General features: G+C 70.6%; 222 protein-coding genes and 2 tRNA genes (1 of these 224 only partly in view). 108 read left to right on the top strand and 116 right to left on the bottom strand.

What is annotated here, in order from left to right; genetic code table 11:
- Together KUG38_RS04045 and KUG38_RS04040 are read left to right on the top strand one after the other, a co-directional pair.
- Positions 1–53 carry the 3' portion of an ABC transporter substrate-binding protein gene (locus KUG38_RS04045; protein WP_216919213.1) on the top strand. It extends 1,573 nt beyond the left edge of the window, so 53 of the gene's 1,626 nt are visible here — the last part of the coding sequence; the start codon falls outside the window, past its left edge; the stop codon is at positions 51–53.
- On the top strand, positions 50–1,069 hold the full coding sequence (locus KUG38_RS04040; protein ID WP_094584843.1) for an ABC transporter permease: 1,020 nt from the start codon (positions 50–52) through the stop codon (positions 1,067–1,069). Before KUG38_RS04045 ends, KUG38_RS04040 begins: the two co-directional genes overlap by 4 nt.
- Position 1,070: 1 nt before the next feature.
- Here KUG38_RS04040 and KUG38_RS04035 read toward each other — a convergent pair whose 3' ends face one another.
- On the bottom strand, positions 1,071–2,675 hold the full coding sequence (locus KUG38_RS04035) for an alpha/beta hydrolase (RefSeq protein WP_216919211.1): 1,605 nt from the start codon (positions 2,673–2,675) through the stop codon (positions 1,071–1,073).
- 80 nt (positions 2,676–2,755) lie between these two features.
- Between KUG38_RS04035 and KUG38_RS04030 the strand changes: the two genes are divergently transcribed.
- Positions 2,756–3,904 carry an MFS transporter gene (locus KUG38_RS04030; protein WP_216919296.1) on the top strand — a complete coding sequence of 383 codons (1,149 nt, stop codon included), beginning with the start codon at positions 2,756–2,758 and terminating at the stop codon, positions 3,902–3,904.
- Here KUG38_RS04030 and KUG38_RS04025 read toward each other — a convergent pair.
- The 6 genes from KUG38_RS04025 to ychF all read right to left on the bottom strand — a co-directional run bounded on the left by KUG38_RS04025 (position 3,878) and on the right by ychF (position 10,733).
- Positions 3,878–4,111, bottom strand: coding sequence for a hypothetical protein (locus KUG38_RS04025; protein ID WP_216919209.1), 234 nt, complete (start codon positions 4,109–4,111; stop codon positions 3,878–3,880). The genes KUG38_RS04030 and KUG38_RS04025 overlap by 27 nt on opposite strands.
- A gap of 34 nt (positions 4,112–4,145) precedes the next feature.
- Positions 4,146–5,321, bottom strand: a complete 1,176-nt coding sequence (locus KUG38_RS04020; protein WP_216919207.1) for a lipocalin-like domain-containing protein — start codon at positions 5,319–5,321, stop codon at positions 4,146–4,148.
- A complete protein-coding gene (locus KUG38_RS04015) occupies positions 5,318–7,954 on the bottom strand; it encodes an ABC transporter permease (RefSeq protein ID WP_216919205.1) in 2,637 nt (878 codons plus the stop codon). Before KUG38_RS04015 ends, KUG38_RS04020 begins: the two co-directional genes overlap by 4 nt.
- On the bottom strand, positions 7,951–8,682 hold the full coding sequence (locus KUG38_RS04010; protein ID WP_216919203.1) for an ABC transporter ATP-binding protein: 732 nt from the start codon (positions 8,680–8,682) through the stop codon (positions 7,951–7,953). Before KUG38_RS04010 ends, KUG38_RS04015 begins: the two co-directional genes overlap by 4 nt.
- Positions 8,683–8,744: 62 nt before the next feature.
- Entirely contained in the window at positions 8,745–9,632 is an 888-nt protein-coding gene (locus KUG38_RS04005; RefSeq protein ID WP_216919201.1) for an NAD(P)-dependent oxidoreductase, read from the bottom strand.
- A gap of 9 nt (positions 9,633–9,641) precedes the next feature.
- Entirely contained in the window at positions 9,642–10,733 is a 1,092-nt protein-coding gene (gene ychF / locus KUG38_RS04000) for a redox-regulated ATPase YchF (RefSeq protein WP_216919199.1), read from the bottom strand.
- Positions 10,734–10,905: 172 nt separating this feature from the next.
- Here ychF and KUG38_RS03995 point away from each other — a divergent pair, with 172 nt between their 5' ends.
- Entirely contained in the window at positions 10,906–12,015 is a 1,110-nt protein-coding gene (locus KUG38_RS03995; RefSeq protein WP_353617704.1) for an efflux RND transporter periplasmic adaptor subunit, read from the top strand.
- Here KUG38_RS03995 and wecB read toward each other — a convergent pair.
- Complete coding sequence (gene wecB / locus KUG38_RS03990; RefSeq protein ID WP_216919197.1) at positions 12,012–13,130, bottom strand: non-hydrolyzing UDP-N-acetylglucosamine 2-epimerase; 1,119 nt, start codon at positions 13,128–13,130, stop codon at positions 12,012–12,014. The genes KUG38_RS03995 and wecB overlap by 4 nt on opposite strands.
- A gap of 276 nt (positions 13,131–13,406) precedes the next feature.
- On the opposite strand from wecB, the gene KUG38_RS03985 reads away from it, so the two are divergent.
- Positions 13,407–14,492 carry a type IV pilus twitching motility protein PilT gene (locus tag KUG38_RS03985; RefSeq protein ID WP_286195598.1) on the top strand — a complete coding sequence of 362 codons (1,086 nt, stop codon included), beginning with the start codon at positions 13,407–13,409 and terminating at the stop codon, positions 14,490–14,492.
- Between the two features lie 56 nt (positions 14,493–14,548).
- Here the strand turns inward: KUG38_RS03985 and KUG38_RS03980 are convergent, their stop codons facing one another.
- Positions 14,549–14,746 (bottom strand): high light inducible protein, encoded by a 198-nt coding sequence (locus tag KUG38_RS03980; RefSeq protein ID WP_094584853.1) that lies wholly within the window; start codon positions 14,744–14,746, stop codon positions 14,549–14,551.
- Positions 14,747–14,785: 39 nt separating this feature from the next.
- Positions 14,786–15,841 (bottom strand): tRNA (adenosine(37)-N6)-threonylcarbamoyltransferase complex transferase subunit TsaD, encoded by a 1,056-nt coding sequence (gene tsaD / locus KUG38_RS03975; RefSeq protein WP_216919193.1) that lies wholly within the window; start codon positions 15,839–15,841, stop codon positions 14,786–14,788.
- Positions 15,842–15,914: 73 nt separating this feature from the next.
- Between tsaD and KUG38_RS03970 the strand changes: the two genes are divergently transcribed.
- Both KUG38_RS03970 and KUG38_RS03965 read left to right on the top strand, forming a co-directional pair.
- Positions 15,915–16,424, top strand: a complete 510-nt coding sequence (locus tag KUG38_RS03970) for a Photosystem I reaction center subunit III (protein ID WP_094584855.1) — start codon at positions 15,915–15,917, stop codon at positions 16,422–16,424.
- Positions 16,425–16,435: 11 nt separating this feature from the next.
- A complete protein-coding gene (locus KUG38_RS03965) occupies positions 16,436–16,546 on the top strand; it encodes a Photosystem I reaction center subunit IX (RefSeq protein WP_094584856.1) in 111 nt (36 codons plus the stop codon).
- 90 nt (positions 16,547–16,636) lie between these two features.
- Here the strand turns inward: KUG38_RS03965 and gmk are convergent, their stop codons facing one another.
- Positions 16,637–17,212 carry a guanylate kinase gene (gene gmk / locus KUG38_RS03960; RefSeq protein ID WP_216919190.1) on the bottom strand — a complete coding sequence of 192 codons (576 nt, stop codon included), beginning with the start codon at positions 17,210–17,212 and terminating at the stop codon, positions 16,637–16,639.
- Positions 17,213–17,272: 60 nt separating this feature from the next.
- Here gmk and KUG38_RS03955 point away from each other — a divergent pair, with 60 nt between their 5' ends.
- Together KUG38_RS03955 and tatC are read left to right on the top strand one after the other, a co-directional pair.
- Positions 17,273–18,982 carry an Rqc2 family fibronectin-binding protein gene (locus tag KUG38_RS03955; protein WP_216919188.1) on the top strand — a complete coding sequence of 570 codons (1,710 nt, stop codon included), beginning with the start codon at positions 17,273–17,275 and terminating at the stop codon, positions 18,980–18,982.
- The gene (gene tatC, locus KUG38_RS03950) at positions 18,979–19,743 is read left to right on the top strand and encodes a twin-arginine translocase subunit TatC (protein ID WP_216919186.1); all 765 of its coding nucleotides are present in this window, start codon (positions 18,979–18,981) and stop codon (positions 19,741–19,743) included. Before KUG38_RS03955 ends, tatC begins: the two co-directional genes overlap by 4 nt.
- Before the next feature lie 22 nt (positions 19,744–19,765).
- Here the strand turns inward: tatC and KUG38_RS03945 are convergent, their stop codons facing one another.
- A complete protein-coding gene (locus KUG38_RS03945) occupies positions 19,766–20,095 on the bottom strand; it encodes a DUF3067 family protein (protein WP_286195596.1) in 330 nt (109 codons plus the stop codon).
- 126 nt (positions 20,096–20,221) lie between these two features.
- Here KUG38_RS03945 and petC point away from each other — a divergent pair, with 126 nt between their 5' ends.
- The 8 genes from petC to KUG38_RS03905 all read left to right on the top strand — a co-directional run bounded on the left by petC (position 20,222) and on the right by KUG38_RS03905 (position 25,815).
- Positions 20,222–20,782, top strand: a complete 561-nt coding sequence (gene petC, locus KUG38_RS03940) for a cytochrome b6-f complex iron-sulfur subunit (protein WP_094584860.1) — start codon at positions 20,222–20,224, stop codon at positions 20,780–20,782.
- Positions 20,783–20,838: 56 nt separating this feature from the next.
- The gene (petA, locus tag KUG38_RS03935) at positions 20,839–21,780 is read left to right on the top strand and encodes a cytochrome f (RefSeq protein WP_216919183.1); all 942 of its coding nucleotides are present in this window, start codon (positions 20,839–20,841) and stop codon (positions 21,778–21,780) included.
- Positions 21,777–22,637: a prolipoprotein diacylglyceryl transferase gene (gene lgt / locus KUG38_RS03930; RefSeq protein WP_216919292.1), complete on the top strand. Its 861-nt coding sequence runs from the start codon at positions 21,777–21,779 to the stop codon at positions 22,635–22,637. Before petA ends, lgt begins: the two co-directional genes overlap by 4 nt.
- Positions 22,634–23,398, top strand: a complete 765-nt coding sequence (cobM, locus tag KUG38_RS03925) for a precorrin-4 C(11)-methyltransferase (protein WP_216919181.1) — start codon at positions 22,634–22,636, stop codon at positions 23,396–23,398. The genes lgt and cobM overlap by 4 nt, the downstream gene beginning before the upstream one ends.
- The gene (locus KUG38_RS03920; RefSeq protein WP_216919179.1) at positions 23,395–23,976 is read left to right on the top strand and encodes an alpha-ketoglutarate-dependent dioxygenase AlkB family protein; all 582 of its coding nucleotides are present in this window, start codon (positions 23,395–23,397) and stop codon (positions 23,974–23,976) included. The genes cobM and KUG38_RS03920 overlap by 4 nt, the downstream gene beginning before the upstream one ends.
- Before the next feature lie 82 nt (positions 23,977–24,058).
- Positions 24,059–24,712 (top strand): hypothetical protein, encoded by a 654-nt coding sequence (locus KUG38_RS03915; protein ID WP_216919177.1) that lies wholly within the window; start codon positions 24,059–24,061, stop codon positions 24,710–24,712.
- 120 nt (positions 24,713–24,832) lie between these two features.
- Positions 24,833–24,904, top strand: a tRNA-Val gene (locus KUG38_RS03910).
- A gap of 110 nt (positions 24,905–25,014) precedes the next feature.
- Complete coding sequence (locus KUG38_RS03905) at positions 25,015–25,815, top strand: helix-turn-helix domain-containing protein (RefSeq protein WP_216919175.1); 801 nt, start codon at positions 25,015–25,017, stop codon at positions 25,813–25,815.
- Here KUG38_RS03905 and KUG38_RS03900 read toward each other — a convergent pair.
- Positions 25,790–27,457, bottom strand: coding sequence for a Ppx/GppA phosphatase family protein (locus KUG38_RS03900; RefSeq protein ID WP_216919173.1), 1,668 nt, complete (start codon positions 27,455–27,457; stop codon positions 25,790–25,792). The genes KUG38_RS03905 and KUG38_RS03900 overlap by 26 nt on opposite strands.
- Before the next feature lie 129 nt (positions 27,458–27,586).
- Here KUG38_RS03900 and KUG38_RS03895 point away from each other — a divergent pair, with 129 nt between their 5' ends.
- Positions 27,587–28,480 carry a 4-hydroxybenzoate polyprenyltransferase gene (locus KUG38_RS03895; protein WP_216919290.1) on the top strand — a complete coding sequence of 298 codons (894 nt, stop codon included), beginning with the start codon at positions 27,587–27,589 and terminating at the stop codon, positions 28,478–28,480.
- Between the two features lie 6 nt (positions 28,481–28,486).
- Positions 28,487–29,443: a S66 peptidase family protein gene (locus KUG38_RS03890; protein ID WP_216919171.1), complete on the top strand. Its 957-nt coding sequence runs from the start codon at positions 28,487–28,489 to the stop codon at positions 29,441–29,443.
- Here KUG38_RS03890 and KUG38_RS03885 read toward each other — a convergent pair.
- Both KUG38_RS03885 and ispD read right to left on the bottom strand, forming a co-directional pair.
- Positions 29,430–30,527: a CpcT/CpeT family chromophore lyase gene (locus KUG38_RS03885; RefSeq protein ID WP_216919168.1), complete on the bottom strand. Its 1,098-nt coding sequence runs from the start codon at positions 30,525–30,527 to the stop codon at positions 29,430–29,432. The two genes, KUG38_RS03890 and KUG38_RS03885, sit on opposite strands and share 14 nt — an antisense overlap.
- Positions 30,528–30,535: 8 nt before the next feature.
- Positions 30,536–31,243 (bottom strand): 2-C-methyl-D-erythritol 4-phosphate cytidylyltransferase, encoded by a 708-nt coding sequence (gene ispD, locus KUG38_RS03880; RefSeq protein WP_094584871.1) that lies wholly within the window; start codon positions 31,241–31,243, stop codon positions 30,536–30,538.
- A 79-nt stretch (positions 31,244–31,322) separates the two neighbouring features.
- On the opposite strand from ispD, the gene KUG38_RS03875 reads away from it, so the two are divergent.
- The 3 genes from KUG38_RS03875 to fabG are packed head-to-tail and all read left to right on the top strand — an operon-like array spanning position 31,323 to position 34,092.
- Positions 31,323–32,165 carry a glycosyltransferase family 9 protein gene (locus KUG38_RS03875; RefSeq protein WP_216919166.1) on the top strand — a complete coding sequence of 281 codons (843 nt, stop codon included), beginning with the start codon at positions 31,323–31,325 and terminating at the stop codon, positions 32,163–32,165.
- A gap of 9 nt (positions 32,166–32,174) precedes the next feature.
- Entirely contained in the window at positions 32,175–33,299 is a 1,125-nt protein-coding gene (locus KUG38_RS03870) for a potassium channel family protein (protein ID WP_216919164.1), read from the top strand.
- A 40-nt stretch (positions 33,300–33,339) separates the two neighbouring features.
- On the top strand, positions 33,340–34,092 hold the full coding sequence (gene fabG, locus KUG38_RS03865; RefSeq protein WP_216919162.1) for a 3-oxoacyl-[acyl-carrier-protein] reductase: 753 nt from the start codon (positions 33,340–33,342) through the stop codon (positions 34,090–34,092).
- A gap of 7 nt (positions 34,093–34,099) precedes the next feature.
- Here the strand turns inward: fabG and KUG38_RS03860 are convergent, their stop codons facing one another.
- Positions 34,100–34,342, bottom strand: a complete 243-nt coding sequence (locus tag KUG38_RS03860) for a hypothetical protein (protein WP_094584875.1) — start codon at positions 34,340–34,342, stop codon at positions 34,100–34,102.
- A 138-nt stretch (positions 34,343–34,480) separates the two neighbouring features.
- Between KUG38_RS03860 and groL (KUG38_RS03855) the strand changes: the two genes are divergently transcribed.
- Positions 34,481–36,148, top strand: coding sequence for a chaperonin GroEL (gene groL, locus KUG38_RS03855; protein WP_216919160.1), 1,668 nt, complete (start codon positions 34,481–34,483; stop codon positions 36,146–36,148).
- Between the two features lie 37 nt (positions 36,149–36,185).
- Here groL (KUG38_RS03855) and KUG38_RS03850 read toward each other — a convergent pair whose 3' ends face one another.
- The 7 genes from KUG38_RS03850 to KUG38_RS03820 all read right to left on the bottom strand — a co-directional run bounded on the left by KUG38_RS03850 (position 36,186) and on the right by KUG38_RS03820 (position 42,368).
- Entirely contained in the window at positions 36,186–36,890 is a 705-nt protein-coding gene (locus KUG38_RS03850; RefSeq protein WP_216919158.1) for an N-acetylmannosamine-6-phosphate 2-epimerase, read from the bottom strand.
- Between the two features lie 22 nt (positions 36,891–36,912).
- Positions 36,913–37,479, bottom strand: coding sequence for a hypothetical protein (locus KUG38_RS03845; protein ID WP_216919155.1), 567 nt, complete (start codon positions 37,477–37,479; stop codon positions 36,913–36,915).
- Positions 37,480–37,490: 11 nt separating this feature from the next.
- Positions 37,491–38,354, bottom strand: coding sequence for an ABC transporter permease (locus KUG38_RS03840; protein WP_094584879.1), 864 nt, complete (start codon positions 38,352–38,354; stop codon positions 37,491–37,493).
- A gap of 19 nt (positions 38,355–38,373) precedes the next feature.
- The gene (locus KUG38_RS03835) at positions 38,374–39,396 is read right to left on the bottom strand and encodes an ABC transporter ATP-binding protein (RefSeq protein ID WP_216919153.1); all 1,023 of its coding nucleotides are present in this window, start codon (positions 39,394–39,396) and stop codon (positions 38,374–38,376) included.
- Between the two features lie 38 nt (positions 39,397–39,434).
- On the bottom strand, positions 39,435–40,430 hold the full coding sequence (locus KUG38_RS03830) for a heme o synthase (protein WP_216919151.1): 996 nt from the start codon (positions 40,428–40,430) through the stop codon (positions 39,435–39,437).
- Complete coding sequence (locus KUG38_RS03825; protein ID WP_216919149.1) at positions 40,423–41,364, bottom strand: COX15/CtaA family protein; 942 nt, start codon at positions 41,362–41,364, stop codon at positions 40,423–40,425. The genes KUG38_RS03830 and KUG38_RS03825 overlap by 8 nt, the downstream gene beginning before the upstream one ends.
- Positions 41,365–41,594: 230 nt before the next feature.
- The gene (locus tag KUG38_RS03820; RefSeq protein WP_216919147.1) at positions 41,595–42,368 is read right to left on the bottom strand and encodes a hypothetical protein; all 774 of its coding nucleotides are present in this window, start codon (positions 42,366–42,368) and stop codon (positions 41,595–41,597) included.
- A gap of 364 nt (positions 42,369–42,732) precedes the next feature.
- Here KUG38_RS03820 and KUG38_RS03815 point away from each other — a divergent pair, with 364 nt between their 5' ends.
- The 4 genes from KUG38_RS03815 to KUG38_RS03800 all read left to right on the top strand — a co-directional run bounded on the left by KUG38_RS03815 (position 42,733) and on the right by KUG38_RS03800 (position 46,491).
- Positions 42,733–43,626: a cytochrome c oxidase subunit II gene (locus KUG38_RS03815; RefSeq protein WP_216919145.1), complete on the top strand. Its 894-nt coding sequence runs from the start codon at positions 42,733–42,735 to the stop codon at positions 43,624–43,626.
- Between the two features lie 43 nt (positions 43,627–43,669).
- On the top strand, positions 43,670–45,337 hold the full coding sequence (gene ctaD, locus KUG38_RS03810; RefSeq protein ID WP_216919143.1) for a cytochrome c oxidase subunit I: 1,668 nt from the start codon (positions 43,670–43,672) through the stop codon (positions 45,335–45,337).
- 46 nt (positions 45,338–45,383) lie between these two features.
- A complete protein-coding gene (locus tag KUG38_RS03805) occupies positions 45,384–45,992 on the top strand; it encodes a cytochrome c oxidase subunit 3 (protein WP_216919141.1) in 609 nt (202 codons plus the stop codon).
- A gap of 121 nt (positions 45,993–46,113) precedes the next feature.
- Positions 46,114–46,491: an AbrB family transcriptional regulator gene (locus KUG38_RS03800; protein WP_216919287.1), complete on the top strand. Its 378-nt coding sequence runs from the start codon at positions 46,114–46,116 to the stop codon at positions 46,489–46,491.
- A 43-nt stretch (positions 46,492–46,534) separates the two neighbouring features.
- Here KUG38_RS03800 and KUG38_RS03795 read toward each other — a convergent pair whose 3' ends face one another.
- Together KUG38_RS03795 and KUG38_RS03790 are read right to left on the bottom strand one after the other, a co-directional pair.
- Positions 46,535–47,125 (bottom strand): HdeD family acid-resistance protein, encoded by a 591-nt coding sequence (locus tag KUG38_RS03795; protein ID WP_286195594.1) that lies wholly within the window; start codon positions 47,123–47,125, stop codon positions 46,535–46,537.
- A 100-nt stretch (positions 47,126–47,225) separates the two neighbouring features.
- Positions 47,226–47,864 carry a riboflavin synthase gene (locus KUG38_RS03790; RefSeq protein ID WP_216919139.1) on the bottom strand — a complete coding sequence of 213 codons (639 nt, stop codon included), beginning with the start codon at positions 47,862–47,864 and terminating at the stop codon, positions 47,226–47,228.
- 69 nt (positions 47,865–47,933) lie between these two features.
- On the opposite strand from KUG38_RS03790, the gene KUG38_RS03785 reads away from it, so the two are divergent.
- Together KUG38_RS03785 and KUG38_RS03780 are read left to right on the top strand one after the other, a co-directional pair.
- On the top strand, positions 47,934–48,485 hold the full coding sequence (locus tag KUG38_RS03785) for a bifunctional nuclease family protein (RefSeq protein WP_216915913.1): 552 nt from the start codon (positions 47,934–47,936) through the stop codon (positions 48,483–48,485).
- Between the two features lie 16 nt (positions 48,486–48,501).
- Entirely contained in the window at positions 48,502–49,641 is a 1,140-nt protein-coding gene (locus tag KUG38_RS03780) for an aldo/keto reductase (protein WP_216919284.1), read from the top strand.
- 28 nt (positions 49,642–49,669) lie between these two features.
- Here the strand turns inward: KUG38_RS03780 and KUG38_RS03775 are convergent, their stop codons facing one another.
- The 5 genes from KUG38_RS03775 to topA are packed head-to-tail and all read right to left on the bottom strand — an operon-like array spanning position 49,670 to position 55,812.
- Positions 49,670–50,692, bottom strand: a complete 1,023-nt coding sequence (locus KUG38_RS03775) for a type 2 periplasmic-binding domain-containing protein (protein ID WP_216919137.1) — start codon at positions 50,690–50,692, stop codon at positions 49,670–49,672.
- Positions 50,693–51,826, bottom strand: coding sequence for a nicotinate-nucleotide--dimethylbenzimidazole phosphoribosyltransferase family protein (locus KUG38_RS03770; protein ID WP_286195593.1), 1,134 nt, complete (start codon positions 51,824–51,826; stop codon positions 50,693–50,695).
- Positions 51,827–51,837: 11 nt separating this feature from the next.
- Positions 51,838–52,494, bottom strand: coding sequence for a DUF2232 domain-containing protein (locus tag KUG38_RS03765; protein ID WP_159818450.1), 657 nt, complete (start codon positions 52,492–52,494; stop codon positions 51,838–51,840).
- Positions 52,495–52,498: 4 nt separating this feature from the next.
- Positions 52,499–53,023 (bottom strand): hypothetical protein, encoded by a 525-nt coding sequence (locus KUG38_RS03760; protein WP_216919133.1) that lies wholly within the window; start codon positions 53,021–53,023, stop codon positions 52,499–52,501.
- Positions 53,023–55,812: a type I DNA topoisomerase gene (gene topA, locus KUG38_RS03755; RefSeq protein WP_216919131.1), complete on the bottom strand. Its 2,790-nt coding sequence runs from the start codon at positions 55,810–55,812 to the stop codon at positions 53,023–53,025. The genes KUG38_RS03760 and topA overlap by 1 nt, the downstream gene beginning before the upstream one ends.
- 196 nt (positions 55,813–56,008) lie before the next feature.
- Between topA and KUG38_RS03750 the strand changes: the two genes are divergently transcribed.
- Positions 56,009–57,550 carry an NAD(P)H-quinone oxidoreductase subunit N gene (locus tag KUG38_RS03750; protein WP_216919282.1) on the top strand — a complete coding sequence of 514 codons (1,542 nt, stop codon included), beginning with the start codon at positions 56,009–56,011 and terminating at the stop codon, positions 57,548–57,550.
- A gap of 31 nt (positions 57,551–57,581) precedes the next feature.
- Positions 57,582–58,265: an ABC transporter ATP-binding protein gene (locus KUG38_RS03745; RefSeq protein WP_094587460.1), complete on the top strand. Its 684-nt coding sequence runs from the start codon at positions 57,582–57,584 to the stop codon at positions 58,263–58,265.
- A gap of 7 nt (positions 58,266–58,272) precedes the next feature.
- Here the strand turns inward: KUG38_RS03745 and KUG38_RS03740 are convergent, their stop codons facing one another.
- The 6 genes from KUG38_RS03740 to KUG38_RS03715 all read right to left on the bottom strand — a co-directional run bounded on the left by KUG38_RS03740 (position 58,273) and on the right by KUG38_RS03715 (position 63,934).
- Positions 58,273–59,538, bottom strand: a complete 1,266-nt coding sequence (locus KUG38_RS03740; protein WP_216919129.1) for a M23 family metallopeptidase — start codon at positions 59,536–59,538, stop codon at positions 58,273–58,275.
- Positions 59,539–59,616: 78 nt separating this feature from the next.
- Complete coding sequence (locus KUG38_RS03735; protein ID WP_216919127.1) at positions 59,617–60,417, bottom strand: biotin--[acetyl-CoA-carboxylase] ligase; 801 nt, start codon at positions 60,415–60,417, stop codon at positions 59,617–59,619.
- Entirely contained in the window at positions 60,414–61,625 is a 1,212-nt protein-coding gene (locus KUG38_RS03730; RefSeq protein WP_216919126.1) for an aminotransferase class I/II-fold pyridoxal phosphate-dependent enzyme, read from the bottom strand. Before KUG38_RS03730 ends, KUG38_RS03735 begins: the two co-directional genes overlap by 4 nt.
- Entirely contained in the window at positions 61,612–61,962 is a 351-nt protein-coding gene (locus KUG38_RS03725) for a thioredoxin family protein (protein WP_094587306.1), read from the bottom strand. The genes KUG38_RS03730 and KUG38_RS03725 overlap by 14 nt, the downstream gene beginning before the upstream one ends.
- Before the next feature lie 35 nt (positions 61,963–61,997).
- Entirely contained in the window at positions 61,998–62,771 is a 774-nt protein-coding gene (locus tag KUG38_RS03720) for a PspA/IM30 family protein (RefSeq protein ID WP_094587305.1), read from the bottom strand.
- 101 nt (positions 62,772–62,872) lie between these two features.
- Complete coding sequence (locus KUG38_RS03715; protein ID WP_216919124.1) at positions 62,873–63,934, bottom strand: lipase family protein; 1,062 nt, start codon at positions 63,932–63,934, stop codon at positions 62,873–62,875.
- 114 nt (positions 63,935–64,048) lie between these two features.
- Between KUG38_RS03715 and KUG38_RS03710 the strand changes: the two genes are divergently transcribed.
- A complete protein-coding gene (locus KUG38_RS03710; RefSeq protein ID WP_286195592.1) occupies positions 64,049–64,624 on the top strand; it encodes a DciA family protein in 576 nt (191 codons plus the stop codon).
- Between the two features lie 48 nt (positions 64,625–64,672).
- Here the strand turns inward: KUG38_RS03710 and KUG38_RS03705 are convergent, their stop codons facing one another.
- A complete protein-coding gene (locus KUG38_RS03705; RefSeq protein WP_216919122.1) occupies positions 64,673–65,209 on the bottom strand; it encodes a WbuC family cupin fold metalloprotein in 537 nt (178 codons plus the stop codon).
- A 51-nt stretch (positions 65,210–65,260) separates the two neighbouring features.
- On the opposite strand from KUG38_RS03705, the gene KUG38_RS03700 reads away from it, so the two are divergent.
- Positions 65,261–66,436 carry a hypothetical protein gene (locus tag KUG38_RS03700; protein WP_216919120.1) on the top strand — a complete coding sequence of 392 codons (1,176 nt, stop codon included), beginning with the start codon at positions 65,261–65,263 and terminating at the stop codon, positions 66,434–66,436.
- A gap of 5 nt (positions 66,437–66,441) precedes the next feature.
- Here the strand turns inward: KUG38_RS03700 and KUG38_RS03695 are convergent, their stop codons facing one another.
- Positions 66,442–66,822: a hypothetical protein gene (locus KUG38_RS03695; RefSeq protein ID WP_216919118.1), complete on the bottom strand. Its 381-nt coding sequence runs from the start codon at positions 66,820–66,822 to the stop codon at positions 66,442–66,444.
- A 112-nt stretch (positions 66,823–66,934) separates the two neighbouring features.
- Here KUG38_RS03695 and KUG38_RS03690 point away from each other — a divergent pair, with 112 nt between their 5' ends.
- Genes KUG38_RS03690 through KUG38_RS03680 form a run of 3 tightly spaced genes read left to right on the top strand, consistent with a single transcriptional unit; the run spans position 66,935 to position 68,936 of the window.
- On the top strand, positions 66,935–67,930 hold the full coding sequence (locus KUG38_RS03690) for an SDR family NAD(P)-dependent oxidoreductase (protein ID WP_216919116.1): 996 nt from the start codon (positions 66,935–66,937) through the stop codon (positions 67,928–67,930).
- 5 nt (positions 67,931–67,935) lie between these two features.
- A complete protein-coding gene (locus KUG38_RS03685; protein ID WP_353617711.1) occupies positions 67,936–68,559 on the top strand; it encodes an alpha/beta fold hydrolase in 624 nt (207 codons plus the stop codon).
- Positions 68,556–68,936 (top strand): cupin domain-containing protein, encoded by a 381-nt coding sequence (locus KUG38_RS03680; RefSeq protein ID WP_216919112.1) that lies wholly within the window; start codon positions 68,556–68,558, stop codon positions 68,934–68,936. The genes KUG38_RS03685 and KUG38_RS03680 overlap by 4 nt, the downstream gene beginning before the upstream one ends.
- 8 nt (positions 68,937–68,944) lie before the next feature.
- On the opposite strand, the gene KUG38_RS03675 is transcribed toward KUG38_RS03680, so the two are convergent.
- Both KUG38_RS03675 and KUG38_RS03670 read right to left on the bottom strand, forming a co-directional pair.
- Positions 68,945–69,550: a pyridoxamine 5'-phosphate oxidase family protein gene (locus KUG38_RS03675; RefSeq protein WP_216919110.1), complete on the bottom strand. Its 606-nt coding sequence runs from the start codon at positions 69,548–69,550 to the stop codon at positions 68,945–68,947.
- 14 nt (positions 69,551–69,564) lie between these two features.
- The gene (locus tag KUG38_RS03670) at positions 69,565–70,170 is read right to left on the bottom strand and encodes a glutathione S-transferase family protein (protein ID WP_216919108.1); all 606 of its coding nucleotides are present in this window, start codon (positions 70,168–70,170) and stop codon (positions 69,565–69,567) included.
- A gap of 123 nt (positions 70,171–70,293) precedes the next feature.
- On the opposite strand from KUG38_RS03670, the gene KUG38_RS03665 reads away from it, so the two are divergent.
- The 11 genes from KUG38_RS03665 to KUG38_RS03615 all read left to right on the top strand — a co-directional run bounded on the left by KUG38_RS03665 (position 70,294) and on the right by KUG38_RS03615 (position 80,703).
- The gene (locus KUG38_RS03665) at positions 70,294–70,908 is read left to right on the top strand and encodes a TetR/AcrR family transcriptional regulator (RefSeq protein WP_216919106.1); all 615 of its coding nucleotides are present in this window, start codon (positions 70,294–70,296) and stop codon (positions 70,906–70,908) included.
- Complete coding sequence (locus KUG38_RS03660; RefSeq protein WP_216919105.1) at positions 70,892–71,377, top strand: hypothetical protein; 486 nt, start codon at positions 70,892–70,894, stop codon at positions 71,375–71,377. The genes KUG38_RS03665 and KUG38_RS03660 overlap by 17 nt, the downstream gene beginning before the upstream one ends.
- A gap of 105 nt (positions 71,378–71,482) precedes the next feature.
- Entirely contained in the window at positions 71,483–73,153 is a 1,671-nt protein-coding gene (kdpA, locus tag KUG38_RS03655; protein ID WP_216919102.1) for a potassium-transporting ATPase subunit KdpA, read from the top strand.
- Positions 73,154–73,211: 58 nt separating this feature from the next.
- Complete coding sequence (kdpB, locus tag KUG38_RS03650) at positions 73,212–75,311, top strand: potassium-transporting ATPase subunit KdpB (RefSeq protein ID WP_216919099.1); 2,100 nt, start codon at positions 73,212–73,214, stop codon at positions 75,309–75,311.
- A gap of 69 nt (positions 75,312–75,380) precedes the next feature.
- Entirely contained in the window at positions 75,381–75,569 is a 189-nt protein-coding gene (locus KUG38_RS03645) for a potassium-transporting ATPase subunit F (RefSeq protein ID WP_216919097.1), read from the top strand.
- Entirely contained in the window at positions 75,569–76,141 is a 573-nt protein-coding gene (gene kdpC, locus KUG38_RS03640) for a K(+)-transporting ATPase subunit C (protein ID WP_216919095.1), read from the top strand. The genes KUG38_RS03645 and kdpC overlap by 1 nt, the downstream gene beginning before the upstream one ends.
- Positions 76,138–77,232, top strand: coding sequence for a sensor histidine kinase KdpD (locus KUG38_RS03635; protein WP_216919093.1), 1,095 nt, complete (start codon positions 76,138–76,140; stop codon positions 77,230–77,232). The genes kdpC and KUG38_RS03635 overlap by 4 nt, the downstream gene beginning before the upstream one ends.
- Positions 77,229–78,302, top strand: a complete 1,074-nt coding sequence (locus tag KUG38_RS03630; protein ID WP_216919091.1) for a sensor histidine kinase — start codon at positions 77,229–77,231, stop codon at positions 78,300–78,302. The genes KUG38_RS03635 and KUG38_RS03630 overlap by 4 nt, the downstream gene beginning before the upstream one ends.
- Positions 78,302–78,928: a response regulator transcription factor gene (locus KUG38_RS03625; protein ID WP_216919089.1), complete on the top strand. Its 627-nt coding sequence runs from the start codon at positions 78,302–78,304 to the stop codon at positions 78,926–78,928. The genes KUG38_RS03630 and KUG38_RS03625 overlap by 1 nt, the downstream gene beginning before the upstream one ends.
- A gap of 99 nt (positions 78,929–79,027) precedes the next feature.
- Positions 79,028–79,801: a DUF7544 domain-containing protein gene (locus KUG38_RS03620; protein WP_216919087.1), complete on the top strand. Its 774-nt coding sequence runs from the start codon at positions 79,028–79,030 to the stop codon at positions 79,799–79,801.
- A 173-nt stretch (positions 79,802–79,974) separates the two neighbouring features.
- Positions 79,975–80,703, top strand: a complete 729-nt coding sequence (locus KUG38_RS03615; protein WP_216919085.1) for a class I SAM-dependent methyltransferase — start codon at positions 79,975–79,977, stop codon at positions 80,701–80,703.
- 40 nt (positions 80,704–80,743) lie between these two features.
- On the opposite strand, the gene ald is transcribed toward KUG38_RS03615, so the two are convergent.
- The 5 genes from ald to KUG38_RS03590 are packed head-to-tail and all read right to left on the bottom strand — an operon-like array spanning position 80,744 to position 86,588.
- Entirely contained in the window at positions 80,744–81,892 is a 1,149-nt protein-coding gene (ald, locus tag KUG38_RS03610) for an alanine dehydrogenase (protein WP_286191041.1), read from the bottom strand.
- Between the two features lie 43 nt (positions 81,893–81,935).
- Positions 81,936–83,645 carry an NAD+ synthase gene (locus KUG38_RS03605; protein WP_216919084.1) on the bottom strand — a complete coding sequence of 570 codons (1,710 nt, stop codon included), beginning with the start codon at positions 83,643–83,645 and terminating at the stop codon, positions 81,936–81,938.
- The gene (locus tag KUG38_RS03600; RefSeq protein ID WP_216919082.1) at positions 83,645–84,241 is read right to left on the bottom strand and encodes a nicotinate-nucleotide adenylyltransferase; all 597 of its coding nucleotides are present in this window, start codon (positions 84,239–84,241) and stop codon (positions 83,645–83,647) included. The genes KUG38_RS03605 and KUG38_RS03600 overlap by 1 nt, the downstream gene beginning before the upstream one ends.
- On the bottom strand, positions 84,238–85,578 hold the full coding sequence (locus KUG38_RS03595; RefSeq protein WP_216919081.1) for a DUF697 domain-containing protein: 1,341 nt from the start codon (positions 85,576–85,578) through the stop codon (positions 84,238–84,240). Before KUG38_RS03595 ends, KUG38_RS03600 begins: the two co-directional genes overlap by 4 nt.
- Positions 85,575–86,588 carry a CNNM domain-containing protein gene (locus tag KUG38_RS03590; RefSeq protein ID WP_216919079.1) on the bottom strand — a complete coding sequence of 338 codons (1,014 nt, stop codon included), beginning with the start codon at positions 86,586–86,588 and terminating at the stop codon, positions 85,575–85,577. Before KUG38_RS03590 ends, KUG38_RS03595 begins: the two co-directional genes overlap by 4 nt.
- A 103-nt stretch (positions 86,589–86,691) precedes the next feature.
- Between KUG38_RS03590 and KUG38_RS03585 the strand changes: the two genes are divergently transcribed.
- Positions 86,692–88,023 carry an aminopeptidase P N-terminal domain-containing protein gene (locus tag KUG38_RS03585; RefSeq protein WP_216919077.1) on the top strand — a complete coding sequence of 444 codons (1,332 nt, stop codon included), beginning with the start codon at positions 86,692–86,694 and terminating at the stop codon, positions 88,021–88,023.
- Here the strand turns inward: KUG38_RS03585 and KUG38_RS03580 are convergent.
- A complete protein-coding gene (locus tag KUG38_RS03580; RefSeq protein WP_216919280.1) occupies positions 87,995–88,792 on the bottom strand; it encodes a TIGR01548 family HAD-type hydrolase in 798 nt (265 codons plus the stop codon). The two genes, KUG38_RS03585 and KUG38_RS03580, sit on opposite strands and share 29 nt — an antisense overlap.
- Before the next feature lie 48 nt (positions 88,793–88,840).
- On the opposite strand from KUG38_RS03580, the gene KUG38_RS03575 reads away from it, so the two are divergent.
- On the top strand, positions 88,841–89,323 hold the full coding sequence (locus tag KUG38_RS03575; protein WP_094585638.1) for a 30S ribosomal protein PSRP-3: 483 nt from the start codon (positions 88,841–88,843) through the stop codon (positions 89,321–89,323).
- A 10-nt stretch (positions 89,324–89,333) separates the two neighbouring features.
- Here KUG38_RS03575 and KUG38_RS03570 read toward each other — a convergent pair whose 3' ends face one another.
- From KUG38_RS03570 to KUG38_RS03545, 6 genes are read right to left on the bottom strand one after another with little or no spacing between them, the layout of a single operon-like run.
- Entirely contained in the window at positions 89,334–89,996 is a 663-nt protein-coding gene (locus KUG38_RS03570) for a transaldolase family protein (RefSeq protein ID WP_216919075.1), read from the bottom strand.
- 5 nt (positions 89,997–90,001) lie between these two features.
- The gene (locus tag KUG38_RS03565) at positions 90,002–91,381 is read right to left on the bottom strand and encodes a protein phosphatase 2C domain-containing protein (protein WP_216919073.1); all 1,380 of its coding nucleotides are present in this window, start codon (positions 91,379–91,381) and stop codon (positions 90,002–90,004) included.
- 8 nt (positions 91,382–91,389) lie between these two features.
- Entirely contained in the window at positions 91,390–92,127 is a 738-nt protein-coding gene (locus tag KUG38_RS03560) for a vWA domain-containing protein (protein ID WP_216919071.1), read from the bottom strand.
- Positions 92,128–92,130: 3 nt separating this feature from the next.
- Complete coding sequence (locus tag KUG38_RS03555; protein WP_216919069.1) at positions 92,131–93,486, bottom strand: protein kinase domain-containing protein; 1,356 nt, start codon at positions 93,484–93,486, stop codon at positions 92,131–92,133.
- Entirely contained in the window at positions 93,483–94,211 is a 729-nt protein-coding gene (locus KUG38_RS03550; protein WP_216919068.1) for an FHA domain-containing protein, read from the bottom strand. The genes KUG38_RS03555 and KUG38_RS03550 overlap by 4 nt, the downstream gene beginning before the upstream one ends.
- A complete protein-coding gene (locus KUG38_RS03545) occupies positions 94,211–94,492 on the bottom strand; it encodes a hypothetical protein (protein WP_216919066.1) in 282 nt (93 codons plus the stop codon). The genes KUG38_RS03550 and KUG38_RS03545 overlap by 1 nt, the downstream gene beginning before the upstream one ends.
- Before the next feature lie 59 nt (positions 94,493–94,551).
- Here KUG38_RS03545 and KUG38_RS03540 point away from each other — a divergent pair, with 59 nt between their 5' ends.
- Positions 94,552–96,882, top strand: coding sequence for a transglycosylase domain-containing protein (locus tag KUG38_RS03540; protein WP_216919064.1), 2,331 nt, complete (start codon positions 94,552–94,554; stop codon positions 96,880–96,882).
- An 18-nt stretch (positions 96,883–96,900) separates the two neighbouring features.
- Here KUG38_RS03540 and KUG38_RS03535 read toward each other — a convergent pair whose 3' ends face one another.
- From KUG38_RS03535 to atpD, 3 genes are read right to left on the bottom strand one after another with little or no spacing between them, the layout of a single operon-like run.
- Positions 96,901–98,004 carry a rhomboid family intramembrane serine protease gene (locus KUG38_RS03535; protein ID WP_216919062.1) on the bottom strand — a complete coding sequence of 368 codons (1,104 nt, stop codon included), beginning with the start codon at positions 98,002–98,004 and terminating at the stop codon, positions 96,901–96,903.
- A gap of 31 nt (positions 98,005–98,035) precedes the next feature.
- A complete protein-coding gene (atpC, locus tag KUG38_RS03530) occupies positions 98,036–98,443 on the bottom strand; it encodes an ATP synthase F1 subunit epsilon (protein ID WP_216919061.1) in 408 nt (135 codons plus the stop codon).
- Between the two features lie 13 nt (positions 98,444–98,456).
- Positions 98,457–99,923, bottom strand: a complete 1,467-nt coding sequence (atpD, locus tag KUG38_RS03525) for a F0F1 ATP synthase subunit beta (RefSeq protein ID WP_094585629.1) — start codon at positions 99,921–99,923, stop codon at positions 98,457–98,459.
- A 248-nt stretch (positions 99,924–100,171) separates the two neighbouring features.
- Between atpD and groES the strand changes: the two genes are divergently transcribed.
- The 3 genes from groES to KUG38_RS03510 all read left to right on the top strand — a co-directional run bounded on the left by groES (position 100,172) and on the right by KUG38_RS03510 (position 104,116).
- Positions 100,172–100,483, top strand: coding sequence for a co-chaperone GroES (groES, locus tag KUG38_RS03520; RefSeq protein ID WP_015110667.1), 312 nt, complete (start codon positions 100,172–100,174; stop codon positions 100,481–100,483).
- Between the two features lie 53 nt (positions 100,484–100,536).
- On the top strand, positions 100,537–102,174 hold the full coding sequence (groL, locus tag KUG38_RS03515; RefSeq protein WP_094585628.1) for a chaperonin GroEL: 1,638 nt from the start codon (positions 100,537–100,539) through the stop codon (positions 102,172–102,174).
- A 328-nt stretch (positions 102,175–102,502) separates the two neighbouring features.
- Positions 102,503–104,116, top strand: a complete 1,614-nt coding sequence (locus KUG38_RS03510) for a B12-binding domain-containing radical SAM protein (RefSeq protein ID WP_216919060.1) — start codon at positions 102,503–102,505, stop codon at positions 104,114–104,116.
- Here KUG38_RS03510 and msrB read toward each other — a convergent pair.
- From msrB to gpmI, 3 genes are read right to left on the bottom strand one after another with little or no spacing between them, the layout of a single operon-like run.
- A complete protein-coding gene (gene msrB, locus KUG38_RS03505) occupies positions 104,071–104,574 on the bottom strand; it encodes a peptide-methionine (R)-S-oxide reductase MsrB (RefSeq protein ID WP_216919059.1) in 504 nt (167 codons plus the stop codon). The two genes, KUG38_RS03510 and msrB, sit on opposite strands and share 46 nt — an antisense overlap.
- Positions 104,575–104,579: 5 nt before the next feature.
- Positions 104,580–104,810: a preprotein translocase subunit SecG gene (gene secG, locus KUG38_RS03500; RefSeq protein ID WP_015110663.1), complete on the bottom strand. Its 231-nt coding sequence runs from the start codon at positions 104,808–104,810 to the stop codon at positions 104,580–104,582.
- A gap of 32 nt (positions 104,811–104,842) precedes the next feature.
- Complete coding sequence (gene gpmI, locus KUG38_RS03495; protein WP_216919278.1) at positions 104,843–106,411, bottom strand: 2,3-bisphosphoglycerate-independent phosphoglycerate mutase; 1,569 nt, start codon at positions 106,409–106,411, stop codon at positions 104,843–104,845.
- Between the two features lie 193 nt (positions 106,412–106,604).
- Here gpmI and pyrR point away from each other — a divergent pair, with 193 nt between their 5' ends.
- Complete coding sequence (gene pyrR, locus KUG38_RS03490; RefSeq protein WP_216919058.1) at positions 106,605–107,165, top strand: bifunctional pyr operon transcriptional regulator/uracil phosphoribosyltransferase PyrR; 561 nt, start codon at positions 106,605–106,607, stop codon at positions 107,163–107,165.
- A gap of 36 nt (positions 107,166–107,201) precedes the next feature.
- Here pyrR and KUG38_RS03485 read toward each other — a convergent pair whose 3' ends face one another.
- From KUG38_RS03485 to KUG38_RS03475, 3 genes are all read right to left on the bottom strand, one after another.
- On the bottom strand, positions 107,202–107,420 hold the full coding sequence (locus KUG38_RS03485) for a ferredoxin-thioredoxin reductase variable chain (RefSeq protein WP_106220503.1): 219 nt from the start codon (positions 107,418–107,420) through the stop codon (positions 107,202–107,204).
- A gap of 40 nt (positions 107,421–107,460) precedes the next feature.
- Positions 107,461–108,288, bottom strand: coding sequence for a hypothetical protein (locus KUG38_RS03480; RefSeq protein ID WP_216919057.1), 828 nt, complete (start codon positions 108,286–108,288; stop codon positions 107,461–107,463).
- 146 nt (positions 108,289–108,434) lie between these two features.
- Positions 108,435–109,988, bottom strand: a complete 1,554-nt coding sequence (locus tag KUG38_RS03475) for an Hsp70 family protein (protein ID WP_216919056.1) — start codon at positions 109,986–109,988, stop codon at positions 108,435–108,437.
- A gap of 1,526 nt (positions 109,989–111,514) precedes the next feature.
- Between KUG38_RS03475 and KUG38_RS03470 the strand changes: the two genes are divergently transcribed.
- The 4 genes from KUG38_RS03470 to KUG38_RS03455 all read left to right on the top strand — a co-directional run bounded on the left by KUG38_RS03470 (position 111,515) and on the right by KUG38_RS03455 (position 115,301).
- Positions 111,515–112,735, top strand: a complete 1,221-nt coding sequence (locus tag KUG38_RS03470) for a hypothetical protein (protein ID WP_216919055.1) — start codon at positions 111,515–111,517, stop codon at positions 112,733–112,735.
- 1,341 nt (positions 112,736–114,076) lie between these two features.
- Positions 114,077–114,304 (top strand): DNA-directed RNA polymerase subunit omega, encoded by a 228-nt coding sequence (locus KUG38_RS03465; protein ID WP_015110657.1) that lies wholly within the window; start codon positions 114,077–114,079, stop codon positions 114,302–114,304.
- A 22-nt stretch (positions 114,305–114,326) separates the two neighbouring features.
- Complete coding sequence (locus tag KUG38_RS03460) at positions 114,327–114,752, top strand: DUF1818 family protein (protein WP_216919054.1); 426 nt, start codon at positions 114,327–114,329, stop codon at positions 114,750–114,752.
- Between the two features lie 294 nt (positions 114,753–115,046).
- Positions 115,047–115,301 (top strand): DUF2811 domain-containing protein, encoded by a 255-nt coding sequence (locus KUG38_RS03455; RefSeq protein ID WP_216919053.1) that lies wholly within the window; start codon positions 115,047–115,049, stop codon positions 115,299–115,301.
- Positions 115,302–115,303: 2 nt separating this feature from the next.
- Here the strand turns inward: KUG38_RS03455 and KUG38_RS03450 are convergent, their stop codons facing one another.
- The 5 genes from KUG38_RS03450 to KUG38_RS03430 all read right to left on the bottom strand — a co-directional run bounded on the left by KUG38_RS03450 (position 115,304) and on the right by KUG38_RS03430 (position 118,890).
- Entirely contained in the window at positions 115,304–115,771 is a 468-nt protein-coding gene (locus tag KUG38_RS03450) for an EVE domain-containing protein (protein WP_216919052.1), read from the bottom strand.
- 12 nt (positions 115,772–115,783) lie between these two features.
- Positions 115,784–117,202, bottom strand: coding sequence for a UDP-N-acetylmuramoyl-L-alanine--D-glutamate ligase (murD, locus tag KUG38_RS03445; RefSeq protein ID WP_216919051.1), 1,419 nt, complete (start codon positions 117,200–117,202; stop codon positions 115,784–115,786).
- 94 nt (positions 117,203–117,296) lie between these two features.
- Positions 117,297–117,368: transfer RNA gene (locus tag KUG38_RS03440), tRNA-Val, on the bottom strand.
- Between the two features lie 232 nt (positions 117,369–117,600).
- Positions 117,601–118,374: a photosystem II electron transport protein, Sll1252 family gene (locus KUG38_RS03435; RefSeq protein ID WP_216919050.1), complete on the bottom strand. Its 774-nt coding sequence runs from the start codon at positions 118,372–118,374 to the stop codon at positions 117,601–117,603.
- A gap of 12 nt (positions 118,375–118,386) precedes the next feature.
- The gene (locus KUG38_RS03430) at positions 118,387–118,890 is read right to left on the bottom strand and encodes a hypothetical protein (RefSeq protein ID WP_216919049.1); all 504 of its coding nucleotides are present in this window, start codon (positions 118,888–118,890) and stop codon (positions 118,387–118,389) included.
- An 87-nt stretch (positions 118,891–118,977) separates the two neighbouring features.
- Between KUG38_RS03430 and serA the strand changes: the two genes are divergently transcribed.
- The 4 genes from serA (at position 118,978) to KUG38_RS03410 (ending at position 122,428) form a co-directional block, all read left to right on the top strand.
- Entirely contained in the window at positions 118,978–120,564 is a 1,587-nt protein-coding gene (gene serA / locus KUG38_RS03425; RefSeq protein ID WP_216919048.1) for a phosphoglycerate dehydrogenase, read from the top strand.
- Positions 120,564–121,517, top strand: a complete 954-nt coding sequence (gene prmA, locus KUG38_RS03420; RefSeq protein ID WP_216919047.1) for a 50S ribosomal protein L11 methyltransferase — start codon at positions 120,564–120,566, stop codon at positions 121,515–121,517. Before serA ends, prmA begins: the two co-directional genes overlap by 1 nt.
- Positions 121,518–121,659: 142 nt before the next feature.
- Positions 121,660–121,959, top strand: a complete 300-nt coding sequence (locus tag KUG38_RS03415; protein WP_094585612.1) for a ferredoxin — start codon at positions 121,660–121,662, stop codon at positions 121,957–121,959.
- A 79-nt stretch (positions 121,960–122,038) separates the two neighbouring features.
- Positions 122,039–122,428 carry a DUF8632 family protein gene (locus KUG38_RS03410; protein WP_216919276.1) on the top strand — a complete coding sequence of 130 codons (390 nt, stop codon included), beginning with the start codon at positions 122,039–122,041 and terminating at the stop codon, positions 122,426–122,428.
- Between the two features lie 67 nt (positions 122,429–122,495).
- On the opposite strand, the gene psbV is transcribed toward KUG38_RS03410, so the two are convergent.
- Both psbV and rnz read right to left on the bottom strand, forming a co-directional pair.
- Positions 122,496–123,068: a photosystem II cytochrome c-550 gene (psbV, locus tag KUG38_RS03405; RefSeq protein ID WP_286195590.1), complete on the bottom strand. Its 573-nt coding sequence runs from the start codon at positions 123,066–123,068 to the stop codon at positions 122,496–122,498.
- 96 nt (positions 123,069–123,164) lie between these two features.
- Entirely contained in the window at positions 123,165–124,112 is a 948-nt protein-coding gene (gene rnz, locus KUG38_RS03400) for a ribonuclease Z (RefSeq protein WP_216919046.1), read from the bottom strand.
- Positions 124,113–124,199: 87 nt separating this feature from the next.
- Between rnz and KUG38_RS03395 the strand changes: the two genes are divergently transcribed.
- Complete coding sequence (locus tag KUG38_RS03395) at positions 124,200–125,525, top strand: SpoIID/LytB domain-containing protein (protein WP_216919045.1); 1,326 nt, start codon at positions 124,200–124,202, stop codon at positions 125,523–125,525.
- A gap of 8 nt (positions 125,526–125,533) precedes the next feature.
- Positions 125,534–126,319 carry a glucosamine-6-phosphate deaminase gene (locus KUG38_RS03390; RefSeq protein ID WP_286195589.1) on the top strand — a complete coding sequence of 262 codons (786 nt, stop codon included), beginning with the start codon at positions 125,534–125,536 and terminating at the stop codon, positions 126,317–126,319.
- A 45-nt stretch (positions 126,320–126,364) separates the two neighbouring features.
- On the opposite strand, the gene KUG38_RS03385 is transcribed toward KUG38_RS03390, so the two are convergent.
- Together KUG38_RS03385 and truB are read right to left on the bottom strand one after the other, a co-directional pair.
- Complete coding sequence (locus KUG38_RS03385) at positions 126,365–127,141, bottom strand: YebC/PmpR family DNA-binding transcriptional regulator (RefSeq protein WP_216919044.1); 777 nt, start codon at positions 127,139–127,141, stop codon at positions 126,365–126,367.
- 18 nt (positions 127,142–127,159) lie between these two features.
- Complete coding sequence (gene truB / locus KUG38_RS03380) at positions 127,160–128,083, bottom strand: tRNA pseudouridine(55) synthase TruB (protein ID WP_216919043.1); 924 nt, start codon at positions 128,081–128,083, stop codon at positions 127,160–127,162.
- A gap of 12 nt (positions 128,084–128,095) precedes the next feature.
- Between truB and KUG38_RS03375 the strand changes: the two genes are divergently transcribed.
- Positions 128,096–128,857, top strand: a complete 762-nt coding sequence (locus tag KUG38_RS03375) for a queuosine precursor transporter (protein ID WP_094585605.1) — start codon at positions 128,096–128,098, stop codon at positions 128,855–128,857.
- On the opposite strand, the gene rpmA is transcribed toward KUG38_RS03375, so the two are convergent.
- Together rpmA and rplU are read right to left on the bottom strand one after the other, a co-directional pair.
- Entirely contained in the window at positions 128,854–129,120 is a 267-nt protein-coding gene (gene rpmA / locus KUG38_RS03370) for a 50S ribosomal protein L27 (protein WP_094585604.1), read from the bottom strand. The genes KUG38_RS03375 and rpmA overlap by 4 nt on opposite strands.
- A 54-nt stretch (positions 129,121–129,174) precedes the next feature.
- Complete coding sequence (gene rplU / locus KUG38_RS03365; protein WP_216919042.1) at positions 129,175–129,573, bottom strand: 50S ribosomal protein L21; 399 nt, start codon at positions 129,571–129,573, stop codon at positions 129,175–129,177.
- A 149-nt stretch (positions 129,574–129,722) separates the two neighbouring features.
- On the opposite strand from rplU, the gene KUG38_RS03360 reads away from it, so the two are divergent.
- The 3 genes from KUG38_RS03360 (at position 129,723) to kaiC (ending at position 132,577) form a co-directional block, all read left to right on the top strand.
- Positions 129,723–130,571 (top strand): circadian clock protein KaiA, encoded by an 849-nt coding sequence (locus tag KUG38_RS03360; protein WP_216919041.1) that lies wholly within the window; start codon positions 129,723–129,725, stop codon positions 130,569–130,571.
- 9 nt (positions 130,572–130,580) lie between these two features.
- Entirely contained in the window at positions 130,581–130,940 is a 360-nt protein-coding gene (gene kaiB / locus KUG38_RS03355) for a circadian clock protein KaiB (RefSeq protein WP_216919040.1), read from the top strand.
- Positions 130,941–131,032: 92 nt separating this feature from the next.
- Positions 131,033–132,577: a circadian clock protein KaiC gene (gene kaiC, locus KUG38_RS03350; protein WP_094585600.1), complete on the top strand. Its 1,545-nt coding sequence runs from the start codon at positions 131,033–131,035 to the stop codon at positions 132,575–132,577.
- Positions 132,578–132,593: 16 nt separating this feature from the next.
- On the opposite strand, the gene KUG38_RS03345 is transcribed toward kaiC, so the two are convergent.
- Positions 132,594–134,645: a HAMP domain-containing sensor histidine kinase gene (locus KUG38_RS03345; RefSeq protein ID WP_286195588.1), complete on the bottom strand. Its 2,052-nt coding sequence runs from the start codon at positions 134,643–134,645 to the stop codon at positions 132,594–132,596.
- Positions 134,642–136,000 (bottom strand): phosphoribosylamine--glycine ligase, encoded by a 1,359-nt coding sequence (gene purD / locus KUG38_RS03340; protein ID WP_216919039.1) that lies wholly within the window; start codon positions 135,998–136,000, stop codon positions 134,642–134,644. The genes KUG38_RS03345 and purD overlap by 4 nt, the downstream gene beginning before the upstream one ends.
- A 112-nt stretch (positions 136,001–136,112) precedes the next feature.
- Here purD and KUG38_RS03335 point away from each other — a divergent pair, with 112 nt between their 5' ends.
- The 9 genes from KUG38_RS03335 to KUG38_RS03295 all read left to right on the top strand — a co-directional run bounded on the left by KUG38_RS03335 (position 136,113) and on the right by KUG38_RS03295 (position 145,000).
- Positions 136,113–137,330 (top strand): hypothetical protein, encoded by a 1,218-nt coding sequence (locus KUG38_RS03335; RefSeq protein ID WP_216919038.1) that lies wholly within the window; start codon positions 136,113–136,115, stop codon positions 137,328–137,330.
- On the top strand, positions 137,327–138,085 hold the full coding sequence (purC, locus tag KUG38_RS03330; protein WP_216919037.1) for a phosphoribosylaminoimidazolesuccinocarboxamide synthase: 759 nt from the start codon (positions 137,327–137,329) through the stop codon (positions 138,083–138,085). The genes KUG38_RS03335 and purC overlap by 4 nt, the downstream gene beginning before the upstream one ends.
- A gap of 43 nt (positions 138,086–138,128) precedes the next feature.
- Positions 138,129–140,594: a BamA/TamA family outer membrane protein gene (locus KUG38_RS03325; protein WP_216919036.1), complete on the top strand. Its 2,466-nt coding sequence runs from the start codon at positions 138,129–138,131 to the stop codon at positions 140,592–140,594.
- Positions 140,594–141,466, top strand: coding sequence for a UDP-3-O-acyl-N-acetylglucosamine deacetylase (gene lpxC / locus KUG38_RS03320; RefSeq protein WP_216919035.1), 873 nt, complete (start codon positions 140,594–140,596; stop codon positions 141,464–141,466). The genes KUG38_RS03325 and lpxC overlap by 1 nt, the downstream gene beginning before the upstream one ends.
- Positions 141,467–141,563: 97 nt before the next feature.
- Positions 141,564–141,992: a 3-hydroxyacyl-ACP dehydratase FabZ gene (gene fabZ, locus KUG38_RS03315; RefSeq protein WP_094585651.1), complete on the top strand. Its 429-nt coding sequence runs from the start codon at positions 141,564–141,566 to the stop codon at positions 141,990–141,992.
- A 19-nt stretch (positions 141,993–142,011) separates the two neighbouring features.
- The gene (lpxA, locus tag KUG38_RS03310; protein WP_216919034.1) at positions 142,012–142,818 is read left to right on the top strand and encodes an acyl-ACP--UDP-N-acetylglucosamine O-acyltransferase; all 807 of its coding nucleotides are present in this window, start codon (positions 142,012–142,014) and stop codon (positions 142,816–142,818) included.
- Complete coding sequence (gene lpxB / locus KUG38_RS03305; protein ID WP_216919033.1) at positions 142,818–144,017, top strand: lipid-A-disaccharide synthase; 1,200 nt, start codon at positions 142,818–142,820, stop codon at positions 144,015–144,017. Before lpxA ends, lpxB begins: the two co-directional genes overlap by 1 nt.
- Positions 144,008–144,646 carry a peptide-methionine (S)-S-oxide reductase MsrA gene (gene msrA / locus KUG38_RS03300; RefSeq protein WP_216919032.1) on the top strand — a complete coding sequence of 213 codons (639 nt, stop codon included), beginning with the start codon at positions 144,008–144,010 and terminating at the stop codon, positions 144,644–144,646. Before lpxB ends, msrA begins: the two co-directional genes overlap by 10 nt.
- A 150-nt stretch (positions 144,647–144,796) precedes the next feature.
- Positions 144,797–145,000: a hypothetical protein gene (locus tag KUG38_RS03295; protein WP_094585590.1), complete on the top strand. Its 204-nt coding sequence runs from the start codon at positions 144,797–144,799 to the stop codon at positions 144,998–145,000.
- Between the two features lie 8 nt (positions 145,001–145,008).
- Here the strand turns inward: KUG38_RS03295 and KUG38_RS03290 are convergent, their stop codons facing one another.
- From KUG38_RS03290 to KUG38_RS03270, 5 genes are all read right to left on the bottom strand, one after another.
- Positions 145,009–145,284, bottom strand: coding sequence for a hypothetical protein (locus tag KUG38_RS03290; protein WP_094585589.1), 276 nt, complete (start codon positions 145,282–145,284; stop codon positions 145,009–145,011).
- A gap of 84 nt (positions 145,285–145,368) precedes the next feature.
- Entirely contained in the window at positions 145,369–146,874 is a 1,506-nt protein-coding gene (locus KUG38_RS03285) for a leucyl aminopeptidase (protein WP_216919031.1), read from the bottom strand.
- Between the two features lie 48 nt (positions 146,875–146,922).
- Positions 146,923–147,528 (bottom strand): GIY-YIG nuclease family protein, encoded by a 606-nt coding sequence (locus KUG38_RS03280; protein ID WP_216919030.1) that lies wholly within the window; start codon positions 147,526–147,528, stop codon positions 146,923–146,925.
- Entirely contained in the window at positions 147,525–148,223 is a 699-nt protein-coding gene (locus KUG38_RS03275; protein ID WP_216919029.1) for a ComEA family DNA-binding protein, read from the bottom strand. The genes KUG38_RS03280 and KUG38_RS03275 overlap by 4 nt, the downstream gene beginning before the upstream one ends.
- Positions 148,224–148,256: 33 nt before the next feature.
- Positions 148,257–149,003: a response regulator transcription factor gene (locus KUG38_RS03270; RefSeq protein WP_216919028.1), complete on the bottom strand. Its 747-nt coding sequence runs from the start codon at positions 149,001–149,003 to the stop codon at positions 148,257–148,259.
- 134 nt (positions 149,004–149,137) lie between these two features.
- On the opposite strand from KUG38_RS03270, the gene KUG38_RS03265 reads away from it, so the two are divergent.
- The 4 genes from KUG38_RS03265 to pyrF are packed head-to-tail and all read left to right on the top strand — an operon-like array spanning position 149,138 to position 153,001.
- A complete protein-coding gene (locus KUG38_RS03265; RefSeq protein ID WP_094585584.1) occupies positions 149,138–149,461 on the top strand; it encodes a DUF1825 family protein in 324 nt (107 codons plus the stop codon).
- Between the two features lie 6 nt (positions 149,462–149,467).
- The gene (locus KUG38_RS03260) at positions 149,468–150,877 is read left to right on the top strand and encodes a flavin monoamine oxidase family protein (RefSeq protein WP_216919027.1); all 1,410 of its coding nucleotides are present in this window, start codon (positions 149,468–149,470) and stop codon (positions 150,875–150,877) included.
- Between the two features lie 55 nt (positions 150,878–150,932).
- Positions 150,933–152,261 (top strand): tyrosine--tRNA ligase, encoded by a 1,329-nt coding sequence (gene tyrS, locus KUG38_RS03255; RefSeq protein WP_286195587.1) that lies wholly within the window; start codon positions 150,933–150,935, stop codon positions 152,259–152,261.
- Positions 152,261–153,001 (top strand): orotidine-5'-phosphate decarboxylase, encoded by a 741-nt coding sequence (pyrF, locus tag KUG38_RS03250; protein ID WP_216919026.1) that lies wholly within the window; start codon positions 152,261–152,263, stop codon positions 152,999–153,001. The genes tyrS and pyrF overlap by 1 nt, the downstream gene beginning before the upstream one ends.
- 9 nt (positions 153,002–153,010) lie before the next feature.
- On the opposite strand, the gene KUG38_RS03245 is transcribed toward pyrF, so the two are convergent.
- The 3 genes from KUG38_RS03245 to KUG38_RS03235 form a co-directional block, all read right to left on the bottom strand.
- Positions 153,011–155,014 (bottom strand): putative bifunctional diguanylate cyclase/phosphodiesterase, encoded by a 2,004-nt coding sequence (locus KUG38_RS03245; protein WP_216919025.1) that lies wholly within the window; start codon positions 155,012–155,014, stop codon positions 153,011–153,013.
- Between the two features lie 398 nt (positions 155,015–155,412).
- A complete protein-coding gene (locus tag KUG38_RS03240; RefSeq protein WP_216919024.1) occupies positions 155,413–156,672 on the bottom strand; it encodes a hypothetical protein in 1,260 nt (419 codons plus the stop codon).
- A gap of 127 nt (positions 156,673–156,799) precedes the next feature.
- Positions 156,800–157,372, bottom strand: a complete 573-nt coding sequence (locus tag KUG38_RS03235; protein ID WP_216919023.1) for a peroxiredoxin — start codon at positions 157,370–157,372, stop codon at positions 156,800–156,802.
- A gap of 183 nt (positions 157,373–157,555) precedes the next feature.
- Here KUG38_RS03235 and KUG38_RS03230 point away from each other — a divergent pair, with 183 nt between their 5' ends.
- On the top strand, positions 157,556–158,062 hold the full coding sequence (locus KUG38_RS03230) for a DUF1993 domain-containing protein (protein ID WP_216919022.1): 507 nt from the start codon (positions 157,556–157,558) through the stop codon (positions 158,060–158,062).
- Positions 158,063–158,068: 6 nt separating this feature from the next.
- On the opposite strand, the gene KUG38_RS03225 is transcribed toward KUG38_RS03230, so the two are convergent.
- From KUG38_RS03225 to KUG38_RS03210, 4 genes are all read right to left on the bottom strand, one after another.
- On the bottom strand, positions 158,069–159,127 hold the full coding sequence (locus KUG38_RS03225) for a DUF3326 domain-containing protein (RefSeq protein WP_216919021.1): 1,059 nt from the start codon (positions 159,125–159,127) through the stop codon (positions 158,069–158,071).
- On the bottom strand, positions 159,124–159,333 hold the full coding sequence (locus tag KUG38_RS03220; RefSeq protein ID WP_216919020.1) for a DUF8621 family protein: 210 nt from the start codon (positions 159,331–159,333) through the stop codon (positions 159,124–159,126). Before KUG38_RS03220 ends, KUG38_RS03225 begins: the two co-directional genes overlap by 4 nt.
- Positions 159,330–159,635, bottom strand: a complete 306-nt coding sequence (locus tag KUG38_RS03215) for a 2Fe-2S iron-sulfur cluster-binding protein (RefSeq protein ID WP_502988678.1) — start codon at positions 159,633–159,635, stop codon at positions 159,330–159,332. The genes KUG38_RS03220 and KUG38_RS03215 overlap by 4 nt, the downstream gene beginning before the upstream one ends.
- A gap of 100 nt (positions 159,636–159,735) precedes the next feature.
- Positions 159,736–160,485 carry a TIGR02466 family protein gene (locus KUG38_RS03210; protein ID WP_216919018.1) on the bottom strand — a complete coding sequence of 250 codons (750 nt, stop codon included), beginning with the start codon at positions 160,483–160,485 and terminating at the stop codon, positions 159,736–159,738.
- A gap of 74 nt (positions 160,486–160,559) precedes the next feature.
- Between KUG38_RS03210 and KUG38_RS03205 the strand changes: the two genes are divergently transcribed.
- From KUG38_RS03205 to KUG38_RS03180, 6 genes are all read left to right on the top strand, one after another.
- Complete coding sequence (locus KUG38_RS03205) at positions 160,560–161,246, top strand: SAM-dependent methyltransferase (RefSeq protein ID WP_216919017.1); 687 nt, start codon at positions 160,560–160,562, stop codon at positions 161,244–161,246.
- Between the two features lie 56 nt (positions 161,247–161,302).
- The gene (locus tag KUG38_RS03200; RefSeq protein ID WP_216919016.1) at positions 161,303–162,019 is read left to right on the top strand and encodes a DUF4336 domain-containing protein; all 717 of its coding nucleotides are present in this window, start codon (positions 161,303–161,305) and stop codon (positions 162,017–162,019) included.
- Entirely contained in the window at positions 162,016–162,996 is a 981-nt protein-coding gene (locus KUG38_RS03195; protein ID WP_216919015.1) for an NAD(P)-dependent alcohol dehydrogenase, read from the top strand. The genes KUG38_RS03200 and KUG38_RS03195 overlap by 4 nt, the downstream gene beginning before the upstream one ends.
- Positions 162,997–163,002: 6 nt before the next feature.
- Complete coding sequence (locus KUG38_RS03190; protein WP_216919014.1) at positions 163,003–163,431, top strand: MGMT family protein; 429 nt, start codon at positions 163,003–163,005, stop codon at positions 163,429–163,431.
- A gap of 112 nt (positions 163,432–163,543) precedes the next feature.
- On the top strand, positions 163,544–164,629 hold the full coding sequence (locus tag KUG38_RS03185; protein WP_216919013.1) for an HD-GYP domain-containing protein: 1,086 nt from the start codon (positions 163,544–163,546) through the stop codon (positions 164,627–164,629).
- 19 nt (positions 164,630–164,648) lie between these two features.
- Positions 164,649–165,089 (top strand): PPC domain-containing DNA-binding protein, encoded by a 441-nt coding sequence (locus tag KUG38_RS03180; protein ID WP_216919012.1) that lies wholly within the window; start codon positions 164,649–164,651, stop codon positions 165,087–165,089.
- Here the strand turns inward: KUG38_RS03180 and KUG38_RS03175 are convergent.
- The 9 genes from KUG38_RS03175 to KUG38_RS03135 all read right to left on the bottom strand — a co-directional run bounded on the left by KUG38_RS03175 (position 165,040) and on the right by KUG38_RS03135 (position 172,191).
- Positions 165,040–165,990 (bottom strand): F0F1 ATP synthase subunit gamma, encoded by a 951-nt coding sequence (locus KUG38_RS03175; RefSeq protein ID WP_216919011.1) that lies wholly within the window; start codon positions 165,988–165,990, stop codon positions 165,040–165,042. The genes KUG38_RS03180 and KUG38_RS03175 overlap by 50 nt on opposite strands.
- Before the next feature lie 13 nt (positions 165,991–166,003).
- Positions 166,004–167,521 (bottom strand): F0F1 ATP synthase subunit alpha, encoded by a 1,518-nt coding sequence (gene atpA, locus KUG38_RS03170; RefSeq protein ID WP_216919010.1) that lies wholly within the window; start codon positions 167,519–167,521, stop codon positions 166,004–166,006.
- Positions 167,522–167,584: 63 nt separating this feature from the next.
- On the bottom strand, positions 167,585–168,133 hold the full coding sequence (gene atpH / locus KUG38_RS03165) for an ATP synthase F1 subunit delta (protein ID WP_216919009.1): 549 nt from the start codon (positions 168,131–168,133) through the stop codon (positions 167,585–167,587).
- Complete coding sequence (locus tag KUG38_RS03160) at positions 168,133–168,660, bottom strand: F0F1 ATP synthase subunit B (RefSeq protein WP_190610737.1); 528 nt, start codon at positions 168,658–168,660, stop codon at positions 168,133–168,135. The genes atpH and KUG38_RS03160 overlap by 1 nt, the downstream gene beginning before the upstream one ends.
- Positions 168,657–169,139 carry a F0F1 ATP synthase subunit B' gene (locus KUG38_RS03155; RefSeq protein ID WP_216919008.1) on the bottom strand — a complete coding sequence of 161 codons (483 nt, stop codon included), beginning with the start codon at positions 169,137–169,139 and terminating at the stop codon, positions 168,657–168,659. Before KUG38_RS03155 ends, KUG38_RS03160 begins: the two co-directional genes overlap by 4 nt.
- Positions 169,140–169,239: 100 nt before the next feature.
- Positions 169,240–169,485, bottom strand: coding sequence for an ATP synthase F0 subunit C (atpE, locus tag KUG38_RS03150; protein WP_015110594.1), 246 nt, complete (start codon positions 169,483–169,485; stop codon positions 169,240–169,242).
- Between the two features lie 154 nt (positions 169,486–169,639).
- Entirely contained in the window at positions 169,640–170,368 is a 729-nt protein-coding gene (gene atpB, locus KUG38_RS03145; RefSeq protein ID WP_094585565.1) for a F0F1 ATP synthase subunit A, read from the bottom strand.
- A 79-nt stretch (positions 170,369–170,447) separates the two neighbouring features.
- The gene (locus tag KUG38_RS03140; RefSeq protein ID WP_216919007.1) at positions 170,448–170,921 is read right to left on the bottom strand and encodes an ATP synthase subunit I; all 474 of its coding nucleotides are present in this window, start codon (positions 170,919–170,921) and stop codon (positions 170,448–170,450) included.
- A gap of 46 nt (positions 170,922–170,967) precedes the next feature.
- Positions 170,968–172,191 carry a class I SAM-dependent methyltransferase gene (locus tag KUG38_RS03135; RefSeq protein ID WP_216919006.1) on the bottom strand — a complete coding sequence of 408 codons (1,224 nt, stop codon included), beginning with the start codon at positions 172,189–172,191 and terminating at the stop codon, positions 170,968–170,970.
- Positions 172,192–172,340: 149 nt separating this feature from the next.
- Between KUG38_RS03135 and KUG38_RS03130 the strand changes: the two genes are divergently transcribed.
- The 7 genes from KUG38_RS03130 to KUG38_RS03100 all read left to right on the top strand — a co-directional run bounded on the left by KUG38_RS03130 (position 172,341) and on the right by KUG38_RS03100 (position 180,453).
- On the top strand, positions 172,341–175,367 hold the full coding sequence (locus KUG38_RS03130) for a phycobilisome rod-core linker polypeptide (protein WP_216919005.1): 3,027 nt from the start codon (positions 172,341–172,343) through the stop codon (positions 175,365–175,367).
- 384 nt (positions 175,368–175,751) lie between these two features.
- Positions 175,752–176,237: an allophycocyanin subunit alpha gene (apcA, locus tag KUG38_RS03125; protein WP_015110589.1), complete on the top strand. Its 486-nt coding sequence runs from the start codon at positions 175,752–175,754 to the stop codon at positions 176,235–176,237.
- Between the two features lie 43 nt (positions 176,238–176,280).
- Positions 176,281–176,769 (top strand): allophycocyanin subunit beta, encoded by a 489-nt coding sequence (apcB, locus tag KUG38_RS03120; protein WP_094585562.1) that lies wholly within the window; start codon positions 176,281–176,283, stop codon positions 176,767–176,769.
- Between the two features lie 46 nt (positions 176,770–176,815).
- Positions 176,816–177,016, top strand: a complete 201-nt coding sequence (locus KUG38_RS03115) for a rod-capping linker protein CpcD domain-containing protein (protein WP_015110587.1) — start codon at positions 176,816–176,818, stop codon at positions 177,014–177,016.
- Positions 177,017–177,156: 140 nt separating this feature from the next.
- Complete coding sequence (locus tag KUG38_RS03110) at positions 177,157–178,383, top strand: FtsW/RodA/SpoVE family cell cycle protein (protein ID WP_216919004.1); 1,227 nt, start codon at positions 177,157–177,159, stop codon at positions 178,381–178,383.
- Between the two features lie 25 nt (positions 178,384–178,408).
- On the top strand, positions 178,409–179,137 hold the full coding sequence (locus KUG38_RS03105) for a cytochrome c biogenesis CcdA family protein (protein ID WP_216919003.1): 729 nt from the start codon (positions 178,409–178,411) through the stop codon (positions 179,135–179,137).
- The gene (locus tag KUG38_RS03100) at positions 179,134–180,453 is read left to right on the top strand and encodes a cytochrome c biogenesis ResB family protein (RefSeq protein ID WP_216919002.1); all 1,320 of its coding nucleotides are present in this window, start codon (positions 179,134–179,136) and stop codon (positions 180,451–180,453) included. The genes KUG38_RS03105 and KUG38_RS03100 overlap by 4 nt, the downstream gene beginning before the upstream one ends.
- A gap of 1 nt (position 180,454) precedes the next feature.
- On the opposite strand, the gene queF is transcribed toward KUG38_RS03100, so the two are convergent.
- Entirely contained in the window at positions 180,455–180,871 is a 417-nt protein-coding gene (gene queF / locus KUG38_RS03095) for a preQ(1) synthase (protein WP_216919001.1), read from the bottom strand.
- Between the two features lie 215 nt (positions 180,872–181,086).
- Between queF and KUG38_RS03090 the strand changes: the two genes are divergently transcribed.
- Positions 181,087–181,425 (top strand): P-II family nitrogen regulator, encoded by a 339-nt coding sequence (locus KUG38_RS03090; protein WP_015110582.1) that lies wholly within the window; start codon positions 181,087–181,089, stop codon positions 181,423–181,425.
- Positions 181,426–181,465: 40 nt separating this feature from the next.
- Here KUG38_RS03090 and KUG38_RS03085 read toward each other — a convergent pair whose 3' ends face one another.
- A complete protein-coding gene (locus tag KUG38_RS03085) occupies positions 181,466–182,296 on the bottom strand; it encodes a TlyA family RNA methyltransferase (protein WP_216919000.1) in 831 nt (276 codons plus the stop codon).
- Between the two features lie 201 nt (positions 182,297–182,497).
- On the opposite strand from KUG38_RS03085, the gene KUG38_RS03080 reads away from it, so the two are divergent.
- Complete coding sequence (locus KUG38_RS03080) at positions 182,498–182,668, top strand: hypothetical protein (protein ID WP_353617702.1); 171 nt, start codon at positions 182,498–182,500, stop codon at positions 182,666–182,668.
- A 52-nt stretch (positions 182,669–182,720) separates the two neighbouring features.
- Positions 182,721–184,016, top strand: a complete 1,296-nt coding sequence (gene purB, locus KUG38_RS03075) for an adenylosuccinate lyase (RefSeq protein ID WP_216918998.1) — start codon at positions 182,721–182,723, stop codon at positions 184,014–184,016.
- Positions 184,017–184,025: 9 nt separating this feature from the next.
- Here purB and KUG38_RS03070 read toward each other — a convergent pair whose 3' ends face one another.
- On the bottom strand, positions 184,026–186,854 hold the full coding sequence (locus tag KUG38_RS03070; protein WP_286195584.1) for a DEAD/DEAH box helicase: 2,829 nt from the start codon (positions 186,852–186,854) through the stop codon (positions 184,026–184,028).
- Between the two features lie 806 nt (positions 186,855–187,660).
- On the opposite strand from KUG38_RS03070, the gene KUG38_RS03065 reads away from it, so the two are divergent.
- Both KUG38_RS03065 and KUG38_RS03060 read left to right on the top strand, forming a co-directional pair.
- A complete protein-coding gene (locus tag KUG38_RS03065) occupies positions 187,661–191,173 on the top strand; it encodes a hypothetical protein (protein ID WP_216918997.1) in 3,513 nt (1,170 codons plus the stop codon).
- Positions 191,173–195,495: a hypothetical protein gene (locus tag KUG38_RS03060; protein WP_216918996.1), complete on the top strand. Its 4,323-nt coding sequence runs from the start codon at positions 191,173–191,175 to the stop codon at positions 195,493–195,495. Before KUG38_RS03065 ends, KUG38_RS03060 begins: the two co-directional genes overlap by 1 nt.
- Positions 195,496–195,635: 140 nt before the next feature.
- On the opposite strand, the gene KUG38_RS03055 is transcribed toward KUG38_RS03060, so the two are convergent.
- The 5 genes from KUG38_RS03055 to KUG38_RS03035 all read right to left on the bottom strand — a co-directional run bounded on the left by KUG38_RS03055 (position 195,636) and on the right by KUG38_RS03035 (position 200,770).
- A complete protein-coding gene (locus KUG38_RS03055) occupies positions 195,636–196,121 on the bottom strand; it encodes a hypothetical protein (RefSeq protein WP_216918995.1) in 486 nt (161 codons plus the stop codon).
- Between the two features lie 128 nt (positions 196,122–196,249).
- Positions 196,250–196,786 (bottom strand): hypothetical protein, encoded by a 537-nt coding sequence (locus tag KUG38_RS03050; protein ID WP_216918994.1) that lies wholly within the window; start codon positions 196,784–196,786, stop codon positions 196,250–196,252.
- Between the two features lie 201 nt (positions 196,787–196,987).
- Positions 196,988–198,580, bottom strand: a complete 1,593-nt coding sequence (locus KUG38_RS03045) for an LA2681 family HEPN domain-containing protein (protein ID WP_216918993.1) — start codon at positions 198,578–198,580, stop codon at positions 196,988–196,990.
- A 135-nt stretch (positions 198,581–198,715) separates the two neighbouring features.
- On the bottom strand, positions 198,716–199,483 hold the full coding sequence (locus KUG38_RS03040) for a class I SAM-dependent methyltransferase (RefSeq protein WP_216918992.1): 768 nt from the start codon (positions 199,481–199,483) through the stop codon (positions 198,716–198,718).
- A 144-nt stretch (positions 199,484–199,627) separates the two neighbouring features.
- Positions 199,628–200,770, bottom strand: a complete 1,143-nt coding sequence (locus KUG38_RS03035; protein ID WP_216918991.1) for a DUF8606 domain-containing protein — start codon at positions 200,768–200,770, stop codon at positions 199,628–199,630.
- Positions 200,771–201,213: 443 nt separating this feature from the next.
- On the opposite strand from KUG38_RS03035, the gene KUG38_RS03030 reads away from it, so the two are divergent.
- The 6 genes from KUG38_RS03030 to bioA are packed head-to-tail and all read left to right on the top strand — an operon-like array spanning position 201,214 to position 205,944.
- A complete protein-coding gene (locus KUG38_RS03030) occupies positions 201,214–202,389 on the top strand; it encodes an aminotransferase class I/II-fold pyridoxal phosphate-dependent enzyme (RefSeq protein WP_216919263.1) in 1,176 nt (391 codons plus the stop codon).
- A complete protein-coding gene (locus KUG38_RS03025; RefSeq protein ID WP_216918990.1) occupies positions 202,373–203,119 on the top strand; it encodes an alpha/beta fold hydrolase in 747 nt (248 codons plus the stop codon). Before KUG38_RS03030 ends, KUG38_RS03025 begins: the two co-directional genes overlap by 17 nt.
- On the top strand, positions 203,116–203,889 hold the full coding sequence (locus KUG38_RS03020) for a methyltransferase domain-containing protein (protein ID WP_216918989.1): 774 nt from the start codon (positions 203,116–203,118) through the stop codon (positions 203,887–203,889). Before KUG38_RS03025 ends, KUG38_RS03020 begins: the two co-directional genes overlap by 4 nt.
- Entirely contained in the window at positions 203,886–204,509 is a 624-nt protein-coding gene (gene bioD / locus KUG38_RS03015) for a dethiobiotin synthase (RefSeq protein ID WP_216918988.1), read from the top strand. The genes KUG38_RS03020 and bioD overlap by 4 nt, the downstream gene beginning before the upstream one ends.
- A complete protein-coding gene (locus tag KUG38_RS03010) occupies positions 204,506–204,661 on the top strand; it encodes a hypothetical protein (RefSeq protein WP_216918987.1) in 156 nt (51 codons plus the stop codon). The genes bioD and KUG38_RS03010 overlap by 4 nt, the downstream gene beginning before the upstream one ends.
- Positions 204,662–204,669: 8 nt before the next feature.
- The gene (bioA, locus tag KUG38_RS03005) at positions 204,670–205,944 is read left to right on the top strand and encodes an adenosylmethionine--8-amino-7-oxononanoate transaminase (RefSeq protein WP_216918986.1); all 1,275 of its coding nucleotides are present in this window, start codon (positions 204,670–204,672) and stop codon (positions 205,942–205,944) included.
- Between the two features lie 31 nt (positions 205,945–205,975).
- On the opposite strand, the gene KUG38_RS03000 is transcribed toward bioA, so the two are convergent.
- Together KUG38_RS03000 and KUG38_RS02995 are read right to left on the bottom strand one after the other, a co-directional pair.
- Positions 205,976–206,245, bottom strand: a complete 270-nt coding sequence (locus KUG38_RS03000) for a DUF3143 domain-containing protein (RefSeq protein WP_190610764.1) — start codon at positions 206,243–206,245, stop codon at positions 205,976–205,978.
- A gap of 23 nt (positions 206,246–206,268) precedes the next feature.
- On the bottom strand, positions 206,269–206,808 hold the full coding sequence (locus KUG38_RS02995) for a J domain-containing protein (protein ID WP_216918985.1): 540 nt from the start codon (positions 206,806–206,808) through the stop codon (positions 206,269–206,271).
- A 71-nt stretch (positions 206,809–206,879) separates the two neighbouring features.
- On the opposite strand from KUG38_RS02995, the gene KUG38_RS02990 reads away from it, so the two are divergent.
- A complete protein-coding gene (locus KUG38_RS02990; protein WP_216918984.1) occupies positions 206,880–207,656 on the top strand; it encodes a 16S rRNA (guanine(527)-N(7))-methyltransferase RsmG in 777 nt (258 codons plus the stop codon).
- On the opposite strand, the gene KUG38_RS02985 is transcribed toward KUG38_RS02990, so the two are convergent.
- The 6 genes from KUG38_RS02985 to KUG38_RS16865 form a co-directional block, all read right to left on the bottom strand.
- Positions 207,653–208,840: an aldo/keto reductase gene (locus tag KUG38_RS02985; protein WP_216919261.1), complete on the bottom strand. Its 1,188-nt coding sequence runs from the start codon at positions 208,838–208,840 to the stop codon at positions 207,653–207,655. The genes KUG38_RS02990 and KUG38_RS02985 overlap by 4 nt on opposite strands.
- Before the next feature lie 38 nt (positions 208,841–208,878).
- Entirely contained in the window at positions 208,879–209,301 is a 423-nt protein-coding gene (locus KUG38_RS02980; RefSeq protein WP_216918983.1) for a ferredoxin, read from the bottom strand.
- Between the two features lie 4 nt (positions 209,302–209,305).
- The gene (locus tag KUG38_RS02975; protein WP_094585537.1) at positions 209,306–209,698 is read right to left on the bottom strand and encodes a DUF1257 domain-containing protein; all 393 of its coding nucleotides are present in this window, start codon (positions 209,696–209,698) and stop codon (positions 209,306–209,308) included.
- Positions 209,699–209,726: 28 nt separating this feature from the next.
- A complete protein-coding gene (locus KUG38_RS02970) occupies positions 209,727–209,942 on the bottom strand; it encodes a DUF2997 domain-containing protein (RefSeq protein ID WP_015110555.1) in 216 nt (71 codons plus the stop codon).
- Positions 209,943–210,027: 85 nt separating this feature from the next.
- Complete coding sequence (locus tag KUG38_RS02965) at positions 210,028–210,828, bottom strand: HEAT repeat domain-containing protein (protein WP_094585536.1); 801 nt, start codon at positions 210,826–210,828, stop codon at positions 210,028–210,030.
- Positions 210,829–210,894: 66 nt separating this feature from the next.
- A complete protein-coding gene (locus KUG38_RS16865; RefSeq protein WP_015110553.1) occupies positions 210,895–211,020 on the bottom strand; it encodes a DUF8624 family small hydrophobic protein in 126 nt (41 codons plus the stop codon).
- Between the two features lie 77 nt (positions 211,021–211,097).
- Between KUG38_RS16865 and KUG38_RS02960 the strand changes: the two genes are divergently transcribed.
- Positions 211,098–212,378 carry an AmpG family muropeptide MFS transporter gene (locus KUG38_RS02960; protein WP_216918982.1) on the top strand — a complete coding sequence of 427 codons (1,281 nt, stop codon included), beginning with the start codon at positions 211,098–211,100 and terminating at the stop codon, positions 212,376–212,378.
- On the opposite strand, the gene KUG38_RS02955 is transcribed toward KUG38_RS02960, so the two are convergent.
- The 5 genes from KUG38_RS02955 to KUG38_RS02935 all read right to left on the bottom strand — a co-directional run.
- Positions 212,351–213,199: an alpha/beta hydrolase gene (locus KUG38_RS02955; RefSeq protein ID WP_286195582.1), complete on the bottom strand. Its 849-nt coding sequence runs from the start codon at positions 213,197–213,199 to the stop codon at positions 212,351–212,353. The genes KUG38_RS02960 and KUG38_RS02955 overlap by 28 nt on opposite strands.
- A gap of 11 nt (positions 213,200–213,210) precedes the next feature.
- Positions 213,211–214,269 carry a dual-specificity RNA methyltransferase RlmN gene (rlmN, locus tag KUG38_RS02950; protein WP_216918981.1) on the bottom strand — a complete coding sequence of 353 codons (1,059 nt, stop codon included), beginning with the start codon at positions 214,267–214,269 and terminating at the stop codon, positions 213,211–213,213.
- Positions 214,269–214,457 carry a CAB/ELIP/HLIP family chlorophyll-binding protein gene (locus KUG38_RS02945; RefSeq protein ID WP_216918980.1) on the bottom strand — a complete coding sequence of 63 codons (189 nt, stop codon included), beginning with the start codon at positions 214,455–214,457 and terminating at the stop codon, positions 214,269–214,271. Before KUG38_RS02945 ends, rlmN begins: the two co-directional genes overlap by 1 nt.
- Positions 214,450–218,565, bottom strand: a complete 4,116-nt coding sequence (locus tag KUG38_RS02940) for a DNA-directed RNA polymerase subunit beta' (protein WP_216918979.1) — start codon at positions 218,563–218,565, stop codon at positions 214,450–214,452. The genes KUG38_RS02945 and KUG38_RS02940 overlap by 8 nt, the downstream gene beginning before the upstream one ends.
- A 73-nt stretch (positions 218,566–218,638) precedes the next feature.
- On the bottom strand, positions 218,639–220,386 hold a 1,748-nt coding region (locus KUG38_RS02935), incomplete at its 5' end, for a DNA-directed RNA polymerase subunit gamma (RefSeq protein WP_216918978.1).

The following is a 220,386-nucleotide window of genomic DNA, read 5'->3' as shown; positions in this document are numbered from 1 at the left end:
TGCTGGGCGAGCTGCACCGTCTCCCCGCCGCCGCCGCGGCGAGGGTGCCATGAGCCGCCGTTCCGACCTGGCGCGTTACCTGGCCTCCCGTCTGGCCCTGGCTCCGGTGATGCTCTGGCTGATCGCCTCGCTGGTGTTCCTGCTGCTGCGGGTGGCCCCCGGGGATCCGATCGACGCCCTGCTGGGCACCCGCGCCCCGGAGGCGGCCCGCGCCGCCCTGCGGGCCCAGCTGGGTCTGGATCTGCCCCTGGCCGAGCAGTACGGCCGGTTCCTCGGCCATCTGCTGCGGGGCGACCTGGGCACCTCGCTCACCAACGGCGAACCGGTGACCGGCATCATCCAGGCCAGCCTGCCCGCCAGCCTGGAACTCGGCGTGGTGGCCCTGCTGCTGGCCGCCGTGGTGGGTCTGGCGGTGGGCTTCAGCGGCATCGCCCGTCCGGAGGGACGCATCGATCTGGCCGGTCGGCTCTACGGCATCAGCACCTACGCCCTGCCACCCTTCTGGGCCGCCATGGTGGTCCAGCTGGTGTTCTCCGTCTGGCTGGGCTGGCTGCCGGTGGGGGGGCGCTTCCCCGCCACCCTGATGCCCCCGGAAGGCACGGGTTTCTACCTGCTCGACAGCCTCCTCGCCGGCGACTGGGGCCAGCTGGCCGGCAGCCTGCGCCACCTGGTGCTGCCGGCGGCCACCCTGGGCCTGCTGCTCAGCGGCATCTTCACCAATGCCCTGCGGCTCAACCTGCGCCGTGCCCTCGGCTCCGACTATGTGGAGGCGGCCCGCAGCCGGGGCCTGAGCGAACGGCGGGTGGTGCTGCACCACGCCCTGCCCAACGCCCTGCTGCCCGTGCTGACGATCACAGGCATCACGGTGGCCTCCCTGATCGGCGGGGCCCTGCTGATCGAGGTCACCTTCTCCTGGCCGGGCATCGCCTTCCGGCTGCAGGAGGCGATCGCCCAGCGCGACTATCCCGTGGTGCAGGGGATCGTGGTGGTGGTGGCGGCTCTGGTGGTGCTGGTGACCGTTCTGGTGGACCTGCTGGTGGCCCTGCTCGATCCGCGCATCCGCTTCTGAGTCAGGGCTTCAGACCGGCCTTCCAGCGCCGGGCGGCGGCGGCGTCGAGCACGTCGAGGGTCACGCCCTGCTGCACCCGCCGCTGGGCCGGCAGCAGCAGGGGCTGCTCCAGGGTCTGGAGGTATTCGGTGGTCAGGCGCAGCAGCGCCGACTGCACCCGGGCCGGGTCCACCCCCACCAGCTCCTCATCGAGGCGGAAGAGCACTTCATCGGTGGGCATCAGCCGCACGGGGGAGAAATGGCTGCCCCCCTCCACCATCACCAGCCGGCTGCGGGGATCCCGCCCCTGCAGAAACAGGCGCAGCTGCTCCTCCAGCGGCGGCGTCACCAGGTCGAGGCTGCCGCCGACCATCAGCACCGGCACCGCCAGGGACGCCAGCCCCCGCCGCGGCCAGAGCAGGCTGCCGAAGCTGTTGAGCAGCACCAGGCCCCGCAGGTCGGCGGGGGGGGAGGACCGCTCCGGCAGCTCGGTGCTGGGCAGCTGACACTGCAGCAGCCGGGAGGGGTTGGCGATCGGCAGGCGGTCGAGGGCCTTGCGGCAGCGCCCGGCCAGCCCCGCTTCCGGCATCACCCCCGCCGCCAGCAGGGCGGAGAGGGCCCCCATCGAGTGGCCGAGGAGCACCACCCCCTGGCCCCGCACCGGCAGCTCGCCCCGGCGCTGGGCCGCCAGCACCGCCTCGATGTCGGCCAGCCGGATGGCCAGGGTCTCGGCACCCGGTGGGGGCCGCTGGCCGTCGAGGGCGGCCTTGAGGGCAGGCCCGTCACTGCCGGGGTGCTGCACCACCACCACCGGCCAGCCCCGTTCCGCCAGCTCGCTGGCCAGCCAGCCGAACTGGTCAGCATTCCCCCCCAGACCGGGCATCAGCAGCAGCCACGGCCGCTGCGGGGCCCCGTTCCCCCGGCCAGGGGCCGGCGCCACCGCCGGCCAGATCTCCAGCGGCAGGGGCTGCTGGCGGTGGTCCACGGCCAGCCCCAGCCGCCGCGGCCGCAGGGGGCTGCGATCGGCGAAGGCCAGGGGAACGGTGCGGCGCTCCGGCAGGGCCAGGGCCTGGAGGCGCCGCAGGGCCTGGCGCTGCAGGTCGATCTGCTGGCGCCACTGAACGGCCAGCTCGTAGAGCCCGTCGAGCTGGAGGCTCAGCCGCTGCACCGGCAGGGCCCGCAGCAGGCCGATGGTGGAGACATCCTGACGGGACTCCAGCAGCCGGCGCAGCGTCGTCTGCAGCACCGCCGTGGTGCTGCGGCCATCGGCCGTGGTCAGCAGGTCCCCCAGGCGGGCCAGCATCTGGCTACCGGCCCAGCTGTCGAGCAGCTGCTGGCCGAAGCTGGTGTCCCGCAGCAGGGGTGCGCGCAGCAGGATCCTGAGGTCCTGGCGGCTGCGGGGGTCGAGCAGATCCAGCCAGACGGCCAGATCCCCGCCGCCACCGGTCCGGCCGGCCGGGCTGCGGGTCCAGCCGTCGAGCTGCTCGAGGTTCACGGGCAGCTCCAGCCCGTCAAAGCGGAGCTCCAGCACCTCCGCCGCAGCCACCGGCGGCACGAGGGGCGTCCCGGCGATCAGCAGACTGGCCAGCAGACCCTTGAACTGGCGAAAGCGGAGTGGAACAGGCACAGGGGAGGGCCAGGGCGCGGTCCTGGTTCACCCAGTTTCCAGCAGCCCTGCGCCATCTCGCCCTGATCCGCGTGATCGCCATGCTCGGGGCGGGCGGCGTTCTCTATCTGACGCCGATGGTGTTCCACCAGGAGCACTTCAGCGCCGGTCGCGTCACCGAAGGGCTGGCCCTGGCCGCGGTGGCGGGAACCTTCGGCCGGATCCTCAGTGGTGTCCTGCTGGATCGGGGCCTGAACTGCGCGGTTCCGGTGCTGCTGACGGCCCTGTTGGCCATCGCCGGCGACGCCCGGCTGATGGCGGCCGGCTCCTTCGGCGGCTACCTGCAGGGGCAGGTGCTGCTCGGCATGGCCGTGGGCTTCTACTGGCCCGCGATCGAGCTGGCGGTGCCCCTCAGCTGCGCGCCGGTGGGTTCGGGCGCGCCGGTGGGTTCGGGCCGGGCCTTTGCCCTGATGCGCAGCGCCGATGCCCTGGGCATCGCCACCGGCGCCGTGGTGGGGGCGGTGCTCGCCTGGCGGGGATGGCTGCGGGGCATCTACGCCGTGGACATCGGCTGCATGCTGGCGCTGCTGCTGGTGCTGTCGCGCCAGGGGCTGCCGGATCCCAGGCCCAGGGAGCGGCTGGCCCACCCCAGCCCCTGGGGCCCCTGGCTGCCCGGCCTGGCGCCGCTGCTGGCCGTCGCCGTGCTGGCCACGGCGATGCCGGCTCTGATGCAGAGCGCCCTGCCCCTGGAGCTGGTGCGGGGCAGCCTGCTGCGCCGGGCCCTGCCGGTGAGCCTCGGTGCCCTCACCATCGGCCTGCAGCTGGCTCTGCTGCTCCTGCTCCAGTGGCCGGTGGGTCAGGCCCTCGCCCGCAGGCCGGTGAGGACGGGTCTGACCCTGAGCCTGGTCAGCTTCGCGGCCGGCAACCTGCTGCTGGCGGCCTCCGCCTACAGCGAACGGGGCCTGGCCCTGCTGCTGCTCGCCCAGCTGCCCCTGGCCCTCGGGATCGCCTGCTTCCTGCCCACCGCCACCGAGGCGGTGGTGGAACGCAGCCCGATCGAGCACCAGGGCCTGGCCCTGGCGCTGCTGTCCCAGTGCTTCGCCATCAGCGGCTTCGCTGCGCCCCTGCTGGCCGGCCGACTGCTGGACGGCCAGGGCCATGGGGCCGGACTCTGGCTGCTGATGGCCCTGGCCTGCCTGGGGGGACTGCCGCTGGTGCGGGGCCTAGGCCCCCGCCGGGCGCTCCCCTGAAGCGGCGGCCTGCCGCTCCACCCAGGCCTCATGGGGCAGGGGCTCGGTGCCGTACTCCCAGTCGTCGTAATCCGGATCGTTGCGGATGCGGCGGTGGATCTCCTTCTGGACCTCGAAGTTGTGGGGATGCTCGGCGGCCGCCGCGGCGGCGTCGCCGGCCTCCTCCGAAGGGGGGGACGGGATCCCGGGATGGTCCGCTGCTGCCATGGCCCTTCGCTCCTGCTGGGGCCATCCTCGCCGATCACCCACCCCGCAGGCCATCGAGGCGGTCGACGTAACCGGTGAGCTCGCCGTAGCCGCGGCCCTGCAGCGGCCGCTCGCCCCGGTGGCCCTCGTAGCGCAGCGCCCCCTCCCAGTAGGTGGCCGAGGCCGTGGTCAGCTCCTGATCGGCCATCTGCGGGGTGATCGCCAGCTCCAGGTCCAGCCGTGGAATGGCGAGCGTCCAGGCGGCGGGGTAGGAGGCACCGCTGTGGGGGCTGCGCCAGGTGCGCTTCACCGTGAGGGTGTAGTCGTCGGCGCCGAGCTCCACCGTCTCGTCGCCGGCGATCCAGCGGCCGCCGCTGAAGGGCTCCTTGCCGCCGTCCTCCCGGCGCAGGCCATAGAGCATCAGGGCGGACCCGTCCTCGAACTGGGCGGAGAACCAGTCCCAGCCGACGGTGCCCGGGCTGAGGGCGCTGGTGGAGAACTCATGGTCCTTCCAGCTGACACCGCGGACGGCGTAGGTGCGGCCCGCCACCGTGACCGTGCCCTCGGTGGGCTGCTGCACCAGGGAGTAGTAGTGCGAGGCGTTGCCCGCTTCGGGCCCCTTGCGGCTGAGGCCGTCCTGGCCCTGGAGCACCGGGGGCCGGCTCTGGGTGAGGCTCAGGTCGATGGCCATGGCGTCGCTGGCGGCCCGCAGCCGCACCCGGTCGGGCCCTTCGGCGCTGATGCGCCAGTCATGGAGCCAGACCGCATAGGGATCGGCCTCGGCCCCGGCCAGGCCCAGGGCGCCGCGGGCGAAGCGCTCCTCCTCGAGGAAGGCATCGGCGGCGATGTCGCTGACGGTGAAGTGGGCGGAGAAAACCTGGGGGGTGCGCCAGGGGGAGCCGGCGATCGCCCCAGCCGATTCAGCGGCGGAGGGGGCGGCTGGGGCCAGGGCCTGGCGGAAGATCGTCAGCTGGTAGCCGAAGGGGCGTCCGTCGTCGCCCTCCAGGTTTCCCGTGTAGTACCACCACTCGGTCCGGTACTCGGGATGGGGGCCGAAGTCAGCGGGGAACTGCCACTGACGCGGGCTGAAGGCCCGCACGAATCCCTCCGGCTCCGGCGCCTCCCCCCAGCGGATGCCGCTGCTGGCCCCGGCCGGGGCCGCTCCGGCCAGGTTCAGCAGCAGCACGGCCACCAGGGCCAGCAGGGCGCGCAGGGGATAGGGGTGGTTCATTCCTGCCGCAGCGCCTCGCTGATGTTCATGCGGCCAAGGCGCAGGGCCGGGTAGAGGCCCGCCAGCAGCGCCGCCCCCACCGCGACCAGCAGGGACTGGACGAAGAAGCGGGGCTCCAGGGCGATCTGCAGGGTCCAGCCGAAGGAGCGCACGTTGATCACATGCACCAGCACCCAGGCCAGCCCGTAGCCCAGGGGCATCGAGCAGGTGCCGGCCAGCAGGCCCATCAGGCCGGTCTCCAGCAGGGTGAGGCGCCCCAGCTGGAACGGCGTCATGCCGCCGGCCCGCAGCACGGCGAACTCCCGTCCCCGCTCCAGCTGCAGGCTCATCAGGGTGCTGAAGATGCCGATGAAGGCCACCAGCACCGTTAGCAGCTGCAGGGCGCCGGTGATGGCGAAGGTGCGATCGAAGATCTCCAGCGATCCCTGGCGCAGGGCGCCGTTGGTCTGCACCAGCAGGCTCTGGCGGCTGCGGAAGCCCTCCCGCAGCTCGGCGGCCACCACCTCGGGCTCCACGCCCGGGGCCAGGAACAGCCCCAGGGAGGCGACGTTGTCGTCGTGCCAGATCTCCGCCACCTGGGAGCGGTCCATCAGCACGCTGCCGCGGTCGGAGGAATAGTCGTAGAAGACGGCGACCACCGGGAAGCTCCTTTCGCCGTCAGGGGTTTCGAGCCTGACCTGCTCCGGGATGGCGCCCTGGCCGTCGCGCAGATAGACGGCCTCGGAGAGGATCACCCCCTCGCGGGCCGCCAGGGCGGCGAAGGGATCGTCAACGCCCGGGCGGACCCAGGCGTAGGGGCGCCGGCCGGCGGAGACGTCACCGCCGGCGGCGATCAGGGTGATGTCCCGGTCCTGGTCGACCAGGTGCACGTCGAAGCTGTTGAAGGTGACCAGGGCCCGCAGGTCGGGGCGCGCGGCGACGGCCCGGACGATGGCGGGATCCACCTTGCCCAACACCCGGTTGGCCGTGGTGCTGGGCGGAGAGACGAACAGATCGGCCTGGAGGGTCTGGTCCAGCCAGGTGACCACCGTGCCCCGGAAGGAGCCGATCATGATCGAGAGTCCCACGATCACGGACACCGCCACCATCAGGGCCGCCACGGCCACCGCGGTGCGGCTGAGGGAGCGCAGGATGTCGCGGGGGGCGAGGCGGGCCACCACCCCGAAGCCGCCGCCGGCCCGGCCCAGGGCGGCCATGGCGACGGCCAGCACGGGCGGCATCAGCAGGGCGGCCCCCATCAGCAGGGCGAACAGGCCGGCGAAGGCGGGCACCAGATTCCGGCTGTCCCAACGGAGCAGCAACACCCCCAGGCCGCCGCTGAGAAAGGCCGCCGGCAGGAACCAGGGCAGCAGACGCTGCCAGCCGGCCTCGAGGCTGGAACGCTGCAGGGTCATCTGCGGCGGGGTGGCCATCGCCTCCCAGGCGGGCAGGGCCGAGGCCACCAGGGCCGAAGCCACCCCCACGAGCATCCCCTTGGCCAGGGTGAATCCCGAGAGGCTGATCTGCCGCACCGAGACCACGAAGTAGAAGTCGTTGATCGTCTGGGTGATCAGGCCGACGACGGTGCGCCCCAGCACCACCCCCAGCGCCAGACCCAGCAGGGAGCCCACCAGGCTGAACAGGGCGGCCTCCCCCAGGATCAGGCTGAACAGCTGGCCCCGGGTCACCCCCAGGCAGCGCAGCACGCCGAAGAGGCTGCGGCGCTGCACCACGCTGAAGGTGACCGTGTTGTAGATGAGAAAGATGCCCACCACCATGGCCAGCAGGCTCATGGCGGTGAGGTTGAGCTCGAAGGCGGCGGTCATCTGCTGCACGGCATTGCCGCGCGCCGCCGCCGTCTCCAGCTTCAGCCCGGCGGGCAACCAGGCGCGGATGGCCTGCTCCTGGGCGGCGCCCTCGAGGATCAGATCGATGTGACCCAGCGCCGGGGCAGCAGCGGCGCCGGCGGGGGCGAGCAGGTCCTGGGCGGTGGCGATGTCCACCAGCAGCAGGGTCTCCAGGCCCCGGCGCTCCAGGGCCGAATCGCTGCTGACGCTGCCCACCAGCCGCAGGGCCGACGTCCGCCCGCCCAGATCGAGATGCAGGATGCCGGAGGCGTCGGCGGCGCCGGGGTGGAGGCCGTGGCGCGCGGCGGTATCGGCGGCGATCACGGCCGTGCCGGGCTCGGTGAGGAAGGGCACGAAGCCCCTGCCGCCGGGTTTCCCGCCGCCCCCCTGGCCATCGCCGTCACCGCCCAGCAGGCCGCGGAACGGGCCCTCGCTGAACAGATCGACCCCCACCAGCCGCAGCAGTTCCCCGTCCAGCTCCTCGGCCCGGCCGTAGGCCTCGATCACCGGCGCGGCGGGGATCTCCGGAAAGCGGCGGCGCAGCTCCACGAAGGTGCTGTCCGGGACGCCACCGGGCCCGATCGCCACCAGGCGATGGCTGGTGCGGCCCGTGATGGCGTCGGTGGAGAGGGAGAAGGCCCGCTGGGCCGAGCCGCTGGCCAGATCGATCGACACCAGCATCGCCACCCCCAGGGCGATGCCCAGGATGCAGAGCAGGTACTGGAGCGGGCGGCGACGCCAGCGCCGGGCCGCGAGGCGCCAAAGGGGCCCGTTGCGGACCACGGGCGGTGAATCCCCCTGGCTCATGCCGGTACCGCAGCCGCAGGGGCGGACGCTTCGAGCAGGTGGCCGTCCTGCACCCTCAGCACCCGGTCGGCCCGATCGGCGATGGCCCCGTTGTGGGTGGCCATGATCAGGGTGCGGCCCTGCTGGCGCGTGAGATCGATCAGCAACTGCAGCACCTGCTCACCGGTGTGTTCGTCGAGGTTGCCGGTGGGCTCGTCGGCCAGGATCAGCAGGGGCTGGTGCAGCAGGGCACGGGCGATGGCCACGCGCTGCTGCTGGCCGCCGGAGAGCTTGTCGGGCCTGGTGGAGGCGCGGTCGGCCAGCCCCACCCGGCCGAGCAGGTCGCGGGCGGCCGACTCCAGGGCCGGCCGGGGCCGACCCGCCAGCTCACCGGGCAGGGTGACGTTCTCCAGCACCGACAGGGTGGGGATGAGATTGAAGAACTGGAAGATGAAGCCGATGTGGTCGCGGCGGAACAGGGTGCGGTTGCGCTCGTCGAGGGCCGTGAGGTCCACCCCGCCGATGGCCACGCTGCCGGAGGAGGGGGTGTCGATGCCACCGATCAGGTGCAGCAGGGTGCTCTTGCCGCTGCCGCTCTGACCGAGGAGGACCACGAACTGGCCGGGGGCGATGGTCAGGTCGACGGCCTGCAGCACCGTCCGCTCGCTCTCCCCTTCCTGGAATCGCTTGCTGAGCCCCCGCAGATCGATCGCGGCAGCGGGGGGCGCAGCAAGGGGCGCATCAAGCATTCAGTCAACGGCCTGGCGGCCACCACCACGGGAGCCGGACCAAGGTAGGGACGGAGCATCGCTCACCGGGAGCCGTCGCCGAACCAGCGGGCCAGGGCCGACACGTCCTCGTCGCCATGGCCCGCCGCGATCAGGTCGTCCTCCATCGCCGCCACCAGGCCGGCCACCGGCAGCCCCAGCCCCCCGGCGGCGGCGGCCTCCAGGGCGATCGCCAGATCCTTGCGATGCAGCCGCAGGCGGAAGCCGAGCGGGAACTCGCCCCGCAGCATGGCGCCGCCGCGGTGCTCCAGGGCCCAGGAGCCGGCGGCCCCGCCGAGCAGCGCCTGCCGCACCTCCTCCATCGGCAGGCCGAGCCGCTGCCCCAGGGCCAGGGCCTCGGCCACCGCCGCGTAGCTGCCCGCGACCAGCACCTGGTTGACGGCCTTCGCCGCCTGGCCCGCCCCCACCGGACCGATCGCCGTGATCGTGCCGCCCACGGCCTCCAGCACCGGCCGGGCCCGCTCCAGGTCGGCGGCCGCTCCCCCCACCAGCACCGAGAGGGTGCCGGCCCGGGCCCCCTCGGTGCCGCCGGTCACCGGCGCATCCAGATAGGCCACACCGCGCTCGGCCAGGGCGGCGGCCATGGCCCGGGAGGTCTGCGGCGCGATGGTGGAGAAATCGACCACCAGGGCCCCGGGCGCCAGTCCGGCCACGGCAGCGGCGGCGTCGCCCCCCTCACCCAGCAGCACCGCCGCCACAGCCGCGTCGTCGCTCAGGCAGAGGGCGAGCACCGCGGCGCCCCGGGCCGCCGCCGCCGGCGTGGCCGCCCGTTGGGCGCCGGCGACGGCCAGGGGCAGCTCGCGTTCACGGTGGCGGTTGTGGACCGTGAGCGGAAAGCCCTGCGCCAGCAGGTTGGCGGCCATCGGCGCGCCCAGGGCCCCCAGGCCGATGAATCCGACAGGTAGGGCCACGGAGCGTCGTCAGACGTTGAACAGGAACTCCATCACATCCCCTTCAGCCACCACATACTCCTTGCCCTCGCTGCGCAGCCAGCCCCGGTTACGGGCCTCGGCCAGAGTGCCGGCCTCCAGCAGCTGGGCGTAGGCGATGGTCTGGGCACGGATGAAGCCGCGCTCGAAATCGGTGTGGATCACACCGGCCGCCTGGGGGGCCGTCATGCCGGCGGTGATCGTCCAGGCCCGGGTCTCCTTCTCGCCGGTGGTGAAGTAGGTGCGCAGACCCAGCAGGCGATAGGTGGCGCGGATCAGGCTCTGCAGACCGCCCTCGCCCACCCCCAGCCCGGCCAGGTAGTCGGAGCGCTCCTCAGCGGCCAGATCCACCAGCTCGGCCTCCACCTGGGCGGAGATGCGCACCGCTTCGGCGCCCTCCCTGGCGGCCAGGGCCTCGACGGCCGCCACCCAGGCGTTGCCCTCCGCCAGGTCGTCCTCACTGACGTTGGTGGCATAGATGATCGGCTTGCCGGTCAGCAGGCCCAGGTTGCGCACCAGGGCCTGCTCCTCCTCGGTCAGGGTCACCCGCCGAACGGCGCCGCCCTGCTCCAGTTCCGCCTGCAGCCGGGCCAGGGCGCCGTCCTCCGCGGCGGCCTCCTTGCTGGTGCGCATCTGTTTCTTGAGCCGCTCGCGCCGCTTCTCGATCTGGGCCAGATCCGCCAGGCCCAGCTCCAGGTTGATGATCTCGGCGTCCCGCACCGGGTCGACGCTGCCAGAGACGTGGATCACGTCGTCGTCCTCGAAGCAGCGCACCACGTGGACGATGGCATCGACTTCGCGGATGTTGGCCAGGAACTTGTTGCCGAGCCCCTCACCCTGGCTCGCCCCCTGCACCAGTCCGGCGATGTCCACGAATTCCACCCGGGTCGGCACGATCTCCTTGGAACTGGAGAGATCGGAGAGCTTCTGCAGGCGCTCATCGGGAACCGCCACCACCCCCACGTTGGGCTCGATGGTGCAGAAGGGGAAATTGGCCGCCTGGGCCTGGGCGTTGGCCACCAGGGCGTTGAAGAGGGTCGACTTGCCCACGTTGGGCAGCCCGACGATTCCGGCTTTGAGCATGGGGGAAATGTAGGGGGCACCCGGACGGGGGCCTTCGGTCTCCCGCCATTCACAACCCCCACGCGGGCGCGCGAAACTGTTACGAGCGATCCGCCGGCCCATTCCCGCCATCACCCCCCTGCCGCCGGCCCCCGCTCCGACCCGGGAGGCGCCACCGCCACCATCGATCCCGGTGAAAGGCCGGCGCCGCGGTCGCCGCCGCCGCCTCTGGATCGGCCTGGCCGTGGGCCTGGCCCTGCTCGCCACCGCCGGACTCTGGCAGCGGCAGCGCCTGCAGGCCGGCCGCGACCTGGCCCCCTTCACCGTGGTGGCCCGCGAGGGATCCCTGCCCGGGGTGATCACCGCCAGCGGCGAACTCGATGCCGTCCAGCGGGTGAACGTCAGTCCCAAGCGGCAGGGGGTGCTGCTTCAGCTGATGGTCGACGAGGGCGACAGCGTGCGCCGGGGCCAGCCCCTGGCCCTGATGGATGACGGCGACCTGCGCGACCGGCTGATGGAACTGCAGGCGAACGTCCAATCGGCGGAATCGGAACAGCGCCGCAGCGACAGCGAGCTGCGCCGCAATGAACCCCTGTTCCGCCAGGGGGCGATCAGCCTCGACACCATGAATCGGTTCCGTTCCGAGGCGGAGGTGCGGCGCCTGGCCACCGCCGCCGCCCGGCAACGGCTCCGGCAGCGCATGGTGGAGAAGGACGAACTGATCGTGCGGGCCCCCTTCGACGGGGTGATCAGTCAGCGCTACGCCGAGCCGGGGGCCTTCGTCACCCCCACCACCACCGCCTCGGCCACCGCTGGAGCCACCAGTTCCTCGATCGTGGAGCTCTCCCAGGGGCTGGAGGTGGTCGCCAAGGTGCCGGAAAGCGACATCGGCCGGCTGCGGGTGGGCCTGCCCGCCAGCGTGCGCGTCGATGCCTTCCCCGACCGTCGCTTCCAGGCCGTGGTGCGCCAGATCGCCCCGAGGGCGGTGAAGACCAACAACGTCACTTCCTTCGAGGTGAAGCTCCAGCTGACCGATCCGGCCCCGGAACTGCGGATCGGCATGACCGCCGACATCGACTTCCAGACCGGCACCCTTCAGGCCCGGACCGTGGTGCCCACCGTCGCCATCGTCACCGAGGACGGCCGGCCGGGGGTGCTGCTGGTGGGCAAGGGCCAGGAACCCACCTTCCAGCCCGTGGAGCTGGGGGCCAGCAGCGGCAAGGACACCCAGATCCTCTCGGGCCTGGAGAGCGGCACCCGGGTGTTCATCGACCTGCCCCCCTGGGCCAAGAAGCGCCCCTAGGTGGCGAGGCCCAGGTAGCGGCGGGCCGCCTCGACGATCCGGCCGCTGGCCTCCCCGTCGCCGAAGGGATTGTGGGCGTGGGCCATGGCCTGGTAGGCCTCCGGGTCCTCCAGGAGCCGGCTGGCCTCCGCCAGGATCGCCTCGCTGTCGGTGCCGATCAGCTTCGCCGTGCCCGCCGCCACCGCCTCCGGCCGCTCGGTGGTGCGGCGCAGCACCAGCACGGGCTTGCCCAGGGCCGGGGCCTCCTCCTGCAGGCCACCCGAATCGGTGAGCAGCAGCGTGCAGCCGCGCATCGCCGCCACCAGACGGTCGTAGTCGAGCGGCTCGATCAGGAAGGCGCGGGGGTGGGAGCCGAGCAGGGCCTGCAGGGGCTCCCGCACCGTGGGATTGCGGTGCAGCGGCAGCAGCAGAGCGGTGTCGGGGAAGCGTTCGAGCAGGGCGAGGAAGCCACGGCCGATGTCCTGGAGGCGCTCGCCCCAGTTCTCGCGGCGGTGCACGGTGGCCAGCAGCACCCGCTGGTTCTGCCAGTCGAGGCCGGGCAGGTCCCAGTCGGGGGCGGTGCTGGCCATGAGCAGCAGGGCATCAATGACCGTGTTGCCCGTGGTGAGGATCTCGCCCACCACACCCGAAGCCCTCAGGTTCGCCGCCGACTGGGCCGTGGGGGCGAAGTGGAGGCGGGCCAGCTGGGAGATCAGGCGGCGGTTGGCTTCCTCGGGGAAGGGGTCGAGCAGATCGTCGGTGCGCAGGCCGGCCTCCACATGGCCGACGGGGATCTGTTCGTAGAAGGCGGCCAGGGCGCTGGCGAAGGCGGTGGTGGTGTCGCCCTGGACGAGCACGAGGTCGGGGCGGTGCTCCTCGAACTCCTGCTTCAGTCCCTGCAGGGCGGCGCAGGTGACGTGGGTGAGGGTCTGCTTCGGGGCCATCAGGGCCAGGTCATGGTCGGCGGTGAGGCCGAACAGATGCATCACCTGGGTGACCATCTCGCGATGCTGTCCGGTGAGGACGACGCGGGTGCGGAAGTCCTGCGACCGCTGGAAGGCCAGGATCACCGGAGCCAGCTTGATGGCCTCGGGGCGCGTGCCCAGAACGATGCTGACCAGAGGCGGTAGGGACACGGGCCGACGCGGATTGGACGATCCTAGGCAGCCCGGGTTCGCCACTCCCCGGCCAGGCGGGGCGCCGGTCGTCACCCCGGTCCATGGATGCGAATCCGCCCCTAGGATCCCCCCGGAGCGTCACATTCGTGTCGGCGAATTCGCCCGCCTCATTCGACCAACGCCATCGACCAGCGGGACCGCCCCGCGCTCCAGCCGCGTTCCTCCATGCCCCAGGCCCCACCACCGCCCCCCCCTGTGAGCCTCCAGACAGGGGCTGCCCTTTCTGCCCAGGGCATGCCGATGTCGGACGATGGTGGAGCCCCGGCGACGCTCGAGCAGATCGTTCGGGTGGCCTTCGAACGGAATTTCTCCGACATCCACCTCGGCGTCGGTGAGCAGCCCCGGTTCCGCAGCCGCGGCGACATGATCCTGGCCGGTCTGGGCGTCACCGATGGCAACACCTTCCGCGACTGGCTGCGGGAGATCCTGGAGCCGGCCCAGATCGACCGGTTCTTTCAGCAGAAGGAATACGACGGCTCCTACGCCTTCGGTTTCGTGCGGGTGCGGATCAACCTGCTCGAATCGCTGCAGGGTCCGGCGATGGTCCTGCGGCTGATTCCCCAGGCCATTCCCACCATCGACGAGCTCAACCTGCCGCCGGTGCTCAAGGATCTGGCCCAGCGTCCCAAGGGCATGCTCCTGGTCACCGGCCCCACGGGCTCAGGCAAGAGCACCACCCTGGCCGCGGTGATCGACCACATCAACCGCACGATGAAGCGCCACATCCTCACCATCGAGGATCCGGTCGAATTCGTGCACCAGAGCCGCCAGTCCCTGATCCGCCAGCGGGAACTGGGCAGCCACACCCGCCACTTCAAGACGGCCCTCCGCGCCGCGCTCCGGGAGGATCCGGATGTGATCCTGGTGGGGGAGATCCGCGACCAGGACACCCTCACCACGGCGATCGAAGCGTCCCAGACCGGACACCTGCTGCTGGGCACCCTGCACACCAACTCGGCCGTGCGCTCCGTCGAGCGGATGCTGGGAATGTATCCCCCCGACGAACAGGAGATCATCCGGCGATCGGTGGCTGATTCGTTGCTGGGGGTGATCTCCCAGGGCCTGATCAAGACGGTGGATGGCAAACGGGCGTCGTACCACGACGTCTTCATCAACACCGATGCCTGCAAGGACTACATCATGCGGGCCAATCTCGATGAGATCGAATCGATCATGGCCCGCAGCGGTTTCGACGGCATGATCACCTCCAACCAGTATCTGGCCAATCTGGTGTCCTCCGGCAGGGTCCATGCGGAAGATGCTCTCGCCGCCAGCCTCAGGCCCAGCGAGCTGGCCCAGACGATGCGCGGGCGGACCTGAACAGCAGGTTTTCGGAAGGCTCAGGACCGTGGGATCGCTGGGAAACGGGCCGGAGCTCAGCCGCCGGCCAGACGCACCAGCAGCAGAACTCCGAGGCCCACGGAAAGGCCGAGCATCGCCAGACGGCCGTTCCAGATCTCGGCCTGGGGGGTGAAACCACGGCGCCAGGCGTTGAGTTCCTGCTGGGACACGGGTTCCGTGTCGATGAGGGAAGTTTCGCCCTGCTCAATGGGCAGGGGGTTCGCGGGGGCCATGGGGCCAGTCGGTAAGGCGATCTACCCACCTTAAGGGCATCAAAAGGGTGGCTGTGGCGCATAGAGGGCGCCGGCCTGCTCCAGGGGGAGCCGGGCCGCCACCCCCAGGCTGATCCCACTGCGCCCCCCCGCCTCGAGCCGCTCGACCGCCGCCAGGCCCACCATGGCGGCGTTGTCGGTGCAGTAGGCCAGGGGCGCGACGCGCCAGGAGAGACCGCGGGCTGCGGTCGCCTCCGCCATCAGGCGGCGCAGGCGCCGGTTGGCGGCCACGCCCCCCACCAGCACCACCGTCTCCAGGCCCGCCTCGACGGCACAGCGGCAGCTGCGCTCCACCAGCACCTCGGCCACCCCCTGCTCGAAGCTCGCCGCCAGGTCGGCCACGGGCAGGGGAACGCCCTCGCCGGCGAGCCGCTGCACCTGGCGCAGCACCGCCGTCTTGAGGCCGCTGAAGCTGAAGTCGTAGGGATGGAAGCCCCCCTCGGGAAGGGAGACCCTCCCCTTGGGAAAGCGGAAACGACCGGGGTCGCCACCGGCTGCCGCCGCCTCGATGGCGGGCCCGCCCGGATAGCCCAGCCCGAGCAGCCGGGCCACCTTGTCGAAGCACTCGCCGGCCGCATCGTCGCGGCTGCGGCCCAGGCGGGTGTAGGCCCCGGGACCATCGACGCGGATCAGCTCGGTGTGGCCGCCGCTGACCAGCAGCACGAGGTACGGACCCGCCGGCAGGGGATCGCCCAGGTGCACCGAGCACAGATGCCCCTCCAGGTGGTGCACCCCCAGGAAGGGCTTGCCATGCAGCCGCGCCAGGGTGCGGGCCGTGACCGACCCCACCAGCAGGGCCCCGGCCAGGCCGGGGGCGACCGTGGCGGCGACGGCATCGAGATCAGCCATCGCCAGACCGCTCTCCTCCAGCACCCGGGCGATCAGGGCCGGCAGCGCCTCCACGTGGCGGCGCGAGGCGATCTCCGGCACCACCCCGCCCCAGCGGGCGTGCTCCTCCATCTGGGAGGCCACGGCCCCCGCCAGCACCCGCCGACCGGCCACGATCGCCGCCGCTGACTCGTCACAACTTGTTTCGAGGGCCAGAACCGTGCGCATGCTCCCTGGGGAGCTCCCCTACTGTCCGCACGAGCCATCCTGCCCCGCGGCAGTTCCCCCGCGGCCCCTCTCCATGCGCCGTCTTCTCTCCAGTCGTTCCTTCGCCATCCGGGCCTTCGCCCTGGTGGCGTCCGTGTTCCTGCTCTTCGGCTTCGCCCCCTCGGCCCGGGCCGACATCGGCGGACTCACCCCCTGCAGCGAGACCCCCCGCTTCCAGCAGCGCGCCGCCGCTGCGAAAACGGATCAGGCCAAGGCCCGCTTCGCGTATTACGGGGAGGCCCTGTGTGGCACCGATGGCCTGCCCCACCTGATCACGGATGGCCGCTGGAGCCACGCCGGTGACTTCACGATTCCCGGCCTCCTCTTTCTGTACATCGCCGGCACGATCGGCTGGGCCGGCCGTGGCTATCTGATCGCCATCCGCGGCAGCAAGGACGCCACCATGCGTGAAATCCAGATCGATCTGCCCCTGGCCTTCAAGACCACCCTGGCCGCTGCCGTCTGGCCCCTGGCAGCCCTCAAGGAGTTCACCAGCGGAGCCCTGGTGGAATCCGACTCCAAAGTCACCGTTTCCCCCCGCTGATTCCAAGAGCCATGAAGAAATTCCTCACCACCGCTCCCGTCGTCGCCGCCGTCTGGTTCACCCTCACCGCCGGCATCACGATCGAGGTCTTCCGCTTCTTCCCGGATCTGATCATCCACTGACCCTGAAGTCAGCAGCAAGTCTGATCGACTCCACCCAGCGGCCCTTGTACGGGCCGCTTTTTTCATGGCGGCATGACCCAGGCGGTGCTGTCAGACGGCGTCGCCAAATCCCAGCAGCCGCTCCAGTTCCTGCAGGGCCACGTCAAGGTCGCCGTTGACCAGCACGGCATCGAACTCCGCCTCGGCGGTGAGCTCCTGGCGTGCCCGCGCCAGCCGCCGCGTGATCGCCTCCTCGCTGTCAGTCCCACGGCCGCGGATGCGGCGCTCCAGTTCCTCGAAGCTGGGCGGCTTGATCAGCAGCTGAAAGGCCGCCGGAAAGGTGCGCCTGACCTGGCGGGCGCCCTCCAGCTCGATCTCCAGCAGCACCGGACGCCCCTGGGCGAGCTGGGCCTCCACCGGGGGCCGGGGGGTGCCGTAGAGGTGGCCCGCGAACTCGGCCCACTCCAGGAAGCCCCCGCCGGCCACCTGGGCCTCGAAGGCGGGGCGCGTCAGGAAGAAGTAGTGCTGCCCGTCGATCTCACCGGGACGGGGCGAGCGGGTGGTGGCCGAGACCGAAAGCCACAGGGCGGGGTGCCGCTGCAGCAGCCGGGCCACGAGGGTCCCCTTGCCCACCCCGCTGGGGCCGGTGATCACCGTGAGCCGGCCGCTGGAGGGGGGGGAGTCCATGGATGACTGGCGCTGGGGCGCACAGTAGGGGTGGACCGCTCTGAGGCGACAGAGGAGGCGATGGCCCCATCCCCGTCCATCCAGACCATGGATGTGACCAGCCTGCGCGCCGTGCTGGCCGAGATGCGCCGCGGCCTGCTGCCCAGCCGTTTCGAAAAGGCCCAGCAGCCCGATGCCCATCGTCTGCAGCTGGGCCTCCGCAGCCTGCGGGGCACCCTCTGGCTGGAGCTCAGCTGGCTGGCGGAGGCCCCGCGCCTGCTGGTGGTCGAGCCGCCCCTGAAGCAGGGGGAGGGCAGCACCCTGGCCCAGCAGCTGCAGCACGGCCTGCGGGGCCTGGCCCTGGTGAGCCTGGAGCAGCAGGGCTGGGAGCGGGTGGTGACCCTGGGCTTCGCCCCCAGGCCCGGCGAGCCGATCCGGAGGCAGCTGGTGCTGGAGCTGATGGGGCGCCACAGCAACCTGTTCCTGCTCGACGAAGACCAGCGGGTGATCGCCCTGGCCCGCCAGGTGCGCCAGGACCGGTCGCGGCTGCGGCCGATCGGCACCGGCGATCCCTACCAGCCGCCACCGCCCATGGCCGGCGAACCGCCCCGGCTGGAGGAGGAGGTCGCCTCCTGGCGGCGGCGCCTCGGCCTCCTGCCCCAGACCGTCGGCGAGGCCCTGATGGGCGCCTACCAGGGGATCGGCCCGACCCTGGCCCGCCAGCTGACGCAGGACGGGCTGGCCCGGCCGGTGCAGAGCCTGGAGGAGGAGGCGTGGCAGCGACTCTGGCACCGCTGGCGGCTCTGGCTGGAGACGGTGGCCGAGGGGCGCTTCCAGCTGGGCTGGGGCGGCCCCAGCGACTACCGCTGCTGGGACCCCGAAGGGACGCCGACCGCCGCCGACGACGACGACTGGGCGATCAACCGGGGACTGGCGGGCTACTACGCCGCTCGCCTGGGGAGCCGGGAGCTGGAGCAGCGGCGGGCGAGCCTGCGGCAGCGGCTGCTAAACGCCGCGGCCCGGGAGCGCCGCAACGCCGAGCAGCAGCAGGTCCTGCTGGAGGCCGTGCCCGGCAGTGACGCGATGCAGCGCCGGGCGGACGGACTGCTCAGCCTGCCGTCGCCGTCGCGGGAGGAGATCGACGAAGCCCAGCGGCTGTACCGCCGGGCCCGCAAGCTGCGCCGTTCCGTCGCCGCGATCACCCCGCGGCTGGAGCTGCATCAGCAGCGGCTGGCCGCCATCGAAGCCAGTCTCACCTTCCTGGAACAGGCGGAAAACGGGGCCCAGCTGGCCGCCGTGGAGGAGGACCTCCCCGTCCTGCTGCCCGCCCGGGAGGGCCAGGGGCCGGGGCCGTCCCGGCGGGTCCGACGCGGGGCGGCCGGGGGCGCTCCGGCCCCGCTGGAGCTGCGCAGCAGCGGTGGCCTGCGGCTGCAGGTGGGCCGCAACCATCGCCAGAACGAATGGATCAGCCTGCAGCAGGCCCGGCGCGGCGACCTCTGGTTCCATGCCCAGGAGTGTCCGGGCAGCCACGTGGTGCTCAAGGGCTCGGAGGGCACCCCCAGCGACGCGGACCTGCGGGAGGCGGCCGACCTGGCGGCCCACTTCAGCCGCGGCCGGGCCAACGGCCGGGTGCCGGTGGTGATGGTGCCGACCACGGATCTGCAGCGCATCGCCGGCGCCGGCCCCGGCACGGTGCGTCACCGGGGGGGCGAGGTGCTGTGGGCGGTGCCCGAACGGGCCGCAGTTCTGCTGGCCGCGCCCCCTAGGCTGCCGGGAACGGAACAGCCATGAGCGACCCCATCCCCGAGGACACCTTCCCCGGCGAGTTCCCCGGCGAGGTTCACATGAGCCTGGTGGAGCACCTCGAGGAGCTCCGCCGGCGGGTGCTTCGCAGCCTGCTGGCCGTGGTGGTCGGCGCCGCCGCCTGCCTGCTGGCGGTGCGGCCCCTGGTGCGGCTGCTGGAGGTGCCGGCCGAGGGGATCCGCTTCCTGCAGCTGGCCCCGGGTGAATTCCTGTTCGTGTCGCTGAAGGTGGCCGGCTATGCGGGGCTCACCCTGGCCCTGCCCTACGTGATCTTCGAGGTTCTGGCCTTCGTGCTGCCGGGGCTGACCCGGCGGGAGCGGCGGCTGGTGGCCCCCGCCGTCGCCGGCTCGACGGTGCTGTTCGCGGCCGGTCTGGCCTTCGCCTGGTGGGCCCTGGTGCCGGCGGCCCTGCGCTTCCTGGTGTCCTACGGGGCCGATGTGGTGGAGCCGATCTGGTCGATCGAGCGCTATCTCGACTTCGTGCTGCTGCTGATGGTGGCCACGGCCCTGGCCTTCCAGCTGCCGGTGCTGCAGCTGCTGCTCGGCGCCCTGGGGCTGATCGACTGGCGCACCATGCTGGGCGCCTGGCGCTGGGTGGTGCTGGTGGCGGCCCTGGCCGGGGCGGTGCTGACCCCCTCCACCGACCCGATCACGATGCTGCTGCTCACGGGCGCGATCACGGCGCTCTATCTGCTGGGGGTGGCCCTGGTGGCCCTGGCCGAGGGGCTGCGGCCCTCCCCCTCCACCTGAACGGCCGGCCCCCGTCCGGGCCTCAGAGCATGAACTCGCTGGCGCGCCCCGCCGGCAGCTCCAGGGGCAGGGACAGGGCCTTGCCCAGCCGGGGCTTGTCGTTGGTGGTCCGCAGCCACTGGCGCACCTGGGACGCCACCCCGAGGCCGTTGAGGGAGCCCACCAGCTCCTCGAGGTGCGCCTCGTAGGCCTCGGGGGTGAGCGGGAACGACTGCTGCTCGAGATAGCCCCACATCACATGGAGATAGAGGCGGCCGCGACGCTGGACCAGCTGCAGGTCATAGGAGGCCTGCCAGCGGCTGCGCAGCAGCTCCAGCAGTTCCTCCCGCCGCAGCGGTTCCGGTGAGGTCATGGCGGACGGCGCACTCCACAACAGCATGTTGCAGCCGGTCTCCGCCGGGTGCGGCTCGGACCCGGGGCGGGAAGGGCAAGGTTCATAATGGGCGCCACGTCAATCGGTCACACCGCGCCGTTCCCTATGACCCAGATCCCTGCGGCCTCTTCGAACGGCGGTGCCTCTGGTGACGTGCCCGGCATGGGCCGCCGCCAGTTCATGAACCTGCTGACCTTCGGCTCCGTCACGGGGGTGGCCCTGGGTGCCCTCTACCCGGTCGTCAACTACTTCATTCCGCCCAAGGCCGCGGGCAGCGGTGGCGGCGTCACCGCCAAGGACGAACTGGGCAACAGCGTCACCGCCACCGGCTGGCTGGCCACCCACAAGGAGGGTGACCGCAGCCTGGTGCAGGGTCTCAAGGGTGACCCCACCTACCTGCTGGTCGAAGGCGGCGAGGCCATCGGCGACTACGGCATCAACGCCATCTGCACCCACCTGGGCTGCGTGGTGCCCTGGAACAGCGGCGCCAACCGCTTCATCTGCCCCTGCCACGGCAGCCAGTACGACGCCACCGGCAAGGTGGTGCGCGGTCCGGCGCCCCTCTCCCTGGCCCTGGCCCACGTCAGCGTCGAGAACGACAACGTGTTCCTCAGCCAGTGGACCGAAACCGATTTCCGCACGGGCGAAAAGGCCTGGTGGGCCTGATCGGCGCCTGAATCCCCTCCCCGTTCTCCTCTCCGACGCCCGCCACCTCCACCCCCATGCGCCGCTTCCTCTCCCCCCTGTTCGGCACCCTGCTCACCGTCAGCCTCTCGCTGGGCGTGGTGCTCCTGGGGGCCAGCCCCAGCTGGGCCTACCCCTTCTGGGCCCAGCAGAACTACGCCACGCCGCGTGAGGCCACGGGCAAGATCGTCTGCGCCAACTGCCACCTGGCCAAGAAGGCCACCCGGGTGGAGGTGCCCCAGGCGGTGTTCCCCGACACGGTGTTCAAGGCGGTGGTCGAAATCCCCTACGACACCTCGGTGCAGCAGGTCTCCGGTAACGGCAGCCCCGCCGGCCTGAACGTCGGCGCGGTGGTGATGCTCCCCGACGGCTTCACCCTGGCCCCCCAGGACCGCCTCAGCGACGAGCTCAAGGAGGAGACCGCCGGCATCTACTACACCCAGTACAGCGACGACCAGCCCAACATCCTGCTGGTGGGCCCCCTTCCCGGTGACCAGCACCAGGAGATCGTCTTCCCGATCCTCTCTCCCGACCCGGCCACCGACAGCGCCATCCACTTCGGCAAGTACCAGGTCCACGTCGGAGCCAACCGTGGCCGCGGCCAGGTGACCCCCGAGGGTGAGAAGACCAACAACACCGTCTACACCGCCCCGGCGGCCGGCACGGTCAGCGCCATCAGCACCGACGCCAACGGCGCCACCGTGGTGGAGATCACCGGCGCCGCCGGAAGCGTCACCGAGATGGTTCCCGCCGGGCCCACCCTGACCGTCGCCATCGGCGACGCCGTCGAGGCCGGCGCCCCGATCACCAACGATCCCAACGTCGGTGGCTTCGGCCAGATCGACGCCGAGGTGGTGCTTCAGAACCCGGTGCGCATCTACGGCCTGCTGGCCTTCTTCGCCGCCGTGGCCCTCGCCCAGATCATGCTGGTGCTCAAGAAGCGCCAGGTGGAGAAGGTCCAGGCGGCGGAGGGCTTCTGAGCCTTCCTCTCGGCCTCTTCACCTCTCCGGGACCCCTGATCTTCCAGCTGGGTCCCGTCTCCGTTCGCTGGTACGGCCTGCTCATCGCCCTGGCGGTTCTCCTTGGTCTGCTGCTGGCCACCCGGCTGGGCCGCCTCAGGGGCATCGACCCGGCCCTGATCGCCGACCTGCTGCCCCTGCTGGTGCTCGGGGCCGTCGTGGGTGCCCGGATCTACTACGTGGCACTGGAATGGCGCCAGTACCGCAGTGACTGGTCCGATGTCTTCGCCATCTGGCGCGGCGGCATCGCCATCCACGGTGCCCTGATCGGCGGCACGCTGGTGACCGTGCTCTTCTGCCGCTGGCGCCGCCAGGCCTTCTGGCCGCTGCTGGATGTGCTCGTGCCCGCCGTGGCCCTGGGCCAGGCCATCGGGCGCTGGGGCAACTTCTTCAACTCCGAGGCCTTCGGCCTGCCCACCAACCTCCCCTGGGCCCTGACGATTCCCATGGCCAACCGGCCGCCGGAGTTCCTTGATCAGGCGTCGTTCCACCCCACCTTCCTGTACGAGTCGCTCTGGAACCTGGGGGTCTGCGCCCTGCTGCTGGTCCTGTTCCGCCTTGGCGGCAGCGGCCGCCTGCGGCTGCCGGCCGGTGCCCTGAGCTGCGTCTACCTCATGGCCTACAGCAGCGGCCGCCTCTGGATCGAGGGGCTGCGGCTCGATCCCCTCTGCCTGTTCTCCCAGCCCCCCTTCTGCAGCGGCGGCCTGCGCATGGCCCAGCTGATGAGCCTGCTGCTGATCCTGCTGGGGGGTGCGGGTCTGCTCTGGCTCTACCGCTTCCGCCGTCCCCTCCCCGACCCCTCCGGCCTGACCGCATGACAGCCACCGTCCAGATCGTGGGAGCCGGTCCCGGCGCCCCGGACCTGCTCACCCTCCGGGCCGCGCGGGCCATCGAATCGGCCCAGGTGCTGGTCTGGACCGACTCCCTGGTGAATCCCCAGATCGCCGCCCTGGCGCCGCCGGGGTGCGAGAGCGTCCGCACCAGCACCCTCACCCTCGAGGAGGTGATGGCCGTGGTGCTGGAGCGGGCCCAGGCGGGGCAGCGGGTGGTGCGCCTCCATGACGGCGATCCCTGCCTCTACGGCGCCCTGCAGGAGCAGATCTGCCGGTTGGCCGACGCCGGGCTGGCCGTGGAGGTGGTGCCGGGCCTGAGCGCCTACCAGGCCACCGCCGCCGCCCTGGGGGCCGAGCTGACCATCCCTGGCCGGGTGCAGACGATCGTGCTGAGCCGGGCGGGCGGACGCACCGGCACGCCGGAGCGGGAATCCCTGGCCCGGCTCGCCGCCCTGCAGGCCTCCCTGTGCCTGTACCTGAGCGCCCGCCATGTGGAGGAGGTGCAGGGGGAGCTGCTGCAGCACTACCCGGCGGACACCCCCGTGGCCATCGGCTACCGGGTCAGCTGGCCCGACCAGTGGCTCACGGTGGTGCCCCTCGAGGCGATGGCCCGGGTCAGCCGTGAGCGGAACCTGATCCGCACCACCCTCTACGTGGTGAGTCCGGCCCTGCGGGACGCCGACGGGGCCCGTTCCCTGCTCTATTCCGCCAGCCACAACCACCTGTTCCGCGGCGGCGCCGAGTGACGGCGGCGGCCCCCCGCCTGCGCCACTGGCGGGGTTGGGTGGGGGCCGCGGAGGCCGATGGCTGGCTGCGGACGCTGCTGGAGGAGGTGCCCTGGAAGCAGGAGTCCATCACCGTCTACGGCCGCCGCCACGCCATGCCCCGCCTCACCTGCTGGATGGCCGACCCGGGCTGCGGCTACCGCTACTCCGGGCTGCAGAACGCCATCGAGCCCTGGACCCCCCTCACCGGCGCCATCCGCCGGCGTGTGGGGGAGGCCGCGATGGGGGACTTCAATTCCCTGCTGCTGAATCTCTACCGCGATGGCCGCGATGCCATGGGCTGGCACGCCGATGACGAGGCCGAGCTCGACCCTGGGGCACCGATCGCCTCCGTGAGCCTGGGGGCGAGCCGCACCCTGCGCTTCCGCCCCCGCCAGCGCGGCTCCGCCCCGACCATGGCGGTGGAACTGGGCCACGGGGACCTGCTGCTGATGGACCCGCCCACCCAGCGCCACTGGCAGCACGGACTGCCGCGGCGGCTGAAGGTGGGCGCCCCCCGGCTCAACCTGACCTTCCGGGTGGTGCGAGTGCCGCCGTAGGGGGCGGCTGCGTCGGCCATCGGAGCGCCGGGGCGGTGGCGACAATGGATGCGGTGTGCCTCCGAGGGGCGTTTCGAGGGCGATGGCCAGTTCCCGTGGAAGCCGAGTCCGGCCGTTGCTGCCGGTGCTGCTGGGCCTGACCCTGCTGGCCGGCGGCTGCCAGGGGGCCGGGGTGAGTGAGGCCGGCCGGGAGCGCTGCCGCCGGCTCAGCGCCGCCGCCGGAAATCCGCTAACGGCGGCCCTGAGCTACCTCCGCTGCCTGCCCGGCACGGACCGCAGCCTGGCGATGGAGCGGGCGGCGATGGAGAAGGCGGCGGCCGCCCGGCGCGAGGCCCTTGACGCCTGCCGCCGACGCCAGGGGAGGATCGCCACCCTGATGGAGTCCTTGCGCAGCGCCGAACAGGAGCTGGCGGCGGCCCGCAACACCCCCTTCCGCCCCAGCGTGGCGCCCCCCCAGCCCCTGGACGACGGCAGGGAATCCCGGTACCGCCCGGAGGACCAGCGCCTCGACCGCGAACGCTACGAGGAGGCCCTCGGGGCCTGGGAGCAGCAGGTGGCCGGCGAGCGGGCCCGGTGGCTCCAGCGGCGGGATGCCCGCATCACCGCCGCCCAGGACCGCCTCAACCGGGACGCCCAGGCCCTGAGGGACCTGCAGCCCGATCTGTTCACCGGGCCAGCGAGCATCGAATTCAATCCCGTGGCGGTCGGACGTCTGCGCACTGGCTGCAGCAGCTAGCCGGCATTTGACAGTGAGTTCGGCGACCGTGTAGGAGGGTTCTGGCCAACGGGCCGGGCCGAAACTCTCAGCCGCAGAAAGACCCACTTTCAGTGTCGAAGAGGTGTCGGCCGCAACGACGGGCGATTAGCACAGCGGTAGCGCACTTCCTTCACACGGAAGGGGTCACTGGTTCGAATCCAGTATCGCCCATGTCTTTCCTCCGGTTTCTGTACCGGTAAGGTCCCCAGCGACGGGTGCTGGTCTCGATCCGGACCGCTCGTCATACTGCTGGCTACGCAGCGCTTCAGGAGACACTGCCCTTGCCCGAATCTCCTGCCGCGACCATGGCCGCAGAGGACTGGAGCGCTCCCATCCCGGAACTGGTCGAGCTGGGCGAACGGCTGGCCACGGCCCGCCGTGGCCAGGGTCTGAGCCTGGAGGACCTGGCCGACCGCCTGCGGCTGGGAAGCGAACAGCTGATGGCCCTCGAGACCGGCGACCACCGGCACCTGCCGGAGGCGGTCTTCGTGGTGGCCCAGGCCAAGCGGGTGGCGGGCGCCCTGGGGATCGACGTGAGCCAGCAGATCAGCGATCTGCAGAACAGCCGCCTGATGCGGGTGGGGCGCAAGCCTGCCGCCCGGCCCCTGCAGCGAAAGGTCCTGACGGCGACGGCCCCCGCCCGCCGCAGCGGCCCCCCCGGCTGGTTGTGGGCGGTCCTGGTCCTCCTGGGGGGCGGTGCCGTCGCGGTGGCGGCCCTGAAGGGCCTGGTCCCCTCACCGGCGGCGTCCCCCGGGCAGGCCACGGCCTCCGGCCAACCCACCGCCTCCGGCCAGCCCGCCGCACCGGCCCCTGCAGCGGCGGCACCCCAGCCGGCGCCGGATCAGCTGCTGCTGGAGAGCCGCCAGCCCAGCTGGCTGGAGGTGCGCACGGCCGCCGGGGAGACCCTCTTCCGCGGCACCTTCACCGGTGAGAAGCGCTTCCCCCTGGGCAGCGGTCTGCGGGTCCTGGCCGGCCGGCCCGACCTGGTGACGGCCAGCGCCGGCAGCCTGGCGCCCCAGACCCTCGGGAGGATCGATCAGGTGGTCTGGCGCACCTTCAGGGCGACGCCTGCGTCACCGTGAGCCGCAGGCCCGTGGCCTCCAGCACCAGATCCGCGCACGAGCGGAGGCTCCACTCCTCCAGGCTGAGATCCAGGGGCGGCTCCCCGGCCTCCGGAGGTCCGGCCTGCAGGCCGATGGTGAAGCCACGGGGCTGATGGGCCCGGTCGGTGTCCGCTGACACGGTGATCGCGGCGATGCCGGGGGCGGGCCTGCGGTCGAGGGCGGCGGCCAGCCGCAGCAGCAGGGCCATCGTGAACACGGTGTGACGGTGCTGGCCGGCTTCGATCAGCTGCCACGACTCGTGGCGCTTCTTGGGCAGGCTGCGGCGGTGATAGCGGGCGATCGCCGCCACCATCAGGTGCTCGGCCTCGGAGTACCCCAGCAGCTCCCCATGGCGGATCAGGTACCAGGTGTGCTTGTGGTAGGCGGCGATGTTGACGTGCTTGCCGCAGGCATGCAGCTGGGCCGCCGCCCACAGCAGGGCGCGGCCCTCGCCGTCGTCATCGTGGAGCAGCCCCCGGGTCTGGTCGTAGAGGCTCATGGCATGGCTGGCCACCCGGTCGGCCCGGCCCGTGTCCACCCCGTAGGTGCGGGACAGATGCAGCACGGTGCGGCGGCGGATCGTGCTCTGGAAGGTGAAGCGGTCGACCAGCAGGCCGTTGCGCAGCATCCAATCGACGATCAGGCCCTCCCGCAGGGCCCGCTCGCAGACCACCAGTTCCCGGACCTGGAGGATCTCCATGGTGGTCTGGAGGATCAGGGCGCCGGGGACGATGATCTCGGCCCGGCGTTCGTTGATGGCGGTGAGGGCCCGGCGCTGGTCCGGGGTCATCGCCACCAGGCGCTCGACGATCTCGTCCAGGCGGGCCCGGCCGAGGCGATAGCCGTCGAGCTTCAGGGGCGGATTGGGATCCTGGGCGGAGGCCAGGGCCGCCATCGCCATGGCGGTGCCGCTGGTGGCCACCAGGACGGGCTTCTCCCCCGGCCGCAGCTCCCGCTTCACCTCGGCGACGGCCGGATCCATCGCCCCCTGGATGTAGGCCTCGAGGAAGCCCCGGCGGGCCGGCGTCAGGGGATCCTCCCGGCAGAACTCCCGCTGCAGCCGCACCGCCCCGATGCGGGTGCTGGTCAGGGCGCGGGCATCGCGGCCGTCGGCGAGCACCAGCTCGGTGGAGCCGCCGCCGATGTCCAGGATGAAATAGGGCTGGTCGCCGAAGGACAGGCCGGAAAGCACCCCCAGGTAGATCAGCCGGGCCTCCTCCGGCCCGCTGACCAGGTCCACCACCAGCCCCAGCTGGTCCTGCAGGCCCTGCAGGAAGGCCCGGCCGTTCGGGGCCTCCCGCACGGCGCTGGTGGCGGCGGTGACGATCTGCTCCACCCCGTGGCTGGTGGCCAGGTCGCGGCAGTGGCGAAGGGTGAGGTAGGCGCGCTCGATCGCCTCGGGGGTGAGGTCACCCGTTTCCGGATCCCTCTCCCCCAGCCGGGTGGTGGACTTCTCCGCCACCACCACCGAGAAGCTGCCCAGGACCGGGTCGATCGCCGCCACCAGCAGGTGGATGGAATTGGTGCCGATGTCGATGGCCGCCACCCGCCGTTCCCCACCCGTGGTGGTGGCGGGGACCGAAGCCAACGCGGCTGACGCCGGATCGGGGATCGGGGGCATGGGGGTCGGCCCGGGCGGCGGCGGCGCCACTTTGCCACCGGGCGACGCTCCGGATCGGCCGCTGGAACGTCTCCGACAGGAGTTGGATAGGGTGCCGACACCCGACCGTTGCCCGCGGTGAACGTCCCGATGGCCCCCGGCCGCGCTCCGGCCTGGCTCGAGCTGCTGCGCTGGCACAAGCCCAGCGGCCGGCTGATCCTGCTGATCCCCGCCGGCTGGGCCCTCTGGCTGGGGCCGGCCGTGCCGCCCCCGGCCCTGCTGGTGGGCTGGATCGTGCTGGGGGGCCTGGCGGTGAGCGGTGCCGGCTGCGTGGCCAACGACCTCTGGGACCGGCGCATCGATCCCCTGGTGGAACGCACCCGCCACCGCCCCCTGGCCGACGGCCGCCTCGGAGTGGGCACCGCGACCGTGCTGCTGCTGCTCTGCCTGGTGGTGGCGCTGGCGGCCCTGCTGGCCCTGCCGGCCGCCAACCGGGTGCTCTGCGTGGGCCTCGCCCTGGCCACGCTGCCCCTGGTGCTCCTCTACCCGTCCGCCAAACGCTGGTTCGCCTATCCCCAGCTGGTGCTGGCCCTCTGCTGGGGCTTCGCCGTGCTGATTCCCTGGGCGGCCACCCAAGGGGGCCTGCAGGGCGACCTGGGGGGCTGGCCCCTGCTGCTCACCTGGCTGGCGGCGGTGAGCTGGACCTTCGGCTTCGACACCGTCTACGCCATGAGCGACCGGGAGGACGACCGGCGCCTCGGGGTGCGCAGCAGCGCCCTGAGCCTGGGGCCCCGGGCGCCCCTGGCGGTGGCGCTCTGCTACGGCCTCACCTGCGCCGCCCTGGCCCTGGCGGTGCTGCTGCAGGGGCGGGCGGGCCTGGCGTTCTGGCTGCCCTGGACCGTCGCGGCCCTGGCCATGCAGCAGCAGGCGGCCCGGCTGCGGCGCCCCGACCTGCCCCGCAGCACCTATGGGCGCCACTTCGCCGGCCAGGTGTGGCTTGGTGCCCTGCTGCTGCTGGCCGTGATCCTTTCCACCAGCGCCTGATTCCCCATGGCCGCCGCAGCGCCCCAGCCGCCGCCCCACCAGCCACCGGCCCTGCGTCCGGGCGACCGGGTGCGGCTGGTGGCCGCCAGCTCCGCCCTGGCCGACCTGGAACGGCTGCAGGCGGGCCTGGCGGTGCTGGCCGGCTGGGGCCTGGAGCTGGATGACGACCCCGCCCGGCTGCTGCCGCGCCGCTGGGGCTACCTGGCGGGCCGGGACGCTGAGCGTGCCGGCGATCTGCTCGCAGACACCGGCCCGGGGCAACCAGCGGCCCTGCTGGCCTGTGTGCGGGGGGGCTGGGGATCGGCCCGGCTGCTGGAGCGGCCCCTGGAGGCGGCGGGGGGCTGGCTGCTGGGCTTCTCCGATGTCACCTCCCTGCTGTGGCACCGGCTGGCGACGGGTCAGGGGGGCGCCATCCACGGCCCCCTGCTCACCACCCTGGCCGCAGAACCGGCCTGGAGCCGGGAGCGGCTGCGGGCCCTGCTGTTCGGCGAACCCCTGGCCGACCTCGAGGGGGAGCCCTGGGTGGGCGGCCAGGTGGAGGGGCCGCTGCTGGCCGCCAACCTCACCGTGGCGACCCACCTGCTGGGCACGCCGCACCTGCCGGACCTGGACGGGGCGATCCTGATCCTCGAGGACGTGGGCGAGGCGCCCTACCGGATCGAGCGGATGCTGACCCACTGGCGCCTCTGCGGCGCTCTGCAGCGGCTGGGGGGCATCGACTTCGGCAGCTTCGAGGGCTGCGGCGATCCCACCGACCCCGAGGGCGACGGCTCCCGCTTCAGCCTGGAGCAGGTGCTCAGGGAACGCACGGCCGATCTGGGGATCCCGGTGCTGGCCGGCCTGCCGGTGGGCCACGGCGACGTCAATGCCGCCCTGCCCCTGGGGATGCGGGCCCGGCTCGACGGCGACCGGGGCCTGCTGAGCCTCGTCGAAGGGGCCGGTGGGCCCGTCAGTCGCCCGTGAGCCTCTCCTCCTCCGTGAGCCTCTCCTCGTCGATCAGCGTGCGGCCCACCAGCTGGCCATCTTTCAGCAGCTGACTCACCCGCCAGCGACGGCGACCATCGGGGCTGCAGCGGATCGTCTCGTGAATGTCGGGATCCGCCGGGTCGCGGGGGTGCATCACCAGCAGGCTGCCGGCGGCAGGCTCCTCGCCCGGCAGATCCATCGCCCAGCCCTGATAACGCTCGCTGGCGAACCACACCCGGCCGGAATGGATCTCACCGTGGGCCTCGATGCGCCGCAGCGGAGCGTCCTCAGTGCCATGCAGGTTGCTCTGGTGATAGAGCCAGCGGCCGGCGTCCTGGCTCACCCGAATGGTGATCGTGCTCGGAAATGTTTCCCGCAGAACGCCCTCGGCGTCATAGCGGCGGAAGGTGCCCCGCCAGATACCCCGCTGCCGCACCAGCGCCGGCAGGGTGGCCTCCGCGAGTCCGGCAGCGGCCTCGGCGCGGTCGAACAGCAGCCAGCTGAACCCGTCGACCTCGCCCCGCACCGAGCCATCGGCCAGCCGCAGGCTGCGGTCCCGGTACCAGAGCTGGTCGGGATGGAGGAGCATCTCGAACTCGGCGCAGACCTCACCGTCCTGGGGATGGCGGTAGCGGCAGGCCCCGGGATCCATGCGGGCGCGGAAGCGATCGAGGGCGGGCTCCGCCTCAAAGAACAGATCACAGCCCGGATGGCGATCAAAGGCCTCCGGTCCCAGGTCCGCCGCCAGGGAGGCCGCCAGGGGCGGACGGTCGTAGGTGGGGCCGCCGCGGAAGAACAGCTGCTCGGCCCTCACGGCGCCGCGCTCCGGATCGTGCCGCAGCACCACCACCCGCTGGCGGTGGGCCAGGTGGGGGGCACTGGCGCGGAACTCCTGGAAGTAGAGCACCACTGCCCCCAGCTGGGGCGCCTGCAGCCGCTCCACCACCATCGTCCGCACCTCCCGGGTGAGCTCGGGCGCCGCCGGACCGCCCCTGGCCACATGGGCAGCCACCTGGCGCCGGTTGTGGAAGGACCCCTGCCAGCGGGCGGCGATCGTTTCGAGCTGGGTGGCGCTGTCCATCGGCGACCTCAGGCGCCGCGGGCCGCCAGCACGGCGCTGGCGATGGTGAGATCGAAGCGGGTGGTGAGCTTGATGTTGGAGGGGGGCGCCTCCAGCACCCGCACCGGCAGCCCCAGGCGCTCGTAGAGGGCGGCGTCGTCGGTGACGCTCCAGCCCTCGCGCTCGGCCCGCCCGTGGGCCTCCCGCAACTGGGCCACCCCGAAGCCCTGGGGGGTCTGGGCCGCCCACAGCCCGCTGCGTTCGGGGGTGGCGGTGATCACGCCGCAGCCATCCACCTGCTTGATGGTGTCGGTGACGGGGGTGGCGGCGATGATGCCGGCCCCTTCGGCCATGGCCTGCGTCAGGGCCGTGGCGCAGCGCTCCAGCAGGTCCGGTTCCGCCAGGCAACGGGCGCCGTCGTGGATCAGCACCGCCTCGGCATCGGCCGGCAGGGCCTCCAGACCCCGCCGCACCGACTCCTGGCGGGTGTCGCCGCCGACGATCCAGGCCACGGGCTGGGCCAGGGACCGGCGGGGCTCCGCCGCGGCCAGGATGGCGCCGATCGCCGCCTCGTCCTCCGGCCGGCCCATCACCCCGATCCAGCGGATCGCCCCGCAGGCCAGGGCGGCGTCCAGCGTCCAGGCCAGAACGGGGCGTCCGGCCAGGGGCAGCAGCAGCTTGTTGGTGGCGGCGCCCATGCGGCGCCCGCTGCCGGCGGCGGCGATCAGCAAATGCACAAGCGATGGGCCGCCCGGGCGGAACTCTGGAGTCCCCTCCATACAATCAGGCCGCGAGGCCCGCCCGACCCAACGCCCGATGCGCGCACTGTTTCTGATCCCGGGCGACGGCGCCAGCCAGCTGCAGGCGCTTCCGGCCGTGGCGGCCACCGCCGAGCAGCTCCGGTTCCAGATCCAGGTGGCCTGCCACCCCTCGCTGGCCGGGCTCTGGAAGCTGCTGCCGGCGGTGGAGAAGGTGATCCCCTTCAACTTCGGCGACGCCACCCTGGCCGACTGGGCCAACCTGCTGGGGTCGGTGCGGGAGCCGGATTTCCAGGCCTGCATCAACCTGGCGGCCGGCCGCCAGGTCGACCTGATGCTCTCGATGAGCCACATCCCCAACCGGATGGCGGCCGGGGGCTTCTCCGCCACCGAGAAGGTGCAGGTGCCCCAGGGGCTCTGGCCGGCCCAGGCCCTCGAGGCCTACCTGCGGCCCATCGGGGTGAAGCTCCAGGCCGCCGCTTTCCGCCTGGCCCTCCCCCGTACCGCCCTCGACGAGGCCATGGCCGCGTTGCCGGCCGGCGACGGGCCGATGCTGCTGCTGGCCCCCTCCGGCCGCCCCGGCGACTGGCCCGATGCGGCCTGGCAGGAGCTTCCCGGCCGCATCGCCGCCACCCTCCCCGGCCTGCGCTCCCGGCAGGTGCCGCCGGCCACAGCGGCCGAGATCCCCGGCCGGGCCGCCCTGGTGGCCGCCAGTGACGTGGTGCTGGCCAGCGATCCGGTGACGATCGAGCTGGCCCTGCTCAGCGGCACCCCGGTGGTGGCCCTGGGTCGCAGCAGCGACAGCCTTCCGCTTCGCGACGGAGTACAAGGACTGGGTTCCGATGGCCACCTGCGTGAGCTCCCCAGCAACGACGTGCTCAAGGCCCTCGGCCTGGGCTGAGCCACGCCCATGAGTCGCCTGTGGTTCGCCCGCAGGAAGCGTCCCCCCACCGCCCGGTCGCGCCGGCCCTGGCTCACCCCCCTGATCGCCCTGCTCGTGGTGGTCAACGCCAGCGCCATCGGCTATCGGATCACCGAGGGCTGGGACTGGGGGGATTGCTACTGGATGGTGGCGATCACCATCGCCACCATCGGCTACGGGGAGGTCCATCCCCTCTCCACCGCCGGTCGGCTGATCACCGTGTTCTCCATCGCCGGAGGGCTCGTGGTGGTGCAGCTCACCGTGCAGAACCTGGTGGGCCTTTCCGAAACCGGCTATTTCCGGCGCCTGCGGCAGCGCCGATTCCGCAACTGGGTCCAAAGCATGAACAACCACGTGATTCTCTGCGGCTACGGCCGCATCGGTCAGGAGATCGCCGACCAGCTGATCCGGGAGAAGGTGCCCCTGCTGGTGGTGGAGATGGACCAGGGCTGCCGGGATGCCGCCGAGGAGCGGGGGCTGCCGGTGCTGTTCGCCGACGCCACCCTCGACGAGACCCTGCTGGAGGCGGGCATCCACCAGTGCCGCAGCCTGGTGGCAGCCCTCTCCAGCAATGCCGCCAACCTCTACGTGGTGCTGAGTGCCAGGGGACTGGCCCCCCGCTGCCGGCTGATCGCCCGCTCCGACAGCGCCGAGGCGGGCCGCAAGCTGCGCCTGGCCGGCGCCGACCAGGTGGTGAGCCCCTACGTGGCCGGGGGCCGGGTGATGGCCGCCACCGCCCTGCGGCCCCTGGCCGTCGACTTCATGGAGCTGCTGGCCGGCTCCGACTGCGAGGTGGAGGAGTTCCAGCTCAGTGACGACCCCTCCCGGCTGGGGGAACTCCAGGGCCGCAGCCTGGCGGAGATCCAGTTCGGCCGCCGCAGCGGCGCCCAGGTGCTGGCCATCCGCACGCCGCCGCCGGCGGTGGCCAATCCCTACGCCTACCGGGGCACCACCTACGGCACCCCGGAGGCCACGCTGGTCACCAACCCCGGCGGCGACATCCGCCTGGAGGCCGGCCAGCTGCTGGTGGTGATGGGCAGCAAGGAGCAGCTGCAGCGCTTCGCCGATGTGCTCGGGCCTGCGCTGGAGAGTGCCGACCAGATGACCGACTGAGCCGACAGGCATACGATCGCCTGACCCTGCTCCCGACCCCATGTCCAGCGCCGCTCCCCTCTCCGGTCAGGTCGCCCTGGTGACCGGTGCCAGCCGGGGGATCGGCCGGGCCATCGCCGAGTCCCTGGCGCTGGCGGGAGCCACGGTGGTGGTGAACTACGCCCGCTCACCCGAGGCGGCCGAGGACGTGGTGGCGGCGATCACCGCGGCCGGGGGCCGGGCCTGGAGCCATCAGGCGGATGTGGCCGATGAAGCGGCCGTCGAGGCGATGGTGAAGGCCGTGCTGGACACGGAGGGGCGCCTCGACGTGCTGGTCAACAACGCCGGCATCACCCGCGACGGCCTGCTGATGCGGATGAAGACCGCCGACTGGCAGAGCGTCATCGACCTCAACCTGACCGGGGTGTTCCTGTGCACCCGCGCCGTCAGCCGCAGCATGCTCAAGGCCCGCCGCGGCCGCATCATCAACATCACCTCGGTGGTGGCCCTGATGGGCAACCCCGGCCAGGCCAACTACAGCGCCGCCAAGGCCGGCGTCATCGGCCTGACCCGCAGCACCGCCGCCGAATTCGCCAGCCGCGGCATCACCGTCAATGCCGTCGCCCCCGGGTTCATCGACAGCGACATGACCAGGGACCTCGACAAGGAGCCGATCCTCGCCGCCATCCCCCTGGGCCGCATGGGCCAGCCTGAGGAGGTGGCCGGGGCGGTGCGGTTCCTGGCGGCCGATCCGGCGGCGGCTTACATCACCGGCCAGGTGCTGCAGGTGGATGGCGGCATGGTGATGCGCTGAGCGCCGCTCAGGATTCGGGGGCCAGGGGCTGGGCCAGGTCTTCCCGCAGCTTGCGGATCCGCTGCAGCAGGCGCAGGCGGCGGCTGCGGGCCGTGAGGGTGAGGAACAGGCGGATCGGCACGTAGACCAGGGCCATCAGCAGGCCCAGGGCGGCGATCAGCAGAAACACCATGCCGTCGGCGTTGGTGCTGGGGACGAGGGCCGATTCGGTGGCCGCGCTGTCGAGGGTCTGCTGCAGCAGGTCTTCCATGGATCGAAGGTACCTCCTGCGGCGGGGGGCCGCAGCCGTCCCTGAACGGGACATTCGGCTTTCCCCACCGAGGGGCGGGTGCCTGCGGCCTGGTCGCTGTGGGACGCTGCGACGGATGCTCCTGATGTCACCCCGTCGATGGCCAAACTGATCCAGTTCGCCGACGCCTCCCGCGAGTCCCTTGAGCGGGGCGTCAATGCCCTGGTCGATGCGGTGAAGGTCACCATCGGACCGAAGGGTCGCAACGTGGTGCTGGAGAAGAAGTACGGCGCCCCCGACATCATCAATGACGGCGTCACCATCGCCAAGGAGATCGAACTCGAGGATCCCTTCGAGAACCTGGGCGCCAAGCTGATCCAGCAGGTGGCCTCGAAAACCAAGGACACCGCCGGCGACGGCACCACCACCGCGGCCGTCCTGGCCCAGTCGCTGGTGCATGAGGGCCTGCGCAATGTGGCCGCCGGCGCCAGCCCCGTCGCCCTGCGCCGCGGCATGGAGCAGGCCACCGCCGTGGTGGTGGCGGGCATCGCCGCCCGCTCCCGTGCCGTGGCGGGCGATGCCATCCGCCAGGTGGCCACGGTGAGCGCCGGCAACGACGAGGAGATCGGCCGGATGATCGCCGAAGCGGTCGAGAAGGTCAGCGCCGACGGCGTGATCACCGTGGAGGAATCCAAATCCCTGGCCACCGAACTGGAGGTGACCGAGGGCATGGCCTTCGATCGCGGCTACTCCTCCCCCTACTTCGTCACCGACCAGGACCGGCGCGAGTGCGCCTTCGACAATCCCCTGCTGCTGATCACCGATCGCAAGATCAGCACCGTCCTCGACCTGGTGCCGGTGCTCGAGGCCGTCTCGAAAAGCGGCCGGCCCCTGGTGATCCTGGCCGAAGAGGTGGAGGGTGAGGCCCTGGCCACCCTGGTGGTCAACAAGACCCGCGGCGTGCTCCAGGTGGCCGCCGTGCGGGCGCCGGGCTTCGGTGACCGCCGCAAGGCCATGCTCGAGGACATCGCCATCCTCACGGGCGCCACGGTGATCAGCGAGGACCGGGCCATGACCCTCGACAAGGCCACCCTGGCCGACCTGGGCCATGCCCACCGCATCACCATCACCAAGGACACGACCACGATCGTGGCGGCCGACGACCAGCGCGCCGCCGTCAGCGATCGGGTGGCCGCGATCAAGCGGGAGCTGGAGGCCACCGACTCCGACTACGACCGGGAGAAGCTCAACGAGCGCATCGCCAAGCTCGCCGGCGGGGTGGCCGTGATCAAGGTGGGGGCCCCCACCGAGACCGAACTGCGCAACCGCAAGCTGCGCATCGAGGACGCCCTCAACGCCACCCGGGCCGCCATCGATGAGGGCATCGTCGGCGGCGGTGGCAGCACCCTGGTGGAACTCACCGAGGAACTCGGTGCCCTGGCCAGCCGCTGCGAGGGCGACGTCCGCACCGGGGTCGAGATCGTCCAGCGGGCCCTGGCGGCCCCGGCCCGCCAGATCGCCATCAACGCCGGCGCCAACGGCGACGTGGTGGTCCAGCAGATGCTCAGCCAGGGCAAGGGGTACAACGCCCTCACCGACAGCTACGACGATCTGCTCGCCGTCGGCATCCTGGATGCGGCCAAGGTGGTGCGTCTCGCCCTGCAGGATGCGGTCTCGATCGCCTCGCTGCTGATCACCACCGAGGCCGTGATCGCCGACAAGCCGGAACCCCCCGCTCCCCCCGCCGGTGACGGCGGCATGGGTGGAATGGGCGGCATGGGAGGGATGGGTGGCATGGGCGGCATGGGCATGCCCGGCATGATGTGAGCCCCGCGGGCCTCGCACGGGCCGGTTGGGCTGAGGCTCAGCCGGCCATGGCCTTCACGTAGGCGGCCACCTGCAGGTCCACACCCGTGATCGCCGTTCCCACCACCACGGCATCGGCGCCACAAGCCAGGGCACGGGTCGCCTCCTGCTTCGAGGCGATGCCCCCCTCGCAGATCAGGGCCACCGCGTCAGGCAGCTCCTGCCGCAGGGGGCCCAGCAGGTCCCAGGCGGGCGGTGGCAACGTGGCGGTGGCTTCGGTGTAGCCGTAGAGGGTGGTGCCCACCCACTGGCAGCCCAGGGACGCCGCCCGCAGCCCGTTGGCCACGCTGTCCACATCCGCCATCAGCGAAGCCCCCAGCTCCTGCCTGGCCCGGGTGATCAGCGCCTCCAGCTCCTGACCATCGGGGCGGGGGCGGTCGGTGGCATCGATGGCCACCACATCGGCTCCGGCCGCCCAGACGGCACGGATCTCCTCCCAGCCGGGGGTGATGTACACCGGGCTGCCGGGGAAGCTGCGCTTCCAGAGACCCACGATCAGGGCCTCGGGGCAGCGGCGCCGCACCGCGCCGATGTGCTCCGGACTCTCGAGCCGCACCCCGGCGGCCCCCTGGAGCAGGCTCGCCTCCGCCATCGCCGCGATCACGGCGGGGTCGCGCAGGGGGGAACCCTCGGGGGCCTGCACCGAGACGATCAGTCGACCACCGAGTTGGGCCCGCTCAGGCAGGGGACGGGAGGACGGCATGGGCGGGGGCAGGGTTCGGGGATCAGCTGGCGCGGCGATGCTGCGGCGCCGCGGAGAGCCAGGAGCGCAGGTCGGCCAGGGTGGAGGGCGCCGGAGCCGGCGATGCGCTCGGGCTCTGAGGGTGCAAGGCGATGACGTCCGACAGGCCGGCCGCCCCTTCGGCCGTGGCGACGGGGGCGGCAAGGGGGGCGGGGACTGGCTCCTCGGCGGTGACCGTGACGGGGTCGGTCGGCTCGGGGACGGCCCTGATGGGAGTGACCGGGCTGGGGACGGGCGTGATCGGGGCGGGGACGGCCGCGATCGGGGCGGGCTGAGGGGGGCCGGAGAAGGAATCTTCGAGGGCCGCGAAGGCCTCGGCCATGGTCACGCTGGCGGGGGCCATCGCCGCATCCATGTGCTGCAGCAGCCAGTCGCCGGCCTCCCAGCCCGCCTCGGCGACCACGCTGCCGGTGCGGAAGCTCTCCAGGGAGGTCACCCCGTGGCGGTGGGCCCACTGGCCGGTGAGGCGGGCAACGGTGGCGGCATCCCTGCGGCGGATGGCTTCGAGCAGCAGATGGGAAAGCTCTGGACGGGGGGACGGCAGGGACACGGGGCGGGGCGTCAGGTGAGCTTGCGATCCAGCATCGGGCGGATCAGCAGGAACAGACCGGCGGCCAGCCCCGCCAGGATGGCCAGGCAGGTGAGGGCCGAGAGGGATCCGTAGGGGGCCACCAGCACCACATCGGTGAGATGGAAGGATCCCGCGTAGGCGGCGCGGATCGGTTCAATCGCGAAGGTAAGGGGATTCAGGGCCGCCAGCCAGCCCAGCCAGGGGGGCATGAAGGAAATCGGCGCCAGGGCGGTGCTGGCGAACAGGAGCGGCAGGTTGGCCACGAAGATCACCGCGATCAGCTCGATGTGACCCGGCAGGGCGAAGGCCAGCCCGAGGCTGAGGGCTGTGACGGCGAAGACGAGCAGCAGCAGGGTGACCAGCACAAGCAGCAACCCCGCCCCACCGGGCCAGCCGTAGCCCAGCAGGGCCGCGGTGCCCATGATCGCCAGACTCTGCACCAGGCTCAGGCTGGTGATGTAGAGCACCGAGGCGAAGACGATCGAGCTGCGGGAGCGCAACGGCGCCACCAGCAGGCGGTTGAGGAAGCCGAACTCCCGGTCGAACATCACCGGCAGCCCGGCGTTGAGGGCGGCGCTGAAGGCCGTGAACACGATCACCCCGGCCCCCAGGAAGCGGCCGTAGCTGATGCCCCCGGGCAGGAGACCCTCCGGGGCGTTGGCGAACAGGGCCCCGAACAGCACCAGCCAGATCAGGGGCTGCAGCACACCCGCCACCAGGGTGGAGGGACGCCGGGCCAGCTGGACGAACAGGCGGCGGGTGAGGGCGAGCGTCTCCTGGGCGATCTCGGCCAGGGCCGACGGTTCACCGCTGGCGGCGGGAAGGGGGGTCAGGGAGGGGCTGGCGCTGGTCATGGGGATGGGGGGGTGCGGGTCATCGCATCGACTGCTTGCGTTCCTCCTTGAGGTCGCGGCGACCGGCCACGGAGAGTTCCGCATCGCTCAGGGTGCGGCCGGTGGCCTGAAGGTAGACGTCATCCAGGCTGGGGCGGCTCTGGGCCAGGGCGAACACCGGCAGCTGGGCCTCGGCCAGCTGCTGCCTCAGGGTCTCCACCACGCCGCTGTCCTCCACCACCAGGTTGAGGGAATAGCCCTGGGCCCGGTTGACCACCACCTGGCGGACACCGCGGCAGGCCTGGAGCAGGTCCCGCACCCGGCTCGCCTCCTGTTCGTCACTGAACTCCCGCACCCGCAGCGTCACCCGGTCGCCTCCGAGGGCGCCCTTGAGGGCGGCGGGGGTGCCTTCGGCGATCACCCGGCCGCCATCGATGATGGCCAGGCGGTCGGCCAGGGCATCCACCTCCTCGAGGTAGTGGCTGCTGAGCAGCACGGTGGTGCCCTGGTCCCGCAGCTGACGCAGCACCTGCCAGATGGTGGCGCGGCTCTCGATGTCGAGGCCGACGGTGGGTTCATCGAGCACCAGCACCCTGGGGCGGTGCAGCAGGCCGGCGGCCAGGTCGAGGCGCCGGCGCATGCCGCCGGAATAGCCGCCGCAGCGGCGGTCGATCCAGTCGCCCATGGCGAGCAGCTCGATCAGCTCGGCGGTGCGCTCCAGGCGGTCGGCGGCCCCCATGTGGTGCAGGGCGGCCTGGAGGTGGAGCAGCTCCCGGCCGGTGAGGATCTTGTCGATGGCCACCTCCTGGGCCACGTAGCCGAGCAGGCGCCGGACGGCCCGGGGCTCAGCCAGGGCATCGACGCCAGCCACCCGGACCTGGCCGGCATCGGGGGCCAGGAGGGTGCAGAGAATGCGCAGGGCCGTGGTCTTGCCGGCGCCGTTGGGCCCGAGCAGACCGTAGAGGGAACCCGCCGGCACGCTGAGGGAGAGGTCGTCGAGGGCCTGCACCGGCGCGACCTTGCGTCCACCGAAACGCTTGCTGAGGTGCTCGAGCTCGATCAAGCCGGGATCAATCGCGAAGGGCTGGAAGCCAGGCCAATCTAGGCAGCCGCAGCCGGGGCCAGATGGAGGGCGGCGGCCAGCAGGGCGGGCGGGTGGACGGCGCTGGCCAGGGGCGTGCGCGCCAGCACCAACAGCAAACAGATGCCGAAGAGGTAGAAGATCGACCAGCGGAACAGGCTGCGGGCCCGGCGCGGATCGCCCGGGTCCTCCGCCAGGCTGGCGCTGAGCTGCAGCAGCCTCGCGTTGAAGGGGAGCACCAGCAGGCCGTAGAGCCAGCCGCCGCTGGGGAGGGCGGCCACCCCCGCCAGGCTCAGGGCCACCGTGGCCCAGCTGTAGCGGCCGATGGCCCGGGCCGTGACCGTCAGACCCTTCACCACCGGCAGCATCGGAATGCCCACGGAGCGGTAGTCCTCGTGCAGGAGCAGGGCCAGGGCCCAGAAATGGGCCGGGGTCCAGACCATCACCAGGCTGAACAGCCACCAGCTGCTCCAGCCCAGGTGGCCGGTGGCGGCCGCCGCGCCCACCAGGGGCGGAATCGCCCCGGCCATGCCACCGATGACGATGTTCTGGGTGGTGCGGGGCTTGAGCAGGGCCGTGTAGAGCAGCACGTAGCTGCAGAGGCCCAGCAGGGCCAGGGACGCGGCCAGGGCGTTGACCCCCAGGACCAGCACCAGCACCGAGGCGATGGTGAGAGCGACCGCGAGGCCGAAGGCCTGGCGCTGGGCCAGGCGGCCCGAGGGCAGGGCACGACGGCTGGTGCGCTGCATGCGCCCGTCGAGTTCCTGCTCCCAGAGACAGTTGAGGACCCCGGCGGCGGCCGAGGCCATCGAACCGCCCACCAGGGTGCAGAGCAGGCGCACCGGTTCCAGCGGCCAGGCGGCGGTGAGGGCCATGCCGCCCACGGTGGTGGCCAGCAGCAGGGGGATCAGCCGGGGCTTGGCCACCTCCAGCCAGGCCGGGAGCTTCACCGAAGGCCGGATCGCCGCCGGCGCGGAAGGTGCGGCGATGGCCGCCACGGCGCTGACACTAACCATGGGCCACCTCAAGACGGTCAGGAACGGACGGGGACGGGAACGCGAGTCCCCAGAGCCCACCGAGCACCCCCACCAGGAGGGCGGCGGTGAGCTGGTGGGCGATGGTGACGGCCGGGACGGCGAGCTGGAGCCGCAGGGTGAGCACCCCAAGCACCACCTGGACCACCACCAGGGCCGCGGCGACGAAAGCCAGCACCCTGCCCCGGCCGTGGCCGGCCGGGAGGGCCAGGGAGGCGGCCGCCAGCAGCAGCACCGTCACCGCCGCTGGATAGGCCCCCTGCCGGTGCAGCAGCAGCCAGTGGCAGCCTTCCCCGGCCTCAAGGCAGAGCGGGGCGGCCCAGCGGCTGGCCATGGCCGCCCCCAGCAGGCACTGGCCGCCGACCAGCAGGGCGGCCAGGACGGGGAGGGGTGACCACCAGCGCGGCAGATCGATGCCCCGGCGCTCCAGGCCCTGGTGCATGGCGCTCAGCAGGAGCACCAGGCTGAGGCCCGCGGCCAGGTGCAGGGTGACGGTGGGGGCGGCCAGCTGACTGAGCACGGTGAGGGCACCCAGGCCGCCCTGGACAGCCACCAGGGCCAGGGCCAGGCCGGCACTCCAGGGCAGCCAGCCGGGGAAGCGGGAGCGGAACCGCAGGCTGAGGGCAAACAGGAGCAGCAGGGCCACGCCCACCAGGAAGGCGTCGAGGCGGTGGAACCACTCCAGGAACACCTGCAGGTTCCACTGGCGGCCCGGCCACAGCACGCCGTAGCAGAGGGGCCAGTCGGGACAGGCCAGACCGGCCTGCATCACCCGGGTGGCGCCACCGATGGCCACCAGGGCCACCAGGGCGACGACGAGGTGGGCGGTGAGCAGGGGCACCAGGCGCACGGGCCAGCTCGCCCCGGTGGCGGACCGGGGCAGGGGCAGGGGTTGCGCGGACGGCGCCACGGCCATGAACGATTGCTCTTCCGGGTGCCCAAGTTAGCGGGCATTGAAAGATGTGCGAATCAGCACATCGCCCGTAGTGAATGTGAAATTTCTCCGAAATTGCCTCCCTGGCTACAACGAACATGCGGCCGGCGAACGGCCCTATGCCCCATCAGCGGTGGCGGTCGCCGACGGGGATGGAACGGCAGGCACAGGCACCGGCCGGCAGGGAACGCGGGGCCTCTGGCCGTCCGGAGTCAGCGATGCGAGGGCTGGTGGCCCTCCCGATGGGCACGGGACAACGGCAAGGCCCTGGCTCTGGCGGGCCTGGTGTGGAAGCGGCCCAGGATCAGGGCAATCAGGATGGCGATGTACAGCTGTCCCGAAATCGTGATCACCACCGTGATCACCTGGCCGGTCACGTCGCTGCTGCGGAGCACCGCCGATCCCACGGTGGTCAGGATCATGAACGAGGCGGCCATCAGCGCCGGTGCCATCGCCACGGCGTCATCGTGGCGATCCTGAAGCGCCGGCAGGGCGGAAAGGTCGAAGGCGCCGGGGTGCAGAACCCACAGGGCCACCAGCATCACCCCGCCGGCAATCCCGACCAGTAGATAGCCGGAGGTGGCACCCATCACCACGGCCAGGGTCACGAAGGGCTCGCGCACCAGGGTCTTCACCTTGCGGATCAGCGCCACCAGAAAGAACAGCAGCCAGGCGATCACATGGGGCACCGTGACGAGGCGCCCCAGGGGTGGATCGAAGGCCAGGGCCAGATGCCACAGCACCTCCAGGGCGAGCGCCAGGCCACCGAGGCCGTAGAACAGGGGCCGGGTGCTGACCAGGGGGGAGTACCGCGTCACGGTGGTGATCAACACCACCGCCAGGCCGATCAGCAGCAGGGAGAGCAGCCAGGCGTGTGACTGACTGAACGGCAGCGCCAGGATCAGCAGGACCTCGGTGGCGAGGGTGAGGATGTAGCCGCGATGGCGGTGGCGGAGCCTCTGGATCTGCTCGTGGGTGAAGGGCATCGCAGCTCCGCTCAGGTGCAGCTCGGGGTGTGAGGAGCCTCGGAACCCCGGGATCCCGGCGACCGATCGCACCACAGCCGGGCATGGGTGAGATTCATGCTCGCAGTGACCTTCCGCCGCGGCAGCGGGCCCCGGACGGCAGGACGCCGCCGGGCAGCGGGGGCCCTGGCGGGCGCCTTGACGGGCCAGGAAGTGTGCAGGCCTTGAAAGATGTGCGAATCAGCACATCGCCCGAAGTGAATGTGAAATTTCTCCGAAATTGCTTCGCTGGTTACAACGAACGCGCGGCGCGCGAACGGCCGTCCATAAGCTGTTGGCCTCAGGGGCTCTCCACCCTCCAGAAAGCCGTCCCGCCGCCGTCCCCGTGCCGATTCCCTCCTCCCTGGTCACCCTGCTGGTGGGCATGGCGCTTGTCCTGTCCGGCCTCTGGGTGGGGTACAACGTCGACCTCCTGCCCCTCGACGCCAGCGCCAACGCGCCTGTCTACGACTCCCTGTTCCGGGTGCTGTTCAGCATCGGCACCATCCTGTTCCTGGGCATCGTCGGCCTGGTGGTGTTCAGCCTGGTGCGCTTCCGCCGCCGCAGCGGCGACCACACCGACGGGCTGGCGATCGAGGGAAATCTGCTGCTGGAGATCGTCTGGACCGCGATCCCGGCGATCGTCGTGCTGTTCGTCGGCATCTACAGCTACGACATCTACGAGCGCATGGGGGGCATGAGCAGCCTCAACGACCACTCCGCCATGCACCGGATGCCGTCGATGGAAACCATGGAGGCGTCCGTCACCACGGCAGACCCCGCCCTGGAGGCCTCGGCCCCTGTGAAAGCTCCCCGGGTCTGGGGCGGCATCGGCACGGCGGCCGGCGAAGCCAATGTCCTGCCGGTGGAGGTGACGGCCATGCAGTTCGCCTTCATCTTCCACTACCCGGAAGGGGACATCACCAGCGGTGAGCTGCATGTGCCCAACGGCCGGCCCGTGGAGCTGCGCATGAAGGCCAACGACGTGATCCACGCCTTCTGGGTGCCCCAGTTCCGCCTCAAGCAGGACGTGATCCCGGGCCAGCCCACCGTGCTCACCTTCACGCCCACCAAGGCGGGCAGCTACCCGATCATCTGCGCCGAGCTCTGCGGGCCGTACCACGGCGGCATGCGCTCCACCGTGGTGGTGCACGAGCCGGATGCCTATGACGCCTGGCTGCAGAAGAACAGTCCCGTGGCCGCCACGGTGGCCAGCGCCGCGGGCAACCCCACCGCCTGACGTCCCGACCCCGATTCCGACTCCGCCCGCACCCATCCGCCCGATGACCGTCGCCTCCCCCAACGACTTCCAGGAGAGCCTTCAGCCCCAGGGCTGGCTGCGCTACTTCAGTTTCAGCCTGGATCACAAGGTGATCGGGCTGCAGTACCTGGTGACCGGATTTCTCTTCTATTTCATCGGCGGGGCCCTGGCCGGCGTGATCCGCGCCGAACTGGCCAGCCCGATCTCGGATTTCGTCAGCCGGGAAACCTACAACGAAGTTCTCACCCTCCACGGGACCGTGATGATCTTCCTGTGGATCGTGCCGGTGGTGAACGGCGCCTTCGGCAACTACCTGATTCCCTTTTATGTGGGCGCCAGGGACATGGCCTTCCCCAGGCTCAACGCCGTGGCCTTCTGGATGATTCCGCCGGCAGGGATCCTGCTGATCGGCAGCTACTTCATCACCGGGGCGGCCCAGTCCGGCTGGACGGCCTACCCACCCCTGAGCATCACCACCCCGGCCCTGGGCCAGGTTGTCTGGATCGTCAGCGTGCTGCTTCTGGGGGGCAGCTCGATCTTCGGCGGCATCAACTTCATCGCCACCGTGCTCAAGCTGCGCCGGCCCGGCCTGAAGCTGATGCAGCTGCCCATGTACTGCTGGGCGATGCTCGGCACCAGCATCCTGGTGGTGCTCTCCACCCCCGTCCTGGCCGGCACCCTGCTGCTGCTGAGCTTCGACATCGTCGCCCACACGGGCTTCTTCAACCCGGCCCTGGGCGGGAATGTGGTGGTCTACCAGCACCTCTTCTGGTTCTATTCCCACCCGGCCGTCTACATCATGGTGCTGCCGGCCTTCGGGCTGGTGAGCGAGATCCTGCCCATCCACGCCCGCAAGCCCCTGTTCGGCTACACCACCATGGTGTATTCGATCCTGGCCATCGTGGTGCTGGGCCTGGTGGTCTGGGCCCACCACATGTTCACCAGCGGCACCCCGCCCTGGATGCGCCTGTTCTTCACGATCGCCACCTCCTTCATCGCGGTGCCTACGGGAATCAAGTTCTTCAACTGGCTCGCCACCCTCTGGGGCGGCAAGCTGGCCCTCAACAGCGCCATGCTGTTCTCCTGCGCCTTCATCGTCAATTTCGTCTTCGGGGGCATCACCGGAGTGGCCCTGGCCCAGGTGCCTTTCGATATCCATGTCCACGACACCTACTTCGTGGTGGGACACTTCCACTACATCGTCTATGGCGGCACGGTGTTCGTGATTTTCGCCTCGGTCTACCACTGGTATCCGAAGTTCACCGGCCGGATGCTTAACGAGGATCTCGGCCGGCTGCACTTCCTGCTCACCTTCATCGGCTTCAACCTCTGCTTCGCCCCCCAGCACTGGCTGGGCCTCAACGGCATGCCGCGCCGGGTGGCGGAGTACGACCCCAGCTTCACCACCCTCAACCAGATCAGCAGTGTGGGGGCCCTGCTGATGGCCGTCAGCAGCCTGCCCTTCCTCTACAACGTGATCGTCAGCGCCTTCCGCGGGAAGGTGGCCGGCGACAACCCCTGGAACGCCCTCACGCCGGAATGGCTCACCTCCTCGCCGCCGCCGGTGGAGAACTGGATCGGTGAGGCGCCGCTGGTGCAGCACCCCTACGGTTACGGGGTCGACGAAGACACCCTGAGCGTTCAGGCCGCCACCGGCCGGGACCTCTGGAGTGGCGCCGGCCGCCGCTGACCCTCTGCCCCGCCCTCTTCACCCCCTCCACCACCGTCCGGCCGCCATGACCAGCCTCGCCACCAGCAGCAGCGCCACCGCCGCCGAAGCGGCCGCCGCCGAGGCCCAGGGCGGCCATGCCGATCTCAGGCTCTTCGGCCTGGCCACGTTCCTGGTGGCCGACGGGATGACCTTCGCCGGCTTCTTCGCCGCCTATCTCACCTTCCGGGCGGTGAATCCCCTGCCGGCGGGCTCCACCTACGAGCTGGAACTGCTGCTGCCATCGATCAACACCATGCTGCTGCTGGTCAGCAGCTACACCTTCCACCGCTCCGGCCGCAATCTGCTGCTGGGTCGCATGGGGCCCTGTCGCAACTGGCTGCTGCTCACCGCGGCCCTGGGGGCGGCGTTTCTGGCCGGCCAGATGGTGGAGTACTTTACCCTCCCCTTCGGCCTCACCGACAACCTCTTCGCCAGCACGTTCTATGCCCTGACGGGCTTCCACGGCCTGCACGTCACCCTCGGTGTGATCTGCATCCTGCTGGTCTGGGTCCAGACCCGCAACGGGGGCCGCGTCACCAGTGCCGACCCCTTCGGCCTGGAGGCCGCCGAGCTCTACTGGCACTTCGTCGACGGCATCTGGGTGGTGCTTTACGGGATTCTTTACCTGCTCTGATTCGCTGACCGTTGCCCGTTCAGCACAACGATCGGCACAATTCATTCAGATGTCTCCGTCTGACCGGCTGATGGGTGCCCAGAAAGGACCAGCCAACGAGGACAGTCCAGCCGGCACCGTCATGCTGGAGGGCCAGGCCCTGCTGGAGCGGGCCCGTTCCCTCAGCAACCGGCCGGAGGAGCAGATCGCCCGGGCCTGCGGCTACGTGGGGCCGAGCGGACGGGTGCTCAGGAAGAACTTCTACCGCGCCCTGGTGGCTGCCAAGGGCTACCCCGTGCCGTCCAGCGCCGGCGGCGGCGGCTCGGCCGGGGTGGGCAAGGGGCGCCAGGCCGAGTTCCGCACCCGGGTCCACGGCAACGGCAACCTGCTGATCGGCCAGGCCTACACCCGGCGCATGGGGCTGGAGCCCGGCCAGGAGTTCCGGATCGAGATCCACAAGGAGACCGGGTCGATCTGGCTGCTGCCCCTCGACGGAGCGAGCACGGACGGCCCGTCCTGACGCCGGCTGCGAGCCTCCGGTGCCCCCCGTCCGGCTTGGGCCTTCAGTCCTGTTCGGGATGGAAGCTGGCGCTGAAGCGCAGCAGGTCGATGCCGCTGAACAGGAAGCTGATGCCCACCAGGGTGCCCACCACCCACAGCAGGCTCCAGAACTTCATGGTGAGGATCAGCAGCCCCAGGGCAAGGGTCACCAGGCCGTTCACCAGTCCCCAGCGCCAGCCGGCGATGTGACGGTGGGAGGTCGCCACCAGGACCTCCACCATCCCCTCCACCACGAACACCACGCCGATGGCCAGGGCCAGGCCCGCCATCGGAATCGCGGCCGCCGCCGGACCGGCCGCCATCTGCTGGATCATCCAGACCCCCAGCACCAGGAACAGGGTGGAGGTCACCAGGCGCCAGAAGGTGATCGCCCGGCTCAGGCCCGGGGAGCGCAGCAGGGAACTGATCCAGCCCACCAGGCCCCCCACCAGGAAGGCGATGGCCACCACGGCGGTGACCCACTTGGAGGCCAGCACGGGAAAGACCAGGGCCAGCACCCCCAGCACGATCAGCATCACCCCTTCGGCCAGGGTGAAGGCGCGCAGGGCCGCCCCCATCGCCTGGCGGGAGGAGCGGGCATCGGGGCTCAACATCGGCGCCGTTCGGACTGTGGCCAGCGTGACGGTGGCGCCCTCCACTGACAACGAGACGTGATCTGTCGCAGCATCGGCCGCGTCGCCCGTCCCGGCGCGCCTAGCCCCAGCCGTGTTCCGCCAGCCAGGCGGAGGAGAGGGTGGCCTGGGGCGGCGCCGCGGCAGGTCGCAGCAGCCGCTCGGTGTACTTGGCCAGCAGGTCGGCCTCCAGATTGACCGGGTCCCCCACGCGGCGCTCCGCCAGGGTGGTGCCGGTCCAGGTGGTGGGAATCACGGCGATCCAGAAGCGGCTGCCGTCGGGCTCACAGCCCGCCACCGTGAGGCTGATGCCGTCGAGGGCCACGCTCGCCTTCTCGCAGACGTAGCGCCCGTAGGCCGGATCCTGCCAGGCCACCTCCAGCCGCCAGGAGCCTGACTGCCGCTCGATGGCGGTGATCTCCCCGAGGCCATCAACGTGGCCGCTGACCAGATGGCCCCCGAGCCGGTCGGCCAGGCGCAGGGCCGGCTCCAGGTTGACCCGGCCAACGCTGGCGGCCCGCCCAGCCAGGGTGCTGCGGCCCAGGGTCTCCTCGCTGACGTCGGCCCGGAAGCCATCGGCCAGGAGTTCGGCCACCGTGAGGCAGACCCCGTCGACCGCGACGCTGACCCCCAGGGCCAGGGGGCCGAGGTCGGTGCGCACCCGCACACCGGCCGGACTCCGCTCCAGCCTGCCGATGGCCTGCACCAGTCCGGTGAACATCCCCTGAGGCGGCGGCACTGGCCATAATCGTTTCACGGGGACCAACACGCACGAGGGACGGGCCCGACCATGGTTGAAATGCGTGTCGCCGGGATCGCCCTGGATGCGGCCAGCCGCAGCCCCATCGTTCTGCTGCGGGACCCTTCCGGCCGCCGGCAGGTGCCGATCTGGATCGACCAGGCCCAGGCCCAGAACATCCTCTCGGGATTGAACCGGGAGCGGCCGCCCCGGCCCCTCAGCCACGACCTGATGGCCAGCCTGCTGGAGGCCGGTGGCCTGCGGCTGGAGCGGGTGATCATTCACACGATCGAGGACAACACGTTCCGGGCCGTCCTCAAGCTCCAGAACGGCACCGACCAGTTGCTGGAACTGGACGCCCGCCCCAGCGATGCCATCGCCCTGGCCCTGCGCACCGACAGCGGCATCTGGATGCTCGAGGAGGTGGTCGCCGACGCGTCGATTCCCGTGGATGCGGAGGCCGATGCCGAAGATCAGGAGGATTTCCGCCGCTTCCTGGAGCGCACCACCCCGGCCGACCTGATCCGCCACATCGGGCGCACCGTCGCCGAGGCCGATCCGGGCCCGGAGGACGGCCCCGAGGCCGGCGCCCCTGGCCTCTGAGCCGCCGGTGACGCCGCTGGCGGCGGCACGGCGGCCCTTCGGACGGGGGCGGCCGGTGTCGACCTTCACCCTCGGCACGATGCGGGCCCTCGACTCCCCGGCGGTGATGGAGGCGGTGCTGGACGCGGCCGTGGCGGCGGGCATCAACCACATCGAGACGGCCCCCGCCTACGGCCCCGCCGAGGCCTTTCTCGGTCGGGCCCTCGAGCGGCTGGGGGAGCGGGATCCCGCCGGCCGGGCGGCCCTGGTGCTGACCAGCAAGCTGCTGCCGGGAGCGGCCCTGGAGGACGGCCGGGCCCAGCTGCGGGCCTGCCTGCGGCGACTGGGGGTCGAACGGCTCGACAACCTGGCGGTGCACGGCCTCAACCGGCCGGAGCATCTGACCTGGGCCCTCTCGGGGCCGGGTGCCGACCTGCTGGCCTGGGCCACGGGAGAGGGGCTGGTGGGGCAGGTGGGCTTCAGCAGCCATGGCGACACGGCCCTGATCGAGGCGGCCCTGGAAACCGGCCGCTTCGGCTTCTGCAGCCTGCATGTGCACCTGTTCGACCAGGAGCGGCTGCCCCTGGCCCGGGCCGCCCTGGCGGCGGGGATCGGTGTGATGGCCATCTCCCCGGCCGACAAGGGCGGCCGTCTCCATGACCCACCCGCTGAGCTCGTCGCCGACTGCGCCCCCTTCGCACCGCTGGAGCTGGCCTACCGCTTCCTGCTGGCCGAGGGGATCAGCACCCTCACCCTGGGGGCCGCCGTGCCGGAGGATCTGGCCTGGGCGGTGCGGCTGGCCGACGCCGGCACCACCAGCGACGGGCGGGACCTGGCGGCGGCCCTGGCCCGCCTGGAGGCGGCCGGGAGGGAGCGGCTCGGGGCCGACCGCTGCGGCCAGTGCCGCCAGTGCCTGCCCTGCCCCAACGCCGTGCCGATTCCTGCCCTGCTGCGGCTGCGCAACCTGGCGGTGGGCCATGGCATGGAGCCGTTCGCCACGGAGCGCTACAACCTGATCGGCCGGGCCGGCCACTGGTGGGAAGCGGTGGATGCCTCCGCCTGCGGCCGCTGCGGCGCCTGCCTGCCCCGCTGTCCCCTGCAGCTGCCCATCCCCGACCTGCTGGCGGACACCCACCGCCGGCTGGCGGCCGCCCCGCGACGGCGCCTGTGGGGCTGAGCCCGCTCAGATAGCTGCTCGGATGGGTTCAGGCGGCGGGATCCGGGGCGGCCCCATCCCAGAGCCGCTGCAACGCGGTCCGCTCGGCGGCGGTGAGGGGGGCCAGGCTGAAGCAGCGCTCCAGCACCGGCTGGGGGGGCAGCAGCAGGGCGGCGACGGCCGCCGGGAAGTCCGCCAGGGCCCGCTGCAGCTGCTCCCTGGGCAGGGGCGGCACCCAGCCGCCCGCCAGCAGGGCCGGCAGCAGGGGGGGCTCCAGGGCCTCCCCCAGCCACTCCAGGGGCGGCTCCGGGTGGGGCCCGGCCGGCCGCAGCAGCAGGTTCCAGGTGAGGGGGGCGCCGCTCTCGGGCAGCAGCACCTGCAGCCGGGGATCCCGGCGCAGCAGGCCCACCACCCGCTGGCGGGGCAGCACGGCGGCCTCGGCCTCGCCGGTGAGCAGCAGGCTGAGCCCGTCCCGCTCGTCGTAGGCCAGGGCGGCGCGCCGCAGCCGCCGCAGGCGCTCCGGGTCCTCGCCGGCCAGGGCGATCGTCACCCGGGGGGAGGAGGGCAGCACCAGACGGCCGGCCAGGCTGGGGTCAAGCAGCAGATCCCAGCCCTCGGCCCGGCGCCGGGCCAGGTCGGGGCGGCTGCGCAGCACCAGGACCCAGGGGCCGTAGGACCAGGGGAAGGCCAGGGGGCCGGCGCCGGGCGGTCCATGGAGGCGGGCCAGCGGGGCCGCCATCGGCGCCAGCCGCTCGACCAGGGCCGGGGTGCCGATGGGCTGGAGGTCGGCGGGACTGAGCTCGGTGGCCCAGCCATCGCTGAGCTGCAGCAGACCCGTCAGGGGAGCGGCCGCCCGGGCCAGCACCTGGGCGGGATCCTCCAGGAGCTGGCTGCGCCAGGGCTTGGGCAGGCGCCGGGCCCAGGCGGCGGGCAGGTCGCCGCGGCTGGCCAGCAGCAGCGTCTCCTGGCGGTCACAGCCGGCCAGCAGGGTGAGGGCGGAGGCGGCACCGAGACGCAGCAGGGTGCGGCGGCTGAGGGCCGGGGTCGGCGGTGGGGAGAAGGGGGCACCCATCTAGCGGACCGTAGGCGGCGGCGGCCCCAGCAGGGTGGCGCAGGCCTGGTCGCAGAGGCGGGCGAGGGCCGGGGCGGGACGGCCGCTGAGCTGCCAGAGCAGGGCCAGGCCCCCCGCCCCCACGCCCTCCTTCACATAGCCGTTCTCGTAGGCCGCCAGGGCCGGGTGGCAGGGCTCGGGGAAGCGCAGGTCGGCCGCGAAGGCCAGGGGCTCCACCCCCCAGCGGGCGCCGATGCGCTGCAGCAGCAGGGCCAGGTCGCTGTCGGCCTCATGGGCCACCCAGGCCGTCGTGCCCACGGCCGCGGCGGCGGCGACCGCCGGGCGCAGGGTGGGGGGCGCCAGGGCCAGGGCCAGGGCCAGCACCGCCGCCATCTGGCTGCCCCCCGCCAGCAGCACGGACCGGCCGGCGGCGGCGGCGGCCAGCACCATGGCGGCGGCCAGGGGCTGCATCGGATCCCCCACGGCGGCGGCCACCCGCAACGCAGCGCCGTCACCGCCCTCCAGGCCCGCCGCGCCCAGCCCCTGTGCCACCAGGGCCGCCTTGCGGCCATGGTCGGGGTGGCGCAGGCTGCCGCTCACCAGCCCATCGGCCGCCACCCCCAGGCCCGTCAGCACCGCCAGGGCGGTGCTGGTGCCACCGGGCACGCATTCCGCCAGCAGCAGGGGGCGCCCCGCCGCCAGGCGCTCGCCCCAGCGGCGGCCCAGGGCCAGCAGGGCCTCCAGCCGCCCCGGATCGAGGGCCGCCCCCCCGCTCAGGCAGCGGGCCGGCCCGGCCCCCGCCGGTCCCGGCAACCGCAGGTGGGGCACCGCCGGGGCCACCGGGCAGCCGAGGTCGACCACCAGGGGAACCAGGCCCAGCTCCCGGAGCACCACATGGCTGATCAGGGCGGGGGACACGCCGGCGGGCAGGGGCGGCAGGGCATGGGGGCGCTCAGCGGCGGGGCCCAGCAGCAGCAGCTCGGCATCGGCCGCCGCCGTGCGGCGGCGGGAGGCGGGGGTGGCACCCGCGGCGGAGATGCCAGGGACAGCAGCCGTGTCCGTGCCCGCCAGCAGGACCAGCACCTCCGCCTCGCGCCACCCCTGCCGCCAGGGTCGGCCCCAGGCCTCGGCGGCAGCGGCGGAACCGGTGATCAAGCCCGGCAGGCTCAAAGGGGGTCGAGGGCCACCAGGCCGCGCAGGGCCGGCGGCGGCTCGCTGATGGGCTGGTCGAGCCGGGGGAAGATCCAGTAGGCCACGGCGTGGAGGGCCAGCACCACGATCAGGTTCTGGAGCAGCACCAGCAGCAGGGCAGCGACCTGCACCTGGTCCAGGTCGAACCCGCCCGCCAGACCCACCACCCCCGCCAGCCGGTCCAGCAGGTTGGCCGCGGCGGTGGTGATCACCACCCAGAGGTTCTCCCCCACCAGCACCGAGAGCACGGCCACCCGCACCAGGAAGCCGGCGGCGCCGATCAGGCCGCCCACCCCCAGGGTGAGCCACCAGCTGCTGCGGCGACGCCAGCCCCAGCCCAGCCAGAGGGAGAGCAGGCCGTAGGGGAACAGCACCAGGGGGCCGCGGATCGGCCCCATCAGGGCCACCAGCAGCAGGGTCGTCACCACCACGCCCTCGAGGGCACAGCGCCAGCCATGGCGGAGCTGCAGCAGGGCCAGGGGCAGGGGCAGGGCCAGGCGGAACAGGGGGCTGCCCACCGGCAGGTAGTAGAGCGCCACCCAGAGCAGGGCGGTGGCGGCCGCCAGGTAGGCGGTGTCCATCAGCTGGCGCGCCTGGCGATGGCTCAGCTGGCGCCGGAGGGGAGGGGTCATCGGGTCAGCGCGGCGCCGGCGCCGGTCGGGAGGTGGCGGGGGCGGCGCCGTTGGCGGTGCCCGCAGGGGCGGCGGGGCTTTCGGCGGCCCCGGAGCCGGCCGAGGGCATGCGCTCGATCGTCTCCACCTCGAAGGGCACGCCGGCGGCCCGCAGGGCCCTGGTGACCACCTCGGCCGGGGCGGAGGGATCCGCCTGGGGAAGCCGGATGGTGACGCGGTAGGGGGCGGGCCGAACGGCCGGGGCCGCGGGGGCCACCGGGAGGGATCCGGCCGCCTGGCCGGCCGGCGTGGTCGCAGCTGTCGCCGGAGGCTCCTTGCCGGCCGCAGGCTTCGGGGCGGCCGGGGTGGGGGCCGGCGTGGCCGGGGCGGTGGTGCGGCTCACGGGTGCCGGGGCGGCGGGAGCCGCTGGAGCGCGCGAGAAACTGCGGGAGAGGGCGTCGCCGAAGGGCGTGCCGCCGCAGGCGGAGAGCAGCAGGGGCAGGGTCAGCAGGGGTCCCGCCAGCAAAAGGGGGGGGCGGGGATGGGCCATCAGCTGGCCGCGGGCTTGATCACCCGCACGGAGCTGGCCCGCAGGCGACCGGACTTGGTGGTGGCGGGGGGCTTCTTGGCGGCGGCGGTGGTGGTGCCGGTGGCCTTGGCGGCCGCGCTCCTGGTGGAGGGGGCCTTGGCGGCGGCGGTCTTGGTGGTTCCTGTCTTGGCGGCGGACTTCCTGGCGGCGGGCTTGGCGGCCGCCTTGGTGCCGGCCCGGGCCCGGGACGCCCCCTTGCCGCTGGCGGCCTTGGCGGCCAGCAGCTCCACCGCCTGCTCCAGGCTGATGGTGTCGGCGGTGGTGCCCTCCGGCAGGGAGGCGTTCACCTTGCCCTGCTTGACGTAGAGGCCGTAGGGACCGTCGAAGAGCTGGATGGCCTCCTCGGAGCCCTCGGGCACGCCGAGATCCTTGAGAGCGGTGCGGCCACCGCGGCCCTTCTTGGGCATGGCCAGCAGCTCCAAGGCCCGGCTCAGCCCCACGGCCAGCACGTCGTCATCGGCCTTGAGGGAGCGGTAGTCCTTCTCGCCCTTGCCCTTGTCGTGGACCACATAGGGACCGAAGCGCCCCAGCCCGGCCTGCACCTTGCCGCCGTCGGGGTGCTCGCCCAGGTGGCGGGGCAGCCGCAGCAGCCCCAGGGCGTCCTCGAGGCTGAGATCCTCGGGCTTGACGCCCTTGGGCAGGGAGGCGCGCTTGGGCTTGGGCACCTCCTCGCTCACCTGGCCGCGCTGCACGTAGGGGCCGTACTGGCCGAACAGCAGATAGACCTGCTCGCCGGTCTCGGGATCTTCGCCGAGGGACTCGGGGCCTTCGGCCTTCTGGCGCAGCAGCAGCTCGGCCTTCTCGGCGTCGAGATCGGCCGGGGTGATCTCCTGGGGCAGGGTGGCCTTGAGCAGCTCCTCGCTGCCGTCGTCCGCCACCCGCTTGGTCTCCAGGTAGGCGCCGAAGCGGCCGATGCGCACCACGCAGGGGAGGCCCTCCAGCACCACCGTGCGGGAGATGCCGGGGTCGATGTCGCCCTCCCGCTGCTGCACCTGGGTCTCCAGGCCCTTCTCCCCCTTGTAGAAGCCCTCCAGGTAGGGCAGCCAGGACACCTTGCCCGTGGAGATCTCGTCGAGGGTGTGCTCCATCTTCGAGGTGAAGGCCGTGTCCACCAGGTCGGGGAAGTGCTCCTCCAGCAGGGCCGTCACGGCGAAGGCCGTGAAGCTGGGGGTGAGGGAGTTGTTCTGCAGGGTGGCGTAACCCCGGTCGACAATGGTGCCGATGATGCTGGCGTAGGTGGAGGGGCGGCCGATGCCCTCCTTCTCCAGGGTCTTGACCAGGGCCGCCTCGCTGTAGCGGGCCGGTGGCTGGGTCTGGTGGCCGAGGGCCTCGACGCCCCGGCAGAGGGGCGCGTCACCGACGGCGAGCGAGGGCAGCAGCACCTCCTGGCCCTCCAGGGCCGCATCGGGGTCGTCGCTGCCTTCCACGTAGGCGCGGAAGAAGCCGGCGAAGTCGATGCGCTTGCCGCTGGCCCGGAAGGTGGCACCCGCCGCCTCGATGTCGACGGCCAGCAGGGTGAGCCGGGCATCGGCCATCTGGCTGGCCACGGTGCGCTTCCAGATGAGTTCGTAGAGCGCAAGGTCACGGCCGTCGAGGCCGGTGTCCTTCGGCGTGCGGAAGCTCTCGCCGGCGGGCCGGATCGCCTCGTGGGCCTCCTGGGCGTTGCGGGCCTTGGTGCTGAACTGGCGCGGCGCCGGGCTGAGGAACTCCTTGCCGTACATGGCGCCGACGCAGTTGCGGGCCGCCGTCAGGGCCTGGTCGGAGAGGTGCACCGAATCGGTGCGCATGTAGGTGATGAAGCCGCGCTCGTAGAGGGCCTGGGCCGTGCGCATGGTGTCGCGGGCCGAGAGCCGCAGCTTGCGGTTGGCCTCCTGCTGCAGGGTGCTGGTGGTGAAGGGGGGCACGGGCTTGCGCACCGTGGGCTTCTCCTCCACCGCCGCCACCCGCCAGGGGGAGGTTTCCACGGCGGCCTTGAGGGCGGCCGCCTCGGCCTCGCTGAGGAGCTTCACCTTGCTGCCGGGCTTGAGGCCGCCGGTGGTCTCGTCAAAGTCGGAGCCGCCGGCGATGCGCTCGGCCCCCACGTGGGTGAGCTTGGCCTCGAAGGGCGAGGCCGTCTGCTCCAGACGGGCCTTGAGATCCCAGTAACTGCCGCTGCGGAAGGCGCGGCGGGCCCGCTCGCGCTGCACCAGCAGCCGCACCGCCACCGACTGCACCCTGCCGGCGGAGAGGCCCCAGGCCACTTTCTTCCAGAGCAGGGGCGAGAGGGTGTAGCCCACCAGCCGATCGAGGATGCGGCGGGTCTCCTGGGCATGGACCAGCTCCATGTCCAGGTCGCGGGTCTGGTCGAGGGCGCGGCCGATCGCCTCCTTGGTGATCTCGTGGAACACCATCCGCTTCACCGGCACCTTCGGCCCCAGGAGCTGGAGCAGGTGCCAGCTGATGCTCTCGCCTTCGCGGTCCTCGTCCGTGGCCAGCAGCAGCTGGTCGGCGTCCTTGAGGGCGTCCTTGAGCTCCTTGACCACCTTTTTCTTGTCCTTCGGCACCACGTAGAGGGGTTCGAAGCCGTTGGCGGTGTTGACGCCGAGGTTGGCCCACTTCTCGCCCTTGTGGGCGGCAGGAATTTCGCTGGCGTTGTTGGGAAGATCGCGCACGTGGCCCATCGACGCCTCCACCCGGAAGGTCTTGGGCAGGAACGCCCGGATGGTGCGGGCCTTGGTGGGGCTCTCGACGATGACCAGGGTGTGGGCCACGGGAAGGCGCGATACCGCTTCCTTCTTTATCGCATCGGGCGACCCAGCGGGTATCCGGGCACCAGACCGCCCCTCCAGATGGCGGCTACAGTCCGCCACATCGCGTGCCTACCCGAACCCTGTGGCCGACCTGTTTCTGGCAGCAGCGAGCTCCGTCATCCCTGCCGCCACCACCGCCGCTTCCGCCGCCGAGGCCATCGTCTCGGGTCTGGGGACCAGCGCCCTGGCCCTGCAGCTGAACGCCGGGGCGATCGCTCCGGAGGTGGCCGTGCTGCTCACCCTGGTGGTCTGTCTCGTCGTCGACCTGGCCGGCGAGAAGGCCGCCAGCCGCTGGGTGCCGCCCATCTGTTACGGCGGCCTGGGCGCCTCCCTGGCGCTGCTGGCCCTGCAGTGGAACAGCCCCCTGGAGCCCTCCTTCCTGGGCTCCTTCCTGGCCGACAACCTGGCCATCGCCTTCCGGGCGGTGGTGGCCGCCTCCACCCTGATCTCCCTGCTGCTGAGCTGGCGCTATGTGGAGCGCAGCGGCACACCGATGGGGGAATACGCCGCCATCCTTCTGGCCGCGACTCTGGGGGCCATGTTCCTGTGCGGCTCCACCGACCTGGTCAGCATCTTCATCTCCCTGGAGACCCTCTCGGTTGCCAGTTACCTGCTGGCGGGGTACATGAAGCGGGATGCCCGCAGTTCCGAGGCGGCCCTGAAGTATCTGTTGGTGGGATCGGCAGCCGCCGCCGTGTTCCTCTACGGCGCCTCGCTCCTCTACGGCCTCAGCGGTGGTGCCACCAGCCTGGCCACCATCGGCCTGGCCCTGCAGACGAGCGCCTCGCCGATCACCGCCCTGGCCCTGGTGTTCGTGCTGGCCACCGTGGCCTTCAAGATCGCCGCCGTGCCCTTCCACCAATGGACCCCCGACGTCTATGAGGGTTCCCCCACCCCCGTCGTCGCCTTCCTTTCGGTGGGTTCGAAGGCGGCCGGCTTCGCCCTGGCGGTGCGGCTGCTGGTGGGCTGCTTCGAGAGCTTCGATGCCCAGTGGAAGTTCCTGTTCACCGTGCTGGCGGTGCTGAGCATGGTGCTGGGCAACGTGGTCGCCCTGGCCCAGACCTCGATGAAGCGGATGCTGGCCTACAGCTCCATCGGCCAGGCCGGCTTCGTGATGATCGGCCTGGTGTGCGGCACCGAGGACGGCTTCTCGGCGATGGTGCTTTACATGGCGGCCTATCTGTTCATGAACCTGGGCGCCTTCGCCTGCATCATCCTCTTCTCGCTGCGCACCGGCAGCGACCGCATCGCCGACTACGCCGGCCTCTATCAGAAGGATCCCCTGATCACCCTGGGCCTGAGTCTGTGCCTGCTCTCCCTCGGCGGCATCCCGCCGATGCTCGGCTTCTTCGGCAAGATCTACCTCTTTTTCGCCGGCTGGGCCGACCACCAGTACCTGCTCGTCGTGGTGGGTCTGGTCACCTCGGTGGTGTCGATCTACTACTACATCTCGGTGATCAAGATGATGGTGGTCAAAGAACCCCAGGAGGCCTCCGATGTGGTCAAGGCCTACCCCGCCATCACCTGGAACCTGGCCGGAATGCAGCCCCTGCGGGCCGCGCTGGTGGGCTGTGTGGTGATCACCGCCGTGGGCGGGGTGCTCTCCAGCCCCCTGTTCGACTGGGCCAGCTCCACCGTGGCCGGCACCCCGATCCTGCAGCAGGCCATCGCCGCCGCCGCCATCGCCCCGCTGGGCTGAGTCGGGGGCAGATTTCCCTAGCCTGACGGCCATGGAGTCCCTCCCCCCACCGGTGGCCGAACTGGTCCACGTGTCGAAGGTCTACGGCAGCGGCGACACCGAGGTGCGCGCCCTCGACGACCTGTCCCTGACGGTCCAGCAGGGCGACTACCTGGCGGTGATGGGGGCCAGCGGCTCCGGCAAGAGCACGGCGATGAACATCCTCGGCTGCCTGGACCGGCCCAGCTCCGGCAGCTACCGGCTCAACGGCACCGATGTGGACAGCCTCGACGACGACGAGCTGGCCGACCTGCGCAACCAGCAGCTGGGCTTCGTGTTCCAGCAGTTCCACCTGCTGCCCCAGCTCAGCGCGATCGACAACGTGATGCTGCCGATGATCTATGCCCGTGTCCCGAAGGAGGAGCGGCGGCGACGGGCCCTGGCGGCCCTCGATCGGGTGGGCCTCTCCCACCGGCTGGAGAACAAGCCCAACCAGCTCTCCGGGGGCCAGCAGCAGCGGGTGGCCCTGGCCCGGGCGATCATCAACGATCCGGCCATGCTGCTGGCCGACGAACCCACCGGCGCCCTCGACTCCCACACCACCGAGGAGGTGCTGAGCCTGTTCGGCGATCTCAATGCCCAGGGGATCACGATCCTGCTGGTGACCCATGAAACCGAAGTGGGTGCCAGGGCCGACCGGGTGGTGCACTTCCGCGACGGCCGCATCAGCGCCTGAGGCGCCGTCAGCCCGGCGTCGGGCGGGCGGCGGGGGGCACGTTCAGCTTCTCCCCGGGCAGGGGCAGGGGGGAGCGGGGACGCTCGAGGGTGGCGATCAGCTGACCCATCAGCAGGGCCACCGCGTCGGTGGGGCCGCTGCCGTCCGCGCCGCCCAGGCCGGCGAACAGGCCGCCGCCCGGATCGAGATCGCCGGGATCGGTGGCCACCCAGCCGCCGTCCTGGGGCAGGCGCAGCTCGAAATGCAGGTGGGGCCCGGTGCTCAGGCCCGTGCTGCCGACCCGGCCGATCACTTCACCCTGGCGCACCATCTCCCCGTCCTTGACGTAGAGCTCGGAGAGGTGGCCGTAGAGGGTGCGGCGCCGGGGCCGGTCATGCTCCAGCTCCACCGCCAGGCCGTAGCCGCCGGCCAGGCCGCTGCTGACGACGCGTCCGGACAGGGCGGCCACCACCGGCGTGCCCTCGGGCGCCGCCAGATCACGGCCGGCATGCATCAGCCAACTGCCCAGGACCGGGTGCAGGCGGTAGCCGAAGCCGCTGGTGGTGACGGCCGAGCCGATCAGGGGAAAGAGCAGCCGCTGGTTGCCGTTGCCGATGATCGGGGCGGGCCGGGGGGTGACGCGGAAGACGTCGGTGAGCCGGAAGCTGCCGCCGGCGCCCGTGAGCAGGGCGCTGACGGGCACGGTGATCGGCGGCAGGGGGGAGGCGTCGAAGCCGAAGCCGCCGAAACCGGCCCCCCGGCCCCCGGCCACCAGATCCCCCTCGCCCAGTCCGTCGCTGAGGCCGTCCTTGCGGCCGCGGCCGATGATGATCACGCCGGTGCTGCACTCCTGGGCCGAGAGGGCGCCGGCCCTGCAGGCCCGGCTGCGGGTGGCGGCCTCCTGCGGCGACAGCAGGGAGCCGCGCACCCGCACCCGCTCCGCGGGGGTGACGACCCCCTCCCGCACCAGGGCATCGAGGGAGGCGTCGAAGCGGCGGGGCGGCTCTGGCCGGCGGTCCGCCGTTCCAGGCCGCAGGGTGGACGGGGGGGCTTCCCCGGTGACCGGGGGCGGGGGGGCCAGGGGCTGCACCGGCGCCTGGAACTCGGGGCGGGTCACCGGCGCCGCGATCCGCACCGAGGGGCGCTGCACCGGCGTCGGTGCCGGAGCCGGGGTCACCTGGTCCGCCGGCTCGAGGACGGGAACGGCCTGGGCGAGCACCAGCGGCATGGCCAGCCAGGAGGCCGTGGCGCCGGCGCCGAGCGCCGTCAGGACGGTGAGGGGCTGGGGAGCCATGTCAGGAAGGGGCGCCGTGGGGCGTGCAGGGGGACGTCCCGGCGCCGGGATTGCCGATGGACAGTGTACGGGGGGTGATCATCCGGCGCCGAAGCCGCGGTGCAGGACCCGCTCGGCGCTGCCGGCCACCAGGCGCAGCCCGCCGTCGGTCGCCAGCCCGGCGGGCCGCCAGTCGACACCGTCGAGGTGGATCGGGCCATCGGGCAGATGCAGGCGCCGCTCCGCCTGCCGGCACACCTCCTGGGGCCGCCCGGCCCAGGCCATGGCCCACTCCAGGGCCGCCAGCACCTCCCCGCACCAGAGCAGGGGATCGGCGCGGCCGGCTCCTACCAGCTCCGCCAGGGCCACGGCACCGACCGGCGCCCGGTTGGCGACGTTGAGCCCCACCCCCATCCGGGCCCAGCGGCAGGTGCCCCCCCGCAAGCGCAGGCGGGGCAGCAGGCCCGCCAGCTTCCGGGGGCCACCCCCGTCCACGGCGGGCAGCAGCAGGTCGTTGGGCCACTTGAGCCGCACCGGCAGCCCCCGGGCCTCCAGCCGCAGGCAGAGCCCGACCGCCACCGCCAGGCCGGGGGCCGCGGCCGTTGCCGCCGCCGCTGGCCAGGGCAGGGCCGCACTCAGCCAGACCCCCCCGGCCGGGGAACACCAGGGCCGGCCCTGCTGGCCGCGGCCGAAGCGCTGCCGGCGGGCGATCACGGCCCGCGGGGCTGGCAGGGGAGCATCGCCCACCAAGCGCGGATCCTGGGCCAGCCAGCGATCCAGTTCCGTTTCGGTGCTGGCGCACACCGGCAGGCCCCGCAGCTGCCAGGGGGCCAGCTCCAGCGGGGTCTCCCTGGGCGCCAGGGGGCGCCGCCGCCGCAGGGCCCCGATCGCGCCGATCAAAACCGCCGCAGCCAGTCGCCGATGCGGGCCGCACCGGCCTCCAGCTCGTCGGCCGGGTGCACCAGGGCCAGCCGCTGCCAGCCCTCACCACCGGGGCCGAAGCCGTTGCCGGGGGTGAGGCAGACGCCGCTGCCCTCCAGCAGGGCGGCGCAGAAGCGTTCCGAGTCCAGGCCCCGGGCCCGAGCCACCTCGGGGATCTGCAGCCACAGGTAGAGGGCCATCGACGGCAGGCGCACCGGCCAGCCCTGGGCCTCGAGGGCGGCGGCCATGCGGTCGCGGCGCTCGCGGTAGACGCCGCGCAGCTGCTCGGGCCAGTGGGGGGCCTGCTCCAGGGCGGCGATCGCCCCGGCCTGCAGCGCCAGGGACTGGTTGAAATCCACCACCCCCTTGAGCTGGCGCAGGGCGGTGATCAGCTCCTCGGCACCGATGGCGAACGCCAGCCGGTAACCCCCGAGGCACCAGCTCTTGGAGAAGGAGAAGAACTCGATGCCGCAGCGGCGCCAGTCGGGATGGCGCAGCAGGGCGGGGGCCTCCCCCTCCAGGGCCAGATCCACGTAGGGGTTGTCGTGGGCCAGCACCACGTCATGGCGCAGGGCCCGCTCCACCGCCCCATCCAGCCAGGCCTGGGTGCCGGTGGTGGCCGTGGGGTTGTGGGGGAACCCCAGCACCATCAGCGAGAGGTCCTGCCACTGGCTGGGGGAGAGCCGGTCGAAATCGGGCCGCCAGCCGGCGTCGGCATCGAGGGGCAGCAGCACCGGTTCGGCGCTGGCCAGGTGCAGGCCCCCCATGTGGGAGGGGTAGTAGGGGTCGAGCAGCAGGGCCCGATCCCCGGGGTTGAGCACCGCCAGCGGCAGATGGGCCGTGCCCTCCTGGGAGCCCACCAGCAGCAGCACCTCCGTCTCGGGATCCACCGCCACGTCGAAACGACGCCGCGCCCAGGCCGCGACCGCCTCCCGGAAGGAGAGGGTGGCGGCATGGAGGCAGTAGGAGGCGCTCTCGGGCCGGTTCAGGCCGGCGGCGATGGCCTCGAGGGCCACGGTCGGCGGCTGCAGGTCGGTGGAGCCCAGGGACAGGTCCAGCAGCGGCGGCAGGGGAGAACCCTCCGGGCCTTGGCCGGCGGCGGCCCGGGCGCTGTAGGCGGCCTTGCGCTGGTCGTTGCGGGCGAAGACGCCGTTGCCGAGCCGCGACAGGCGCTCAGAGATGGGCATCCAGGAAAGCCTTCAGCTGGGACTGGGCCATGGCACCTTCATGGCGGGCCAGTTCCTGGCCGCCGCGGAACAGGACCAGGGTGGGCAGACCCTGCACCTTGAGGCTGTCGCGGCTGATGGGGTTGGGGTCGGCCTCCAGCTTGCCGACGGTCAGGGCTCCGCCGGGGGCCTCGGCATAGGCCGTGGCGGCCCAGGTCATCAGGGGGGCCATCAGCCGGCAGGGGCCGCACCAGGGCGCCCAGACGTCAACGAGGACCGGGCCCGGGACCTCCAGGACCGAGGCCTGGAAGTTGGCATCGGTGAGGTCAAGGACGGGGGAGTCGACGTCGGCGGGCACGGCGTTAGGGGTAGCGGTGGCCCGATTGTATGAATTCAGAGCTTGTCGATGGACTGGCGCAGTTCCTCGAGCTCGGCGTTCACCTCGGCCACCTTCACCGGCTCCAGCTGGGGAGCAGGGCCTCCCTCCATGGGAAGGGAGATGGGGGTCTTGCCGCCTTCGAGGCGGGTCTTGAGGGCCGCCAGCTCGTCGTCGACGTCGCTGCCCTCGAGGGCGGCGAACTGGCTTTCCAGGTCGGCACCGGCCAGCTCGGCGGCGGCCTGGCTGCGGGCCTCCATGTTGAGCACCTTCTCCTCCATCTGGTCGAAGGCGGCCATCGAACTGTTGGTGTTCAGGCTGCCGACGGCGTTCTGGAGCTGCTCCTGGGCCTGGGCCGCCTGGGCGCGGGCCTTGAGCATGTCCTTCTTGGTCTTGGCCTCGGCGATCTTGCCTTCCAGGGCGGTGAGGCTGCGCTTGAGGGTGTCGACCTGGCCGGCCTGGCCGCTGAGCTGGGCGTTGAGGGCGGTGGCGGTGTCCTGGTAGGTCTTGCGGCGGGAGAGGGACTCCCGGGCTAGATCCTCCTCCCCCTTCTTCAGGGCCAGTTCGGCGCGCTCGTACCAGGTGCGGGCCTGGGCCTCGGCCTGCTCGGCCTGGTTCTGCAGCCGCTTCTGGCTGGCGATGGCGGTGGCCACGGCCTGGCGCAGCTTGACCAGGTCGGCCTGCATGTCGGCGACGGACTGGTCGAGGATCTTGGCCGGATCCTCCGCCTTGCTCACCAGATCGTTGAGGTTGGCGCGCAGAAGACGGCTCAGCCGATCGAAGAAACCCATGGAGGCGGGGCCAGTGCAGAAATCGAGAGTAGCCAGAACCTGCCGCCCGGTCTTGCCCGCCCCTCAGCGGATTGCCGCACCCACACCCGACGGAGCGGCGCTCAGGTGTTGCGACGCCGGGCATGGGCCTGCAGCTTGAGGGCGTAGTCCCCCATGGAATGGTCGGCGACCACCGCCTTGCCCCGGGTGAGGAGGAACCGACGCACCACGACGCAGAAGCGCCAGAACGCCTCCGGGCTCATCACCACCTTCAGGTCCCGGAAGGGGACCTGCTGCTCATCCGGGATGTTGTCGGCATCGGAGAGGAACACGACGCTGCCGGCATGGGTGTAGCCGAAGAAGTTGCGCCGCAGGAACTCGGCGATCTGGAAGGTGCCGTTGATGGGAATCAGCCGGATCAGACTCAGCAGGATCACCAGGCTGTAGCCGAAGGGGATGCGCGTCACCCCGTCGGCGGCGTTGACGATCCGGTAGATGGGTGTCCGGATCGGGGCGAAGAAATCGTCGTCGCCGGCTCTCGGGCAGCCGAAGGTGTAGGTGGCACCGGTGCTGTCGGAGCCGAGGTAGCGGGTGGCCACCAGGGCCAGGGCACCGCCGAGGGAATGGCCGGTGATGTAGAGGGGGACGCCCGGATGGCGCGCCAGGGCGGCCTCCAGGGGGGCGCGCACCTTGTCGAAGGCGGCCAGGAAACCGGCGTGGGCCCGGCCGCCGCCGGGGGCCGCCACCAGGTGGGCCCGCAGATCGGCGCTGATGTCGTGGATGCTGGTGACCTGGGTGCCCCGGAAGGCCAGCACGAGCATGGCGTCGGGTCCCCGGCCGGAGGGGAGGTTCAGGCGGACCAGGATCGCTTCGCTGCCCTGCACGGCGATGCCTTCGAGCAGTTCGAAGCCGGCCGTCTCCAGCGCCGAGACCACCACCCCGTCCACCGTCTGGCCGTTCTCGATGGCGGCCGCCACCAGGGCCCGCACCACCGCCTCCCCCCGCTGGCTGCGGGCCGATTCGAGGATGCGGAGCACCAGCTCGTCGACCCTGATCTCGGCGGGCAGCTTCTCGTAGACCAGCCGGGCGATCTCCGCCAGCAGCCAGGCGGTGCGGTCGGAATAGGCGGCGCGCAGGACCGGGACCTGGCGGATCAGGGTGGGATCGTCGAAGTAGCCGGCCATGGCGGTGCCCCGGGGATGGAGGTTCTCCGGACCCCAGCCTTGCCCAGCCGCTCGTCCCGTCAAGCCGGGAACCGGTTTCGATCACGGGCCGATGCACGGCCTTAGCGTGGGTCGATGGAGCCCTCCCGGTCCCGCCAGCGCCGCGCCACCGAGCCCAGTGGCTCCCGTCGCCAGCGCGTCGAGGCGGTGCAGACGCGGCAGGTGGGCAACGTCGCCCTGCTGATGCCGCCCGCCCGGCCCCCGGCCAGTGCCCTGGCGAGCTGCCTGGACAACCTCCAGCAGGAGTGGCGTCGCGACGGCCATCTGGCCGCCCTCTGGCGGGACTGGCCGCGGATCGCCGGGCCCCAGCTGGCCCCCCACTGTCGTCCCCTGCAGCTGCAGGGGGGGCTGCTGACGGTGGGCGCTGCGCCGGGGCCCTGGCTGCAGGCCCTTCAGTACAACCGCCACCAGCTGCTGGGATCGCTGCGCGGCGCCGGCTTCAGCGTTCGGGACGTGCGGGTGCAGCAGCACCACCCCGGCGCCCCCACCACGCCCGGCAGCCTCAGCGAGGCGGAGGTGTGGGCCGTCCATCCGAGCCGCTGCGACGTGCACGGCCTGGCCGACTGCCCCGCCTGCGGCCGACCGGCCCCAGCCGGGGAGATGGCCCGCTGGGGCCACTGCAGCTTCTGCCGCCGCGCCGATCTGGCCTGAACCACCCGGCCCGGGCCCCGGCGTGATTCCCGGCGAGGGGCCGGGCGCTCAGGGGAGGTGCGGGTCAGGGTAGGGGTGGTCGTCCCCGGTCCCGAACAGGGCCCGCCAGGCCGCCTCCTGCGCTGCCGCGGCCTCGCTTCCCTCAAGGGGAAATCCGGCCAGGAAGTCCTTGTCGGCGGCGGGCTCGTAGGGCCCCTGCTTGATCTCCATCATCACGGCATCGGCCGAGAGGGCCACCAGGGTGTGGATGATCCCCTCGGCCAGCTCGATGCCGCGCAGGGGGCCGGCGGCGCTGATCCGCTCGTGCTGCAGCACCCGCCCACCGGCATCGAGCAGCAGCAGCCCCACCGCCCCCTGCAGGACGAGGAAGCACTCGAAACCGTCGCCGGGCTGCGCGCGCCGGTGGCGGTGGGGCCGCACGTAGGTGCCTGGCTGCAGCACGTTCAGGAAGCGCTGCACCCGGTCGGTGGGGGCGTGGAAATTGTGGTTGCGGCGCCGGCGAGGGGAGTCGGCGGCGGCGGCGGCCACCGCATCGAAGAGGTCCTGGTCGATGCGCTGGAGCGGGGACGGGGCAGCGGAGTCCATCAGAGGGTCGGCGGCCCATAGATTGTGGGTCCCTCCAACGGCATGGACGTCATGGGTGCTGGTCCGCGGGTGTCCTGGCAGGCGGCCGCACCGCTCGTTGTTCTGCTCGGCACCGGCCAGGCCCTGCCGGCCCTGGCGGCGGCGGCCAAACCGGGCGCCAGGCCGGCGACGCCGATCGCCACCTACACGATCGAGGCCACCACCACGACGGGGATGGGGGCGATGGGCGGCGCCAGCATGCTGCAGATGATGATGGGGGGCCGGCCGGCGGCGGGTGCCACCAGCCGCCAGCTGGAGCTGCGGCTGCAGTCCCCGCAGACCGCCTCCAACCCCACGGCCGAGCACCGCATCCCGGCGGCCATGGCGATGGGAACGGCCCTGCCGCTGAAAAGCGGCGCCGATAGCCCTGGGGAGCGGGGCCGGGAGTGGAAGGAGGAGGACCTCCCCGAGGCGAAGGGCCGGCTGCTGATCTTCCGCGGCTGCGCCGAGAGCGCCGGCGCCGGCCAGCCCGAGATCATCACCCTGCAGGGACTGACCAAGGACCAGCGACGCCAGGCGCTCTCGGGCCTGAAGCGGCTGGCGACCGCCACCGGGCCCGCGGGCACCTCGGGCCATTGGCCATCCGGCGAAGAGGCGCCGGTGGTGCCGCCGCAGGCCTCCCTGGTGGGGAACCATGTGGTGGCCGGCAACTACGCCCCGGAGATCCGCTTCCAGGTGGGCAGCGGCCACGACTTCCTGGCGCCGGTGAAGCTGACGAGCACCCCGGCGGGTGGCGCCCAGCGACTGAGCTGGCCCGCCGTCCCCACCGCCCTCGGCTACCAGGCGACGGCCACGGGCATGGGCCGCCAGGAGGGCGACATCGTGATGTGGACCTCCAGCGAGCTGCCCATGGCCGACAGCGGCGTACCGGATGCGCTGCGGGCCCCGGAAGCGGCCCGGCTGGTGCAGCGCGGGGTGCTGCTGGCTCCGGAGCGCACCACCTGCGCGGTGAGCGCCCAGGCCATGGCGGCGATGGAGGCGGCGATGGTGACCTTCACCGCCTACGGCGACACGCTGCTGCTCAGCAGCCCCCAGGGCAGCCCCGCCTGGCGGCTCAGCCTGGAGCGGCGCTCCACCGCCACCCGATTGCTGGGGGAGGGCATGGAGCGCCTCGATCCGGGCTCCGGTGAGGGCCAGGAGGCTCCGGCCCCCAAAGGTGGGGGCCTCAATCTGTTCCGGCTGTTCTGATCGCGTCAGCGCCGCTGCTGGCGGAGCTGGATCGCACCGCCGGGACCGACCTCGATCCGCACCTCTTCCCCGTACTGACCGTTGGTGACGTAGCCCTCGGCGGCCCGCAGGCGGGTGCCGTCCGCCAGCTCGCCCTCGATGGCGAAGTGGGCATCGGACGCGATGCGGAAGGAGCGGCTGACCGATTCCCCAGCGGCGATCGGCTCGAAGCGCAGCGTCTCCCAGGGCAGGGACACCTCCAGGGACGTGATCGTGAGGCCGCTCCGGTTGGTGACCGTGAGCGCGTTGCGGGTGTGCTCCCGAAACGCCACGCCCAAGCCGATGGCCGCCGCCAGGCCCGCGGCCGTCGCCAGCGCCAGGAACGAGCGTCGGGGGAGTCGGGCCACAGTCAGCACTCTGGCAGGAGCGGAACGGGCGGCCTGGCGTCGGCGGCCAAGGGCCCGGGATCCGTAGCCTTGGCCCACTCGGCGCCCTTCCGGCACCCGCAGGAGTCCGCCCATGGCTGCAGCGCGCCACATCCTCCTGACCGGCGGCAACTCCGGCATCGGCTTCGAGGCGGCGGTGCTCCTCTGCCGGGCCGGCCACCGGCTCACCTTGCCCTGCCGGGACCGGGCCACCGCCGAGGCGGCCGCACGCCGGGTGCTGGAGCGGGCCGGCACCGGCACGCCCCCCGCCACCGCGGTCTGCGACCTGGCGGATCTGGAGAGCGTGCGGGCCTGTGGCGCCGCCCTGCTGGCCCGGGGGACCCCCATCGACACGCTGGTGCTCAACGCCGGCCTCCAGTACGCCGGCGCCAGCGAACCGCGCCGCACGGCCCAGGGCCATGAGCTCAGCTTCGGGGTGAACCATCTGGGCCATGTCCTGCTGGCCCACCAGCTCTTGCCCCTGCTGGCGGTGGGGCCAGCACCGCGGCTGGTGGTCACCGCCAGCGAGGTGCACGATCCCACCACCGCGGGGGGCAAGGTGGGGGCCCCGGCGGGGCTCGGCGCGCTGGCGGGCCTGGTGCCGGGCCAGGGCACGACGATGGTGGACGGCTCGGCTCCGTTCAGTGCCGACAAGGCCTACAAGGACAGCAAGCTCTGCAACGTGCTGTTCGCCCGGGAGTTCGCCCGGCGCCTGGATGCGCGGGGCACGCCCACCCCGGTGATCGCCTGGAGCCCGGGGCTGGTGATCCCGCCCACCAGCACAGGCGGCTTCTGGCGCTACAGCCGCCAGTCGAACGAGCTGGGCCAGAGGCTGTTCGCCCTGGCGGCCCGCTCGCTGCTGCGCCTCACCGAGAGCGTCGAGAACGCCGGGGCCCTGCTGGCCGCCCTGGCCGTCGATGACGCCTACGCCGCCAGCGGCTTCACCTACCTCCGCAACCGGGTCACGGCTCCGGGCCGGCACCTGTTCGAGGCCACCGCCACCAGCGCCGAAGGCCAGGACGCCGATCTGGCCCGGCGGCTGTGGGTGGCGAGTGCGGCCCTGGTGGGCGTGGAGGCCGATCAGCCTTGAGGGGCGTGCCGGAGCGGCTGCTGTTCCTCCCCGGCGCCTCGGGCGACACGTCCTTCTGGCGTCCCCTGGAGCAGCGGCTGGCCTGCCGAGCCGAACGGCTGCACCTGGGCTGGCCCGGCTTCGGCGACACCCCGCCCCGGCCGGGGGTGGGGGGCTTCGAGGACCTGCTCGCCCTGGTGCTGGAGCCGCTGGATCGCCCCTGCGCCCTGATCGCCCAGTCGATGGGTGGGGTGCTGGCCCTGCGGGCCGCCCTGGCCCGGCCCGGCTGGGTGACGCACCTGGTGCTTTGCGCCACCTCCGGGGGCCTGCCGATGGCGGAACTGGGAGCCGCCGACTGGAGGGGGAGCTTCCGCACCAGCCTGTCCCACCTCCCCGACTGGTTCGCCACGGAAACGACGGACCTCTCCGGGCGCCTGCCGGAGGTCGCCGCACCCACCCTGCTGCTGTGGGGCGATGCCGACCCGTTCAGCCCGGTGGCCGTGGGGGAGCGCCTGGCCCGCCGGCTGCCCCGGGCCCGTCTGCAGGTGATTCCGGGCGGTGATCATGATCTCGGCCTGCATCACGCCGGGCGGCTGGCGCCGCTCATCGATGCCCACCTGGCCGCTGCCGCTCCCGTCGCCCCACCATGAGCAAGACCACCAGCACGTACTGGAATCCGCTGGCGCCGGAGCAGGCCCATCGCTGGCGCTGGCTGGAGGGGCTGGAGGGCCAGGTGCAGGAGCTGGTGCTCAGCGAGGATCCGGCCACCGGGGAGATCACCCGCCTTACCCGCTTCCTGCCCGGGGCCGACACCGCCGCCTTCGGGGGCAAGGCCCACCCCTTCCCCGAGGAGATCTTCATCGTCAGCGGGCGCCTGTTCGATGGGGCCTTCGACCTGTGGCTGGAGAGCGGGCACTACGCCAGCCGGCCGCCGGGGGAGGTGCATGGCCCCTTCCGCACCGATGGGGCGGGCTGCCTGGTGCTGGATGTGTCCTTTCCCCAGCGGGGTGGGGAAGGATCGTCATGAAAGGGTCGTCATGAGGGGTGCCGGCGCAGACCCTGGAGCTCATCCTCCAGCGCAGTGATCCGCTCCTGCAACGGCCGCAGCTGGGCTTCCAGCTCCGCGGCTGTGAACCGGGGGGTGATGAACTGGGGGCAGTTCCAGTCGAAGGCCTCCACCCGGATGCGGACGAGGCGCTCCACCTCCCCCGCCGCCTGCGGTGCCAGCTGCTCCGCCAGCTGGGGATCATCAGCGAGCGACACCACCTGCGCTTCCCCGTCGATCTTGAGCCGGCGACGGGCGGGGTAATCCATCAGGAACAGGGCCACCCGCGGATCGCGGCGCAGATGGCCGGCGGTGAGCAGCTGGCGATTGCCGCCGTAATCGGCGAACCCCAGGGTGCGCTCGTCGAGCACCCGCAGGAAGCCCACCGGCCCGCCCCGGTGCTGCAGGTAGGGGGCACCCGCTTCGGTGAGGCTGGCCAGATAGAAGCTGTCGCGGGCGCCGAGGAAGGCGATCTCCCTGGCACTGAGGCGATCGGACGCCGGGGCCGGGGGCACGCCCTGGCTCTGGCCATAGGCCTGGAGCTGGGCCTCCCCCACGGCGGGGGTGAGATGGCGATGCAGGTAGTGCTGGCTCATGGGGACGGCTCCGTTCAGGCCTCCAGGCCCTTCATGGGCACGTAGCCCGGCAGGGCCTGGATCCGCCCGATCCAGGCGCAAACGTTGGGATAGGGGGCCAGATCGATGCCGCCGTCCGGGGCCAGGGCCACGTAGGGGAAGACGGCGATGTCGGCGATGGTGGGGCGCTCCAGCTCCAGCCACTGCCGGTGGGCCAGGTGCCGCTCCAGCTGGTCGAGAAGGAAGGCGGCCTTCTCGGTGGCCCGCTCGATGGGGATCGCCTTGACGCCGAACAGATGGTGCAGCCGAGCACTTTCGGGACCCTGGCGCACTTCACCGGCGGCGGTGGAGAGCCAGCGCACCACCCGGGCCTGGCCGAGGGGATCGGCGGGCAGCCACTGGCCATCCCCCTGGCGGGCCGCCAGGTAGAAGAGGATCGCCTGGGCATCGGCAAGGGTGGAGCCGTCTGCCTCGAGCACGGGCACCTGGCCGAAGGGATTGAGGGCAAGGAAGGCCTCCCCCTTGTGCTCGCCGGCCATCAGGTCGACGCGGACCCCGTCGTAGTCGAGCCCGAGCAGTTCCAGGAGCAGGCGCACCTTGTAGCTGTTGCCGGAGAGTTCGTGGCCGTGGAGCTTGAGCATCGGCGTCAGGGGATAGGGGGGTCAGGGGACACAGGCAGCCTGGGTAGACAGACCGGTCTGCGCATCCAAAAGTAGCAGACCTTTCTGTCTGCTCACTAGATTGGGCGCAATGCAGCGGAAGCCATGCCAGCGAGCGGCGCCACCACCAGGTCCTCCGCCAAGCGGGACGCACTGCTGGACACGGCCGAAGGGCTCTTCGCCCGCCACGGCTACCGGGCCGTGGGCATCGACACGGTGCTGGCCGCGGCCGGGGTGGCCAAGATGACCCTCTACAAGCACTTCCGATCCAAGGAGGAGCTGATCGCCGCCGTGCTGGAGCGCCGGGGCAACGCCATCGCCGCGGGGCTGGCCCAGCGGATCGCCACAGCGCCGGAGGACCCCGGGACGCGGCTGCTGGCGGTGTTCGACTGGCTCGAGCAGGCGGTGCGCTCGCCGCAGTTCCACGGCTGCCTGTTCATCAAGGCCGCCAGCGAATACCCCGCTGCGGAGGATTTGCCCCGGCAGGCGGCCGAGGCCTTCAAGCAGGCCTGCCGCGATCGGCTGGAAGGGCTCTGCCGTGATCTCGCTGTCGCCGACCCCGAGGGCCTGGCCCGCCAGCTGCAGCTGCTGTTCGAAGGCGCCCTGGTGGTGGCCTTCCTGCAGCGGACTCCCCTGGCCGCCGCCGATGCCCGGCGGGCCGCCGAAGCTCTGCTGGCTTCCGCCCCGCCAGCGGGCCAGGCCGATGGGGGCCAGCGCTGACAAGCCGCGGCGGGCGCCCTACAACCGGGGTACCGCCCGGATCGTTGCGCTGATGGCCAGGAACCGCCACCGCTGGCCGGCCCTGCTGGCGGCCGCCCTGCTGCTGCCGGTCACCCCCGCCGCCGCCGCGCCCCTGCCCCGCCGCATCGGCGAGTGCCGCCCGACCTTCATCCGGGAGATCCAATACCGGCTGAGTGCCGCTGACGCCAACGGCGTCCAGATCCCCATCGCCGGTTCCGGCTCCGCCGTCAGCTACACGAACGGGGGCTACCAGGTCTCCTACGACATGGTGCCGGCGATCCACAGCAGCCGGGAAGGGGATTCGGTGGAGCTCTGCCTGACCTTCGTACCCGATTGCAGCGGGGCCCCTCGCGGCGACGGGCGCGGCCGGATGTACAGGGCCCGCAATCTGCGCACCGGCGGCACCTGGACCCTGCCGGACAGCCAGCACAGCTGCGGCGGCGCCTGAGGCGGGCGCTGCCGCAGCTGCGCTGGCCCCCACCCCTGCCTTTCGTCAGTTGCGGCGGCGGCCCCGCCGGCGGGAGGGTGGCCGCGACCGCAGGACAGCCCTCCGATGCTCCCCTGGTTTCTGGCCGCCGTCACCCTGGGGGTGGCGGTGCTGACGGCCTTTCCCCTGGGCCGCCACCTCTGGCAGGTCTTCGATGACCGCCCCCAACCCGCCTGGGACCCCTGGCTGCTGCCGCTGGAGACGGCGCTGCTGCGCTGGATCGGTGACCGGGGCCAGCCGGCGGCCACAGCCTGGGCCTACCTCCAGCCGTTCCTGGTCGCCAACGCCTGTTTCGGCGGCCTGGCCTTCCTGCTGCTGGCCTTCCAGCCCGCCTGGCTGAACCCCCTGGGCTGGCCCGGCCTGCGCTGGGACCTGGCCCTGCACACCACCCTCTCCTTCCTCACCAACACCGACCAGCAGCACTACGTGCCCGAGCAGACCCTGGGCACCTTCGCCCAGCTGGGGGTGATCCAGTTCCTGATGTTCGTGTCGGCGGCCAGCGGCCTGGCGGTGGGCTTCGCGGTGATCCGCGGCCTGTGCGGCCTGCCCCTGGGCAACTTCCATCGCCAGCTGGTCCGCTCCCTCACCCGGGTGCTGATCCCCGGCAGCCTGCTGCTCGCCGTGCTGCTGCTGGTGTGCGGTGTGCCGATGACCCTGGCCGATCCCCTGCGGATCACCACCCTGGAGGGGGGCAGCCAGCTGCTGATCCGCGGCCCGGTGGCCCTGTTCGAGGCGATCAAGCAACTGGGCGAGAACGGCGGCGGCTTCTACGGAGCCAACTCGGCCCACCCCTTCGAGAACCCCAACGGACTCAGCAACCTGCTCAGCTGCTGGGCGATGGTGGCCATCCCGGCCGCCAGCATCGACGCCTTCGGGCGCTTTCTCGGTAACCGGCGCCAGAGCACCCTGTTGCTGCTGCTGGTCACGGCGCTGATCGCCGCTGGTTCCGCCCTGGCGATGGCGGCCGAACAGGGGGGCAACCCGGCCCTGTCGGCCTGGATCAACGGCCCGAACCTGGAGGGCAAGGAGCTGCGCTTCGGGGCCGGACTGACGGCGTTCTGGGCGGTCCTGGCCACCGGCTCGATGACGGGAGCGGTCAACGGCGCCATGGATTCGCTGCTGCCGCTCTCCAACCTGGTGGCCCTGTTCAACCTGTTCCTGCAGGTGCTGTTCGGTGGCCAGGGCACCGGCGTCGCCTACCTGCTGGTTTTCATGGTGCTGGCGGTGTTCCTCACCGGACTGATGGTGGGCCGGACACCTGAATTCCTCGGCCGCAAGGTGGAGAAGGCGGAGGTGGTGTGGAGCAGCCTGATCCTGCTGATCCACCCGGTGTTCGTGCTGCTGCCCGCGGCGTTCACCATGGCCGGAGCCACGGACCTGGCGGGGATCAGCAACCCCGGGCCCCACGGCATCAGCCAGGTGGTCTACGAGTACGCCTCGGCGGCGGCCAACAACGGCAGCGGCATGGAGGGCCTGGGGGACGGCAGCCTCTGGTGGAACCTCAGCGCCAGCGTCAGCCTGGTGGGGGGCCGCTACCTGCCGATCGCCGCCCTGGTGCTGCTGGCCGATGGCTACGCCCGCAAGCCGGCGCTGCCGCCGGGTCCGGGCACCCTCGCCACCGACACCAGCCTGTTCACGGTGGTGCTGGCGGTGGTGCTGTTGATCCTCGGCGCCCTCACCTTCTTCCCCGTGCTCGCCCTCGGGCCGATCGCCGACGGCCTGCTGCTGGCGGCCTGAACCCCCAGGCCCCGCTCCGCCGCGTCCCCGTACCTCCTATCGCCGCACCACGCCCCCGATGACCTCCCTGCCGGCCCGCACCCTCTTTCCCCGAATGCCGCGGGGCCGCCGCGACCAGCGGCGCTACACACCGCGGCCCCGCCAGAAGGGCCTGGTGCGCCGCGCCGCCCTGCAGGCGTTCGTGAAGCTCGATCCCCGCACCGCCGCCGCCAATCCGGTGATGTTCGTGGTCTGGTGCGGCACGGTCGTCTGCCTGCTGGCCACCGTGAGTCCCGCCCTCTTCGGCGACGGGAAGGAGGCCTCCGGCCGGCTGTTCAACGCCCTGGTGAGCCTTACCCTGCTGGCCACCCTGCTGTTCGCCAACTTCGCCGAGGCCCTGGCGGAAGGGCGCGGCAAGGCCCAGGCCGATGCCCTGCGCCGCACCCAGGCCCGCACCCAGGCCCGGCTGCTCGATCCGGCCGGCGGCGAACGGCTGGTGGATTCCTCCAGCCTGCGCAAGGGCGATGTGGTGCTGGTGGCGGCCGGCGACACGATCCCCGCCGACGGTGAGGTGATCGAGGGGGTGGCCTCGGTGGATGAGTCGGCGATCACCGGCGAATCGGCGGCGGTGCTCAAGGAGGCCGGCTCCGACGTGGCCAGCTCGGTGACGGGCGGCACCCGGATCCTCTCCGACCAGCTCACCATCCGCATCAGCGCCGATCCGGGCAAGGGCTTCATCGACCGGATGATCGCCCTGGTGGAGGGGGCCGAACGCACCAAGACCCCCAATGAGATCGCCCTGACGGTGCTGCTGGCGGTGCTCACCCAGGTGTTCCTGATCGCCGTGGCCACCCTGCCGCCCCTGGCCGGCTACCTCAAGGAGCCCACCCCGGTGGTGACCCTGGTGGCGCTGCTGGTGGCCCTGATCCCCACCACCATCGGCGGACTGCTCTCGGCCATCGGCATCGCCGGCATGGACCGGGTGGCCCAGTTCAACGTGATCGCCACCTCAGGGAGGGCCGTGGAGGCCTGCGGCGACATCAACACCCTGGTGCTCGACAAGACGGGCACCATCACCCTCGGCAACCGGCTGGCGGAGGAGTTCCTGCCGGTGGGCGGCCACAAGGAAGCCGAGCTGGCGGAGGTGGCCCTGGCGGCCAGCTGCTTCGACCAGACCCCCGAAGGGCGATCGATCGTGCGGCTGGCGGAACAGCGCGGCGCCGTGCTGCCCTTCGCCGCGGAGCAGGCCACGGGCCTCGATTTCTCGGCGCGCACCCGCATGAGCGGCAGCGACGGCCCCGCCGGGATCGAATTCCGCAAGGGGGCCGTCGACGCCATCAAGGGGTTCGTGCGCTCCCGCGGCGGCACCGTGCCCGACGACCTCGACGGGGCCTACGAGCAGGTGTCGCGGCTCGGCGGCACCCCCCTGGCGGCCTGCCGCGGCAACACCATCCTCGGCGTCATCTACCTCAAGGACATCATCAAGCCGGGCATCCGCGAGCGCTTCGACCAGCTGCGCCGCATGGGCATCCGCACCGTGATGCTCACCGGTGACAACCCGATCACCGCCGGTGTCATCGCCCGCGAGGCCGGTGTCGACGACTTCATCGCCGAGGCCACCCCCGAGGACAAGATCGCCGTGATCGACCGGGAGCAGAAGCTGGGCAAGCTCGTGGCCATGACCGGCGACGGCTCCAACGATGCCCCGGCCCTGGCCCAGGCCAACGTGGGCGTGGCGATGAACTCCGGCACCCAGGCCGCCAAGGAGGCGGCGAACATGGTGGATCTCGACAGCGATCCCACCAAGCTCATCGACATCGTGACGATCGGCAAGCAGCTGCTGATCACCCGCGGTGCCCTGACCACCTTCTCCCTGGCCAACGACGTGGCCAAGTACTTCGCGATCCTGCCGGCCCTGTTCGCCGGGGTGGGCCTCGGCCCCCTCAACCTGATGGGGCTGGCCAGTCCCCAGTCGGCGATCCTCTCGGCGATGGTGTTCAACGCCCTGATCATCCCGGCCCTGGTGCCCCTGGCCCTGAAGGGGGTGGAGTTCCGGCCCCTCAGCGCCGACCAGCTGCTGCAGCGCAACCTGCTGCTCTACGGCCTGGGCGGCGTGATCACCCCGTTCGTGGGCATCAAGGCGATCGATCTGGCGATCGGCGCCCTGGGGCTCCTCTGAGCCCACCGGGCCCGCGCCCCTCCCACCATCCGCTCAGCACCCCCCGTCCACCGCTCCGCCCCCTTCCCGATGGATCTGATCAAGCGACCGCTGTTCTGGCTGCCCCTGCTGCTCGCCGTCGGCACCGTGGTGCTCGCCCCCCTGCAGCGGGGCCGCCTGGACAGCCTGCAGAGCCATGCCCTGGCCCTGCTGATCAGCGTCACCCTGGCCCTCTCGGCCTTTCTATTCACCGCCATGGTCCGCCCGGAGAAATTCTGATGAACGCCCTTTCCCGCCTCGGCCAGGGCCTGCGCCTCACCTTGGTGCTCTGGCTGCTCACCGTCGTGGTGATCACCGTGCCGATGCTGGGTCTGGCCCGCATCGCCGCCCCCCGGCAGGCCGAAGGGAGCCTGGTGCGCGTCGATGGGCGCGTGGTGGGCTCGGCCCTGATCGGGCAGGCCTTCGCGGGCGATCGCTACCTGCGGGGCCGGCCCAGCGCCGTGGCCTACGGCAGCGGCGATCCCCCCAGCTCGGGCCCCAGCAACCTGGCCCCCGGCAACCCCGCCCTGGCCCAGCGGGTCGCGGCGGAGGTCGTCGTCTGGTCCGAACGAGGCGTGGGCAGCGTGGCCGCCGATCTGCTCACCAGCTCCGGGTCGGGCCTCGACCCCGACATCAGCCTGGCGGCGGCCCGGCAGCAGCTGCCGCGGATCGCCGCCGCCCGCCAGCTGCCGCCCGACCGCCTGGAGGCCCTGCTGGAGCGCCACAGCCACCGGCCGCTGCTCGGTCTGGCGCGGCCGCCGCTGGTGAACGTGCTGGCCTTCAACGTCGCCCTGGACGAGCTGGTGCCTTGATCCGCTCCAGCCGCGGCCGGGGCCGCCACAAGGTGTTCATCGGCATGGCCCCGGGCGTTGGCAAGACCTGCCGCATGCTCCAGGAGGGCCGTGAGCTGCTCAAGGAGGGCACCGACGTGGTGATCGGCCTGCTCGAGACCCACGGCCGCCAGGAAACGATCCGCCAGGCCGAAGGGATGGAGCAGGTGCCCCGCAAGCGCCTGCTCTACCAAGGGGTGACCCTGGAGGAACTGGACGTGGCCGCCGTACTGGAGCGCCGCCCCCAGCTGGTGCTGGTCGACGAGCTGGCCCACACCAACATCCCGGGCAGCGAGCGCCGCAAGCGCTGGCAGGACGTGGAGGCCCTGCTGCTCTCCGGTCTGGACGTGTACTCCACCCTCAACATCCAGCACCTGGAGAGCCTCAACGATCTGGTGGCCGAGCTCACCGGAGTGGTGGTGCGCGAGCGGATCCCCAACCGGGTGCTGGAGCAAGCCGACGAGGTGGTGCTGGTGGACGTCACCCCCGAGACCCTCCAGGAGCGGCTGCGGGAGGGCAAGGTCTACGCCCCGGAGAAAGTCCCCCAGGCCCTGGCCAACTTCTTCCAGCGCCGCCACCTGGTGGCCCTGCGGGAGCTGTCGCTGCGGGAGGTGGCCGACCGGGTGGAGGAGGAGGAGCCCACGGCGGCGGGCCTGCGGGAGCGGGTGATGGTGTGCGTGTCGGCCTATCCGAGCGCGACCCGGCTGCTGCGCCGCGCCGCCCGCCTGGCCAGCACCATGGACGCGCCGCTGCTGGCCCTCACCATCCAGGATCCCGGCCGCTTCCTCAGCAAGGAGGAGACCCTGCGGCTCGAAGCCTGCGCCACCCTGTGCGAGGACGTGGGGGGCACCTTCCTGCGCATCGACAGCAGCGACGTGCTGGGCACCATCGCCCGGGTGGCCCGCGAGCGGCGCATCAGCCAGATCGTGCTGGGGCAGACGCTGCGCTCCCGCTGGCAGGTGCTGCTGCGCCGGCCGATCTCGGAACGGCTGCAGCAGCAGCTGCGGGGGCTGAGCATCGATCTGCACCTGATCTCCGACACCACGGCGCCGGGCCCCGCCGAGGAGCCATGAACAACACCAGCCCGGCCGGCGAGACGGGCCGCCTGCGCAGGCTGGCCCGATCCCCGGGGCCGCCCTGGGCACTCACCTGCCTGATCCTGCTGCTGGAGCTGGCCACGCCGCCCCACATCGTCTTCGGCTACCTCTACGTCATCCCGCTGGTGATCGGGGCCCCCCAGCGCGACCGCCGCGACGCCCTCGCCTTCCTGGCGCTCTGCTGCGGGCTGACCCTGGTGAACCTGGTGGCGCCGGAGCCGGATCCCGAGTGGAGGGCGGTGCTGGTGGATCGCCTGCTGGTCTGCCTGGCCCTGACCGTGACCACCTTCCTGTGCCTGCACAACCGCCACCTGCTGCGGCAGCAGGTGGACCTGGAGGTGCGGCTGGCCCAGGCGGACCTGCGCCGGGACATGATCGCCACCCTCGCCCACGACCTCAAGACCCCCGTGCTGGGCACGATCGCCACGGCCCGGATGATGGCCCTGGAGGCCGGACCGGGCTCCGGGAGCCTGCTGGAGCGCGGCACCGGCGCCATCCTCGCCAGCCAGGAGCGGAGCCTGCGGCTGATCGAGGACCTGCTGCGGCTGTTCCGCGCCGACCAGGAGGGCCTCTGGCTGCAACAGGAAAGCTGCGACCTGGGGCGCCTCGCCGCCGAGGCGATCGAGGCCGTGGGTCCGATCGCCCGCGAGCGGGAGGTGACCCTGATCCAGCGCCAACCCACCGGCCCAGGCCGCCTCACCCTGCCGGGGGATCCCGGCGGCCTGCGGCGGCTGCTGGAGAACCTGCTGCTCAATGCCATCAACCACAGCCTTCGGGGCGAGCGCGTCTGGGTCGACCTGCAGCGGCAGCAGGGCCAGGCGGTGGTGACCGTCAGCGACCGGGGCCAGGGCTTCCCCGAAACGAGCCTGCCCCATCTGTTCGAGCGCTTCTACCAGAGCGATCCGGAGCAGCGGGGCAGCGGACTGGGCCTCTACCTCTCCCGCCAGATCACCGAAGCCCATGGGGGCCGCATCCGGGCCAGCAACCTGCCCGCCGGAGGGGCCAGCATCGAGGTGCGCCTGCCGCTTGAGGAACCGCCAGCCTGATGCGGGTGCTGCTGATCGAGGACGACGAGGCGTTCCGGGTGGGGATCGAGGCGTTCCTGCTGCGCCTGCCGGCGGTCGCCGCCGTCCGTTCGGTGAGCGACGGCGAGCAGGGCCTGGAGGCCCTGGCGGCGACTCCGGCGGATGTGGTGGTGCTCGACATCGGCCTGCCCGGGCTGGGGGGCCTGGAGACCTGCCGGCGGATCAGCGCCGGCTTCGACCTGCCCGTGCTGGTTCTCACCAGCCAGGACGACAGTCGCTGGGTGCAGCGGCTGTGGGACGCCGGCGCCAGCGGCTATCTCCACAAGGCGGAGGCCTTCGCGCACCTGGAAACGGCCCTGACCAGCGTCGAACAGGGGGCCAGCTGGTGGGACCGCTCCGCCACCCGGGCCCTGCGCACCCGGGACACCCCTGCCGCCGCCGGCCCACCGGAGGCCCCCCTGGCGCTGCTGACACCACGGGAGCGGGAGGTGCTGGCGGCCATGGCCGGTGGTCTGACCAACCGCCAGATCGCCTCCAGCCTCGGCCTGGGCACCGGGACGGTACGGGTGTATCTGCACACCATCTTTCAGAAACTGCAGGTGAGCAACCGCACCCAGGCGGCGCTGAAGTTCCTGGATCCGGGTTGATCGCCGATCCACCGCGGTGGCGCCGGATGCAACGCTTCGCACCGATGGGGTGGCCGCCCGTCGGACGCTGCCTAATCTCCCGGCAACTCCCCCCGAGCCATGGCCGAGTCTCTGATGCAGGATCCCAGCGGCGGATCCTCCCTGAAGGTGATCGAGGCCGTGAAGCAGGGCTGGCAGGCCTTCACCCGGGCCCCCTTGGTGTTCATCGGCTTCACCCTGCTGGCGGGTGTGCTGAGCAGCGTCTGCTCCCTGATCCAGGGCGAGGTGAAGCCGGACGAAGCCGCCGTGGTGACGACGGTGCAGGTGGTCCGGCTGGTGGTGGGCTCGATCCTGAGCGTGCTGGTGAGCCTCTGGAGCACCACGGGCCTGGTCCGTGGCGCCTGGAGCGCCCTCTCCGGCGGAAAGCCGACCATGGGCACCTTCACCCGCTGGGATGGGCCGGCCAGCTGGCGCCTGTTCCGCAACGGCCTGGCGCTGGGGATCCTGATGATCGCGATCCTGATGGTGGGGGCCCTGGTGGGGGTCGCCGCCGCCCAGCTCAACCAGATCCTGGCCGTGCTTCCGTTCCTGGCGGCCTTCACGCTGCTGATCTACCTGGCGGTGAACCAGAAGTTCATGGCCCAGATCGCCCTGCTGGAGGGCCGCGGACCGATCGACGCCATCACCCGGGGCCGCACCCTGCTCGATCCCCAGTGGGGTTCGGTGCTGCTGCTGGCCCTGGTGGAATTCGCCATCGTGCTGGTGGGCCTGCTGGCCTGCTTCGTGGGGCTGCTGGTGGCGGTGCCGGTGGTTCTGTGCACCAGCACGGCCGCCTATCGCCAGGTGTTCGGCAGCGAGGATCTCACCGGCCTGCTGGCGGAGCCGGCGGCCTGAGCCGCGCGACTACAGGATGGCGACGACAGGCCGGATCAGGGCTGACTACGCTTCTCATCGACCCGGAGGATGCCGTCGGCAGGCTCCCATGGCTCACCGACCCTGGCCGTCGCTTCCGCTGAGCCGCCAGTCACGATCAGCCCACCCATTCCGCGTCGTTTCCGACCGCGCCCATGCTCCTTCCCCTTGACGCCGGCGATGACGCCGCATCCGTGACGGAACCGGCGCTGGCGTTCATGGAGGAGCACATCCAGGCATCCTGGGTCGTCAATGCCGCCACCTGGACCCGGGCCGTGCGCCGCGGCGAGATCCTCAGTCGCGTGAGGGTGACCAACGGGGCGATCCTGGAGGCGATCAACGACTGCGCGCCCGCCACCCTGCTGGATCTGGGTTGCGGCGAGGGCTGGCTGACCCACCACTGCGCCCGCCAGGGCATCGCGGTGCTCGGCACCGACGCGGTGGCCGAGCTCACCACCATCGCTGCCGAAGACGCACCGGATGGCGCACGCTTCCGGACACTTTCCCACCAGCAGATCGGCACCGGCAGCCTGAACGAGCGCTTCGACGTGGTGGTGGCCAACTTCTCCCTGCTCGGGGATCGCAGCCTCGACGAGCTGTTCGCGGCCCTGCCGGCCCTGCTGGCGCCCGACGGCAGCGTCCTCGTCCAGACGCTGCACCCGATGCTGATCTGCACCGACCATCCCTACGAGGACGGCTGGCGGGAGGGCTCCTGGGCCGGGTTCTCCCCGGCCTTCCGCACGCCGGCGCCCTGGTTCTTCCGGACCCTGGAATCCTGGGTGCGGCTTTTCCAGCGCCATGGCCTGGTGGTCCGGGAGCTGCGCGAACCGCTCGATCCCCTCAGCGGCCAGCCCGCCTCGGTGATCTTCCGCGCCACCCTCTGAACCGAAGCCTGAACCGACGGCCGGCGCTGCGGGCGCTGGCTCAGCGCAGGCAGGCCATCGGATGGCGCGGCGCCACCCCCAGGGCCTTGGCCACCCCGGGATGGCACACGGCCCCGTCCACGGTGTTCAGGCCGGAGAGAAGTTCGGGCCGGTCGGTGACCGCTTCCAGCAGGCCCCGTCCGGCCATCACCAGGATGTAGGGGAGCGTGACACTCACCAGCGCCTCGGTGGAGGTGAAGGGCACGGCGCCGGGCATGTTGCCCACGGCGTAATGCTGCACCCCGTGGATGGTGACCACCGGATCGGTGTGGGTGGTCTCGCGGCTGGTGGCGATGCAGCCGCCCTGGTCGATGGCCACATCCACGATCACCGACCCGGGCCGCATCCGCTGCACCAGCTCCTCGCTCACCAGGGTGGGGGCCCGTCCGCCTGGGAGGAGCACGGCGCCGATCAGCAGGTCGGTCCCCGGCACCAGCCGCTCGATCAGGCTGCGGCTGCTCACCAGGCTGGTCATGCGGCCGCGTCGGTCGGATTCCAGGCCCCGCAGGCGGTGGGGGGAGCGATCCAGCAGGAACACCTCCGCATCCATGGCCGCGGCGATGCGGGCCGCGTTCCAGCCCACGGTGCCGGCCCCCAGCACCACCACCCGCGCCGGCCGCACGCCGGTGCAGCCCCCCATCAGCACGCCCCGCCCGCCGTGGGGCTTCTCCAGCAGGTGGGCCCCCACCTGGGCCGCCAGCCGGCCGGCCACCTCACTCATCGGGGCCAGCAGCGGCAGGCTGCCGTCCTCCAGCTGCACGGTTTCGTAGGCCACCGCCGTGGTGCCAGCCTCCAGCAGGGCCTTGCCCACCTCGGGGTAGGCCGCCAGGTGCAGGTAGGTGAACAGCACCAGATCGCTGCGCAGGAAGGCGAACTCCTGCGGCTGCGGTTCCTTGACCTTCACCACCAGGTGGGCGGCCCAGGCCTCCTCGCAGCTGACGATGCGCGCCCCGGAGGCGCGGTAGTCGTCGTCGCTGATGCCGGCCCCCAGGCCCGCCCCCTCCTGGACGCGCACCTCCATGCCCTGGGACACCAGCTCATGGACGCCGTCGGGGGTGAGGGCCACCCGCTGTTCGTCGCGCTTGATCTCCGTGGGCACACCGATGCTCGCCATCGGGGAGGCCAGGGGTGCCGGGCCGGGAGCTGGCATGGGGCAGGAAGGATTGCCGCCCGGAGGCGATCGTGGCCAAACCCTAGGCCGAGGCGATGGGCATCCGCCAGCCGGTGCCGAAGGCCCGGTCGCTCACCTTGAGCACCGGAGCCGCCTGGCGCCGCTTGAACTCGGCCCGCCGCAGCAGCCCGGCCACCCGGGCCACCAGGGCCGGATCGGCCCCCTCGGCCACCAGTTCCTCCGGGGTGCGCAGCTCCTCGATCGAGGCCTTCAGCAGGGGGTCGAGCACCCCGTAGTCGGGCAGGGAATCGCTGTCGCGCTGGTCGGGACGCAGTTCGGCGCTGGGGGGCTTGGTGCGGATCGCCGCGCCGATCAGCTCGCCGTCGGACGGCAGGCCCAGGGCGGCCCGGCAGGGGCCGGAGGCCTCGCCATCCAGCCACTCGCAGAGGCCGAAGACGGTGGTCTTGTAGAGGTCGCCGATCACCGACAGTCCGCCGTTCATGTCGCCGTAGAGGGTGCAGTAGCCCACCGCCAGCTCCGATTTGTTGCCGGTGGAGAGCAGCAGGCCCCCCTTCTGGTTGGCCACCGCCATCAGCAGCGTGCCGCGGATCCGGGACTGCAGGTTCTCCTCGGTGACCCCGGCCGGGGGCGCCCCCAGGGCGGGGGGAAGGGCGGCGGCGAAGGCCTCCATCAACGGCGCGATCGGCAGGGTGGCGGTGGCCAGCCCGAGCCGCCGGGCCAGGTCGTCGGCATCGCCGAGGGAACCGGCCGAGCTGAAGGGGGAGGGCATGCGCAGCACCTCCACCTGGTCGGGGCCTAGGGCCGCGGCGGCGATCACCGCCACCAGGGCCGAATCGATGCCGCCGCTCAGCCCCAGCAGGGCCCGCTGGAAACCGCACTTGGCCGCGTAGTCCCGCACCCCCAGCACCAGCACCCGCAGCAGCTGCTCCCAGGGGTCCGGCGGCGCCGCTGCGGCCGGCGCGGGGGCAGGCTCTGCACCGGCGGCCGGCGTCGGATCCGCCGGCCAGAGGGCCAGGTCCTCGGCGGCGCAGGCCAGCCGCAGCAGGGGCCGGCCGGCCCGATCCACCACGAAGCTGGCCCCGTCAAACACCAGTTCGTCGTTGCCACCCACCTGGTTGAGGTAGACCACCGGCGCCGCCAGCCGGGCCGCCGCCCGCGCCGCCAGCCCCTGGCGCACCTCCCCCTTGCCGCGGCCGAAGGGGGAGGCGGAGAGGTTGAGCAGCAGGTCGATCCGGCCGGGCGCCAGATCGGCGATCGGATCCACCGCGTCCGGCCAGCGGCTGCGGAGGTTCTCCTCCACCCAGAGGTCCTCGCAGATGGTCAGCCCCAGGCGCCAGGAGCGGCCTCCCGCCTCCAGCTCCAGCACCGCCGGGGCGTCGCCGGGCAGGAAGTAGCGGCGTTCGTCGAAGACGTCGTAACTGGGCAGCAGGCGCTTGCGGCAGACGATCCGCCAGCCACCCCGCTCCACCAGGGCCAGGGCGTTGTGCAGTCCCGGCTGGCGCCGGCCGGCCACCGGCTCGGCCACCCCCACCAGAAGGGCCAGTCCGTCCGGGCAGGCGGCCACCAGGGACGCAAGGACCCGCCCCTGGCGCTGGATCAGGGCGGGGCGCAGCAGCAGGTCCCGGGGCGGGTAGCCCCACAGCGACAGCTCGGGGGTGAGCAGCAGGTCGGCGCCGCCGGCGCGGGCCCGCTCGGCGGCCGCCAGGATCCGGTGGCCGTTGCCTTCCAGGTCGCCCACCAGGGGATTGAGCTGGGCCAGGGCGAGGCGCATCAGGGCTCGGAGAGGCCGTAGAGATTGTGCTGCAGCAGCACCGGCCAGAGTTCGGACGGTACCTGGGCCGGATCGGGCTGGGCCCGGACCCGGGAACTGGCGCTGGGGGGGATCGCCAGGGGCAGCAGGTCGACCGCCGCCCCCAGCCCCCGCAGCCGCTCCAGATCCGCCGCCTGCAGCGGCCAGCCCTGGCGGCGGGCGATGCCGAGCCGGCAGCTCCGCAGCAGCTCCTCGGCCCGCCTCCAGCGGTGGATCTGGCCCGCCAGGTCGCTGCCCACCACGAAGACCAGCTCCCGCTCGGGCCAGCGGGCCCGGGCCCGCTCCAGGGTCTCCACCGCCCAGGGGCTGCTGAGGTCCTGCTCCAGGCTGAGACGCGGGTCGTCGATGGCGGCCACCAGGGCGCCCAGCAGGGCCGTGCGCACCTCCAGGGGGGCGCCATGCTGCTTGAGGGGGTTGTCGCTGGCCCAGGTGAGCACCTGGGGGAACAGGCCCAGCAGCCCCTCCAGCAGGGCCCGGTGGCCGCGGGTGGGGGGATCGGCGCTGGTGCCGAACAGGGCGAGACGGGTCAACGGGGGGTCACCGCTGGCGGTCGTCACGGCTGCAGGCCGCCGCCGGCGGTCCCCTCCGCCCCCTGCTGCTGCCATTCGCTCAGCCAGCGCCGGGTTTCCGGATCCTGCCGCACCAGCCGGCGCAGCAGGGCCCCCGGCTGGCCCGCGGCGGTGGTGCTGCGCAGCAGTTCGGCGGCGGCCAGCCGGCCCGTGCGCCGGGTGGTGTGGACCGCCAGGGCCGCCTGGGCCAGGGCCACCGGCGCCGCCGGCGCCAGGCTCAGCCCGCCGCTCAGGGGCGCCGCCAGCAGCAGCAGCTGGCGCAGGCCGCCCAGCAGCAGCTGCAGGCCCAGCTGGGCGCCCCCGAGCATGGCGTTGTGGCCGCCCAGACGGGCCAGCAGGGTGCGGGCACCGCTGCGGGTCATCGGCAGGCCGTACAGCTGGCAGAGCTGCACCACCAGGGCGCTGTCGCAGGCCAGACCACCGGCCAGATCGAGCAGCAGCAGGGGGTTGGCCGCCACCCCCGTGGCCTTGAGGGCCGCGAAGCGGCCGATCAGGCCCTGGGCCTGGCGGCGGCCGTGGCGCAACCGGCAGCGGTGCAGGGCCTGGCTGAAGCGGTCGGCGGCCCGCAGGGCGTTGAGGGCCAGCAGCAGCTCCCCATGGCGCTCCAGCAGGCCGGTGAGCTCCCGGCGCAGGGGCTCCACCCGGGGCGGGGCCGCTTCGCTGCGCACGCGGCCATCGGGGCGCAGGCGGGCCGCCCGGGGGGCGGCCGCCACCGGCAGGGGCCGCAGCTGGCGCGCCCCCGGCGGCAGGCGCCGGCCGATGCTGGCGATCAGGGCGTCCCGCTCGGCCTCCGGCCAGCAGTCGCTGCGGTTGAGCACCAGCAGCAGGGGCTTGCCGGAGGCCAGCAGGTCGTCCAGGGCCTGGGCGTCCATCACCGTGAGGTCGCTGTCGATCACCAGCAGCACCAGGTCGGCGCCCACCGCCACCCGGGCCGCCAGGCGGGAGCGGGCGGCGGCGGCGATCTCGTCGATGCCGGGGGTGTCCACCAGGTCGACCCCCTCCAGGCCGGCCACGGGCTGGCCCCAGGCCCGCTGCTGCTGGCGGCGGGTGCAGCCATGGGCCACGTCGGTGGCGAAGTGGTCCTCACCGAGCAGGGCATTGAGCAGGCTCGACTTGCCCACCCCCACCCGGCCGAACACCGCCACCCGCGGCCGGCACAGGCGCAGGCGCTCCAGCTGGCGGTCGAGGCTGGCCAGCTCCGGGGCCAGGGCCGCCTGCTCCCGGCCGCTGAGCACCAGCTCGGCGCGCCAGCGGGCCAGCAACTGCCGGCAGCGCTCGGCGGCGGGGGGGGCGTCGAGCGCCGCTGCCGGTGCCGCCGTCGTCATGGGGCGGTCTCGGCGGCGGAGGCGGGCCGGCGCCACCAGCCGGCCAGCACGGCCAGCACGGCCTCGGGCCCGATCACCCCCACGAAGCCGCCGAATTCATCGACCACCACCCGCACCCCGGAGCCGTTGCGGCGGAAGCTGGTGAGCAGCCGGTCGGCCCGGATCATCTCCGGCACGAACTCCACAGGTTCGCAGAGATCGGCGGCTTGGCTGGCCCCCCGTCCCTCCACCAGGGCGGTGAGCAGCTGCTCGCGGCTGGCCACCCCCAGCACCTCGTCCACCTCCTCCCCCAGCACCACCCACCAGGCGGTGGTGTGGCGCAGCAGGGTGGAGCGCTGCTCATCGAGGCTCTGGTGGCCCGCCAGGGTGGGGGCCGAGACCCGGGGCAGCATCAGGTCCCGGGCGGTGAGGTCGTTGAGCTGGAACACCTTGGCGATCATGGCGGCCTCGTCGGCCTCGATCTGGCCCTTCTGGGAACCCAGCCGGGCCAGCAGGCGGATCTCCTCCTCGTCGGTGCTGATCTCGTTCTCGGCCGTGATCGCCGGCAGGATCCGCTCCAGCAGCAGCACCAGGGGCAGCATCAGCCGGGTGATCACCCCCAGGGCTGGGGCCGTGGCGAGGGCCACCGGCAGGGCCAGCTTGCTGCCGACCGCCTTGGGCAGGATCTCCCCCAGCAGGATCACCAGCACGGTGAGGGCGACCGAGAACAGGGGCAGGGCCGGGCCGCTGACGCCATAACGGGCAAAGACGACGCTGGCGAAGCCGCCCACCATCAGGCTGCCGAAGATGTTGAAGATGTTGTTGGCGATCACCAGCACCGCCAGGGTGCGGCCCAGGCGCTGACGCAGGCTCTCCAGTCGCCGGGCCCCCGCCACCGGCCGGGGGCGGCTCGCCAGTTCATGCACCTTCACCGGATTGACGGTGAGCAGGGCCGCCTCCACCCCCGAACACAGGAAGGACCCCATCAGCATCCCGACCACCGCCAGCACCAGGAGCAGGAAATCGTTCATCCGCGGCTGATCGCAACAGACAGGATCGGCACGTTCAGGTTCGGGGGGATCACGTGTATTTAATCGGCTGTGCCATCTTCTCGCTGTCCACCCCTTCGCTTCGATGCCCCCGACCCCCCCGATCGACCTCGCCCTGCTGGCCCGCCGTCGCCAGCGGTTTCTGCAGCAGCTGGGCGGCGCGGCCGCGGTGATCCCGGGGGCGGCGCTGGTGACCCACCACGCCGACGTGGAGCACAGCTTCCGCCAGAACAGCGATTTCTGGTACCTCACCGGCTTCGACGAGCCCGGTGCCGTGGCCCTGTTCCTGCCCCACCGGCCCGAGACCCCCTTCGTGCTGTTCGTCGAGGCGAAGGATCCGGGGGCCGAGGTCTGGAACGGCTTCCGCTGGGGCTGCGACGGGGCCGTCAGCACGTTCGGCGCCGATGTGGCCCATCCCCGCAGCGAGCTGGCCGAGCGGCTGCCGGAGTACCTCGATGGTGCCGAGGGGATCGCCTTCCGGGTGGGCCGCCATCCCCTGGTGGAGCCCCTGGTGCTGGCCGCCTGGGGGCGCCAGCTGGATCGGGCCCCCCGCAGCGGCAAGGCCGCCCTCGGACTGGTGGCCCCCTGCCCCCTGCTCCACGAGCTGCGGCTGCGCAAGGAACCCGAGGAACTGGCCCGGCTGCGGGAGGCCGCCCGCATCTCCGCCGAGGCCCATGAACTGGCCCGGCAGGTGGCCCGGCCCGGCCTCAGCGAACGGCAGGTGCAGGCCGTGATCGAGCAGCACTTTCTGGAGCAGGGAGCGCGCGGGCCTGCCTACGGATCCATCGTGGCCGGGGGCGACAACGCCTGCGTTCTGCACTACACCGCCAACGCCGACCGGCTGCGGGACGGCGACCTGCTGCTGATCGATGCCGGCTGCAGCCTCGGCGATTACTACAACGGCGATATCACCCGCACCTTCCCGGTCAATGGGCGCTTCAGCGGTGAGCAGCGGGCCCTCTACGAGCTGGTGCTGGCCGCCCAGGAGGCGGCGGTGGCGGCGGTGGCCCCGGGCCAGACCGCCGAAGCGGTCCACGACACCGCCGTGCGGGTGCTGGTGGAGGGGCTGGTGGAGCTGGGCCTGCTGAACGGCGCGGTGGACGGGCTGATCGAGCAGGGGGCCTACCGCCATCTCTACATGCACCGCACCGGCCACTGGCTGGGGCTCGATGTCCACGACGTGGGCGCCTACCGGCTCGGCGAGCACCACGTGGCTCTCGAGGCTGGCATGGTGCTTACGGTGGAACCCGGCCTCTACATCAGCGACCGGCTGGCGGTGCCCGAGGGCCAGCCCGCCATCGAGGAGCGCTGGAAGGGGATCGGCATCCGCATCGAGGATGACGTGGCCGTCACCGACCACGGCCACGAGGTGCTCACCGCCGCCGCCCTCAAGGCTCCGGCGGCGATGGAACGCTGAACAGCTCCAGCACCTGGCGGGTGGAACCCAGGAGGCGGTCGGCCCCCGCCTGGCGCAACTGGGCCTCGTAGCGCTGCCGCTCGGCCTCCCGGCCGGCCTGCTGCAGGTGGGGCGGCGCCACGGCCAGGGCCTCGAAGCGCTGGCCGGGCACCCGGGCGCGGGCCCGGCGCACCGTCTCCACGTCGGCCACGGTGTCGCCCAGGTAGGCCACGGGCGGGGCCCCGGCCCCAAGGGGCCCACGGGCCAGGGTGGCCGCCAGGGCCAGCAGGCCGGTGGGGTCGGGCTTGTCGGGGGCCTGGCCCATGGCCACCAGGGGCGGCGCCACCAGCTCCAGCCGCTGCTCCAGCACGAAGCGGGCGGAGGGGGGCTCGGCGCCGCTGACGAAGCCCCAGGCGATCCCCCGGTCGCTGAGGGCAGCGAAGAAGGGGCCGTCCACCAGCAGGGGCTCGCTGCCGATGAAGCCGCGCCAGAGGGCGGGGTCCCCCTCCGGATCGCCGCCGAAGTAGTGGTCGCTGAACACCGCCACCAGGCGCTCCCAGGCGGGCAGGGGATCGGTGCCGTGGCGACGCAGCAGCTCCATCGAGGCCTGCCAGTCGTTGTTCCAGCAGCCCTCCCCCTTGAGGGCGTCGATCACGGCGCTCTCCGGGGCCCAGCCGCTGAAATGGCGGACGGTCTCGACGATGGCGCGCCGGTAGCTGCCCGCCACATCCCTGATCACGCCGTCGATATCGAAGAGGAGGACGGCGCGGGGGGCGGCGGAGGCGGCCAGTGGGGTTGCTGCGAATCGGCTGGTAGGTTAGGCAATTGCCGTTTCTCCTTGAGCGCCGAAACCGTGACAGCCCCTGAGAGTGCCGAGGCCGCTGCCCTGAGCGCCATCCCGGCGGCCATCGCAGCCGACACGACCGAAGGGCGTCCGGTGCTGCGCGGCGGCAGTGCCGCCCTGGCCACCGCCACCATCGACGAGGACGGGGTTCCTTCGGGCTACACCCCCAAGGCCGATGAGGGCCGCTTCCTGGTGAAGATCCTCTGGCTCCCCGACAACGTCGCCCTGGCGGTGGATCAGATCGTCGGCGGCGGGCCCAGCCCCCTCACCGCCTACTTCTTCTGGCCCCGGGAAGACGCCTGGGAAACCCTCAAGGGCGAGCTCGAGGCCAAGAGCTGGATCACCGACAACGAGCGGGTCGAGATCCTCAACAAGGCCACCGAGGTGATCAACTACTGGCAGGAGGAAGGGCGCGGCAAATCCCTCGAGGAAGCCAAGCTCAAGTTCCCCGACGTCACCTTCTGCGGGACCGCCTGATCCCCGGGCCTCAGGTCCCGGCAGCGTCTCGCTCGAAGCCCTCGGCGGCCGCGGCCGTCTCCGGGCTGCCGAAAAGGCTGGAGGCGATCGCCGGGCTGATCGTGTGGTGCGCCAGACCGGCGGCGGCCAGCCGGGCCAGATCCTGCGGCTGGCGCAGGCTGGCCACCAGCAGCCGCGTGCCGGATCCCACCCCCTCCAGGGCCCGCTGCATGGCGATCAGTTCGCCGTGGCCATCCCGGCCCAGATCGCTGATCCGCCCCAGGTAGGCGGCGATGCCATCGGCCCCGAGGGCAGCGGCCACCAGCACTTGGGCCACCTCGTAGCAGGCCGTGAAGGTGACCGGGACGCCCTCGGCGATCAGGTCGCGCGCCACCGCGGCACCCTGGCGGGTGATCGGCACCTTCACGAACACCCGCTGGGGATCGAGGGCGGCCAGGGCCCGGCCGTTCGCCAGCTGCTGCTCGGCATTCCCGCCCCAGGTCTGCAGATGGATCTCCCGGCAGCCGAGGGCCGCGGCGCGGGCGCTCAGCTGCGCCAGGTGATCGAGGCGGCAGGGCTGGCCGGCCCGCCGCAGCAGGGTCGGGTTGGTGGTGATGCCCTGGAAAAGGCCGCTGGGCAGCCAGCGCTCCCACTCCAGGGGGTCGGCGCAGTCGAGCAGCAGACGCAGGGCCATGGGGGTCAGGGGGTAGGGGCGGACGGGGTGACGGCCCATTGCCGGTCGAGGGCCTCCAGCAGGGCGGGGCAGGCACCCAGTGTCCGCAAGGGGCGGTGGGGTCTGGCGGCAGCAGGTTGGGCCGCCGGGAGTGTCCCGTCGCGGTGATCGACCGCCGGGAGATCGGCGGCAATCAGGGCGGCGAGGGGATCGGCGGCGGCCGCGGCCTTCAGCGGGGCGGGATCCTGCCGGCCCTGGCGCAGGGCGACGAACAGCTCGCGGCGGCGGCGCAGCTCCAGAGGAATGGTGGCCGGCTGGCCGCAGAGCCGTTCCACCGCGAGGCGGGCAGCCCGCAGCCCCGGGGAGCTGGGCACCGCCGGCAGAGCTGTCGGGAGGCGGGGCCAGTGCCAGGCCAGCCAGCTCCCCCCGGCGCCGGCCAGGGCCAGGCCGATGGCCACCGCCCGGCCGATCGCCGGCCGTCGCCGCCGGGGAGGGGGTGGCTCGGGCATCGGCGAGCAGGGCGCCTGGGGAGCCGTCGGGGCAGCGACGAGTGGGGCCGGTTCGACGGGCGGCGGCGGCTGGGGCGGGGGAGGTGGCAGCCCGCCGCCCGGGCTCCAGAGACGACCAACCGCCACGGTCACGTCGTCGCCGCTGCCCTCGCGGCTGATCCGGTCCAGCGCCGCCGACAGGGTGCCGGCCGCCTCCGGGTCCGCCTCGCCGTCGCCGCGGGCCAGCCAGGCCGCCAGGGTGAGGAAGTCGCCGTCGGTGGCACAGGACTTGCGGATGCCGTCGGTGCAGAGCAGCAGGGCGAAGTCACCGGCCCCGCCATCGAGCGGATGCAGGCCAGCCCGGCGGGCGAACAGGGAGGCGGCCCGGGGCTGGCAGAGGCTGCAGGTGGCCTCCCCGAGGGCGGTGGGCTCGTTCTCCTCCTCCAGCAGCCGGGCCTGGCCGTCCGCCTCCACCCGCACCAGATCCCAGTCGCCCAGGCCGGTGTGGCCCCACCAGCGGGGGGTCATCACCACCAGGCCCAGGGTGCTGCCGTAGAGCAGGGCCTCGAAGCCGCCCTCCCCCGGATCGCTCTGCCAGTGGGCCGCCACCGCCTCCAGCCAGCCGGCCTGGATCGCCTCCGGCAGGTCCCGCTCCAGCCAGCGGCGCCAGCCCTCCTCCCCGTCCAGGGGCCTGGTGGCCAGGGCGCCCTGCACCGCGGCCAGGGCCGTTTCGCAGGCCAGGCGACTGCCCACCTCGCTGCGCCGGTAACGGCGGCCGCCGTGGCCGTCGGCCACCGCCATCACCATCACCGGCTGGCCCCCGAGGCCCCGCAGCTCACGGCAGAGCACGGCGTCCTGGCAGGGCCGGCCGGCGCGGCGGTGGGCGGCCCCGGTCCGGCTGGCACCGATCGGCGCCACCCAGCGGTTCACCACACCACGGGACCGACGTCGTCGGTGGGATCGAGCACGGTGGGGGGCAGATCCGGCAGGGGGATGTTGCCCGCCGCGGGCTCCAGGGGCGTTTCGCTCACCCGGCTGGCGGGCATCGAGGCGGCCCCCACCACCGCCGTGGAGGCCCACTGGATGTACTGGGCCAGGGAGGTGGCATTACCCGCCTGCAGCGGTCGGCGGGGGGAACGGCCCGCCGTTGCCGGCTCGCTGCCGATGAAGCGCTGCAGCACCTCCAGGTCGGCGTCGTGGCCGAGGGCGATGGCCAGGCGCACCGCCTTCTGGGCCCAGGGCACCCGCAGCAGGGCCTCGAGGCCGCCGGCGAAGTCATCGGTGGGCTGGCCGTCGGAGATCAGCACCAGCACCGGGGGCAGGGCGCGCACCTCCATCGGCGGGGTCTGGAGTGCCGCCGCCACCAGCTGCAGGGCGGCCCCCATCGCCGTGATGCCTCCGGCCTGCAGATCGCGCCACTCCAGCTGATCGACCGGCGTGGGGGTCTCGATGTGCCAGGCGGCACGGTCGGCGAAACTCACGGCCCGCACCAGCACCCGGGCCTCCGGGTTGTCCCGGGCGACCGCCGCCATGCCCGGCAGCGACTGGCGGATGGCCTGGTTGAGGGCCTGCATCTTGCCCGAGGCGGCCATGGAGCCGGAGCAGTCGCAGAGGTAGAGGAAATGGAGCGGCCGGTTGGCCAGCTTGACGTCGGGAAACGGCATCTCTCAGGCGGCGGGGGCTGGCGGGATGGGGCGCTGCACGGCGATCGGACCTGCCGGGGTGAGGATCCGAGTGAGTGCCGCGAGGCTACAGCTCTCGCCAGGCCCCACCGGCCAGCTGCGGCCATCGGCGGCCTCGGCGCTCCAGGCGGAGGCCGAGAGATTGCACAGCCCCAGGCGACGGGGGTCCTGGGGATGGGCCACCACCCGGGCGAGCGGCCGGCGCAGATCCTCCCCGACCAGGGCATCGAAGTGGTGGGGGTGCAGCTCGTTGTCCGGGGCGGCCAGCACCGAACCCCGGGGCAGGGCCAGGGTGATCGGCTCCGGCAGGGGGCTGCCGCAGCTCCAGCACAGCGCCGGTGCGCCGGCGGCCTGGAAGTTCTCCTGGCCGCAGGCGGGGCAGAGTCGGCGTTGATCGAGGGTGCGGGCCAGCTCCTGCTTCCACTGGCCGGTGAGGGCCCGGCGCGAGGGCTGCTTCATGCCGCGGCAGAAGGTCTGCTCGAACAGGGCCTGGAGGGGGCGGGGGTAGATGGGCCAGGTGATCAGGGCGGCCGCGTGCTCGATCGGGTCGGGCCGGTTGCGGGCGTCCACCGGATCGAAGATGAACACCGGGTCCTCGCCACAGAGGCGCCGGCGGGCCGGCTCGTCGAGGCAGCGGATGGCCAGCTCCATCTGGCCCTTGAGGGGATCGTGGCGGGTGAGCAGGCGGAACAGCAGCACCGCCAGGGAAAAGAGATCGCTGTCGGCCCCGGGCCGGGCCTGCCCCAGCAGGACCTCGGGGGCCATGAAGCCCGGGGTGCCCAGCACGGCGCCGTGGTCGGCCCCGTCCACCGCGACGTTGTCGTTGTCGCAGATGAGGATGCCGCCGCCGCCGGGCTCCAGGAAGAGGTTGCCCAGGGAGACGTCCTTGTAACAGAGGCCCGCCAGGTGCAGGGCGTGGAAAGCGTCGGCCAGGCCGAAGCAGGCCCGCAGCACCTGGCGCAGGCCGATCGCCAGCCGGCCGGCGGCATGCTCGCTGGCCCCCACGTAGGCGGCGGGACGCAGGGGCATCAGATAGCCGAAGCTCTCCTCGCGGATGCGGATCAGGGGGCGGCTGGCGGGGCTGGCCCGCAGCAGGGCGATCGGCCAGAGGAAGGCGTCGTTCGGTGCGGTGGCCCGGATGCTGGCCGCCAGGCGTCGCTCCAGGCCGGAGTCGCGGGCGATGCAGGCCGGCAGGTACCACTTCAGGGCCAGCCGCTCCCCCTCCAGTTCCACCTCGTACACCTGGCCCTGGGTGCCGCCCCCGAGGCCGCGGACGATCCTCAGCGGTGCGGCCAGCCCCTCGAAGCCGAGGCTGGCGCCCTCGGGCAGGATCCAGTTCATGGCCGCCTCCCGGCCGGGGCCGCCGCCGCCATCGCCCGGCGGATGCCGTTGCGGTGGGCCAGGGCCGTCGCCAGGCTGTCGAAGCGGTGCCGGTAGGCCAGGCCGTCCTGGAGCGTCACCTCCAGCAGATGCTCCCAGCGGGAGCCCAGCACGATCCAGCCCGCCAGCGCCCCCACCTGCAGCGGCCAGAACAGCCAGGGAAAGGGGAGCAGCAGCAGCCCGCCCAGGCAGAGCAGCAGCCACCAGCTGAAGGCCTGGGGATGGCGCCGGCGGCTGCGCACGTAGGCCGAGCGGATCCGATCAAGGGGCAGGGAACGGCCGGCGAAATCGAGCCGTCCGGCCACCGCCGTCGGCACCGGCGCCGGCCGCCCGCGGGTGGCAGCGGCAGGGGCCGCGGGGGGGGCGCTGGGGGAGCCGGCGCGGAACTGGAGCACCGGCCCGTTCAGGCCCAGGCGGATCTCGTCGCCGTCGGAAAGGGGGCGGCAGTCTTTGAGTCGGGCCCCCTCGAGATAGGTGCCGTTGGCACTGCCCAGGTCGCAGAGCAGCCACTGGCCCGGCCGGGTGCGCGACACCCGCACCAGGGCATGGTGGCGGGAGACGCCCCGGGCCTCGGCCAGGCAGAGGCCGCTGGCCGGATCCCGACCGATGGAGAGGGCCGTGCGGGGATCCAGCGGCACGCTCCGGCCGGGATCGTCACGCAGCACCAGGCGGGGAAGGGCGCCCATCAGGGATCGTCCACCGCACCGCCGCGGCGGCCGAGCCGGCGATCGGCCAGGAACCGGCCCCACCAGCCCACCGGTTCCCCCTCCCGCCAGGGGACGACCCGCCCGGGGAACAGCAGCGCCCAACTGGCCAGCAGCAGGGCCACCAGCAGCAGGAGCAGCAGCACCCAGCCAGGGATCGCCCCCACCCAGGTGGCGGCGAAGCTGGCCCGCACTGCGTACACCCCGATGGTCAGGGCGGTCCAGATGCGGAAGGGTGCCCATGGATCCCGGCGTTGCTCCACCTGGCCGGCCGCTCCGATCGCTGCGGGTAGCGTATGGGAGCAAGGCGGACGGGCCGGCGATGGTGGGGACGACGGAGCAGGCGTCGCCGGGCGACAGCACTTCACCCAGCACCGCACCCAGCGCCGCACCTGCCACCTCTGTTGACGCCGCACCCGCCACCGCATCCCCCGGGGCTCCGGCCGGAGCCGCCGGCTGGGCCGGCCTCTGGCGGGCCCTGACCGCCCCAACGGCGGGCGGGCGACGCCGGGACCTGACGGCGGCCCTCGGGGGGCTGAGGCACCACGGCGCCTGGCTGGAGCTCTGGATCGGCGGCCAGTACCGCCGTCGGCTGGCGCTGGAGGGGGGCCGCTACCGGATCGGCCGGGATCCCCTCTGCGAGCTGCAGGCCGACGCCACCGGCGTCAGCCGGGTGCACGCGATCGTGGAGCAGGAACGGCCCGGTGATCGGGATTACGTGGGCGAGGACTTCGGCTCCGCCAACGGCCTGTTCCACCGCGATCGCCGCATCCGCGCCCTCCGCCTGCGGGACGGGGACCGGCTCCAGCTCGGCTCCCCGCTCAAGGGGGAGGCGCCCACCCTGGTGTACCGCCATCCCCGCAGCCCCCTGGGGCAACTGGTGCACTGGGGCGCCATCGGTGCCCTGGTGGGCTCGGGCGTGGCCCTGGGGGGCCTGCTGCTGGCCACCACCGTTGCCGGCGGCTCCTCGATCCGCTCGGTGAGCGGACCGGTGAAGGTGTTCTCCACCGACGGCCGCCAGATCGATGCGGCCGAGGGCTCCTCGACGGCCCTGCCGACCCTGGCCGACTACCCCCTGCACCTGCGCCAGGCCCTGATCGCTTCCGAGGATTCGCGCTTCGGCTGGAACAGCGGCATCGACCTGTTCGGCACCCTGCGCTCCCTGGTGCAGGGCACCGGCGGCGGCAGCGGCCTCACCCAGCAGGTGGCCCGCATGGTCTACCCGGCCGTGGGCACCGACGTGTCGGTGGCCCGCAAGCTGCGGGAGCTGTGGGTGGCCTGGCAGCTGGAGGCGGGCTTCAGCAAGAACCGCATCCTCAAGATGTACCTCGACCGGGCCTACCTGGGCCTGGGGGCGGAGGGCTTCGAGCAGGCGGCCCAGCTGTACTTCCGCAAATCGGCCAGCGCCCTGGACGTGGCGGAGTCGGCATTCCTGGTGGGCCTGCTGCCCAGCCCCAACAGCTACAGCCCCTGCAACCGGGAGAACCCCACCTGGGGCCGGGAGCGCCGCGACCTGGTACTGGGACGGATGCACGCCGAGGGCTATCTCTCCGACCAGGCGCTGATCGACGCCCGCCGCCGACCGCTCAACATCGACCCCTCCGCCTGCCGCGAATCCACCTATTCCAGCTACCCCTTCTTCAGCGACTACGTGATCGGCGAGCTGGAGGGGCGCCGCTTCGCCCTCGACCTCAGCAGTGCGGAGGCCCGGGGCAATTACGCCGTGATCAGCAGCATCGATCCGCGCCTGCAGGCCATCGCCCAGAAGCAGCTGAAGGCGTTCCTCGAGGGGCCGGGGGGCCGGGCGGGGCTCACCCAGGGCGCGATGATCTCGATCGACTACGCCACCGGCGCGATCCTTGCCTACGTCGGCGGCGGCGACTACAGCCGTTCGAGCTTCGATCGGGTGCAGGCCCTGCGTCAGCCCGGATCCACCTTCAAGCTGTTCGCCTTCCTGGCGGCCCTGGAGGCGGGGGCGAAACCCGGCGATGCCGTCTCCTGCGCCCCCCTGGCCTACGTGGCCGGCTGCCGGGACGGGGGGGGCAGCACCAGCGTGGCGGCGGGCTTCGCCAGCTCCGAGAACGTGGTGGCCCTGCGACTGGCCCAGCAGGCCGGCCTGAACAAGGTGGTGGCCAAGGCCCGCCAGCTGGGCATCAGCACGCCGATGGAGGAGAGCTTCTCGATGGTGCTGGGCGGCAAGGAGACCTTCCTCTACGAACTCGCCCGGGCCTATGCCGTGGTGGCCAACGGCGGCCGCTCGGTGCCCCTGCACGGCGTGACGCGCATCTACGACCTGGGCATCTGCGGCTCGGTGCGCTCCCTGGCCACCTGTCCCGCCGCCGGCGTCACCACACCGATCGGCGAGCGCCCCCAGCAGCTGCTTGAACCGGCGGTGGCCGCCGAGATGGATGCCCTGCTACGGGGGGTGGTGAGCGGCGGCACCGGCCGCGCCGCCGGGGTGGTGGCCGATGCCCGCGGCAAGACCGGCACCACCGACAACGGGGTCGATGTGCTGTTCGTGGGCTACTCCCCCTCCAGCCGCATCCTCACCGGCATCTGGATGGGCAACGATGACAACCGCCCCGCCGAAGCCGCCTCCGGCGCCCTGGTGGCCGAGCTCTGGGGGCAGTACATGCGCGCCCTGGCGGGCTGAACGGGCACGGACCCGGCGTCAGCCCAGCCAGCCCAGGCTCCTGCCCAGTTCCTGGGCGCGGGTCACCAGGGCCCAGGCGACGCCGGCCACGGTGCCCCAGCACCAGGGGCTGCTGAGGAGCCGGGCCAGGGGGGTGCTGGTGTCCTGGGGATCCCGGCGGGGCAGCTGCCAGCCGAGCTGCAGTGCCCCGTACACCACCAGCAGCACCCAGGCCGGGAAGTCGACCTCACCGACCGGGAAGGGGTGGACCTTCCAGTGCAGGAGGCTGAGGGTGCAGGCCAGGGCGATGAGGCCGGCGATGGGGCCGGAGGCGCCGTCCCACTGCCGCAGCACCCGGGCCCGGCGGGCCACCAGCACCGCCGGCGCCGTGGTGGCCAGGGCGACGAGCGCGTAGCGCAGCAGCAGGGAGGAGAGGGGCAGCGGCGAACGGCCCAGCACGATCACCAGGATCCCCAGGTTGAGCAGGGCCTCGCCGTTGGCGGCATGGATCCAGGGGGCGGTGATCCAGCACCAGGCGCGGTGGGGGTCAGCGCTCGCCTCGAGGGTCAGGGGCCAGCGGCGACGCAGGGGCTTCAGGGGGCCGAGGGCCAGGGCCTGGAGCAGGGCCAGGGCCAGCACCAGCACGAGGCCGCTGCTCCAGCCCCAGGGATCGAAGAACCACGTCTCCAGCTCCCCACCGGCCCAGAACAGCACCGGGGCCGAGGCGGCGGCCAGGGCCAGCCCCGGGCCGAGGGGCCGCAGGGTCTCCAGCCAGCCCAGCGGTGTGGTCGGGGCAGTGACAGGGGAGCCGGAAGCCAGCGCATCGGAGCCGGGCCTGGAGGAGGCCACACCGGAGCTGGCCTCGAGCAGGTCGAGCAGTTCGGCCAGCACAGCCGGGGCATAGATCCCGGCCAGATGGCTGCTGAGGGCCGCGATGGCGCTGCGCTGCGGCCCACCCTGGAGCTGCAGCACCCGCTGCAGCAGGGGCTGGGAGGCCAGGTCCCGGACAGGCCCGCGCAGATTCTCCTCCGCCCCGAGGGCGTCGATCAGGCGGTTGGCGAGGACCTGGGGATTGTCCAGGCTGACGGTACCGGTGGCGATCCACTCCCGCAGCTGCAGACCCAGCTCCCGACCCTTGCCCATGGCCGCGGCGTCCCGGTCCGCAGGGGCGCGATCAGGCGCCCGTGCTGGCCTGGAGACGGGCGCGGGCGCGGGCGAGGGCCTGCTGGGCCTTCACCTTCTCGGGGCTGGGGTCGGAGCCTTCCAGCGCCGCGGCGGCCTGCTTGGCCGCTTCGAAATCGTTCTGGGCGGCGGCGGCGTTGATGCTGCTGCCCAGCTCGGCACCGTTGACGAGCACGGTGACCTCATTGGCCACCACCTCGGCGAAGCCCCCCATCAGGGCGATCGACTGCCAGTTGGCGCCTTCCCGGACCCGCAGCACGCCGCTGTCGAGGGCGGTGAGCATGGAGACGTGGCCGGTGAGGATGCCGAGCTGGCCGGTGGTGCCGGGCAGGATCACTTCGTCGGCGGTGCCGTCGAAGACGCTCTGATCGGGGGCGAGGACGCGCAGGGTGAGGGTCATGGGGTTTCCCGGATCAGGACTTGGCTGCGGCGAGGATCTTGGCGGCCTTCGCCCTCACCTGGTCGATGTTGCCCACCAGGTAGAAGGCGGCTTCCGGCAGATCGTCGAGTTCGCCGGCGAGGATCATGTTGAAGCCCTTGATGGTGTCCTCAAGCTTCACGTATTCACCGGACTGGCCGGTGAAGATCTCGGCCACGAAGAACGGCTGGGAGAGGAACTTCTCGATCTTGCGGGCCCGATCCACCGTGCGGCGGTCGTCCTCGGAGAGTTCGTCCAGACCCAGAATCGCGATGATGTCCTGCAGTTCCTTGTAGCGCTGCAGGGTGGACTGCACGGCCCGGGCGGTGCGGTAGTGCTCGTCGCCCACGACGGCGGGCTGGAGCATGGTGCTGGTGGAATCGAGGGGATCCACCGCCGGGTAGATGCCCTTGGAGGCCAGACCGCGGCTCAGCACGGTGGTGGCGTCGAGGTGGGCGAAGGTGGTGGCGGGCGCCGGGTCGGTGAGGTCGTCGGCGGGGACGTAGACGGCCTGGATCGAGGTGATCGAACCCTCCAGGGTGGAGGTGATGCGCTCCTGCAGCTCACCCACGTCGGTGCCGAGGGTGGGCTGGTAGCCCACGGCCGAGGGCATGCGGCCCAGCAGGGCGCTCACTTCAGAGCCGGCCTGCACGAAGCGGAAGATGTTGTCGATGAACAGCAGCACGTCCTGCTTGTTCACGTCGCGGAAGTGCTCGGCCATGGTGAGGGCCGACAGACCCACCCGCATCCGGGCGCCGGGGGGCTCGTTCATCTGGCCGTAGCAGAGCGCCACCTTCGACTTGGAGAGGTCGCCGGCGTTGATCACGCCCGACTCCTTGAACTCTTCGTAGAGGTCGTTGCCCTCGCGGGTGCGCTCACCCACGCCGCCGAACACGGAGACGCCGCCGTGCTCCTTGGCGATGTTGTTGATCAGCTCCTGGATCAGCACGGTCTTGCCGACGCCGGCGCCACCGAACAGACCCACCTTGCCGCCCTGGCGGTAGGGGGCCAGAAGGTCGATCACCTTGATGCCGGTCTCGAAGACGCGGGGCTTGGTCTCGAGCTCGGTGAGCTTGGGAGCCTGGCGGTGGATCGGGGCGGTCATGGTCGTGGAGACCGGACCCTGCTCGTCAACGGGCTCACCCAGCACGTTGAAGATGCGGCCCAGGGTGGCCTCACCCACGGGCACGGAGATGGGGGCGCCGGTGTCGAGGGCGCTCATGCCGCGCACCAGGCCGTCGGTGCTGCTCATGGCCACGGCGCGGACCCGGTGGTCGCCCAGCAGCTGCTGCACTTCGGCGGTGAGGGCCACCTGCTGGCCGGCCGAATTCTTGCCTTCGATCCGAAGGGCGTTGAAGATCTTGGGCAGCTTGCCCGCAGGGAATTCAACGTCGAGGACCGGGCCGATCACCTGGCGCACGGTGCCTTTGGTACCAGGGACGGCGGGAGCGGCAGCAGCCATAGGTAAGGAGGGAAGGAGGGGTGCCAGCGGGATCCAACCACCCGTCTGAAGCCGCGCAACCTTACCACTGCAGGGTGCCTGGCGGCCCGGGGTTCGGTCACCCGCACAGCCCGGGGATGGCGTCGCAGCGAAGGCGCCACCTAGGTTGGCAGTCGAAGGGCGCGAGTGCTAACTCGCCCCGTCCCAGCGACGCGCCGGCCCCGGTCGTCTTCCGTCGCTGCCTTCGCGTCCATCCATCGCGTCAATTCATGGCTGCCGTTTCTCTCAGCGTCTCCACGGTCAAACCCCTCGGAGATCGCGTCTTCATCAAGGTGTCCGAATCGGAGGAGAAAACCGCCGGTGGCATCCTTCTGCCCGACACCGCCAAGGAAAAGCCCCAGGTGGGCGAAGTGGTCCAGATCGGCCCCGGCAAGCGCAACGACGACGGCTCCCGCCAAGCCCCTGAAGTGGGCGTCGGCGACAAGGTGCTCTACAGCAAGTACGCCGGCACCGACATCAAGCTCGGCACCGACGAGTACGTGCTCCTGTCCGAGAAGGACATTCTGGCCGTCGTCAACTGATCTGACGGCGTTTCCGTCTGCATCACCTTCAACCAAGCAATCTCTTTTCTTCCATGGCCAAACGCATTATCTATAACGAGCAAGCCCGCCGGGCGCTCGAACGCGGCATCGACATCCTTGCCGAGGCCGTTGCCGTCACCCTCGGCCCCAAGGGCCGCAACGTGGTGCTGGAGAAGAAATTCGGCGCTCCCCAGATCATCAACGACGGCGTGACGATCGCCAAGGAGATCGAACTGGAGGATCACATCGAGAACACCGGTGTGGCCCTGATCCGTCAGGCCGCCAGCAAAACCAACGACGCCGCCGGTGACGGCACCACCACCGCCACCGTCCTGGCCCACGCCATGGTCAAGGCGGGTCTGCGCAACGTGGCCGCCGGCGCCAACGCCATCACCCTCAAGAAGGGCATCGACAAGGCCACCGAGTTCCTCGTCGGCAAGATCGAGGAGCACGCCAAGCCGATCTCCGACTCCAACGCCATCGCCCAGGTGGGCACCATCTCCGCCGGCAACGACGAAGAGGTGGGCCGCATGATCGCGGACGCCATGGACAAGGTGGGCAAGGAGGGGGTCATCTCCCTCGAGGAAGGCAAGTCGATGACCACCGAACTGGAGGTCACCGAAGGCATGCGCTTCGACAAGGGCTACATCTCGCCCTACTTCGCCACCGACACCGAGCGGATGGAAGCGGTGCTCGACGAGCCCTACATCCTCCTCACCGACAAGAAGATCGGCCTGGTCCAGGACCTGGTGCCCGTGCTCGAGCAGATCGCCCGCACCGGCAAGCCCCTGCTGATCATCGCCGAGGACATCGAGAAGGAAGCCCTCGCCACCCTGGTGGTGAACCGTCTGCGTGGCGTCCTGAACGTCGCCGCCGTCAAGGCTCCCGGCTTCGGTGACCGCCGCAAGGCCATGCTCGAGGACATCGCCGTTCTCACCAACGGTCAGCTGATCACCGAGGACGCCGGCCTCAAGCTGGAGAACACCAAGCTGGAGATGCTGGGCACCGCCCGCCGCATCACCATCAACAAGGACACCACCACCATCGTCGCCGAAGGCAACGAGGCGGCGGTCAAGGCCCGCTGCGAGCAGATCCGCAAGCAGATGGACGAAACCGACTCCTCCTATGACAAGGAGAAGCTGCAGGAGCGTCTGGCCAAGCTGAGCGGCGGTGTGGCCGTGGTGAAGGTGGGCGCTGCCACCGAAACCGAGATGAAGGACAAGAAGCTGCGCCTGGAAGATGCCATCAACGCCACCAAGGCGGCCGTTGAGGAAGGCATCGTCCCCGGCGGTGGCACCACCCTGGCCCACCTGGCCCCGGCCCTCGAGGAGTGGGCGGCCGCCAATCTCTCCGGCGAGGAGCTGATCGGCGCCACCATCGTGGCCTCCTCCCTCACCGCCCCGCTCAAGCGGATCGCTGAGAACGCCGGCGTCAACGGCGCCGTCGTCGCCGAGCACGTGCGCAACAAGCCCTTCAACGAGGGCTACAACGCCGCCACCGGCGAGTACGTCGACATGCTGGCCGCCGGCATCGTCGATCCCGCCAAGGTGACCCGCTCCGGCCTGCAGAACGCCGCCTCGATCGCCGGCATGGTGCTCACCACCGAGTGCATCGTGGCCGACATGCCCGAGAAGAAGGAAGCTGCTCCCGCCGGTGGCGGTGGCGGCATGGGTGGCGACTTCGACTACTGATCGCATCCGCGGTCAGCGTCGGATCTCCGGTCCTTCGCCTTCAGCACCAAGCGCCCCTGCGGGGGCGCTTTTTTTTGGCGTCGTGTCCGTCCCAGCGATGATGGGCGACCGGGGTGCCGGGAATCCGCCGTAGAACGGCTGCAATCACGGCGCAGATCTGAATCAGCCAGGACGGCAGGAAATCGCCGCTTCCGCTCCAGCGACCGGCCGGTGAGCGGACGTAAGACATATGTGGCGGCAACGTGATTCTTCTCCGGCTGCCTACGTTCGATGGGAGGGATCGGACCGGCACCCGCGGCCGGGCCATGGCCATCGTGCTGCAGATGTGATGAACGCCCTTCTCCTCTATCCCCACTTCCCGAGAACCTTCTGGTCGTTCGACCGGTTCCTGGAGATGGCCGGCGTGAAGGCCTTCATCCCGCCGTTGGGCATCCTCACGGTGGCCTCCCTGCTGCCGCCGGGGTGGAACCTCCGCTTCCACGACAGGAACGTGGCCGAGGAGCCCGAAGACGACTGGCACTGGTGCGACCTCGTCATCCTCTCGGCGATGCTCGTGCAACGGGAGGATTTTCACCAGCTGATCCGCAAGGCGCTGGCGATGGGTAAAAAAGTGGCCGTCGGAGGCCCCTATCCCACCTCCCTGCCGGGGCATGCGCTGGAATCCGGCGCCCACTACCTGATCCTGGATGAGGGCGAACTCACGGTTCCCGCCTTCCTGGCGGCCCTCGAGCGCGGAGAAACCTGCGGGATGTTCCGGTCCAGCGAAAAGCCGGATGTCAGCCTCAGCCCCAGGCCCCGCTACGACCTGCTGCAACGCGATGCCTACCTGATGATGGCGGTGCAGTTCTCCCGCGGCTGTCCCTTCAACTGCGAGTTCTGCGACATCATCAACCTCTACGGCCGCAAACCGCGCACCAAGGAGAACCACCAGCTGCTGGGGGAACTGCAGACCCTCTACGACCTGGGATGGCGGGGATCCATCTTCATGGTGGATGACAACTTCATCGGCAATCAGCACAACGTCAAACGTCTGTTGAACGATCTGATTCCCTGGATGCGGGAGCATCGCTACCCCTTCAACTTCCTCACCGAAGCCTCGGTGAATCTGGCCGAGCAGCCCGAGCTGCTCGATCTGATGGCCCGGGCCGGCTTCTTCGGGGTCTTCCTGGGCATCGAGACACCCGACCAAGACAGCCTGGAGCTCACCCGCAAGCAGCAGAACACGCGCCACCCCCTCGCCGAAGCCTGCCGGACGATCAGCGCGGCGGGACTGGTGATCTACGCCGGGTTCATCCTCGGTTTCGACGGGGAGCAATCAGGAGCTGGAGAGCGTATCGAGGCGTTCGTCGCCGAGACGGCCATTCCCCAGCCGATGCTGGGGATTCTCCAGGCCCTGCCCAACACGGCACTCTGGACCCGGCTGGAGCAGGAGGGACGACTGCTGCAGGAGGCCGATGTTCTCTGCGGCGACCAGAACACCCTGATGAACTTCGTCCCCTCCCGCCCGGCCCGGGACATCGGCCGGGAGTACGTGCAGGCCCTCTGGCGGATGTACGAGCCCGCCACCTATCTGGAGCGCTGCCTGCGCCACTGTCTCGCCATCACCCCCAATCCCCACTGCTCCCAGCAGATGCACGTCCCGCCGGTCCGGGCGGTGCGGCTGCTGGCCCTGCTGGTCTGGAAGCAGGGCCTGCGGCGGCCGGAACTGCGCGGCCCGTTCTGGCGGCAACTGTGGGAGATGGCACGGCAACAACCCCGCCTGCTGGCCCTTTATCTGGGTCTCTGCGCCGCCGGCGAACACTTCTTCGAGTACCGCCAGCTGGCCCGGGAGCGCATCAGCGCGCAACTGGGGCACGATCCACTCACCGTGCCGCCTGCTGCGGCGGTGCAGGCGGCTCAGCCGCCCGGCACGAAGGCCAGGGCCACGCCGTTGTTGCAGTAGCGCTTGCCGGTGGGCTTGGGGCCGTCGTCGAAGACATGGCCCTGGTGGCCGCCGCAGCGGCGGCAGTGGTATTCGGTGCGGGGCAGGATCAGCTTGAAGTCGGTTTTGGTGACCACAGCGTTGGGCAGGGGTTGCCAGAAGCTGGGCCAGCCCGTGCCGGAGTCGAACTTGGCCTTCGAGGAGAACAGGGGCAGGCGGCAGCCGGCACACACATAGGTGCCGCTGCGCTTCTCCTTGTTGAGCGGGCTACTGAAGGGCCGCTCGGTGCCCTCATCACGCAGCACCGCATAGGCCGCCGGACTGAGGCGTTTCTTCCATTCCGCCGGGCTCAGCTGCCAGGCCGGATCGGTGGCCTTGGCGGCCGCCAGGGCCGGGCCGGCCGGCAGGAAGGGCAGCAGCCCCGCCAGGGGCGCCCCCAGCCGGGCCAGCAGGCTGGAGAGAAAGTTGCGGCGGTCCATCGGGTTCAGCCCAGCCAGCCGGCGCTCAGCACCACGGCCAGCCCCAGGAACAGGGAGAGCAGGGTCCAGGTGATGCGGTTGAGGGTGTTCTCGGCGCTGCGGGCGCTGCTGAACATCGAGCCGCCGCTGGAGGCCAGGCCCCCCATGCCATCCCCCTTGGGGCTGTGGAGCAGCACGCTCACGATCAGCAGCGCACCGCTGAGCATCCAGAGTGAAGAGACGATGTTCTTGACCATCGGGTCAGCCTAGCCGCCGCAGACCCGGAGCCTCAGGCGCCGAGGGTCTGGGGGATGCGGGCGGCGGGGACGGAGGCGGGGACCACCAGGGAGGTGCCGGTCATGCGGGCGGGCTTGGGCAGACCCAGGATCTCCAGCAGGGTCGGGGCGATGTCGGCCAGGCCGCCGTGCTCCCGCAGGGTGACGTCGTTGCCATGGCCCGGCAGCTTGCGCTTCTCGCCCTCCACCAGGATCACCGGCACGGGATTGGTGGTGTGGGCGGTCCAGGGGAGGCCATCGGGGCCCTGCATCACCTCGGCGTTGCCATGGTCGGCGGTGATCAGCAGGCTGCCGCCCATGCGGGTGGTGGCCTCCACCAGCCGGCCCACGCAGCGGTCGACCATGGCGATGGCTTCGGTGGCGGCCTCCATCTGGCCGGTATGGCCCACCATGTCGGGGTTGGCGTAGTTGATCACCACCAGGGAGTAGATCCCCTTGCCGATGGCGGCGATGCAACTGTCGGTGAGCTTCTCCGCCGACATCGCCGGCGCCTGGTCGTAGGTGGCCACACGGGGGGAGGGCACCAGGTGGCGGTCTTCGCCAGGGAAGGCCTGCTCAATGCCGCCGTTCATGAAGTACGTGACGTGCGGGTACTTCTCGGTTTCGGCGGTGCGGAACTGGCGCAGGCCGTGCTCGGAGACCACCTGGCCCAGGAGGCCATCGAGGGATTCGGGCGGGAAGGCCACCCGCACGGGCAGGCCCTGCTCGTACTGGGTGAAGGTGACCACATGGAGGGGGCCAAGCCACTCCCGCGGGAAGCCATCGAACTCCGGCAGGACCAGGGCGCGGATGATCTGGCGCACCCGGTCGGGGCGGAAATTGAAGCAGACCAGGCCGTCGCCGCTCTCCAGCAGCCCCTCGCTGAGGCGCACCGGCTCGAGGAATTCATCGGTGATCCCGGCGGCATAGGAGCCCTGCAGCACCTCCTCCGGAGTGAAGGGGCAGATCTCGGACGGTTCGGTCAGCAGGCGGTAGGCCTTCTGGGTGCGCTCCCAGCGCTGGTCGCGGTCCATGGCCCAGTAGCGGCCGCAGAGGGTGGCGATACGGCCGACGCCCGCCTCATCGATCATGGCCTGGATCCGGGCCAGGAAACCCGGCCCCCCATGGGGGGCGGAGTCGCGGCCATCGGTGATCACATGGATCAGGACGTCGGTGAGACCGCGGCCGGCGGCCCAGCGCAGCAGGCCGCCGAGGTGGTCGACATGGCTGTGGACGCCGCCGTCGGAGCAGAGCCCGATCAGGTGCAGGGGACGGCCGCTGGCCAGCAGGGTGTCACCCAGGTCGTTGAGGGCCTGGTTGTCAGCGATCGAGCCGCTGCGCACCGCCTGGCCGATCCGCACCAGCTCCTGGCGGATGATCCGGCCGGAGCCGATGGTGAGGTGCCCGACCTCGGAATTGCCCATCTGGTGATCGGGCAGGCCCACGGCGGCGCCGCTGGCTTCGATCAGGGTGTGGGGATAGGCGTGCCACAGGGCGTCCATCACCGGTGTGTCGGCCTTCCGCACGGCGTTGTGGTCGGTCTCCGGGCTGTATCCCCAGCCATCGAGGATCGCCAGAACCATGGGGGCGAGGGGAGCAGCCGTCTCGCAGGAGACGCGTTCGCCGTTGCCGCTGGCGGACTGCTTCTGGGAGGGAGCTGCTTTCACCAGCGAGAAAATCTGCACGTTTCAACGCCACGCCAACCTACAGCCCTCCCCAGATATCACCTTCTTCCGGCGCGGATGCGTCAGGCTTTGGTTACACGCCATACGCTTTGTGGCCAGAACTCAGGCCGGAACGGGCCCCTCCGACCGGCTGGAACTGCTCTCCGCCCAGGATCTGGGGCGCACCCTCGACAGGCTCGCCTCCCAGGTGCTGGAGGCCGTGGCCGACAGCCGGGACCTCGTGCTGCTGGGCATCCCCACCCGTGGTGTGGCCCTGGCACGGGTGCTGGCCGGTCGGCTGGAGGGGATCTGCGGCCATCCGATCGCCCATGGCAGCCTCGACCCCACCTTCCACCGCGACGACCTGGAGCGGGTGGGCACCCGCCTGGTGGAGGCCACCCAGCTGCCGGTGCCGGTGGACGGGCGCCAGGTGGTGCTCGTCGATGACGTCATCTTCACCGGCCGCACGGTGCGGGCCGCCCTGGAGGCCCTGCAGGGCTGGGGACGGCCCCGTCGGGTGGGGCTGCTGGTGATGGTGGACCGGGGCCACCGGGAACTGCCGATCCAGCCGGACTTCTGCGGCCGGGTGGTGCCCACCGCGCGCCACGAAACGATCCAGCTCTGCCTCCAGGCCATCGATGGCGAGGAGGGGGTCTATCTGCTGCGCGACTGACTCCTGCGCGACTGAGGCGGCCTCAGACGGGGACTGTCAGACGGTGGCGAGCTCGTCCTCGCGGAAATGGGCCCGGAACTTGCCGAAGGCGACCACCACGGGCAGGGTCGGACTGATCGGGCGTCCCTTCCAGTCGTTCAGCACGTTGAACACCTCGCCCTGCTGCCCTTCCATATCAAAGGCTTCACCCCGATGCTGGGGGTGGTTGTAGACGACCACACTGCGGCACACCCTGACCTGATCACCTGGCTGCATGTCCACCGGGACGCTCTGCGCGGCCATCCTGTCATGGGGCTCAGCGCTGGCAGGCGCTCTCCGGCCCGGCCTCCACCACCCGCCCGCCCAGCTCCTTGCAGGCCTCCTGGAAGGCCTGCCATTCGTCCATGCCGGCGCTGATGCGGCGCTGCACCAGGGCATCCAGCTTCTCCCCGGACACCGTGTGGGGCAGGGAACCGTGGCTGTCGTGCTCCCGGTCCTTGCCCTGGAGCTGGTCGAGGCCCTTTTTGACCTCCTGCCGCAGGGGCTCGCTCTGCTGGCGCCACCAGGGATGGTCGATGCGGTTGAGGCTGTCGAGGGCCTCCCACCAGCGCTTCTGCTTCACCAGCAACGTCGCCCGCTCCAGCTGGGAGCGGTTGCGGTTCCAGATGGCCTGGAGGTCGTCGCCCATGGCGCTGCCGTCGTCGTTGCGCTCCTCCCCCAGGGGGGCGAGCGCCGCCAGGGCACCCTGCAGATCGCCGGCCTGGAACCGGGTCTGGGCCAGGTGGCGCAGCTGGCGCTGCCAGCGCGCCAGCCGTTCGCGGTCGGTGGGGGTTCCGGCCCGGGAGTTGATCACCTGGCGCTGCAGCCGCAGGGCCTCGCTCCAGTCCTCCTGGCCCCAGAGCTGGTCGGCCTTGGCCCGCAGACAACGGCCCCGGTCGAAGGGGGTGCGGCCGGGCAGCCAGCTGAGGGCCGCCAGCTGCTCGCTGTAGCGGAGGCAGTCGTCGAGGCGGCCGGTGGCGGAAGCCTGCTCCAGGCGCACGGGCAGCTGGCGCTCCCACCAGTAGCCCAGGCCGACGGCGGCGGCGACCGAACCCAGGGTGATGGCCAGCCAGAAGCGCGGGAGTCTGTGCCGGCGGAGGGCCAAGGGGGGAGAGAGAGCACCGTTCTCCACCGTTGTATGCAACGGCGGCCACCGGCGCCTGGTTGCGGGGGCAGCCTGGTCGGCGTCCACCGCCGACGGCGGCGATCGGCCGGGCCCGGTGGCGCTCAGCGCAGCGGTTCTCCTGGCGCTCAGCGCACCGGTCCCAGGGGCCGCGGCTCCCTGCGGCCGCCGTCGGCGGGGGCCTCCAGGTCGTCCCATGCCACCAGGAGCCGGGCCTGGGCATCGATGGAGAACCGCAGCCGCAGCCGGTCGACGCCGCGCTGACCGGGGGAGGCCAGGGGGATGATCAGCGGCGACGGGGACCAGGGCCGCACCGGGGCCGCCCCCGCCGGCCGCTCGCGCAGCACCGGCAACCCCGCCTCGAAGACCACCTCGGCCCGTTCCTCAGGCAGGGGCTCCCCCAGCACCAGTTCCAGCTCCTCCTGGCCGTCCCGGCTGCAGGCCAGCACCAGCTCCAGGGGCTGCTCCGTGGGCCAGCTCTGGCCGGCCACGAAGAGGGGATGCCAGCGGTGGGCGGCACTGCGCCGGTCCCAGCAGCGCAGGGAGACGCCGCGGGCCAGCACGTCCCGGACCTGGACGCCGGGGGTCAGGGCCAGGGCCCCCAGGGCCACCGCCTCCACCGGCCGCTCGCCGCGCAGGGGCACCCCGGGGCAGCGGCCCTCCAGCCAGCGCCGGATCAGGGGGATCCGGCTGCTGCCCCCCACGGGCAGCACGGCGTCGATGTCGCCCGGCCCCAGACCCTCCCGGCGGGCGGCCGCCAGGACCGCCTCCAGCAGGCCGTCGAGCAGCTGGGGCAGGCCGCGCTCCTCCAGCAGCCGCTCGAAGGCCGACCGGCTCAGGGTCAGCTCCCGGAAGGAACCCGCCGTCGCCTGGATCTGGCGGGCTTCGGGGGCCTCGCTGAGCTGGCACTTGATCCGTTCGGCGAGCTGCAGCAGGCCGCCGTCGGCGGGCCCATCCGGGCAGAGGTGGGCCGCGATCCAGCGATCGATGTCCCGCCCGCCCAGGGCCACCCCCGCCTTGCCGATCACCCGGGCGCAGCGCAGGCTCTGGCCGCTGCGGGTCAGGTCCCGGCCGGCAAAGCGCAGCAGCTGGGCGATCGGCGCCGCCCGCCCTTCGCCGCCCTCCAGGGCCACCAGGGAGAGATCGATCGTGCCACCGCCCATGTCCACCACCAGCACCCGGCTGCCGGGGGGCAGGCCGGCGCCGATGGCGGCGGCGGTGGGCTCGTCCACCAGGGCCAGCTCGGGCACCGCCAGGTCGCGGCTGGCCCGCTCCAGCCAGGCCCGGTAGCCCCGGTAGGTCTCGATCGGGGCGGTGAGCACCAGCCGCTCCGGCACCAGCTCCGCCGGCAGGGCCCGCCACAGCCCCTGCAGCAGCAGGGCACCGGCCCGCTCGGCACTGAGCCAGCCCGTCTGCGGGCCCGACGCCGGAGCTCCGATGTGGCGCTTGAAGTCCCGGCAGAGGCCGGGGTGGTCGCCATCGGCCAGGGCCGCCTCGAGCACCTGCCGGCCGATCAGGGGCCGCTCGGCGTCGGGGGCCTCCAGCCACAGCAGGCTGGGCACCACGCAGGGGTCGCCGCAGCTGAAGGGAGGCAGGGGCAGCAGGCCGGGGGGTCCCTGGCGGTCCTGCCAGGCCACCACGGTGGTGCTGCTGCCCAGGTCGATGGCGAGGGTTCCGGGCATGGGCGGGGGTGCGAACCGGGGGGGGGAGGGAAACCGGAGAAAGCCTGGCGTATGCACCCCTGCCAGTGTCTCGTCCCGCCAGCAACCACCAGAGTGCGAGTGTCTCGCGGGGTGCTGACGTGGGCCTTGGTACGTCGATGACGCCGTTCGACTGGGCCGGGACAGGTTTCCATCACGGCAGGACATCGCCTGCTCCCGCTCACTGCCAGGCTCGATCGTGCAGTTCTTCTGGATCGTTCGGAGCGGTGGTGCCAGCCATACCAACAGGTCGATCGCCGAATCGACGGTTTGAGCGGCTGACTGGACGTGGCTGGAGCCTTCGCCACGGAGACCTGGGCCTGAAACGCATGCCGGATGAGCAGCGAGCCAGGGATCCTCGTAGCCACGAGAATGGGACTGGGATTTCAATCACTTCAGTGCATCGCTGGCTGCAGATCGTTCTGATGCAGCCACACCGCAAGAAGACCTTCAAGCCCTCCACCAAGCCCTAACGTATCGAGAAGGCACCGGACATTGTCAGCTTGGTCTTGAACCCGCCGGACAAGGGGGATAGGGCATTCCATCGTCGAGAAGATTCAGAGCTAGGCACTGGATCAAATCCAGCCGCCGCGGAACCATCAGCCTGTTTCCGTCGTTGACCTGGGCCTTGGCGAGGTGCCGTCACCGTGCAGACCGTGCAGATACAGGGACACCATGGTCAGTCCCTTGTCGATTCTTGGATCATGGGTGAATCAGGAGCAGCACACACGGGAGAGCGTCATCCAGCGGGCAACCCGTCCTTGCAGCTTCTCCTCGGTCCATGCCGCAGGCTTCCACGCAGCGGCAGCAGCTGATCGCCAGCATCGGTCACTTCCAGGTGGCCAGCAACCCAGCCATGACGCCGGTTAACGAGGCCTCCACAACCAATTCCATCCTGGAGATGCTCCAGACACGGTGCCAGCCAATCCCCGGAAGGGCCGAGGAGGAGTTCGCCAATACACCATGTCAGCCCTGGGAAAGGAAGCTACTGCAACAGAACTCGCGCAACATCATCATGAGCCGAGGCGCGCCCCTTGTCTCCCACGCGATCTGGATTGAAGATGTGATTCCCGATCGTCATGCGTCGAGGCGGATATGGCAGTCAGCTGGTCTGGCGCTTAATCGCTCCAATCCCAGTGTCTGCCAGCTCCACGCTTCGAACACCAGCCCTCGATGCCGCGCTCAGAAGTTTCCGCTACCTTGGCAACCGAAGGAGGTCACCAGCACTCCTTCCCAAACGTAAATACCTCGAGTCGTTGGCCTCCAACCTGCTGCGCCACTCATCCAGCGGCACTAATCCAACGGCACTGACCCTGCTCATCTGACCCTGCTCATCTGCCCCTGAGCCCCCAAGCCAATCCCAATCCGTCATGCGACTTCCAAATATTGGCCCGGCAAAGCGTCTTTCCCTTGCAGCCTATATCTTATTTGGAGCTATATTGCTGTACATTCTGTACTCACTAGTTGGCTATACCCTCGGAGAAGGCTTGGCGGACGGATCATTTCTGATGATCAATAAGATTAAGATGGTCCCAGGCTTTGCGGACTTGAGATGGTTGACGGCGACAAGTGAATGCGGGGTCAATCTGAAAGACCTCCACAGCGACAAGCTGGTCGGCTGCGACCCCTATGGTCGGCATGGAATTAATTATCCGCCAATGGGGATTTGGATGGCCCGATTGCTGCATCTCAAGGGAAGCCACACGGGGCCAATCGGCCTTGCCATAGGCTTAGGATTTATCTTCACTCTGCTCATATCCACCAATGGATTGCTTCGCCGTCCATGGTCTCTTCCACTGGTGATGTCCCTTTTTCTATTCAGCTTTCCCGTTCAATTTGCCCTTGAACGTTTAAATTTTGATGTGTTTATCTTTTTGGTTATTTCTTCTTCTTGTTTGTTAATGAGCTGGAGCGGAACATATGCACACGCCGTGTCGGGGGCCTTGGCCTTGCTGGCTGTTTCTCTAAAGATCTACCCCGCTGCTGGCTACCTGGGCTGGGCGGTCCTGGGAATCCTCAGTGGAAAACACCAGAAAGAGAGCAATCTTTTTCTGGCTCTAGCCGTGATTACCGGATCCATCCTGGGTCTTGCCTTTAGCATCCCCTTCCTTGGAGATTTCAGCGAGTCAAGCGACATTGGGGATGGCGGGATTATAAACTTTGGCTTGAGGGCCTTCAATTATATGAGCCCTTGGATGACCAGGCTGCTAGGCCCCGACATGGCGCGGTTATCCATTCAAGCACTTGGAGTATTGAAGATCATTGTGTTATTATTCAGCTTCTGGATCACCTCAAGACTTTCGATCTACAAATGCTACGCAAGAAATCTTCTAGCCATTGGCAAGTTGCGCTGGAGACGCTTTCAAGAACTGTTTATCTCGATCATGACATGGACTTGGCTGGGTTGCTATCTGCTCACAATCTCTAACGATTATCGGTCTATTTTTCTGCTACCCAGCATCGCGAGCATTGCAAGCATGTTAGAGGATGGGAAACACCATGACCGCAGCCAGAAGGCCTTACTCCTTGCTCTGCTAACTGGAAGCATCATCATCTTGCTGTTTCCAATGACTGCCTTTTCCCCAGTCTTCCAATACTCAGCTACCCATACAATCGTGGAATTGGGAGTGGAGTTCGTTATCCTGCCTTTCTTGGCCGGCGCCTTAGGATCCATCCTCATCGGTAGCTCCATTGTTCCTCAGACACTGATCAGGCCCATCCATCAATAGTGGCGTCGTTTTTGTAGCAACACGCGCTCTCGCAGCATTGCCTTGAGCCTTTTATTGAAGTGGGCGATGGGGATGGAAAGCCCCTGACATAAAACATCATCCCTTCAATGGCCTTGGCCGCTGAATCAATAGCTCAGTGATATCAAACCAACCTCCCATGAATTCGGGCACAGCCCCGTCCACGGAGGCTGACGGGTCGGCTCTGACAAGAATGGTGCGCGGAGTTAAATCGTGGCTGGCCGATGGCCACATCGGCTTGATTGGACATGCACTGGCAAAGAAGATCTATTGTGCCGAAACCATGCTCCCCCACGGAAGCAGGTCAGTGCACGATGCATGGGACTGCTGCGATTGTCCACCTTTGATGCTGTCAACCGCAGACCCTTCATTGGAGTCACCATGGAGTTTCTTCTACAAAATCCATGCCTCTAACGACAGCAGTCCACGCCATCAAGCAGCGTTGTTCAGCATGGTTGGGTATCAGGTTGATACGGCCTCGCAGCGGCCTGCAGCCAGAGGCAGCACTCGACCTTGGCCTATGTCCTCAGGGTGTAGGGCCTGATCGTCTTCACCTTCCGTTCCTTGTCCCTTTGCACCAGCCAGCGATCGATCCCTGGTCGTTGACGGAGGACCAAGCCAAACGCAAGGAGCTGGCCAGCATGTCCACGAAAGCAAGGCCTGTGACGTCATCCACAGCGCCGTGAGCGATCTCGTCGCTGGCCCCGGGTGAGCAACCCTTGCGCGGATCTCCGGTGCTGCGGTGGCCAAAACGTTTGAACCTGTCAGCAGCTCGTTGCCGACATGGATCATCTTGCCGTGACGCTCCCCATGTTCCCGGTGAAACGACGGTCGCCGCATCGCAGCCGCGCTTCGCGCCAAGGGCAGTGGTTCCGCAGTCTGGCCAGGTCAAGGCGGCGCCTGGATCTGACCAGGGTGATGATCGGCACCCAAAGCAGGCCGGGGATCCTCAGGAGGGCGCAGGCTCGAGAATCAGGGTTGCCATCGCTTCGGTTCGACGGCGTGTCCACGTGTGTCCTTGGCAGGTCATCGTGTCAGGAGCGAGCGCTTTGCGTGTCCCTGGGATCACTGATCTGCTGCTCAGAAGCCCGCTCACCAGGTTTCCTGCCTTGGTGGAGCTGTTGCCCGACCAGTCGTTCCAGACCGAACGGAGGCTGGCAGGTATCGGGGTGTTCAGGCGTTGGCGGCGAGGTCTTGGACGGTCTTGTCGCACGCTTGTCGCACGACAAGCCCTGCCGGCCTCACTCCCCAACGTCGTGGTGGAAGAATCTGATGTCAATACCCACCTTCATCTATAGTCGTTCGATTGACGGCCAGGTCCCTATGCCAAGCAGCGAACTCAACGCCAAGGAGCTGGCCCAGCGAGGAGAGAGCCTGATCAGGCACTCCAGCAACCGCTACCTGACCACCGTTCGCATCGCTTTCCGGGCCAAGCAACGTCGCTTCGATGATTTCGACGGCCTGCTCGACGACTCGATGATCAAGCCGGTCCAGCGGGCCATCATCGAGCTCAGCGACGAGCAGGACCAGCCCGACCTGCTGCCCGGCTGAGGGTCCCCGCCACCACCCCGCCGTGGAAATCTGCGAGGGCCCGGGCTGGCGGCTGGTGGTGGATCCCGCCCGGGCCCCTTTCATCGCCCTCATCGGAGGGGACGGCTGGGCCAGTGAACTGACCGCGGCCGAGCTGGGAGCCCTGCGGCTGGCCGCCGTCCGCCTCACCGCCCAGCACCGGGCCATGGCCGACGTCCTGATGGCGGAGGAGGCCGTGGCCATGGAGGTGGAGCTGCCGATCGGAGAGCCCGAAGGGGGCGACACCGGATCCCTGTGGCTGGGCCTGGAGGGTGACCGGCACCACTGGACGCTGCAGCTGGTGCTCACCCCCGCCCCTGGATTCCGGGGCCTCGAGGGGGGTTGGAGCGCCACCGCCAGTGAGGCGTTCAGCGCCGCGCTGGAGCGCCTGAGACCCGCTGAGCAAGGCGGCGGGGATGAGGATTGGTGATCGTTGGCGGATTCCGCAGCCGGCCCCCCGGTTTTGCACCGTTTCTCCCCAGGCCGGTGGCGATCGCCGCTGGCCACCGGCCCCGGATGGGGAGAAGCGGCCCGTGTCGCCGCCGCCGCTTGACAGGGAAAGGCGAGCGTTCCTGAGAAGCGAGAGTGGCCCCGGGGATGCTCCGAAACCTCTGCAGTGGCTGGTGTCTCAGGCTGGGACGGGGGATGGATGGCCGCCGGCGGCGGCGTTTGACGTGGCCCCACGGGTGTGGAGAAGTGGCTCACCCGCTGCCAGGAATTCGCAATGTCCCGCCCGAGAACACTGCAGCTGGACGGGGCCGAGTCTCTGGTGAGCCTGCGGGCGGATGTGCCCGCGCCCCTGCTGGCGGCCATGCGCGAGTTCATCGAGGAGCACCCCAACTGGGACCAGTACCGGCTCTTCCAGGCCGCCCTGGCGGGCTTTCTCGTGCAGAACGGGATCCGCAACCGCGGGGTGACCCGCTGCTACTTGGCCAACCTGTTTCCCGGCCACCAGGCCTTCTCGGCACCGGCGGCCTGACCTCAGGCGTCCGGCTCCACCCCCAGCAGGCGGAACAGCCGGGCGGCGCTGGCGTCGCTCACCGGCAGGATCGAGAGGCGATTACCCCGGCGCACCACCGCCAGGTCTTCGACGCTGAACTGCTCCCGCAGGGCCTCCAGGCTCAGCATCGCCGGAAAGGTGGCGCGATAGGCGAGGCGCACGCAGTCCCAGCGCGGGGCCTCCGGCTTGGAGGCCGGATCGAAGTACTTCGAGGCGGCATCGAACTGGCTGGGATCCACCAGCCCCGTCTCGGTCACCTCCATCAGGCCGACGATGCCCGGGGGGCTGGCATTGGAGTGGTAGAAGAACGCCCGGTCGCCGATCTCCATGGCGCGCATGAAGTTGCGGGCCTGGTAGTTGCGGATGCCGTCCCAGAGGGTGGTGCCCTCCGCCTGCAGGTGGTGGATGCCGTAGACATCCGGCTCGCTCTTCATCAACCACCAGGCCATGGTGCGTCCGCCTCAGCTGTCGGTGTCGAGGGCCAGCACCAGGCCGCGGAAGTGGTCGCCGCGGGCCTCGAAACTGGTGTACTGGTCGAAGCTGGCACAGGCCGGGGAGAGCAGCACCCCCCGGCAGCCGAGAGCCGGCGCCAGCGTCGCGGCGAGGGCCACCGCTCCCTCCAGGCCCTCCTCCTGCTTGACCACGCCGCCGTAGCCGCTGGACTGCAGCAGGCCGGCGAACTCCTGTCGTGCCGCCCCATAGAGCACCACCGCCGCGGCCCGCTGCCGGAGCTGCTCCAGCCAGGCCGCGGCCTCCCCCTGCTTCGACTGGCCGCCGGCCAGCACCACCAGGGGACCCTCCAGAGCCCGCAGGGCCACCTCGGCCGCGTCGTAGTTGGTGGCCTTGCTGTCGTTGAACCAGGTCACGCCGTTGAGGCTGCGGAGGCGCTCAAGCCGGTGGGGGACACCGGGGAAGGAACGGCAGGCCGCCTCCATCACCGCCGGCTCCAGCCCGGCATGGAGCCCCACCGCCACGGCCAGCAGCAGGTTCTGACGGTTGTGGGCCCCGGGCATGGCCAGGGCGGAGGCCGGGAACAGGGGGCCCTGGCGGCCCCGCACCAGGTCGTCGCCGTCGATCCAGAGCACCGGGTCGAGGCCCGGCGGCAGGGCCTCCCTGGGGCCGGCGGTGATCCAGTCGGCCTGGTCCCAGCTGTCGGCGTGCTGGCGCAGGTCGGGGTCGTCGGCATTGAGGATGCGGACGCGGGAGTTCTCCAGCAGACGCCGCTTGATGGCCCGGTAGGCGGCCAGGGTGCCGTGGCGCTCCAGGTGGTCGGGAGTGAGGGTGGTCCAGACGCCGATCGCCGGCGCAACGGCGGTGGCGGCCTCGATCTGGTAGCTGCTCAGTTCCACCACCAACCAGTCCGGGCGGGGCCCCTGCTCGAGACGCCGCTGCAACACCACCTCAGCGGCGGAGATGCCGACGTTGCCGCAGAGGGGCGCATCCCGGCCGGCCTGCTGCAGCAGGTGGTGCACCAGGCAGGTGACGGTGGTCTTGCCGTTGGTGCCGGTGATGCCGATCCAGGGCACGTCGCGGCTGGCCTGCCAGGCGGGCACGATCTCCCCCTGTACCTGCACCCCCCGGGAGCGCAGCGCCTCCAGCACCGGGTGGTTCCAGGGGATGCCGGGACTCACGACCACCGTCGCCGGCGGCAGCGGCAGGTCCCGGAACGCCTCAAGGCTCAGGGGCACCCCCAGCCACACCGCGATGGCTTCGCGCTCCAGCTGGGCCGCCAGGGCCCGGTGCTCCGGCTTGTCACCACTCTCGATGACCACCACCGTCTCGCCGCGGGCCTGCAGGAGGCGGGCCGCTCCCAGACCCGAGCGGCCCAGACCCACCACCACCGCGCAGGAGAGAGGTGCAACGGCCTCGGCGGGACTCACGCTGGCTGGCTCACATTCATGATCGGCCGAGGGTAGCAGCGAAGGGATCGCTGAACCGAAACGGGCTCGAATCGGAAGAATTGAAATCAATCAATGGGCGATACTGGAATCGAACCAGTGACTCCTACCGTGTCAAGGTAGTGCTCTACCTCTGAGCTAATCGCCCGAGTTCGGAAAAACCGAAGCGGCACCGATTTCAGAGAACAATCTTGGATAGCCCGATGAAGGCCGAGCTGGACTGTCGTTGAAATGGATGGTCCTCGAGATGGAGGGTTCTCGGGGGGGAAGAAAGCATCACCGACAGCTGACCTTTCACAGTCGATCCGTCGGATCCGTCTTCAACCAGGACTTTTCCTACTCGCCGGCCTTCCCTCCTGTCAACTTGCGCCGCCGGGTGCTCAATGGCGCTCCAGCCGGATCCGGAAACGCTCCCGCTTGGTGGCTTCGATGGCCAGCACCTCCAGCTCTCCCCGCCCCTCCAGCTGGACCCGCGCCCCCACCGCCAGGGGCTGGCTGGGACTGCTGACCACCTTCCAGTCGAGACGGACGGCCCCCTGGCGGATCAGGGTGGCCATCCGGTTGCGGGACAGCCCGAAGCCGGCCGACGCCAGGGCATCCAGCCGCAGGGAAGCCTCCACCGTGGTGAGCTGGCGGGGCAGCCGGCGGGCCGGCAGCTGCAGCGCCTCGATGGGCCTGGCCTCGAACCGCACCGGCACCGTGCGCACCAGGCCCTCGGTCCCGTCCAGCCGCCGGGCCAGCGCCTCGCTGACGATCGCCTGGCCGCCCCGATCGCCTCGCAGCCACAGGTCACCCAGCTCCGCGGCCCCGGCACCGGATGCGGCCAGTCCCGCCGCCATGTCGGCCGCCGAGGCGGGATCGAACAGGAAGTTGCCGCTGATCTCCAGCCCCAGCAGGGCGGGGGCCGTCGGCTCCTGTCCCGACCGTGCCAGCAGCAGGCAGCGGCGCTCGGCGCCGGGGTGGCCACCCTCACTGGCGAGGCTCAGCTCGCTGAGGGCACCGAGCCGGTCCTCGGCCTCCTCCCGCACCGCCGCCTCGAGAAAGCCGCTGACCTGGGGCTCCCAGGTGCGCAGGGCCGTTTCCGCCAGGCTGAACAGGGCCCCGAGCTCCTCGGGGTGCCGACTCCCCTCCAGCAGGTCCCGTCGTGGAAGCATGGGCCCCGCGCCTCAGGTGTCGTCCAGTCGCACGACCGCCGTCGGTCGCGCCAGCTGGATGGTGGTCCAGGGGATCTCCCGGCCGACGGGGGCCTCCAGCAGCAGCAGCCAGCAGCCCTCGTCCAGCCGGTTGCGCAGGATGCGGATGCGGTCGTCCTCCTCCGAGCTGACGCTGGCGGCGGCGGCAAAACTGCCCATCCAGCCGGAGCCCATGCCCAGCAGGCCGCCGATCAGGGGCTCCCCGTAGGCCCCGGCGAAGCTGAACGTGTGCAGATCGGTGATCTGGGTGAAGGTGAGCCCGGCCAGGAAACCGAAGGGCAGCAGCCAGCGCACCATCGACTGTTGCCGCCGTCGCCGGGCCGTGGCCGGATCCAGCCGCTCCACGTCCGACATGGTCGCCTCACCGCTGCCGATCGCCAGCACCCGGGTCGGGGGCGGCTGCAGGGCCAGCAAGCGTTCCTGCAAGGCCTTCAGGCGATCACGGTCGTCCAGCACGACCACCACACTCAAGGACATGGGCTCGTCTCCGCACCGCTCTCTACACTGCACCTCCGGCCTGCCCCCCTGGGGGCGCACCCCCCGCCCTCCCCACCGCTGCCGGACATGACGAAGGTTCTGGTCTCCGATCCCATCGACCAGGCGGGGATCGACATCCTCTCCCAGGTCGCCCAGGTGGACGTGCGCACGGGCCTGAGCCCGGAGCAGCTCGTGGCGTGCATCGGTGAGTACGAGGGGCTGATGATCCGTTCCGGCACCCAGGTGACCGCCGAGGTGATCGAGGCCGCGAGCCATCTGCGCATCATCGGCCGGGCCGGCGTGGGCGTCGACAACGTCGATGTGCCCGCCGCCACCCGCCGCGGCGTGATCGTCGTCAATTCGCCCGAGGGCAACACGATCGCCGCCGCCGAGCACGCCCTGGCGCTGATGCTCTCCCTGTCGCGGCACGTGCCCCACGCCCACGCCAGCACCATGGCCGGCGGCTGGGACCGCAAGACCTACGTCGGCAACGAGCTCTACAAGAAGACCCTCGGCGTGGTGGGCCTCGGCAAGATCGGCTCCCACGTGGCCCGGGTCGCCCGGGCCCTGGGCATGGACGTGGCCGCCTACGACCCGTTCATCTCCGCCGAACGCGCCCAGCTGCTGCAGGTGCGGCTGCTGCCCCTGCCCCAGCTGTTCGCCGAAGCCGACTACGTCAGCCTGCACCTGCCCCGCACGCCGGACACCGAGAACCTGGTCAACGCGGCGCTGCTGGCCACGATGAAGCCCACCGCCCGGCTGGTGAACTGCGCCCGCGGCGGCATCATCGACGAGCAAGCCCTGGCCGATGCGGTCGAGAACCGCGTCATCGCCGGCGCCGCCCTCGACGTCTACGCCAAGGAGCCGCTGGCGGCCGATTCCCCCCTGCGCCTGGTCAAGGAGCGGCTGATCCTCACCCCGCACCTGGGTGCGTCCACCGAGGAGGCCCAGGAGAACGTGGCCATCGACGTGGCCGAGCAGATCCGGGACGTGCTCCTGGGCCTGCCGGCCCGCAGCGCCGTCAACATCCCCGGCCTGACCCCCGAGGTGATGGAGCTGCTCAAGCCCCATCTGCAGCTGGCGGAAACCCTGGGCCTGTTGCTCAGCCAGCTGGCCGGCGGCCAGATCAGCGAACTGGAGGTGCGCCTGCAGGGCGAATTCGCCTCCCACCCGGCCCAGCCCCTGGTGGTGGCGGCCCTCAAGGGCATCCTCTCGGCCGCCCTCGGCGACAGCATCAACTACGTCAACGCCACCCTGGAAGCCAAGGAGCGCGGCATCCACGTGCTCGAGGTGAAGGACGACGCCAGCCGCGACTTCGCCGGCGGTTCGCTGCAGCTCAGCTCCCGCAGCCCCCGGGGCAACCACAGCGTCACCGGCGCGGTGTTCACCGACGGGGAACTGCGGATCACCACCATCGACGAGTTCCCGGTGAACGTGACCCCCAGCCGTCACATGCTCTTCACCCGCCACCGGGACATGCCCGGCATCATCGGCCAGCTGGGCTCCCTGCTGGGCGAGCACAACGTCAACATCGCCTCGATGCAGGTGGGCCGCCGCATCGTGCGGGGCGACGCCGTGATGGTGCTAAGCCTCGACGACCCGATCCCCCCCAGCCTGCTGGCGGTGATCCACGGCATCAACGGCATCCAGGCCGCCCACCCGGTCACCCTCTGATGGGCCTGGTCTGGTGGCGGCTGGAGATGGCCGCCCCGGCCGAACTGGAGGAGTCCCTGCTCTGGAAGCTGCCCCTCCTGGGGGTGGCGCGGGTGGCGCTCCAGCACCCCCCCGAGGCGCCGGAGCAGCGGCAGCTGCTGGCCTGGCTGCCGGAGAGCGACTGGCCCGCCGACCAGCGCCAGGAGCTGGAGCGGGCCCTGGCCCCGCTGGGGGAACCCTTCGACCTGGCGCTTCCACAGGTCCACTGGCAACGGCAGGCCGATGAGGACTGGAGCCTGAGCTGGAAGAGCCACTGGCGACCCGATCCGGTGGGGGAGCGGCTGCTGGTGCTGCCGGCCTGGCTGGAGGTGCCGCCCGAGCACGCCGGGCGACTGGTGATCCGCATCGATCCGGGCAGCGCCTTCGGCACCGGCAGCCATCCCACCACCCGCCTCTGCCTGGAGGCCCTGGAGGCCCTGGAGGCCCTCGCCGGGGAGCGGGAACGGGCGGGCCTGGGTGAGGGCCTGGAGGGGCTCCAGGTGGCCGATCTGGGCTGCGGCAGCGGCATCCTCGGCCTGGCCGCCCTGCGGCTGGGGGCGGCGGCCGTGGCCGCCGCCGACACGGACCCCCTGGCGGAACGCGCCACCCGGGAGAACGCCGCCCTGAATGGCCTGGACGGCGCCCGTGGCCTCACGGTCACCACGGGCTCGGCCGAGGCCCTGGTGGCGCTGCTGGAGGGGCGTCCGGCGGATCTGCTGCTGTGCAACATCCTGGCGCCGGTGATCGAGGCCCTGATTCCCTGGTTCGGGCAGCTGCTGAGCCCCGGCGGTGTGGGCCTGCTCAGCGGCCTGCTGGTGGATCAGGCCCCAGGCCTGGAGCGGGATCTGGCGGCAGCGGGCTGGCGGGTGGAAGGGCGGGTCGAGCAGGACCGCTGGGGCCTGCTGCGGATCCGTTCGGCATCGGATGTTGCATAAGGCACGCTGATCTGTGTCCTGGCTTTGATTGGGCTTCCCGGCCTGCGAGCCCAAGATCGCCGGGAATGCCCCCTGTCGGATGTAGGAAGGGCGGGTCCTACAGGCCCTGGCTGCCGGGTGTCTGTGAGCTCCAATCTCTTCCATGGCTTCCTACAAGGTCACCCTCGTCAATGAGAGCGAGGGGCTGAACAAGACCATCGAGGTTCCCGACGACCAGTACATCCTCGACGCCGCCGAAGAGCAGGGCATTGACCTGCCCTACTCCTGCCGCGCCGGCGCCTGCTCCACCTGCGCCGGCAAGCTCACCGCCGGCACCGTCGACCAGTCGGACCAGAGCTTCCTCGACGACGACCAGATCGAGGCCGGCTTCGTCCTCACCTGCGTCGCCTACCCCACCTCCGACTGCACCATCAAGACCCACACCGAAGAAGAGCTCTACTGAGCTCCTCGCCGGGCGGTCCGGTTGGATCGCCCACTTGAACCCCGCGTTCTTCTCCGCCACCCTCAGGGGTGGCTTTTTCATGGCACTTCAGGTGGACACCGTGCTGGCCTCCGGCAGCGAGCATCCGAGCCCCGGCGGCCAGTACAGCTACCGGGTCCTGGGCCCCTGCTGCCGGCTGTTCGATCGGGAGGAGCTCCCCTGGCCCTGCTGCCGGCTGGCCTGGCGCAGCAAGGAGCCCAGCTGGCGCCGCGTCGGCCGCCGCTTCGTGCCCGACCTGGCCGCCCGCCGCTGCCCCTCCTACGCCGTGGAACTGCTGCAGCCGGGGGCCCGCCCCACCCGCACCGTGATCACCCTGTTCCCCCAGCGCCTGGCCCCAGGCCTGCAGGAGTGGTGGTACAGCAAGCTGCCGGGGTCGCTGGAGGCCGCCAACCTGGCCCCGCCACCACCGCTGCCGGCCCCGGCCCCCTGAGGCGCCGGGCTCCAGGCACAAAAAAACCGGCCGACGCAGGGCCGGCCGGGGGAGGTGGGCGCGGCGATCAGAAGTAGATCTTGCCGCCGCCCCACTGGATGCCCTGGACCTTGGGGGCCACCAGGATGTAACCGGCGATCAGGCGCAGGTCCTCGTCGTCCAGATCGCGCATCTTCACGAACACGTCGCTGCTGCGCAGGCTGGGGTGCACGTCCGCGATGCTGTATTCCCCGTCGTAGGAGGTGGGGTCCTTCATGTAGTCGACCAGGGCGTCCACCGAATCCCGGGCCGGGGTGGCCAGGGCCAGGGTCTCGGGGTCCAGACCCACGTTCTGGTTGGTCTTGGTGATGCCACCGGCATGGCAGGTGCCGCAGCTTTCGTTGAAGAGCTTGCGGCCGGTCTTGACCTCCTTCTCGCTGAAGGTCACCAGGGTGCCGTCGGGGGAGACCGGCACGGTGAGATCCTCGGTGCTCCACTGGGCCGCGGCCGCGGGGCCCGCGAAACAGACCAGCAGGGCCAGGGGAAGGATCAGCAGCGTCCGGACCACGGCACGGAGGGCGGTGCGAAGGGGAGCGGTGCTTAGGCGGGCGGTGCGACGGGCGGCTGACAGCGGGGCGGCTGAGCGAAGGAGGGGGGCCATGGGAGAAGCCGGCGGAATGGCGGTCGGACCGCAACTGAGACCTTGTATCACGGGCGACGGGTCCCCCGGAACGGAATCACGCGAACTGTTGCAGGCTCAGCCCCCGGTCCCCACCGAGAGGCTGAGGAAGTCCTTCGCCACCACGGTCTCGGGGAAGATGGCCCGGGCCTCGGCCACCAGGTCGTCGGGGGTCATGGGATTCCCCGCCACGTAGCGGGGGCTCAGGTGGGTGAGCACCAGCTGCTTCACCCCCGCCTCCAGGGCGGTCTGGGCGGCCATCGTGCTGGTGGAGTGCTGGCGGGCGATGGCCAGCTCCGCCTCACCATGGGAGAAGGTGGATTCGTGGATCAGCAGGTCGGCGCCGCGGGCCAGGGCCACCGCCGCCTCGCTGAACACGGTGTCGGTGCAGTAGACGACGCTGCAGCCGGGCCGGGGCGGCCCGCACAGGGCCTCGCCCCGGATCACCCGGCCGTCGTCGAGGGTGACGCTGCGACCGGCCTTGAGCTCGGCGTAGACCGGCCCGGGGGGAATGCCCAGGGCCCTGGCCCGCTCCACGTCGAAGCGGCCGGCCCGGGGCTTCTGATCCACCCGGTAGGCGTAGGCCGGCACCCGGTGGGTGAGGGCCGTGCAGCGCACCGTGATGTCGTCGTCGTCGAGCACCAGGGTGCCGCGGGCAGCGGCCTCCTTCACCCGGTGGGTACGCAGGGGATAGCCGATGCGGGTCGAGGAGGTGCGCATCACGCCCTCCAGGTAGTCGCGCAGCGGGTCCGGTCCGTAGAGGTCGATGCCGGCGCAGTTGCCCGCCAGCCCCAGGCTGGCCAGCAGCCCCGGCAGACCGAAGACGTGGTCACCGTGCATGTGGGTGACGAAGATCCGGCGCAGCTGGGACACCCGCAGGTCGCTGCGCAGGAACTGGTGCTGGGTTCCCTCGCCGCAGTCGAACAGCCACAGCTCGGCCCGCTGCGGCAGCCGCAGGGCCACGGCGGAGACGTTGCGGGCGCGGGTGGGAACGCCGGAGCTGGTTCCCAGGAAGGTGACCTGCACACCCTGGCTGCCTCAGCGCGCATGCTGCCACGGCGCCGGCCGGTGCGCTGGCTGGCGCCATGGCGCCCGCAGGATGACCCGTCCAGAATGAGCCGTTGTCGCTCGCGCACCCTCGTGACCCTCCTCCGTTTCGGATGGCGCGCCGGCCTCTCGCTGGCCCTGCTTCCCGCCGCCGTCGCGGCGCCGGTTCCCACGGAGGCGAGGGCGCCGGCACCCGTGGTGCGGGTGCTGCTGCGGGAGGCCCCCACCCTGGAGCTGGAGTCCGGCAGCACCGTGCTGCGCCTCGGCGATGGCACGGGGCGCACCCTGGCGGAGCTGGCCCCGGGGGCGCGGCTGCAGCTGGTGGGCAGCGGCCCGGCCCTGGAGGCCAGGCTGGAGGGACCGACCGGGCCGCCCCGCCGGGTGGCGCTGCCGTCGGGCCAGGCCTGGATCGATCCCGCCCCGGGGCGGGGTGAGGGCAGCGAGGCCGTGTTGACCCTGCAGCAGCGCCGCTACCGCGGCCGCCTGCTGGTGCGCAGCGAGGGCGATCGCCTGCAGGCGATCAACCTGATCGATGTCGAGAGCTACCTGCCCAGCGTGGTGGGCAGCGAGATGCCGGCCAGCTGGCCGCTGGCGGCCCTGCGGGCCCAGGCGGTGGCGGCCCGCACCTACGCCCTGCGCCAGCGCCGGCCGGCGGAGCCCTTCGACCTCAAGGCCACCGTCTCCAGCCAGGTCTACAAGGGGGTGGAGGCCGAAACCGACTCCACCCGCGAAGCGGTGCGCAGCACCCGCTCCCAGGTGCTGATGCACGGCTCCTCCCTGATCAACGCGGTGTTCCACAGCAGCAGTGGCGGCCTCACGGAGAACAGCGGCGACATCTGGCGCCAGCAACTGCCTTACCTGGTGAGCGTGCCCGATTACGACCAGGCCAGCCCTGTGCATGCCTGGCAGCTGCGCGTCGAGCCCGACAAGCTGGCCCGGGCCTTCCGGGAGATCGACGGGGCCTTCCGCATCGAGGTGCTCTCCACCACCAGCTCCGGGCGCATCCGCCAGGCCCGGGTGACGGGCCCCGGTGGCTCGCTGCTGCTCTCCGGCACCGAGCTGCGCCAGCGGCTGGGCCTGCGCAGCACCCTGGCCCGGTTCGACTTCGAGGCGCCCCGGGCCGCCCCCTTCCCGCCGCCGCTGCCGTCCCTGCAGGGGGTCTTCACCCCCGAGGGGATCCGCTCCCTGGCCTCCGGCCTGGTGCAGGCCCCCTGGCGGGCCCCCCGCCCGCCCGCCGCGCCGACCCTGCTGGTGAGCGGCCGGGGCTACGGCCACGGGGTGGGCATGAGCCAGTGGGGCGCCTACGCCCTGGCCCTGCGCGGCGAGGACTACCGGCAGATCCTCCAGCACTACTACCAGGGGGCCAGGATCCAGCCCTACTCCGCCCTTTGAGGCACCCGTTGAGCCGCCACGCCCCCAGCGCCCCGGTCGCAGCCCCTGTCACCGCCTCCATCGCTCCGATCGTGCTCGCCGATGCGGCGGCGGTGGCGGAGCGGGTGGCGGCCCTGCTGCTGGCTGATCGGCTGCGGCCGGGCCGGCCCCTGGGTCTGGCCACCGGACGCACCATGGAGCCGGTCTATGCCGCCCTGGCGCGACGGCTGGGGCGCCTGGAGCCCGCCCTGGCAGCGCAGGTGCGCCAGGGCTGGTGCAGCTTCAACCTCGACGAGTACGTGGGGCTGGGGCCCCAGGATCCCGCCTCCTTCGCCGCCACCATGGCCCGCCAGCTGGTGGAGCCCCTCGGCCTGGACCCCGGGCGGGTGCGGCTCCCCGATGGGCGGGCCGGCGATCCCGATGGCGAAGCGCGGCGCTACGGCGCCGCCGTGGCCGCCGCCGGCGGCATCGGCCTGCAGCTGCTGGGCCTGGGCCTCAACGGCCATGTGGGCTTCAACGAGCCCCCGGCGGGGGCGACCGTGGCCTGCCGCTGCCTGGCCCTCAGCCACCACACCCGCCGCCAGAACGCCGGCGCCTTCGGGGGCGATCCCGGCGCCGTTCCCCGGCGGGCCATCACCCTGGGGATGGCCGAGATCCTCGCGGCCCGCCGGGTGCTGCTGGTGGTGACCGGCGGGGCCAAGGCGGCGATCCTGCGCCGTGCCCTGGGGGAGCCCCCCACGCCGGAGCTGCCCGCCAGCTGGCTGCAGCACCACCCTGCCCTCACCGTGATCGCCGACGCCGAGGCCATGGGCTGACCCTCTGGCGCGGCGGAGGGCGCTGCGGAGGGCGGGGAGGTGGCCTCAGCCGGGCAGGGCCGCCTCCATCAGGGCGTCGTCCGCCTCGAGATTGCTGGTGACGCTGCGCACGTCATCGAGATCTTCGATCACATCCAGCATGCGCAGGCAGGCGGCCAGCACCGCGCCGTCCTCGAGGCGGCAGGGCAGGGAGGAGATCCAGCGATGCTCCCAGCCGGCCAGGGGCAGCCGCAGGTCCCGGAGCCCATCCTGGAGGGCTTCGAGGTCGGCGAAGGCGCCGAACACGTCGACGCCCTCGTCATCGATCTCGTAGCCCGCCGCCGCCGGGCCACCCCGCTCCTCCAGGGCCAGCAGGTCCTCCAGCAGGCGCTCCTCGTCGGCGCCGGGCAGGGCCAGCCGCACCACGGACCGCTGCTCGAACAGATAGCTGACACAGCCGGTCTCACCGAGGTTGCCGCCGTGCTTGCCGAAGGCCAGCCGCAGGTCGGCCGCGGTGCGGTTGCGGTTGTCGGTCAGGGCCTCGACCAGCACGGCCACGCCCCCCGGGCCGTAACCCTCGTAGCGCACCGCCTCGAACAGGTCGGCCCCGCCACCCCCCTGGCCGCTGCCCTTGGCCACGGCCCGGTCGATGTTGGCGTTGGGGAGCCCCGCCACCTTGGCCTTCTCGATCGCGGTGCGGAGCTGGAAGTTGCCGGCCGGATCGGCACCACCCCGGGCCGCCACGGTGATCTCCCGCCCCAGACGGGTGAACAGCGCTCCGCGCCGGGCGTCCACCACCGCCTTGGTGCGCTTGATCTGGGCCCATTTGCTGTGGCCGGCCATCGCGAGTTCGCAGGGGGTTCAACCGGCGGCGTCGAACACCAGCCGGGGCAGGAGCAGGCCCTTGCCATCGGCGCGGGCGATGCCCGCCAGATTGCCATCCGGGGTGAGCACGGCGACCGCCCCCTCCGGCAACTGCTCCACCGTACGGGGCAGGGACCGGCCGCAGCGCCACGGGGACAGCTGGGCCGGATCGAGTCGCTGGCGCGGCAGATCCACCAGCACGTCGAGGGGATCCAGCAGCGGGGGGAGGGGGCCGCTGGCCAGGCGCTCCATGGAAATGGCCTGGTGCAGTCCGAAGCCGAGGGCGGCGGTGCGCCGCAGGCTGGCGAGGGCGCCGCCGCAGCCGAGGGCGTCCCCCAGATCCCGCGCCAGGGCACGGACGTAGGTGCCGGCGGAGCAGCGCACCTCCAGCTCCAGGCGGCCGCTCTCGGCGTCCCAGCCCAGCAGGTCGAGGCCATGGATCCGCACCGGCCGCGCCGCCAATGCCAGCTGCTCCCCCGCCCGGACCCGGGCGTAGGCCCGCTGGCCATCCACATGGACGGCCGAAACCTGGGGAGGCACCTGCAGAATCTCGCCCCGGAACCGGGCCAGGGCCTGCTCGAGGGCCTCAGGATCGAGGGGCGGAACGGCCGAGCGCTCCAGCACCTCGCCCTCGAGGTCATCGGTGCCGGTGCGCACGCCCAGCTGGACGGTGCCGCGGTAGGTCTTGTCGCCGGGGAGGTAGGGCAACAACCGGGTGGCAGGGCCGAGGGCGATCGGCAGCACGCCGGTGACGGCTGGATCCAGGGTGCCGCCATGGCCCACCCGCCGCAGGCCATAGGCCCGCCGGACCCTGGCGACGCCGTCGTGGGAGGTCAGGCCGGCGGGCTTGTCGAGCACCAGGAACCCGCAGCCGTGGCGCGACGGAGGCGATGGCGGCAGCCTGGAGGGACCTTCTCCCATGCTCAGGCGCCGATGACGCTGCAGGACCGGCGCGAGGTCACCTTTCTGGTGCTGGCCGGCATCTTCCTGGGGACCATGGGCATGCTCAACATCCTGGGGCTGACCCGGTTCCTCCACCTGGGCAGCATCGGGTCCTTCCCGATCATCGTGGCGGTGGGGGCCCTGCCGTACCCCGTCACCTTCCTGTGCACCGACCTGATCAGCGAGATCTGGGGCGAACGGCGCGCCTCCCAGGTGGTGTGGGTGGGTCTGATGCTCAACGGCTGGATCGTCCTGGTGCTCTGGCTCGGTGGCATCCTGCCGGGCCTGGACGGATTCGGTGGGGTGGCGGGCCTGCCGGCCGACACCCACGCCGACGGGGTGCCGGTGTTCTTCGAGGTGCGCCGGCTGGCCTTCGGCGCCGTGGGGGCCTCCATGGCTGCCTACATGGCCGCCCAGTTCACCGACGTGCGCCTGTTCCATTTCTGGAAGCGCTTCAGCAACGGCAAGGCCCTGTGGCTGCGCAACAACGGCTCCACCCTGATCAGCCAGGTCGTCGACACGTCGGCGGTGGTGCTGATCAGCCACTACGCCGCCCATGTGTTGCCAATCCGGCCGGACGAGCCGGTGCTGCCCCAGCTGGGCGTGTTCATCGCCAGCGGCTACGTGTTCAAGCTGGTGGCGGCCCTGGCCGACACCCTGCCCTTCTACCTGCTGGTGGGCTGGCTCAGGCGCTATCTGGAGGTGCCGGGGGACGGCGCCGAACTGGCGGACGCCCCCCTGCCGGGGGCCTAGGCGGCGACGGCGATGTTGATGCGCTTGCGGTTGCGCAGGCCACGCTTGATGGATTCGAAGCTGACGACGCCATCCACCAGGGCGAACAGGGTGTCGTCGGAGCCGCGGCCCACGTTGACGCCCGGGATCACGGAGGTGCCGCGCTGGCGGATCAGGATCGAGCCGGCGCTGACGGTCTCACCGCCGTAACGCTTGACGCCGAGACGCTTGGAGTTGGAGTCGCGGCCGTTGCGGGTGGAGCCTGTGCCTTTCTTGTGGGCCATGGGGGGAGCAGAGAAGGGAGAACGGGGGGAACTGGAGAAGAGGCTGGGGCCCGATCAGGCGATCGACTTGCCGCCCACCTTGATCGACTGGACCATCACCCGGGTGAGCTCCTGGCGGTGGCCGTTCTTGCGGCGGGTCTTCTTCTTGGGGCGCATTTTGTAAACGATGATCTTCTGGCCGCGGCGATGGGCCAGCACCTTGAGCTCCACCGTGGCGCCCGTCACGTAGGGCTGGCCCAGGGTGGTGCCGGAGGCGTCCTTCACCAGGAGCACGTTCTCCAGGGTCACGGTGCTGTCGACCTCGGCATTGAGGCGATCGAGATCGACGTAACGATCGGTCTGGAGCCAGAACTGCTGGCCGGAGGCCTCGACGATGGCGTAGGCGCCGGTGGCATCGCCCTGGGCACCGGTGGCGGGTGCGCTCAGGGTCTCCTTCTGGGGGGCTTGGGTCATCACTCAGGGGGCGTGGCCAGGCTGGCGGCAGGAAGCCACCATTGGGCCTGGACGCACGGAATCGAAAGACAGAACTAAGATCCTCCCGTCCGGGCCTCCCTTCCGTCAAGAATCAGCCCGGTCAGGGGAGCTCCCCGCCGCAGCGGTCGATGCCCCAACCGGTTCTCAACATCCTCTCTCTCATCCAGACCCCGGCCCTGGCCGAGGCCTGCGGCCAGTGGCTCAGGGGCGGCCGTTACCAGCTGGTGCCGGTGGATCCCGCCGCCGGGCCCCTGGAGCAGCTGGAGCAGCGCCGCGAGGACTTCGACGGGATCCTCCTGGAGGAGGGCGCCGTCGACGGGACCTTCTTCGGCAGCCTCCACGACCAGGGCCTGGAGCTGCCGGCCGTGCTGATCGGCCCGGTGGACGGCGAGGTGAAGTTCCACGATGCGGAGGTCCGCCTCCCGCCCGACCAGCTGGAGCAGCTCAGCTACAGCCTGGATGCGGCCGTCTCCCGTTTCCTGCGCAGCAACACGCTGCCGGCCGACAGCGAAGCCAAGGCGACCACCCCCGACGGCTGGAAACTGCCGAACCGGCTCAATGGACGGCTCGGTTACCTGGGCGTCTACTACAAGCGGGATCCCTCCCGCTTCCTGCGCAACCTGGAAGCCGAGGAGCGCAACGAGCTGCTGGACTCCCTGCGGCGCACCTACCGGGACCTGCTGATCAGCTACTTCAAGAACCCCGCCGCGGCCAACCAGGCAATCGAAAGCTTCGTGAACACGGCCTTCTTCGCCGATCTGCCGATCACCAAGATGGTCGAGATCCACGTGAATCTGATCGAGGAGTTTCGAAAGATGCTGATGCTCAAAGGACAGAAGAACGATTTTCTTCAGGACTACCGGCTGGCCCTCCTCGATGTCATGGCTCACCTCTGCGAAATGTATCGACGCTCCATCCCGCCCGACCTGCCGATCGTGCCCACCGTCGTGGCCGAATCCACCAGCCCCTCCGCCTGAGTCCCAGCCATGACCTTCCGCAAGACCTACATCCTCAAGCTCTACGTGGCGGGCAACACCCCGAACTCGATGCGGGCCCTGAAGACGCTGCGCGACATCCTCGAGTCCGAGTTCCGCGGCGTCTACGCCCTGAAGGTGATCGATGTGCTCAAGAATCCCCAGCTGGCGGAGGAGGACAAGATCCTGGCCACCCCCACCCTGGCGAAGATCCTGCCCCCACCGGTGCGGCGAATCATCGGCGATCTCTCCGACCGCGACCGGGTGCTGATCGGCCTCGACCTCCTCTACGAAGAGCTCACCGAGGATTTCAAGCTCGACATCGATGATCTGGAAGCCGACGATGCTCCCTCTCCCCCCGAAACCTCCTGAGCCCTGATCAAGGTCTGCCGCCACCTTCCGGGCCAGGCCATCCCCGCGTCGACCCCGTTCCCCTTCAGACCCCTCGCGCTTCCATCTCTTCGATGCAGGATCCCAACGACCACGACGCCGCTGCCAATCGAATGCAGATGCAGAAACTCCCCACGGGCATCGAAGGTTTCGATGACATCTGCCATGGCGGGCTGCCGATCGGCCGATCGACCCTGATCAGCGGAACCTCGGGAACCGGCAAGACGGTCTTTTCCCTGAATTTTCTCTGCAACGGCATCCGGCAGTTCAACGAACACGGCATTTTCGTCACCTTCGAGGAGTCGCCCCTCGACATCCTGCGCAATGCCTCCAGCTTCGGCTGGAACCTGCAGGAAATGGTCGAACAGAACAAGTTATTTGTCCTCGATGCCTCCCCGGACCCCGATGGCCAGGAGGTGTCGGGCAGCTTCGACCTCTCCGGGCTGATTGAACGGATCCACTACGCGATTCGCAAATACAAAGCCAAGCGGGTGGCGATTGACTCCATCACCGCCGTCTTCCAGCAGTACGACGCCATTTCCGTGGTGCGTCGCGAGATCTTTCGGCTGATCGCCCGGCTCAAGGAGATCGGCGTCACCACGGTGATGACCACCGAACGGGTCGATGAATACGGCGCCATCGCCCGCTACGGCGTCGAGGAATTCGTCTCCGACAACGTGGTGATCCTGCGCAACGTGCTGGAGGGTGAACGGCGGCGGCGCACGGTGGAAGTGCTCAAGCTCCGGGGCACCACCCACATGAAGGGGGAGTTCCCCTTCACCATGGGCGCCCACGGGATCAGTGTGTTCCCTCTGGGGGCGATGCGCCTCACCCAGCGGTCCTCCAACGTGCGCCTGAGCTCCGGCGTGCCCCGGCTCGATGAGATGTGCGGGGGTGGCTTCTTCAAGGACTCCATCATCCTGGCGACCGGCGCCACCGGCACCGGCAAGACCCTGCTGGTCAGCAAGTTCGTGGAAGATGCCTGCCGCAGCAAGGAGCGGGCGATCCTGTTCGCCTACGAGGAATCCCGCTCCCAGCTGCTGCGCAACGCCACCAGCTGGGGCATCGATTTCGAGCAGATGGAGCAGGACGGCCTGCTCAAGATCATCTGCGCCTATCCGGAATCCACCGGCCTTGAGGATCACCTGCAGATCATCAAGACGGAGATCAGCCAGTTCAAGCCATCCCGAATGGCGATCGATTCCCTCTCCGCCCTGGCTCGGGGTGTCAGCCACAACGCCTTCCGGCAGTTCGTGATCGGGGTGACGGGCTATGCCAAACAGGAGGAGATCGCTGGCTTCTTCACCAACACCTCCGAGGAGTTCATGGGAAGCCATTCGATCACCGACTCCCACATCTCCACCATCACTGACACCATTCTGCTGCTGCAGTATGTGGAAATCCGCGGTGAAATGGCCCGGGCCCTCAACGTGTTCAAGATGCGCGGCTCCTGGCATGACAAGGGCATTCGGGAATTCGTGATCACCGGCAACGGGCCGGAGATCAAGGATTCCTTCGCCAATTTCGAGCGCATCATCAGCGGCGTTCCCCATCGGATCACCACCGACGAACGTGCCGACCTGGGCCGGATCATGCGCAGCGTCGACGGCGAGAGCTGAACCCGACCATGGGCACCTAGGCGGGGATTCTTCGCTCCGCTTCGATCTCTGCCAGGGAGGCGGAGCGCTCCGCCTGGACTCTCAGTTCATCACCGTCGGCCTCCTCCAGGGGCAGGTCGAACCAGAAGGTGGTGCCCACCCCGGGCTCGCTGGCCATCCGGGCCTGGCTGCCGTGCTTCTCGAGGATGCCCCGCACGATCGAGAGTCCCAGCCCGGTGCCGGCTTCGGTGTGCACGGCGTTCTCGACCCGGAAGAAGCGCTCGAAGATCCGGGCCTGGTCGGCCTCGGAGATGCCGCAGCCGGTGTCGGCGATCTCGACCCGCAGCCGCGGCAGGCGCGAGGTGAGGGTGCAGGAGGGATGGTGCTCCGCTCCGCCGTCGGGATCCAGCGGGCAGTGGTCGGGCCAGGGGTAGGCGCGCAGCAGCAGCTGGCCGCCGCTGCGGGTGAACTTGAGGGCGTTGCCCACCAGGTTGTCGAACACCTGCAGCAGCAGATCCCAGTTGCCCCGCACCCGGGGCAGGTTCTGATCGCCGGCGAACAGCAGCATCACCCCCTTCTCCTCGGCGTTGAGCCGGTAGGTGCGCAGGGTCTGCTCGATCGCCGGGGCCAGGTCCATGGGCTCCAGCTGCCAGACCCGGTCGGACTCCAGCCGTGACAGGTCGAGCACGTCGGTGACCAGGCGCGAGAGGCGGTCGGTCTCGGCGTTGGCGATGCTCAGGAACTCCTTCTGCTCCTCGGCGCTGAGCAGGTCGCCCATGTCATGGAGCGTCTCCACGTAGCTCTTGATGTTGCACAGGGGGGTGCGCAGCTCGTGGGACACGTTGCTGATGAAGCGGCTCTGGGCGGCATTCAGCTCCACCTCCCGGGTGAGATCCTGGATCGTCATGGCGATGCCCTTGAGGCTCTCGCCGCTGGCATCCCGCACCGACTGGAGCACGATGCGCAGGGTGCGGGGGGGATCCCCGAAGCTGCAGCGCACCTCGGTGGTGTCCCGCTCGCTGATGATCAGGCTCTCCAGGGGATCGTGCAGCTCCATCGCCAGCCGGTCGGGCAGTTCGGCGGCCAGCTCGCTGCCCTCCAGGTTGCGGCCTTCCCAGCGGAACAGGCGGCGGGCGGTGGGGTTGGCCAGCACGATCCGCCCCTCGGCATCGAGCAGCACGGCACCATCGGCCATGGTGGCGATCAGCGACTGCTGCTTCACCTGGGCGGCGGTGAGCTCCTCAATGTTGGCCGCCTTGTAGACCTCCAGCTGGGAGGCCATGGTGTTGAAGCCGTTGAGCAGTTCCCCCAGCTCGCCCCCCACCGGCAGGGCGATGCGGGTCTCGAAGTTGCCCCCGGCGATCGATCGCACCCCCCGCAGGAGTTCCTTCACCGGCTGGGTGATCGTGAGGGCGTTGAACACCGAGCCCAGGATCACCAGCACCCAGATCGAGATGAACACCGCCACCGTCACCTCCCTGGTGAGGGCGGCGCTGGCCAGGAGCGTCTCGTTGGGGTTGATGCCCAGGGCCACCACCCCCAGGTAGCGGCCGTCGCTCACCATCGGCACGAACACATCGGTGACCTGGCCGTCCGGGGTGAGGTGCTGGCGGATCAGGGGGTTGTCGGGGCGGCGCTGGATGTCGGCCGGCAGCTCCAGGCGCCGGCTGAGCACGCGCTCGCCCATGCCGGTGCTGCCGCCCATCGGGATGCCGAGGTAGATCACCCCGTCGGAATCGGCGAAGAAGATGTAGCGGAGGCTGCGGCTGGATTGCCAGAAGCGTTCGGCCACCGAGGCCAGTTCGCGGTCGTTGCCCTCCGCCACCAGGGGGGTGACATTGGCCGACAGCAGCAGCCCGAGATCCCGGGCGAAGCGGGTGTCGCTCATGCGGGCATCGCGCTGGATGCCGTTGAGGGCCAGGAAGGTGATGCCCGTCATCAGCAGGCTCACCACGAGGGTGGCGACCGCCAGCAGCTTGGTCTGGAGGCTGAACTCCGCCCACCAGCGCTGCAGCCGCGCCCGCCAGAGGCTGAAGGCTCCGGCGGCCTCGCTGCCGCTCAGGGTGGGGCCGGAAACGGAGCGGGTCATGGCAGGGCCGGGCGTTGCGACCGCACCTGGTGGCCGATGTCGCGGCGGTAGACCATGCCCTCGAAACCCACCCGTCCCAGGCCGTCATAGGCCCGCTCGAAGGCCGTGTCGAAGTCGTCGGCCTGGGCCACCACCGCCAGCACCCGGCCGCCCGCCGTGACCACGGGGCCCGCCTCGGTGCGGCGGCTGCCGGCATGGAAGAGCTGCCGATCGGGGTCGTCCCCCAAATCGCCGTGGATCGCATCGCCGCGACGCACCTCGCCGGGATAGCCCTCGGCGGCCGCGATCACGCAGGCACTGCAACGCGGCGCGATCGTCAGCGGGGGGGCCTCCTCCAGGCGGCCGGTGGCGCAGGCCAGCAGCACCCGGGCCAGTTCCGGGCCGAGCAGGGGCATCAGGGTCTCGCACTCCGGATCGCCGAAGCGGCAGTTGAATTCGATCACCCGCAGGCCGGCCTCGGTGAGCATCAGGCCGGCGAAAATCACACCGCGGTAGTCGATGCCCCGGGCCCGCAGGGCCGCCAGGATCGGCTCCAGCACGAGCTGGCGCACCTGCTCCAGCCCCGCCGCATCCAGCAGCCGGGCGGGGGCGTAGGCCCCCATGCCGCCGGTGTTGGGGCCCGTGTCCCCCTCACCGATGCGCTTGTGGTCCTGGGCCGGAGGCAGCAACACCATGGAGCGGCCGTCGGTGAGGGCGAACACCGACACCTCCGGGCCGTGCAGGCGCTCCTCCAGCACCAGGGAGGGGGCGGCGGCGGCTTCCCCGGGGGCAGCGCTCTGGAAGCGGCCCGCGAACACCTCCTCGATGGCGTCGCGGCACTGCTCGAGGCTGTCAGCCACCGTCACGCCCTTGCCGGCGGCCAGCCCATCGGCCTTCACCACCAGGGGGCGGCCATGGCGTTCGAGGGCCTCCAGGGCCTGCTGGCGATCCGTCGCCGCCCAGTACCCCGCCGTGGGCACGCCCGCCTCCTGCATCAGGTCCTTGGCCCAGCGCTTGCTGGCCTCCAGCAGGGCGCCATCCGCCCCAGGACCGAAGACCGCCAGGCCCTCCGCCCGCAGCCGGTCCGCCAGGCCGGCCGCCAGGGGCGCCTCCGGTCCCACCACCACCAGGTCGATGGCGTGCTCACGGCAGGCCCCCGCCAGGGCGCCATGGTCGGTCTCGGCGATGGCCAGCTGGCCGCAGCCCGCCAGGGCGGCGGTGCCGCCGTTGCCGGGGGCCACCAGCACCTGCTCCACCCCCGGACAGCGCGCCAGGGCCCAGCCCAGGGCGTTCTCGCGGCCGCCGCCGCCCACCACCAGGATCCGGGCCGGCACCGGGGACGGGGGGGAAGCGTCGGAAGCGGTCAACGGGGCCATGGGGCGGAGGGGAAGCGGAACGGGGGTGGATCGGGGAGGAGAGCTCCCCTAGGTTGTGCGCCGGCACGGGTGCTGCACCGGTTGCCCTCACCAGCCTTGCTGCCACTCCCCTTTGCCATTCTCTCCGACCGCCGCCTCGACCGCCGTGCCGCCCAGCGGATCCGGCCCGACCACCGGCCCGCCGGCGCCCCGGCGGAGCCGCGGCTGGTCCGTTCTCGGCGGCCTCGGAGCCCTGGCCTTGATGGGTCTGCTGCCGGGGATCGGACCGGCGGCAGCCCGTGCCGCGGCCCCCGGGACGGAGGCGGCGGCGACAAAACCCGCACCAGCGGGAGCGGCGACCCCCGCCACGGAAGCCAGCCCCAACGGGCCGGCGGAACCCACGGGGGAGACCCCGACCGCTGCCGCTGAGCCGGCCCCGGAGCAGGACGAACGCCCCCCGCTCCTCACCGACAAAGCGTTCGCCGACCTGCTCCGCGACGGGGATCTGGAGCAGCTCGACGTGGCCTGCCGGCAGAGCGCCGAGGCCGATCAGCTCGAGCGGCTTCGGCAGCTGCAGCAGCGGCTGCTGACGCTGCATCCGGCCCCCCAGCCCCTGGAGGTGGTGCTGGCCAACGCCGACGTGCTGCTCAGTTGCCGGGCACCCAGCGAGGCCATGGACGTGCTCAACCGCTACGGCCCGGCTGCCGGAGCCGAGCGGGTCCAGTGGCTGCAGCTGCAGTGGCGGGCCGCCGCCGCCGGGCTGGACCACCGCCGGGCCGCCCTGGCCCTGGAGCGGCTGCGGAAGGAGAGCGGCACGTCCCTCGATGGCATCGCCCTGCCGCTGCAGCGCCGGGAGGATGGCACCGTGATCAGCCGCTCGGCCCTGGAGCTGCTGGCCCTGCACCTGGAATCGAGGGGCTTCGCCCGGGTCGGCGGCGAACTGCTGGTCCGGGCCCGCCAGGGCGGCCTGGGGGGGGCTCTGCGGCTGCAGCAGGCGGTGGGTCTGCTGGCGGAGCTGCCGGCGTCCCAGCGGGAGGCCCTGCTGGAGGCGGCCCTGGAGCAGGCGGCGGCGGCGAAGGCCTGGGGGCTTGTCGCCGAGCTGCTGGACACCCAGGCCGCCCTGCCCTCGGAGCGGGCCGTGGCCCGGCGCCTGCGGCTCAGCGGGCGCATTGACGACGCCTACGGCGAATGGCGCTGGCGGCGCGAGGATCCGGCAGCGGCGCCGCGCACCCGCCAGCTGGAGATCCGGTTGCGCTCCCCTCGGGATCCGGGCGGCCACGCCGCCGACCTTCCGGTGCCGGACCCGACTCCGACTCCGACTCCGGCCCCGACCCCTTCCCCTGCCCCATGACCCTCTCCCCTGCCACCGGCCCCCTCCTCTACGAAGGCAAGGCGAAGCGGGTGTACGCCACCGACCAGGAGGACCTGGTGGCCGTCGAGTACAAGGACGACGCCACGGCCTTCAACGCCCTCAAGAAGGCCCAGCTCCTGGGCAAAGGAGCCCTGAACTGCCGCATCTCCGCCCTGCTGTTCGAACACCTCGAACGGCTGGGGGTGCCCACCCACTACCTGGGCCTGCAGGGAGACCACTGGATGATGGTGCGGCCGGTGCGCGTGGTGCCGGTGGAGGTGGTGGTGCGGAACGTGGCCGCCGGTTCCCTCTGCCGTCAGATGCCGATTCCGGCGGGTACCCCCCTGGATCCGCCCCTGCTCGATCTCTATTACAAGGACGACGCCCTGGGGGATCCGCTGCTCAGCGAAGCGCGGCTGGAGCGCCTGCAGCTGGTCACGCCCGACCAGCTGGGGGCGATCCGGGAACTGGCCTTCCGGGTCAACCACGCCCTGCGCGAACTTTTCGCCCGGGTGGAGCTTGAACTGGTGGATTTCAAGATCGAACTGGGGTTCACCGCCGACGGTGCACTGGTGGTGGCTGACGAGATCAGCCCCGACACTTGCCGCCTCTGGAACCGGGCCGTGAGCGATGCCCAGGAGCGGATCCTGGACAAGGACCGATTCCGACAGGACCTGGGCGGAGTTGTCGAGGCCTACGGGGAGGTCCTCAAACGGGTCCAAGGGGTCTGTCCCGAAGCGCGGGTCTACGGGTAAGGTCAGCGGAATTTGCGGCCTGGCCGCTCTGCAGACGACATCCATGATTGGCGTTCGCCTCGGCAGGCCCCACATCCTTCGAAGCGTCACGCCCCGGGCGGCGACCGCCTCCCTGCCCCTGCTCGTGGCCCTGCTGCTGGCCGGCGGCCAGGCCCGGGCGGCCGAAAGTCCCCCCGGCAACAAGGGCCAGGCCCCCGCAGGCCCCGTGGCCCAGGCCGGCGCAGGCGCCGTGGGCCAGCCCCCCGCAGGCTCACTGGCCCAGGCCGGTGCCGATCCCTTCGCCGGTCCGGCGGACGCCACCCCGCCGGCCGGGGCGACCCCGGTGACGCCCGCCCCCGGAGCCACCCCCGCAAGCCCGGCACCCGCGGCCACACCGGCACCGGCCGCCACCCCTGGCGCCACGCCCAGCCCCCCCTCCGCCCGCGACGACCGGCCCGGCAAGCCCTCCCTGGGCCCGGCCCCCACCCCTTCGGCCTCCACCGAACCCCGGGTGCTGATCAGCGAGGTGGTGATCGAAGGCCTGGCCGACCACCCCGAGCGTGAGCGCCTCGAGCTGGCGGCCTATGCAGCCATGGCGGTGACGCCCGGCAACGCCATCACCCGCAGCGAGCTCGAAACGGACCTGCAGGCCATCTACGCCACGGGTTGGTTCTCCGACGTGCGGATCCAGCCCCAGGACGGCCCCCTGGGGGTGCGGCTGGTGGTCTCGGTGGTGCCCAACCCCGTGCTCACCAAGGTGAGCCTGGATCCGGCCGACGCCAAGGTGCCGGAAACGGTGGTGCAGGACACCTTCGCCAGCGATTACGGCAAGACCCTCAACCTGGTGACCCTGCAGGGCCGCATGCAGGAGCTGCAGAAGTGGTACGCCGATCAGGGCTTCTCCCTGGCCCGCGTCACCGGCCCCTCCCGGATCGGACCCGACGGCGACGTGCAGCTGCTGGTGCGCCAGGGCACGGTGAAGGGCGTGGAGGTCCAGTTCCTCAACAAGGAGGGATCGGCCACCAACGACAAGGGCCAGCCGATCAAGGGCAAGACGAAGGAGTGGGTGATCACCCGGGAGATCTCCATCAAGACCGGCGAGATCTTCAACCGCCGCAACCTGGAGGACGACCTCAAGCGCCTGTACGGCACCGGCCTGTTCAGCGACGTCAAGGTGACCCTGCGCCCTGAACCGGAGGATCCCGGCTCGGTGGTGATCGTGCTGGGGGTCGTCGAGCAGTCGACCGGCTCCCTCTCCGGCGGTCTGGGCTACAGCCAGAGCCAGGGCGTCTTCGGCCAGATCCAGGTGCAGGACAGCAACCTGTTCGGCCGGGCCTGGGACCTCTCCACCAGCTTCACCTACGGACAGTTCGGCGGCCTGGCCGACATCTCCTTCAGCGACCCCTGGATCAAGGGGGACAAGTACCGGACCGCCTTCCGCTTCAAGGCCTTCGTCAGCCGGGACGCCCCCCAGGTGTTCCAGAGCCAGAACAACGGCAACTTCTTCACCGTTTCCGACTTCTACCAGGCCCCGGGCACCCAGGTCGCCTACAACATCTTCTCGCCGTTCAACCCCCTCCTCGACGTCTTCCCGTCGGTGACGGCGGCCCGCATCGCCGCCGAGACCAGCGGTCAGAACCTCAGCTGGTTCCAGTTCGACGGCAACAGCGTGCTGATCCAGCGCGTCGGGGCCAACGTCCAGTTCGTGCGTCCCCTCAACGGCGGCAACCCCTTCAAGCGGGCCCCCTGGACGGTGCTGCTGGGGCTGACCGGCCAGGTGGCCACGCCGATGGACTTCTCCGGCACCTCCCGCCGTTTCGCGCTGGCCACCCCGAACGAAGCCACCTCGCTGCTGGCCGCCCCCACCAGTTCGTTCATCTGCCTCGCCTACAACTGCGCCGCCCGCAACCAGCTGGTGGGCCTGCGGCTGGCGGCGACGATGAGCACCCTCAACGATCCCCGCAACCCCACCCAGGGCAACTTCCTCAGCATCGGCACCGAGCAGTTCTTCTCGGTGGGCCCCGATTCCCCCACCTTCAACCGGATCCGGGGCAGCTTCACCCACTACATCCCGGTGCGCTGGCTGAAGTTCTACAAGGGCTGCCGTCCGAAGGCCGGCGAGACGGAGGACTGCAAGCAGGCCCTGGCCTTCCAGGTGTCCGCCGGCACGGTGATCGGCGACCTGCCGCCCTACGAGGCCTTCTGCCTGGGCGGCGGCAACTCGGTGCGGGGCTACTTCGACTGCGATCTCGGCGTCGGCCGGAGCTTCGGCGAGGCCACGATCGAATATCGCTTCCCCCTGTTCAGCATCGTCAGCGGCGAGCTGTTCATCGACGGCGGCACCACCTTCGGCAGCCAGACGAAGGTGCCGGGCAACCTCGGCGGCCTGCTCAACAAGCCGGGTTCCGGCTTCTCGATCGGCACCGGCCTGATCGTCACCACCCCCGTCGGCCCGCTGCGCCTGGAGGTGGCCAGCCAGGACTTCACCGGCGAGTGGCGCTTCAACCTCGGCGTGGGCTGGAAGTTCTAGTGACCAGCTGGCCCAGCGACTATCGCCAGGCCTGGACCCTGCGCTCCAGCGTGGAGCGCTCCGGGGTCGGGCTGCACAGCGGCGCCGTCTCCCGGGTCCGTCTCGGCCCCTCGGAGCGGCCCGGCTACTGGCTGGGCTGGCTGGATGCGCCTGAACGCCCCCTGCAGCGTCTCGGCCCCACCCAGGTCAGCGACACCCGCCTCTGCACCTGCCTGCAGCTCGGCGATCGCCGCCTGGCGACGGTGGAGCATCTGCTGGCGGCCCTGGCCGGCACCGGCGTGAGCCAGGCGGAACTGTGGGTGGACGGGGAGGAGATCCCCCTGCTCGACGGCTCCGGCCTGCCCTGGGTGGAAGCGATCGCCGAGGCGGGCCTCAGCGAACGGGGCGAGCGCATCGAGCCCCCGCTGCCCCCGTTGCCCCTCACCCTCGGCAAGGGGCTGGGGTTCGTGGCCGCCCTGCCCAACGACCGGCTGCGGCTGGCGGCCGCGATCGAGTTTCCCCAGGCGGCCATCGGCCGCCAGCTCTATGCCCTCGATCTCACCCCCGAGAGCTTCGTGGCCGAGATCGCGCCGGCCCGCACCTTCGGCTTCCGGGAGCAGGTGGAGCAGCTGCTGGCGGCGGGCCTGATCCGCGGCGGCGCCCTCGACAATGCCCTGGTCTGTGACGGGGACCACTGGGTGAATCCGCCCCTGCGCTTCGCCGACGAACCGGTGCGCCATAAGCTGCTGGACCTGCTGGGAGATCTGGCGCTGGTGGGCCTGCCGACGGCCCACGTCTTTGCCTACCGCGGTTCCCATGGTCTGCACACCGCCATGGCCGCGGCCCTTGCGGCCCAGGCGCCCCGCCTGCCCGTACCCGTACCGACCCACTGAATCCTTGACCGTTCTTCCCTCCGCCGCTCCCGAGGCCGCCACGGCCGCTGCCCCCGCCACGCCCGCTGGCCCCGCGGCGGACACGGCCCGGTCCGTGGTGCTCAGCAGCGAACAGATCCTCAACCTGCTGCCCCATCGCTATCCCTTCGCCCTGGTGGATCGGGTCATCGAGTACGTCCCCGGCCAGCGGGCGGTGGCCCTGAAGAACGTCACCTTCAACGAACCGCAGTTCCAGGGCCATTTCCCCGGCCGGCCCCTGATGCCGGGCGTGCTGATCGTCGAGGCCATGGCCCAGGTGGGCGGCCTGATCGTCACCCAGATGCCGGATCTGCCCAAGGGGCTGTTCGTCTTCGCCGGCATCGACGGGGTCCGCTTCCGGCGGCCCGTCGTGCCCGGCGACCAGCTGCTGATCACCTGCGAACTGCTCAGCCTCAAGCGCAAGCGCTTCGGCAAGGTGCAGGCCACCGCCACCGTCGATGGCGAGCGGGTCTGCTCCGGCGAGCTGATGTTCTCGCTCGTGGACTGACGCGATGTCGAGTGCAGCCATGACGACATCGGTGCATCCCACCGCCCTGGTCGATCCGAGGGCCCGGCTGGCCTCCGGTGTGGAGATCGGTCCCTATGCGGTGATCGGTCCGGAGGTGGAGATCGGCGAGGGCAGCCGCATCGGTCCCCACGTGGTGATCGACGGGCGGGTGCGGATGGGGAAGGGCAACCGGATCTTCCCGGGGGCCTGCATCGGCCTCGAGCCCCAGGACCTCAAGTACGGCGGCGCCCCCACCGAAGTGGTGATGGGCGATGAGAACACGATCCGGGAGTGCGTCACCATCAACCGCGCCACGGCGGAAGGTGAGAGCACCGTCCTGGGCAACGGCAACCTGCTGATGGCCTACAGCCACATCGGCCACAATTGCCAGCTGTCCGACCGCATCGTCATCGCCAACGGGGTGGCGGTGGCGGGCCACGTGGTGATCGGTGAGCGGGCCGTGATCGGCGGCGTGCTCGGCATCCACCAGTTCGTCCACATCGGCAGCCTGGCGATGGTGGGCGGCATGAGCCGCATCGACCGGGACGTGCCCCCGTTCATGACGGTGGAGGGCCACCCCGGCCGCATCCGGGGACTGAACCGCGTCGGGCTGCGCCGCAGCGGCATGGCCCAGCTCGACGACGGCGCCCAGTTCCGCCAGCTCCAGGATCTCTGGACCCTCATCTACCGCAGCGATCTGGTGCTGGCCGCCGCCCTGCGCCAGGCCAGGGAGCGGCCCCTGCTGGCCGCGGCCGACGAGCTGTGCGCCTTTCTGGAGGCCTCGGTGGGGCCGGGCCGGCGCGGACCGCTGCCGGCCCAGCGCTGATGGTGCGACTGCTGGTCAGCACCGGGGAGGTTTCCGGTGATCTGCAGGGGTCCCTGCTGGTCAAGGCCCTGCACGAGGAGGCGGCCCGCCGTTCCCTGCCCCTCGATGTGGTGGCCCTCGGGGGGAGTCGGATGGAGCGGGCCGGGGCCCAGCTCCTGGCGGACACCACCAAGCTCGGGGCCATCGGTCTGTGGGAGCCGATCCCGCTGGTCATTCCCACCCTCAAGTTGCAGGCCAGGGTGCGCCGCTGGCTGAAGCAGCACCCCCCCGACGCCGTGGTCCTGATCGACTACATGGGGGCGAACGTGAACCTGGGCCTGCGCCTGCGGCGGCTCTATCCCGATGTGCCCATCACCTATTACATCGCTCCCCAGGAGTGGGCCTTCCGCCTCGGCGACGGTGGCACCACCCGGTTGATCGGTTTCACCGACCGCATCCTGGCGATCTTCCCGGAGGAGGCCAGCTTCTACGCCGCACGCGGCGCCCAGGTCACCTGGGTGGGCCATCCCCTGATCGACACCCTGCAGCAGCGCCCCTCCCGGCAGGACGCCCGCCAGCGGCTGGGCCTGCCCCAGGAGGCGCCGGTGCTGCTGATGCTGCCCGCCTCGCGGCGGCAGGAGCTGCGCTACGTGCTGCCGCCGATGGCCGCTGCGGTGGCCCTGCTGCAGCGGCAGCATCCGGATCTGCAGGTGCTGCTGCCCGCCGGCCTGCCGGGGTTTGAGGCGGTCCTGGCCGAGACCATGCGGGCGGCGGGAGCCACGGCCGTGCGGGTGATCCCGGCCGGTGAGGCCGATGCCCTGCGGCCCCTGCTCTGTGCGGCGGCCGACGCCGCCCTGACCAAATCCGGCACCGCCAACCTGGAACTGGCCCTGCGGGGGGTGCCCCAGGTGACCGGCTACCGGGTGAGCCGGCCGACGGCGTTCCTGGCGAAACATGTGATCCACTTCAACGTGGCCCACATCTCCCCGGTGAACCTGGTGCTGGAGGAACGGCTCGTGCCGGAACTGCTCCAGGACGATTTCACCCCGGACGCCATCCTGGCGGCCCTGCTGCCCCTGTTCGATCCCGCCTCCGGGGCACGGGAGCGGGTGCAGGAGGGCTACGTTCGGCTGCGGCAGAAGCTGGGGGAGCCGGGCGTCACCCGCCGGGCGGCGACGGCCATCCTCGAACCGTTCTCGGGACACACGCCATGCGACTGATCGCGCTGCTGTTGGGGCTGCTGTTGGGGCTGCTGCTCGCCCTCGGAGGGCCGGTGGCTCCGGCCCTGGCGGCCACCGAGGAGGCCGTGCTGGCCGGCGGCTGCTTCTGGTGCCTGGAGCACGATCTGGAGGTGCTCCCCGGGGTCCTCGACGTGGAAAGCGGCTACAGCGGCGGCAAGGGGGCCAACCCCACCTACAAGCAGGTCTCGGCCGGGGGGAGCGGCCATCAGGAGGTGGTCCGGGTGCGCTTCGACAACACCGAGATCCGCTACGACACGTTGCTGCGGGCCTACTGGCGCAACATCGATCCCCTCGACGGCGGCGGCCAGTTCTGCGACCGCGGCGATTCCTACCGGCCCGTGATCTTCACCACCAGCGCCAACCAGGCCGTGGAGGCCCGCAACAGCATGGTGGCGGCCGCCCGGGAGCTGGGCAAGCCGGCGGCGGCGATCAAGGTGACAATCCGGCCCCTGGCGAAGTTCTGGCCGGCGGAGGGCTACCACCAGAATTACGCCAAGCGCAATGGCGTCCGGTACAACTACTACCGCTGGTCCTGCGGACGGGACCGGCGCCTGGACACGGTCTGGGGCCGGCGGGCCCGCACCAGCCAGCGCTGGCAGGGCGGCTGAGCCATCGCCGGAGCCCGTCCGACGGCCCCCTCGCATCCCGTACATCGGCGGTGATGCCGATCAGCCGCAGGGGAATCCGAACAGCCCTTCCCCCCCTGTCGCGACCGGGAAAATGCCTTAGCGTTTGCTCCATCACCGGAGGGCTTCTGTATGTATCTGCTGACCATCCGGGACGGTCTGCAGACGCGACACATCGGGCCCTACGCGAGCCCGAGGCAGGCGTCCGACGATCTCGACAAGCTCCAGGCCCGTTTCGGTGACAAGGCCACTTGGCAGATCCACCGCCTGGAATCCCCCGCCGAACTGCACGCCCACATCCCCGGCAGGGGCGACACCGAACCGGTGGCGGTCTGAGGGGTGGCTCAGGCCCGGGGCGGGGTGCGGGGATAGCCGCGCAGCAGGCCGCTCTCGATCATCAGTCCGACCCCGGCGTTGATCAGGATCAGGCCCAGGGCCCCGTACCAGACCCAGGGGCCGGCCTCCGGCAGCGACTGCCCCTGGTCGGCCGCCGCCGCCAGGGCCGACCAGGTCTGGATGCCCTTGCGGATCACCCCCTCCCCGAACAGGCAGAGCCCGGCGGGGAGCAGGAGCACACCGAGCTGGGCCTTCACGTACCAGCGGATCTTGTGAACGGCCATGGGGCGATGCGTTGTCTGGTCTGGAAGCAAACCTAGGCCGCAAGCTCCGGCGGCCAAAGCCGCCGGGGACGGCGGCGCTGCCGTTCAGGCCGCGGCGCCCGCCACCAGCCAGGCCACCAGGGTGCGCACCCCGAAGCCGGTGGCCCCCGCCGGATCCAGCCCCCTCGCCTTGTCGCTCCAGACGGTGCCGGCGATGTCGAGGTGGGCCCAGGGCAGCCCCCGGGTCACGAAGTCCTGCAGGAAGAGGGCGGCGGTGATCGAGCCCCCGGGCCGCGGGCCGGTGTTCTTCATGTCGGCGACGTGGCTCTTGAGCCCCTTCTTGTAGGAGCCGCGCAGCGGCATGCGCCAGAGGGCCTCGCCACCGGCCGTGCCGGCGGCGATCAGGGCCTCGGCCAGGCCGTCACTGGGGGACCAGAGTCCGGCGATCTCCTCGCCCAGGGCGATTACGCAGGCGCCGGTGAGGGTGGCGAGATCGACGATCGCATCAGGCTCCAGGCCGCAGGCGTAGACGAGGGCGTCGGCCAGGGTGAGGCGCCCCTCCGCGTCGGTGTTGTTGATCTCGATGGTCTTGCCGTTGGAGGCGGTGAGCACATCGCCCGGATGGATGGCGCCGCCGCTGATCATGTTTTCGCAGCTGGCCACGATCACGTGCACCTCCAGGCCGGCGGGGCGGATCTCGGCGATGGCGCGGGCCGCCCCCAGCACGGCGGCGCTGCCGCCCATGTCGTACTTCATCATCTCGATCTGGGAGCCGGCCGTCTTGAGGTTGTAGCCGCCGGAATCGAAGGTGAGCCCCTTGCCCACCAGCACCACCCGCCGGCTCACCTCCCCGGTGGGCCTGATGGTGAGGTGGATGAACTTGGGGGGCAGGTCGGAGCCCTGGGCCACCCCCAGGTAGGCCCCCATGCCGAGGGCCTCGCAGTCGGCCCGCTCCAGCACCTTGAGCTCGAGCCCGAAGGTGGCGGCGATGGCCGCGGCCTCATCGGCCAGCGACTGGGGGGTCGCCTTGTTGGGCGGAGCCGCCACCAGCCGCCGGGCCAGTTCCACGCCGCTGCAGGTGGCCGCCACATGGGCCAGGCGTGCCGCCGCGGCCTCCCCCAGCCCGAGCACGGTCACCCGGGCCGGCAGGGAACGGGGCTCGGCCTCGCTCTTGAAGCGCTGGTCGTCATAGAGGCCGAGACGCACGGCCTCCGCCATCGCCGCCGCCGCCGCCGCCGGCTCGAGCCCCTCCAGCGGGAACCACAGGCCGAGCTCCTCGGCACCGGCGCTGGCGGCCGTGCGGGCCGCACCGGCACCGGCCTGGCGCAGGGCGTCCAGCCCGAACTCAGCCGGATCCCCCAGACCCACCAGAATCAGCGTGGCCGGGGTGCCGCCGGGCCGCTCCAGGGTGATCGTCTGGCCACTCTTGGCCTCGAAGCGGCGGCGCTGCAGCCAGCCCTCGAGGGCTTCCCCCACCAGCTCCTCAACCAGGCCCCGCCCGTCGCCGCTGCCGCCGCCGGCGAACAGACCCACCACCAGGGTGTCCCCCGTCCAGCTCTCCGTGAGGGGACGTTGTCCGTCCCGGTCGACGGCAAGACAGCGAAACTCCATGGACCCAGCGCAGGCGACCCGTGATCGTAGCCAGCCCAGCCCTGGAATTCAGGCGGGATCGGCCGTGAACGGGGTGGCCCAGCGGTCCCGCGTCTCCTTGTTGAAGGGGGGCAGCCAGCGCCGGATCAGGGCCTGCTCCAGGGCCCGGCGGGGGCCGACCGCCGCCGGCACGTCCGACCAGAAGCGGATGCTCGGCCTCGCCTCCAGACCCGCCCGCGCCAGGGCCTCGCCGTAGGCCGCCAGGTAGTCCTTGCAGTCGTGGTCGCCCTTCCAGCGCTGGTCGGCCCGGCCCGTCTCACCGACGTAGAGCAACAGGGGCAGCGGCAGCTGGGGCGGGCGATCCATCACCAGATAGAGGGCCGCCCCCTGCTGGGGCAGCCGGGGCCAGCGCCAGAAGGAGAGGCTCTGGGGGCTGAGGCTGAGGGGATCGAGGCGTCGCGCCAACTCGAGGGGATCGCCGGGGTCGGCGGGGATGGGGAACAGCTGCCCCTGCTGGAGGGGGACGGCGGCACCGGTGGCGGCGAAGAGCGGTGCCTGATGGTCGGCGAGACGGGCCTGCCAGGCGAGCAGCTGCTCCTGCCACAGGGGCAGCGAAGCAGGCAGCGGGGCGCCGGCCACCGCAGCCGCCGGAAACAGTTCCCCCTGGCGGCTCATCGGGCTCGCCCCGGGGCCGGCGGCAGCACCGGCCCCGGGGCGGCGTCGTAGCGGAACCGGCCGATCCAGCGCTCCACCTGCTCGGGGGAGATCTCCAGGCGGTGCTGGAGATCGGCCAGATCCCGGAAGGGCTGGCGAGCCCGCTCCTGCAGCAGCCAGCGGCAGCGCTCCGGCCCCAGGCCGAGCCGCTCCTGCAGCAGCCGTTCAGAGGCCTGGTTGATCGCCAGTGGCGGCGGCAGGGGCGCAGACCTGGGCTGGCCCCGGCGCCGGAAGCGCAGCACCGGCCGCCAGATCCCCACCTGGGCGGAGGACACCTGGAGCCCGGCGGCCAGATCCCCGGGGCCCGACCACTGCTGACCCTCGCCCTGGAGCCGGATCAGCCGATCCACCAGCTCCGGGGGGCAGCCGGGCAGCCGCAGCCAGTCGCCGGCCTCGGCGAGGTTGACCTCGAGGCTCCAGCCCAGGGCGGCCGCCTGGCGCACCTCGGCCCCATCCCGGAACCGCAGCGCCGGGTTCAGGGCCAGCTTGAGGGCGAGCAACTCGCGTTCGACCGCTTCTTCGGCGCCCATCCCGGCGGCCCCAGTCCCGGCGACTCCTGGCTGCGGCGGCGACAGAGGCGGCGGCAGGGGCGGCAGCTGGCCGGTGGCCTCCAGCAGGCGGCGGGCCAGGGGATCCAGCCAGTGGCGTCCTGCCATGGAGGCCCGAGCGCGCGCACATCGGGCCTGAAGCTAGCGGTTGCCTCCCGGTCGGGGCCAGTCGACCAGGCCCAGCTGCAGGCCGATGACCACCGCCTGGATGCGGCCCCGGGCCCGCAGCTTGAGCAGCACGTTGCGCACATGGGTCTTGACGGTGTCGACCGACACCATCAGCTCCCCGGCGATCTCGTGGTTCGTCAGGCCCTGCACCACCCGCTCGAGCACCTGCCGCTCCCGGGCACTGAGCGGCTCGGCGTCGCCGCCGGGCTCCTGGTCCGCCAGGACCGCCCCCACCAGGGCACGGTCGAGGTACAGGTCGCCGCTGAGCACGGCGTGCAGGGCCTGCAGGCCGGAGCCATGCAGCAGCCGCGACTCGGGCACGATGCCGTCGCAGCCCGCCTGCAGGGCCTGCCGGATCCGGGCGAGGCGGTGCTCCTGGGAGACCACCAGCAGGGTGCGGACCTCGGGGTGGCGGGCCTTGACCTGCACCACCAGGTCCACGCCGCATCCCTCCTGCAGCCGGTCACTGACCAGCAGCAGGTCGGGTCGATGGCGGCGCACCTGGGCGAACCCCTCGGCGGCCGTGGTGGCAGCCCCCAGGATCCGGGCGGGCGTGCCCATCAGCAGGGTGATCTGGGCCCGGCTGCCCAGGCACAGCACCAGCCGGACACCGTTGAGCAGCGCCAGTCCCCGGCTGAGGTCGTCACGCACCTGGGGCAGCAGGGGGGTGAGGTCCACGGGCGCAGCGGCGGGGACACCCCAGCGATGGGGGGCAACCATCCTCACCAGGGGATCGACTCCATTTCGGTATCGGCCATGGCGGTCCGGGGACCGTGATACGTGGATCCGCACTCCCCAGGGGTGCCCGCTCTCTGCAGAATCGATCTCTCCCGCAGTCCGGAGCAGACGTCCCCATGGCTTTCTTCGACTCCGAGATCGTCCAGGACGAAGCGAAGCGGCTGTTCAGCGATTACCAGCAGCTGATGCAGCTGGGCAGTGAATACGGCAAGTTCGACCGCGAGGGCAAGAAGCTGTACATCGAACGGATGGAGGAGATGATGGAGCGCTATCAGGTGTTCATGAAGCGCTTCGAACTCTCCGAGGACTTCCAGGCCAAGCTCACCGTCGAACAACTGCGCACCCAGCTGGGCCAGTTCGGCCTCACCCCCGAGAAGATGTTCGAACAGATGACCCTCACCCTCGAGCGCATGAAGGGCCAGCTCGATGCGGCGGGCTGATCCGGCGTGAAGGACGTCATCGTCATCGGAGCGGGGCTGGCCGGGCTGGTGGCCGCCAGGGATCTGCGCAGGGCCGGCCTGTCGGTGCAGGTGATCGAGGCGGCGCCGGCCGTGGGGGGCCGCATGGTGCGGGCGCCCCTGACGCTGGAGGGGGCCGGGCCAGCCGGGGCCGTGCCTGCCGCCTGGATCGACCTGGGCGGTCAGTGGGTGGGCGCCACCCACTCCCGCTTCCGCTCCCTGCTTGAGGAGCACGGCCTGCGCCGGTTCCCCTCCCCCCACGACGGTGAGACGGTCCTCTGCTTCGGCTCCCATCGCTGCACCTTCAGCGGCTTCTTCCAGGGGTTCCCGGAGGGGCAGCCGCCTTCGGTGCCCAGAGCGGACTGGGAGGACGCGATGCAGGCCCTGGAGCGGTTCCAGGAGCTGGTGGTGTCCCTGCCGGAGGGCCATCCCCATCACCATCCCGACGCCGCCGCCCTCGACCGGCTGAGCTTCCAGGACTGGATCGAGGCCCACACCCACACCCCCTTCGCCGCCTGGTACTTCGCCTACTTCTGCCGGGCGGTCGGTTTTCTCGGGCCGGCGGAGCCGGACCAGGTGTCCCTGCTGCATGTGGCCTGGGGGCAGCGCACGGCCTCCCAGGGCGACCACCCCGAGGAGGAGCTGATCCACGGCGGTGCCGGCCAGCTGCCGGCCTTGCTGGCCGAAGGCCTGGGGGACGCCCTGGTGCTGGGGGAGCCCGTGCGGGCCATCCACCAGAGCGAGGGTCCCTCCGGCCACGGTGCGGAGGGCACCATCACGGTGACCACCGACAACGGCAGCCACCACGGCCGGGCGGTGATCGTGGCCATGCCGCCGGCGATGGCGGCCGCGATCCGCTTCACGCCCGAGCTGCCGGCCGATCGGCTCGCCCTCCAGGAGGGCATGGCCATGGGCCGCTGCACCAAGGTGCTGGTCGCCTACCGCAGCCCCTGGTGGCGGGAGGCTGGACTGGCCGGCATCGGCATCGGCGATCGCCCCTGGGTGGAACTCTGCGCCGACAGCTCCGATCCCGAAACCGGTCTGGGGGTGATCGCCGCCTTCGTGGCGGGCCGCCGCCACGGGCGCTGGTCGACCCTCGACGCCGGGCAGCGCCGGGCGGCGGTCCTGGAGGATCTGGCCGCCTACTTCGGTCCGATGGCGCTGGAGCCGCTCGACTACGTCGAGAAGGACTGGCCGCGGGAGCCCTTCGTCGGCGGGGCCTTTGCCGGCTGGATGCCCCCCGGGCTGTGGACCCGCAGCGGCGACGCCCTGCTGCGGCCCCACGGCCGGGTGTTCTGGGCCGGCACGGAGGTGGCGGAGCGCTGGCCGGGCTTCTTCGAGGGTGCGGTGGCCAGCGGCGAGCGGGCCGCGGCCGATGTGGTGGCCCTGCTGGGCTGAGCGAGCGGAGCACCCCGGCTGCTTACCATCCCCCCCAGGCAGGCGGCTGGTGTCAATGGGGGAAGCGGAGCACGCGAATCAGGTGGCACATCAGGCGGAACCGCCGGGAGAGCCGCTGGCGGTGCCGCCCCTGGCCGACGCCCTGGCCCGGGGCCTTGCCGACCTGTTCCCCGCCGGCAAGGACCCCGACCCGGATCAGCGGCTCGAGGCCCGGCTGGCGGAGGCGGAACGCCAGGGCCGGCCCCTGCGGGTGAAGCTGGGCATCGATCCCACCGGCAGCGACATCCACCTCGGCCACAGCCTCCTGTTCCGCAAGCTGCGCGCCTTCCAGAACGCCGGCCACACGGCGGTACTGATCATCGGCGACTTCACGGCCCGCATCGGCGATCCCACCGGCAAGAGCAGCACCCGCGTGCAGCTCGATGCGGCGGCGGTGGAGGCCAATGCCGCCACCTACCTGGCCCAGCTGGGCCAGGGCCAGCCCCCCGAGCGCTCCCTGCTCGACTTCGAGACCCCCGGCCGGCTGGAGGTGCGGCGCAATTCCGAGTGGCTCGCCGGCCTGGCGCTACCCCAGGTGATCGAGCTGCTGGGCATCAGCACCGTGGGCCAGATGCTGGCCAAGGAGGACTTCGCCAACCGCTACGGCTCGGGTACCCCCATCAGCCTGCACGAATTCCTCTATCCCCTGCTGCAGGGCTACGACTCGGTGGCCGTCGCCGCCGACCTGGAACTGGGCGGCACCGACCAGAAGTTCAACGTGGCCATGGGGCGCGACATGCAGCGCCATTTCGGCCAGCGACCCCAGTTCGGGCTGCTGCTGCCGATCCTGCCCGGCCTCGACGGGGTGCAGAAGATGAGCAAGAGCCTGGGCAACACCGTGGGGCTGATGGAGGACCCCCTGTCGATGTACTCCAAGCTTGAGAAGGTGCCGGACGCGGTGGTGGAGGACTACCTCACCCTGCTCACCGATCTGGACACGGCGGCCCTGCCCACCAACCCCCGGGAGCGGCAGAAGGCCATGGCCCTGGAGGTGACCGCCAGCCGCCACGGACGCGACGCGGCCCTGCAGGCCCAGGCCGATGCGGCCGCTCTGGTGACCGCCGGCCTCACCGGAACGGGAGGGGCTGGGGACGGACTCCAGGCGGACAGCGTGCCCGAGGCCTCCCTGGCCGGGCTGGCCTTCCCCCTCAAGGCGTTCTACCTGCTCAGCGCCCTGCAGGTCTGCGCCAGCAGCAGCGAGGGGCGGCGCCAGATCCAGGGGGGCGGCGTCAAGCTCGACGGTGAAAAGCTCAGCGACCCCAACCAGGAGTTCGCCAGCGCCGAGGACCTGGACGGCAAGGTGCTGCAGATGGGCAAGAAAACCTTCCGGCGGCTGGTGGCCTGATGGCGGACGCCGACCGCAACGCCACGGCCATGGAGCCTGCCGAACGGATCATCCTCGCCCTCGACCGCCCCGACGCCGACGCGGCCCTGGCCCTGGTGGCGGCGGTCCCGGAGCTGCGCTGGGTGAAGGTGGGCCTGGAGCTGTTCACCGCCGCCGGACCCGCCGTGGTGCGGGAACTGCGGCGACGGGGCCTGCGGGTGTTCCTGGATCTGAAGTTCCACGACATCCCCGCCACCATGGCCGGCGCCTGCCGCAGCGCCGCCCGGCTGGGGGCGGAACTGATCACCGTGCACGCCAGCGCCGGCAGCGAGGCCCTCGCCGCCGCCCAGGCCGCGGCCGTGGAGGGCGCCGCGCTCGAGGGCCACGGCGCCCCCACCCTGCTGGCGGTGACCGTGCTGACCAGCTGGGATCCCGACCGCTTCCACCACGAGCTGGCCATCGAACCACCGCTGGAGGCCTACGCGGGTCAACTGGCGGCGCTGGCGGCGGCGGCGGGCCTCACCGGAGCGGTCTGCTCCCCCCTGGAGGTGGCCCGGCTGCGGGCCGCCCATCCCCGGCCCTTCGCCCTGGTGACCCCCGGGATCCGCCCCGCCGGCGGTGCCACGGCCGACCAGCGGCGGGTGATGACACCGGCGCAGGCCGTGGCGGCCGGAGCCAGCCAGCTGGTGATCGGGCGCCCGATCAGCGGCGCCGCCGATCCCGCGGCGGCCTTCGCGGCCTGCTGCGCCGAGCTGTCCTGAAGCGGAGGCCTAGGGCTCCAGGGGAGCCGCCTCGCCGTAGAGCCAGCCCTGGCCCCGCAACCAGCCCTGGGACGTGAGCAGACGGGCCTCCTCGATGGTTTCCACCCCCTCGGCCACGGTGTCGAGCTCCAGGCCTTCGGCCACCCCCACCAGTGCCTGGGACAGCCGCAGGCTCTTGGTGTCCTTCGCCCGCATCGCACAGGTGAAGGACCGGTCCAGCTTCAAGCCGGCGATGGGCAGGTCGCGGAGATGGCTGATCGAGGAGTAGCCGGTGCCGAAATCATCCACGTACCAGCGGACCCCACGGCCGGCGAGCTGCTGCATCTGCTGCCGGATGCGGTCGGTGACGCTGAGCAGGGCCGTCTCGGTGACCTCCAGATGCAGCCGCTCCGGGGCCACCCCGGCGGCCTGGAGGGCTTCGGCCACCAGCTGGGGGTGATCGGGCTGGGCGAGGGTGGCCGCCGAGACGTTCACCGCCATGGTGAGGCCTTCGGGCAGCCGGGAGAGGGCCGCCAGGGCCTGGCGCAGCACCAGCTGGTCGATGCGGACGATCAGGCCGCGGCGCTCGGCGCAGGGGAGGAACTCGGCGGGGCTGACGTCGATGCCGTCGGGGCGCACCCAGCGGGCCAGGGCCTCGTAGCCGGTGACCGCGCCGCTCGCGAAGCAGACGATCGGCATGAACCAGGCGGCGAACTCCTCCATCACCAGTCCGCGCTGGATCTCGGCCGCGAACAGCAGGCGCGTGTGGGCCTCGGTGGCCAGGGCGTCGTCGAGCAGGGCGAAGCAGTTGCGGCCCCGCGCCTTGGCCTGACGCATGGCGAGGCTGGCATCCCGCAGCAGCTCGTCGGGGCGGGCGTCGGCAGCGGAGGTGGCGATGCCGATGCTCACGGTGGGATCGATGGGCTGCCCGCCGATGGTGATCGGCGCCCGGCAGGCCGTGAGGATCCCCTCGGCCGTGTGGGCGGCCGCGGCCGCGGACGTCAGATCACTGAGCAGGACGATGAATTCATCGCCGGTGCCGCGGCCCACCCGGTCCGGCTCGCCGATCGCCCGGACGATCCTCCCCCCCAGGAAGGCGATCAGCTGGTCGCCGCCGGCATGGGTGAGGGCATCGTTCACCTGGGTGAGCCCGTCCACGCCGATGCTGAGCACCGCCAGGATCGAGCCGGTGCCCGCCTGGCGATCGAGGGCCTGGCGGATCCGGGCCAGGGCGACGCTGCGGACGGCCAGGCCGGAGACGGCGTCGTGGCGCTGGCTGTGGTCGAGCTCGGTGCGGATCGTCATCCGGTCCTGGATATCGCGCAGGCAGAGCACCCAGGCCCCGCCGCTCCCCTCCGGCACCGGCCGGACGCTGCCCCCCATCCAGCACCAGCCCTCGTCGGCGCGGCGGATCCGCAGCTCGCCCTCGAAGCGGCCCCGCTCGTGCAGGCCCAGGCCGGCGCGCAGGGCCCGGCAGCGGTCGTCCCTGTGGACGAAGGCCATGGCGGGTCGGCCGACCAGGGCGGCGGGTGACCAGCCCAGCAGCGCCTGCACCGATTCCGAGACCCAGAGAATCCGGTGATCGGCATCCACCTCGATCACCAGATCGGAGGCATGGCCGGCCAGCAGGCGATGGCGCCTCTCCAGCTCCGACAACCGTCGGCGCAGGTCGGCCGGTTCGCTGGCCCCGCTCCAGAGGCAGCAGAGCCACCCGCCGGCGGGGAACAGGCGCAGGCGGCGCGGGGCCGACGCGGCGTCGCCCGGGCAGCCGGGGGCCGTGACCTCCACAGTCTCCCCTGACTCGAAGGCCCGGACGCCTTGTTCAAGCAGGCCGCCGGAGCGGTGGACCGGGTGGAGATCCAGCAACCGCGCCCCCACGATCCGCTCCAGTTGGTGGGCATGAACACGGCTGGCCGCTCCGTTGGCATAGGTGCAGATGAAATCCGTGATGGTGCCGGCAGCACCCCTCTCGGGCCGCAGCATCAGGAACGGATCCGGCAGGGCGTCGAGGATCGGCTGACTCCCGTCCGCCACCCCCTGGCCCGCCCTTGGGAGATCCGGGAAGGGAGACCCCTGGCTCCCTGAAAGGGCCGTCAACCTCGCCGGAAGAGGTTCAAAGTTAATGGCCGTATCGCTGACCACCTTTTGGCGTTTTCTCTGCCCGGAGGCGGGATGCAGGAAGGGAAACGTGTCGGAAAAACCCATGGCAACCGTGCACCATCTCCATGGGGCGTGATGCAGATCCTTGGCAGAAGCGCTGGTGTGAAGAAGCGCTTTTGCGGTAAATCTGCAGAGATCATTGAAAAAATGCTAGCCGAACTTTCCGCTTCACGCAGCGTGAGCGGATCGCCGTTGGCACCGAGAGAAGCAATGGATCCCCGGCAGATGTTTGCTGCCAACGGATGGCTGATCCCCCGGCGGAGCCGGGCCCATCAGGTGTCCGGCCGCCGCGCGGCCGCTTCGGCCCCGGCCGCCTCGGCCCGCTCCAGCTGCCGGGCCGCCCAGCGCCCCAGTCGCCCGGAGCCGGCCAGCTGCTGACGGAGTCGCTCCATCTCGGCGCGCCGCTGCTGGCGCCTCTGCTCCTCGCTGGGCACCCGGTCGTCGAAGGGAACGTGGGCGCGCGCCGCCAGCCAGGCCCCCAGGTGGCGCAGGGGGGTCGGATCGGTGGCGTGGTCCCCGACCCGCAGGGGCGGATCGGGGGTCCGGAGGGCCTGGAGTCGGTAGGAGCGGTCCCCTTCGGAATCGACCAGCTCGACCAGCTCCAGGGCCCGGGCTTCCCCCAGGGTGCGCAGGCGCTGGCCGAAACGGCGCTGCAGCACCAGGACCCGTGGCTCCAGCCGCCACTCCAGGCGCCCGAAGGCCAGCCAGAGCTGCCCCCAGACGCCGGCCAGGGCCAGCAGCGCCAGCGGAATCCCCAGGGCCCAGAACCCCGGCCAGCCGGGGCCGTTCCGCAGCATCAGGGCCAGCAGCCCCCCCAGCACCAGGTTGACCAGGCCCATCACGCGGCGCTGCTGCCGCCGCAGGGCCTGCTCGGGCACCAGCAGCGGACTGCCGAAGGAGGGGGTGAGCTCCTGCCAGCCCGCCGGCAGGACCGGTACCGCCGGGATCCGGCTCTGGGCCTGGCCCGGGCCATCGGCCGGCTCCTCGGCGAGGGGGCGCAGGCCGAGCCGCCGGTTGAGCTGCTCGGCGGCCTCCTGCCGCTGGCGCAGGCTGCCGAGCCGGGTGATCTCGAGGCTGCGTCCGGGCAGCTCGGCCACCAGGGGCCCACCCCAGACGCCCGCACCGCGCACCTGGAACTGACGGATCTCCCGTCCAGGCAGGGCCCGGCGGCGGCGGAAGGGTCCCCGCCGCACCTGCCGCTCCAGCCCCCCGTCCGCCGCGACGGTCAGCCGGTCCTCCGACCAGAGCACCCGCAGCACCTCCCGCAGGGCGGCGGCGCCACCGAAAGTCCAGAGACTCAGCCACAGCACCAGGAACAGGGCCGCCGGGAGGGCCGCCCCTTCACCGCTGACCAGAAAGGCGCCCAGGATCCTCCACAGAACCCAGAGGGCGAACACCTCCCCCGCCAGCCAGCCGCAGAGCCACAACGAGAGAAACGCCGCCACGAAGAAGCGACCGGGACCCACGGGCCGGAAACGGAAGCTGGTGGTGCCGATGGCACTGTTCCCCGCCTCGCCCACGACCTCATCCAACGCCTCGCCTGCCGTCATCCGATGGGCCCATGCTGGCGAGGCGACGCCGGTGGGACATCCTCCCGGCAAAGGAAAACCCCCGATCCGCGGACGGAACGGGGGTGAGGAGCTCAGCTCTGGGGGAGCCTCAGCCGACGAACTCGCGGCTGGGGGCGGAGACGCCGGCGGGGGCGGTGCCCTTCAGGTAGGCCAGCATCGTGTCGGCGTCAGAGCACTCGAAGGGGTCGGTGGGGCAGTTGTCCTCAAGCCCGGGCTCCACGAACATCTTCTCGATGGTGCCGTCGTTGACGAGCATCGAGTAGCGCCAGGAGCGGGCGCCGAAGCCCAGGTTGTCCTTCTCGACGAGCATGCCCATCTTGCGGCTGAACTCACCGTTGCCGTCGGGCAGCAGGAACACCTTGTCGGCGCCCACCTGCTTGCCCCACTGGAACATCACGAAGGCGTCGTTGACGGACACGCAGACGATGCTGTCCACACCCAGGCCCTTGAACTCCTCGTACAGGGCCTCGTAGCGGGGCAGGTGGTTGGAGGAGCAGGTGGGGGTGAAGGCACCGGGGAGGGAGAAGACCACCACCTTCTTGCCCTTGAAGATGTCGTCGGTGGTCAGGTCCTGCCAGCGGAAGGGGTTGGGCCCGGGCACGGACTCATCGCGCACACGGGTCTTGAAGACGACGCTGGGGACCTTTTCGATGGCAGCCATGTGAATCTGTGAAGAACGACTTGACGACGCGCCGCCCGGAGCAGCGATCGCAGAGAGCTTAACTCGCAATCGGTCCGCTTTAGGGGGGAAACCGGCTGAGTGTTTCTGCTCATCGCCGCTGCCGGGCCACCGGCTCGACAGGCCTACAGTCCGCTTCGCCTGCCCCCGGCACCCGCCCCAGCCATGACCCTCTCGATGTTCGAGGCGGCCGTTCCGCCCCTGGCCCGCAGCCTGCGCAACCTGGCGGCGATCCTGGCCAAGGCGGCCGCCCACGCCGAAGCCAAAGGGATTGATCAGGCCGTGCTGCTGCAGGCCCGCCTCTACCCCGACATGTTCCCCCTGGTGCGCCAGGTGCAGATCGCCACCGACATCGCCCGCCGCGGCCTGGCCCGGCTGGCCGGGGTGGAAAGCGCCGCGATGGAGGACAACGAAGCCGGCTTCGACGACCTCATCGGCCGCATCGAGACGACCCTCGCCAGCCTGGAGGCCTTCACCCCCGAGCAGATCGACGGCACCGAAACCAAGCCGATCGAACTGCCCATCCGGGGCGAGACGCTCCGCTTCAGCGGCCAGAGCTTCCTGCTGCTCTTCATGCTCCCCAACGTCTATTTCCACGTCACCACCGCCTACGACATCCTGCGCCACAACGGCGTGGAGCTGGGCAAGCGGGACTTCCTGGGCGAGCCCTAGCCCCCCTCAGCCTGGGCCTTTATGGGTCGGCAGGGGCCGCCGCAGGGCCGCCGGATCGAGGCCCTCCCGCAGGGCCAGCACGATCCCGGCCGCCTCGGCGTAGCTGGCGGCCGGGATCACCGGCAGCCCCAGGGCCTCACCGCTGACCTGCAGCAGGCAGGGATTTCCCTCCACGGCGATCACGGGCACGCCCCGCCCGGCGCAGGCCAGCACCGCCTCCCCCCCCAGGGCTCCCGCCGGTGCCACCACCGCCCCCACATCGGCGCCGTGCAGCAGGCCGTTGCCGCTGGCCGGTTCGGGCCGCAGCGAGGGGGCCCGGCTCAGGCCCACCAGCACGCAGGGCAGGAAGGTGTGGCCCAGCTCCTCGGCCGCCGCCCGGGGATCCAGCCCGGGGTCGGGCGACAGCGGCGCCAGGGCGGGGGCATGGGCACAGGGCACCCCCAGGTGGCGCACCAGCAGGTGGCTGATCACCGCCTCCGCCCCGGCCAGGCCATCGACCCCCGTGCCGTGGCGGTAGGCCGCCAGGGCGTCGCTGCCGGGCTCGTCGGGGAAGCGAGCCACCACGGCGATGGCCGTGGCCCCGGCCGCCAGCAGCGCTTCACCGGCCCGCAGCAGGGCGTCGGGGCGGCCGATGGTGCCCCAGCTGCTGCCGCTGGGCCCGATCGAGAGGCTCACCTCCAGGGGAACGTCGCTGCTGAGCACCGGGCCGATCGTCAGCCCCAGGCTGGCGCGGCAGGCGTCGATCACCTGGCGGTGGCGCAGCAGCAGCTCCGCTTCGATGCCCGCATCCAGCAGCACGCCCACCCGCTGGCTGGGCACCGGAGCGAGGGCCAGCTCGCCGGCGGCGAAGCGGTCGAGGCTCCAGCCCTCCACGTAATGCAGGCGCCGGTCGCTCCAGTAGAGGGAGGCGGCGTTCATCACGTTGGGGTGGGTGATCAGGCAGCCGCTGGCCGCCGCCAGCAGCCGGGCCGCCGGCAGGCCGTCGCCGGCGAAGCCGCCCACGGCGCAGCCCACCCCGGTGGGAATCACCAGCAGGGTGGGCAGGGGCGGAGCCGCCGCGCTCAAGGGCCGGGTGCCGGTACCGGCGCCACCACGATCCCCTCCAGCCGCAGGCCGCGGTGGGGATCCACCGCCGTGATCGCCCAGCGCAGGGGTTCGGCGCCCTCACCGGCCAGGCGGCGGGCCTCCCGGGCCAGCCCCTGCCGCAGCTGGGGCAGCAGCGGACCGGGGCAGGCCTGCAGCCACAGCTCCAGGGGCACCAGGGCGCTCACTTCTGGAACTGACCGAACTGGGCCTCGTAGAGGGCGTCCTCCTGGCCGGCCAGCAGGTCGAGGTCGGCCAGGGGATAGGAGACGCACAGCAGGGCATAGCCCTTGGCCTGCAGCTCGGCCTTGACGCCCATGGCATCGGGCTGGTGGACCGTGCCGCTGCGCAGCAGGGCGGCGCAGGTGGTGCAGACACCCGAGCAGCAGGAGCTTGGCAGGGGCACCCCGGCGGCCTCGGCGGCGCTCAGCACCGTCTGGTCGCCGCGGCAGGGAAAGCTGTAGGACGTGCCATCCAGGCTGGCGCTGATCTGGAAGACGGGGAGCTCCGACGCGGTGGCTGGGCTCGTCGCTGGGGTGATCTCGGACACGGGGGATGGGGGTCGGGGAGGGCGGCGTTGGCAGGGCGGCTCAGGCTCCCGGCTCGGTCCCATCTTCCCCGATCGCCAGCCAGCGACCGGGGTGGGGGGCGAGGTACTCGCCCGGATCGGGCGCGTTCGCCGGGGCCGTGAGCACGAAGTCGATGCTGAGCGAGAAGCGGGTGTCCTCCGGGTCCCCGTTGGGCAGCACCGCATGGTCGACCGACGAGGGGAACAGCAGCAGCAGCCCCGCCCGGGGGGCCACGTCGTGCCAGGGGCGGTTGAGAGCGGCATCGGCCCCGATCGGGCCGTCCTGGCCCACCGCCAGCCCCGGCACCAGCTCATTGACTTGGCGGGGAGCGAACAGGCGCAGGCAGCCGCTGCGGCCGCTGCCGTCGCCGTTGAGGTAATAGATGGCGCTGAGGTGGGCGTTGGGGTGGTGGTGGCGCCCCACCTGCTCGCCGGCCTCGCTGATCACCGGCCAGCTGCGCTGCACATGCAACGCCAGGCGCCGGCGATCGAACCCCAGCGCCGCCAGATACGCCCAGGCATGGCCCGCCAGCCGGCCGATCAGGGGGGCGAACAGGGGGTCGCGGTGCAGTTCCCCGGCGCCGCGCACATCGCCGGTCCAGGCCACGCCTTCCTCGCTGGGGTCCCGCTCCCGCAGCTCCAGGGCCCGCTGCAGCAGCAGGGCGGTGTCGAGGGGATCGGGGGCCAGCTGCACCCGGCCCAGGGCCATCGGAAACAGGGGCTCGATCGCCAGGGTGGCGGCGGGGGCGGCGGGGGCGGCGGCATCGGCCATGGACGAAAGGGGAGAGAACCGGGAGGGAACGGGACAATCATTCCCTGGCTCGACCCCACCCCTCCAGTTCCGCCATGTTCAGCCTGGATCAGGTCGTCCCCTGGGGCCGCTCCTTCGAGGAGTACGGGGCCATGTTCGCTCTCACGGCGGACGACCTGGCGTGCCGGATCCTGGGCTGTGGGGATGGCCCGGCCAGCTTCAATGCCGAAGCCAGCCGCAGGGGCACGGCGGTGATCTCCTGTGATCCGATCTATCGCTTCAGCCGGGAGGAGATCGGCTCCCGCATCGCCGCCACCTACGACCAGGTGATCGAACAGATCCGGCAGAACCACAGCGACTTCGTCTGGGAGGCCATCCCTTCGGTCGAGGAACTCGGCCGGCGGCGCATGGAGGCCATGGGGACCTTCCTGGACGACTATCCAGCCGGCGTGGCGCAGGGGCGGTATGTGGAGGCCGCGCTGCCCTCCCTGCCCTTCGCCGACGCCAGCTTCGAGCTGGCCCTCTGCTCCCATCTGCTGTTCCTGTACAGCCTGCAGCTGGACGCCGCCTTCCATCGGGCCTCGCTGCTGGAGCTGGTCCGCGTGGCGCGGGAGGTGCGGGTGTTTCCGCTGCTCACCCTGGGGGGTGAATTGTCGCCCCATCTGGAGGAGAGCGCCGCCGCCCTGCGGGCGGAGGGTTTCACGGTGGCGATCGAACGGGTGCCCTACGAATTCCAGCGCGGCGGTAACGCGATGCTGCGGATTCTTCGCCCGGCCGGCTGACGCCAAACACCCGTTGGCGCGGGCCCTTAGGTTTGGCCCAGCCTCCTGCTTCACCCATGCTGCGGCGCCTCGCCGATGATCTCTGGGTGGCCGAACAACCGCAGCGCTACTTCGGCCTGAGCATCGGCACCCGGATGAGCGTCATCCGCCTGGAGAACAGCAACCGGCTGGTGATCCTTTCGCCGATTCAGCCAACCCCTGAGCTCGAAATCGAACTGGCCGCCATCGGTGTCGTCACCGACATCGTGGCGCCCAACGCCTTCCACCATCTCTATCTCCAGGCCTTCCAGCAGCGCTTTCCCCAGGCCATCAGCTGGGGTCCGCCCTTCCTGAGGCAGAAGTGCCCCCATCTGGAGCTGGATCATCTGCTGAGCACGGAAGAGCCATCCCCATGGCCGGGATTGCTGCTGTGCAGCCTCAGCGGGCTCCACACCCTGGGGCCCACCGGCCCATCGCCACTGCATGAGGTGGCCTTCTGGCACACCGCCAGCCGGACACTCGTCCTCACGGACAGCGCCTTCCACTTCGATGCCTCCGCCCCCTGGCTCACCCGCTGCCTCACGCGGATCGGCGGTGGTTACGCTCGCCTGGAGCCCACCATTCTCGAGCGCCTGGCCACTTCGGACAGAGCTGCGCTGCTCCAAGCCATGAAGGCTCTCCTGCAGTGGGACTTCGACCGGGTGATCGTGGCCCACGGCGCCGTGGTGGAAACGGGGGGCAAGCAAGCCCTCACCAGGGCCTATTCCTCCTTTCTAGGATCCCCCCTGCCATGAAGGCCGTCCTCGCCGAACGCTACGGGCCGCCGGAGGTGCTGAAGATCCGCGAGATCGCCACCCCCACCCCGAAAGCCGGTGAGATCCTGATCCGGATCCATGCCACCACGGTCACCTCGGCCGACTGGCGGATTCGGAGCCAGACGGTGCCGGCGGGATTCGGCCTGATCATGCGGCTGGTGTTCGGCCTGCGGAAGCCCAGGCAGCCGATCCTCGGCTCGGAGCTGGCCGGGGTTGTCGCGGCGATCGGCAGGAACGTCACCCGATTCCAGGTGGGGCAGCGGGTCTTCGCCTTCAGCGACATGGCCATGGGCTGCCATGCCGAATACCTCTGCCTGCCCGAGGACGGCATGGTGGTGGCCACACCGCCCGGCCTCACGGACGAAACGGCCGCCGCGCTGTGCTTCGGCGGCACGACGGCCCTGGACTTCCTGCGCAGAGCCAAGCTGCGACCCGGGGAGAGGATCCTGGTGAATGGGGCCTCCGGGGCGGTGGGCACGGCCGTTGTCCAGCTGGCCCGGCACGCCGGGGCCGAGGTCACCGGGGTGTGCAGCGCAGCGAACCTCGAACTGGTGCGCTCCCTGGGGGCGGCCCAGGTCATCGATTACACCAGGGACGACTTCACCCTCTACGGCGAAACCTATGAGGTGATTGTCGACACGGTCGGCACGGCGCCCTTTTCCCGCTGCCGGCGCTCACTCCGGAAGGGGGGGCGGCTGCTGCTGGTGCTGGCCGGACTGCCCGACATGTTGAAGGGGCTATGGGTGTCGCTGACATCCGGCCGCAGCGTGATCGCCGGCCCCGCGACCGTGAAACGCGACGATCTGCTCACGCTTGCCGCCCTGGCGGAGGCGGGAGCATTCCAACCCGTGATTGATCGGATCTATCCGCTCGATCAGATCGTGGATGCCCATCATTATGTCGACACGGGACGAAAGAAGGGTAACGTCATCATCTCCGTGCGCGACCAGAACTAGTCCCCCATGGCGAAGTCAGAGGCTTTCGCCCGCATCAAGGCTCAGGTGCTCCGGATCGTCGCGACGATTCCCGAATCGAAGATCACCACCTACCAATCCATCGGGGAGCATCTGGCGGTGATGCCCAGACACGTGGCCTACATCCTCAGCCAGCTGGACGACAACACGAAGATGGAGGTTCCCTGGTATCGCGTCGTGTCAGCAGACGGAAGCCTGGGCGTGCCCAAGCGCGATCCCAGCGGCGACAGCCAGGCCCAGCTGCTGCAACGGGAAGGCGTCGCGGTGGTGGGACATGCCGTAGAGCCGTCGCTCGCGGCGTTCTTTCTCCCTTGCGGTGAACTGAGCCACGGCATCCCCAGGCAAGAGCGCCCCCCAGCGGACGCCCACCAGCTCCGTGGTAGGACCACAAGAGCGCGGCGGCGCCGTGGGACGTGAAACGCGTCCGAGCTTGCTGACACAGGTGTAGTGTAAAGAAGACAGAAAGGTACTGACCACCGTTACAGGTGCTTCCGTGCTGTTCTGCTCCCCTCGATGAGAAGGTGGGACGATGACTGCGATAAAGAAGGGATATGGGCCCAACGGCGGGCGGAAAGCGACGCTCCAAGTCACCACCAAAGCACAGGCCACCTTGCCTATGGGATTAGGGATGGTGTTGCAGGAGCGCAGAAAGGAACTGCACTGCCTCCAGCAGATCGAGAGGATCATTGGCGCCAGCCAGGGCAGCATCGACGACATTCTTCAGCAGACGGTCGATGCCATCCCGCAAGCATGGCTGCATTCCGGCCACACCATTGCCCGGATTTCACAGGGTCCCAAGGTGTACCAGACGGGCGATATTGATCGTTGCCAATCCGTTCAGTCATCGCCAATCAGGACCAAAGACACCATCTACGGCAGGGTGGATGTTGGCTATACCGAACCATTCACCGAGGCCATCGAAGGGCCATTCCTGGCGGAAGAACGGGTACTGCTGGACACGATTGCCGCCCGCCTCGGCAGCTTGATCGCCAGGGCGATCGCCGAGGAAGAGTTGAACAGAACACTCCAGGAGAACGAGAGGCTTTACAAGCAACTGCTCACTGCCCTGGGCGGGATGGCAGAGATGCGGGATCCCTACACCGCCGGCCACCAGCACAGTGTGGACAAGCTGGCCCTGGCCATCGGGGTGGAGATGGGGCTACCGGTGCGACAGCTGGAAGGTCTGCAGCTGGCCGCCTCCGTCCACGACATCGGCAAGATCATGGTGCCGGCGGAAATCCTCTGCAAGCCGACGAAACTGACCCGTCATGAATTCGACCTGATCAAGGACCATGCCGAGGCTGGCTACAACATCCTCAAGGACGTCGAATTCCCCTGGCCGATTGCCCGGATTGTCCACGAACACCACGAACGGATGGACGGCAGCGGCTATCCCAACGGCCTGCGGGGAGATGAACTGCTGCTGGAATCCCGGATCGTGGCGGTCGCCGACGTGGTGCAGTCCATGTGCGCCCACCGTCCCTACCGTGCCGGCCTGGGCAGCGATGCCGCCCTGGCGGAGATCAGCAAAAACAGAGACACCCTCTACGACCCCGACGTGGTGGACGCCTGCCTGCGGCTGTTCAACGAGAAGCAGTATGTCTGTGGCTGTTGAGGCCTGAGCGGATCAACGGATGCCCAGCGCCTCCCACCGTCCCCTGCGTCTGCCACCGGGAGTGGATCTGCGCGGCGAACTGGAACGGATGGCCCAGGCCGATCCGGAGTTCTGCGGCTTCATCGTCTGCGGGATCGGCAGCCTGGAGAGTCCGGTGCTGCGCTTCGCCGATCAGGCCCGGGGGGTCGTGCTGGCAGGTCCGCAGGAGGTGATCACGCTGGCGGGCAGCGTCAGCAGGGATGGCGCCCACCTGCACTTGGTGGTGGCCGACGCCGAGGGGCGCACCCTGGGGGGCCACCTCTGCCACGGAAGCCTGGTGCGGACGACAATGGAAATCATGCTGCTCTGCACGGAAGGCTGGCAGTTGGGCCGGGAGCGGGATCCCGCCACCGGCCACCTGGAGCTGACGATCAGCCCATCGCGGCCGCGCCACCCACCACTTCCAGGATCTCCTGGGTGATGGCCGCCTGGCGGGCCTTGTTGTAGTCGAGGGTGAGGGTCTTGGCGAGCGCCTTGGCGTTGTCGCTGGCGTTGTTCATGGCCGTCATCCGGCTGGCCAGTTCGCTGGCGGCCGCTTCCTGGAGGGAGCGCAGCAGCTGGTTGGCCAGGTAGAGGGGCAGCAGGGCATTGAGCAGCTGCTCCGGGCTCTGCTCGAACACGAAGTCCGGCTGCAGGGCCGGCTCGGTGTTCTCCACCTTGCCGATCTCCACCCCGAGGCGGCCGTCACGGGTGATGAGACGGAAGATCTCATCATCGGAACTGGCGATGCCCTGGGGATCGAGGGGCAGCAGGGTCTGGACGACCGGCTGGGAGCTCACCAGGTTGATGAAGCGGGTGAAGACGATCTCCACGCGGTCGGTGCTGGCGGAGAGGAACTCGGCAAGCACTTCGTTGGAGATTTCGTTCGCCTCCTGGGAGGTGGGCACCTGCTCCAGACCGGTGAAGGTGGCCCGGATCGGGTAGGAGCGGTTGGTGAAGTAGGTGATGGCCTTGCGGCCCATCAGCACCATGTCCACGGTGAAGCCCTGGCCCTTGAGCTCGGCGAAGCGCTGCTCGGCCCGGCGGATCACGTTGGCGTTGTAGCCGCCGCAGAGGCCCCGGTCGCCGGTGACCACCAGCAGGGTGATGGTGCCCACCGGCCGGCGCTCGGCCAGCAGCGGTGAATCGGCGCCCTCAAAGCCCATGCGGGATTCGAGGTTCTGGAGCACCCGGGCCAGGCGGTCGGCGAAGGGGCGGGTGCGCAGCACCTGCTCCTGGGCGCGACGCACCTTGGCGGCAGCCACCAGCCGCATGGCTTCAGTGATCTTGCGTGTGTTCTTGACCGAACTGATCCGGTCACGGATTGCCTTGAGATTGGCCATGGGTGGAGATTCCTCAGGCGGCGGCCAGCATCGTGGAGGTGACCTCGCGGATGGCCTCCTTGAGCATGGCTTCGGATTCGTCGCTCAGCACCTTGTCGGTCTGAACCTTGTTGATGTACTCGGGCTTGCTGCTCTTGAGGTACTCACGCAGTTCGCGGGCGAACTGGGGCACCAGTTCCACGGGCACGTCATCGATCAGACCCTTGACGCCCGCGTACACCACGGCCACCTGCTCAGCCAGGATCAGGGGGCTGAACTGGGGCTGCTTGAGCAGTTCACGCAGGCGCTTGCCCCGGGCCAGCTGGGCCTGGGTGGCGGCATCGAGGTCGGAGGCGAACTGGGAGAAGGCGGCCAGTTCGTCGAACTGGGCCAGCTCCAGCTTCAGGGTGCCGGCGATCTTCTTGATGGCCTTGGTCTGGGCGGCGCCGCCCACCCGGCTCACGGAGATGCCCACGTTGATGGCGGGCCGCAGGCCGGAGTTGAACAGGTCGGAGCTGAGGAACACCTGGCCGTCGGTGATCGAGATCACGTTGGTGGGGATGTAGGCCGAGACGTCACCGGCCTGGGTCTCGATGATCGGCAGGGCGGTCATGCTGCCCTTGCCCATGGCGTCGGACAGCTTGGCGGCCCGCTCCAGCAGGCGGCTGTGGCAGTAGAAGACGTCGCCGGGGTAGGCCTCACGGCCGGGGGGACGGCGCAGCAGCAGGGACATCTGGCGGTAGGCCTGGGCCTGCTTGGTGAGGTCGTCGTACACCACCAGGGTGGCCTTGCCCTTGTACATGAAGGACTCGGCGATGGCCGCGCCGGTGTAGGGGGCCAGGTACTGGAGGGCCGCCGCTTCCGAGGCGCTGGCCGCCACCACCACGGTGTAATCGAGGGCGCCACGCTCACGCAGCACTTCCACCACGTTGGCCACCGAGGCGTTCTTCTGGCCGATGGCCACGTAGACGCAGACGACGTCCTCACCCTTCTGGTTGAGGATGGTGTCGATGCAGATGGCGGTCTTGCCGGTCTGGCGGTCGCCGATGATCAGTTCGCGCTGGCCCCGGCCGATGGGAATCATGGCGTCGATGGCCGTGATGCCGGTCTGCATGGGCTCATGCACAGACTTGCGCTGGATGATGCCAGGCGCCATCGACTCGATCAGGCGGGTCTCGGTGGTGGCGATCTCACCCTTGCCGTCGATCGGCTGACCCAGGGCGTTCACCACCCGACCCAGCATGGCGTCGCCCACCGGCACGGCGGCGATGCGGCCGGTGGCCTTGACGGTGCTGCCCTCCTGGATGCCCAGGCCCTCGCCCATCAGCACGACGCCGACGTTGTCGTCCTCCAGGTTCAGCGCCAGGCCCTCGGTGCCGTCTTCGAACAGCACCAGCTCACCGGCCATCACCTGCTCGAGGCCGTAGACCCGGGCGATGCCATCACCGATCTGCAGGACGGTGCCGACGTTGCTGACAGAGACCGACTTGTCGTAGTCGGCGATCTGCTTCTTGAGGATGGCGCTGATCTCGTCGGGGCGGATGGAAACCATGGGTGGGAGTCCCCGGAGGGGAGGCGATGAAGTGGGGAGGAGTGGGGGGGAGGGAAGGAAGCGTCAGCTCACGTTGGCGAGCGTCAGGCCGAGGCGCCGCACCTGACCGGCGAGGCTGGCGTCGATCACCCGGGAGCCGACACTGAGGACGAACCCGCCGATCAGGGCAGGATCCACCGCGAGGCTGATCTCCACCTTGTCGGTGCCGGCCACAGCCTTGGCCTTCTCGGCGAGCAGCGCCTGCTGGTCCTCGCTGAGGGGGCTCGCCGAGGTCACGGTGGCCAGGGCGATGTGGTTCTGCTCGCGGTAGAGATCCAGGAGCCGTTCCAGGACGGCATCGAGGAAACCGATGCGCTGGCGGTCGGCCAGCAGCTTGAGCAGATTCAGGAAGGAGGGGGAGATGTCCTTGCCGAAGAGTTTCTCGAGCGCCGCCTTCTTGCCTTCGACCTCGAGGACCGGGGAGGCCATCGCCTCACGCAGGTCGCTGGAGTCGTGCCAGAGGGCGAGGATCGCCCGGGCCTGATCGATCACCGCCTCGGTGTCGCCGTTGGCGTCGCACACCTGAAGGAAGGCGTCGGCGTAGGGGGTGGTGATGGTGTTGAGCAGAGGCATCAGGCGTTCCCCATCGATTGAATGGACTGATCGATCAGCTGGGCCTGGGTGCTGGCATCGAGGCGACCGGGCAGGCTGACCAGGGCCTTGGCGATGGCCATCTCGGCGGCCTCGCGCTGCAGCAGCCGGCTGACCCGGGAGACCTCCGAATCCAGGTCGGACTGGGAGTCCTGCTTGAGGCGCGCCATCTCCTCGACGGTGCGCTTCTCGCTCTCGAAGCGGATGGCCTCGGCACGGACCTTGCCGTCGGCGCGGATCTTCTCGGCGCGGGTGCGGGCTTCACCCAGGCTCTTCTGGGCCTCGGCGAGGGAGGCGGTGGCCGCATTCAGGCGCTCCTCGGCGTCCTTGAGTTCCCCCAGGATCCTCTCGCGGCGGCGCTCCAGGATGCCCCCGAGGAAGCCCCTCAGGAACCACGTCAGGCCGGCGATGACGATCGCCAGGTTGATGATGTTGGTCTCGAAGATGTCGAGGTTGAGGCCGAAGCTGCCGTGGCTCGCGAGGAGCGACGGGATGGTGGAGGTGATCATGAGGCGGTCAGGAGACGGTCGACGATGAGGTCGGCGAGCCTGTCGGCATCGGCCTCGAGAGCGCTCAGGGCTTCGGCGCGCTGAGCATCGATCTTGCTGCGGGCGCCTTCGCGGCTCGCGATGGCTTCCGCCTGGGCCACCGCCAGGGCCTCACGGTAGAGACGGTCGGAATCCTGCTCGGCCTCCAGAATCACCTTCTGGGCTTCGAGTCGGGCCCCCTTCAGCTGTTCCTTGAGATCAGCCTCGAGGCGTTCGGCCTGGGCGACCTTCTCCTTCGCCTGGGTCCGGCTGGTGGCGATGTAGCCCTCACGGTCCTCGACGGCCTTGCCGACCGGTCGGAAGAACAGGCTGTTGAGAATGAAGGTGAGGATCACCACCTGCAGCGCCATGAGCGGCAGGGTGGCGTCGAGGTCGAACAGACCTCCCTCGGGCGACCCTGCGGTCGCACCTGCCTCGGCAAGCAGAAGCCAGCTGGTCATGGGGCAATAAGGCGGGCGGTGGTGGAGGCGTGGATGGAGCCGGGGGTGGAGAAGGGCCGCAACGAACGGGCGGCCCTGTCATCCCCGCGATGGCCTCCGATCAGGAGAAGGGGTTGGCGAACAGCAGCACCAGGGCGACCACCAGGCCGTAGATGGTCAGCGATTCCATGAAGGCCAGGGAGAGCAGCAGGGTGCCGCGGATCTTGCCTTCAGCTTCGGGCTGACGGGCGATGCCTTCGACGGCGCCGCCGGAAGCGGTGCCCTGGCCGATGCCAGGACCGATGGAGCCGAGACCGACGGCAAGACCAGCAGCCACGACGGACGCAGCGGAAGTAAGGGAATCCATGGTGGGGTTAGAAATGTGGGGCGCCGGGGAAGCGCGGAAGGAACCTTGTCGAGAACCCTGCGCCGGGGACACCTGGGAAGGCGGGCCCGGATCGAGCCGGACCTGCGCGCAGAGAGTTTGCCAGACCGGGGGGACGGACCGGCGAGGGGCAGACCTAGTGGTGCTCCTCGTGGACGGCCTCACCGATGTAGTAGGCCGCCAGGGTGGCGAAGATCAGGGCCTGGATGGCGCTGGTGAACAGGCCCAGGAACATCACCGGCAGGGGCACCACCAGGGGCACCAGGAACGCCAGCACCGCCACCACCAGTTCGTCGGCAAGGATGTTGCCGAACAGACGGAAGGAGAGCGAGAGCGGCTTGGTGAAGTCCTCGACGATCTTGAAGGGGAGCATGATCGGCGTGGGTTCCACGTAGTACTCGAAGTACCGGAAACCCTTGCGGCTCAGGCCCGCATAGAAGTAGGCCAGCGACACCAGCAGCGCCAGGGCGATGGTGGTGTTGATGTCGGCGGTGGGGGCGCCCAGTTCACCGCTGGGCAGGTGGACCAGCTTCCAGGGGATCAGGGCCCCGCCCCAGTTGCTCACGAAGATGAACAGGAACAGGGTGCCGATGAAGGGAAGCCAGTCGCGGTAGGCCTTCTCACCGATGTATTCGCGGGCGATGTCCCGCAGGTAATCCCAGAGGAACTCCAGCAGGTTCTGCACGCCCCTGGGATCGCGCTCCAGGCGGCGCGTGCCGACCACGACCACGGCGAGCAGGGCGCCGATCACGACCCAGGAACTCAGGAAGACCTGGCCGTGGATCTTGTAATTGCCGAGCTGCCAGTAGAGGTGCTGGCCGACCTCGAGGGCGGCGAAGGGAAGGGCTAGGGGCAACGGAGCCATCGGGGGTAGGGCCTGGCGGAACGTCTGGGCCGCCGGAGCGGCTGAAGAGGGCCGCCGAGGCGGCTTGAGATGGATGGATTCAGGTGTCGAGGACGGCCTGAACGATCAGGGCGGGCTTGTAGAGGAGAAATCCCAGCACGGCGGGCAGGATCTCGAGGACGGGGAGCCTGGCGGCCGCAACCACCAGCACCACCGGCACCAGCAGCTGGGCCTTGCCCACCCCCTTGGTTTCGACGCCGAAGCGGGTCACGCTGCGGGCCAGGAGGCGGAGGTACAGGAGCCCCGCCAGGGCTCCCACCAGCAGACTGAAAGCGGTGGGAAGGTCGAACCACAGGGCCGTGAGGGGCACCGCCAGGGCGGTGGCACAGACCGTGGAAAGAAGCATCCGGCGCTGCAGCCGCAGGTAACCGTCCATGCCGTTGTTCACCGTCGCCGGAGCGGCGGCGAGTTCAGGCTGGGGGGGAGGCTCGATGGTCGGATGGACTGCGACCTCTTCGGTCGACGTCTCCGCGGGGGGGACGGCATCCGGGGAGGGGGTCAGGGCAGCCTGCAACCGACGAGGCTCCGTCTTGGCGTGCGGACTTTATCACTCGGCCCGTTCAGGCTCTAAGCAACAGAAGTACCCGCTCCTCCAGGAGCCGCCGCGCCGCCGCCAGCCGCTCGGCGGGGCCCTGGGCCAGGGGAAGCGCCCCGATCGGCGTGCCGGCGGGGGCCGCCTCCAGGGCCTCCATCAGGGCCAGCTCCTCCTCCGAGATGGTCAGGGGACGCAGGTCGGGACCCAGCAGTGCCGTGGAGGGCCAGCCCCACAGGCAGCGGTTGCACTCGCCCCCGGCCGCCAGCAGGGCCGCGTCGCTCCACTCCTGCGTTGCCGCGTCCGGCGCCCCGTCGCCGTCCTGGCGCCGCAGGAAGAACTCGAAGTGGCTGATGTCGGGATCGAGGCTCTCCACCAGGGCCCACTGCTGCGCCGGCGACAGCGCCCGGGCCCGCTCCAGCAGTTCCCCCTGCAGCAGCCGGGCCGGATCCCAGACCTCGGGATTGGAGAAGCCGGCGAAGCGGATGCCGGGCTGGTCGACGAAGCGGAACAGGCGCTCCAGGTCGTAGCTGGTCTCCTGGGGGTGGAGGTACATATCCGCGAAGTTGGCATCGGCGGCGGTGTCGAGGGCCCAGCGCTGCTCGTGGTGCCGCCGCAGGCGGTTGGTCTCGGGCAGGGTGGCGAACAGCTCCCGGCCCAGCCGCAGACCCGCCGGTCCGGTGCCCACCCCCATCAGGGCCAGGGCCCGCTGGGTGCGGTGGATTTCCCAGCGGCCGCCGTCGGCATAGAGAAAGAGGTGCAGCAGCCCCCCCGGCCGCAGCAGGGGCACTAGGGCCCGCAGACCCTCCTCGGGCCGGTCGAGGTGATGCAGCACTCCCACCGAGTTGATGTAGTCGAAGGGGCCTTCCCCCGCCAGGTCGAGCAGGCTGCGCTGCTCGATGCGCAGCTCCGCCACCCGGCCGGCGGCCCCGGAGCGGGCGGTGCGCTCGCGGGCCACCGCCAGGGCACCGGCGCTGATGTCCACCGCCAGCACACTGGCGCCGGGGTTGAGATGGCAGAGGTAGTCGGTGCTCACCCCGGTGCCGCAGCCGGCGTCGAGGATCCGCCAGGGCCGCGGCGGCGGCGGCAGGGCCCCGTCCACGACCGCCACCACGCTGTCCACGCACCAGCGCCAGTTGTATCCAGGGGGCGGGCCGTCCTGGAGGGGGTCCCCCGGGTAGGGGAAGCGGTCGTAGAAGGCGCTGACCACCGGCGTGGCGGCATCCAGCGGGGCCTCCGGGGGGTGATCCATCAATGCCTTGGTGCGGGTTCCGGCAGCATTCCACGGCGCCGGCCGCCGTTCAGCGTGAGCGCATCAGAAGGCTGCAAACATTTGTTCATCCCGCCCCGGAGGGCCAGGGGGCCAGCCGTAACGTGACCCAGCCCGGCTCGCTCTCGTTCATGACCGTGACCGCCAGCAGCGGCAGCACCAGGGTCGCCCCCCAGCGCTACGACACCCTGCCGCTCTCCAGCGTCCGGAAGGCGGAGCAGCAGGACCGTTTCCCCGACGGCGGCGAACTGGACGCCCTGACCACCTTCTTCCGCAGCGGCCAGATCCGCGTCGAAGCCGCCCGACGGATCTCCGCCAACGCCGACGCGATCGTGGCCAAGGCCGCCAATCGGATCTTCACCGGCGGCACGCCCCTCTCCTATCTCGACGCCCCCCTCAGCACGCCGAGCGTGGGCGCCGCTGACGGCGTTGCCCTCGCCGCCGACCAGGCCGCGTTCCAGCGCTCGGTGCGCACCTTCGCCCAGGGATCGGGGGGCAGTGGTCTGCTCGGCCGCATCCTTGAGGGTGTCCAGGCCGACGCCGACGTGCGGGTCGTGCTGCCCAGCGGCTTCAACCCCATCTCGGTGGCGATCTACGGCAACGCCCGCATGCGCAAGTCGCTGCGGGACCTGGCCTGGTTCCTCCGCTACGTGGGCTATGCCGTGATCGCCGGTGATCCCAGCATCCTGGCGGTGAACACCCGCGGACTCCGCGACGTGCTCGAGAAGGCCTGCTCCCTGGCCGCCACCAACGTGGCCCTGCAGGAGATGCGTGCCGCCGCCGCCGGACTGTTCAAAGGGGAGCCGGACTCCCGCCAGCTGGTGATCGACTGCTTCAACGTGCTCCTCAAGGAGCTCGAGATCCCCACCCCCTCCACCCGGGCCCGTCTGGGCAGCCCCGTCAACCAGGGCCTGCAGCTGCCGGCGATCTATGCCCTTGCCGCCGAAGGCTCCCAGCGCTTCGTGATGAAGCCGGGTCTCTCCGGAGCGGAGAAGGCCGAGATCATCCGTGCCGCCTACCGCCAGGTGTTTGAGCGGGACATCGTCAAGGGCTACTCCCAGGTGGTGTGCCCGGTGGAGGCCACCCAGGTGCGCCAGGGCCAGCTCTCCATGCGGGAGTTCATCCGCGCCCTCGGCCGCAGCAAGGTCTACCGGCGCCAGTTCTACGGCCGCTTCTCCAACAGCCGGGTGGTGGAGCTCGCCTTCCGCCACTTCCTGGGCCGCGGCGTGAGCTCGATCGAGGAGTTCCGCCAGTACTTCGCCATCGTCAGCGCCAAGGGCCTCAACGGCCTCGTCGATGCGCTGGTCAACGGCATGGAGTACGCCCGTGTCTTCGGTGAGGAGACGGTGCCCTACCTCCGCGACATCGGCGAGGAGGCCCAGGAGAGCGCCGGCTGGGGATCCAACCGCAACCTCTTCCGCTTCAGTGCGCCGTTCGAGGGGGCGCCCCAGTACATCACCCTCTACGCCTCCTACCGCCAGCCCCTCGCCGACCAGCACCCCTACGGCGGCGGCAACGATCCCCTGGCCCTCACCTACGGGGCGATCTTCCCCTCCAGCACGGCGTCGGTGGCCACCCGCCCGGCCCCCTTCAGCTACGACACCCGCCGGATCCTGATCGGCAACGGCATGGCCCAGCCCGGGCCCATGGACAGCGCCCAGTTCCGCAAGGCCACCCCGCGCCGTGTGGGACCGAAGGTGGTGCGCCTGAGCCAGATCGCCACCGGCGGCAGCTCCACTCCCCGCCGGGGCGGCCAGCCCAGCATCCGCGGCACCGAATCCAGCACCCAGGCCGTCATCAATGCGGTCTACGTCCAGGTTCTCGGCACCGCCGGCTACGCCGGTGAGCGCAACAAGGTCGAGGAGATCAAGCTCGAGAACGGCGACATCAGCCTGCGGGAGTTCGTCCGCCAGGTGGCCCGCTCCAACGCCTTCCGCCGTCGTTACTGGAGCGGCCTCTACATCACCAAAGCCATCGAGGTGATGCACCGCCGCATCCTCGGCCGGCCCACCTTCGGTCGCTGGGAGATCAACGCCTACTTCGACACCGCCGCCCGCAAGGGCTTCTACGGCGTCGTCGACGCCATGATCGAAGGCCGCGAATACAACGACTGCTTCGGCGAGGACACCGTCCCCTACGAGCGCTTCATCACCCCGGCCGATCGCAACGCCCGGCGCGTCCCGGGCCTGGTGCGCACCCTCGAGACCGTTGCCGACATCACCCCCCTGCAACGGCCCAACGTGCCGGTGTCCCAGGAGATCCGCACCGTCGGCGATCTGGTCCCCCGCAACCTGACGGCCCGGCCCAAGGTGCGCGGCCAGTGGAAGGCGGAGGTGGCCGGCGGCCAGAGTGCGTCGACCTCCATGGGCGTACCCAGCGGTCCCGGAACCCTCCGGGAGCCCCCGGCCCCCACCCGCAGCTGGAGCCAGTCCCCCTGGCAGCCCGGCGGCGGCGCCGCCCCCGTCTGGCGCAGCGGCGTCTCCACCGCCGGCAGCGTCAATGGCTACGCGGCCCCCGCCAGCCTCGGCGTCGCCAGTGGCTGGAAGGCCCTGGTGGGCACCAACCTCCTGAGCGGTGTCGCCACCGCCCCCGACGGTGCCATGGCCAAGGCCCTGCGACCGGGCGCTCCCCAGGGATTCGGCCGCCGCCAGAGCCTCTCCAGGCCCGTGCAGCTGCTCCGCGATCCCAGCGAGAGCCAGGTGCAGGAAGTGGTGCAGGCGGTCTACCGCCAGCTCCTCAACCGCGTGCCCTTCGCGGCCGAGCGCCAGATGGATCCCGAGTCCCAGCTGCGTGACGGCCAGCTCTCGGTGGCCGAGTTCGTGGGCCAGATCGCCGGCAGCGATCTCTTCCAGCAGCGGCTCCAGCGGATGGCCCCCCTGCGGGCCGCCTCCGCCGCCTACCTGGCCCTGCTCGGACGGGCCGCCATGCCGGGTGAGGTCAGCCGGTTCCTCGCCACCCGCGCCACCGCCGGCCAGCAGGCCGCTGTCGCCGAACTGCTCAGCGCCCGGGAGTACGCCACCGCCTTCGGCCAGGACACTGTCCCGTACCTGCGCGGCCTCGGCACCGAGGACGGTGTGCCCCTGACGACCGTGAACCGCACCGCCGCTCTCTACGGCGGCAACGCCGGGCTCACCCCCTCGATGCGGGGCGCGATCTGATCCGCCCCCGAGCCATCCCGGGTCGCCCCTGAAGGAGTCCCTGCGGCTCATCCGATGATCCCCCGGGTCAGTCCCGGGGGGTTTCTTTTGCTCCGTCTCTACAACGAGACGGAGAGATTGGGCTGTCGATGCACTTGCGTCGTCGTGGACGGCAAGCTCAAAAGATGAACAATTGCTGCGCTTGGACGGTGATAACAACTCCGGCCAAAGCCGTTGCAAGCCAAGGGATCTCGCGGGGCGATCCGCCGTGAAGAACTGTTACCGGCTGCCATGGGAGCGACGGCCCTTGCCACAGAATGATGCGACGGTCGGCCAAGCCGATCACCCTTACCCACCGGATACCGGTCTCCTTCACGGTGACCGCTTGTTTCGAGGCAGAACTGCATGAGCATCGTCTCCAACTCGATCATCAACGCGGACGCCGAAGCCCGCTACCTCAGCCCTGGCGAACTTGACCAGATCAAGTCGTTCGTGGCAGGAGGTCAGCGTCGTCTGCGCGTCGCCCAGGTCCTGGCTGAAAGCCGGGAGCGCATCGTGAAGCAGGCCGGAGGCCAGCTTTTCCAGAAGCGCCCCGATCTCGTGTCCCCCGGCGGCAACGCCTACGGGGAAGAGATGACGGCTTCCTGCCTGCGCGACATGGACTACTACCTCCGCCTGGTCACCTACGGCGTGGTCGCCGGGGATGTGACCCCGATCGAAGAGATCGGCGTCATCGGGGCCCGCGAGATGTATCGCGCCCTCGGCACCCCCCTCGAAGCCATGGCGGAAGCCGTGCGCGAGATGAAGACCGCAGCCACGGGCCTCCTCACCGGCTCCGATGCCGAAGAGGCCGGCTTCTACTTCGACTACGTGGTCGGCGCCCTCTCCTGAGGTTTCACCTCCCTCCCGTCCATCGCCATCAAACCCAGGATCCATGCAAGACGCCATCACCAACGTCATCAACCAGGCCGACGTCCAGGGGCTCTATCTCGACGGAGGCTCCATGGGCCGCCTCGAGCAGTACTTCGCCAGCGGTGAGCTGCGGGTGCGTGCCGCCGCCACCATCAGCGCCAACGCTTCGGCCATCATCAAAGAAGCCGTCGCCAAGGCCCTGCTGTACTCGGACATCACCCGTCCGGGCGGCAACATGTACACCACCCGTCGTTACGCGGCCTGCATCCGCGACCTCGACTACTACCTGCGCTATGCCACCTACGCCATGCTGGCCGGTGACACGTCGATCCTCGACGAGCGCGTGCTGAACGGCCTCAAGGAGACCTACAACTCCCTGGGTGTGCCCATCGGCGCCACGGTGCAGTCGATCCAGGCCATGAAGGAAGCCACCGCCTCCCTCGTCGGCCCCGATGCCGGTCGTGAGATGGGCGTCTACTTCGACTACATCAGCTCCGGCCTGGGCAACTGATCCCCAGCAACGACCTACCCACGGCACGTTTTCCGAGGATCACCCCATGCGCCTGTTCAAGATCACGGCCTGCATCCCCTGCCCCGAGAAGGTGCGCAGTCAGAGGGAGCTGCAGAACACCTACTTCACCAAGTGGGTGCCCTATCACAGCTGGTTCGCCGAGCAGCAGCGGATCATGAAGCAGGGCGGCAGGATCCTGAAGGTGGAACTGGCCACCGGCCGTCGTCAGCAGAACTGCGGCAACTGAGGAGGCCCGCGGCGCTCCCATCCAATCGCCCGGCCCATGGCCGGGCTTTTTTGTTGCCTTCGGGTGGGAACGGCGGCGCCAGCGGCGCAGGCGGCGAAATGTTCACCGCGGCTCGACAAACCCACCTCCGTCACGGCTGAATGGGCCATTCCCGGAACCCTCCCGCGGCCTTGTCCACCCCTGCACCCCGCCTGCTCCACGGCCGTCCCGGCGCCGGCTTCCTGCCGCTGCCCTGGCAGCAGTGGCCCGCGGAAGCCCGCCTGCTGCTCGGCCTGGTGGCCCTCTGGAGCCTGGTGGGCCTGCTGGTGCTCACCTCCGCCAGCTGGTGGGTGGCCGAGCGGGAGATGGGGGACGGGGCCTACTACGTCAAGCGCCAGGCCATCTGGCTGGTGGCCAGCTGGGGTCTGCTGTGGCTGGCCATGCGCACCTCCATGCGCCGCTGGCTGCACCTGGCGGCGCCGGCCCTTCTGGTCGGGGCCCTGATGGTGGCCGCCACCCTGGTGGTGGGCACCACCGTCAACGGGGCCAGCCGCTGGCTGGTGCTCGGCCCGGTGCAACTGCAGCCTTCTGAGCTGATCAAGCCCTTCATCGTGCTGCAGGGGGCCGTGATCTTCTCCCACTGGCGGCGCATCGCCCTCGACCAGAAACTCCTCTGGATCGGCATCTTCGGCATGGTGATCCTGCTGATCCTCAAGCAGCCCAACCTCAGCACCGCCGCCCTGCTGGGCCTGCTGCTGTGGCTGATGGCCCTGGCCGGCGGCCTTCCCCTGACGCTGCTGCTGGGGGCCGCCGGCGGCGGGATCGTGCTGGGCAGCATCAGCATCATGATCAACCCCTACCAGCTCGACCGGGTCACCTCCTTCCTCAACCCCTGGCGCGTCGCCCAGGGGGACGGCTACCAGCTGGTGCAGAGCCTCCTGGCCATCGGTTCGGGGGGTGTGCTCGGCTCGGGCTTCGGGCTCTCCACCCAGAAGCTCCAGTACCTGCCCATCCAGACCACCGACTTCATCTTCGCGGTCTTCGCCGAGGAGTTCGGCTACGTCGGCTCGGTGATGCTGCTGCTGTTCCTGATGATCTTCGGCTTCGTGGGCCTGCGGGTGGCCATGGCCTGCCGCAGCAACCAGCACCGCCTGGTGGCCATCGGCTGCACCACCCTCCTGGTGGGCCAGTCGATCCTCAACATCGCCGTGGCCAGCGGCTCGATGCCCACCACCGGCCTGCCCCTGCCGATGATCAGCTACGGCGGCAACTCCCTGCTCAGCAGCCTGTTCCTGGCGGGCCTGCTGCTGCGCTGCTCCCTGGAGTCCTCCGGACTCGAGCCGGTCCGGCCCCGGCGTCGGGCCCCACGGCCTGCCCCGATAGGCTGAGCCCTGCTGCCAACCTCGATCGGCCATGCACAGCCCCGGGCTGCCCTTCGCCGACTGGGCCCGCAGCAGCGAACTGCTGCTCCAGGGTTCCCTGGCCCACCCCGGCCCCCTGACCCTGGCGGTGGTGTTCAGCGGCGGCCTGCTCACCAGCCTCGGCCCCTGCTCCCTGTCGCTGCTGCCCGTGACCCTGGCCTACCTGGCCGGCTTCGGCGCTGAAGACCAGGGGCGTCCCCCCTGGCAGCGCAGCGCCAGCTTCGCGGCCGGCATCGTGGCGGCCCTGGTGCTGCTCGGCCTGGCCAGCGGCCTGATGGGCCGCCTCTACGGCCGCATCCCCGGGCAGCTGCCGCTGCTGGTGGCCGTCGTGGCCGTGGTCATGGGTCTCAACCTGCTGGGCCTGCTGCGGCTGCCGTTGCCGGCCGGGCCCGACCCCGAGCGCTGGCGGCGGCGGGTGCCGGCTCCGCTGGCCCCACTGGCGGCCGGCCTGGCCTTCGGCCTGGCCGCCACCCCCTGCACCACCCCGGTGCTGGCGGTGCTGCTGGCCTGGATGGCCCAGACCGGCCAGCCCCTGGTGGGCATGCTGCTGCTCACCAGCTTCGGTGCCGGCCAGGTGATGCCCCTGCTGCTGGCCGGCACGGTGGCCGCCTCCCTGCCCGGGCTGCTGCAGCTGCGCCGCCTGGGCCAGTGGGTGCCGCCGATCAGCGGCGTGGTGCTGCTCGCCAGCGGCGGCCTCACCCTGCTGTCGGTGCTGCCATGAGCGGCACGGCAGCCTCCGCCTGGCGCCCCCTGCAGCGTCTGGCCGCCTGGATCTCCGACCTGCGCCTGGCGATCGGCCTGCTGTTGGTCATCGCCATCGCCAGCGGCATCGGCACGGCCATTCCCCAGAAGGAGGAGGCCGCCTTCTACCACCAGCTCTACGACCCCCACCCCTGGCTGGGCCTGCTCGACGGCGACGGAGTGCTGCGCCTGCAGCTGGATCACGTCTATTCCAGTGGCTGGTTCCTGGCCCTGCTCGCCTGGCTGGGCCTGTCGCTGATCCTGTGCAGCTGGCGCCGCCAGTGGCCCGCCCTGCAGGCCTCCCTGCGCTGGATCGACTACCGCAGCCCCCGCCAGCTCAGCAAGCTGAGCGTGGCCGAAACCCTCGTCACCGCCGAGCCCGTCGCCGGCCTCGGGCGGCTGGAGGCCGAACTGCGCGGTTCGGGCTGGCAGATCCATCGCCAGGACGACCGCCTGGCGGCCCGCCGGGGGGTGCTCGGCCGGGTGGGTCCCCTGCTGGTCCATGCCGGCATGGTGGTGCTGATGGTGGGGGCGGCCTGGGGCGCCCTGGGGGGCCAGCGGCTGGAGCGCTTCCTGGCCCCGGGTCGGGAGCTGGAGCTGCTCGACAGCCGCGGCAGCACCCAGGTGACCCTGGCCCTCGACGACTTCCGCATCCAGCGGGATCCCGCCGGCCGCCCGGAGCAGTTCGCCTCCAGCCTGCGGCTGATCACCCCCGGCGATGCGGCCACCACCACCGAAGCCGCCATCAGCGTCAACCACCCCCTGCGCTACCGGGGCATGACGCTGTATCAGGCCGACTGGTCCCTGGCGACGATCAGCCTGCAGCTGGGCCGCAGCCCGGTGCTGGAGCTGCCCCTGCAGACCTTCCCCCAGCTGGGCGATCAGCTCTGGGGGCTGGTGCTGCCCACCCGCCCCGATGGCACCGAGCCAGTGCTCCTGAGCCTCACCAGCGAACAGGGGCCGGTGCAGGTGTTCGGCCCCGATGGCGTGGCCCTGGCCCAGCTGGTGCCAGGCGGCGAAGCCCAGGAGGTGAAGGGGCTGCCGATCCGGGTGGCGAGCGTGCTCCCCGCCAGCGGCATCCTGTTCAAACGGGACCCCGGCGTGCCGCTGGTGTACACCGGCTTCGCCATCGCCCTGTTGGGCGGTGGCCTGAGCCTGGTGGCCACCCGCCAGCTCTGGGCCATCGCTGATGGGCCCGGTGGCCGGCTGCACGTGGCGGGCCTCTGCAACCGCAACCTCACCGCCTTCGCCGCCGAGCTGCCGGCGCTGCTGCAGCGGCTGGAACCCCAGCCCTGACTCAGCAGGGCCGGCGCTCGCCGTGGCTGACCCGCACCACGGTGTGGACGTTGCCGCGGGGATTGAAATCGGCCTCCAGCTGCATCCAGAGGGGCTCGCAGGCGGCCACCAGGTCATCGAGGATCCGGTTGGCCGCCTCCTCGTGGGAGATGGAGCGGTTGCGGTAGCTGTTGACGTAGAGCTTGAGGGCCTTCAGTTCCAGCACCCGGGGGCCGGGCTGATACAGCAGCCGCAATACGGCGAAATCGGGATAGCCGGAGAAGGGGCAGGTGCAGGTGAACTCCGGCAGTTCGATGGACACCTCGTAGGGCCGGCCCACCCGGGGATTGGCGAAGCAGACCAGCTGGGCCTCGGCGATGGCCCGCTCCCCATACAGGGGGGTCACGGTCTGGGGCTGGTCGGCGACACCGGAAGCCATGGTCAGCAGGACGGGGAGACGGTTTTTGACCGTACAGGAGCTGGCCCATGGCGCGGAGCCCACGTCAAGGGCCCCGGCCGCCCGTCAGCGCCCCGGAGCTCGCGTAGCAACCGTTACGACGACCCCGGCAAGGCTCGGCGGTAATGGAGCCGTCCCCCCCTCAGGCGGGGACTCTGAGAGACTCCAACCGTCGCCTTCCTGACCGCAGCACAGCCATGAAGAAAATCGAGGCCATCATCCGCCCCTTCAAGCTCGAGGACGTGAAGATCGCCCTTGTCAATGCGGGCATCGTCGGCATGACCGTGAGCGAGGTGCGCGGATTCGGCCGGCAGAAGGGGCAGGTGGAGCGCTATCGCGGATCCGAATTCACGGTGGAATTCCTGCAGAAACTCAAGCTCGAGATCGTCGTCGACGACGACCGGGTGGCCACGGTGGTCCAGGCGGTGCAGGACGCGGCCCGCACCGGCGAGATCGGTGACGGCAAGATCTTCATCAGCACCGTGGATTCGGTGATCCGGATCCGCACCGGCGACCTCGACAGCGGCGCCATCTGAGCGCCAGCTTCCTGCTTCCCTGACCCTGGCCGTGGGCCCCTTAGGCCCCGGCCAGGGTCTGCTTCACCAGCGTCGCGATCCTTTCGGCCCAGTCCGTGCCGTCGGTGGCACGCTCGGCGACCTCCCCGGGCGGCACCAGCCAGAGCAGGTATTCGTGGTTGCCGGCGGGTCCGGTCAGGGGTGACGCCACCAGCCCCGCCGGGTGCCAGTCCAGCTCCCTGGCCGCCGTGATCACGGTGGCGATGGCGTCGGCATGGGCCGCCGGATCCCGCACCACGCCCCCCTTGCCCACCCGCTGGCGGCCCACCTCGAACTGGGGCTTGACCAGCAGCAGCGCCTCGCCCGCCCCCGTCAGCAGGCCCCGCAGGGCCGGCAGCACCCGGGTGAGGGAAATGAACGACACATCGGCCACGGCCAGGTCGGGCCATGGATCGCCTTCCCCGTAGAGCAGCTCCGGGGTGAGGTGGCGCAGGTTGGTGCGCTCCCGCAGCACCACCCGTTCATCCGTGCGCAGGCTCCAGGCCGTCTGGCCGTAGCCCACATCGATCCCATACACCCGCACGGCCCCGTGCTGCAGCAGGCAATCGGTGAAGCCGCCGGTGGAGATGCCGCCATCCAGGCACACCCGGCCTTCCACCTGGATCGGCAGGGCCGCCAGGGCCCCCTCCAGCTTCTCGCCCCCCCGGGAGACGAACCGGGGCGGCTGCTCCACCTCCAGCGGCAGGCTTTCGGCCACCTCGGTGCCGGGCTTGTCGAGCACGGCACCGCCGCCGCGCACCCGGCCGGCCCGGATCAGCTGCTGGGCCTGCTGGCGGCTGGCCACCAGACCCAGATCCACCAAGCGGCGATCGAGCCGCTGCTTACGGGCCATGCTGCTTTTCGGCCATGGGTCCTGCCGCTCCACCGGCATGTTGTCACCGAACAGCGATCCAAACCGAACAAAAACCGATGGGCAGACGGTTCGGCGCGGAACAGTCGCAGGATGGCTCCAGTCATTTCCCGGTTCCCTCCCATGGCTGGCCCTGGATCCACTGCTGCCCCGGGATCCAAGGCGGCTCCCGGGTCCAATGTTGTGGAACTGCTCCACCCCGGCAGCTTCGTGCGGCTGCGGGACCATCCGGAGGATCTGCCCCCGTTCCAGCTGATCCGCCGCCGCGGCACCCGCTGCTGGGTGCGCCAGCAGGCCTGGGGTTCGATGGTGCACCTGGAGCTGCCCTACCGCCGCCTCACCGCCGCCGCCTGAGCCGGTGGGGGCGGCTCGATAGGTTGGGGGATCGTTCACCACCGCCCGGCCCTTGATCGAGCGTTACACCCTGCCCGAAATGGGCCGCCTCTGGAGCGAGGAAGCGAAGTTCCAGAGCTGGCTCGAGGTGGAGATCGCCGCCACCGCCGCCAACGTGGAGCTGGGCCGGGTGCCCGCCGAGGCGCTGGCCACGATCCGCGAGAAGGCGGCCTTCGAGGTGCCCCGCATCCTGGAGATCGAGGCGGAGGTGCGCCACGACGTCATCGCCTTCCTGACCAACGTCAACGAGCACGTCGGTGATGCGGGCCGCTACATCCACGTGGGCATGACCAGCTCCGACGTGCTGGACACCGGCCTGGCCCTGCAGCTGAAGGCGTCGGTGGCCCTGCTGCGCACCGAGCTCGATGGCCTCGCCGACGCCCTGCGCCGGCTGGCCCGCGCCCACAAGGACACGGTGATGATCGGCCGTTCCCACGCCATCCATGGCGAGCCGATCACCTTCGGCTTCAAGGTGGCCGGCTGGCTGGCCGAAACCGAGCGCAACCGGGAACGGCTGGAGCGGCTCGCCACGGTGGTGGCCGTGGGCCAGATCAGCGGTGCCATGGGCACCTACGCCAACACCGATCCGCAGGTGGAGGCGATCACCTGCCGGCTGCTGGGCCTGGAGCCCGACACCGCCAGCACCCAGGTGATCGGCCGCGACCGCCACGCGGAATACGTCCAGACCCTGGCCCTGGTGGGCACCTCCCTGGAGCGCTTCTCCACCGAGATCCGCAACCTGCAGCGCTCCGACGTGCTGGAGGTGGAGGAGAACTTCGCCAAGGGCCAGAAGGGCAGCTCGGCCATGCCCCACAAGCGCAACCCGATCCGCAGCGAACGCATCAGCGGCCTGGCCCGGGTGCTGCGCAGCTACACCGTGGCGGCCCTGGAGAACGTGGCCCTCTGGCACGAGCGGGACATCAGCCACAGCTCGGTGGAGCGAATGATGCTGCCCGACTGCTCGGTCACCCTGCACTTCATGCTGCGGGAGATGACCGCCGTGGTCGAGGGGCTGGGGGTGTACCCCGAGAACATGGCCCGCAACATGAACGTCTACGGCGGCGTCGTGTTCAGCCAGCGGGTGCTGCTGGCGCTGGTGGAGACGGGGCTGAGCCGGGAGGAGGCCTACCGGATCGTGCAGCGCCACGCCCACGCCGCCTGGAACACCGAGGGCGGCGACTTCCGCGCCAATCTGGCGGGCGATCCCACCGTCACCAGCCACCTGGGCCCGGAGCAGCTGGAGGCCTGCTTCGCCACCGACCTGCACCGGGCGAACCTGGATGTGATCTGGGAGCGGCTGGGGATCTGAGGGGTGAGCTCAGGCGGCCGGCGGCCTCTCAGTCGCCGGATCCAGCTTGCCGTTGCCGCCCGCCAGCAGATCCTCGATCTCACAGACCGGGAAGCGGTTGATGCTCTTGAGGGCCAACCGTGAGTTGCGGCGCAGCTGCTCGCTGATCGCCTCGCAGTAGGGAATCTGGGCCAGGAGATCGACGGTGCGGCGCAGGATCCGCACCACGTCGCCTTCATCGAGGGAGGTGTTGGCGATCACATCGTTCCAGCTGGCGCCCCGGGCCCAGGCGTGGACCAGGCCGGTGAGCTCCGGCTCCCACCACACCGGCACCACCACCGAGGCCCGCTCCTGCTGGCGCTGCAGTTCCCGGCGCAGGCTGCGCAGGTCGTGCAGGGCCTCCTCGGAGGCCGGTGGCGGCGGGTAGCCGCACCAGAGGTCGGGCCGGTTCACCTCGGTGGAGATGGCCTCCAGCACCGCCGCCAGTTCGGCCGGGTCCAGGGCATCGAGGTGGCCGCTCATCAGGGCCAGCCCCAGCCAGAGCTCGTTGTCGCCCCGCAGGGCCGCCACGGTGCGGCCCACCTCGGTGGGATCCAGCCCCTCCTCGCCATCCAGGGCGCCGAAGAAGCGCAGGATGTCGATCAGGGACAGGAAGGTGTCCCAGTGGCGGTTGGCCCGGTGGTGCAGCAGCCGCTGCCGCTCGCCGATCTCCTCCTGGAGTTCCTCCATGCGGCGGCGGTGCTTCTTGAGGTGCTTGCGGTCGCCCCAGCGGTGGGCGGGGTGGGCCTCCAGCTCCTGCTCCAGCTGCTGCACCAGCTCGCCCTGCTGCCGCACCTCGCCGGCCAGGTCGTAGCGGGGGGTGTGCATGTCGTGGCGGCGGGCCATCGATGACACCGCCAGGGCCAGGCCGCCGCTGGCGTTGTCGCCATGGCGCAGCTCGTTGGCGTGGTGCAGCTCGGGCGGCTCCAGCTGATCCACCTGCAGGCAGCTGAGCTCGGCATGCAGGGTCACCACCGCGTGGCACGGCAGCAGGATCCAGACGTTCTCGTCGGTGAGGCAGAGCAGCAGCGGGAACTGGCCGGATCCCGGCACCTTGGCGACGATCACCGCCGGGGTGACCCGGCTGCGCAGGGCCGGCGCCTTGACGCTCACCAGGGTGCCCTCGCTGGCGAACTGCAGGGCCAGGGTGAGCTCGTGGGCCAGGGTCTCCTCGGCCTGCTGCTGGAGGATCCGGTGCAGGCGCCGCTCCTCCCTCAGGCGGCCGCGAACCTTCTCGTAGTCCTCGAAATCGTCCCAGGGCACCTCGCCGCCACTGGATTCCAGGCTGGCCAGCTGGGCCATCAACTCGGTGATGCGGGATTCGTCCTCGGCCAGATCCAGCCCCGCCAGGTAGCGGCCGAAGCTGCGCTCCACCAGCTCCCGGGCCTTGGCCAGGTCGTAGCGCTGCAGCAGGTTGAGCACCATGCCGTAGCTGGGGGTGAACTGGCTCACCAGCGGATCGGCCGGGCTGGTGGCCAGCGCCCCGGCCTCCCGCACCCCTTCGAAGCGGCTCTGGACCGTCACCACGTAGCCCTGGGTATCGAGCCCGCGACGGCCGGCGCGCCCGGCCATCTGCAGGAACTCGCTGCCCATCAGGGGCCGGTGGCCCCGCTCGGTGCGCTTGGAGAGGGCCGAGATCACGGTGGTGCGGGCGGGCATGTTGATGCCGGCGGCCAGGGTCTCGGTGGCGAACACCACCTTGATCAGCCCCTGCTGGAACAGCTCCTCGATCAGTTCCTTCCAGGCCGGCAGCACGCCGGCGTGGTGGGCGGCAATGCCCCGCAGCAGGGCATCGGCATGGCCGCCCTCCCGCACCGCCTCGGGGGTCACCGCCATGAAGGCGTCGAGGCGCCGGCGGATGCGTGCCTGCTCCTGGGGATCCACCAGGCACACCTTGGCCAGGTCGCGGACCGAGCGGTCGCAGTTGCGGCGGCTGAAGATGAAGTAGATGGCCGGCAGCATCTCCCGCTCCGCCATCTGGGCCACCACGAAGCCGATCGGCGGCGCCTCCGGCTGGGGCGGCCGCGGTTCCTTCGGTCCCTTGCGGCGGGTGGATTTCGGAGGGCGCCAGACCTTGCAGTTGGGGTGCAGTCCGGTGCCCTCGTCGTTGAGCAGCGGATGCAGGCCCTTGGCGCTGCAGAAGCTGAAGGCCAGCGGGACGGGGCGGAAGTCGCTGTGGATCAGCCGGGTGGGGCCGTGCACCCGCTCGATCCAGTCGGTGAGTTGCCCCGCATTGGCCACCGTGGCCGAGAGGGCCACCAGCTGCACCCGCGAGGGGCAGTGGATGATCGATTCCTCCCAGACCGTGCCCCGCTGGGTGTCGTTCATGTAGTGGCACTCGTCGAGCACCACGGCCTCCACATCGGCCAGGGGGTCGTCGTCGAGGTGGTCGATCTCCGCGTAGAGCATGTTGCGGAAGATCTCGGTGGTCATCACCACCACCTGGGCCTCCCGGTTCAGGCTCAGATCACCGGTGAGCAGACCCACCTTCTCGTGGCCGAACTGGTGGCGGAAATCGCGCAGCTTCTGGTTGGAGAGGGCCTTGAGGGGCGTCGTGTAGAAGACCTTCTGGCCGTGGGCCAGGGCCCGGTGGATGGCGTATTCGCCCACCAGGGTCTTGCCGGAGCCGGTGGGGGCGCTCACCACCACCGAATGGCCCTGGTTCAGGGCGTCGATCGCCTCCAGCTGGAAACCGTCGAGGGGGAAGGGGAACAGCTCCTCCACCGGAGGGACGGCCTTGTTCAGGGCCGGGCCGCCGATCACGCCGTCGCTGGGCCCGTCGACGCGGGTGGAGCTGCCAACGTCGGGGCTCTCGAGCATCGTGGAATCCTATGGGCTGGCCGCCCCGGGGGAGCGGGGCTCAGGCCGATGCCAAATCCCGACCACACGGCGCCAGGACCAGCCGATGGCTCACGAACGCCTCTGGCCGAACCTGCACCGAACGGGATCCTGGGTGGCGCTTTGGGGATGGAATCCCCAGGGGAGATGGGGCACCGCATCGAACGGCGTGGGGCGCACCACGCCGATGGGCTGATCGCGGATCAACGCCACTCGGGCCATCCCCTCACCTCGATGCAGCTTCAGGGTGACCAGCGCCGCTGCATGGCATCCACAGGATGGAAACCAACGGGTCATCCTGTCATGCAGGCGTATAGCTGATTCCAGAAAGAAGTCAGCCACCTCATCCGATTCTTTCCACAGAACAACGGATCATTGGGCCGAGGCTTCCAGCACAGACTGCTAGCCAGGAAACGGGCCAGGAGTCCTGCAATCGCTGGCCACGTCATGAGGTGTCCGGGGCCTCATCTGGGCTCCGACCGACACACCAGCGGATCGATCCCAGTCCAGAAGAGAGAGGGCCGGATGGAGCCGATCGCGTGCCTCGGCCGACAGCCGCTCCTCGCCGTTCAGCCATTCTCCCGCAGCGGGAGCTGCCTGGTCCGTAGAGCTGGCTTCAAAAAGAAAAAAGAACTTCCGACGCCTCACGCGCCACGGCTCGGCACGGAGCATAGGTTTGACACGACCGGGCAATCCGTCGATCCAGCATGGGAAATCGCTTCGACCAGCTGGTGCAACGGGTTTTTACGGATCGGGTTTCACCACCCTCCGCACCTGTGTCGGATTCCGTGAACAATCCGTTCCTGGTCGGACCCCTGATCGAGCGGCTGGCGCCCCGGGAGCGCGCTCCGCTCCGGGTGCCGGTGCGGCGACCCGACGATCATCTGGTGTTCGACCTGATGGTCGAGAACCTGCGCATCCGCCCCGATGGCGATGGCGCGGCGCGGCTCGTCCGCGACACCCCGGGGCAGCGCTCGTTCCTGATCATCGAGTTTCCGCCCCAGAGCTTCGGCGAGGAGGCCTTCCTTGCCGTGAAATCCGATCTGGACGCCACCGGTGTCGGCAACGAACTGCCGCCGTCCAGGAACGGCCAGCCGGTGATCAGCGGCGTTACCGCGACAAAGCAGGCCAACAACGATCTCAAGCCAACGGCCGAACCGCTGCTGGGGCGGCTGCCGGCGCGGGTGCGCATGGCAGGGCCCAGCCGCATCGCTCTGCGGATGCCCGACGCGCTGGAGGATCTGCCCTTCACCCTGGCCGCCGTTCTGGCCGCCCTGCGCGATTGGCCGATGAACCTCGCCATCGGCGCCCGGCCCGACCAGGTGGATTTCGATCCGCTCTGGTTGCGCGCCGATGTGGCCGAACGGCTTTCCGCAGCGATTCTGGCGAACCTGCCGGACAACGAGGCCGTCGATGCCAAGCGCCGGCTGGAGGAAGGCACCCAGCGGATCGCCGATCTGGCGGCCGGTGGGCTGAACAACGGCCAGCCGGCCCCGGTCGCCTTCGAAGCGCTGCGCCGTGAAGCCGACCGCCTGTTCACACGCCACCCCCAACTGCGCCGGGGTGATCTCCACACCGCCACGCTGGCGGCCCTGGCGGCCGGATCTGCCGGACGGCTGGCCGCCACCGCCGCTGCGGCGGGGATCAGTGACCGGGCCGCGGGGATCGGGGCGATGCCCTACCTGCCGCTGCTGGCCGACACCCCGCACCAGCCAGGGAGCTCGGTCACGGCGCTGGAGCTGCCCTATCGGCTGCTCATGACACCGATCGGGACCCCTGCCGGGACGCCGCAATGGCAGCATCGCGACGAGCCTGTCACCGCCCGCGGCCGCACCGAGCTGTGGCATACCCGGCTGTCAGGGGCGGAGGGGGCGGCGTCGCGGTTGCGCTTCCTGTGGTCCCCCGACCTGGACGCCACGGGCGATGGGGCGGGGCCGTTCCGGATGAGCCTCGACCGACAGGACAGGGATTTCCTCGTCAAACTCACCGCCGACTGGCGTCAGAAGCGGGCCGGTTCAGGCCGGACGTACCTGCCGCCATCGGCCGAGGCGAAGCGGCTGCACCTGTCCGCGCTGGGGGCCTTGCTGGAGGCCGGCGGCGACTGGGAGCCCAGGCCGGAAGGGGTCGATCTGGAGCAATGGCGTCACCTTGCCACGCTGGGCCGGGACCAGGTCGTGCGCGTGGTCTATGCCGGCTTCCTGATGCCCTTCGGCCATGCCGCCTCGCTGGTGAAGGTGACCGAGCGCCGGTTCGAATCCGCCGACCCGGCCCGCCCGGGCGACAGGCTGGCGCTGCTGCGCCAGCGCTTCTTCCTGATCGTGCGGGAGAGGATCCGCCGCTATGACGGCAGCACCCATGAACACGGTGCTCGCAACCTGCCCTTCACCGAGGTGGAGATTCTGACCGGGGACACCCCGGACCTGACCGACCCCGCCGCCGGGCCGTCGCGGATCGACGAGACCGGAGGGGCCGTGTATGGACCGGTGGTGGTGGGCGGCAAGACGATCACGGTCTCGCCCCGGATGGTGTTCTGGCCACGGCTGCAGGGCAGCGGAGATTTCCGCTTCGAGGTGGCCGGAACCGATCGCAACGGCGAGCGGCGGGTGTTCACGCTGCCGATGCTGTTCGTCAGCGAGGTGGCCAACCGGGCGCGCGCCGCCGAGATCCGCGCCGGCTATGACGCCGCCCCACCGGCGCGGCGCGAGACTGACCTGGGCGGGGGCAGCGTGCGCTTCGATGCCGGCGGCGGTGTGTCGAGCCTGCCGACCGAGTGGATGCGCTTTGTGGTGGGCGGTGTGGTGGGCGCCGAGGACCTTGCGCCGCAGTTCCATCCCGAGATGGACCAGGCGAGGGTGCGGGTGCCGGCGATCCAGACCCTGCTGGGCCGAGCGGACGGGATCGAGATGCGCTACCCCGACGTGGTGGTCGAGAACAAGGCGAACCCCGGTGAGATCTATCTCGAGGTGGCCGGGCCGGCCCTTGACCTGAAGTTCGGCGGCGGCGGCCAGGGCCAGACCGATGCTCTTGGCGGAATCGGCGCCCCGCAGATGGCGATCTATGGCCTGTCGAAGCGTTCGGGCCCGGTGTCCGCCAAGCCCGGCCTGAGCACGGCGACGGCGCTGGCGAACGGCATCGCCAACCGCTTCAGCGTGGCCGACTTCTTCCCGCTGGATGCCACCCTGATCGGCGGCATCGCGCTGGGGGAGATCATCAACCCGGTGGTGGCCGCGCTGGATGCCGCCGATGCGCCGCGTCTGCTGGAGACGCCGTTTCCGGACCGGGTCGAGGCCGGCTTTGAGTGGACCACCGTCGTCACCCGCCCGGATGCCCTGAAGCTGATGGTGCCGCGGGCGGACGGCGTGAACCCGACGCCCCTGCGCCTGTCAGGCCGCACGGTGGTGCCGTTCGACCCGGCCCGGCCCCCCACGCGCGAGGCCCATGCCGTGCTGGAGAACTTCAAGCTCAACCTGTTCGGCTGCATCATCCTGTGGTTCCGGCGGCTGAGCTTCGATGCCCTGCCGGGACGGAAGCCCGCGGTGGCGGTCGCCCTAGCCGAGGGCGACGACGCCGTGCGCTTCGGCGGCCCGCTGGAATTCGTCAACGACCTGCGCGCGTTCATCCCCAGCGGCGGGTTCGGCGACGGCGCCGGGCTCAGCGTCACCCCCAGCGGCATCGCGGCCGGCTATTCCCTGGGCCTGCCGGCCATCGAAGTGGGCATCTTCTCGCTCTCGAACGTCAGCCTCGGCGCCGGCTTCAGCCTGCCGTTCGACAACCGCCCCGTGACGGTGCGGTTCAACTTCGCCGAACGCCAGTGCCCGTTCAGCCTGACCGTGTCGCTGCTGGGCGGCGGCGGCTTCTTTGCCATCGGCGTCGGTGCCAAGGGCGTGCAGGAGATCGAGGCGGCGCTGGAATTCGGTGCGGCCATCGCGCTGAACCTCGTCGTCGCCTCGGGCACGGTCGAGATCAAGGCGGGGGTCTATTTCCACTGGCAGAGCGAAGGCCGCGTGAAGCTGGCGGGCTATGTGCGGATCCATGGCGAGCTGACCGTGGTGGCGATCTTTTCGGCCTCCCTCACCTTCAACCTGCAACTGGCCTATGAGAAGGACGGCGGCGGATCGGTGGTCTATGGCGAAGCCGAGTTGATCGTCGAGGTGGAGGTGCTGCTGCTCAGCTTCGATGTCACGGTGCGCTGCCGGCGCGAATTCGGCGGCGGCAAGGCCGATCCGCGCTTCCTCGATCTGATGCCCGATCAGACGGTCTGGGACGACTACTGCTCCGCCTTCGCGCTGGAGGCAGCCTGATGACCCGGCAACGTTTCGTCTGGACCTGTCTTCCCAATGGCTTCAGCACCGAGGATGGCCAACTGCACCTGTCGGTGCTGCTCTCACCCCGGCTCGACCCCGAGGCCGAGGTGCCGGTGCTGGCCAGCTTTCCCGAGTGGCTCGACTGGCCGGCGGCCCTGGCGACGGCCGACATCACGATCCTGGCGAATGGCCAGCCGGTCGCCAGACGATCGGTGGGGGGGGAGGGCCATGACACGACGCTGGGCGCCCCCGACAGCGCCGCCTGGACGGCCTTGTTCGGGCCGGCACTGCCGGTCACGCCCTACCGGCTGAAGGCGGAGATCCTCGACAGCCAGCTGAATTCCTACAGCAGCACCGATGTCCATGATCTGGTGCGCGACCTTTACGTCGATCTGGCGCAGCGGTCGGCCGGGGTGCTGCCGCGCATCGGCGCCGACCTGCTGGAGGATCCACTCTGGAGTGGACTTGTGGAGGCGGTGGCCGAGGTCGACCGCTGGGGCACGCCGGAGGGCGCCCGCAACCTGCCGCGGGCCGGCGGTGCCAGCCAGGCCGAACGACGCTTCGCCACCCTGCGCAGGCTGGCCGACCTGGCCCCGGTCGGCTCGGCCCGGCAAGGGCCGGCAGCAGCCGCGGCGCACCTGGCCCGGTTCGAGCTGTTCCACACACCGCCCCTGCGCCCGAAGTCGCTTCAGACGGTGGCCCGGAAGGATGATCCACGGATCAGCGTCGACACCGAAGGGTTCGAACGCCCGCCCGCCCCGGCCAGCGAGGCCGAACTGGCGTCGAGCTTCGATTTCCACCGCGCCGTTGCGGCCCTGAACGCCTATCCGACGCTGCTGCGCCGGCTGGGACTGGTGCTGGATTTTCGGCTGGATCCGGGCCTGTTCCAGGCCGGCGATGTGGATCTGAGCGTCGTGGTGCGCTTCCCCGACCTGCCGACGCGGCAGGACGTAGCTGATCTGGCACCGGTCACGAAGGCCAGGATCGGCGACCGCAGCTTCAGTGCCCGCTCACGGGTGGCGCCGGGCCCCGGGATCGAGATGCGGGTGGAGGCTGGCCTGCTCGACCTGTACAGCCAGCCCGACGGCTTTGATCTGCTGCAGGCGGATGTGGACGGTGCCGTGTTCAAGCTGATGAACTTCGCCCGCTCGCTGCGGCAGGCGGATTCCATCGCCGCCAGCGATCCTGCGCACCTGTTCGACGACGTGACGCGCAAGGACAAGCGGGCCGGTGCCCCGGCCCTGCGCACCGCCGGGCTGATGCTGGTGCGCAAGGACCGCGCCGGGGCGCTCGAAGCACGGTTGTCGCAGACCAAGGCCCAGCTGGCGGGTGCGGCGGCGGCGGTGCCGGCGGTGGCGTTGTGGGCCGAGGACCTGGTGCGCGGCTATCGCATCGACGTCTGGGACAGCAGCACCGGTGTGTGGCGATCCCTGTGCCGGCGGCTGGCGACCTACACCCTGGGGCAGGGCGCGGGCGCGGTGGAGGTCAGCCCGGCCGCCGGCGAGGAGGAGGCGACCGTGCAGCTGGCGGCGACCCGCTCGCCCGACCCCACCTACAACGCCGACATCCTGAACCTGCACGAGGCGATGGTGGCCTGGACGGGGTGGAGCCTCGCCGCGCCACCGCCGGGACGGGGCGTGGGCGACGACATCGACAAGGGTCCCGACGGCAAGCCGCGCTTCAGCGACGGCGCCGGGGCGGTGGCGGGGCTGGACTTCGCCTCGCGCTTCGGCGCCGTGAAGGGGTCGCTGCCGCGGCTGCGCTACGGACGCTCCTATGCCCTGCGGGCCCGGGCGGTGGACCTGGCCGGCAACTCGCTGCCCCCGGCCCCGACCGATTTCGGCCCCGAGGCACCCGCCGCCGCCCCGCGGCCCTTCCTGCGCTTCGAACCGCTGGCGGCGCCGGTGATCGCCCTGGTGCGGCCCGCCGGCGGAGCCAGCCCGGTGCTGGCCGAAGGCGAGGCGATGGCGCGGATGGTGATCCGCAGCTTCAACGAGGTCTTCGACGACCCGGCCGCCAGCCCGGAAGTGGCGATCCGCGCCGTGCTGCCGCCGCAGGTGACGGTGCGCGACGCGGAGCTGCACGGGGCGCTGGATCAGGCCGGCCAGCTGAACCCGGCCAGCTTCGCGATGCTCGCGCTGGACAAGGACCGCCCGGCGAGCGACCCCTTGGCCGCGCTGGTGGAGGAAGCGGTGCCCGTCGGGGCCCAGCCGCAGGCCGAGGCCGCCCGCTACGGGGTGTGGCCCGAGGGCCGGGCGCTCACCTGGCTGCCCGACCCGATGGCGCGGCGGGTGGCCGCCCGCTTCCTCGGCCATCCGGCCATGGCCGAAGCCGCGACGATCGCGATCGATCTCTACCCCGACGGGGCGGTCTGGCCCGAGGCGCAGCCCTTCACCATCGCCCTTGCGGAGGCCACGACCCCGGACGAGACGCCGGCGTTCGACGCGGCGACCAGGGTGCTGCGGGTGCCGCTGGCCAAGGGCGAGCGGGCGACCCTGCGTCTGTCGATGCAGATCCGCAAGCGCGACCTGTTCGAGCGGATGGGGCTGTGGGAGTGGCTGGACCAGCCGACCAGGGACGCCCTGGCCGAGCCGACCCTGGACGGCCGGACCTGGCTGTTCACCCCATGGCAGGACGTCGAACTGGTCCATGCCGTCCAGCGACCGCTGATCATGCCCCGCCTCGAGGACCTGGAGCTGCGCCGCGGCGGCGGCAACACCGCGGTTTTCCCGGTGTTTCCGGCCCGGGTCAGCCTGAAGAGCACCGATCGGATCGACCTGCTGGCGCGCTGGCACGAGCCGCTCGAGCCTCTGGGAAGCGCGGGGCCAGAGGACCAGCCGCGGGCGGACCTGGCCTTCCACATCAAGATCACCGACAGCGGTGACTACCAGAGCGGCCCCGGTGCCCATGCCGACCACACCCTGCCCGCCGACGAAGGCCGTGGCCCCGACGTGATCGGCGTGAACAGCCCGCGCCGCGACCGCCTGGCGATCCGCCCCCACGAATTCAACGACACCCGTTATCGGCGGATTGCCTATCGCCTGATGGCCACCACGCGCTACCGCGAGCACCTGCCGGCGGCACTGATGGAGGCGATCACGCTGGAGGGCCCCGAGACGGTGGGCTGGGTGCCCAGCTCGGCACCGCCGCCGGCGCCGCAGATCCTCTATGTGGTGCCCACGTTCGGCTGGGTGCGGAGCCGCGACGCCGATGGCAACCAGCGCAGCTGGCGCCAGGGCGGCGGACTGCGGGTCTGGCTGGAGCGGCCCTGGAATGGGAGCGGCTATGGGGAGATGCTGGCGGTGGTGCTGCCGCCCGCGGGCCTGGCCGGCGACCCCGAGAGCGCAGCGGGCGGCGTCTATCGCCGGACGGTGACCCAGTGGGGCAACGACCCGATCTGGCAGTCGCCCTTCGTGCCGGGCGTCGCACCCGGCCCTGACGCTTTCCCCCTGGCGCGCCGGCAGGCTGACCCCAGCGGGAGCTGGCTGCCCCCCGGCGCTCCGGCGACGGAGGCCGACCAGCCACCGGGGGCCTTCCGCGTGGGCCTGGGGCTGCCGGGCAGCAACGCCCCGGTGGTGGTCGCCCCCCATGACGTGAGCTATGACCCCGAGCGCAGACTCTGGTTCTGCGACATCGAGGTCAACTCCGGTGCGGCCTACTGGCCGTTCGTGCGGCTGGCGCTGGCGCGCTATCAGCCCTGTTCCACCGATGGCGCGCACCTGTCCGAGGTGGTGCTGGCCGACGTGATGCAACTGGCCGCCGACCGCTCGCTGGTCGTGCGCGCCGCCGGAGAGGGACGCTCGCGTGGCGTGACGCTGTTCGGCACTGGCTACGAGGCCTCGGGCGGCTCGCGCGAGGTGCGGCCGCGCTCAGAAATCGACGTTCTGAGCGAGCAGGTGAATCAGGTGACGCCGGTATCGCCACAACCGGTGGTGGAGGTGTGGCTCGAACGGCTGGAACCCACGCTCGGATCGGATTTCGGCTGGGTCCGGATCGGCGACGGCGTGGCCGCCGACGGGGTCCCGGCCATCGGACCGTTCGCGCCGGCACCGGAACGGCTGGCTCTGGGCCGCGAGTTGATCGCCGAACGCCGTTTCGCCGAAGCCCTGGCCCTAGGGGTCGGGGCTGAACAGCTCTGGCTGCGCCCGCCGCTCTGGGACGGGCGGATCGACCTGCCCGAGCCGGACGGCGCAAAGCTACGGCTGGTGATCGCGGAGTATGAGGAGTACGCCATTGATGGCCCAGCCCCGCGCCACAGCATGACCAGCACCAGGACCGGCCGCCGGCTTGTGTTTGTGGAGCATGTGCCGATTGCCTGAAGACACAGCTGCCCGGCATAGATCAGGTGTTGACCCGATAAAGAAACTGGGCTTGTTGACAAGTTAACGTCGAAAGTGAGACGCACGCTCTGCGCCAATCATCCGTGCTGGCTCTAGCACGTTGCTAGGTTCAGGCTTCTTCATAGCGGTTTTGGCGTCCAGCTCTCTTCATTGCCTTTCAAAAAATCAGCTTCGTCGTGCCATCGAATTTGAGAAATACGCTGCGATGCACAAAGAATACCGTGAAACCTCAATATAATTTTTACCGAGGACTCTTCTACTCGCTTATTGTATTCGTCTGCCTTGGCTCTTCCGAAGAACAAGAATGGCTTCTTCCATTTGGGCTTATCCCAAAAGCACACCCATCCATCATGATCTCCGCTTGAGGTTCCCACTACATAAGATCCTAATCCTATGTTTCCGGAAAACCCATCGGTAGATACATAAACACGCCATCCCCAATCTTCCTGTAGCGGCTCCGGATCTGCCGATACATCCCCAGACTTATTGAACCCATCGATTATCCATTGCGCCATATCTTCTCCAAAGTTGCTATCATTGATGAAATTCTTCTTTGGCTCGACTTGATTTAATCCTTCTGCGAGGAATGTGACATGGGTTTTCATATAAGTTGGTTTTATGTCGAACGCCAAGATCGGCGACGGGAAATGGCTTTAAGCGTTGATCAGACTCCCTTGGACCCGTCCGATGAATCTTGATGTTAAGCCCCGTCTCCACGTATCGCGCAAAGCGACTAAAGGTGCTTCAGCACGAAAATGACATTTTGCACTAGTACAACAGCAATACCAGCCAGACCAAGCGAATAGAATTGGGCGCAAGCATACCGTGCAACAAAAGATCTGAGTGCTACTCGCTCAGCTACGAGCGTATAAATCTCCACAAAAGCCCTATCGTCATCGTTTGATGAGAAGCTTTCAGGCCTGCGCTGCGTTGGGTTCGCGACGAGAGTTTCACGAAGGTTTAGCCAACTAATCCAAGGGGCCATTTCTGTTTCAGATACCAGCTGACTCTTGCCGAGTTGTTGAAGTTCAGAGCTCAGCTCTGACCCACCCCGGCGCTGACTGGCATAGTCTCGATAGGTATCGGTCTGCTTAACCAGTGCAGGACAAAATGCCATGAAGAGAATATTGGCAATGAGGAATGCCAGTGATGCAAAGAATAGTACTTTCCAGCTAAATGGAAGTTGAAGATGCAAGGGGAAGGCGTGCCCGAGAATAGTCACAGTTACGACGTCCTCAACGCCATCCAAAAGCTTTGCGGCGATGGGCACAACCAATGCCCATATGTTTGCCGATCGAACAACGGTGCTGGTTCCAAGAGCCTTTAGTGAGTACCAAGTAAAATTCACAGCAATTACTGGAAATGGGCCATTAATGTCGCCTAACGCTGCCCATGAGTGGCAGGCAAGAAGCCTGGGGCGGCACAGCTGAGAGTAATTGGTGGCCTGTCCACTCGAGGGGCTGGTTAGGCATCAGTCCTTCCCGACGGGCTTCTTTTGGAAGGTAATGGTATGTCCCCTCACTTCGTTCTCGACGTCGAGGCTTTCGGCCCGGACTAGGAGCGCAAAGTAGAAAATTGCAGCGCGTGCGAATCTCAACATATCTGCCGCGTCCGCCCGCATCTGTCGACGGGAAACAGACGGCAGTGGCTCACCATCGAACCATGGAGGAAGGTCTTCCGGCGCAGTGTCCTTACGAACCAGGCATAGCGAATGCTCGAACAGATTTCGATACCGCCGAAGGTTGCTCCACTCGCCATCCTTCTGCTCGCTCATATCGCGGGCCAGACCATACAAGGCTACCAGGCCCGCATTGCTAATCTGATTGAGAGCAACCCACCGTTGATCATTTGCCTTCCCAGTTGGGCGCCAAAAAGTGTGAAAGTAGACATTCTCTTGCTGCCCTGCCAGCTTAAAGAGGTCGCAGATGCCTCGCGCTATCCGATCTAGAATCCCAAAGCACAGGCGAAAACTCGTGCGCAGAAATTCGGTCTCAATTCCGACTTCCTCGTCATCCAGCAGCTCTGTGAATGTTCCTTCAAACGGCGCCAGATCCCACTGAGGTGTGCGCTCAGGAGCGACAGATTGGTACAAGAGTGCGCGGGAGAGACAGTACTCCGACTTCATTCGATTGAGTAGTAGTTCCATCTTTGGAACCATGGCACCTGACAACTTGGCGTCTCCAGGCGTCAGAATTGACAGATCATCGCGCCTCGCTCCAACACAACGGCAATAAAGGGCGTGTTCGGAGAGAACCAACGAGTGCTCAAGGCACCAAAGCCAATATGAGTCATGGGAGCTCACCTCCTGCTGGTTCTGTAGAACAGAATGCGGATCCTCATGCTTGTCATAGCCATGCTCGCGAAGCAACTCGGCGATTTTCGTGGCATGCATCTCCGACAGCTTTCGAGCGCAAGGGTCCAGTGATTCGCTCTTCTTTGCTACATCGAGGGACTTGTATATCTCGTACAGAAGCTTGACCGAGTAGGTGCCTGAAATCTGATTCAGGTTCAGCAAGGCTTGCCCACGATTGCAACTTGCCATCCCAAACTGAGGAGAAATCGACAATGCGTTGTCGTAGTAATGAAGAGCATCCACCACCCGCCCTGAAGAGTCGAGTGCGTTCGCAAGATTTGTCAATAGCCGTGGAGTAAGTTCTGGGGGATGCACTCGTGCTAGAGCGCGCCAGTAGGATGACTTTGCCTTAAAGCATGACTCCACGCCTTCGAGATTGAATCGCCAAGACGGTCTGGAGCGCTCGATTTCATAGAGAGCCTGGTGCCCGTTCCCCAAGTTGTAGTGAAGCTGTGCCTCGCCATAGATTGGCTTCAGACGGTTCCACTCTTTCTCGAACAAGGACTGCCCCCGCTGTATAGGCGCAGGGAGTTGGAGAGCTGCACCGGCATCGATCAGAAGACCTGCAAGACGCGCGGTCTCGGCGGGGGGCAGATCGGTACCTGGCGGGTATTGGGAGTCAACGGCGGCAAGTGCTCTTCTCAGCGCCTCCTGGTCACCCCGGTCGAGCGCCATGTCGAGGGTGTCGGCTATCTGCTCAAAGGACACCATGGCTCTTGGTGGTGGTGGGGGCGATCAGTTGCATTCTGAGAGCTGCGGCTGCATGCCAAACGCGCCCATCACCCGCCGCAAGCAATCCGTGCATTGACACCGATGATCCCTCGCCGGCCGGTGTGCATGGGCTTGTTATCCGGCCTTCTGTGCAACCAGGACTGTAATTGGAACTTCATAGTGGATCTCATTGCCTACAAGATGGGTGTTGATCCCTAGTTTGTCAATCCCGATGTCATCGTTAAAGATTTGCCGAATCCTCACCTCGTCTCCTGGATTCGGGAAAGATGCAGCCATCTGTTGCTCGAGCTCAATCGCCACCTTGTAAAAGGCAAGACGAATATTCAGAAGACCACTATTGACGGCCAGGCTGTTTAACTCCTCATCACTCAAGGCATGAGTGTGAGAAGGGTCTCGGAGCTTCTCAAGATGATCATATGCGTCTACCTTGGTAGATGGAAGAGCGACATCGGCAATCAGAACTTTCCCTCCTGGACGGCATACACGAAGCATTTCGGAGAGAACGGTCTTAGGATCAACGCAATGATGAAAGGCGTAGCGGCTGAGAACGATCGAGAAGCTGCTTTCAGTGAATGGCAAGTCTTCTCCTTCCCCCTGCTGCCAAGAAACATTCCTCAAACCTCTTTGATGAGCGAGCGAGCGAGCCTGTTCCAGCATCGCTGGCGTAATATCAATGCCCGTCACGTGTTTGACAATTGGCGCAAAGGCACATGCGACGATACCCGGCCCACAGGCGACATCCAGAACGGTGTCTTGAGCTGACGCTTCTGCCATTTCTAATAACAGCTGAAGAGACTCTTCGTTCGTGTGTCCAGGTACCTGAGTGAACGGAACCGCTTGACGAGAAAACTGATTGATGATTGATTCTTTATGGGTGTCCATGAATGAAAGGCTAATGATTTGAGTCCGCATAACGCTGCCGCTGAGTGGCAGGCTATCAATTTCAGCTACACGCAGATCCCAAAGGTGGCCTGTCCACTCTAGCGGTGTGTTAGACAGTCCATCCACACGTAAGCAACAACTGAACTACTGAGAGCCATAAGTCACACTGTCATCAGTTTCATTCAGATTGGAATTCCAATCGGTGAAATGCCTTTTGAGTCGTTCAACCGTATGGCGCCATTTTGGAGTCGCAGGTTTACAGACGCTATTTTGGTTTCCAAAGAATCCTGTTTCATTGATGGCTTGAGCTTCTGGCAAGGTTTGAAGCCAATGAATACGTACAACGCGTTCTGCCTTGTCTGGATCACTTGAAACTGAGCGGTAGTATTCTCCATTGCTGATGGCATCAAAAAACCCCTTCTCACCTTCGGATGTCGAAAAGACAATATCGCTAGCCTGCTGAGCAGGCTCTTCAACTATGCCAACCCCTACAAATCCCTTTCCAGGAATCTTTACCCATACACGGTTGCCTGGCTCCAGTTGATCAAGCGTACGGGAATACCAAGCACCTCCACCTGCGCTAATAAAACCAAGACGCTCTGCGTCAGACCATGATCGATTGCCTCCATAAGAAACGTAGAATTCTCCATTCCATGGCTCCTTCTCGCCCTTACTGCTTGCGCTGACTGCCGCATTGATCTGAGTTGAACCTGGATCAATTAGCCATGCCCGACTTAACAATTGACTGCCAGCGTGAGAAAAGACTTGAAAGAATAGGGCGTTGACTGGAATTCCTTTGTTATTCAGATAGTTGATTATTCTCTCGCTGCCTGGATCCAGCTCAGATGCAACAATCACGATTTGGTGAGATGCGTTTAGTTCGTCTTCTGGGATGTCATCGCCAAATTGCATGCGAAAAGCTTCGTTCAGAGAGTTTGGCAAGCCAGTGTGGCGACATACAAACCGCTGATATATATCACTAATCTGGTCGCTAGTCAGATTCTCAACCCATGCCGCGTAATCTAAGGCTTGAGCAACCACTTCGCGTGGTGTCCGATCACGCTTAAGCTCCACTAAAATTAGAGAGGCGTCTGGTGCAATAGCAAGCAAATCGATTCGACCTCCGAAACCAGTTGATTCTTGCTGGCCGATCAGTAGCCATTCATTTGACAGAATTGCAGGCTGTGCAACAATCATGTCTTCCAGCTGCTGTTCCCTTGCAAGGCGCTGGATGGGCAATTCAGTTGGCTGGCTATCAATTGTCCAGATTGTATGACGGATGGGCATCTCGCTGATCAGATCTTGGTGAATAACATGTTATCTGGAAAGTGCAGGCCTGTCCTAAAGCCTGAGAACTGTCTAACTAGTCATTAGACGGTTCCGAGAACCACGCCCCAGTCGCCTGTCCTTTCCGTGAACCACAGGTGCGCCCCGAACATCAGCACGGCCAAAACACAGTCAACTCATAAGGTATCCACCCCACTCAAGAAGTGCTCGCCCCTGGTTCTCGGACCCGTGAACCACCGGTATCCCGGGCTACACCTGTGCGGTGCACGTCTTCATCTCCCGGTCACTCTCTGCCAAGGGTTCAGAGACGGCCGGATCGAGCCTTCACCCGCCCACCATCCCAGACTGCCCCCTGTCCTTGATATCGGGCCGCCCTGATCCCTCCTCCCACCACCTCGGAGAGCGGCGACCCCACCGCCCCCCAGCCCCCCTGGCGCCAGCAGCTGCACGACGCCCTCTCGGCCCTTCCAGCCGTCCGCAGCCGCGCCCTGCGCACCCTTGAACCCGCCGCCGCCGCCAGCCTCCAGCCCTCACCCCCCGGCGAAGCGCTCCCGCTGCTGGATCTTGCCAGCAACGACTATCTCGGCCTCAGCCGCCATCCCGCCGTGCTCGCGGCCGCCGCGGCCGAACTGGCCGCCAGTGGCCTGGGGGCCGGCGCCTCCCGCCTGGTCACCGGCACCCGGCCCATCCACCAGCAGCTGGAGGCCGCCCTGGCCGCCTGGCTCGGCCGCGAGCGGGTGCTGCTCTTTCCCAGCGGCTTCCAGGCCAACCTCGCCGCCGTGGCGTCCCTGGCGGATCGCCACACCCTGGTGCTGGCCGATCGGCTCATCCACCACTCCCTGCTGGTGGGTGTGCGCGCCAGCGGTGCCCGCCTGCAACGCTTCGCCCACAACGACCCGGCGGATCTGGAACGCCGCCTGCTCGCCGCCCGGCGCGAGCGGCCCGATGGCCGGCTGCTGGTGCTGTGCGAAAGCCTCTACAGCATGGAAGGCACCAGCGCGCCCGTCGCCGCCCTGGCGGACCTCTGCCTCCGGCACGACGCGCCCCTGCTGGTGGATGAGGCCCATGCCCTCGGCGTGCTCGGCCCCGGCGGCCGCGGTCTCGCCCATGGCGTCAGCTCCGTGGCGATCGTGAGCGGCACCTTCGGCAAGGCCTTCGGCAGCGGCGGCGCCTTCCTCGCCGCCGACGCCCTGGTGGCCGACTGGCTGCTGCAGAGCAGCGGCGCCTTCCGCTACACCACCGCCCTCGCCCCGCCGCTGGCGGCCGGCGCCCTGGCGGCCCTCGTTCACCTGGAGGCCACGCCGTCGGTGGGCCCGGCCCTGGCGGAGCGGGCGGCCCGCTGGCGCGACGCCATCGAAGCCGCGGGCTGGCCCCGGCCCCCCGGCGTCGGGCCGATCCTGGCGCTGTTGCTCGGCGCCGACGCCGAGGCCCTGGCGGCCCAGCGTCGGCTGGAGGCGGCCGGCCTGCTCACCGTGGCGATCCGGCCTCCCACCGTGCCGGAAGGCACCGCCAGGCTGCGGCTGGTGCTGCGCCAGGATCTCCCCACCGGCTCCCTTGATCGGCTGCTGGCCGCGCTCGGGCCCGGTCCCCACGCCCCCCGCCATGCCCTCGCCCCCTGAGGCCGCCCCGGCTTCGTCCCTGCAGGTGATCGCCATGCACGGCTGGGCCGGCGACGGCCTGGGCTGGGACCTGCTGCGCCAGGCCCTCGCCGCGCCCGACTGGCACTGGCGCTCCGGCGAACGGGGCTACGGCGGCCGCACGCCCGAGCGGCCCCAGTGGGCCCCAGGCGGCCGGCGGTTGCTGATCGGCCATTCGATGGGCCCCCATCTGCTGCCGCCCTCATTGCTGGAGCAGGCCAAGGCCGTGGTGCTGCTGGCCAGCTTCGCCCGCTTCCTGCCTCCGGGCCGCGAGGGACGCCGGCTGCAGACCGCCCTCGCCGGCATGGCGGCCCAGCTCGCCGAAGGGCCAGACGAGTCCGACACGGCCCGCCGCGCCCAGCTCATGCTGCAGGCCTTCCTGGAGAAGGCGGCCTCCCCTGATCCGCCCGAGCTCCTTCCCCACGGCCCCGCCAGCCAGCCGGTGGGGCCCGAGGGCCGGCGGCGGCTGCGCGACGACCTGGAGCGTCTGGCGGCCTGCGCCGATCTGCCGCCCGGCTTTCCCGAGGACGTGCCGGTGCTGATCGTGGAGGCCGGCGCCGATCGAATCGTGGGGCCCGAGGCACGGGCCCTGCTGCGCGAGCGCCTGCCCCATGCCGAGGTGCTCCACTTCGAGGGGGCGGGCCACTGCCTGCTGCAGGCGCCCCTGCCGACGGAGCTGCGCCGCTGGATCACGGACACCCTCGGCCCATGACCGCCTTCCCCCTGCAGGTGTGCGGGGCCTTCGGCCGCCACGCCGCCGACTACGAGGGCCAGGCCGGCCTGCAGCGGGGCATCGCCTGGCGGCTCGCCCGCCTCTGCCGCGACCTGCCGGCCCCACCGCCCGACGCCCCCCGGGCCGATCTGGGCGCCGGCAGCGGCCTGCTCAGCCGCGCCCTGCTGCACCACTGCCCCGGCCTCGCCGGCCGCCCCCTGCTGCAGCTCGATCTCTGCCCCGAGCTGCTCGCCCGCAATCCCCTCGCCACCACCGGCCCGGCGCCGCTGGTGTGGGACCTCAACGGCGGCCTGCCCGCCGCCCTTGAGCCGGCGGGGCTGCTGGTGTCGAGCTTCGCGCTGCAGTGGCTGGAGGCGCCGGCCCGGGAACTGGAGCGCTGGGGGCGCGCCCTGGCCCCGGGCGGCTGGCTGGCGCTGGCGGTGCCCGTGCGCGGCAGCTTTCCCCAGTGGCGCCAGGCCGCCGCCGCCGCCGGGGTGCCCTGCACCGCCCTGGAGCTGCCCGACGCCGACGAGCTGATCGGCGCCCTGGCCAGCGCCGGCCTGGCCACCACCCTCCAGCAACGCCTGCGCTTCAGCCGCCCGGCCGGCAACGGCCTGGCCACCCTGCGGCGCCTTCGCGATCTGGGCGCGGGCAGCAGCCGCACCGCGCCGCTGAGCCCCGCCCAGCTGCGCCGCCTGCTGCGCCAGTGGCCCTCCGATGCGGCAATCTCGTGGGACGTGCTGCTGCTGGTGGGCCGGAGGATCGCATGAGGCTGGTGGTCTGCGGCAGCGACACCGACGTGGGCAAGACGGTGGTGAGCGCCCTGCTGGTGCAGGGGCTGGGGGCCCACTACTGGAAGCCGGTGCAGAGCGGCCTAGAGGGCGGCGGCGACACGGGCCGGGTCCAGCAGCTGCTGGGGCTGCCGCCGGAGCGGGTGCTGCCGGAGGCCTACCGCCTCACGGCCCCCGTCTCCCCCCACTGGGCAGCGGAGCGGGACGGGATCAGCATCGATCCGGCCCGACTGGCCCTGCCGGCCTGGGACGGCCCCCTGGTGGTGGAGACGGCGGGGGGGCTGCTGGTGCCCCTACGGCGCAACTGGCTGCAGATCGAGCAGATCGCCGTCTGGGGGCTGCCGGTGCTGCTGGTGGCCCGCAGCGGCCTGGGCACCCTCAACCACACCCTGCTGTCTCTGGAGGCCCTCTCCCGGCGTTCGATCCCCGTCCTGGGGCTGGTGCTCAACGGCGATCCCCACCCCGACAATCCCCGCACCCTGGCGGCCCTCGGCGGCGTGCCGGTGCTGGCGGAGCTGCCGCCGTTGGATCCCCTCGACCGGGAAGGTCTGGAGCGGCAATGGCAGCGCAGTGGTCTGGCCCGTAGCCTGCAGCCATGAGCCGCAAGCATCTGCTCGTAACCGCTGTCGTGGCCGCGCTCTGTGCGGGCATCCTGGTGCTGTTCACCGACATCGAAACCAGCGTCACCCGCTGGGTCAACTGCGGGCCGGTGGCCACTGGGGGCGAACGCCGTTCGGAGGTCTGCCGCTGACCCCCACCGTGACCGGACCCGGCTGGCATCCCCACCTCTGGCACCCCTTCACCCAGGTGGCCACCGCCGACCCGCCCCTGCGGGTGGTGCGCGGCGAGGGCGCCTTGCTGGAGCTGGATGACGGCCGCCGGCTGATCGATGGCATCAGCAGCTGGTGGGTGACCCTGCACGGCCACGCCGAACCCGCCATCGCCGACGCCGTCGCCCGCCAGGCCCGCAGCCTCGAGCAGGTGGGTTTCTCCGATTTCCGCCACCCGGCCGCCGAGCAGCTGGCCGAGCGCCTGGCCGCCTGCAGCGGGCTGGAGCGGCTGTTCTTCTCCGACAACGGCTCCACGGCGGTGGAGGTGGCCCTGAAGATCGCCTGGCAGTGGTGGCGCAACCGGGGCGAACCCCGCCGGCAGCTGATCGCCTTCGAGGGGGCCTATCACGGCGACACCTTCGGCGCCATGGCGGTGGGGGAGCGCTCCCTGTTCTCGGAGGCGTTCGAGCCGTTGCTGTTCGCCGTGGCCCGGGCCCCCTGGCCCGCCACCTGGTGGGGCGACGAGGGGGTGGAGGCGCGGGAGGCGGCGGCCCTGGAGCGGCTGGAACAACTCCTGGAAACGCCCACCGCGGCGGTGATCCTCGAACCCTTGCTTCAGGGGGCCGGCGGCATGGCCCTGGTGCGGGAGGAGTTCCTGCGCCAGGTGGAGGCGCTGGTGCGCGCCAGCGGCGCCCTGCTGATCGCCGACGAAGTCATGACCGGCTTCGGCCGCAGCGGCCACCTGTTCGCCTGCCAGCGGGCCGGCATCCGCCCCGACTTGATGGCCCTCTCCAAGGGGCTCACCGGCGGCTTCCTGCCCATGGGCGTCACCCTGGCCCGGGAGTCCATCTTCGAGGGCTTCATCGGCACCACCCCCGGCCTGACCCTCTTCCACGGCCACAGCTTCACCGCCAACCCCCTGGGATGCGCCGCCGCCCTGGCCAGCCTTGAGCTGCTCCAGGAGCGGCCGGAGCGCCACCAGGGGTTCGAGGCGCGCCACCGTCCCCACCTGGAGGCCCTGGCGCGCCACCCCCTGGTGCGGCGGCCGCGGCTGATGGGCAGCGTGGCCGCCTTCGAGGTGGCCACCGACGCCCCCGGCTACCTCAATCCCGTCGGCCAACGGCTGCAGCGGCTGGCCCTGGAGCGGGGGGTGTTCCTGCGGCCCCTGGGGCAGGTGGTCTACCTGCTGCCGCCGCTGTGCATCGACGACGACCAGCTGGCCCACTGCTACGCAGTGATCGAGGCGGCCCTCTCCAGCCTCTGAGCGGCCGCCGGATGCTGGCTCAGGGCGGGGGTCAGGGGCCCGCCAGGATCGCCGCCTCCACATCGGCCCGTGACAGCCCATAGGGGAACTGGCGTGCTGTGGTGCGGCCCTCCTGGTGCCAGCTCACCCGCAGTTCCTCCACGTCCATCTCGATCCGGGCGCTCCACTCGGGGCGGTGCAGGTCCCAGTGGGCCACATTGCTGCGCGACTGGCTGGCCCCGAGCTGCCGCAGCCAGTCCTCGAGGGCAGGCAGGGGGTGGTTGTAGAGGGGGGTGGTGGGCTCGGGGGGCAGGGTCGCCATCGGATCGACAGGGGAAAGGATGGTCAGGCGGCAGGCGGCTGGGGCAGCGGGGACGCCTCAGGGGCCGGAGCCAGCGGGGCCGGGGGCGCTGGCTCCAGGGGGGCCGGGGGGACCGAGGCCGCCTCCAGGTCGGACCACCAGCTCGGCCAGGCCATGAGCTCGGTGCCGCGGGCCCAGGCCACCCCGAGCCCCAGCACCAGGCTGAGCACCAGGGCCAGGGCCAGCAGCAGCAGGGCGAACCACTCGCCGCCGGACAGGGCCCGGCGCACCGGCACGGGCCGGACGACGGGCGCCGGGGGGGGCCGCAGCGGCACCGGGGGGGCCGGCTGGGCCAGGGCGGCGTCGTAGAGCCGGCGGGCGGCCGGGTCGCTCAGCACGGCATAGGCCTGACGCAACTGCCGGAAGGCCACTTCAGCCTCGCTCGCCGGCAGGGCGGTGGTGTCCGGGTGGTAGCGCTTGCTGAGGCCCCGGAACGCCTGGCGCAGCTCCTGATCGGTGGCGGTGGGCTGCAGCTGCAGCACCTGGTAGTGGGTGGGGGTGGAGGGCTTGGCTGTGGAGGACATGGTCCCTGAGGCGGCGGTGGCAGCCTGCCCGGCGTGAGGGATCCTAGGGAGAAGCACCACTGCCGTAGCGGATGGCCGCCAGCCCCGATCCCAGCCCCCCCGCCGATGCCGGCCTCTGGCAGGCGCTGGGCTGGACCCCCACCGATGAGCAGCTGGCGGCGCTGGTGGCCCTGCAGGAGCAGCTGCGACTGTGGAACGGCCGGGTCAACCTCACCCGCCTCGTGGAGGGCGATGATTTCTGGATCGCCCAGGTCTTCGACAGCCTCTGGCCCTGGGTGCCGCTGCTCACGGCTCCTGGCGGCGTTCCGGACGGCCTGGAGCTGATCGACGTGGGCACCGGCGGCGGTTTCCCCGGGCTGGCCCTGGCGATCGCCCTGCCCACGGCCCGGATCACCCTGGTGGATTCGGTGGGTCGCAAACTGGAGGCGGTGCGGGCCATGGCCCGCAGCCTGGGGCTGGAGGGGCGACTGCGGTTGCGCTGCGAACGGGTGGAGCGCACCGGCCGCGCCCGGGACTGCCGGGGACGCTTCGATCGCGCCATGGCCCGCGCCGTGGCCAGCGCACCGGTGGTGGCGGAGTACCTGGTGCCCCTGCTCAAGCCCGACGGCCTGGCCCTGCTCTACCGGGGCCAGTGGGGGACCGACGACCAGCGGGATCTGGAGGCGGCCGTGGGGGTGCTGCGGGCGTCGGTGGATCCGGTGCAGCGCCGCGACCTGCCGGCGGGCCGGGGCGTGCGCCACGGCCTCTGGCTGCGGCCGACCGGCCCCTGTCCTGGCGCCTACCCCCGGGCCGTGGGGGTGCCCCAGAAAACACCGATCGCGCCGGGGGCCGTCACGCCGGGGGCCTAGGCCACTTGCAGCCTCTTGACGGCCTCACCGCCCAGCCGCTGCCGCAGACGCCGCAGCAGGTCGGGGATCTCAGCGGCCCAGGGGCTGGCCTGCAGCACCGCCAGCAGCTCGGCCTCGCTGACACTGCCATCGAGGGCCTCGGCGTTCTCCCCCGGAAACCAGTGGCTGCCCTGGCCCAGCAGGCCGTAGCGGGCGCGGCCGTAGGCCTCCAGATCCCAGGCCTCCAGAAGGTTGTGCAGCCAGAGCAGCACCGGCAGGTTGATCCGGCCGGGGGTGTCCTCCCAGGCCGGCAGACCCCGATCCCAGCTGGCCAGCCAGTCGTCCCCGAGGGCCTCCCGGCGGGCCTCCTGGAGGCGGGCCAGGATCGGCGGCAGCAGCTCGCCGGACCTGGGCAGCAGCGCCACCGCCTCCAGGTGCAGGTCCAGGTCCTGGGGGGACGCGGCGCCGACGCTGATGGTGTGGATGCCGGGGGCCGACAGGCAGAACAGGTCGTTGAAGACGATCGGATGCAGCGGCGCGCAGAGCTCGCACAGGCGCTGGGAGGGGCTGTGCAGGTGGCCGCCCTTGTCGGTGGGGCTGATCACGAACACCCCCATGTCGTGGGCGTTGGCGGCTTCGATCGCCGCCAGGTTGTCCTGGCGGATGAAGTACCAGTGCAGGTTGATGTAGTCGAACTGGTCGCTGGCGATCGCCTCCAGGATCAGGGGCAGCGGCGCATGGGTGGAGAAGCCCACGTGGCCGATCCGGCCCGCCTCCTGCCAGCGGCGGGCCACCGCCAGGCAGCCGCCGGGCCGCAGGGTCTGATCGAGCAGCTCCGGGGTGTTGAGGCCGTGGATGGCCAGCAGATCGACCCGGCCCGCTTCACCGCCCAGCCCCCCCTCGCCATCCAGGCCCAGCCGCTCGAAGCTGGTCCGCAGGTCGGCCTCGAAGGCGGCCGGGTCGACGGCCGGGGGCACCTTGGTCTGGAGGATGCGCCGGGGATCCGGCAGCCGGGGCAGCAGCCAGCCCAGCTGCCGTTCCGAGGTGCCGTAGTGGCGGGCGGTCTCGATGTGGTGCAGCCCCGCCCCCATGGCGGCCCGCAGCGTGGCCTCAAGATTGGCCTGGCTGCCGGCCTCCACCGCCTCGGCCGGCAGGTCGCTCCAGCTCTGCTGGAAGCGCATCCCCCCCAGGGAGAGCACCGGCATGGCCAGTCCCGTGCGGCCGAAACGCCGGCTGGGGATGGTCACGGCGATGGCGGGACGGAGCGGGGCAGGGTGCGGCGGCGGCGGCCATGGGAGGGGAGCCCCAGGGGCTGGATCTCCTGGTCGTCGAGCTGGGCCCTCAGGACCGGCAACTGCTCATAGGGAACCCAGTGGATGCAATCCACCGGACAGGTGTCGATCGCCTCCTGGATCCGCTCGGTGCTGTCACCGTCCTGGCGCAGGGCCCGGGAGCGGCCCCAGTCGGGTTCCACCACGAAGGTGTTGCCGGCCACATGGGCGCAGTAGCGGCAGCCGATGCAGACGGCCTCATCGACCCACACGGCCTGCTGACGCAGGGCCCCGCCCAGCACGGGCTCCCGGCCGGTGGCTGCCGACTCCGGGGCCACCGCGGTGCGGAAGGCGAGGGCGGGGTCGAGACCGGCGGAGGGACCCGTCGCGCTCACGGGATCAGGCGTCCCAGCGGGTCACCACCAGTTCGATGCTGCCGTCCTGGTGGTTGGTCTGCTCGCTCACCTGGAAGCCCTCCTCGACGGTGCTGGCCAGGATGGTGCGCAGGGCATAGCGCTGGGTGAGCTTGGCCAGGAAGCGCTCCACCGGGATGGGCTGCTTCCAGAGCTCCAGGTCGGTGACCAGCTCGTAGCTGCCGCTGTCGGGGTTGAAGCGGAAGCCGATGTCGACACCGTCGGCCTGGGGGATGGCGAGATCGGCGGTCACCGTCTGGCCGCGGTAGCCGCGCACCTGGCAGGAGCCCTCGGCCGGAGGGTGGCCCAGGTCGCGGAGGGCTTCCACCAGGGCCTGGCGATCGCGCAGCTCGGTCTTGACGGTGCTGAAGTGCGACATGGGACGAAAGGGAAGGGGGAGCGGGGGCTCAGGGGCCGTGGTGCTGAACGACCACCTGGGGGTCCTGGAGAACGAGGGGGGGCGTCTGGAACGCTTCCGAGGTGCTGCGTCGTTGCTGCACGCTGCCCAGCCGGGCCTCGATCCGCTCCGTGAGCTGGGAGCACCCCTCGCCCTGCACGCCCTCCACGAGTTCCTCCACGCGCCCGTCGGGGCGAATGCGGAAGCGGATGGTGCGTTGGGCCATCCCGGATGGGCTGCACAGGTGAGACTGGGATCTTAACCGCGATTTCCGGAGCTCGCGGCCGCTGGCCAGGGCTGTCCGGCGGCCGTCAGCTGATCAGTCCCTCGTCCACCAGGGTCTGCAGCCGTTCGAGCACCTCGGGCTGCTCCAGCTGCTCAAGGGCCATGCGGGCTTCGTCCCGGACGGTGGGGTCGCCGTCGTGCAGCATCGTGTGCAGCAGGGCTTCCACCACGTCCAACTGGCGCGGCTCCACCAGGTCGGTGTAGAGGCGGCCCAGGGACCAGGCGCAGTTGCTGCGCACCGCCGGCTCGCTGTCGATGCGGAGGCTCAGCAGCAACTGGGCGGCGGCGGGGTCGGCCTTGGCCACGCCGGTGGCGCCGGCATCGGCCAGGGAGCTGGCCGCCCACAGCCGCACCGCGGCGATGTCGAGCTCCAGGGCCCGGATCAGCGGGTTGAGCACCGGGGCCTCGGGGTAGTTGCCGAGGCTCCAGGCCACCGCCTTGCGGACGTAGCCGTTGTCGTCGGCCGCCAGCAGGCCCAGCAGGGGCTCCACCGCCAGGGGGTGGGGGTTGCGGCCGAGGGCGTAGACGGCACTCATCCGCACGATCGGGCAGCCGGCCTTCAGCAGCGGCAGCAGCAGGGGGATGGCCCGAGGATCGCGGTGCTCGCAGAAGATGCGCAGGCCCTGCAGGCGCTCCTCCCGCCCCCCCTTCAGCAGCTCGATGCCCAGGTCGCACTCGGCGGCCACATCGGAGCTGGAGGGGGCGACGCTGTCGATCTCATCGAGGGGATCACCCAGGAGCTCCTGCGCCAGTTCCCGGGCCAGCACCTCCGGATCGAGGGCCAGCGCGTGGGTGGTTTCGGGAAAGGGCAGGCCGTCGTCCGGCATGGAGCCATCCAGGTGAAGGCATCGTAAAAGCCGGGCGGCGCCGGATCAGCCCAGTGGGGCGGGGGATCAACCCAGTGGGGCGGGGGCGGCCATGTCGCCGGGCAGCCAGATGCGGGCGCTGACGGCGAACAGGGCCAGGGCGAACAGCAGCACGATGGCGACCGGCAGCAGCGTGGAGCGCAGGAAGGACATGGGGGACAGGGACGGGGGTGCTGGCTGCATTGTGGTCCGACCGGTCGCCCCTAGGGTTCGGCGATCCGCGAGCGGCCATGGCCAGCCCTGCCTCCAGCAGTGTCCGCCCCTGGCGTCGCCTCCTGGCGGTGGCCGCCGAGGGGGTGGCCAGCGGCACCCCCTACATGGTGGGCACCAAGCTGCTGCAGGGCTGGCTCACCGCCAGCCAGATCCCCCTGGGCCTGATCGGCCTGCTGGGGCTGGCGGAGCTGCCCTACACCCTGAAGATGTTCTGGGCTCCGGCCCTCGACCGCTGGCCCCTGCCCTGGCCGGACCGCCGCCGCGGCTGGCTGCTGGTGCTGCAGCTCACCCTGGTGGCGGTGATCGGCGCCATGGCCCTGCTGCGGCCGTCGAGCGATCCGGCCAGCCTCACGGCGATCGGGGTGATGGCGGTGCTGCTGGCGGTGGTCAGCGCCACCCAGGACATCGCCGTCGATGCCTACCGCACCGACCTGCTGCCCGACCTCGAGCGGGGCGCCGGAGCCGCCGCCTCCAACCTGGGCTACCGCACGGCGATGCTGGCGGTGGGGGCCGGCGGCTTCATCCTGGCCGGCCGCTTCGACTGGCCCCTGGCCTTCCTGTTCTCGGCCCTGCTGATGCTGGTGGTGGTGCCGTTCACCCTCACGGCACCGCGGCTGGAACCCCTGGCGGTGCCGGTGACCAGCCTGCGCCAGGCGGTGCTGGGTCCGGCGCGGGAGTTCCTGCACCGCAGCGGCGGCCCCCGGGCCGTGGCCCTGCTCACCCTGGTGCTGCTCTATCGCTGGCCCGACGGCTTGCTCGGCCTGATGGCGGTGCCGTTTCTGATCCAGAAGGGTTTCAGCCCCGAGGTGGTGGGGTCGGTGCTGGCGGGCTGGGGCATCGGCGCCACCATCGTCGGCACGGTGCTGGGGGGCGTGCTGTTCGGCCGGCTGGGCATGAACCGCTCCCTGTGGCTGTTCGCCCTGGTGGGGGCGGCGGGCAACCTGGCCTATTGGGGCCTGGCCCGCTTCGACGGCGGCATGCCGGCCCTGCTGACGGCCGTGGCCCTGGAGAACATTGGCGGCGGCATGGTGGGCGCCGCCTTCGTGGCGCTGCTGATGAGCCTCTGCAACCCCCGCTTCTCCGCCACCCAGTACGCCCTGCTCTCGGGCGTCTATGCCCTGAGCCGCTCCCTGCTGGCCGCCCCGGCCGGCCTGGTGGCCGAGCGGCTGGGCTGGCCGGGCTTCTTCCTGGCCACCACCGCCGCGGCCCTGCCGGCCTTCCTGCTGATGCTGCGGCTCACCCCCTGGAACGGCCAGGGCGCCCGCGGCGCCTACAGCGCCGAGCGGGACGGCGGCTGAAGGCCGTCCCCCGGGGCCTCCCCAGCCGGCTCGGGCCCCAGGAACCCCCGCAACAGCGGCAGGTACCGGGGGGAGGCTTCCACGGCGTTATGGCCCTCGACCGGCAGCACCACCAGGGACGCCACCCCGGGCCGGAAGCTGGACAGCAGGGCGTCGGTGTTGGCGCGGGGGATCACCTCGTCCCGTTCGGCGGCGATCAGCAGGGTGGGCGCGCCGACCCGGGGAGCCGCCTGGTCGGAGCGGTACCGGTCCTGGAGCAGCAGCCCCACCGGCACCAGGGGGAAACGCTGGGCCGCCACCGCCTCGATGCTGTCGAACGGCGTGACCAGCACCAACCGGGCCACCGGACGGCGGGCGGCCAGGTGCACCGCCACACCGCTGCCGAGGCTGCGGCCGATCACGACGATCTGCCCGTGGTCGGTCCGCACCCGGTCGAAGAGGGCCAGGGCATCGGCGAACAGGGCCCGCTCCGAGGGCTGGCCGCTGCTGCCGCCGTAGCTCCGGTAGTGCAGCAGGTAGAGGGCGTGCTCCGGAAAGGCGGCCGCAAGCAGGGGCAGCTGGCCCTCCACAGCCTCGGCATTGCCGCCGAAGTAGAGGAGCGCCTTCGGGCCGGGGCGGTGGCGGACGGTCACCAGCACCCGGGCCCCCGGCGGGCCGCCTGTGATCGGCAGGGCCAACAGATCGCCGGGCGCATCGGCGGAGCGGGGCTGGGGGAAATAGAGCAGGGAGCGCTGGCGCAGAAACAGAAGGCCGCACAGGGCCCCGTAGGCCAGTCCGCCGGCCAGGAGGACCGCCAGGGCCGTGGCAGCGCGTGGCGGCATCGAAATGGCGCTCACCCCGCCGGGGCGTCCATCAGCCGGCGGCGCAGCTGGCCGCAGGCGGCGTCCTGGTCGAGGCCGCGGCTGGCCCGCACGCTGACGGCGATGTGGCGCCGCTCCAGCTGGGCACGGAAGGCCTCCACCGCCTCCGGAGCGGGGCGCCGGAAGTCCTCCTCGGCGATCGGGTTGTAGGCGATCAGGTTGACGTGGCTCTGGAAGCCCCGCAGCAGGCGGGCCAGGGCATCGGCCTGGCGGGGATGGTCGTTGAGACCCCCCAGCAGGATGTACTCGAAGCTGACCCGCCGGCCGGTGATGGCCACGTAGTGGCGGCAGTCGTCCAGCAGGGCCTCGAGGGGATAGGCGTGGGCGGTGGGGATCAGCTCCTCCCGCAGGCGCTGGTCGGGGGCATGGAGGCTCACGGCCAGGGTGAACTGGGCCCGCCCCAGGCGCTCCAGGGCCCGCTCCGCCAGGGTGGGCAGGGTGCGGGGCACCCCCACCGTGCTGACGGTGATCTGGCGCTGGGCCATGCCCAGGTCGGTGCAGAGGCAGGCGATGGCCTCCAGCACCGCTTCGGTGTTGAGCAGGGGTTCGCCCATGCCCATGAACACCACGTGGGAGGGGCGCCGGTCCATGGCCTCGCGGATGCTGAGCACCTGGTCGACGATCTCGTGCACCGCCAGGGAGCGCTGCAGGCCCCCCTTGCCGGTGGCGCAGAAGCGGCAGGCCATGGGGCAGCCCACCTGGCTGCTGACGCAGACCGTGAGCCGGTCGCCGCTGGGGATGCCGACGGTCTCGAGGCTGAGGCCATCGGCGGTGGCCAGCAGCAGCTTGGTGGTGCCGTCGCGGGCGTCGCTGCGGTGCAGCAGGGCCGAGCGGCCGATGCCGGTGCCGCCCGCCACCAGCCCCTCGCGCCAGGCCTTGGGCAGCACCGTGATGGCGTCGAGGCTGCGGGCCCCCCTGGCGTAGATCCAGTCGTGCAGCTGCCGGCCCCGGAAGGCCGGCTGGCCCTGGTCACCGGCCCAGGCCTCCAGGGCCGCCTGGCCCATCCCCAGCAGGGGGGCAGGCCCGGCCATCAGGGCCAGATCAGCAGGCCGTGGCCCAGCTTCCACTCCACCGCCAGCAGGGCGATGAAGCCCAGCATTGCCACCCGGCCGTTGAGGCGCTCGGTGTGGGTATGGAAGCCGAAGCGCGGCAGCCGGCGCACCGGCACGGGGGTGGGCCGGGAGGGGGCCGAAGGGGTGGCGACGGCGGGATCAGTCATCGCTGAGCAGACCCTCCTCCTGCAGACCCTCAAGGGCCGCCGGATCGGCGATCAGCTCCTCCTCCAGTCCCTCCTCGGCGGTGGGACGGGAAAAGGCGGCGAAGCCGCTGGCGGCCGCTTCGATGCCGTGGCGGCTGCGGGTGGCCTCCAGATCCTCCTCGGAGGGGTCGTCCAGCACGGCGGCGGTGACGGCAGGAGCCGGCATCTCGACCGTGTAGTCGGGCCGCAGGTTCTGGTTGCGGCGGTAGCCGGCGGCCTCCTCCTCGAGGATGTCGGGGTGGGGTCCGGCCTCGGCGCGCAGCTCCTCCTCGAAGCCCCCGAACCCGGTGCCGGCGGGGATCAGACGGCCGATGATCACGTTCTCCTTGAGGCCCCGCAGCCAGTCGCTCTTGCCCTCGATGGCCGCTTCGGTGAGCACCCGGGTGGTCTCCTGGAAAGAGGCCGCCGAGATGAACGAATCGGTGTTGAGGGAGGCCTTGGTGATGCCCAGCAGCACGGGGGTGAACTCGGCGGGGGCGCCGCCGGTGATGCCCATGGCGGAGTTGACCTGCTCCACCTGACGCAGCTCGATCAGCTCGCCGGGAAGCAGGGTGGTGTCACCGGCATCCTCGATCCGGACCTTGCTGGTCATCTGGCGCACGATCACCTCGATGTGCTTGTCGCTGATCGAGACCCCCTGCGATTTGTAGACGTTCTGCACCTCCGTCACCATGCGGAACTGCAGCTTGGAGATCGCCTCCTGGGCCGCCTCCATGGTGGGCTTGCGGCTGCGCAGGTCCTCGAAGAAGCAGTCGAGCAGTTCGTGGGGGTTGATCGGTCCGTCGGTGAGCATCTCGCCGGCGCTCACCTGCTGGCCATCGGAGACCATCACGTTGCGGCCGAGCAGGATCGGGTACTCGGTGATGACGTCGTCCGTCTCGATCACCGACACGGTGATCGAATCGTCGTCCTCACCCTGCTTGATCTGCACGGTGCCGCTCTTGCGGCAGAGCACCGCCGATTCCCGCGGGCGGCGGGCTTCGAGCAGTTCCTCGATCCGGGGCAGACCCTGAACGATGTCGCCGGTCTTCTGGCGCTCGAACACCAGCAGAGCCAGGGGATCGCCACGCTGCACCAGTTCGCCGTCCCGGACGTGCAGCACCGAATCGGGCGACACCATGTAGGGCCGGCCCAGACGGATGGTGAGGGTCTTGCCGTCGATGGCCTCCACCTGGCCGCAGCAGGGGGAGAGCACCCCGTCGGCGAGCACTTTGCCGTCGACAATCCGGTCGCCCACCGCCACCGTCGGGGCGGCCGTGCCGAGATCCAGGCTGAGGGTGTCGTTGGCCCGCTCCACGATCAGGCGACGGATCGGTTCACCGACGACGGGCTCGGGCAGTTGCACCACCCCGTCCCCGTTCTCCTTGCAGAGGATCTGGGTGGTGGCCACCACATCGCCCCGTTTGACGGTCATGCCGTCCTCCACCTGCAGTTCGGTGTGGGTGGAGCCGTGGCTGGCGTCGGAGAGGGTGTCGCGCCGCACCAGCAGGGTTTCCAGGATCACCAGCTGCAGCCGCTCAATGGTCTTGGCCCGCTTGTCGGCCACCGCCTCCACATCCACCGTCATCTGGGGGGTGGTGTCGAAGGTTTCCAGGATCAGCTGGGTGCGCAGCAGTTCCACCCCTTCCACCGACTTGATCAGCTCGCCGTCCTTGAAGGTGAGGCGCTGGGTGGCCTTCAGCCCCAGGGAGGGACCGCCGGTCTGTTTGACGGTGGACAGCTCGGGCAGGTGGGCGGCATCGGGAATGGCGTATTCCTCGACGGGGCGCAGCAGCAGGGCGCCGCCCTCGGGGGTGTCGACCTTCTCGACGAATTTCATCGCCTCGGCCTTGAGGCCGGGGGCGATCTCCTCGCCGGGGTTGACCATCTTGCCGTCCTCGCCATAGCGGCCGAGCACCTTGGCATCGGAAACCAGGTGCAGCTCACCGGAGCGCACGATGATCTCCCGCAGGATGTCGTTCTTCTGGGTGACGGTGACGATGCCCGCGGTCTGGCTGAAGATGTCCTTCACCACCTCGGTGCCGGCCTCGATCCACTGGCCGTCCTCGATCATCAACAGGGAGATGTCCTTGTTGATCTCGTGGGTCTCCTGGGGAATCCACAGCAGGGTGCCGCCCTTGCTGACCTCGAAACCGTGCTTGGCGGAGCGGGCCTTCTTGATCGAGAGGCCGGGGGCGAATTTCACCATGCCGCCGGTCTGGGTGCGGAAGCGGTCGTCGGTGAGTTCGGCGATCACCTCACCGGCGCCGATCTTGGTGCCGGGCTGGGTCTTGACCAGGTAGCGGGTGTTGTCCTTGCCCTCCAGGTGCCAGCTCTCGCCGGTGTGGCTGGATTCACCCACCAGTTTGCAGTCCTTGAGGGTGAGGCTGGCGGTGACGATCTGCACCTCGCGGGAGTCGCCGGTGGACTCCCGCAGCCGCACGGCGCCGCCGTATTCGCTCTGCAGCCGGCTCTCGGCCAGCACATCTCCGGCGGTCACCGGCTTGTCGGTCTCGACGACGGGGAGGGCGTTGGGCGGCAGGTTGTAGACGTCGCCGCTGAACACCCAGAGGCGCCCGAGACGCTGGGCCTTGTGGGTGATGTTGCCCTGGCGGTCGGTGACCTCCCGGGGCTGGATCACATCCTCGAAGCGCACCTGGCCGGGCAGGTCGCAGATGACATCCTTGGTGGCCTTCTCCACGCTCTTCTTCACCGCCGAGCCCGAGGAGATCTGGGCCAGGATGATGTCGTTGGCGACGGGATCGCCATCGGCCACGAACAGGATCGAGCCGTTGGTGATGTCGATCTTCTGCACCTTGCCCTTGCCCGAGGGCTTGAGGGTGAGGGTGAAATCGGTTTCGGCCAGCTTGGCCTCGACGCCGTGGGGGGTGCGGTGGTCGCGGACCCGGGCCTTGGGCCCGAATTCCACCACCCCATCCACCAGGGAGCGCACCACGCCGGTCTCGGCGGTGGACACACCACCGGTGTGGAAGGTGCGCATGGTGAGCTGGGTGCCCGGTTCACCGATCGACTGGGCGGCGATGATGCCCACCGCTTCGCCCAGGTCGACCAGTTCGTTGTGGGCCAGGGCCCAGCCGTAGCACTTGCGGCAGACCGAACGGGAGGCCTCGCAGGTGAGGGGCGAGCGCACCATCACGGTGGCGATCGCCGCCTTCTCGATGGCGGCCGAAATCGCCGGGTCGATCTCACCGTTGCGGTCGACGATGACGACGCCGTCGCTGTCGACAACGGGCTGGGCGGCCAGACGGCCCACCAGCTTGGTGCCGAAGCGGCCCCGTTCGTCGGCGTTGATGGGGATGAAGCGGTGGGTGCCGCAGTCCTCCTCCCGCACGATCACGTCCTGGGCCACGTCCACCAGACGGCGGGTGAGGTAGCCGGAGTCGGCGGTGCGCAGGGCGGTGTCCACCAGGCCCTTGCGGGCGCCGTAGGAGGAGATCACGTACTCGGTGACCGTGAGGCCCTCGCGGAAGTTGGTGCGGATCGGCAGGTCGATGATCTCCCCCTGGGGGTTGGCCATCAGGCCGCGCATGCCCACCAGCTGACGCACCTGGGACATGTTCCCCCGGGCGCCGGAGTTGGCCATCATCCACACCGAGTTGAGTGGATCGTTGTCGTTGAAGTTGCGGCGCACGGCCGCCACCAGCCGCTCGTTGGTCTCGGTCCAGGTGTCGATCACCTTGGTGTGGCGCTCCACCTCGGTGATCTCACCGAGCCGGTAGCGCTCCTCGGTGGCCGTGATCTGCTCCTCGGCCTCCTCCAGCAGGACGGCCTTGTCGCCGGGGATGCGCAGGTCGTCGACCGAGATCGACACCGCCGCCTGGGTGGCGTAGTGGAAGCCCAGATCCTTCAGCTCGTCGGCCATCGCCGCGGTGGCCGCGGTGCCGTGGTGCTTGTAGGCCCAGGAGACCAGGTTGCGCAGCGCCTTCTTGTCGATGATCCGGTTACGGAACGGCGGCGCCTGCTTGCTGAGGGCGGAGGCCGCAGCTGCCGCGGCGGCGGTGGCGGCCGCCAGGTCGGCGGCGGCCTTGGCGCTCTTCTTGCTGATCTTCTTGGCGGGGGTGGCGGTCATGGCGGCGCGCGATGGAGAAGGCTGGAGGGAATCGGAAGACACGGGGCGCGGGTCTTGGCCCGGCCGGTGGAACTCAGGAGGCGGCCACGGCGTCGATGATCGTGTGGTTGATGACGACCCGACCCACGGTGGTCAGCAGGTAGCGGCTGATCAGGGCGCCGTCCTCATCGAAGCGGTCGCGGCGGAACTTCCACTGCTCGACGCGGGTGCCATCGGTGAGGGTGTCGGTGGAGACGGGCTCGTTGTCCTCGTCGTCACTTTCCACCTCGCCGTTGAAGCGCACCCAGACCCAGTCGTGCAGGGTGAGGTGCTTCTCCTCGAAGGCGGCGATCACGTCTTCGAGGTCGGCGAAGGTGCGGGAACGGTCGCCGAAGGCGGGCTGCGCCTTCTCCCGGTCGACGGCGGTGAGGTAGTAGGCACCGAGCACCATGTCCTGGGACGGGGTGATGATCGGCTCGCCGGTGGCGGGGGAGAGCACGTTGTTGCTCGCCAGCATCAGCATGCGGGCCTCGGTCTGGGCCTCGATCGCCAGGGGCACGTGCACGGCCATCTGGTCACCGTCGAAGTCGGCGTTGAAGGCGGGGCAGACCAGGGGATGGAGCTGGATGGCACGGCCATCCACCAGCTTGGGCTCGAAGGCCTGGATGCCGAGCCGGTGCAGGGTCGGGGCCCGGTTGAGCAGGATCGGGTGCCCTTCGATCACTTCCTGCAGCACCTGCATCACCTCGTCGTCGGCACGCTGGATCAGCTTTTTGGCCGCCTTGATGTTGTTGACGATGTTCTGGCGGATCAGGCGATGGATCACGAACGGCTGGAACAGCTCGATCGCCATCTCCTTGGGCAGACCGCACTGGTGCATCTTCAGCTTGGGGCCCACCACGATCACGGAACGGCCGGAGTAGTCGACCCGTTTGCCGAGGAGGTTCTGGCGGAAGCGGCCCTGCTTGCCCTCGATGATGTCACTGAGCGACTTCAGGGCCCGGTTGTTGGCACCCACCACGGTGCGGCCGCGGCGGCCGTTGTCGATCAGGGCATCGACGGCCTCCTGAAGCATCCGCTTCTCGTTGCGGACGATGATCTCGGGGGCGAGGATCTCCTGGAGACGCGCCAGGCGGTTGTTGCGGTTGATCACCCGCCGGTAGAGGTCGTTGAGATCGCTGGTGGCGAAACGGCCGCCATCGAGCTGCACCATGGGGCGCAGATCGGGGGGGATCACCGGGATCACATCCAGCACCATCCACTCGGGACGGGCGTTGGTGGCGATGAAGTTGTCGATCACCCGCAGGCGCTTGATCAGCTTGGCCCGCTTCTGGCCCTTGGAGTTGTTGATGTCCTCGCGGAGCTGCTCGGCCTCCTTCTCGAGGTCGAGGTCCTCCAGCAGCTGCTTGAGGGCCTCGGCGCCGATGCCCACCATGGGCTCGTTCTCGATCTCGGAATCCTCGGCGAAGATCTGGTCCTCGATCTCCAGCCACTCGTCTTCGGTGAGCAGCTGCTTGTAGGTGAGGTCCTTGTGGTCACCCTTGTCGAGCACCACGTAGCAGTTGAAGTAGACGATCTGCTCCACGTCCCGCAGGGGCATGTCGAGCAGGATCGCCACATAGCTGGGGATGCCCTTGAGGTACCAGACGTGGGAGACCGGAGCCGCCAGCTTGATGAAGCCCATGCGGTGGCGCCGCACCCGGCTCTCGGTGACTTCGACGCCGCAGCGCTCACAGACGATGCCGCGGTGCCGCACCCGCTTGTACTTGCCGCAGTGGCATTCCCAGTCCTTGGAGGGGCCGAAGATCTTCTCGCAGAAGAGCCCGTCCATCTCGGGCTTGA

Origin of the sequence: Synechococcus sp. CCAP 1479/9 (assembly GCF_019038535.1) — a bacterium.
GTDB lineage: Bacteria > Cyanobacteriota > Cyanobacteriia > PCC-6307 > Cyanobiaceae > Cyanobium.
The sequence above is the reverse complement of the archived record's forward strand: the minus strand, read 5'-3'. Positions and strand labels throughout refer to the sequence as shown.

Excerpts from the sequence above, each read along its gene's own strand:
- KUG38_RS04040 (WP_094584843.1), top strand. The coding sequence starts at position 50 with ATGAGCCGCCGTTCCGACCTGGCGCGTTACCTGGCCTCCCGTCTGGCC.
- KUG38_RS04030 (WP_216919296.1), top strand. The coding sequence starts at position 2,756 with ATGCTCGGGGCGGGCGGCGTTCTCTATCTGACGCCGATGGTGTTCCAC.
- KUG38_RS04025 (WP_216919209.1), bottom strand. The coding sequence starts at position 4,111 with ATGGCAGCAGCGGACCATCCCGGGATCCCGTCCCCCCCTTCGGAGGAG.
- KUG38_RS04020 (WP_216919207.1), bottom strand. The coding sequence starts at position 5,321 with ATGAACCACCCCTATCCCCTGCGCGCCCTGCTGGCCCTGGTGGCCGTG.
- KUG38_RS04015 (WP_216919205.1), bottom strand. The coding sequence starts at position 7,954 with ATGAGCCAGGGGGATTCACCGCCCGTGGTCCGCAACGGGCCCCTTTGG.
- KUG38_RS04010 (WP_216919203.1), bottom strand. The coding sequence starts at position 8,682 with ATGCTTGATGCGCCCCTTGCTGCGCCCCCCGCTGCCGCGATCGATCTG.
- ychF (WP_216919199.1), bottom strand. The coding sequence starts at position 10,733 with ATGCTCAAAGCCGGAATCGTCGGGCTGCCCAACGTGGGCAAGTCGACC.
- KUG38_RS03985 (WP_286195598.1), top strand. The coding sequence starts at position 13,407 with ATGCCGATGTCGGACGATGGTGGAGCCCCGGCGACGCTCGAGCAGATC.
- KUG38_RS03980 (WP_094584853.1), bottom strand. The coding sequence starts at position 14,746 with ATGGCCCCCGCGAACCCCCTGCCCATTGAGCAGGGCGAAACTTCCCTC.
- tsaD (WP_216919193.1), bottom strand. The coding sequence starts at position 15,841 with ATGCGCACGGTTCTGGCCCTCGAAACAAGTTGTGACGAGTCAGCGGCG.
- KUG38_RS03970 (WP_094584855.1), top strand. The coding sequence starts at position 15,915 with ATGCGCCGTCTTCTCTCCAGTCGTTCCTTCGCCATCCGGGCCTTCGCC.
- KUG38_RS03965 (WP_094584856.1), top strand. The coding sequence starts at position 16,436 with ATGAAGAAATTCCTCACCACCGCTCCCGTCGTCGCCGCCGTCTGGTTC.
- gmk (WP_216919190.1), bottom strand. The coding sequence starts at position 17,212 with ATGGACTCCCCCCCCTCCAGCGGCCGGCTCACGGTGATCACCGGCCCC.
- KUG38_RS03955 (WP_216919188.1), top strand. The coding sequence starts at position 17,273 with ATGGCCCCATCCCCGTCCATCCAGACCATGGATGTGACCAGCCTGCGC.
- tatC (WP_216919186.1), top strand. The coding sequence starts at position 18,979 with ATGAGCGACCCCATCCCCGAGGACACCTTCCCCGGCGAGTTCCCCGGC.
- KUG38_RS03945 (WP_286195596.1), bottom strand. The coding sequence starts at position 20,095 with ATGACCTCACCGGAACCGCTGCGGCGGGAGGAACTGCTGGAGCTGCTG.
- petC (WP_094584860.1), top strand. The coding sequence starts at position 20,222 with ATGACCCAGATCCCTGCGGCCTCTTCGAACGGCGGTGCCTCTGGTGAC.
- petA (WP_216919183.1), top strand. The coding sequence starts at position 20,839 with ATGCGCCGCTTCCTCTCCCCCCTGTTCGGCACCCTGCTCACCGTCAGC.
- cobM (WP_216919181.1), top strand. The coding sequence starts at position 22,634 with ATGACAGCCACCGTCCAGATCGTGGGAGCCGGTCCCGGCGCCCCGGAC.
- KUG38_RS03915 (WP_216919177.1), top strand. The coding sequence starts at position 24,059 with ATGGCCAGTTCCCGTGGAAGCCGAGTCCGGCCGTTGCTGCCGGTGCTG.
- KUG38_RS03900 (WP_216919173.1), bottom strand. The coding sequence starts at position 27,457 with ATGCCCCCGATCCCCGATCCGGCGTCAGCCGCGTTGGCTTCGGTCCCC.
- KUG38_RS03895 (WP_216919290.1), top strand. The coding sequence starts at position 27,587 with ATGGCCCCCGGCCGCGCTCCGGCCTGGCTCGAGCTGCTGCGCTGGCAC.
- KUG38_RS03890 (WP_216919171.1), top strand. The coding sequence starts at position 28,487 with ATGGCCGCCGCAGCGCCCCAGCCGCCGCCCCACCAGCCACCGGCCCTG.
- KUG38_RS03885 (WP_216919168.1), bottom strand. The coding sequence starts at position 30,527 with ATGGACAGCGCCACCCAGCTCGAAACGATCGCCGCCCGCTGGCAGGGG.
- KUG38_RS03875 (WP_216919166.1), top strand. The coding sequence starts at position 31,323 with ATGCGCGCACTGTTTCTGATCCCGGGCGACGGCGCCAGCCAGCTGCAG.
- KUG38_RS03870 (WP_216919164.1), top strand. The coding sequence starts at position 32,175 with ATGAGTCGCCTGTGGTTCGCCCGCAGGAAGCGTCCCCCCACCGCCCGG.
- fabG (WP_216919162.1), top strand. The coding sequence starts at position 33,340 with ATGTCCAGCGCCGCTCCCCTCTCCGGTCAGGTCGCCCTGGTGACCGGT.
- KUG38_RS03860 (WP_094584875.1), bottom strand. The coding sequence starts at position 34,342 with ATGGAAGACCTGCTGCAGCAGACCCTCGACAGCGCGGCCACCGAATCG.
- groL (WP_216919160.1), top strand. The coding sequence starts at position 34,481 with ATGGCCAAACTGATCCAGTTCGCCGACGCCTCCCGCGAGTCCCTTGAG.
- KUG38_RS03850 (WP_216919158.1), bottom strand. The coding sequence starts at position 36,890 with ATGCCGTCCTCCCGTCCCCTGCCTGAGCGGGCCCAACTCGGTGGTCGA.
- KUG38_RS03840 (WP_094584879.1), bottom strand. The coding sequence starts at position 38,354 with ATGACCAGCGCCAGCCCCTCCCTGACCCCCCTTCCCGCCGCCAGCGGT.
- KUG38_RS03830 (WP_216919151.1), bottom strand. The coding sequence starts at position 40,430 with ATGGTTAGTGTCAGCGCCGTGGCGGCCATCGCCGCACCTTCCGCGCCG.
- KUG38_RS03825 (WP_216919149.1), bottom strand. The coding sequence starts at position 41,364 with ATGGCCGTGGCGCCGTCCGCGCAACCCCTGCCCCTGCCCCGGTCCGCC.
- KUG38_RS03820 (WP_216919147.1), bottom strand. The coding sequence starts at position 42,368 with ATGCCCTTCACCCACGAGCAGATCCAGAGGCTCCGCCACCGCCATCGC.
- ctaD (WP_216919143.1), top strand. The coding sequence starts at position 43,670 with ATGACCGTCGCCTCCCCCAACGACTTCCAGGAGAGCCTTCAGCCCCAG.
- KUG38_RS03805 (WP_216919141.1), top strand. The coding sequence starts at position 45,384 with ATGACCAGCCTCGCCACCAGCAGCAGCGCCACCGCCGCCGAAGCGGCC.
- KUG38_RS03800 (WP_216919287.1), top strand. The coding sequence starts at position 46,114 with ATGCTGGAGGGCCAGGCCCTGCTGGAGCGGGCCCGTTCCCTCAGCAAC.
- KUG38_RS03795 (WP_286195594.1), bottom strand. The coding sequence starts at position 47,125 with ATGTTGAGCCCCGATGCCCGCTCCTCCCGCCAGGCGATGGGGGCGGCC.
- KUG38_RS03790 (WP_216919139.1), bottom strand. The coding sequence starts at position 47,864 with ATGTTCACCGGACTGGTGCAGGCCATCGGCAGGCTGGAGCGGAGTCCG.
- KUG38_RS03785 (WP_216915913.1), top strand. The coding sequence starts at position 47,934 with ATGGTTGAAATGCGTGTCGCCGGGATCGCCCTGGATGCGGCCAGCCGC.
- KUG38_RS03775 (WP_216919137.1), bottom strand. The coding sequence starts at position 50,692 with ATGGGTGCCCCCTTCTCCCCACCGCCGACCCCGGCCCTCAGCCGCCGC.
- KUG38_RS03765 (WP_159818450.1), bottom strand. The coding sequence starts at position 52,494 with ATGACCCCTCCCCTCCGGCGCCAGCTGAGCCATCGCCAGGCGCGCCAG.
- KUG38_RS03760 (WP_216919133.1), bottom strand. The coding sequence starts at position 53,023 with ATGGCCCATCCCCGCCCCCCCCTTTTGCTGGCGGGACCCCTGCTGACC.
- KUG38_RS03745 (WP_094587460.1), top strand. The coding sequence starts at position 57,582 with ATGGAGTCCCTCCCCCCACCGGTGGCCGAACTGGTCCACGTGTCGAAG.
- KUG38_RS03740 (WP_216919129.1), bottom strand. The coding sequence starts at position 59,538 with ATGGCTCCCCAGCCCCTCACCGTCCTGACGGCGCTCGGCGCCGGCGCC.
- KUG38_RS03730 (WP_216919126.1), bottom strand. The coding sequence starts at position 61,625 with ATGCCCATCTCTGAGCGCCTGTCGCGGCTCGGCAACGGCGTCTTCGCC.
- KUG38_RS03720 (WP_094587305.1), bottom strand. The coding sequence starts at position 62,771 with ATGGGTTTCTTCGATCGGCTGAGCCGTCTTCTGCGCGCCAACCTCAAC.
- KUG38_RS03715 (WP_216919124.1), bottom strand. The coding sequence starts at position 63,934 with ATGGCCGGCTACTTCGACGATCCCACCCTGATCCGCCAGGTCCCGGTC.
- KUG38_RS03710 (WP_286195592.1), top strand. The coding sequence starts at position 64,049 with ATGGAGCCCTCCCGGTCCCGCCAGCGCCGCGCCACCGAGCCCAGTGGC.
- KUG38_RS03705 (WP_216919122.1), bottom strand. The coding sequence starts at position 65,209 with ATGGACTCCGCTGCCCCGTCCCCGCTCCAGCGCATCGACCAGGACCTC.
- KUG38_RS03700 (WP_216919120.1), top strand. The coding sequence starts at position 65,261 with ATGGGTGCTGGTCCGCGGGTGTCCTGGCAGGCGGCCGCACCGCTCGTT.
- KUG38_RS03690 (WP_216919116.1), top strand. The coding sequence starts at position 66,935 with ATGGCTGCAGCGCGCCACATCCTCCTGACCGGCGGCAACTCCGGCATC.
- KUG38_RS03680 (WP_216919112.1), top strand. The coding sequence starts at position 68,556 with ATGAGCAAGACCACCAGCACGTACTGGAATCCGCTGGCGCCGGAGCAG.
- KUG38_RS03675 (WP_216919110.1), bottom strand. The coding sequence starts at position 69,550 with ATGAGCCAGCACTACCTGCATCGCCATCTCACCCCCGCCGTGGGGGAG.
- KUG38_RS03670 (WP_216919108.1), bottom strand. The coding sequence starts at position 70,170 with ATGCTCAAGCTCCACGGCCACGAACTCTCCGGCAACAGCTACAAGGTG.
- KUG38_RS03665 (WP_216919106.1), top strand. The coding sequence starts at position 70,294 with ATGCCAGCGAGCGGCGCCACCACCAGGTCCTCCGCCAAGCGGGACGCA.
- KUG38_RS03660 (WP_216919105.1), top strand. The coding sequence starts at position 70,892 with ATGGGGGCCAGCGCTGACAAGCCGCGGCGGGCGCCCTACAACCGGGGT.
- kdpA (WP_216919102.1), top strand. The coding sequence starts at position 71,483 with ATGCTCCCCTGGTTTCTGGCCGCCGTCACCCTGGGGGTGGCGGTGCTG.
- kdpB (WP_216919099.1), top strand. The coding sequence starts at position 73,212 with ATGACCTCCCTGCCGGCCCGCACCCTCTTTCCCCGAATGCCGCGGGGC.
- KUG38_RS03645 (WP_216919097.1), top strand. The coding sequence starts at position 75,381 with ATGGATCTGATCAAGCGACCGCTGTTCTGGCTGCCCCTGCTGCTCGCC.
- kdpC (WP_216919095.1), top strand. The coding sequence starts at position 75,569 with ATGAACGCCCTTTCCCGCCTCGGCCAGGGCCTGCGCCTCACCTTGGTG.
- KUG38_RS03630 (WP_216919091.1), top strand. The coding sequence starts at position 77,229 with ATGAACAACACCAGCCCGGCCGGCGAGACGGGCCGCCTGCGCAGGCTG.
- KUG38_RS03625 (WP_216919089.1), top strand. The coding sequence starts at position 78,302 with ATGCGGGTGCTGCTGATCGAGGACGACGAGGCGTTCCGGGTGGGGATC.
- KUG38_RS03620 (WP_216919087.1), top strand. The coding sequence starts at position 79,028 with ATGGCCGAGTCTCTGATGCAGGATCCCAGCGGCGGATCCTCCCTGAAG.
- KUG38_RS03615 (WP_216919085.1), top strand. The coding sequence starts at position 79,975 with ATGCTCCTTCCCCTTGACGCCGGCGATGACGCCGCATCCGTGACGGAA.
- ald (WP_286191041.1), bottom strand. The coding sequence starts at position 81,892 with ATGCCAGCTCCCGGCCCGGCACCCCTGGCCTCCCCGATGGCGAGCATC.
- KUG38_RS03605 (WP_216919084.1), bottom strand. The coding sequence starts at position 83,645 with ATGCGCCTCGCCCTGGCCCAGCTCAATCCCCTGGTGGGCGACCTGGAA.
- KUG38_RS03595 (WP_216919081.1), bottom strand. The coding sequence starts at position 85,578 with ATGACGACGGCGGCACCGGCAGCGGCGCTCGACGCCCCCCCCGCCGCC.
- KUG38_RS03590 (WP_216919079.1), bottom strand. The coding sequence starts at position 86,588 with ATGAACGATTTCCTGCTCCTGGTGCTGGCGGTGGTCGGGATGCTGATG.
- KUG38_RS03585 (WP_216919077.1), top strand. The coding sequence starts at position 86,692 with ATGCCCCCGACCCCCCCGATCGACCTCGCCCTGCTGGCCCGCCGTCGC.
- KUG38_RS03570 (WP_216919075.1), bottom strand. The coding sequence starts at position 89,996 with ATGGCCCTGCGTCTGCTGCTCGACTGCGCCGACCCCCTGGAGTGGGAG.
- KUG38_RS03560 (WP_216919071.1), bottom strand. The coding sequence starts at position 92,127 with ATGCCGTTTCCCGACGTCAAGCTGGCCAACCGGCCGCTCCATTTCCTC.
- KUG38_RS03555 (WP_216919069.1), bottom strand. The coding sequence starts at position 93,486 with ATGAACTGGATCCTGCCCGAGGGCGCCAGCCTCGGCTTCGAGGGGCTG.
- KUG38_RS03550 (WP_216919068.1), bottom strand. The coding sequence starts at position 94,211 with ATGGGCGCCCTTCCCCGCCTGGTGCTGCGTGACGATCCCGGCCGGAGC.
- KUG38_RS03540 (WP_216919064.1), top strand. The coding sequence starts at position 94,552 with ATGGTGGGGACGACGGAGCAGGCGTCGCCGGGCGACAGCACTTCACCC.
- KUG38_RS03535 (WP_216919062.1), bottom strand. The coding sequence starts at position 98,004 with ATGGGCAAGGGTCGGGAGCTGGGTCTGCAGCTGCGGGAGTGGATCGCC.
- atpC (WP_216919061.1), bottom strand. The coding sequence starts at position 98,443 with ATGACCCTCACCCTGCGCGTCCTCGCCCCCGATCAGAGCGTCTTCGAC.
- atpD (WP_094585629.1), bottom strand. The coding sequence starts at position 99,923 with ATGGCTGCTGCCGCTCCCGCCGTCCCTGGTACCAAAGGCACCGTGCGC.
- groES (WP_015110667.1), top strand. The coding sequence starts at position 100,172 with ATGGCTGCCGTTTCTCTCAGCGTCTCCACGGTCAAACCCCTCGGAGAT.
- groL (WP_094585628.1), top strand. The coding sequence starts at position 100,537 with ATGGCCAAACGCATTATCTATAACGAGCAAGCCCGCCGGGCGCTCGAA.
- KUG38_RS03510 (WP_216919060.1), top strand. The coding sequence starts at position 102,503 with ATGAACGCCCTTCTCCTCTATCCCCACTTCCCGAGAACCTTCTGGTCG.
- msrB (WP_216919059.1), bottom strand. The coding sequence starts at position 104,574 with ATGGACCGCCGCAACTTTCTCTCCAGCCTGCTGGCCCGGCTGGGGGCG.
- secG (WP_015110663.1), bottom strand. The coding sequence starts at position 104,810 with ATGGTCAAGAACATCGTCTCTTCACTCTGGATGCTCAGCGGTGCGCTG.
- gpmI (WP_216919278.1), bottom strand. The coding sequence starts at position 106,411 with ATGGTTCTGGCGATCCTCGATGGCTGGGGATACAGCCCGGAGACCGAC.
- KUG38_RS03485 (WP_106220503.1), bottom strand. The coding sequence starts at position 107,420 with ATGCAGCCAGGTGATCAGGTCAGGGTGTGCCGCAGTGTGGTCGTCTAC.
- KUG38_RS03475 (WP_216919056.1), bottom strand. The coding sequence starts at position 109,988 with ATGCCCGGAACCCTCGCCATCGACCTGGGCAGCAGCACCACCGTGGTG.
- KUG38_RS03470 (WP_216919055.1), top strand. The coding sequence starts at position 111,515 with ATGATCAATAAGATTAAGATGGTCCCAGGCTTTGCGGACTTGAGATGG.
- KUG38_RS03465 (WP_015110657.1), top strand. The coding sequence starts at position 114,077 with ATGCCAAGCAGCGAACTCAACGCCAAGGAGCTGGCCCAGCGAGGAGAG.
- KUG38_RS03455 (WP_216919053.1), top strand. The coding sequence starts at position 115,047 with ATGTCCCGCCCGAGAACACTGCAGCTGGACGGGGCCGAGTCTCTGGTG.
- KUG38_RS03450 (WP_216919052.1), bottom strand. The coding sequence starts at position 115,771 with ATGGCCTGGTGGTTGATGAAGAGCGAGCCGGATGTCTACGGCATCCAC.
- KUG38_RS03435 (WP_216919050.1), bottom strand. The coding sequence starts at position 118,374 with ATGCTTCCACGACGGGACCTGCTGGAGGGGAGTCGGCACCCCGAGGAG.
- KUG38_RS03430 (WP_216919049.1), bottom strand. The coding sequence starts at position 118,890 with ATGTCCTTGAGTGTGGTGGTCGTGCTGGACGACCGTGATCGCCTGAAG.
- serA (WP_216919048.1), top strand. The coding sequence starts at position 118,978 with ATGACGAAGGTTCTGGTCTCCGATCCCATCGACCAGGCGGGGATCGAC.
- prmA (WP_216919047.1), top strand. The coding sequence starts at position 120,564 with ATGGGCCTGGTCTGGTGGCGGCTGGAGATGGCCGCCCCGGCCGAACTG.
- KUG38_RS03415 (WP_094585612.1), top strand. The coding sequence starts at position 121,660 with ATGGCTTCCTACAAGGTCACCCTCGTCAATGAGAGCGAGGGGCTGAAC.
- KUG38_RS03410 (WP_216919276.1), top strand. The coding sequence starts at position 122,039 with ATGGCACTTCAGGTGGACACCGTGCTGGCCTCCGGCAGCGAGCATCCG.
- psbV (WP_286195590.1), bottom strand. The coding sequence starts at position 123,068 with ATGGCCCCCCTCCTTCGCTCAGCCGCCCCGCTGTCAGCCGCCCGTCGC.
- KUG38_RS03395 (WP_216919045.1), top strand. The coding sequence starts at position 124,200 with ATGAGCCGTTGTCGCTCGCGCACCCTCGTGACCCTCCTCCGTTTCGGA.
- KUG38_RS03385 (WP_216919044.1), bottom strand. The coding sequence starts at position 127,141 with ATGGCCGGCCACAGCAAATGGGCCCAGATCAAGCGCACCAAGGCGGTG.
- truB (WP_216919043.1), bottom strand. The coding sequence starts at position 128,083 with ATGGGAGAAGGTCCCTCCAGGCTGCCGCCATCGCCTCCGTCGCGCCAC.
- KUG38_RS03375 (WP_094585605.1), top strand. The coding sequence starts at position 128,096 with ATGACGCTGCAGGACCGGCGCGAGGTCACCTTTCTGGTGCTGGCCGGC.
- rpmA (WP_094585604.1), bottom strand. The coding sequence starts at position 129,120 with ATGGCCCACAAGAAAGGCACAGGCTCCACCCGCAACGGCCGCGACTCC.
- rplU (WP_216919042.1), bottom strand. The coding sequence starts at position 129,573 with ATGACCCAAGCCCCCCAGAAGGAGACCCTGAGCGCACCCGCCACCGGT.
- KUG38_RS03360 (WP_216919041.1), top strand. The coding sequence starts at position 129,723 with ATGCCCCAACCGGTTCTCAACATCCTCTCTCTCATCCAGACCCCGGCC.
- kaiB (WP_216919040.1), top strand. The coding sequence starts at position 130,581 with ATGACCTTCCGCAAGACCTACATCCTCAAGCTCTACGTGGCGGGCAAC.
- kaiC (WP_094585600.1), top strand. The coding sequence starts at position 131,033 with ATGCAGGATCCCAACGACCACGACGCCGCTGCCAATCGAATGCAGATG.
- KUG38_RS03345 (WP_286195588.1), bottom strand. The coding sequence starts at position 134,645 with ATGACCCGCTCCGTTTCCGGCCCCACCCTGAGCGGCAGCGAGGCCGCC.
- purD (WP_216919039.1), bottom strand. The coding sequence starts at position 136,000 with ATGGCCCCGTTGACCGCTTCCGACGCTTCCCCCCCGTCCCCGGTGCCG.
- purC (WP_216919037.1), top strand. The coding sequence starts at position 137,327 with ATGACCCTCTCCCCTGCCACCGGCCCCCTCCTCTACGAAGGCAAGGCG.
- KUG38_RS03325 (WP_216919036.1), top strand. The coding sequence starts at position 138,129 with ATGATTGGCGTTCGCCTCGGCAGGCCCCACATCCTTCGAAGCGTCACG.
- lpxA (WP_216919034.1), top strand. The coding sequence starts at position 142,012 with ATGACGACATCGGTGCATCCCACCGCCCTGGTCGATCCGAGGGCCCGG.
- lpxB (WP_216919033.1), top strand. The coding sequence starts at position 142,818 with ATGGTGCGACTGCTGGTCAGCACCGGGGAGGTTTCCGGTGATCTGCAG.
- msrA (WP_216919032.1), top strand. The coding sequence starts at position 144,008 with ATGCGACTGATCGCGCTGCTGTTGGGGCTGCTGTTGGGGCTGCTGCTC.
- KUG38_RS03295 (WP_094585590.1), top strand. The coding sequence starts at position 144,797 with ATGTATCTGCTGACCATCCGGGACGGTCTGCAGACGCGACACATCGGG.
- KUG38_RS03290 (WP_094585589.1), bottom strand. The coding sequence starts at position 145,284 with ATGGCCGTTCACAAGATCCGCTGGTACGTGAAGGCCCAGCTCGGTGTG.
- KUG38_RS03285 (WP_216919031.1), bottom strand. The coding sequence starts at position 146,874 with ATGGAGTTTCGCTGTCTTGCCGTCGACCGGGACGGACAACGTCCCCTC.
- KUG38_RS03280 (WP_216919030.1), bottom strand. The coding sequence starts at position 147,528 with ATGAGCCGCCAGGGGGAACTGTTTCCGGCGGCTGCGGTGGCCGGCGCC.
- KUG38_RS03275 (WP_216919029.1), bottom strand. The coding sequence starts at position 148,223 with ATGGCAGGACGCCACTGGCTGGATCCCCTGGCCCGCCGCCTGCTGGAG.
- KUG38_RS03270 (WP_216919028.1), bottom strand. The coding sequence starts at position 149,003 with ATGGTTGCCCCCCATCGCTGGGGTGTCCCCGCCGCTGCGCCCGTGGAC.
- KUG38_RS03265 (WP_094585584.1), top strand. The coding sequence starts at position 149,138 with ATGGCTTTCTTCGACTCCGAGATCGTCCAGGACGAAGCGAAGCGGCTG.
- tyrS (WP_286195587.1), top strand. The coding sequence starts at position 150,933 with ATGGGGGAAGCGGAGCACGCGAATCAGGTGGCACATCAGGCGGAACCG.
- pyrF (WP_216919026.1), top strand. The coding sequence starts at position 152,261 with ATGGCGGACGCCGACCGCAACGCCACGGCCATGGAGCCTGCCGAACGG.
- KUG38_RS03235 (WP_216919023.1), bottom strand. The coding sequence starts at position 157,372 with ATGGCTGCCATCGAAAAGGTCCCCAGCGTCGTCTTCAAGACCCGTGTG.
- KUG38_RS03230 (WP_216919022.1), top strand. The coding sequence starts at position 157,556 with ATGACCCTCTCGATGTTCGAGGCGGCCGTTCCGCCCCTGGCCCGCAGC.
- KUG38_RS03210 (WP_216919018.1), bottom strand. The coding sequence starts at position 160,485 with ATGGCCGATGCCGCCGCCCCCGCCGCCCCCGCCGCCACCCTGGCGATC.
- KUG38_RS03205 (WP_216919017.1), top strand. The coding sequence starts at position 160,560 with ATGTTCAGCCTGGATCAGGTCGTCCCCTGGGGCCGCTCCTTCGAGGAG.
- KUG38_RS03200 (WP_216919016.1), top strand. The coding sequence starts at position 161,303 with ATGCTGCGGCGCCTCGCCGATGATCTCTGGGTGGCCGAACAACCGCAG.
- KUG38_RS03195 (WP_216919015.1), top strand. The coding sequence starts at position 162,016 with ATGAAGGCCGTCCTCGCCGAACGCTACGGGCCGCCGGAGGTGCTGAAG.
- KUG38_RS03190 (WP_216919014.1), top strand. The coding sequence starts at position 163,003 with ATGGCGAAGTCAGAGGCTTTCGCCCGCATCAAGGCTCAGGTGCTCCGG.
- KUG38_RS03185 (WP_216919013.1), top strand. The coding sequence starts at position 163,544 with ATGACTGCGATAAAGAAGGGATATGGGCCCAACGGCGGGCGGAAAGCG.
- KUG38_RS03180 (WP_216919012.1), top strand. The coding sequence starts at position 164,649 with ATGCCCAGCGCCTCCCACCGTCCCCTGCGTCTGCCACCGGGAGTGGAT.
- KUG38_RS03175 (WP_216919011.1), bottom strand. The coding sequence starts at position 165,990 with ATGGCCAATCTCAAGGCAATCCGTGACCGGATCAGTTCGGTCAAGAAC.
- atpA (WP_216919010.1), bottom strand. The coding sequence starts at position 167,521 with ATGGTTTCCATCCGCCCCGACGAGATCAGCGCCATCCTCAAGAAGCAG.
- atpH (WP_216919009.1), bottom strand. The coding sequence starts at position 168,133 with ATGCCTCTGCTCAACACCATCACCACCCCCTACGCCGACGCCTTCCTT.
- KUG38_RS03160 (WP_190610737.1), bottom strand. The coding sequence starts at position 168,660 with ATGATCACCTCCACCATCCCGTCGCTCCTCGCGAGCCACGGCAGCTTC.
- KUG38_RS03155 (WP_216919008.1), bottom strand. The coding sequence starts at position 169,139 with ATGACCAGCTGGCTTCTGCTTGCCGAGGCAGGTGCGACCGCAGGGTCG.
- atpE (WP_015110594.1), bottom strand. The coding sequence starts at position 169,485 with ATGGATTCCCTTACTTCCGCTGCGTCCGTCGTGGCTGCTGGTCTTGCC.
- atpB (WP_094585565.1), bottom strand. The coding sequence starts at position 170,368 with ATGGCTCCGTTGCCCCTAGCCCTTCCCTTCGCCGCCCTCGAGGTCGGC.
- KUG38_RS03135 (WP_216919006.1), bottom strand. The coding sequence starts at position 172,191 with ATGGATCACCCCCCGGAGGCCCCGCTGGATGCCGCCACGCCGGTGGTC.
- KUG38_RS03130 (WP_216919005.1), top strand. The coding sequence starts at position 172,341 with ATGACCGTGACCGCCAGCAGCGGCAGCACCAGGGTCGCCCCCCAGCGC.
- apcA (WP_015110589.1), top strand. The coding sequence starts at position 175,752 with ATGAGCATCGTCTCCAACTCGATCATCAACGCGGACGCCGAAGCCCGC.
- apcB (WP_094585562.1), top strand. The coding sequence starts at position 176,281 with ATGCAAGACGCCATCACCAACGTCATCAACCAGGCCGACGTCCAGGGG.
- KUG38_RS03115 (WP_015110587.1), top strand. The coding sequence starts at position 176,816 with ATGCGCCTGTTCAAGATCACGGCCTGCATCCCCTGCCCCGAGAAGGTG.
- KUG38_RS03110 (WP_216919004.1), top strand. The coding sequence starts at position 177,157 with ATGGGCCATTCCCGGAACCCTCCCGCGGCCTTGTCCACCCCTGCACCC.
- KUG38_RS03105 (WP_216919003.1), top strand. The coding sequence starts at position 178,409 with ATGCACAGCCCCGGGCTGCCCTTCGCCGACTGGGCCCGCAGCAGCGAA.
- KUG38_RS03100 (WP_216919002.1), top strand. The coding sequence starts at position 179,134 with ATGAGCGGCACGGCAGCCTCCGCCTGGCGCCCCCTGCAGCGTCTGGCC.
- queF (WP_216919001.1), bottom strand. The coding sequence starts at position 180,871 with ATGGCTTCCGGTGTCGCCGACCAGCCCCAGACCGTGACCCCCCTGTAT.
- KUG38_RS03090 (WP_015110582.1), top strand. The coding sequence starts at position 181,087 with ATGAAGAAAATCGAGGCCATCATCCGCCCCTTCAAGCTCGAGGACGTG.
- KUG38_RS03085 (WP_216919000.1), bottom strand. The coding sequence starts at position 182,296 with ATGGCCCGTAAGCAGCGGCTCGATCGCCGCTTGGTGGATCTGGGTCTG.
- KUG38_RS03070 (WP_286195584.1), bottom strand. The coding sequence starts at position 186,854 with ATGCTCGAGAGCCCCGACGTTGGCAGCTCCACCCGCGTCGACGGGCCC.
- KUG38_RS03060 (WP_216918996.1), top strand. The coding sequence starts at position 191,173 with ATGACCCGGCAACGTTTCGTCTGGACCTGTCTTCCCAATGGCTTCAGC.
- KUG38_RS03055 (WP_216918995.1), bottom strand. The coding sequence starts at position 196,121 with ATGAAAACCCATGTCACATTCCTCGCAGAAGGATTAAATCAAGTCGAG.
- KUG38_RS03045 (WP_216918993.1), bottom strand. The coding sequence starts at position 198,580 with ATGGTGTCCTTTGAGCAGATAGCCGACACCCTCGACATGGCGCTCGAC.
- KUG38_RS03040 (WP_216918992.1), bottom strand. The coding sequence starts at position 199,483 with ATGGACACCCATAAAGAATCAATCATCAATCAGTTTTCTCGTCAAGCG.
- KUG38_RS03035 (WP_216918991.1), bottom strand. The coding sequence starts at position 200,770 with ATGCCCATCCGTCATACAATCTGGACAATTGATAGCCAGCCAACTGAA.
- KUG38_RS03025 (WP_216918990.1), top strand. The coding sequence starts at position 202,373 with ATGCCCTCGCCCCCTGAGGCCGCCCCGGCTTCGTCCCTGCAGGTGATC.
- KUG38_RS03020 (WP_216918989.1), top strand. The coding sequence starts at position 203,116 with ATGACCGCCTTCCCCCTGCAGGTGTGCGGGGCCTTCGGCCGCCACGCC.
- bioD (WP_216918988.1), top strand. The coding sequence starts at position 203,886 with ATGAGGCTGGTGGTCTGCGGCAGCGACACCGACGTGGGCAAGACGGTG.
- KUG38_RS03010 (WP_216918987.1), top strand. The coding sequence starts at position 204,506 with ATGAGCCGCAAGCATCTGCTCGTAACCGCTGTCGTGGCCGCGCTCTGT.
- KUG38_RS03000 (WP_190610764.1), bottom strand. The coding sequence starts at position 206,245 with ATGGCGACCCTGCCCCCCGAGCCCACCACCCCCCTCTACAACCACCCC.
- KUG38_RS02995 (WP_216918985.1), bottom strand. The coding sequence starts at position 206,808 with ATGTCCTCCACAGCCAAGCCCTCCACCCCCACCCACTACCAGGTGCTG.
- KUG38_RS02990 (WP_216918984.1), top strand. The coding sequence starts at position 206,880 with ATGGCCGCCAGCCCCGATCCCAGCCCCCCCGCCGATGCCGGCCTCTGG.
- KUG38_RS02985 (WP_216919261.1), bottom strand. The coding sequence starts at position 208,840 with ATGCCGGTGCTCTCCCTGGGGGGGATGCGCTTCCAGCAGAGCTGGAGC.
- KUG38_RS02975 (WP_094585537.1), bottom strand. The coding sequence starts at position 209,698 with ATGTCGCACTTCAGCACCGTCAAGACCGAGCTGCGCGATCGCCAGGCC.
- KUG38_RS02970 (WP_015110555.1), bottom strand. The coding sequence starts at position 209,942 with ATGGCCCAACGCACCATCCGCTTCCGCATTCGCCCCGACGGGCGCGTG.
- KUG38_RS02965 (WP_094585536.1), bottom strand. The coding sequence starts at position 210,828 with ATGCCGGACGACGGCCTGCCCTTTCCCGAAACCACCCACGCGCTGGCC.
- KUG38_RS16865 (WP_015110553.1), bottom strand. The coding sequence starts at position 211,020 with ATGTCCTTCCTGCGCTCCACGCTGCTGCCGGTCGCCATCGTGCTGCTG.
- KUG38_RS02960 (WP_216918982.1), top strand. The coding sequence starts at position 211,098 with ATGGCCAGCCCTGCCTCCAGCAGTGTCCGCCCCTGGCGTCGCCTCCTG.
- KUG38_RS02955 (WP_286195582.1), bottom strand. The coding sequence starts at position 213,199 with ATGCCGCCACGCGCTGCCACGGCCCTGGCGGTCCTCCTGGCCGGCGGA.
- rlmN (WP_216918981.1), bottom strand. The coding sequence starts at position 214,269 with ATGGCCGGGCCTGCCCCCCTGCTGGGGATGGGCCAGGCGGCCCTGGAG.
- KUG38_RS02945 (WP_216918980.1), bottom strand. The coding sequence starts at position 214,457 with ATGACTGATCCCGCCGTCGCCACCCCTTCGGCCCCCTCCCGGCCCACC.
- KUG38_RS02940 (WP_216918979.1), bottom strand. The coding sequence starts at position 218,565 with ATGACCGCCACCCCCGCCAAGAAGATCAGCAAGAAGAGCGCCAAGGCC.